The 162044-nt window shown below is 62.0% G+C and carries 157 protein-coding genes, 4 tRNA genes and 1 pseudogene; 65 read left to right on the top strand and 97 right to left on the bottom strand.

From position 1 onward, the window contains the following. Nucleotides 1–99: pseudogene (locus tag ACP7DW_RS24010) on the top strand (IS110 family transposase); the annotation flags it as partial. Between the two features lie 74 nt (nt 100–173). Here ACP7DW_RS24010 and ACP7DW_RS24005 read toward each other — a convergent pair. The 11 genes from ACP7DW_RS24005 to ACP7DW_RS23955 all read right to left on the bottom strand — a co-directional run bounded on the left by ACP7DW_RS24005 (nt 174) and on the right by ACP7DW_RS23955 (nt 8385). Then, complete coding sequence (locus ACP7DW_RS24005; protein WP_426056813.1) at nt 174–1091, bottom strand: class I SAM-dependent methyltransferase; 918 nt, start codon at nt 1089–1091, stop codon at nt 174–176. Then, a complete protein-coding gene (gene iscX, locus ACP7DW_RS24000; RefSeq protein WP_071076333.1) occupies nt 1078–1272 on the bottom strand; it encodes a Fe-S cluster assembly protein IscX in 195 nt (64 codons plus the stop codon). The genes ACP7DW_RS24005 and iscX overlap by 14 nt, the downstream gene beginning before the upstream one ends. After that, on the bottom strand, nt 1273–1614 hold the full coding sequence (fdx, locus tag ACP7DW_RS23995; protein ID WP_035820570.1) for an ISC system 2Fe-2S type ferredoxin: 342 nt from the start codon (nt 1612–1614) through the stop codon (nt 1273–1275). It abuts the gene before it with no gap. Between the two features lie 63 nt (nt 1615–1677). After that, nucleotides 1678–3564 carry a Fe-S protein assembly chaperone HscA gene (gene hscA / locus ACP7DW_RS23990; RefSeq protein WP_426056816.1) on the bottom strand — a complete coding sequence of 629 codons (1887 nt, stop codon included), beginning with the start codon at nt 3562–3564 and terminating at the stop codon, nt 1678–1680. 88 nt (nt 3565–3652) lie between these two features. Continuing rightward, nucleotides 3653–4168 (bottom strand): Fe-S protein assembly co-chaperone HscB, encoded by a 516-nt coding sequence (hscB, locus tag ACP7DW_RS23985; protein ID WP_426056817.1) that lies wholly within the window; start codon nt 4166–4168, stop codon nt 3653–3655. A 66-nt stretch (nt 4169–4234) separates the two neighbouring features. Next, nucleotides 4235–4555, bottom strand: a complete 321-nt coding sequence (gene iscA / locus ACP7DW_RS23980) for an iron-sulfur cluster assembly protein IscA (RefSeq protein WP_010399774.1) — start codon at nt 4553–4555, stop codon at nt 4235–4237. Nucleotides 4556–4606: 51 nt separating this feature from the next. Beyond that, the gene (gene iscU / locus ACP7DW_RS23975) at nt 4607–4996 is read right to left on the bottom strand and encodes a Fe-S cluster assembly scaffold IscU (RefSeq protein ID WP_010399775.1); all 390 of its coding nucleotides are present in this window, start codon (nt 4994–4996) and stop codon (nt 4607–4609) included. A 54-nt stretch (nt 4997–5050) separates the two neighbouring features. Continuing rightward, entirely contained in the window at nt 5051–6307 is a 1257-nt protein-coding gene (locus ACP7DW_RS23970) for an IscS subfamily cysteine desulfurase (RefSeq protein WP_426056820.1), read from the bottom strand. 42 nt (nt 6308–6349) lie between these two features. Then, entirely contained in the window at nt 6350–6826 is a 477-nt protein-coding gene (iscR, locus tag ACP7DW_RS23965; RefSeq protein ID WP_426056822.1) for a Fe-S cluster assembly transcriptional regulator IscR, read from the bottom strand. Nucleotides 6827–7015: 189 nt separating this feature from the next. Next, on the bottom strand, nt 7016–7567 hold the full coding sequence (locus ACP7DW_RS23960; RefSeq protein ID WP_298409904.1) for an NADAR family protein: 552 nt from the start codon (nt 7565–7567) through the stop codon (nt 7016–7018). A gap of 38 nt (nt 7568–7605) precedes the next feature. Then, nucleotides 7606–8385 carry a uracil-DNA glycosylase gene (locus ACP7DW_RS23955; protein ID WP_426056824.1) on the bottom strand — a complete coding sequence of 260 codons (780 nt, stop codon included), beginning with the start codon at nt 8383–8385 and terminating at the stop codon, nt 7606–7608. A 265-nt stretch (nt 8386–8650) separates the two neighbouring features. Here ACP7DW_RS23955 and ACP7DW_RS23950 point away from each other — a divergent pair, with 265 nt between their 5' ends. Then, nucleotides 8651–10390 (top strand): diguanylate cyclase, encoded by a 1740-nt coding sequence (locus ACP7DW_RS23950; RefSeq protein ID WP_426056826.1) that lies wholly within the window; start codon nt 8651–8653, stop codon nt 10388–10390. Between the two features lie 27 nt (nt 10391–10417). Here the strand turns inward: ACP7DW_RS23950 and maiA are convergent, their stop codons facing one another. The 3 genes from maiA to ACP7DW_RS23935 are packed head-to-tail and all read right to left on the bottom strand — an operon-like array spanning nt 10418 to nt 12695. After that, nucleotides 10418–11068 carry a maleylacetoacetate isomerase gene (maiA, locus tag ACP7DW_RS23945; protein WP_426056939.1) on the bottom strand — a complete coding sequence of 217 codons (651 nt, stop codon included), beginning with the start codon at nt 11066–11068 and terminating at the stop codon, nt 10418–10420. A gap of 20 nt (nt 11069–11088) precedes the next feature. Further along, the gene (locus tag ACP7DW_RS23940) at nt 11089–12111 is read right to left on the bottom strand and encodes a fumarylacetoacetate hydrolase family protein (protein WP_426056828.1); all 1023 of its coding nucleotides are present in this window, start codon (nt 12109–12111) and stop codon (nt 11089–11091) included. A gap of 50 nt (nt 12112–12161) precedes the next feature. Beyond that, nucleotides 12162–12695 carry a VOC family protein gene (locus ACP7DW_RS23935; protein ID WP_070311278.1) on the bottom strand — a complete coding sequence of 178 codons (534 nt, stop codon included), beginning with the start codon at nt 12693–12695 and terminating at the stop codon, nt 12162–12164. 126 nt (nt 12696–12821) lie between these two features. Here ACP7DW_RS23935 and ACP7DW_RS23930 point away from each other — a divergent pair, with 126 nt between their 5' ends. Both ACP7DW_RS23930 and ACP7DW_RS23925 read left to right on the top strand, forming a co-directional pair. After that, nucleotides 12822–13787, top strand: a complete 966-nt coding sequence (locus tag ACP7DW_RS23930) for a LysR substrate-binding domain-containing protein (protein ID WP_426056831.1) — start codon at nt 12822–12824, stop codon at nt 13785–13787. Nucleotides 13788–13848: 61 nt separating this feature from the next. After that, complete coding sequence (locus ACP7DW_RS23925; protein ID WP_426056940.1) at nt 13849–14487, top strand: gamma-glutamylcyclotransferase; 639 nt, start codon at nt 13849–13851, stop codon at nt 14485–14487. On the opposite strand, the gene ACP7DW_RS23920 is transcribed toward ACP7DW_RS23925, so the two are convergent. From ACP7DW_RS23920 to ACP7DW_RS23865, 12 genes are all read right to left on the bottom strand, one after another. After that, on the bottom strand, nt 14484–15674 hold the full coding sequence (locus ACP7DW_RS23920; protein WP_426056833.1) for a PA0069 family radical SAM protein: 1191 nt from the start codon (nt 15672–15674) through the stop codon (nt 14484–14486). The two genes, ACP7DW_RS23925 and ACP7DW_RS23920, sit on opposite strands and share 4 nt — an antisense overlap. 80 nt (nt 15675–15754) lie before the next feature. Further along, complete coding sequence (locus ACP7DW_RS23915) at nt 15755–16462, bottom strand: tRNA-uridine aminocarboxypropyltransferase (protein ID WP_426056835.1); 708 nt, start codon at nt 16460–16462, stop codon at nt 15755–15757. A 71-nt stretch (nt 16463–16533) separates the two neighbouring features. Further along, on the bottom strand, nt 16534–18273 hold the full coding sequence (locus tag ACP7DW_RS23910) for a methyl-accepting chemotaxis protein (protein ID WP_426056837.1): 1740 nt from the start codon (nt 18271–18273) through the stop codon (nt 16534–16536). A 264-nt stretch (nt 18274–18537) separates the two neighbouring features. Next, nucleotides 18538–19050 carry a lipocalin family protein gene (locus tag ACP7DW_RS23905; protein ID WP_426056839.1) on the bottom strand — a complete coding sequence of 171 codons (513 nt, stop codon included), beginning with the start codon at nt 19048–19050 and terminating at the stop codon, nt 18538–18540. Between the two features lie 35 nt (nt 19051–19085). Then, nucleotides 19086–19871 (bottom strand): substrate-binding periplasmic protein, encoded by a 786-nt coding sequence (locus tag ACP7DW_RS23900; RefSeq protein ID WP_426056840.1) that lies wholly within the window; start codon nt 19869–19871, stop codon nt 19086–19088. A gap of 48 nt (nt 19872–19919) precedes the next feature. After that, nucleotides 19920–20951 carry a type VI secretion system protein TssA gene (gene tssA, locus ACP7DW_RS23895; protein WP_426056841.1) on the bottom strand — a complete coding sequence of 344 codons (1032 nt, stop codon included), beginning with the start codon at nt 20949–20951 and terminating at the stop codon, nt 19920–19922. 20 nt (nt 20952–20971) lie between these two features. Next, on the bottom strand, nt 20972–23611 hold the full coding sequence (tssH, locus tag ACP7DW_RS23890) for a type VI secretion system ATPase TssH (protein ID WP_426056842.1): 2640 nt from the start codon (nt 23609–23611) through the stop codon (nt 20972–20974). Then, entirely contained in the window at nt 23608–24084 is a 477-nt protein-coding gene (tssE, locus tag ACP7DW_RS23885) for a type VI secretion system baseplate subunit TssE (protein ID WP_426056843.1), read from the bottom strand. Before tssE ends, tssH begins: the two co-directional genes overlap by 4 nt. A 66-nt stretch (nt 24085–24150) precedes the next feature. Next, nucleotides 24151–24642 carry an Hcp family type VI secretion system effector gene (locus ACP7DW_RS23880; RefSeq protein ID WP_034750126.1) on the bottom strand — a complete coding sequence of 164 codons (492 nt, stop codon included), beginning with the start codon at nt 24640–24642 and terminating at the stop codon, nt 24151–24153. A 31-nt stretch (nt 24643–24673) separates the two neighbouring features. Further along, complete coding sequence (tssC, locus tag ACP7DW_RS23875; protein WP_298409893.1) at nt 24674–26173, bottom strand: type VI secretion system contractile sheath large subunit; 1500 nt, start codon at nt 26171–26173, stop codon at nt 24674–24676. 1 nt (nt 26174) lies between these two features. Then, nucleotides 26175–26684 carry a type VI secretion system contractile sheath small subunit gene (gene tssB / locus ACP7DW_RS23870; protein ID WP_298409892.1) on the bottom strand — a complete coding sequence of 170 codons (510 nt, stop codon included), beginning with the start codon at nt 26682–26684 and terminating at the stop codon, nt 26175–26177. A 37-nt stretch (nt 26685–26721) separates the two neighbouring features. After that, nucleotides 26722–27312, bottom strand: a complete 591-nt coding sequence (locus ACP7DW_RS23865) for a tetratricopeptide repeat protein (protein WP_298409891.1) — start codon at nt 27310–27312, stop codon at nt 26722–26724. A 278-nt stretch (nt 27313–27590) separates the two neighbouring features. Here ACP7DW_RS23865 and tssJ point away from each other — a divergent pair, with 278 nt between their 5' ends. The 3 genes from tssJ to icmH are packed head-to-tail and all read left to right on the top strand — an operon-like array spanning nt 27591 to nt 30381. After that, on the top strand, nt 27591–28178 hold the full coding sequence (tssJ, locus tag ACP7DW_RS23860; protein WP_298409890.1) for a type VI secretion system lipoprotein TssJ: 588 nt from the start codon (nt 27591–27593) through the stop codon (nt 28176–28178). A gap of 50 nt (nt 28179–28228) precedes the next feature. After that, a complete protein-coding gene (gene tssK, locus ACP7DW_RS23855; protein ID WP_426056844.1) occupies nt 28229–29599 on the top strand; it encodes a type VI secretion system baseplate subunit TssK in 1371 nt (456 codons plus the stop codon). Further along, complete coding sequence (gene icmH / locus ACP7DW_RS23850; RefSeq protein WP_426056845.1) at nt 29596–30381, top strand: type IVB secretion system protein IcmH/DotU; 786 nt, start codon at nt 29596–29598, stop codon at nt 30379–30381. The genes tssK and icmH overlap by 4 nt, the downstream gene beginning before the upstream one ends. A 14-nt stretch (nt 30382–30395) precedes the next feature. Here the strand turns inward: icmH and ACP7DW_RS23845 are convergent, their stop codons facing one another. From ACP7DW_RS23845 to ACP7DW_RS23830, 4 genes are all read right to left on the bottom strand, one after another. Next, entirely contained in the window at nt 30396–31181 is a 786-nt protein-coding gene (locus ACP7DW_RS23845; RefSeq protein ID WP_426056846.1) for an OmpA family protein, read from the bottom strand. Nucleotides 31182–31190: 9 nt separating this feature from the next. Continuing rightward, a complete protein-coding gene (gene tagF, locus ACP7DW_RS23840) occupies nt 31191–32171 on the bottom strand; it encodes a type VI secretion system-associated protein TagF (protein ID WP_426056847.1) in 981 nt (326 codons plus the stop codon). Beyond that, nucleotides 32168–35998, bottom strand: coding sequence for a type VI secretion system membrane subunit TssM (gene tssM, locus ACP7DW_RS23835; protein ID WP_426056848.1), 3831 nt, complete (start codon nt 35996–35998; stop codon nt 32168–32170). The genes tagF and tssM overlap by 4 nt, the downstream gene beginning before the upstream one ends. Before the next feature lie 195 nt (nt 35999–36193). After that, nucleotides 36194–37033 (bottom strand): M15 family metallopeptidase, encoded by an 840-nt coding sequence (locus ACP7DW_RS23830; protein WP_298409884.1) that lies wholly within the window; start codon nt 37031–37033, stop codon nt 36194–36196. A 138-nt stretch (nt 37034–37171) separates the two neighbouring features. Here ACP7DW_RS23830 and ACP7DW_RS23825 point away from each other — a divergent pair, with 138 nt between their 5' ends. Then, the gene (locus ACP7DW_RS23825; protein ID WP_426056849.1) at nt 37172–37849 is read left to right on the top strand and encodes a hypothetical protein; all 678 of its coding nucleotides are present in this window, start codon (nt 37172–37174) and stop codon (nt 37847–37849) included. 5 nt (nt 37850–37854) lie between these two features. On the opposite strand, the gene ACP7DW_RS23820 is transcribed toward ACP7DW_RS23825, so the two are convergent. Continuing rightward, complete coding sequence (locus ACP7DW_RS23820) at nt 37855–38646, bottom strand: alpha/beta fold hydrolase (RefSeq protein WP_298409882.1); 792 nt, start codon at nt 38644–38646, stop codon at nt 37855–37857. A gap of 338 nt (nt 38647–38984) precedes the next feature. On the opposite strand from ACP7DW_RS23820, the gene ACP7DW_RS23815 reads away from it, so the two are divergent. Further along, complete coding sequence (locus ACP7DW_RS23815; protein WP_298409881.1) at nt 38985–39368, top strand: hypothetical protein; 384 nt, start codon at nt 38985–38987, stop codon at nt 39366–39368. Between the two features lie 152 nt (nt 39369–39520). Here ACP7DW_RS23815 and ACP7DW_RS23810 read toward each other — a convergent pair. Further along, nucleotides 39521–39596 (bottom strand) — tRNA-Asn (locus ACP7DW_RS23810). A 258-nt stretch (nt 39597–39854) separates the two neighbouring features. Here ACP7DW_RS23810 and ACP7DW_RS23805 point away from each other — a divergent pair. Beyond that, a complete protein-coding gene (locus tag ACP7DW_RS23805) occupies nt 39855–40562 on the top strand; it encodes a GntR family transcriptional regulator (protein ID WP_071076308.1) in 708 nt (235 codons plus the stop codon). Nucleotides 40563–40660: 98 nt separating this feature from the next. Here the strand turns inward: ACP7DW_RS23805 and ACP7DW_RS23800 are convergent, their stop codons facing one another. The 5 genes from ACP7DW_RS23800 to ACP7DW_RS23780 form a co-directional block, all read right to left on the bottom strand. Then, nucleotides 40661–41959 (bottom strand): NCS2 family permease, encoded by a 1299-nt coding sequence (locus ACP7DW_RS23800; protein ID WP_298409879.1) that lies wholly within the window; start codon nt 41957–41959, stop codon nt 40661–40663. Between the two features lie 75 nt (nt 41960–42034). Next, nucleotides 42035–42436: a GtrA family protein gene (locus ACP7DW_RS23795; RefSeq protein ID WP_071076306.1), complete on the bottom strand. Its 402-nt coding sequence runs from the start codon at nt 42434–42436 to the stop codon at nt 42035–42037. A 132-nt stretch (nt 42437–42568) separates the two neighbouring features. Continuing rightward, nucleotides 42569–44038 carry a c-type cytochrome gene (locus ACP7DW_RS23790; protein WP_426056851.1) on the bottom strand — a complete coding sequence of 490 codons (1470 nt, stop codon included), beginning with the start codon at nt 44036–44038 and terminating at the stop codon, nt 42569–42571. Further along, complete coding sequence (locus ACP7DW_RS23785) at nt 44035–45693, bottom strand: GMC family oxidoreductase (RefSeq protein ID WP_298409877.1); 1659 nt, start codon at nt 45691–45693, stop codon at nt 44035–44037. Before ACP7DW_RS23785 ends, ACP7DW_RS23790 begins: the two co-directional genes overlap by 4 nt. Further along, a complete protein-coding gene (locus tag ACP7DW_RS23780; protein ID WP_426056852.1) occupies nt 45690–46349 on the bottom strand; it encodes a sugar dehydrogenase complex small subunit in 660 nt (219 codons plus the stop codon). Before ACP7DW_RS23780 ends, ACP7DW_RS23785 begins: the two co-directional genes overlap by 4 nt. A gap of 493 nt (nt 46350–46842) precedes the next feature. Between ACP7DW_RS23780 and ACP7DW_RS23775 the strand changes: the two genes are divergently transcribed. From ACP7DW_RS23775 to ACP7DW_RS23630, 30 genes are all read left to right on the top strand, one after another. Further along, on the top strand, nt 46843–47754 hold the full coding sequence (locus tag ACP7DW_RS23775; protein ID WP_426056853.1) for an alpha/beta fold hydrolase: 912 nt from the start codon (nt 46843–46845) through the stop codon (nt 47752–47754). Nucleotides 47755–48055: 301 nt separating this feature from the next. Next, a complete protein-coding gene (locus ACP7DW_RS23770) occupies nt 48056–49009 on the top strand; it encodes a hypothetical protein (protein WP_426056854.1) in 954 nt (317 codons plus the stop codon). Then, entirely contained in the window at nt 49006–50583 is a 1578-nt protein-coding gene (locus ACP7DW_RS23765) for a hypothetical protein (RefSeq protein ID WP_426056855.1), read from the top strand. The genes ACP7DW_RS23770 and ACP7DW_RS23765 overlap by 4 nt, the downstream gene beginning before the upstream one ends. Beyond that, the gene (locus tag ACP7DW_RS23760; RefSeq protein ID WP_426056856.1) at nt 50576–50830 is read left to right on the top strand and encodes a hypothetical protein; all 255 of its coding nucleotides are present in this window, start codon (nt 50576–50578) and stop codon (nt 50828–50830) included. The genes ACP7DW_RS23765 and ACP7DW_RS23760 overlap by 8 nt, the downstream gene beginning before the upstream one ends. After that, nucleotides 50814–52169: a hypothetical protein gene (locus ACP7DW_RS23755; RefSeq protein ID WP_426056857.1), complete on the top strand. Its 1356-nt coding sequence runs from the start codon at nt 50814–50816 to the stop codon at nt 52167–52169. The genes ACP7DW_RS23760 and ACP7DW_RS23755 overlap by 17 nt, the downstream gene beginning before the upstream one ends. Beyond that, nucleotides 52166–53467: a hypothetical protein gene (locus ACP7DW_RS23750; protein WP_426056858.1), complete on the top strand. Its 1302-nt coding sequence runs from the start codon at nt 52166–52168 to the stop codon at nt 53465–53467. Before ACP7DW_RS23755 ends, ACP7DW_RS23750 begins: the two co-directional genes overlap by 4 nt. 74 nt (nt 53468–53541) lie before the next feature. Then, the gene (locus ACP7DW_RS23745; RefSeq protein ID WP_426056859.1) at nt 53542–56097 is read left to right on the top strand and encodes a phage protease; all 2556 of its coding nucleotides are present in this window, start codon (nt 53542–53544) and stop codon (nt 56095–56097) included. Between the two features lie 58 nt (nt 56098–56155). After that, nucleotides 56156–56482, top strand: a complete 327-nt coding sequence (locus ACP7DW_RS23740; protein WP_426056860.1) for a hypothetical protein — start codon at nt 56156–56158, stop codon at nt 56480–56482. 16 nt (nt 56483–56498) lie between these two features. Continuing rightward, nucleotides 56499–57122, top strand: a complete 624-nt coding sequence (locus ACP7DW_RS23735; protein WP_426056861.1) for a hypothetical protein — start codon at nt 56499–56501, stop codon at nt 57120–57122. After that, the gene (locus ACP7DW_RS23730) at nt 57119–57601 is read left to right on the top strand and encodes a hypothetical protein (RefSeq protein WP_426056862.1); all 483 of its coding nucleotides are present in this window, start codon (nt 57119–57121) and stop codon (nt 57599–57601) included. The genes ACP7DW_RS23735 and ACP7DW_RS23730 overlap by 4 nt, the downstream gene beginning before the upstream one ends. After that, on the top strand, nt 57598–58197 hold the full coding sequence (locus ACP7DW_RS23725; RefSeq protein ID WP_426056863.1) for a hypothetical protein: 600 nt from the start codon (nt 57598–57600) through the stop codon (nt 58195–58197). The genes ACP7DW_RS23730 and ACP7DW_RS23725 overlap by 4 nt, the downstream gene beginning before the upstream one ends. Continuing rightward, nucleotides 58194–58421 (top strand): DUF2635 domain-containing protein, encoded by a 228-nt coding sequence (locus ACP7DW_RS23720; RefSeq protein ID WP_426056864.1) that lies wholly within the window; start codon nt 58194–58196, stop codon nt 58419–58421. The genes ACP7DW_RS23725 and ACP7DW_RS23720 overlap by 4 nt, the downstream gene beginning before the upstream one ends. A gap of 42 nt (nt 58422–58463) precedes the next feature. Beyond that, nucleotides 58464–59948 carry a phage tail sheath subtilisin-like domain-containing protein gene (locus ACP7DW_RS23715; protein ID WP_426056865.1) on the top strand — a complete coding sequence of 495 codons (1485 nt, stop codon included), beginning with the start codon at nt 58464–58466 and terminating at the stop codon, nt 59946–59948. Between the two features lie 65 nt (nt 59949–60013). Beyond that, nucleotides 60014–60367, top strand: coding sequence for a phage tail tube protein (locus ACP7DW_RS23710; RefSeq protein WP_099388440.1), 354 nt, complete (start codon nt 60014–60016; stop codon nt 60365–60367). Next, nucleotides 60367–60654: a phage tail assembly protein gene (locus tag ACP7DW_RS23705; RefSeq protein WP_099388441.1), complete on the top strand. Its 288-nt coding sequence runs from the start codon at nt 60367–60369 to the stop codon at nt 60652–60654. The genes ACP7DW_RS23710 and ACP7DW_RS23705 overlap by 1 nt, the downstream gene beginning before the upstream one ends. A 142-nt stretch (nt 60655–60796) precedes the next feature. Further along, a complete protein-coding gene (locus ACP7DW_RS23700; protein ID WP_426056866.1) occupies nt 60797–62995 on the top strand; it encodes a phage tail tape measure protein in 2199 nt (732 codons plus the stop codon). 16 nt (nt 62996–63011) lie between these two features. Then, nucleotides 63012–63551 (top strand): hypothetical protein, encoded by a 540-nt coding sequence (locus tag ACP7DW_RS23695; RefSeq protein WP_426056867.1) that lies wholly within the window; start codon nt 63012–63014, stop codon nt 63549–63551. A gap of 112 nt (nt 63552–63663) precedes the next feature. Continuing rightward, entirely contained in the window at nt 63664–64926 is a 1263-nt protein-coding gene (locus ACP7DW_RS23690) for a DNA circularization protein (RefSeq protein ID WP_426056868.1), read from the top strand. Next, the gene (locus tag ACP7DW_RS23685; protein WP_426056869.1) at nt 64919–66088 is read left to right on the top strand and encodes a phage baseplate assembly protein; all 1170 of its coding nucleotides are present in this window, start codon (nt 64919–64921) and stop codon (nt 66086–66088) included. Before ACP7DW_RS23690 ends, ACP7DW_RS23685 begins: the two co-directional genes overlap by 8 nt. Further along, entirely contained in the window at nt 66085–66612 is a 528-nt protein-coding gene (locus tag ACP7DW_RS23680; RefSeq protein ID WP_426056870.1) for a phage baseplate assembly protein V, read from the top strand. The genes ACP7DW_RS23685 and ACP7DW_RS23680 overlap by 4 nt, the downstream gene beginning before the upstream one ends. Further along, nucleotides 66612–67067 (top strand): phage GP46 family protein, encoded by a 456-nt coding sequence (locus ACP7DW_RS23675; RefSeq protein ID WP_426056871.1) that lies wholly within the window; start codon nt 66612–66614, stop codon nt 67065–67067. The genes ACP7DW_RS23680 and ACP7DW_RS23675 overlap by 1 nt, the downstream gene beginning before the upstream one ends. Beyond that, complete coding sequence (locus ACP7DW_RS23670) at nt 67067–68116, top strand: baseplate J/gp47 family protein (protein WP_426056872.1); 1050 nt, start codon at nt 67067–67069, stop codon at nt 68114–68116. Before ACP7DW_RS23675 ends, ACP7DW_RS23670 begins: the two co-directional genes overlap by 1 nt. A 1-nt stretch (nt 68117) precedes the next feature. Continuing rightward, nucleotides 68118–68720 carry a YmfQ family protein gene (locus ACP7DW_RS23665; protein ID WP_426056873.1) on the top strand — a complete coding sequence of 201 codons (603 nt, stop codon included), beginning with the start codon at nt 68118–68120 and terminating at the stop codon, nt 68718–68720. Then, complete coding sequence (locus ACP7DW_RS23660) at nt 68717–69478, top strand: hypothetical protein (protein WP_426056874.1); 762 nt, start codon at nt 68717–68719, stop codon at nt 69476–69478. The genes ACP7DW_RS23665 and ACP7DW_RS23660 overlap by 4 nt, the downstream gene beginning before the upstream one ends. Nucleotides 69479–69481: 3 nt before the next feature. Then, nucleotides 69482–69790, top strand: a complete 309-nt coding sequence (locus ACP7DW_RS23655) for a hypothetical protein (RefSeq protein ID WP_426056875.1) — start codon at nt 69482–69484, stop codon at nt 69788–69790. After that, nucleotides 69787–72753 carry an SGNH/GDSL hydrolase family protein gene (locus ACP7DW_RS23650; protein WP_426056876.1) on the top strand — a complete coding sequence of 989 codons (2967 nt, stop codon included), beginning with the start codon at nt 69787–69789 and terminating at the stop codon, nt 72751–72753. Before ACP7DW_RS23655 ends, ACP7DW_RS23650 begins: the two co-directional genes overlap by 4 nt. Before the next feature lie 79 nt (nt 72754–72832). After that, the gene (locus ACP7DW_RS23645; protein WP_426056877.1) at nt 72833–73198 is read left to right on the top strand and encodes a restriction endonuclease; all 366 of its coding nucleotides are present in this window, start codon (nt 72833–72835) and stop codon (nt 73196–73198) included. Next, entirely contained in the window at nt 73195–73458 is a 264-nt protein-coding gene (locus tag ACP7DW_RS23640; protein WP_426056878.1) for a hypothetical protein, read from the top strand. Before ACP7DW_RS23645 ends, ACP7DW_RS23640 begins: the two co-directional genes overlap by 4 nt. Continuing rightward, complete coding sequence (locus ACP7DW_RS23635) at nt 73455–73892, top strand: D-Ala-D-Ala carboxypeptidase family metallohydrolase (RefSeq protein WP_426056879.1); 438 nt, start codon at nt 73455–73457, stop codon at nt 73890–73892. The genes ACP7DW_RS23640 and ACP7DW_RS23635 overlap by 4 nt, the downstream gene beginning before the upstream one ends. Continuing rightward, nucleotides 73889–74398 carry a hypothetical protein gene (locus ACP7DW_RS23630; RefSeq protein WP_426056880.1) on the top strand — a complete coding sequence of 170 codons (510 nt, stop codon included), beginning with the start codon at nt 73889–73891 and terminating at the stop codon, nt 74396–74398. Before ACP7DW_RS23635 ends, ACP7DW_RS23630 begins: the two co-directional genes overlap by 4 nt. Nucleotides 74399–74432: 34 nt before the next feature. On the opposite strand, the gene ACP7DW_RS23625 is transcribed toward ACP7DW_RS23630, so the two are convergent. Both ACP7DW_RS23625 and ACP7DW_RS23620 read right to left on the bottom strand, forming a co-directional pair. Further along, entirely contained in the window at nt 74433–75170 is a 738-nt protein-coding gene (locus ACP7DW_RS23625) for a hypothetical protein (RefSeq protein ID WP_426056881.1), read from the bottom strand. A 21-nt stretch (nt 75171–75191) separates the two neighbouring features. Continuing rightward, nucleotides 75192–76004: a hypothetical protein gene (locus tag ACP7DW_RS23620; protein WP_426085236.1), complete on the bottom strand. Its 813-nt coding sequence runs from the start codon at nt 76002–76004 to the stop codon at nt 75192–75194. A gap of 172 nt (nt 76005–76176) precedes the next feature. On the opposite strand from ACP7DW_RS23620, the gene ACP7DW_RS23615 reads away from it, so the two are divergent. The 13 genes from ACP7DW_RS23615 to ACP7DW_RS23555 all read left to right on the top strand — a co-directional run bounded on the left by ACP7DW_RS23615 (nt 76177) and on the right by ACP7DW_RS23555 (nt 88578). Then, nucleotides 76177–76365, top strand: a complete 189-nt coding sequence (locus tag ACP7DW_RS23615; RefSeq protein WP_426056883.1) for a hypothetical protein — start codon at nt 76177–76179, stop codon at nt 76363–76365. Between the two features lie 136 nt (nt 76366–76501). Next, nucleotides 76502–76969: a phage regulatory CII family protein gene (locus ACP7DW_RS23610; RefSeq protein ID WP_426056884.1), complete on the top strand. Its 468-nt coding sequence runs from the start codon at nt 76502–76504 to the stop codon at nt 76967–76969. Further along, nucleotides 76956–77330, top strand: coding sequence for a hypothetical protein (locus ACP7DW_RS23605; protein WP_426056885.1), 375 nt, complete (start codon nt 76956–76958; stop codon nt 77328–77330). The genes ACP7DW_RS23610 and ACP7DW_RS23605 overlap by 14 nt, the downstream gene beginning before the upstream one ends. 178 nt (nt 77331–77508) lie before the next feature. Continuing rightward, nucleotides 77509–78177: a tyrosine-type recombinase/integrase gene (locus ACP7DW_RS23600; RefSeq protein ID WP_426056886.1), complete on the top strand. Its 669-nt coding sequence runs from the start codon at nt 77509–77511 to the stop codon at nt 78175–78177. A gap of 2 nt (nt 78178–78179) precedes the next feature. Beyond that, on the top strand, nt 78180–78560 hold the full coding sequence (locus ACP7DW_RS23595; RefSeq protein ID WP_426056887.1) for a hypothetical protein: 381 nt from the start codon (nt 78180–78182) through the stop codon (nt 78558–78560). Continuing rightward, nucleotides 78557–79054 (top strand): hypothetical protein, encoded by a 498-nt coding sequence (locus ACP7DW_RS23590; RefSeq protein WP_426056888.1) that lies wholly within the window; start codon nt 78557–78559, stop codon nt 79052–79054. Before ACP7DW_RS23595 ends, ACP7DW_RS23590 begins: the two co-directional genes overlap by 4 nt. Beyond that, nucleotides 79051–79389, top strand: a complete 339-nt coding sequence (locus tag ACP7DW_RS23585; RefSeq protein ID WP_426056889.1) for a hypothetical protein — start codon at nt 79051–79053, stop codon at nt 79387–79389. Before ACP7DW_RS23590 ends, ACP7DW_RS23585 begins: the two co-directional genes overlap by 4 nt. Then, the gene (locus ACP7DW_RS23580; protein WP_426056890.1) at nt 79386–81512 is read left to right on the top strand and encodes a DNA cytosine methyltransferase; all 2127 of its coding nucleotides are present in this window, start codon (nt 79386–79388) and stop codon (nt 81510–81512) included. Before ACP7DW_RS23585 ends, ACP7DW_RS23580 begins: the two co-directional genes overlap by 4 nt. Continuing rightward, on the top strand, nt 81509–81706 hold the full coding sequence (locus ACP7DW_RS23575; RefSeq protein WP_426056891.1) for a hypothetical protein: 198 nt from the start codon (nt 81509–81511) through the stop codon (nt 81704–81706). The genes ACP7DW_RS23580 and ACP7DW_RS23575 overlap by 4 nt, the downstream gene beginning before the upstream one ends. Continuing rightward, nucleotides 81707–84490: a toprim domain-containing protein gene (locus ACP7DW_RS23570; protein WP_426056892.1), complete on the top strand. Its 2784-nt coding sequence runs from the start codon at nt 81707–81709 to the stop codon at nt 84488–84490. It begins immediately after the preceding gene. A 661-nt stretch (nt 84491–85151) separates the two neighbouring features. After that, nucleotides 85152–86171, top strand: a complete 1020-nt coding sequence (locus ACP7DW_RS23565; RefSeq protein WP_426056893.1) for a tyrosine-type recombinase/integrase — start codon at nt 85152–85154, stop codon at nt 86169–86171. Between the two features lie 464 nt (nt 86172–86635). Next, nucleotides 86636–87004 carry a hypothetical protein gene (locus ACP7DW_RS23560; protein ID WP_426056894.1) on the top strand — a complete coding sequence of 123 codons (369 nt, stop codon included), beginning with the start codon at nt 86636–86638 and terminating at the stop codon, nt 87002–87004. After that, nucleotides 87001–88578 carry a recombinase family protein gene (locus tag ACP7DW_RS23555; protein WP_426085237.1) on the top strand — a complete coding sequence of 526 codons (1578 nt, stop codon included), beginning with the start codon at nt 87001–87003 and terminating at the stop codon, nt 88576–88578. The genes ACP7DW_RS23560 and ACP7DW_RS23555 overlap by 4 nt, the downstream gene beginning before the upstream one ends. Here ACP7DW_RS23555 and ACP7DW_RS23550 read toward each other — a convergent pair. Continuing rightward, nucleotides 88537–88612 (bottom strand) — tRNA-Asn (locus tag ACP7DW_RS23550). The two genes, ACP7DW_RS23555 and ACP7DW_RS23550, sit on opposite strands and share 42 nt — an antisense overlap. 88 nt (nt 88613–88700) lie before the next feature. Then, the gene (locus tag ACP7DW_RS23545) at nt 88701–89027 is read right to left on the bottom strand and encodes a Dabb family protein (RefSeq protein WP_426056897.1); all 327 of its coding nucleotides are present in this window, start codon (nt 89025–89027) and stop codon (nt 88701–88703) included. A 240-nt stretch (nt 89028–89267) separates the two neighbouring features. Between ACP7DW_RS23545 and ACP7DW_RS23540 the strand changes: the two genes are divergently transcribed. Next, a complete protein-coding gene (locus ACP7DW_RS23540; RefSeq protein ID WP_426056898.1) occupies nt 89268–90086 on the top strand; it encodes an HNH endonuclease in 819 nt (272 codons plus the stop codon). 130 nt (nt 90087–90216) lie between these two features. Here the strand turns inward: ACP7DW_RS23540 and ACP7DW_RS23535 are convergent. The 3 genes from ACP7DW_RS23535 to ACP7DW_RS23525 form a co-directional block, all read right to left on the bottom strand. Beyond that, a tRNA-Asn gene (locus ACP7DW_RS23535) sits at nt 90217–90292 on the bottom strand. 296 nt (nt 90293–90588) lie between these two features. Beyond that, nucleotides 90589–90664 (bottom strand) — tRNA-Asn (locus ACP7DW_RS23530). Between the two features lie 131 nt (nt 90665–90795). Then, entirely contained in the window at nt 90796–92010 is a 1215-nt protein-coding gene (locus ACP7DW_RS23525; RefSeq protein ID WP_205704597.1) for an amino acid aminotransferase, read from the bottom strand. Nucleotides 92011–92122: 112 nt separating this feature from the next. On the opposite strand from ACP7DW_RS23525, the gene uvrB reads away from it, so the two are divergent. Next, nucleotides 92123–94210, top strand: coding sequence for an excinuclease ABC subunit UvrB (uvrB, locus tag ACP7DW_RS23520; protein WP_426056899.1), 2088 nt, complete (start codon nt 92123–92125; stop codon nt 94208–94210). A gap of 130 nt (nt 94211–94340) precedes the next feature. Here the strand turns inward: uvrB and ACP7DW_RS23515 are convergent, their stop codons facing one another. The 4 genes from ACP7DW_RS23515 to ACP7DW_RS23500 all read right to left on the bottom strand — a co-directional run bounded on the left by ACP7DW_RS23515 (nt 94341) and on the right by ACP7DW_RS23500 (nt 96835). Continuing rightward, nucleotides 94341–95291: an alpha/beta hydrolase gene (locus ACP7DW_RS23515; protein WP_426056900.1), complete on the bottom strand. Its 951-nt coding sequence runs from the start codon at nt 95289–95291 to the stop codon at nt 94341–94343. Nucleotides 95292–95303: 12 nt separating this feature from the next. Continuing rightward, nucleotides 95304–95960, bottom strand: coding sequence for an SdpI family protein (locus ACP7DW_RS23510; RefSeq protein ID WP_426056901.1), 657 nt, complete (start codon nt 95958–95960; stop codon nt 95304–95306). Continuing rightward, the gene (locus ACP7DW_RS23505; RefSeq protein ID WP_282406435.1) at nt 95957–96241 is read right to left on the bottom strand and encodes an autorepressor SdpR family transcription factor; all 285 of its coding nucleotides are present in this window, start codon (nt 96239–96241) and stop codon (nt 95957–95959) included. The genes ACP7DW_RS23510 and ACP7DW_RS23505 overlap by 4 nt, the downstream gene beginning before the upstream one ends. A gap of 93 nt (nt 96242–96334) precedes the next feature. Next, on the bottom strand, nt 96335–96835 hold the full coding sequence (locus ACP7DW_RS23500) for a DUF3224 domain-containing protein (RefSeq protein ID WP_426056902.1): 501 nt from the start codon (nt 96833–96835) through the stop codon (nt 96335–96337). 56 nt (nt 96836–96891) lie between these two features. Here ACP7DW_RS23500 and ACP7DW_RS23495 point away from each other — a divergent pair, with 56 nt between their 5' ends. Then, nucleotides 96892–97734, top strand: a complete 843-nt coding sequence (locus ACP7DW_RS23495) for an AraC family transcriptional regulator (RefSeq protein ID WP_426056903.1) — start codon at nt 96892–96894, stop codon at nt 97732–97734. A 144-nt stretch (nt 97735–97878) separates the two neighbouring features. On the opposite strand, the gene ACP7DW_RS23490 is transcribed toward ACP7DW_RS23495, so the two are convergent. Then, nucleotides 97879–98505, bottom strand: a complete 627-nt coding sequence (locus ACP7DW_RS23490; RefSeq protein ID WP_426056904.1) for a flavin reductase family protein — start codon at nt 98503–98505, stop codon at nt 97879–97881. A 207-nt stretch (nt 98506–98712) separates the two neighbouring features. Here ACP7DW_RS23490 and ACP7DW_RS23485 point away from each other — a divergent pair, with 207 nt between their 5' ends. Together ACP7DW_RS23485 and ACP7DW_RS23480 are read left to right on the top strand one after the other, a co-directional pair. After that, nucleotides 98713–99774, top strand: a complete 1062-nt coding sequence (locus ACP7DW_RS23485) for an AI-2E family transporter (protein WP_426056905.1) — start codon at nt 98713–98715, stop codon at nt 99772–99774. A 117-nt stretch (nt 99775–99891) separates the two neighbouring features. Next, entirely contained in the window at nt 99892–100641 is a 750-nt protein-coding gene (locus ACP7DW_RS23480) for a hypothetical protein (RefSeq protein WP_426056906.1), read from the top strand. Between the two features lie 30 nt (nt 100642–100671). Here ACP7DW_RS23480 and ACP7DW_RS23475 read toward each other — a convergent pair whose 3' ends face one another. The 19 genes from ACP7DW_RS23475 to ndk form a co-directional block, all read right to left on the bottom strand. Next, on the bottom strand, nt 100672–100977 hold the full coding sequence (locus tag ACP7DW_RS23475; RefSeq protein ID WP_034789018.1) for an NIPSNAP family protein: 306 nt from the start codon (nt 100975–100977) through the stop codon (nt 100672–100674). After that, on the bottom strand, nt 100974–101900 hold the full coding sequence (locus tag ACP7DW_RS23470) for a WD40 repeat domain-containing protein (protein WP_426056907.1): 927 nt from the start codon (nt 101898–101900) through the stop codon (nt 100974–100976). The genes ACP7DW_RS23475 and ACP7DW_RS23470 overlap by 4 nt, the downstream gene beginning before the upstream one ends. Next, nucleotides 101897–102406 (bottom strand): GNAT family N-acetyltransferase, encoded by a 510-nt coding sequence (locus ACP7DW_RS23465; RefSeq protein ID WP_426056908.1) that lies wholly within the window; start codon nt 102404–102406, stop codon nt 101897–101899. Before ACP7DW_RS23465 ends, ACP7DW_RS23470 begins: the two co-directional genes overlap by 4 nt. A gap of 67 nt (nt 102407–102473) precedes the next feature. Continuing rightward, on the bottom strand, nt 102474–103019 hold the full coding sequence (locus ACP7DW_RS23460; protein ID WP_034752020.1) for a phosphoribosyltransferase: 546 nt from the start codon (nt 103017–103019) through the stop codon (nt 102474–102476). Nucleotides 103020–103085: 66 nt separating this feature from the next. Further along, a complete protein-coding gene (locus ACP7DW_RS23455) occupies nt 103086–104399 on the bottom strand; it encodes an adenylosuccinate synthase (protein ID WP_071076285.1) in 1314 nt (437 codons plus the stop codon). A gap of 3 nt (nt 104400–104402) precedes the next feature. Further along, nucleotides 104403–105563: an ATP phosphoribosyltransferase regulatory subunit gene (locus ACP7DW_RS23450; RefSeq protein ID WP_071076284.1), complete on the bottom strand. Its 1161-nt coding sequence runs from the start codon at nt 105561–105563 to the stop codon at nt 104403–104405. 271 nt (nt 105564–105834) lie between these two features. Next, on the bottom strand, nt 105835–106722 hold the full coding sequence (gene hflC / locus ACP7DW_RS23445; protein WP_426056909.1) for a protease modulator HflC: 888 nt from the start codon (nt 106720–106722) through the stop codon (nt 105835–105837). Then, complete coding sequence (hflK, locus tag ACP7DW_RS23440; protein WP_070221916.1) at nt 106722–108014, bottom strand: FtsH protease activity modulator HflK; 1293 nt, start codon at nt 108012–108014, stop codon at nt 106722–106724. Before hflK ends, hflC begins: the two co-directional genes overlap by 1 nt. Before the next feature lie 2 nt (nt 108015–108016). Further along, on the bottom strand, nt 108017–109240 hold the full coding sequence (gene hflX, locus ACP7DW_RS23435) for a GTPase HflX (RefSeq protein ID WP_298409833.1): 1224 nt from the start codon (nt 109238–109240) through the stop codon (nt 108017–108019). A gap of 114 nt (nt 109241–109354) precedes the next feature. Continuing rightward, a complete protein-coding gene (gene hfq / locus ACP7DW_RS23430) occupies nt 109355–109591 on the bottom strand; it encodes an RNA chaperone Hfq (RefSeq protein ID WP_008450615.1) in 237 nt (78 codons plus the stop codon). A gap of 240 nt (nt 109592–109831) precedes the next feature. Continuing rightward, nucleotides 109832–111178, bottom strand: coding sequence for a ribosome biogenesis GTPase Der (der, locus tag ACP7DW_RS23425; RefSeq protein WP_034752028.1), 1347 nt, complete (start codon nt 111176–111178; stop codon nt 109832–109834). Between the two features lie 4 nt (nt 111179–111182). Then, nucleotides 111183–112328, bottom strand: a complete 1146-nt coding sequence (gene bamB / locus ACP7DW_RS23420) for an outer membrane protein assembly factor BamB (RefSeq protein ID WP_426056910.1) — start codon at nt 112326–112328, stop codon at nt 111183–111185. A gap of 85 nt (nt 112329–112413) precedes the next feature. Continuing rightward, nucleotides 112414–113082: a YfgM family protein gene (locus tag ACP7DW_RS23415; protein ID WP_426056911.1), complete on the bottom strand. Its 669-nt coding sequence runs from the start codon at nt 113080–113082 to the stop codon at nt 112414–112416. Nucleotides 113083–113136: 54 nt separating this feature from the next. Then, on the bottom strand, nt 113137–114498 hold the full coding sequence (gene hisS, locus ACP7DW_RS23410; RefSeq protein ID WP_426056912.1) for a histidine--tRNA ligase: 1362 nt from the start codon (nt 114496–114498) through the stop codon (nt 113137–113139). Between the two features lie 55 nt (nt 114499–114553). Further along, nucleotides 114554–115852, bottom strand: a complete 1299-nt coding sequence (gene ispG, locus ACP7DW_RS23405; RefSeq protein WP_426056913.1) for a flavodoxin-dependent (E)-4-hydroxy-3-methylbut-2-enyl-diphosphate synthase — start codon at nt 115850–115852, stop codon at nt 114554–114556. 39 nt (nt 115853–115891) lie between these two features. Next, nucleotides 115892–116800 carry a helix-turn-helix domain-containing protein gene (locus tag ACP7DW_RS23400; protein ID WP_426056914.1) on the bottom strand — a complete coding sequence of 303 codons (909 nt, stop codon included), beginning with the start codon at nt 116798–116800 and terminating at the stop codon, nt 115892–115894. 82 nt (nt 116801–116882) lie between these two features. Beyond that, nucleotides 116883–117671 carry a type IV pilus biogenesis/stability protein PilW gene (gene pilW / locus ACP7DW_RS23395; RefSeq protein WP_426085235.1) on the bottom strand — a complete coding sequence of 263 codons (789 nt, stop codon included), beginning with the start codon at nt 117669–117671 and terminating at the stop codon, nt 116883–116885. Then, on the bottom strand, nt 117671–118846 hold the full coding sequence (gene rlmN, locus ACP7DW_RS23390; RefSeq protein WP_071076956.1) for a 23S rRNA (adenine(2503)-C(2))-methyltransferase RlmN: 1176 nt from the start codon (nt 118844–118846) through the stop codon (nt 117671–117673). Before rlmN ends, pilW begins: the two co-directional genes overlap by 1 nt. A 125-nt stretch (nt 118847–118971) precedes the next feature. Beyond that, a complete protein-coding gene (gene ndk, locus ACP7DW_RS23385) occupies nt 118972–119388 on the bottom strand; it encodes a nucleoside-diphosphate kinase (protein ID WP_070223377.1) in 417 nt (138 codons plus the stop codon). Between the two features lie 222 nt (nt 119389–119610). Here ndk and ACP7DW_RS23380 point away from each other — a divergent pair, with 222 nt between their 5' ends. Further along, a complete protein-coding gene (locus tag ACP7DW_RS23380) occupies nt 119611–120297 on the top strand; it encodes a Bax inhibitor-1/YccA family protein (protein WP_034752039.1) in 687 nt (228 codons plus the stop codon). Between the two features lie 152 nt (nt 120298–120449). On the opposite strand, the gene ACP7DW_RS23375 is transcribed toward ACP7DW_RS23380, so the two are convergent. The 20 genes from ACP7DW_RS23375 to ACP7DW_RS23280 form a co-directional block, all read right to left on the bottom strand. Further along, the gene (locus ACP7DW_RS23375) at nt 120450–121295 is read right to left on the bottom strand and encodes a LysR family transcriptional regulator (protein ID WP_426056916.1); all 846 of its coding nucleotides are present in this window, start codon (nt 121293–121295) and stop codon (nt 120450–120452) included. A 28-nt stretch (nt 121296–121323) separates the two neighbouring features. After that, nucleotides 121324–122484 (bottom strand): cyclopropane fatty acyl phospholipid synthase, encoded by a 1161-nt coding sequence (gene cfa, locus ACP7DW_RS23370; RefSeq protein ID WP_426056941.1) that lies wholly within the window; start codon nt 122482–122484, stop codon nt 121324–121326. A gap of 274 nt (nt 122485–122758) precedes the next feature. Beyond that, complete coding sequence (locus ACP7DW_RS23365; RefSeq protein ID WP_426056917.1) at nt 122759–123811, bottom strand: cupin-like domain-containing protein; 1053 nt, start codon at nt 123809–123811, stop codon at nt 122759–122761. Between the two features lie 78 nt (nt 123812–123889). Beyond that, nucleotides 123890–125806 carry a glycosyl hydrolase family 18 protein gene (locus ACP7DW_RS23360; protein WP_426056918.1) on the bottom strand — a complete coding sequence of 639 codons (1917 nt, stop codon included), beginning with the start codon at nt 125804–125806 and terminating at the stop codon, nt 123890–123892. A gap of 464 nt (nt 125807–126270) precedes the next feature. Continuing rightward, nucleotides 126271–127611, bottom strand: coding sequence for a 23S rRNA (uracil(1939)-C(5))-methyltransferase RlmD (rlmD, locus tag ACP7DW_RS23355; RefSeq protein WP_099762957.1), 1341 nt, complete (start codon nt 127609–127611; stop codon nt 126271–126273). Between the two features lie 132 nt (nt 127612–127743). Further along, on the bottom strand, nt 127744–128775 hold the full coding sequence (gene rpoS / locus ACP7DW_RS23350) for an RNA polymerase sigma factor RpoS (protein WP_426056919.1): 1032 nt from the start codon (nt 128773–128775) through the stop codon (nt 127744–127746). Nucleotides 128776–128783: 8 nt separating this feature from the next. After that, nucleotides 128784–129701, bottom strand: coding sequence for a peptidoglycan DD-metalloendopeptidase family protein (locus ACP7DW_RS23345; protein WP_426056942.1), 918 nt, complete (start codon nt 129699–129701; stop codon nt 128784–128786). Between the two features lie 42 nt (nt 129702–129743). After that, the gene (locus tag ACP7DW_RS23340; protein ID WP_426056920.1) at nt 129744–130634 is read right to left on the bottom strand and encodes a protein-L-isoaspartate(D-aspartate) O-methyltransferase; all 891 of its coding nucleotides are present in this window, start codon (nt 130632–130634) and stop codon (nt 129744–129746) included. Between the two features lie 9 nt (nt 130635–130643). Next, nucleotides 130644–131381 (bottom strand): 5'/3'-nucleotidase SurE, encoded by a 738-nt coding sequence (gene surE, locus ACP7DW_RS23335; protein ID WP_298409776.1) that lies wholly within the window; start codon nt 131379–131381, stop codon nt 130644–130646. Between the two features lie 94 nt (nt 131382–131475). Further along, on the bottom strand, nt 131476–133944 hold the full coding sequence (locus ACP7DW_RS23330; RefSeq protein WP_426056921.1) for a tetratricopeptide repeat protein: 2469 nt from the start codon (nt 133942–133944) through the stop codon (nt 131476–131478). A 19-nt stretch (nt 133945–133963) separates the two neighbouring features. Then, complete coding sequence (locus tag ACP7DW_RS23325; protein WP_099762952.1) at nt 133964–134569, bottom strand: toll/interleukin-1 receptor domain-containing protein; 606 nt, start codon at nt 134567–134569, stop codon at nt 133964–133966. A 272-nt stretch (nt 134570–134841) separates the two neighbouring features. Then, on the bottom strand, nt 134842–136896 hold the full coding sequence (locus ACP7DW_RS23320) for an ATP-dependent DNA helicase (protein WP_426056922.1): 2055 nt from the start codon (nt 136894–136896) through the stop codon (nt 134842–134844). Nucleotides 136897–136939: 43 nt separating this feature from the next. Then, on the bottom strand, nt 136940–137140 hold the full coding sequence (locus tag ACP7DW_RS23315) for a YdcH family protein (protein ID WP_034752051.1): 201 nt from the start codon (nt 137138–137140) through the stop codon (nt 136940–136942). A gap of 145 nt (nt 137141–137285) precedes the next feature. Next, complete coding sequence (locus ACP7DW_RS23310; protein ID WP_426056923.1) at nt 137286–138005, bottom strand: hypothetical protein; 720 nt, start codon at nt 138003–138005, stop codon at nt 137286–137288. 19 nt (nt 138006–138024) lie between these two features. Beyond that, a complete protein-coding gene (zapE, locus tag ACP7DW_RS23305) occupies nt 138025–139122 on the bottom strand; it encodes a cell division protein ZapE (RefSeq protein WP_426056924.1) in 1098 nt (365 codons plus the stop codon). Nucleotides 139123–139214: 92 nt separating this feature from the next. Continuing rightward, complete coding sequence (lpdA, locus tag ACP7DW_RS23300) at nt 139215–140645, bottom strand: dihydrolipoyl dehydrogenase (protein ID WP_426056925.1); 1431 nt, start codon at nt 140643–140645, stop codon at nt 139215–139217. Further along, nucleotides 140635–141006: a PspC domain-containing protein gene (locus tag ACP7DW_RS23295; protein WP_426056926.1), complete on the bottom strand. Its 372-nt coding sequence runs from the start codon at nt 141004–141006 to the stop codon at nt 140635–140637. Before ACP7DW_RS23295 ends, lpdA begins: the two co-directional genes overlap by 11 nt. 94 nt (nt 141007–141100) lie before the next feature. Beyond that, nucleotides 141101–142357: a 2-oxoglutarate dehydrogenase complex dihydrolipoyllysine-residue succinyltransferase gene (gene odhB / locus ACP7DW_RS23290; RefSeq protein WP_426056927.1), complete on the bottom strand. Its 1257-nt coding sequence runs from the start codon at nt 142355–142357 to the stop codon at nt 141101–141103. Nucleotides 142358–142474: 117 nt separating this feature from the next. Further along, on the bottom strand, nt 142475–145330 hold the full coding sequence (locus ACP7DW_RS23285; protein ID WP_426056928.1) for a 2-oxoglutarate dehydrogenase E1 component: 2856 nt from the start codon (nt 145328–145330) through the stop codon (nt 142475–142477). Nucleotides 145331–145582: 252 nt separating this feature from the next. Next, nucleotides 145583–146557, bottom strand: a complete 975-nt coding sequence (locus ACP7DW_RS23280; RefSeq protein WP_426056929.1) for a LysR family transcriptional regulator — start codon at nt 146555–146557, stop codon at nt 145583–145585. A gap of 117 nt (nt 146558–146674) precedes the next feature. Between ACP7DW_RS23280 and ACP7DW_RS23275 the strand changes: the two genes are divergently transcribed. Continuing rightward, nucleotides 146675–147130, top strand: coding sequence for a hypothetical protein (locus ACP7DW_RS23275; protein ID WP_426056930.1), 456 nt, complete (start codon nt 146675–146677; stop codon nt 147128–147130). Nucleotides 147131–147141: 11 nt separating this feature from the next. On the opposite strand, the gene ACP7DW_RS23270 is transcribed toward ACP7DW_RS23275, so the two are convergent. The 9 genes from ACP7DW_RS23270 to ACP7DW_RS23230 all read right to left on the bottom strand — a co-directional run bounded on the left by ACP7DW_RS23270 (nt 147142) and on the right by ACP7DW_RS23230 (nt 154644). Beyond that, nucleotides 147142–147684: an NAD(P)H-dependent oxidoreductase gene (locus ACP7DW_RS23270; protein ID WP_426056931.1), complete on the bottom strand. Its 543-nt coding sequence runs from the start codon at nt 147682–147684 to the stop codon at nt 147142–147144. A 215-nt stretch (nt 147685–147899) separates the two neighbouring features. Next, the gene (locus ACP7DW_RS23265; RefSeq protein WP_139089974.1) at nt 147900–148241 is read right to left on the bottom strand and encodes a winged helix-turn-helix transcriptional regulator; all 342 of its coding nucleotides are present in this window, start codon (nt 148239–148241) and stop codon (nt 147900–147902) included. A 97-nt stretch (nt 148242–148338) separates the two neighbouring features. Continuing rightward, a complete protein-coding gene (gltA, locus tag ACP7DW_RS23260) occupies nt 148339–149640 on the bottom strand; it encodes a citrate synthase (protein ID WP_426056932.1) in 1302 nt (433 codons plus the stop codon). Between the two features lie 122 nt (nt 149641–149762). Continuing rightward, the gene (locus tag ACP7DW_RS23255; RefSeq protein ID WP_034752073.1) at nt 149763–150044 is read right to left on the bottom strand and encodes a succinate dehydrogenase assembly factor 2; all 282 of its coding nucleotides are present in this window, start codon (nt 150042–150044) and stop codon (nt 149763–149765) included. 117 nt (nt 150045–150161) lie between these two features. After that, nucleotides 150162–150872, bottom strand: coding sequence for a succinate dehydrogenase iron-sulfur subunit (locus tag ACP7DW_RS23250; protein WP_034752075.1), 711 nt, complete (start codon nt 150870–150872; stop codon nt 150162–150164). Nucleotides 150873–150881: 9 nt separating this feature from the next. Further along, on the bottom strand, nt 150882–152663 hold the full coding sequence (gene sdhA, locus ACP7DW_RS23245) for a succinate dehydrogenase flavoprotein subunit (RefSeq protein WP_426056933.1): 1782 nt from the start codon (nt 152661–152663) through the stop codon (nt 150882–150884). 2 nt (nt 152664–152665) lie between these two features. Continuing rightward, complete coding sequence (gene sdhD / locus ACP7DW_RS23240; RefSeq protein WP_071076254.1) at nt 152666–153031, bottom strand: succinate dehydrogenase, hydrophobic membrane anchor protein; 366 nt, start codon at nt 153029–153031, stop codon at nt 152666–152668. Continuing rightward, the gene (gene sdhC / locus ACP7DW_RS23235) at nt 153031–153453 is read right to left on the bottom strand and encodes a succinate dehydrogenase, cytochrome b556 subunit (RefSeq protein WP_096236932.1); all 423 of its coding nucleotides are present in this window, start codon (nt 153451–153453) and stop codon (nt 153031–153033) included. The genes sdhD and sdhC overlap by 1 nt, the downstream gene beginning before the upstream one ends. 306 nt (nt 153454–153759) lie before the next feature. Then, entirely contained in the window at nt 153760–154644 is an 885-nt protein-coding gene (locus ACP7DW_RS23230; RefSeq protein ID WP_426056934.1) for a GntR family transcriptional regulator, read from the bottom strand. A gap of 304 nt (nt 154645–154948) precedes the next feature. Here ACP7DW_RS23230 and ACP7DW_RS23225 point away from each other — a divergent pair, with 304 nt between their 5' ends. The 5 genes from ACP7DW_RS23225 to ACP7DW_RS23205 all read left to right on the top strand — a co-directional run bounded on the left by ACP7DW_RS23225 (nt 154949) and on the right by ACP7DW_RS23205 (nt 161892). Then, entirely contained in the window at nt 154949–155938 is a 990-nt protein-coding gene (locus ACP7DW_RS23225; protein WP_298406977.1) for a malate dehydrogenase, read from the top strand. Nucleotides 155939–156049: 111 nt separating this feature from the next. After that, nucleotides 156050–157048, top strand: a complete 999-nt coding sequence (locus ACP7DW_RS23220; protein WP_426056935.1) for an HpcH/HpaI aldolase/citrate lyase family protein — start codon at nt 156050–156052, stop codon at nt 157046–157048. Nucleotides 157049–157061: 13 nt separating this feature from the next. Next, entirely contained in the window at nt 157062–157616 is a 555-nt protein-coding gene (locus ACP7DW_RS23215) for a hypothetical protein (protein WP_426056936.1), read from the top strand. A gap of 88 nt (nt 157617–157704) precedes the next feature. After that, the gene (acnA, locus tag ACP7DW_RS23210) at nt 157705–160425 is read left to right on the top strand and encodes an aconitate hydratase AcnA (protein WP_426056937.1); all 2721 of its coding nucleotides are present in this window, start codon (nt 157705–157707) and stop codon (nt 160423–160425) included. Nucleotides 160426–160638: 213 nt separating this feature from the next. Continuing rightward, nucleotides 160639–161892: a DUF2863 family protein gene (locus ACP7DW_RS23205; RefSeq protein WP_426056938.1), complete on the top strand. Its 1254-nt coding sequence runs from the start codon at nt 160639–160641 to the stop codon at nt 161890–161892. The last annotated feature ends 152 nt before the right edge of the window (nt 161893–162044 follow it).

Here is a 162044-nt window from a genome sequence, read left to right as displayed (position 1 = left end):
AAACTGATCATCGGCGCCATGATGCGCAAGCTGGTGCACGTGGCATTCGGCGTGCTCAGGTCGGGGAAAATATTTGATCCGGCCTTGCACGCCGCTTGACGGGGATAACAGTATCTACGCGGCCGTGACAGATTTTGTAGGTTGGATTAGCGGCTTGCCGCGTAATCCAACAATCAGGCCTGCGCCTTGGCCAATTCCTCGGCAAAGAAGCGGTGGCCCATCTCTTCCAGGCCCAAGGTCTGTAGTACTTCCTGCAGGCGCTCCGTCGGACGCTGCCGCGGCAAGTTTTTATAACTGGCGATGATCAGTTCATTCTTCATCGAATGTTCCCAGCCCACCAGCTCCGTCACGCTGACCTGGTAGCCATGCGCTTCCAGCTGCAGACAGCGCAGCACGTTGGTGATCTGGCTGCCGAACTCGCGCGTGTGCAGCGGGTGGCGCCACAATTCCGTCAAGACACTCTTGCCCAGGCTCTTGCCCTTGTTCTTCTTCAACACGGACGCCACTTCGGCCTGGCAACACGGCACCAGCACCATGAACTTCGCCTTTTTCTTCAGCGCGAAGTGGATCGCATCATCGGTAGCCGTGTTGCACGCATGCAAGGCCGTGACGATGTCGATCTGTTGCGGCAGCAAGTTTGATTCCGTCGATTCGGCCACGGACAGCGGTAAAAACGACATGCCGGGGAACTTGAATTTCTTCGCCAGCTCTTGCGAACGCTGCACCAGCTCTTCGCGCGTCTCGATGCCGTAGATGTGCGAACCGTCGTTGCCGTTCTTGAAGAACAGGTCGTACAGGATGAAACCCAGGTAGGACTTGCCGGCGCCGTGGTCGACCAGCGAGACGCCGGGGTGGTCGAGCTGCACTTCGCGCAGCAGCGGCTCGATGAACTGCGTCAGGTGGTACACCTGCTTGAGCTTGCGGCGGCTGTCCTGGTTCATCTTGCCGTCGCGCGTCAGGATGTGCAATTCCTGCAGCAAGGCGACCGACTGGCCATCCTTGATCTCGGGCATGTTGCTGGCGGCCGTGATGACGTCTTTCGGCGCAACGGCTGCGGTGGCGGCGGCTGCCGCGCCCTTAGCGCGCTTCATCGATCCACGCCATCTGTATCGCTTCGAGCACTTTTTCGCCGCCGCGCGTGTGGTCGTCGTCGAAGCCGTCCAGTTCCACCACCCAGTTATGCAGGTCGGTGAAACGCACGGTCAGGGGATCGATGTCCGGATGCGCATCGTACAGCGCCTCGGCGATCGCGTGTATGTCGGACCATTTCATTTAGTGGCTGCCTTCGCTGACCTGGTTGATCGTGTATTTCGGGATTTCGACGACGAGGTCGGCGTCGGCCACGATGGACTGGCACGACAGGCGCGACACGGCTTCCAGGCCCCAGGCCTTGTCCAGCATGTCTTCTTCCAGTTCCGTCGCTTCGTTCAGCGATTCGATGCCTTCACGCACCAGCACGTGGCAGGTGGTGCAGGCGCACGATTTTTCGCAGGCGTGCTCGATGTCGATGTCGTTTTCCAGCAGGATGTCGCAGATGGACTTGCCGGCCGGGGCTTCGATGACGGCGCCGTCCGGGCAAAGCTTGGCGTGCGGCAGGATAACGATTTGTGGCATGGTGTCTTCTTTCAGTCTGTCATTCGGAGCGCGGCCGCAGCATGTGCGCGGCGCGCTGTTCAATTAGTCTTGTACGACCTGGTCCAGCGTTTTTCCGGTCAGAGCGGTGCGCACGCTGCGGTCCATGCGGCGCGAGGCGAAATCCTCGGTGCCGTCGGCCAGCGCCTCGATCGCCAGCTTCAGGGCCTGGTGGTCGATGGCGCCGCTTTGCGATTGCGCAATGGCCTCGCGCACCTTGTTCATCAAGCCATCCACGGTGGCGCGCTCGGCGTCATCGAGCAAGCCGCCGTCTTCATCGAGCGCCGACTGCGTGGCCAGCAGGATGCGTTCCGCTTCCACCTGCTCTTCGCGCAGCGCGCGCGCCACCATGTCGACGTCGGCCGAGGTGTACGAATCCTGCAGCATGCGCGCGATGTCGTCGTCGCCCAGGCCATAGGCCGGCTTGACGCTGATCGACGCTTCCACGCCCGAGCGCAATTCGCGTGCCGACACCGACAGCAAGCCGTCCGCATCGACCTGATACGTGATGCGGATGCGCGCGGCGCCCGCCACCATCGGCGGGATGCCGCGCAGTTCAAAGCGCGCCAGCGAACGGCAATCGCTCACCAGTTCGCGCTCGCCCTGCAGCACGTGCACGGCCAGCGCCGTCTGGCCATCTTTAAAGGTCGTGAATTCCTGCGCACGGGCGCACGGTATGGTCGAATTGCGCGGAATGATCTTTTCCACCAGGCCGCCCATGGTCTCGATGCCCAGAGACAGCGGAATCACGTCCAGCAGCAGCCAGTCGTCGCCGGCGGCGCGGTTACCAGCCAGCAAGTTCGCCTGGATGGCGGCGCCCAGCGCCACGACTTTATCGGGGTCGATATTCGCGTGCGGCGTCGTGTGGAAGAATTCGCTGACGGCGCGCTGCACGTGCGGCATGCGCGTGGCGCCACCGACCATCACCACGCCGTCGACGTCGTCCGCATCCACGTTCGCGTCGCGCAAGGCTTTCTTGATGGCGTTCATGGTCTTGCCCACCAGGTGCTGCGTCATGGCGGCAAACTCCGTCGCCGTGATGCGCAGGTGAATTTCTTCGCCCGAGTTCAGGGCCGCGTCGATCATCGTTTCCGACTTGGTCGACAGCGTTTCCTTGATTTCGCGCGCCTTCACCATCAGGATCGCCGTGTCTTCGTCCGACAGTGGCGCCAGCTTGGCGTGCTCGCTGATCCAGCAGAACAGGCGGCGGTCGAAATCGTCGCCGCCCAGGGCCGAATCGCCGCCCGTGGACAAGACTTCAAAGACACCCTTGCTCAGTTTCAGGATCGAGATGTCGAAGGTGCCGCCGCCGAGGTCATACACGGCGTACACGCCTTCGGAGGCATTGTCGAGGCCATACGCGATGGCGGCGGCCGTCGGCTCGCTGAGCAGACGCAAGACATTGATGCCGGCCAGTTGTGCCGCATCTTTGGTCGCCTGGCGCTGCGCGTCGTCAAAATAGGCGGGCACGGTGATCACGGCGCCGACCAGGTCGTCGCCGAGGGAATCTTCCGCGCGCTGGCGCAGCGTGGCGAGAATTTGCGCCGACACTTCGACGGGGCTTTTCACGCCGGCCACGGTTTTCAGCTGCACCATGCCAGGCGTATCCTGGAAGTCGTAGGGCAGGTTTTCCGCGTAGGCGATGTCGGCCAGGCCACGGCCCATGAAGCGCTTGACGGACACGATGGTGTTCTTCGGGTCGGTGGTTTGCGCGGACAAGGCCTTGTAGCCGATGTTCGCATGGCCGTTCGGCAGGTAGCGCACGACGGAGGGCAGCAGGGAGCGCCCGTCTTCGTCGTTGAGCACCTCGGGAATGCTGTTGCGCACGGTGGCGACCAGGGAATTGGTGGTGCCCAGATCGATGCCGACGGCCAGGCGGTGCTGGTGCGGCGCGGTCGACATGCCTGGTTCGGAAATTTGCAGAAGTGCCATTGTATTCGTGCCTCGATTAATTTTGTGCGTGGTGCTGCTGATGCCTGTCGCGCATTATAAGACGCGCGCCGGACTGGCGCTTGGTCAGTCAGGCTTCCATGGCTTCGTATGCAAAACGGACTTCCTCGCCGAATTTGTCGAGGAACATCAGGGCGCGCACGCTTTGCGCGGCATTCACATAGTCGGCCCCGTCGAGCTGAGCCGCCACCTGGGCCAGCAGCGCCTTGCGTTCGCCGCGCAACTGGCGGTCCAGGGCGTCGAGCGCATCGGCATCCTTGCCGGCACGCGCATCGCCGAGTTCCTCGCGCCATTCCATCTGCTGCATCAGGAAGCTGACGGGCATGGCCGTGTTCGATTCCGTCTGCAAATCGACGCCATGGAGCTCGCACAGGTATTGCGCGCGCTTTTGCGGGCTTTTCAGGGTTTGATAGGCTTCATTGGCGCGCGTGGCCCATTGCATCGCCACGCGCTTTTCAGCGCTGCTGGCGTTGATGAAACGGTCCGGGTGGACCTTGCCCTGCACGTCGCGGTAGGCAGAGTCGAGCGCGCTCATGTCGAGCGAGAACTGCGCCGGCAACTGGAATAATTCGAAGTGATTTTGCATAATGGTCGGTGGTCGCTGTACCGCAATCGATGGGTACAGCGCACCGACCGGGGTCTTGCCAGCTGTTTAAATCCTAAAGGACTCGCCGCAGCCGCAGGCGTCTTTTTCGTTCGGATTGTGGAACTTGAAGCCTTCGTTCAAGCCTTCGCGCGCGAAATCGAGTTCCGTGCCGTCAATGTAAGGCAGGCTTTTCGGGTCAACGAAGACCTTCACGCCGTGCGATTCGAAGACGCTGTCTTCGGCCGCCACTTCATCGACATATTCGAGCTTGTAAGCCAGGCCCGAGCAGCCCGTGGTGCGCACGCCAAAGCGCAAGCCCATGCCCTTGCCGCGCCGTTCGATATAACGGTTGATGTGTTTCGCCGCTTTTTCGGTCAGTGTGATCATGTATTTCTCCGCAACTGCCCCGGCCTTGCGGCTGGGGCGGGCTGCCAACGTTTAAGCTGCTACTGGATGGCGGGTCTGGTAATCCAGCACTGCCGCCTTGATGGCGTCTTCCGCCAGGATGGAGCAGTGGATTTTCACTGGTGGCAGGGCCAGTTCTTCGGCGATCTGCGTATTCTTGATGGCCAGCGCCTGGTCCAGGGTCTTGCCCTTGACCCATTCAGTCACCAGCGAGCTCGACGCGATGGCCGAACCGCAGCCGTAGGTCTTGAATTTCGCGTCTTCGATCAGGCCGTCGGCGCCGACCTTGATCTGCAGTTTCATCACGTCGCCGCAGGCGGGCGCGCCCACCATGCCGGTGCCGATGGTGTCATCACCCTTGTCGAAAGCGCCCACGTTGCGCGGGTTTTCGTAGTGATCGAGTACTTTGTCCGAGTAAGCCATTTTGATGCTCCTTTAATATTCTTGCCGGCCCCGTGAGCGGAGCCTTCGTGATGGTTAGTGTGCCGCCCATTGGATCGAATTGATGTCGATCCCTTCCTTGAACATGTCCCACAGGGGCGACAATTCGCGCAGCTTGTGTACTTTCGATTTCAGCAGGTTCACGGCGAAGTCGATGTCTTCCTCGGTCGAGAAGCGGCCGATGGTGAAGCGGATCGAGCTGTGCGCCAGTTCGTCGCTGCGGCCCAGGGCGCGCAGCACGTACGATGGTTCCAGGCTGGCCGAAGTGCAGGCCGAACCGGACGACACGGCGATATCCTTGATCGCCATGATCAGCGACTCGCCTTCAACGTAGTTGAAGCTGACGTTCAGGTTGTGCGGCACGCGGTGCTCCATGTCGCCGTTGATGTAGACTTCTTCGATCTCTTGCAAACCCTTGGCCAGGCGGTCGCGCAAGGCCTTGATGCGGCCGATTTCGCTGTCCATCTCTTCCTTGGCGATGCGGAAGCTTTCGCCCATGCCGACGATCTGGTGCGTCGGCAGGGTGCCCGAGCGCAGGCCGCGCTCATGGCCGCCACCGTGCATCTGCGCTTCCAGGCGCACGCGCGGCTTGCGGCAGACGTACAGGGCGCCCACGCCTTTCGGGCCGTAGGTTTTGTGTGCCGTGAAGGTCATCAGGTCGACCTTGGTCTGTTGCAGGTCGATGACGACCTTGCCCGTCGCTTGCGCGGCGTCGCAATGGAAGATGATGCCTTTCGAGCGGCAGAACACGCCGATGTCGTCGATCGGCTGGATCACGCCGATTTCGTTGTTCACCAGCATCACCGACACGAGGATGGTGTCCGGGCGCACGGCCGCGGCCAGCTGTTCGACGGTGATCAGGCCGTTGTCCTGCGGTTCCAGATAGGTCGCTTCGAAGCCGATGCGTTCCAGTTCGCGCACCGTGTCGAGCACCGATTTATGTTCGGTCTTGACGGTGATGATGTGCTTGCCCTTGGTCTTGTAGAACTGCGCCGCGCCCTTGATGGCCAGGTTGTTGCTTTCCGTCGCGCCGGAAGTCCAGATGATTTCGCGCGGATCGGCGTTCACCAGGGCCGCCACGTAGCCGCGTGCCTCTTCCACGGCTTTTTCCGCCGTCCAGCCATACATGTGGCTGCGCGATGCCGGATTGCCGAACTGCTCGCGCAGGTAAGGAATCATTTTGTCGGCGACGCGTGGATCGATCGGCGTGGTGGCCGAGTAATCCATGTAGATCGGGAAATGCGGTGCGGTTTCAAAGTGCACTTGGCCTACGTTTTTTTCAGGGGCGTTCATCAATAACTCCAATGCAATCAGCAACTTAGTATTTTGTATTTATCAACCGAGGGCGGCGTGGTTACGGTGCATCACCATCACGCTTTGGTCGGCAATCTTTTGTCTCTGCTGGTCGACCAGGTCCTGCAAGGACACAGAATCCAGATAATCGACCATTTTTTCGTTGAGTGTGGACCACAATTCATGCGTCATGCAGCGCGCACCCGTGGCCGCGTCGGCGCCGTGGCAATGCTCCTTGCCGCCGCACTGCGTGGCGTCCAGCGGCTCATCGACGGCGATGATGATGTCGGCCACCGTCACCTTGTCGGCACGGCGCGCCAGGCTGTAGCCGCCGCCCGGACCACGGATCGACTCGACGATCTCATGCCGGCGCAGCTTGCCGAACAGCTGTTCCAGGTAGGACAGGGAAATCGACTGGCGCTGGCTGATGCCGGACAAGGTGACCGGTCCCTTGCCCTGGCGCAGGGCAAGATCGATCATTGCAGTCACGGCAAAACGGCCTTTTGTAGTCAGACGCATACATCCTCGGTTCAACTAGTTTAAAATATTGCGGCTTTTCAACTTCTCAAACCCTGAGTAGTTGAATGATTTAGTCAAGTATAACAAATTCGGCGGGGTTTGTCAGAGCGCCCCTCGATGACCACAGGGCTGGCAGGGGCATAGCCGGCCGCGCCAGGCGCGGCGGCTTCAGGAAAACAACAGTACTGCTCAAGCGCGCAGAGCGCTGCGCACTTTCATTAACTCAAACCCCAGCAGGTTCAAGCCGTCCCAGCGCGACGGATCGCCGATGCGCGGATTGTCCGAGGCCAGGCCCACGCCCCAGATGCGGTCGACGGGACTGGCTTCGACGATGACGCGCTCGCCCGTGCCGAGCAAAAACTTGCGCAGCGCGGCCTTTTGCGAGAACTTGGCAAAGTTGCCATCGAAGACGATGCCGGCGCGCGCCGCTTCCCACACCTTGGCGTCAAAATTGGCCACTTCGCGCCCCAGCTTCTTCACTTCCGACGGCCGCCCGGCCGCCACGATGCGCGCCTGCACGGCCGTATCGCCAAACAGGGCCGCCTTTTGCGCCATCATGTAGTGCTCGGCCGTCGCATACGTCACGCCGGCGAGACTGAACGGCGACGGAAACCACTGGCTGAAGCAACTTTTGTCGGGCACCTGCGGCTGCGCCGGCGTGTGCCCCCAGAAATACAGATAGTCGGGCACGCCGCCCGCCGCTATCCACGCCTTCAATTCTTCGACATTACTGATTTGCATATTCCCCGCACTTCCGCCAGACAGGCGCCAATTCAATCTCAAGCACGCAACAGTTGCATCGGGCCAAACAAGGCCTGCATGTCGCTGTTGCCGATAAAGGACAGATTATACGGATGTTCCGCCGTCACCTGCGGCAGCATTGCCGCCACCGGCAGGCGTTTGATGAGCTCGGCAATCTTGCCCCACAACACCAGTTGCGGCAAGGCTGCCCCGCCCTGCTGCGCCAGCGCTTCGAGCACCACTTGCAGGAAGGGTAGCCAGCCGCGCGCATCCTGCACGGGCGGCACGTGGGAACGGAACACCAGCGCCGCGTTGAGCAGCAAGAAACCCTGCTCCGTCATCTTGCGCTGCAAGTCGGGCAGGGTCTGGATCACGCCGCTGCCGGCTTGCAGCGCGGCGGCCGCCACGGGCGCCATGGCCGCGCCGGACGTGTCGCCACCCTGCAGTTGGCCATCGGCCACCAGCAGCATCTTCATGAAGTTGCGCAGGGACGTGGCGCGGTTGACGGGCTTCGACAGGCCCGTGGCCGACCATAAACCGCCGACGGCGCCATCCATGAAGCACACGCCCGTGGCGCTGTCGGCGCGCGGGTACGGCCCCTCACCCACCAGCACATGGCGCACCTGCGCCAGCGGCAGGGCAAAGGCGGCGAACAGCCGGCCCTGCGTGGGCAGATAATCGTCGGCGGCCAGCGCCGGCAGGTAGGCGGGATCGGCCGCCATCACGGCGTGCAAGCCGCGCAGCAGGATGGGACGCCAGGAAGCGTGCGCCAGGGACAGGGCATCGGTGATGCTGGCAGGAACGGTGGTTGCGGTCATGAGGCGTGAAGTATTTGGGCAAACGCAAATTGTAGCGCACCGATACGCCTGCGTTGTTGAATGGGCACCATTCCCATATTTCACAGCAATACCAATATTGCAACAACCGTATCAAAAATTACACGCCGCCTGCGCCAATCGTGGCCGGCAATGCTAGACTGGTTTCCTTGGAACTTGAGCCGCATCAAGATATAGTGCTTACGGGCTTCTTCGATCCACTAACGCTCATTGCGCCTGGGCAAGTTCTCAACACACCGCCCTGTCCATGCCCCGTCCCTACCTCATCCGATTGAGCGCCGCGATACGCCTGCCCTGCCTGAGCTTTCTGCTATGGCTATGCTGCAACGCCCCCGTCCATGCGCAAGACCTGGCGGAGATCAGCGCACCGCGTTTTGCGCCAAGGCAAGTGCTGGTACTGTATTCGCTGGGCAGCGATGCTTCCTCGCAATGGCAAACGCTGATCCACAAGGGCATGAGCGCTGAGCTGGCCAACGAGAACTGGCACCTCGCGCCCGGCATCTATGAGGAGCGGCTCGATTCCGTACGCGTGGGCGAACAGCCTGCCGTCGCCGGCCTGGAAACCTATCTGCAAACCAAGTACAGGATGGTGCAATTCGACGCCATCATCACGGAAAACTACCTGGCGGCCCAGTTCCTGAGCCAGCATCCGCAGCTGTTTCCCGGCGTGCCCCGCTACTATGTGAATCAGGGACGGCAGGACTGGACGCCTGCCGACGGCGTCAATCTCGATGTGCGCCACGATTTCGGCAAGGCCATCGCCGTCATGCTGCAAGTGACGCCAGGACTGCGCCATATCGCCGTCGTCGGCGACGGCAGCGCACGCGGCCAGGCATGGATCGCCGCCATCCGCACCGCCATTGCGCCCTACCAGGACCGTCTCAAGGTCGACTTCTGGGATCACCTGAGCCAGGAAGAGTTGTGGCGCCGCACCGGCACGCTGGGACAGGGCAGCGCCATCTACCTGCTGCCCGTCTACCGCGACGAACTGGGGCAGCGCACCACGCCGCCCGCCATGGCGCGCGACCTGGCCTCGCGCAGCGCCGTGCCCATTTTCACCAGCGTGGAATCGCTGATACTGCCCGGCGTGGTGGGCGGCTATGTCATCAGCGGAGAGAAAGTGGGGCGCACCATTGCGCGCATTCTGCTGGGCAGAACGCCCGACCCGGATGGCATGCAGGCAACTATCTTCGACGATGCCGCGGTACAGCGTTTCGGCTTGCGCAATCTGCCCGGCGAGTCGCGCATCCTGAACCGGCCACAGGGTGTATGGGCGCAATATCACTGGCAGATCATCGTCGGACTGTCGCTGATCGCGCTGCAAGCGGTGCTGATTACGGCCCTGCTACTGGCGCGGCGCAGCCGCCGCGCCAGCGTGGCGGCGCTGCATGCGGAGCGCGACATGCTCGAGGAACGGGTCTTGCGGCGCACCCTGGAACTGCTGGTGGCCAACTCCCGGCTGGAGCAGCAAGCCACGACCGACCCGCTGACGGGCCTGGGGAACCGCCGCATGATGACCCTGCGGCTGACAGAGGAACTTGAACGCGCCCAACGCTTCGGCCATACGCTGTCGCTGCTGATGATCGATATCGACCATTTCAAGCGCATCAATGACGACCATGGCCACGACGCGGGCGACCGCGCCATCGCCGCCGTCGCGCAAGTGCTGCGCAGCGTCACACGGGGCATGGATACGGCGGCGCGCTTTGGGGGCGAGGAATTCGTGCTGCTGATGCCGGAGACGCCGCTGTCAGTGGCGCTGGAAGCGGCCGAGCGCCTGCGCCTGGCGGCAGCCAGCTTGCGCGTGGAATGCGATGACGGTCAACTGGTCAGCCTGACCATCAGCATCGGCGTGACATGCAACACGCCGCAATCGACCGCGGCAACCAGGCGGGAAGCGGACAACATGACCGATCTGCTGATCCGCGCCGACCAGGCCCTGTACCGCGCCAAACATGGCGGACGGGACAGGGTTGAGTGGAGCTGAACCTGCTCCCCTTGTTGACCTGACGCCCTATTCGGCGTCCGGCTGCTGCGACGGATGGGCGGCGGCAAACGCCGGCAAGCCGGCGCAATGCGCGTGGATGCGCGCCACGCGCGGGTATGGCGCCAGGTCGATGGCGAAACGCTGCGCATTGAACACTTGCGGCACCAGGCAGCAGTCGGCCATCGTCGGGCTGTCGCCATGGCAGAACAGGCCCGTGCCGGCCGGGTCGCCCTGCGCCAGCAGCGCTTCGACGGCCGCCAGCCCCTCGGCCATCCAGTGGCGGTACCACTCCTGCTTGGCCTCGTCCGACAGGCCCAGCGTGTTTTTCAGGTATTTCAGGACGCGCAGATTCGTCAGCGGATGCGCATCGCAGGCGATCGCCAGCGCCAGCGCGCGCACGCGGGCGCGCCCCAGCGCATCGCCCGGCAGCAGCGGCACGGCTGGCCGCGTCTCGTCCAGGTATTCGAGCATCGCCAGCGACTGCGTCAGGATGGCGCCGTCGTCATCGAGCGCCGGCACCAGCGCCGACGGGTTGACGGCGCGGTAGGCCGGCAGCAACTGCTGGCCGCCGTCCTGCAGCAGATGCACGGGGATGCTGTCGTAGGCGATGCCTTTGAGATTCAAGGCGATGCGCACGCGGTAGGCGGCCGAACTGCGGAAATAGGTGTACAGCTTCATGCTCATGGCGTGGCGTCCTTTCAGGCGCGGCCGGCGTACAGCGCGACCGTCTGCTCGATGCTGCCGAAGATGCTGGCACCGGCCGCGTCGCGCATCTCGATGCGCACCGAGTCGCCGAACTGCAGGTACGCCGTCTTCGGCGCGCCGTGTTCGATGGTTTCATACATGCGCACTTCGGCCAGGCAGCAATAGCCCACGCCGCCATTTTCGATGCTGGAACCGAACAGGTTGCCCTGCTTGTTCGACACGGTGCCCGAGCCGACGATGCTGCCGGCGCCCAGTTCGCGCGTCTTCGCCGCATGCGCCACCAGCTGCGCAAAATTGAAGGTCATGTCTTCGCCCGCATTCGGTTTGCCGAAGGGCTTGTCGTTCAGGTCCACCAGCAGCGGCAAATGCAGCTTGCTGTCGGCCCAGTCGGCACCGAGTTCATCGGGCGTGACGGCGACGGGCGAAAACGCGCTGGCCGCCTTCGACTGGAAGAAACCGAAACCCTTGGCCAGTTCGCCCGGAATCAGGTTGCGCAGCGAGACATCGTTGACCAGCATCACCAGGCGAATGGCTTTCGCCGCATCGTCCACGCTGGCGCCCATGGCCACGTCGCCCGTGACGACAGCCACTTCGGCTTCCAGGTCGATGCCCCACTCTTCCGACAGGGCGAAGATCGGGTCGCGCGGGCCGATAAAACTGTCCGAGCCGCCCTGGTACATCAGCGGGTCCGTGTAGAACGAGGCCGGCACTTCCGCGTTGCGTGCCTTGCGCACCAGTTCCACATGGTTGATGTAGGCGGAACCGTCGGCCCACTGGTAGGCGCGCGGCAGCGGCGAGTGGCACAGATTGGCGTCAAACGGCTGCGCGTCCGGCGCCTGGCCCGCGTTCAGGTCGGCGTAGGCCTGTTCCAGTTTCGGCGCCACGGCGTCCCAGTTGTCGAGCGCTGCCTGCAGCGTGGGAGCGATGGCGGCCACGCGCTGGTACTGGCGCAGGTCGCGGCTGACGAGGATCAGGGCGCCGTCACGGCTGCCGTTTTTCAGGGTTGCGAGTTTCATGGTGTTCCTTGTTCGGTGGTTGTTTCAGAGAGGTTGCCGATCCGGGGCGCTCAGGCGTCGGCCGGCGCGTGCATCCAGGCGGCGTGCTTCGGCGCGCGGCGCGTCTGCGACCATTCTTCCAGCATTTCCCATTTGACGGCGTCCAGCTTGGCCATCATCTCGGGCGTGCCCACGTTGGCCGCCAGCTCCAGGCGGTGGCCGTTCGGATCGAAGAAATAGATCGACTGGAAGATGGCGTGGTTGACGGGACCGAGCACCTCGATGCCGGCAGCCACCAGGCGCTCCTTGGCCGCCAGCAGTTCTTCCATGCTGCCCACTTCCAGCGCCAGGTGCTGCACCCAGGCCGGGGTATTGCGGTCGCGGTCCATCGGCGGCTGCGTCGGCAGCTCGAAGAAGGCCAGCACATTGCCCTGGCCCGCGTCGAGGAAGACGTGCATGTACGGGTCCGGCGCCTTGGTCGACGGCACCAGGTCTTCGGCGATGGCGAGGACGAAATTCATGTTCAAATGCTTGACGTACCACTCGACGGTTTTCTTCGCGTCGATGCAACGGTAGGCGACGTGGTGGATTTGCTTGATCTTCATGGTGTTTGTCTCCAATGGATGCGCCCGGGGCGCGATGGCTGGCCTGTTTTTCAGCTTTTCACCATTAGAATCGAGTTACAGCTATCATACAAACAATTTTTAACCATTGATTTATCGGATTATCTTATGAGTCCCAGCCTGCGACAGATGCGCGCCTTCGTGGCGCTGGCCAAGACCGGCAGTTTTACCCTGGCCGCCGAATACCTGCACGTGACGCAATCGGCCTTGAGCGGCTTGATCAAGGAACTGGAAAGCGTTCTGGGCGTGCGCGTGGTCGAGCGCAGCACGCGCAAGACGCAGCTGTCGGAAATCGGCCGCGAACTGTATCCGCTGTTTGAAAAGATGATCGAGGACCTCGATGGCGCCATGGCCGGCATCGCCCAGCGCAAGGCCCTGAAGACGGGCCTGGTGCGCATCGCCGCGCCGCAGATGATGGCCTGCACCCTGCTGCCGCAAGTGATCGCCGCCTATCGCCAGGCGCACCCGGAGGTGCAGTTGCGCCTGGTCGATTGCCCCGTGGAAAATGTGTCGGCGCGCGTGTTCAGCGGCGAAGTCGATTTCGGCATCGGCCCCGAGCGCGATCCGACGGCGGAAATCGCCGCGCAAGTGCTGTTCGAAATGCCCTTCGTGCTGGTCTTCCCCGAGCAGCACCCGCTGCAGCAGAAAGAGCGCGTCACCTGGGCCGACGTGGGCGATTACCCGTTCATCTCGCTGCAAGGCCAGTTCACGGAACGCCTGCTGCGCGACATGCACGGCGCGTTTCGCGAGCTGTCGCTCAATCCCTACAACGAGGTGACCTTCATGACGACGGCGCTGGCCATGGTCAGCGCCAACCTGGGCATCACGGTCTGCCTGCCGTACGCGGAACCGATGGTCAAACTATACAAATTGCACATGCGCGCCCTGCACCAGCCGGAACTGACGCGGCGCTTTTTCGTCTACACGAAAACGGGGCGTTCGCTGTCGCCGGCGGCCGAAAGCTTCATGGCCTTCCTGTTCCAGTTCGTCGAGACGCACGAGTGGAACGTGGGCGGAAACAACGGCGCACGCGCCGCGCTGCCGGCCGGCAGCGCGGCGGGCAGCGCTTTATAATGGCGCATCGCCCCTCTGCAAACACGCCATGACCCAGCCTGACCAGCACGACCTGTCGCCCATCGACGCCGCCACCATCGCCATCAACCAGCGCATGAACACATTCGACGGTCACGACCAGGTCTGGCTGTTCGGCTACGGCTCGCTGATCTACAAGGCGGATTTTCCCTATATCGAACGGCGCCCCGCCAGCATCGCCGGCTGGACGCGGCGTTTCTGGCAAGGTTCGCACGATCATCGGGGCACGCCGATGGCGCCGGGCCGGGTCGCCACCATCGTGCCGCAGGCCGGCGCCGTGTGCGACGGCATGGCGTACCTGATCACGCCCGAAGTCTTCGCCCACCTCGACCACCGCGAAAAGAACGGCTATTTGCGCCTGGCCACCGAGATCACCTTCGACGATGGCAGCAAGGTCGAAGGCCTGGTGTACATCGCTAACGAGGAAAACGCCGCCTTTCTCGGCGCCGCCCCGGAACTCGATATCGCGCGCCAGATCGCCCGTTCACACGGCCCCAGCGGCCCGAACAGCGAATACCTGCTGCACCTGGCCAGCGCCCTGCGCGAACTGGGCAAGAGCGACCCGCATGTCTTTGCCATCGAGCAACATCTGGCGCAGCTCCAGGATCAGTTCCAGGCACCTGCCCAGGACAGCGCCGCAGCGTACCCGGGCAGCATCAGCGCTGACGCTGGTTTAACTTAAAACAAATCCAGCTGCCCCGCATTGCCCCCTTTTGCCGAGTTCCCCAACGGCGGCACCACCAGCGGGCGGCGGAACTGCGTGCAATCGAGCTGTTTGAAACGGCCGCCCTTGCCATGCAGCCCCAGCCGGTGCACGGCTTTTTCAAAGCGCTGGCGGATCAGGTCGGCCCACACGCCCTCGCCCCGCATGCGCGTGCCGAACGCGCTGTCGTAATCCTTGCCGCCGCGCATTTCGCGCACGCGGTTCATCACGCGCTGGGCCCGTTCCGGAAAGTGCGCTTCCAGCCATTGCTGGAACAATGGGCTCACTTCCCACGGCAGGCGCAGCACCACGTAATGGGCGTGGATGGCGCCCGCGTCACGCACGGCTTCGAGCAGCTGCTCGATTTCCGGCTCCGTCACGAACGGAATGATGGGCGCGATGCTCACGCCCACGGGGATGCCCGCCTCGGTCAAGGTGCGGATGGTGCGCAGCCGCCGCGCAGGGGCCGCCGCGCGCGGCTCCAGCGTGCGCGCGATGGCGGGGTCGAGCGTGGTGACAGTGACGGCCACGGCGGCCAGGCGCCTGGCCGCCATCGGCGCCAGAATGTCGATGTCGCGTTCGATCAGCGACGATTTCGTGATCAGCGCCACGGGATGCTCGCACTCGTGCAACACTTCCAGCACGCGCCGCGTCAGCTGCCGTTCGCGTTCGCACGGCTGATACGCATCGGTATTGACGCCCACGGCGATCGGCTCGGCCACATACGACGGCTTGGCCAGTTCGCGCCGCAACAGCTCAGGGGCGTTCACCTTGGCATAGATGCGGCTTTCGAAGTCCAGGCCCGGCGACAGGCCCAGATAGCTGTGCGTGGGACGGGCAAAGCAGTAAATGCAGCCGTGTTCGCAGCCCCGGTACGGGTTCAGCGACACATTGAAGGGCAAATCGGGCGAAGCGTTGCGCGTGAGGATGGTGCGCGCCTGCTCGTCGCTGACCTGCGTTTTCCAGCCCGGCGCGCCCTCTTCCCCAGCCATCTCATCCAGGCCACCCACGCTCCAGCCGTCATCGAAACCGGCGCGCGCATGCGCCTCGTAGCGCCCTTGCAGGTTCGACACGGCACCGCGCCCCTTGAGGGCTTTCAGCGATTGCGGCGGCAACATGGCTTGCCCGGCGAAGCTGTCATCGTGCTCTGGAATGATTGCTTTCATGAACGGCCCCGTTAACTGTATATACGTACAGTATACTATGCCGCTGTGCCGGCAAGATCAAGGGCTGGCGTGCTGGCGTTTCACGCTTTTTCACCATGTGGCATGACATAACTCAACTGCTGTGCGACAAAGCCATCAAATGCCGTGATCAGGGGAACGAAGCGGGACGCGTCCTGCTCCAACTGCATCAGGGCATAGCAGGTCGCTTCCAGGGTCGATAACTGGTCTGGCGCATGCGCCTTGCGGATCAGGTAATGGGAAGCGGGCGTGTCGCGCAGGGGCAGGCGCGGCAGCTGTTGCAACTGGGGATTCAGGTACAACATCTTGCGGCTCTTGCGCCAGGTGGCGTCCAGCACCACCAGCCGCAATTGGCTCAACAATCGGGCCGGATCGCGCAAGATGGCGGGGTCGAGCGCGGGCGGCGGCGCGATGCCCAGCGAACGGTCGCCGGGCGTCTCCGGGTACAGCAGCACGTTGTGCTTGCCGGCCAGCACTGCGGCGAGCGTATCGGGGGCAAACTGCTCGCCCGTCAGCATGCGGCTGTTGGGCAGGCTCAGGTGCAGCAAGCGGGCACTGCCCTTGGCGTTGTGGACTTCCAGCGGATGCTGCAGGATCAGCACGTCCACTGCATGGGCCACGGGGGCGATCCAGCGGCAGATGCAGCTGCTTTCGGCGCGCAGGCAGGCTGGGCAGCGCGCGCGTTTGGCCGGTTCAGCCTCGGAGGACGATGCAGCGGCAGGGCTGGAGGGATGGCTGGAGGTAGAGCTTGAGGTACGGCGGGTGGTCATGGCGGAGCGCGTTCGCGGCTGTCTTCAAGCGGAGATTGTAGCGCCCGCGCCATGCCAAGGGGAATCTGCCCTTAAAACTCTTCCCATTCGTCGGCGCCGGACGCCACCGGCGCCTTCGGCGCGCGTGCGCGCACAGCGTCCGCTGGCGCCGCCTTACCCGGCGCGGCTGCGGGCTGTGCTGGCGCGCGCCGTACGGCCGCTTGCACGGCAGTTTTGACCGGCGCAGGCGCTTTCACAGACAGGGCAGCACCGGTGGAAACAGAGTGCTGCGTGGCATCGAGCTTGAACACGCCCACCACGTCGGCCAGCTTGGCCGCCTGTTCCTGCATGGATTCGGCCGCTGCGGCGGCCTCTTCCACCAGGGCCGCGTTTTGCTGCGTCACCTGGTCCATCTGGCCGATGGCCTGGTTGACTTGTTCGATGCCTGCGCGCTGCTCATCGCTGGCATCGGTGATCTGGTTCATGATCTGTGTCACGTGGCTGATGCTTTGCACGATTTCGTCCATGGTGCGGCCCGCCTTGTCCACCAGTTGCGAACCGGCCTCGACCTTTTGCACGGAATCGTCGATCAAGCCCTTGATTTCCTTGGCCGCCGCGCTGGAGCGCTGCGCCAGGTTGCGCACCTCGGAGGCCACGACGGCAAAACCGCGGCCCTGCTCGCCGGCCCTGGCCGCTTCCACGGCCGCGTTCAGGGCCAGGATATTCGTCTGGAAGGCGATGGCGTCGATGACGCTGATGATGTCGACAATCTTGCGCGAGGAATCGTTGATCGAGCCCATGGTGCTGACCACTTCCGACACCACCACGCCGCCCTTGCTGGCGATCTGCGAGGCGTCGATGGCCAGTTGATTCGCGCTGCGCGCATTGTCGGCATTGCGTTTCACGGTCGAGGTCAGGTCTTCCATCGAAGACGCCGTCTCTTCCAGCGAACTGGCCTGCTCTTCCGTGCGCGATGACAAGTCCAGGTTGCCGGCGGCAATTTCGCTCGACGCCGTGCTGATCGATTCGGTGCCGACGCGCACCTGGCCGACGATACTGACCAGTTTATCGTTCATGTTTTTCAACGCATGCATCAGCTGCCCCGTTTCATCGCGGCTGTCCACCACGATATGGCTGGTCAGGTCGCCGGCGGAAACGGCTTCCGCCACCTCGACGGCGCGCGTGATGGGACGCGTGATCGAGCGCGTGATCCAGCAGGCGCAGGCGATGCCCAGCAAAATGGCGACCGCGCCCAGCGAGATTTGCAGCAGCCGGCCGTTTTCGTAGCGCGAACGGATGTGCGCGGCCGCTTCATCGAGCAATCTGGTTTCCAGCACGGCCATCTTGTTCAGCGATGCCAGGTAAATGTCGCGCTTCGTGGCCATGTCGCCTTCGTACAGGCGCTTGCCCAGTTCCAGGTCGCCCGCATTCTTGGCCTTGAACACATTCTTGCGCACCTCCGTGTACGCCTTGCGCGTGCTCAGCACTTCCTGGAACAGCGCCTGCTCTTCAGCGTTCAGCTCGCTCTTGCCGATAGCGTTCTGGATTTCCGTGGCGCGGGCGGACGAGACCGCCATTTCCTGTTCAAACTGCTTCTGGTGTTCGGGGTCGCTCACTTTCCAGGCGGCGGCCGTGCGCGCCGCGTTGACCTCGATGACCTTGGTCCACTCGGCGATCAGGCGCTCATTGCGCACCTCGACATTGACCAGTGCATCGGTTTCCTTGCTGGCGCTTTGCATCTGCACGATGCCCACCACGGTCAGGCTCGTCAACAGCAGCAGGACGGCGGCAAAAGCGCCACCGAGGCGTACGCCGATTTTGAGGTTTTTCATTACGTGATTCCTATCTGAAAAAAACAATGCACAGACGCCACGAAACCGACTTGCTGCTAGGTACCAATATAGCAGGCATCTGCCGTGCGGCAATCACGAGCGGCGACGCAACGTTACCCAGCTCGCCAGAATGGCAGCGCGCCGCAGCGCACCACTTTGGGGCAGATTGTGAGTGAATCAGGATGGTATTGCAAGAAATAAGATGCAGAAAAGCAACAATTTCAAGGTACTATGCCGCCACGAACGGGCGGCATGCAAGCAGGGTCAGTTTTGCTTCACATAGATCAATTTTGATGTGTCGAAACCCAGTCCCCGGGCTTTCTCGACCAGGCGCTGCTGCAAGGCAGGATCCATGGTCGGCGTACGCGACAGCAACCACAAATATGACTTGTCGGGGCCGCTGATCATGGAATAGCTGTAGTCTTGCTGGTCCAGGTCAAACACAATGTAGGAACCATAAAAGGGGCCGAAAAACGATACTTTCAGGTAGCCCACGTCTTTCTTGTCGACGAAATACGCCTTGCCTTCGGCTTCCTTCCACTGTGCGTCCGCATCCTTGTAGCCGCGGTTGAGCACTTTCAGGCCGCCATCCTGGCGCAGGCTGTAATCGGCCGTCACATGGCTCAGGCCCCGTTCGAACGAGTGGTCGAGGCGCGCGATCTCATACCATTTCCCCAGATAACGGGTCGTGTCGAAGTTGTTGACAGGCACGATATTCTCGGGACGGCCCACACAGCCGGCCAGCACGAGCACACACAGGAACAGCAATTTTTTCATGTTTATCTCCAGATGGTGGAATCAGGGTTGGAAGGTCAGGGTAGCAGCGCGCGGTCGACGATGCGGCGGATCGCGCCATTGCTTTGCATGCGCACGATGGCGGCATTGAATTGTTCGATAAAGTCGTCGCGATAGGGGTAGGTGGCCGGCCTGCGCACCGTAAAGCCCAGGTGGCCCTGCTGGCCGGCCAGCTGCGCCATTTCCTCGATTGCCTGCATCGGCGTGCCCGGCGGACTCTCGCGCCGGATGCGCTGCAATTCCCATTGCGCCGACAGGCGGTCGCTGACATAGCAATCGATGCGCCCGCGCATCAGCTTGAGCAGATTCGTGCGCGTGCCCTTGGCCGGGTCGAGCACGATTTTTTCGGCGCGCAAGGACGCCGTCAGTGCCGCATCGCCAAGCAGGAAACCCGCGTTCACGCCGATGTGCAGGCCGCCATAATCGGCGGGCCACTGCCGCAGCGCGCGTTTCGCCAGCACGTCCTGGCTGCACAGCACCACCAGCTGCTCCATCAGCAGCGGCACGGAATAGCGCACATAGGGCCGCTCGCTGCGCCACGAATACGGCGGATACAGGGCGAATGCCTCGCCCGTCTGCAGCATCAGCAGCCCCCGCTTCCAGGGCACGGGGCGCAGCTGCACCGCATACTGCGGCATCGCTTGCGTTGCTTCCCGCACGATTTCCGTGTAGATCCCTTTCAGCTGGCCATTCTCGACATAGGAGTACGGCGGATAATCGTCGTCGCCATAGATCACCAGCGGCGTCGCCGTCCCGGCCTGCGCGCTGACAGCGATGAACAGGCATAGCGCGGCAGGCAACATGGGCATTCTGGGCATGCCCAAAGATTAGCATGGAAGCGCCAACAGTGATCACCCATTCGCGCTGTTCGTCCCCAGCATCTCGTCGAGCTGCGCCAGGGTGCCCGAGTCCTTCACGACGGCGCGCAGCCACAGGTGCAGCGGCAGCTCGCCCCAGCTGGCGGCCTTGTCGGCCAGGTAGGCGACGGGGCTGTGCGGCTCCGTGCGGCGAAAAAAATCGGCCACCTGGCGCAGCTGGGCCAGCGCCTGCTGGCGATGCACGATGGCGCCCCCACCCCCATCGGCGCCCTGGCCGGCGGCGGCCGGCGCGGCAGCGAAGTCCGCGCCGGGCGACAGCGGCGCGATGCAGTGAATGACGTTTTCCAGCGCTTCGCGCGCGGCGCGAAAACTCGGGCCATCGGCGCCGAAACGCGCATCGACGCTGCGTTCGAACGCCAGCAGCGACTGCATGCAGTATTGCGCATCGGCCAGCAAGCCGTCGGAAAAGGCGCGCGTATTCCTTTGCCGCGCCGCCTCCATCTGCGCCAGGGTCGCAGCGTCGTCGTGGCGCGTATCGCCCCAGCCCTGCTCCGCTGCGCCCTGCGCCAGGCTGGCCGCCGCGCGCTGGCGCGCCGCATCGAAATCCTGCAGTGAAAACAGGCCATCCGTCCCTTCGGTCAGCGGGATCTCGCGCAGCAGCTGCGGCGTGCGCGACAGCAGCCAGAAGACATTGCCAATGCGCTGTTCCTGGTCGCCCTCTTCGGCCGGCGGATACAGACCATCCCAGTAGCGCTCGCACAGGCCGGCCAGCAGCGCGTAGCCATCGCCCAGGCCACGGAAGTGGCGCGTCTTCGCGTGCGCCTCGGCCAGCCAGACGGCCACGCGCAAATCCTTGCTGCGCGCTGCGATCAGCTGTTCGCAGCGCGTCGCCACGAACGGCCAGTCGGCTTCCTTCAGCGCCGTCACCCACTCGCCCTGGTCCAGGCTGGGATCGTCGTGCTGGCGCGCGCGCGCGATGGCGTCGAGCTCCTGGCTGAAAGTGATGTCTTCGCCGCATGGGCTGACGGCGCTGACGGGATGCAGCAACTGCTCCAGGTTGAACATGGCGCTCTCCGCAAGGTGGATTATCGGATCGTGTACTTGAACTGCCCCTGCTTGCCGGCGCTGACGCGTATCGAGGCGATCGGCTCGCCGTCTGCCATGCGCGCCAGCACCGCTTCGGCGATGGCCGGCAGCAGGCTGCCGTTGAGAATTTGATCGACATTGCGCGCGCCCGAATCGACCTCGGTGCAGCGCGCCAGCACGGCGTCGACCAGGCCCGCGTCATGGCTGAACTGCGCCTGGTGGTTGCGCGCGATGCGCGCGCCGATATGCGCCAGTTTCAGGGCGATGATCTCGGCCAGCACCGCGTCGTTCAGGGGATAGAACGGCAGCACCTTCAGGCGTCCCAGCAAGGCCGGCTTGAAATGCGCCACCAGTTGCGGGCGCACCAGTTCTTCCAGCGCGGCCGGCGTGGGCAAGTCTTGCGCCGCCCGGTTCAGGCAGGCGGCCATCATGGCGCCGGAACCCAGGTTCGAGGTGGCGATGATGATGGTGTTGCGAAAATCGACTTCGCGCCCTTCCGCATCATCGAGCACGCCCTTGTCGAAGACCTGGAAGAACAGTTCCAGCACGTCGGGATGGGCCTTTTCCGCCTCGTCGAGCAGCACCACGCTGTAGGGCTGGCGCCGTACGGCTTCCGTCAGCACGCCGCCCTCGCCATAGCCGACATAGCCGGGCGGCGAGCCTTTCAGGCCGGCCACGCTGTGCGCCTCCTGGTACTCGCTCATGTTGATGGTAATGAGCTTGCGTTCGCCGCCATACAGCAGGTCGGCCAGCGCCAGCGCCGTTTCCGTCTTGCCCGTGCCGGACGGTCCCGTGAACAGGAACACGGCTTGCGGCTTGTTCGGGTCGTCCAGGCTGGCGCGCGCCGTGCGCACGCGCTGCGCCACCGCCGCGATGACGTGGTCCTGTCCCAGCACCCGTTCGCGCAGCGCCCCGTCCAGGGTCAGCACCGTGCGGATCTCGTCCTTGAGCATTTTCCCCAGCGGGATGCCGGTCCAGCCAGCGACGATGCCGGCCACCACCTGGGCATCGACTTCCAGCGGCGACAGCGGCGCCTCTCCCTGCAGGGCCGCCAGTTCTTCCTTCAGCGCCAGCAGGCGCGCCGCGCCCACTTCGCCCGGCCGCTCGCCGCGCAGCTGCGCGCGCAGGTCGCCGATCTGCGCCACCAGCGTTTTTTCGCGCTCCCAGCGCTGCGCCAGGGCCGCGATCAGCGCCTGCCCTTCCTCATGCTCGCGCCGCAGCTGCGCCAGGCGCGCGGCGCCGGCCTTGCCGGGCGCTTCACCGTCACTTGCCTCGCGCATCAGGGCGGCGATTTCCGCGCCGATGCGTTCCTGGCGCCGGTTCGCGTTTTCCAGCTGCGCCGGCGTGGCGCGCTGGCCCAGCGCCACCTTGGCGCAGGCCGTATCGAGCACGCTGATGGCCTTGTCGGGCAGCTGGCGCCCGCTGATGTAGCGGTGCGACAGGCGCACCGCCTCGACGATGGCGGCGTCGCGCACGCGGATGCCGAAATGGCGCTCCATCAGCGGCGCCATGGCGCGCAGCATGGCGCAGGCAATGTCTTCACTGGGCTCTTCCACCTTCACCACCTGGAAGCGCCGCGCCAGCGCCGCATCCTTTTCAAAATATTTCTTGTACTCGCTCCAGGTGGTGGCGGCAATGGTGCGCAGGGCGCCGCGCGCCAGCGCCGGTTTCAGCAGATTGGCCGCGTCGTTCTGCCCCGCCTGGCCGCCGGCGCCGATCATGGTGTGCGCCTCGTCGATGAAGAGGATGACGGGATGCGGGCTTTTCGCCACCTCGTCGATAACGTTCTTCAAGCGGCTTTCGAATTCTCCCTTCACGCTGGCACCGGCCTGCAGCAAGCCCATGTCGAGCGCGTGGATGTGCGCGCCCTGCAGCACCTCGGGCACGTCGCCGGCGGCGATGCGCAAGGCCAGGCCTTCCACCACGGCCGTCTTGCCCACGCCCGCCTCACCGGTGAGTATAGGATTGTTCTGGCGCCGGCGCAGCAGGATGTCGACGGCCTGGCGTATCTCGCCCTCGCGGCCGATTACGGGATCGAGCTTGCCGTCGCGCGCCAGTTGCGTCAGGTCGGTGGTGAACTGGTCCAGCGCCGGGGTCTTGCTGGCCAAAGTCGCAAGCGGATCGTCGGGTGTTTCGGAAAGCTGCGGTACGGCCGCGCTTTCCTCTGCGGAGCCGGCCGTCAGCTTGTCCGGATGGTGCTTCAATTGCTCCACGCTGAAGCGGGCGAACAGCTTCGAGCCGCGGTAGGCGAGCTGCGACAGTTCCGGCTCCGTCAGCAGCGCCAGCAATAGATGGCGGCTGCGGATGGGTCCCGGCTGCGCCGTATCGAGCGAGGCGACCAGCCAGGCGTGCTCGAACAGCAGCGGCAAGTGGGGAGAGAAGACGGGCGTGCGCGCGCTGCCCGTGCGAAAGCCGCCGATCTCGCGCCGCAGGTCCGCCTCCAGCGCCGTCAGGCTGATTTCGCTGCGCCGCGCGATGGTGACGAAATCGCTGCGCTCCTGTTCCAGCAGCGCCAGGAACAGGTGCTCGATATCGACTTCATACTGCCCCAGTCCCACGCAGATGCCGGCGGCGCGGGTGGCAGCCGTGCGCGACGTGTCATTCAGCTTGGCGATCAGGGTTTTCAAATGATTGCTCATGCGGCGGCTCCCTTGCGGTTGATCGAATAGCGCAGCGACGACGGCTGCAGCACGGCGTCGAAATTGACCGTCTCGCCACCGGACATCACGGCCAGAGTGCCGCTGATGACGAAGCCGACGCGGTTGATGCTGCCCGCTTCGCGCTCCAGGCGCGCGCGCACATTGCGCAGGCGCGGCTCATGGCGCTCGATGGCGGCCTTCAGCGCGGCGCAGATGCGCGCGCGGTCTTCGCTGCTGGACAAACACATGCCGGCGAAATCGATCAAGCCATAGTTGACGATGGAGGCCGCGCATTCCGGATAGGCGTCGAGTGCGCCGGGCGGCAGCGCCACGCGCGTGTTGAGCAGCTCTTCCAGATCGCGCGCCACCGCATCCTTCAATTGATCGAGCGACAGGCGCGCCGCCACGCCGCCCGCCGCCGCACCGCCGTCGCCCATCAGGCGGTCGAACAGGCCGGGTACATAACTGTCCATGCGCTCTCCTGAAAAGTCGGCGCGGCGCGCGGGCGTTGGTGGCCGCCGCGCGCCGCGCACCATCGATCAAGCCACGCGGTTCGCGGCCAGGTCCCAGCCGCCCGAGGTATTGCCGCCAGCGCCGCCCGTCACTTTTTGCTGCGTGTATTTCCACTTCACTTTCGAGAACTTGAAGCCGACGTGTTCACCGAGGATGTCGCCTTCTTCCACGTTCGGCGTGACGGCGCCGATCAAGACATTCTCGATTTCGATTTCAAAGTACTTGACGCGCTCGCCCTGGCCGTCGGCGCGCATGAATTCGAAGCGCGCCTTGGGAATGGTCTTGCCGGCCGAGCAGGTCTGCAGCAGCACCGGCGAGGCCAGGTCGGCCAGCTTGGAGATGACGATGTCCTTGTGCTCGCAGCGTTCGGCCGTGTGGCCGCCGCCCGTCGAGGCGGTGGCGGACTTCGGCTGCTCGACGCTCCAGCTGACCGATTTGCACTCGATCCAGTCCTTGTGCTTGTCATCGGTGGACTCGCCCTTGATGCCGTCTATCTGCAGATATACATCGATTGCCATGGTGTGCTCCTCTGGTTGAAAGATGGGTGGATCATGAATTGGTCGACTTCGGCAACTCCGCGACCAGTCGGAGCGAAACGGATAATTCATCGAGCTGGAAGTGCGGCCGCAGGAACGATACGGCGCGGTACACGCCGGCCCGGCCCGGCACTTCATGCACCTGCACGGACGCCTCGCGCAGCGGGAACTGCGCCTTCTGCTCCTGGCTGGCGTTATCGTCGAGCAGCACGTACTGCATCAGCCAGCGGTTCAAAAAATCTTCCACGTTGGAGGCGGCGGCAAAGCTGCCGATCTTGTCGCGCATCATGGCCTTCATGTAGTGGGCGATGCGCGAGACGGCGAAGATGTACTGCAGCTGCGACGACAGCACCGCGTTGGCATTGGCCGCGTCGCTGTTGTACTTGCGGCTCTTCTGCGCCGACTGCGCGCCGAAAAACGCCGCATACGCCGTGTTCTTGCAGTGCACCAGCGAGATGAAGCCCAGGTCCGACAATTCCTTTTCGCGGCGGTCGGTGATCGCCACTTCGGCCGGGCATTTCAGGGCCACGTCGCCCTCGTCCGTCTTGAAGGTGTGGGTCGGCAGGTCGTCCACCAGGCCGCCGCCCTCCACGCCGCGAATGGCGGCGCACCAGCCGTAATCGGCAAACGCGCGCGTCAGCTTGCTGCCGAACGCATACGCGGCGTTACACCACAGGTATTTGTGATGGTCGCTGCCGTCGACTTCCTCGACAAAGTTAAATCCTTCGACCGTGGTGCCATCGACGGGATTGAAGGGCAGCCGGCCCAGGAAGCGCGGCAAGGTCAGTCCCACGTAGCGCGCATCCTCGGATTCGCGGAAAGCTTTCCATTTCGCGTACTCGATGGTGTCGAACACCTTGGCCAGGTCGCGCGGCTTGCCCAGGTCGCCGTAGCTTTCCAGGCCAAACAGTTCCGGCGCGGCCGAGGCGATGAACGGTGCATGCGCGGCGGCGGCGATGTGCGACATCTGCTCGACGAAATACATGTCTTCCGGCTGGCGCGAAATGGCGAAGTCGCCCAGCAGCGCGGCGAACGGCGCGCCGCCGAAGGTGCCGAATTCCTCTTCATACACCTTCTTGAACATGCTGCTCTGGTCGAACTCCAGCGCGGCCTGGAAATCCTTCACCAGTTCGCGCTTGGTGGCGTTGAACATGCGGATCTGCAGGCGCGTGCCCGTGTCGGAATTGCCGACCAGGTAGCGCAGCCCCGTCCAGCTTTGTTCGAGCTGCTGGAACGGCGCCGCGTGCATGATTTCGCTGAGCTGAGCGGAAATCAAACGGTCGATCTCCGCCACGCGCGCGTCCAGCGTCGCCGACAGGCTGGTCGACATCAGCACCGTGCCGTCGAGCACCTGCGCCACCAGTTCCGAGATCAGGTCGCGCGCGCGCGCATGCTCGGCGCCGGACTTGGCGACGCGGCTTTGCTCGACGATCTGATCCAGCAAGTCGGTCGCGGCCGGGGCATCGGATGCGGATACAGCGAGGGATTCTGGGACTTCTGCCTGGGCGCTCATCTCAATCCTCCTGCGCTGGGAACTGCGGTTTCAGGGTGGCCAGGCTGTCCGTGTTGTTCAGCACTTCCGTCAGCAAGTCTTCCAGCTTGTCGTTGCCGGCCAGCTTGTTGCGCAAGTCGGCCAGCTTGGTGCGCGCCTCGAGCAGCTTGCGCAAGGGATCGACCTGGCGCACCACCGATTCCGGGCGGAAGTCATCCATCGAGCGGAAGTGCAGGTCGACGGTGAACGTGCCGCCCGCCTCGCCGATGCGGTTCGGCACGGCGAAACGCGCCACCGGCTCGACGCCGGCCAGCACTTCGTCGAAGTTGTGGCTGTCGATGGCGACGAACTTGCGGTCCTTCAGACGTTTTTTCTCGCTGTCCGGATTGCCGCCAAAGTCGCCCAGCACGCCAACCACGAAGGGCAGTTCCTTGTTTTCAATCGCGTCGCCAATCTCGACGTCATAGGTCATTTGTACGCGCGGCGCGCGTATCTTTTGCAGGCGTTTTTGCACGCTGTCGGACTTGGGCATGTCGCTTCCTTTGCAAAGGGATGGTGGGGATGCCGGCTTATTTCAAGCCGCTGAACGGGTCGGCCGCGCTGCCTGGCGCTGCCGCGCCCTTCGCCGCCGACGTACCGGAACCGGCGGCGCGCTTGCCGGCCGCCGGCGGGCGCCTGGCCGGCGGCACCAGCACGTCTTCGCCGATGCTGGCGCGCAGCAGCTTGGCCAGCTCCTGCGCTTCCGAGCGCAACGAGCCATTCAGATTGTTTTGCCGCGACAGGTCGGCCAGCGCCTTGCCGGACAGGCGCAAACCGCTGACGGCGACGATGCTGTTGGCGACCTTGTCATCCGGGTCGCGTTCCAGCGCTTCGAGCGCATGGCCGATGGCGTCGCCGTACTGGCCGCGGTCGAACTTCATCTGCGCCATTTGCAGCCACGGCGCCTTGTCGGCCGGGTAGCTGCTGCCACCGGACTTGAGCAGGGTCATGGCGCGTTCGTACTGGCCGGCGCGCGCTGCCGCATCGGCCTCGCTCATCACTTGCGCCAGGGTCGGCGCGGCAGGTTTGGTGGGCGCCGGCTGATCCGGCGTGGCGCAGGCGGCCAGCAGCAAGGCGCTGGCGAGGCAGGCAATACGGGGCAACATGGTGGCTGGCTTCATCGGGCATTCCTTCACGTGGAGGACGCTACCGCTGGGAAAGATGGGCGGCGCCTTGGTGGAGGCCATTATTGATCGCCAATTTTTTTGCCAGATTGAGATTAATCAGCAAAGAAGAAGTTCCGTGCCACAGCGGCGGACAGCTCCATGAATCCTGATCTGGCGCAGTAATTGTCTTGATCGCAGGCGGACTTTGCGTCAACGCAAGCAGGCCGCTGGCACATGCGTTTAAATGACTGCAAGACTTTTATTTCCACTCACCATTTTTACAAAGATCGCCCATGCCATCTGACGCCCCGCTCCGCCGCCTGGCGCGCACCACCGCGCTACTGCTGCCGGCCCTTCTGCTGGCCGGCTGCGCGGGCGGCGCCATCGGCACCCTGGCCAACGCGGCGCTGCAAATGGCCGGCGTGGCCAAGCCGCCGCCCGAACTGCCGGACGCGCAAAAACCGCCGCGCAACGTCAGCATCCGCCTGCACGCGGCGCAGCGCCTCAACACCGATGCCGAAGGCCGGCCGCTGGCGCTGGTGGCGCGCATCTACAAACTGCGCCAGAGCGCCGCCTTCGAGCAGGCCCCATACGACAGCTTCCTCGACGCGCAGCGCGAAAAGGCCGCGCTGGGCGCCGACCTGATGGAAGTGAAGGAAGTGCTGCTGGTGCCGGGCCAGCGCTACGAAGTGCAGGAAAAAGTCAGCAAGGAAGCGTATTTCATCGGCGTCGTGGCGCTGTTCCGCGCACCTGCGGCACAGCGCTGGCGCGCCACCTTTGGCGCCGCCGACGCGGAACGCGGCGGCATCACCGTCGGCCTGCACGCCTGCGCGCTCAGCGTGGCAGGCATGTCCACGCTGTCGGCCACGCGCTGCCACTAGCGCAAGTGAATCAAGCACACCCGCACGCCACACATACGAGGAGAAACGCAATGGGCATGGCAGCGAAAGTCTTGTGGGGAGAAGGCCTGTTCCTGCGGCCGCAGCATTTCCAGCGCCAGGATCAGTATCACGAAGCGCGCCTGCATCACACGGCCAGCGCGCTGCATCCCTACCTGTGGGGCGTGGCGCATCTGCAGTGGGACCTGGCGGCGCTGCAGACGGGCACCTTGCGCCTGCTGGCCCTGTCGGCGATCTTCCGCGACGGCGAAGTGTTCGAGGCGCTGGGCGACGGCGCACCGGGCAGCGATACCCTGCCCCCGCCGGTGGACCTGGAAGCGCTGCCGCCGGCGGTGCAGGAAGTGACGTACTACGCGGCGCTGCCCATCCTCAACCGCGACGGCCTGAATTACACGGCGCAGGCGTCAACGGCGGGCACGCCTGCCACCACGCGCTTTGCGCACGCCATGCGCGCCACGCCCGACCTGTTTACGGAGTCCGCCGTGGCCGACGTGGCGTACCTGAAGAAGATGGTGCGCCTGATTCCCGACAGCGAGGCGCGCGGCTCCTACGACTGCCTGCCGCTGATCGCCCTGCGGCGCACCGTGTCGGGCGGCTTCGAGCCCGTGCCATCGTTCATGGCGCCCAGCCTGGCGATCGCCGGCGCGCCGCGCCTGCAAGGCGTGCTGGAACACCTGCTCGACGCACTGCAGGCGAAAGTGAGCGCGCTGCACGGCCACCACCGCGAGCCGAGCCGCAACGTGATCGAATTTCGCTCCGGTGACGTGTCCTCGTTCTGGCTGCTGCACACGGTCAGCACGGCCGCCGCCGCGCTGATGCACTATGTACGCCATCCGGCCCTGCATCCGGAGCGCCTGTACGAGGCGCTGCTGGGCCTGGCGGGCGGCTTGCTCAGCTACTCCAAGCACTACACCCTGGCCAGCCTGCCCGCCTACGACCACGCGCAGCCGGGCGCCTGCTTCGACGCCATCGACGCGATCATCCGCGAACTGCTCGACACCGTCATCTCGTCGAAGTACTTTTCCATCGCCCTGCTGGAAGACAAGCCGTCGTATTACCTGGGCAAGCTCGATTCGGGCAAGATCGACCAGCACACCACTTTGTACCTGGCGATACGCGCCGCCATGCCCGCCATCGAACTGGTCGACGTGGTGCCGCTGCGGGTAAAGGTGGGCGCGCCCGACGACGTGGAAAAATGCGTGCTCACGGCCATGCCCGGCCTCAAATTGTCGCATGCGCCACAAGTGCCGGCGGCCATTCCCGTGCGCCCCGACACCTATTATTTTGCGCTTGAAAACCGCGGCGCGCTGTATGAGCAGATGCTCAAGGCGCAGTCGATTTCCGTCTACGTGCCGGCCGGCATACGCGACCTGCAGCTGGAACTGATCGCGGTGACGGCATGAGCCAGCTCATCGAACGGCGCGCGGCGCCCTCCCTGCTGGGACCACGCGGTGCCGGCCCTGCAGGCAACAGCCGGCATGCCGGCAGCGCCCTGCTGGACCTGATGCACGAAGGCTTTTACATGCTGTTCATGCTCAAGCACGGTTCGGCACCTGGCGACGAGCAAAGCTTCATGGAGCGCATCACGGCCTTCCTCGACGACTTCGAACGCGAAGCGAAAAAGATCCGCGCCGATGGCGACGATATCGAGGCGGCCAAGTATGCATTCTGCGCGGCCGTCGATGAAATCATCCTGGCCTCGCCGTTCACCCTGCGCAAGCAGTGGGAGCGGCGCCCGCTGCAACTGCTGATCTTTGGCGACCAGCTGGCGGGCGAACACTTTTTCGACCGCCTCGACGCCTTGCGCGGCAAGGGCGCCATGCGCGTGCAGGCGCTGCAGGTTTTCCACATGTGTTTATTACTGGGATTCCAGGGCAAGTATGCGATCGACGGCGGCGAAAAACTCAGCTACCTGACGGCGCGCCTGGGCGACGAGATCGCCCACATCAAGGGCAAGAGCTGCGGCTTCGCGCCGCGCGCGGAACGCCCCGACCAGGTGATCAACAAACGCGGCAGCGACGTGCCGCTGTGGGCGCTGTCGAGCTTTTTCGCCCTGCTGGCCATCTGCGCCTACCTGGGCCTGAAAACGCATCTGACGCGCGGCACGCAAACGACCCTGGCCGCGTATGCGGACCTGGTCAAACTGGCGCCACGCCCGGCGAATTTGACGATCACCTTGCCCTGATCATTGCGCGTGCTTCATTGAGCAATGCGGAACTCGATGCGCCGGTTTCTCGCCCGGCCATCGGCCGTGGCGTTGCTGGCCACGGGACGGTCCGGTCCCTGGCCCGACACCAGCACCGAATCGGCGACGATGCCCTTGCCGGCCAGGTAGGCGCGCACGGCTTCGGCGCGCGCCTGGCTCAGGGCCACATTGCTGGCGCGCAGGCCCGTGTCGTCCGTGTGGCCGATCACCTCCACCTTGCGTCCCCGCAGCCTGAGCATGACGGCCGCCATCTCGTCGAGGATGGCCAGACCGGCCGGCGTGATGGAAGCCTTGCCGCTGTCGAATTCAACGATGCGTTTATCGAGCGCCGCATCGAGCAAGCCCTGCTCGGCCTCGGCCGCCTTGACGCGCAAGCCATTATTGACGATGTAGGTGGGATTGAGGCTGGTGGCGATGTCGCTGGCGATCTGCTGGCGCTGCGCCTCGTTGGCCACTTCGCCGCGCACGCTGACGTTGTTGCCGGCGATGCTGATCTGCCCCCGCGAAATGAGCTTCAGGTTCGGCGCGATCAGTTTTTGCACGTAGGCGTTCCAGTTGGCCGGCACGGCCACGTTGCCGATGGCGATCTGGTCGACCACGCGCTCGGCGCCATACAGTTCGCGCAGGCGGGCCAGCACGGCCGCCTTGCCCGCTTCGTCGGCCAGGGTGCCCGTGACGAGGATCTGTCCCGGCATCGGCGTCTGGGGCGCTTGCGCTTGCGCCTGGCAGGGAACGGCCGCAGAAAGCAGCAGCGGCAGCAGGAAAATGTGAGATTTCATCGCAATCCTTCAGGCAAAGGTGGCGGCAAACATGGCGCAGGCCGAGCGCAGCGACAGCTGCTCCTGCTGCAGGCAGGCGGAAAACTGGCGCAGCGCCGCATCGTCTCCCAGCTGCTCCTCGACCCAGTCGAGCTGGTCGAACACGATCAGCCGTTCGCTGCCAGCCTGCGGATCGATCAGCGCGTGCAAGCCGTGCGGGTCGGCGCCGCAAAAACCGATCACCAGCACGGGCGCCTCGTCGAGGTGAGAGAAAAACAGCGCCAGTTCGAAATCGGCCTGGCGCAGGAAAGGCGCGATCAGGTGCAGCCAGAAGCTGGCCACCAGCTCGCGCAGCTGTGCCTCGTGCGGCAGCGGCAGCACCAGGCTTTTCTCCAGGCGCGGCAAGCCGCTCTGGCGTACCGGCTGCAGCAGCAGGCCCAGACCCAGCAGCAATTCACGCAGCGTCACCGGGAACGCTGGCGAAGCGAGCATCGTTTGCAGGCCGTGCACGGTCTGCTCCTGCAAGAAAGCGGCCAGCCGCGCCGCGTGGCACGCTGCGGCCGGTTCGACTTCGACCACGTTGCCGGCCAGCGCCAGCAGCGCCGGTCCCGGTTCGGCGCTGCTCACGATGCCTTGCGAGAGCTGCTCCACGCGTTGCCACAGCGGCGCCAGCGCCAGCGGGCTGCAAGCGACAAAGGCGTCGGCGTCATCGACTTCCAGCGCGCCCATGGCCATGAAGGGAAAGCGCCGCTGCGACTGGTCGTTGCTCGCTTCCAGGCGTCCGGCAATGGCGCGCCGGCTGCGCGTGCCGACAAAGGCGAAGCGCAGCGGCGGCAAGGCGTCGTAATTGAGCTTCCAGCGCGGTTCCGCCGTCAGGGCGTTCATGACTTGCGCAAGCCAGTCGTCGAGCAGCTGCACCAGCGCGTGATTGTCGCAAGCCTTGATGAAGTCGCCGCGCGCGGGGATCTTGCCGAAGTAGCCGAGGCGCACCTGCTGTTGCGCGCGCGTCATGGCGCCACCCCGGCCACGGCTGCGGCGGCAATGGCCGGCGCGGGTGCCGCAGCACCGACGATGGTCTCGGGCAGCTGCATGCCGCGAAAACCCTGCTCCTGCAGCGCCGCAGTCCCGCCCGCACCGGCGCCCGTCGTTTCCGCGCTGCTGGTAATTTTCAGGTCGACCGCCACGGCCACCTCGCCGCGCGCCCAGCGCAGTTCGAACACGCCGCCCTCCTTGCGCTTTTTGGTGGCCGCATCGATCATGCGCTTCAGGCCGAATTGCCCCGGCTCGTTGAACAGTTCCACCGTGCGCCCGTCGAAGGTGACGGCCGTGATGCGCGCCCCTTGCATGCCCGATGCGCCTTGCGGGCCGGGATGCAGCATGTTCGTCCACTGCGCCGGGGTGTTGCGGTAGCGCAGCTGCTGCCCGTCGATCTCCACCGTGTACTCCAGCGTGCCGGGCGCGGGCGACGGCTGGATCTGGAACACGGTTTGCGCCGCCGTCGACGTGGCCGCCACGCCGCCCGCGCCCAGTGGCGCGATCCAGCCGGGGAAACGCGCCACCACCTGCGGCGACAGGCTGATGCCCATGTCGGCCCAGGTACGCGGCGCCAGCACGTCGCCGCGCCGCACCACGAGGGGGCCCATCGAGGTGGTGACGAATTTCGCCACCAGGCCTTCCGGGCCGAAGAACTGGCCGATTTCCAGGTTGCTCGCCTCGATGCGCGCCGTCGGCGCGAACGGATATTTGTTGGCCAGCGATTTCTGGAACGGTTCGTACACCTGCGCCGCCCAGGTCTTGTTGATATCGAGTTCGGCCGGCGCGACGATGACGGCAAAGGTCTGCATCAGCGGGCGCACGAGGATGGGTCGAATCGCCTGCTTTTGCGCGTCGCTCATCCCTGTGAGCACCTGCTCGTCGACCAGCTTCAGGGCGTCGGCCAGCTCGGAACCGCTGCCTTCCAGGGTCTGCTGCATGAACTGGCGCGCACCCGGCCCCGCGTCGCCCTGGTTCTTCAGCAAGTTCAAACGGCTGCGCAGTTTCGACAGCGCTTCCAGGTAGGCGCGCATCAGCGAGGCATTGTTGTCCCTGGCCGCCACCAGCTTGCCCACGCCGGCAAATTCGCGTCCCACGGGGCCCATGGGTTTATCCAGGCGGGCCGGGTCGAGCTGCGCATTGAGACCTGGATTGGCCGTCAGCGGCGACGGCGCGCGGCGCAGCACGGTTTCCTTGAACCAGGCGATGATGCCCCGCTCGGCCTTGCGCAATTGCGCATTCTGCAGCGCCGGGTTGTCCCACGAGGTTTCATCGTAGATGGTCGTCAGCAGTTTGGCGATCGGCGACGACTGCGGGTCGCCCAGGCGGTTCATCGCCTGCACGGCGCCGTCGAAGCCTTTCAGGTCGGCGACAGCGACGCCCTGCACGAATTTCTGCCACTCGCGCGCGTAGTCGGCCTTGTACATGGCCACCAGGTTTTTCTCGATCTGCTCCGGACTGCCTTCCAGGGTCAGGTCGTCGGTGGAGGCGCTTTTCAGCACCCAGTCGGCGCTTTGCAGCTCGCGGTTGGCGGCGTCGCGAAACGCGCCCTCGACGAATTTTTCCCACGCCTGGCGCGTAAAGGCGCCGGAGACGGCGTAGCTGCCCGCCAGCAGCGCCTGATCCTGTTCGCCGACGATGCGCGCCACCGTCATGCCGGGAAAACGCGTCGAGGCGCGCGCGCGAATGTCGGCATACACGCGCTCGCGCGCCGGCATGCCGCGCACCACGCGGCGCAGGTTTTCGCGCGCCTGGTCGACCAGCGCCAGCTTCTGCTCGATGCGCGGCCAGGACGGATCGCCGATCTGCGCCAGGTAAAACGTCAGCAGCCGTTCGGCGCTGCGTATCATCTGCTCGCGCGGCATGGCGCCCCGGTTACCTTCCAGCCAGCCGCGCCAGAAGCGCGTCAGCTGGTCGTTCAGGTGGCTGCTTTCCGCATGCGTCTTGTCGGCCAGCATCAGATAGGTTTTCAGCGCGTTGTAGGCATCTTCCACATTCGTCGGCGACGCAGCCTGGTACTGGAACGAGCGCGTAGCTGGCGATGCGGCGGCTGGCGCGGCGGCCGGTGTCTGCGGCGTGCGCGCCGTGGGCTGCAACTGGTCGGCGCTGGCGTTCATCTCGAACAGCAAGGCTTCCAGCGCGCCCGCCACGGGGTCCAGCATGACCTGGCGCGCGCCGGCAAAGTATTCCTCGCGCAGCTTGCGCTCAAGCAACTCGCCCTGGTACAGGCCCAGGCGCAAGGACCACGGCCGTTGCGTGCGGTACGCTTCCAGTTGCTCGATGCGATCCTGCAAGATCTCCAGCGCTTCCAGGCGCGACTGCAAGTCCAGCCGGCGCTCCTGCAGCTTCACCACTTTGTTCAGATCGGCCTCGACGTTGGCCACCAGTTGCCGGTTGCCCAGGTAGGACCAGCTCCAGCCGCCCAGGCAGGCGCCCAGCGACACGGTGGCGGCAAAGAACACGGCGTACTTGAAGCGCAGCTTGGCGCGGTTGGCATAGTTGGCCACCAGGTGCTTGTCGGCAAAAATCACCTTGCGGAACAACTCCAGCAGGAAATAGCCATGCTGGCGCGCGCCGGACGGCACCGCGGCCGGTGCCGGGGACGGCGTGAAGGCCAGGTCGAAGCGGCGCGCTACCTGCTGCGAGGAGGCACTCACGGGCTCGCCTTCCTGCAGCGCGCTGGTGAAATAAAAGCCGCGGAACACGGGCTGAAACTGGAACGGGTTTTCCTCGAACAGGGTGGCGATGAAGGCGCGCAGGGCCGGCTTGATGGCGGCGAATTCCAGCGGAAAGGTGAAGACGCCGGGCGCCATCGTCTTGCGTTGCCGGTGCGCCATGTTGGCCAGGCTCAGCTCCGTCAAGCCATCGTGCAATTCATCGAAACTCTGGTCGAAAAACGCCAGCAGGTCCGCCGTGGGCAGCTTGCGCTGGTACGGCATGGTGGCGCCCCAGACGCGCTCGCGTTCGCTGCGTTCGGCATCGGCAAAAAACTCCGTGAAGCCGGCGATCAGGTCCGCCTTGGTAAACACGATGTACAGGGGGGCGAACACTTCCAGGCGTTCGATGACGTCCTGCACGCGCTTGCGCAGGCTGCGCGCCAGTTGCATGCCCACGTCGGGGTTGCCTCCCAGCTCGGCGATGCTGACGGCGATGAGGATGCCGTTGATCGGTGCCTTGCGCCGGTATTTTTTCAGCAGGTCGAGAAAGCCGAACCACTCGCCGCGATGCTCGTCGACGACCGAATAACGTCCCGCCGTGTCGAGCACGATGCCATCCGTGGTGAAAAACCAGTCGCAGTTGCGCGTGCCGCCCACGCCTTGCACGACCTTGCCGTCAGCGAAAGGGAATTGCAGGCCAGAATGCAGGATGGCGCTGCTCTTGCCGGCGGCCGGATTGCCGATGATCATGTACCACGGCAATTCGTACAGGGCGGCGGCGCCCGATTTGAGGCCCAGCCTGGACGTTTTGATGGTCTCGATGGCGGCCAGCATGCCCGTGCGTACCGCGTCGAGTTCACCCTGCTGGGTGCTGTTGGCCGTCGAGGCCGAGGCCGCTTGCGCGGCGGCGATCTCGGCCTCGTTGAGGATGGCTTGCCCCAGCGCCTGGGCGTCGCGCCGCGCGCGGCGCCGGCGCCACAGCCACAGGCCCAGCCACGTGACAAAGGCCAGCAACAGCAGGGCCAGCGCCCAGATCAGCGCCACTTCCAGCACCTCGGCCCCCAGATACAGGAACACGGCCAGCGCCACGAAGCCGAGGATGGTCAGATTGCGGCTGTCGGTGAGGAAATACCAGATTCGTCGCAGCATGATGAGTCCAGGGTGAGGTCGCAAAGCAAGGCGGATTCGACCCATGCTGACAGCAAGTCGGCGCGCCTTTGTTGACATATGACAAGTACCAGGCGCCAGCGCACGGCAGGCGCTGGCGTGCCATTGACGCTGCGCAAGCAAGCTTGCAGCTGTGAAAATGATGGCGCGGCGCGGCGCTAGAATGGCTGGCGCGGCTTACTTGCCCAGCACGCGCGGTTGCGGCAATTCCGTGTGGCCAAAATCCATCATGGCCCAGCGCCCACCCCAGCGCAGGCCCACCGATTCGGCCGTCACGCCATATAAACGGTAGCCACGCATGGCCCAGGCATTTTTTTCAGAAATGATGAGCTTTCCTTCATGCATGAATGCGCAATCGGCCGCCAGGCCATACTGGTGATAGCTTTGAAACGCCCTGGCGTTGGTCACGTTCGGGCCGGCCGCCGCCAGCTGGTCCTGGCGCGCGGGGCTGCGGTAGCCTTCCAGCAAGACCATATCGTAGCCATGCACGTCCTTCATGATCTTGAAGACCAGCAGCAGGCGCTGCGCGTAGTCGTGGTCGAGCAATTGCCAGTTGCGGCTGGCGCCACCCAGCAGCGGGCGCAATTGCGTCACTTCCGCCGTGGAAAACAGCAGCGGCGGCAAGGTTGGCGGCGGCACCAGCTGCTCGCCTTTCAGCAAGTCGCTGACCTGGTCGTTGATGACGTGTTGCCGGTCGGCATAGCCACGCAAGGCGATGCGGTCGCTGGACAACCACGCCAGCAGGGGCGGCACGATGACCAGCACGCTGCCTGCCAGGCTCAGCCAACGATGCCGCCACAGCAGCTGCCAGGCGCGCGCCATGCCCGAGCCCGTGTGCTGCCGCATGCGCTGCCACTGCGCGCCGCTGCCGCCCTTCAGGTGCTGCGCGCGCCGCTGCACGCGCCAGCCCAGGTTGACGAGCGTGTGCAGCACGATGGCGCGACCGCCGGGAAACAGCAGCAGCCAGCAGGCAAGACAGGCCAGCAGGAAATACATCAGGACCAGGGCGACGAACATGGGGCGCTCCGTGATGGGATAGTCGGAGCCGGGCAGGCAATTGCTCGGCGGTATCGCTAGATCGTAGGCGTCCGCGGCCCGCATGAGCGCGGTTTACATCAAGGTCAGTCGAGTTTGATCCACTGCGGAGGTGATATTTTGTCTCTATTGAAAACCGGGGATGGCCAGGCGCACGGTCCTGACCTGCTGAGCAAGGCCGGCACGGCTGGCGCGCACAGCGACGGCAAGGGTATCCTGTCGCAGCTCGAACACGGCGTCGCCGCGCCTGCGGCCAGGCCCGCCCTGCGCTGGCGCCCCGGCTGGCGGCACTGGGCCGCTGGCGCGCTGTGCCTGGCGGTGCTGGCCGTGCTCGCTTATGACACGAGCAGCATGCCGCCGGCGCCCGCCACGGCCATGACTGTGGCTGCGCCCGTACTGCCGGGGCCATCCGCACCCGTGGCGCCCCCGCACGCGGCGCCGGCGGCCACCATCGTCAATACGCCGGCCCCGCCCTTGCCTGCGGTCGCTGCCACAACGGCAAGCGCGCGCGCCAGTGCGCCACGCAAGGCGGCACCGCCCGCGCGTCCGCAGGGGCCGAGGCCGGCTGCCGCGCCCGGCGACAGCGACGTCGCCTTGCTGACGGCGATGGTGGCCCATGCGCACCGGCAGGAAGGCACGGCAACACCCGTGCGCGACGTGGTGCTGCGCAGGCAGGAGCAAGAACAGGAAACGGCGGAACTATTGCAGCGCTGCAAGCAGCTGGGCCTGATCGAAGGCATGCTGTGCCGCTCGCGCATCTGCTCGGGCCGCTGGGACAGCGATCCCGCCTGCCATTGAGAAACTCAGGTGTTTCGCGGGTGCGTCACCGCGTCCATGCGGCCTTGCAAAAAACCTTCCATCAGCGCCAGCAATGCCTGCGGCTGCTCCTGGTGCGGTGCATGCCCGCATTGTTCGACCATGGCGGGCACGGCGTTGAGAGCCTGCGCCACGATCGTGTCGACCTGGGCCGCGCTGCCGTACTGGTCCTCGCTGCCCTGCAGCACCAGCGCCGGACATTCGACGGAAGGCAGCAGGTATTCGATGTTCCAGAACTGGAAACCGTAGCTGAGCCAGGTATCCGACCAGGCCTTGAAGATCGATTCCGTCTTGTCGCCATGGTATTTCGCCAGCGCGCGCAGCTTGCCCGCGCCAAACGCCGCGTCCGCCACGCGAATCCCATCGAGCGTGACGCCCTCGACAAACACGTGCGCCGCTTCGGTGATGATGCCGCGCAAGCGCGGCGGCTGCTGCGCCGCGTAGATCAGGGCAATGCTGCCGCCATCGGAGTGGCCGATGAGAAAATGGTCCTGCCCCGGCAGCAGTGCGGCTAGCACTTGCGGCAACTCGCACAGCGCGTAGTCGTGCAAATAATGGAGCTGGCGGCGCGCCGCCAGCGGCGACGATTGCCCATAGCCGTGGCGGTCATACAGCAAGCCGCGGCAGCCCGTCGCCTGGCATAGCTGCGCGGGGAAATCTTTCCACATGGCACAGCAGCCGAGTCCCTCGTGCAGGAATACCAGGCAGGGCTTGGCGGGGTCGCCCTCGATCAATTCGTAATAGATATCGGTTTCGGCTCTCAGGTTCAGTATCGGCATGGGCTAGGCTCGCAACGGGTTGCGCATCGACAGGTCGGCTGCGCCTATTGTGCCATTGTCCTGCGCGCCATGCGTGACGGCCCCATAAAAATAGCCTGCGGGAAAAGATCTTGCGATTTGCCTGCACGGTGTTTGCGCCAGCACAAGTGAGGGCCGTTTTTCCGGTGGCGCCGCGCGCTTTTTGCCTGCACGTTTACCTAGAATAGCTTACTCCAACAGCATGGAGCAGGCGGCTACCTTATCAGCCAAGACGTGACACTGGCCGTCACGGCAACAGATAGGGCGTCTTGCCGCACGACGACAGGTGCGGCGTCCAAACTATCGAGCAGGAGTACATCATGGAAATGAAAGTAGAACATCGCACCGGCAGCAACCTGGCACTGGAAGAAGCCGCTGCGCCGATGGAGCAGGAAGGCAAAAGCGCAAAAGGCGCAGCCGCACAGGACTTGAACCTGAGCGCCGCCGCCTTCACCACCTATTACACGTGGACCGCCAATGGCGTGCATCCTTCGGTCAACTTCGTCAATGCCAATGTGAAAGCCAATTCGCGCGTGTTGCTCAACATCAGCGAATATGGCGCAAATGCCCAGGACCGTTTCATCGGCGCCGCCCGCATGGCCGTGTACAACATCGCACCGTACAACGGCGGCTTCCGTGCCTGGGTGGATATCTCATGGGGCAGCCCGCTCAAGGTGCGTTTCGACGTGTTTGTCGATCCCTGATCGGGGAAACACTGAGCATGCCCCTGCCACCAGCCAACCGGCACCGCGCATGTCGCTAAGACACTGACGGGAGGGCAAGCGTGAACGGGAAACCGTGCGCGCAAAACAAAAGGGCCACGTGTTGCCACGTGGCCCTTTGCTACTGCTTGTTCTGGCTCCCCGACCTGGACTCGAACCAGGGACCTGCGGATTAACAGTCCGTCGCTCTACCAACTGAGCTATCAGGGAAAGGAGGCCGAATTATATACGTCAAAATTTCTCATGTCCAGTTTCAATCCGCATGGCCAGCAAAATACGCCGCCAGGGAACAAGCCTTGCCAGGTGGCTGCGTCCGTCTGCGCGGCGCCACGCAAGATAGTAGAATAGCCAAGCCTTGCCGACACGCAAGGCGCTAACGGCATGCCGGCAGCGGGGCGTCGACCACCGCGCTGCCAGCATGCGCTTGCAAGGCTCATCCTTGCCCCTGGCTGACTGCTCTCACTCGACATGACAGAATCAAGCGCATCCCTGGTGGACAAGCCCGGCAGCGGCGACAGCTCGGCGGAAATTGCCGAGCATATGGCGGCGGCCATCGTGGCGCGCCAATTGCCCCCCGGTACGCGGCTGCGCGAAGAGGCGCTGTGCCGGCTGTATGGCGTCAGCCGCACCAAGATCCGCGCCGCCCTGCTGATTCTCTCGAAAGACAAACTCATACGCATGGTGCCCGACAAGGGCGCCTTCGTCAGCCAGCCCACCGAAGCGGAAGCGCGCGACATCTTCGCCGCGCGGCGCATCATCGAAGCGGCCCTGGCGCGCGAATTCGTCGCGCGGGCCAAGCCCGCCGACTACCGGATGCTGGAGCGGCACCTGAAAGCGGAACGCCTGGCGCTGGCACAGGCGACGCCGCTGCGCTCGCAACTGCTGGGCGACTTCCACGTCTTGCTGGCCGACATCGCCGGCAACGCCGTGCTGCGCGATATCGTGCGCGAACTGGTGGGGCGCAGCTCGCTGATCACCATGCTGTACCAGTCCGGCCACGCCGCCGCCTGCTCGTACGACGAACACGGCCGTTTTCTTGAGGCGGCGCGCAGCGGTGACGCGGACCTGGCGGCGCGCCTGATGGTCGAGCACCTGGCGCATGTGGAAGCGGCCTTGCGCTTCGACGGCAGCGCCGGCGACGCCAGGAAAGACCTGGTGGCGGCGCTGCTGATGTAAGCGACGCCATCATCAAAAAAAGGCCGCCCCTGCGGATGCACGGGCGGCCTGGTCATCGCGCCGGCAACTGCTTGCCGACGCCTGTCCTGCTCTCCTCGCTATTCGCCCAGGTAGATAAACTTGAACAGGAAGATGGCGGCGATGATGTAAGCCACCACCGACACTTGCTTGCCCTTGCCCGTCAACAGTTTCAAGACCGCGTAGGTGATGAAGCCGAACGCCACGCCGCTGGCCACCGAATAGGTAAACGGCATCATCAGCGCCGTGATGGCGGCCGGAATGCTTTCCGTGCTGTCATCCCAGTCGATGAAGGTCAGTTCGCGCAGCATCAGGCACGCCACGTACAGCAGCGCGGGCGCCGTCGCGTATGGCGGCACCGTGTGCGCCAGCGGGGCGAAGAACAGGCTGCCCAGGAACAGCAGCGCGACGGCCACGGCTGTCAAGCCCGTGCGGCCACCCGCTTGCACGCCGGCCGCGCTTTCCACGAAAGCCGTGGTGCTCGATGTGCCCAGGCAGGCGCCGGCGGCGATCGCCGTGCTGTCGGCCAGCAAGGCCTTGTTCATGCGTTCCATCTTGCCGTCTTTCAACAAACCGGCACGGTTGGCCACGCCCATCAGGGTGCCCGTCGCATCGAACAATTCCACCAGGAAAAACACCAGCACCACATTGATGATGCCGATCGACAGCGCGCCCATGATGTCGAGCTTGAACAGGGTCGGCTCGATGGCGGGCGGCAGCGAGACGATGCCGTTGAACTGGTTGCCGCCAAAGAAGAAGCTGGCAATCGTGATGGCGAGGATGCCGATCAGGATGGCGCCCTGCACCTTCAGGCGGTCCAGCGCAACAATGATGAAAAAGCCGAGGATGGCCAGGATGGGCGCCGGCTTATGCAAGTCGCCCAGGGCGATGATGGTGGCGGGGTTCGACACCACCACGCCGGCGCTTTTCAGCGAAATGATGGCCAGAAACAGGCCGATACCGACCGTGATCGCCGTGCGCAGCGCGGGCGGGATGCTGTTGATGATCATCTCGCGCACCTTGAACAGGCTGACCAGGATGAACAGGCAGCCGGAAATGAAGACGGCGCCCAGCGCCACTTCCCAGCTCATGCCCATGCCCTTGACCACCGTGTACGAGAAATATGCGTTCAAACCCATGCCCGGCGCCAGCGCGATCGGGTAGTTCGCATACAAGCCCATGATCAGGGTGCCGATGGCGGCCGCCAGGCAGGTGGCTACGAAGACGGCGTCTTTCGGCATGCCCGCGTCGCCCAGGATGGACGGGTTGACGAAGATGATGTAGGCCATCGTCAGGAATGTGGTCAGGCCGGCCAGCAGCTCCGTGCGCACATTGGTTCCGTTGTCCTTCAGTTTGAAATAGCGTTCCAGGAACTGCATGATTAACCCCTTGTTTTGGTAAAACCGCGCGCCGGGTCTTGGCCCATGCGCATCTTTTTTTCTTGCAACAACTGTTTACTTGGTCGGTACGCTGGCCGGCTTGAAGGCCCACCAGCGGCTGCCCGCGAAATTCCAGACCAGCCCGATACCGGTGGCCAGCACCTGCGCCAGCCAGTAATACCAGCCCAGCTGGTGTACCAGCAGCCACATCAGGCCCGTATTGATGCACCAGCCGATGCCCAGCAGGGTGAAATACTTGGAAGCCGCCTCGCCATGGCCCTTGTCGCTCTTAAACGTGAAAAAGTAATTGAGCAGGTAGTTGACGACGGAACCGAGGATGTAGCCGATGCCGGAAGCGGCGGCGGCGCTGATGCCAGCCCATTCCACGCCGCCCCACAGCACGCTGTATTGCACGGCCGTGCCGGAAGCGCCGACGGCGGCGAAACGCAAAAATTGGTGATGCAAGGAATGAGACATTGTCAATTTTCAAATGAGCGAAAGCAGGATAGGGCCAGAATAAAAAATGGCTACGATTGCTCGTAACCATTTTTCAGCCTGCATTTTACTGCAAGTTGCGCCCAACGTTCATATTCGCCGCCGATTCGACACTTATTCCTTGCGCTGGCGGCGTCGGCGCAGCCACACCAACAGCGCGATCAGCAGCAAGATGCCCACGATGCCGCCCGGCAGCATGAACGGTTGCGCCCGCGCCAGCACCGGTTTCTCGCCGCCGCTGCGCGCCTGCGCCACATACGCGGGGGTGACGGACACGTCCGGGTTGCCATACTGTTTCAGCACGTAGTTGGCGATAGCGGCGATCTGCTCGTCCGTCAATGGCTGCACGTAGGAACGCTGGTCGAAACGCGGCATGAACGCTTCGTGCCCTTCCCCTTCGATCTTGCGCTCGACGCCAAACAACATGGCCGAGACCAGGTTGGCCGGCGTGTTGCCGCCCGTCGCCGTGTTGTGGAACAGGGCCGGATACGCCTGGCCCGTGCTGCCAGCGCCGCTGGCCGAATGGCAGCTGGCGCAGTAGCCGGAAAACAGCACGGCGCCGCTATTCAGGGAATGGTGCTCGGTGGAACTGGCCATGCCGCGCAGCGCGGCTTCTTCACTGGCGGCACTGCCGTGGCTGAAAGCAGCCTTGGCCTGACCCGGCACGCGCACGGCCGGCACCGTGCGCAAGTACGCCACGATGGCGGCCACGTCATCATCGCGCAAAAATTGCAGGCTGTTCTGGATGGCTTCGGCCATGCCGCCCGCTGCCTGCCCTTTGCCTTCCACGTGACCTGTTTTGAGGTAGGCGGCGATTTCCGCATCCGTCCAGGCGCCGATGCCGCTGACCTTGTCGGACGTGATATTGGGCGCATGCCAGGAACCAAGCGACGCGCCCGCCAGGGTCTGGCTGCCGATTTCCGCCATCAGCGCGTTGCGCGGCGTGTGGCAGGCGCTGCAGTGCGCCAGGCCTTCGGCCAGGTAGGCGCCGCGGTTGATCTGCGCGCTCTTCGCCGGATCGGGCACGAAGCGTTTATTGTCGAGGAACAAGGTGTTCCAACCCAGCATGGACAGGCGCACATTGAACGGGAATGGCAGGGCCGTCTGGCGCGCCGGCTCATCGACGGGCTGGACGGCATGCATGAAGTAGTAATACAGGTCGCCCACGTCCGCATCCGTCAGCATCGCATAGCTGGTGTAGGGCATGGCCGGGTACAAGTGGCTGCCATCGGCGCGTACGCCGTCGCGCAGCGCGCGCGCAAAGTCCGCTTCCGTGTAGTGGCCAATGCCGCCTTTTGTCGACGGCGTGATATTCGTCGCATAAATCGTGCCCAGCGGCGAATCGATGGCGTAGCCACCCGCATACGGCTTGCCGCCGGCTGCCGTATGGCAGGCCATGCAGTCGGCGGCGATGGCCAGGTAGCGGCCCCGCTCCAGGCGCGCATCGGTGCCCGAGATACCTGCGGCGGCCGGCGCGGCCGGGCGGTCCGGCGTCAGGGTGACGGGCGGAACAGGTGGCACAGCATGCGCGGCCAGCGGCAAGCCGGCCGCCAGGGTCAGCGTCAGCAAGAGGCCGCGCATCATGCTGCCTCCCTTGCCAGGGTACGGGCGATGTCGTCGGCCGCGCGCAAACCGAGCGCGGCCATGCTGAGGGTGGTGTTGACGACGCTGGCCGACGGCATGGCGCCGCCGCCCGGCAGCCACAAATTGGCATGGTCGTGCGCGCGGCAATTGCCGTCGACCACGGAGTCAAGACGGTTACTGCCCATGATGACGCCGCCCATGATGTGGTTGTTCGCGTTCAGGCTGTCGGTGATGTGGAATTCCACGGCGCCGAACAGCTTGCCGATGTGCTCGAGCTGCGCATGCGCGGCCTTCGCGCCAGCGCGCACGTAGTCGCCCACATCGTAATAGATGTCGGGACAGGCCAGGCCCAGCGGGTCCTTGCGCGTCTTGCTCAAGGTCAAACGATTATGCGCTTCGGGCAAGGGTTCCAGGCTGATCGACAGGTCCACGCCAAACGCGGCGCGGCGGCGGATTTCATCGTCGAGGTCCTTGCCCACCAGGCCCAGCTTCAACGACTGCTGGGTAGCGGGTCCGACGCGGGTGATATTGTTCAGGATCATCTTGTTGGCCGAATACTGCGCGCGGAAGGCGCCGTCGCGCGGGCCCACCAGGCAGCTGCTCTGCGCCGGGCCACGGCCCGTCCAGATCGGTTCATTGGCGAGGAAGGTACAGTGGAAGCCCGAGTGATCCATCATGTTGCGGCCGACCTGGTCCGAACTGTTGGCGATGCCGTTCGGATTGTTCCGGTTGGCCGCCAAGAGCAGCAAGCGCGGCGTTTCGATGCCGTTGCAGGCGATCACGAAGGCCTTGCCGGTCGCCATGTGTGACTGTTTTTTCGCGTCATACCAGTGCACGGCCGTCACGCGGTTGTTCTGGTCCGTGTCGATGCGGTAGACGACGGCCTCGGCCAGCACGCCCGCGCCTTTCAGCTCGGCCCGCTCCACATGGTGGATGCCGTTGTACATGGCGCCGATGGGGCAGATCGGCTGGCAATTGTTGTTGCCGCAGCAGGTCGGGCGGCCCTGCCATGGGCGCGTCGAGCGGCCTTGCGGAATCGGCACGGAGCGGTAGCCGTGCGGGTTGACCACTTCGGCGAAGCGCTTGTCGCCATAGCCCCAGGGCACCATGTCCATCGGATACGGTTTGCTGCGCTCGCTGGGCGACTGCAGCGCCGGATCGTTGGGGCCGGCCACGCCCATTTCCTGCTCGGCGCGGCAGTAATAGGGCTCCAACTCATCGTAGGAGATGGCCCAGTCGCGCCCTACCCCGTAATCGCTTTTCATGCGCATGTCGGACGGCAGATGGCGCCAGCACGACGCGGCCCAGTGCCAGGTCGTGCCGCCCACCGTGCGCAGATAGCCCTGCTGGAAACTGCTGCCGCTGGGGCCGGACAATTCCACATAGTTATTCTTCGGAAAATACAGGGGCGCGGGCGCGTTCTCCGCCTGCGGATACAGGCCCTGGAAGTCGGAGCCGACGCGATTCTCGAACGGCATGTTGCGCCAGTTTTCCACGGCCTGGCCCCGCTCGATGCGCAAGCCCGCTTCCAGCATGATCACGGAATGGCCTTGGGCGGCCAGCTGGTCGGCCATCATGGCGCCGACGACGCCCGTGCCGACGATGACGACATCGGCGACGACGTCGCCATTACTCTTGAATTGGGGGGATTTCATTTTGCTTGCTTGCCTTTCGGTTCGGGAGTGCCGGTAGTGGCCGGGGCCGGTACGGGTTTGGGCGCCACGGGCGCGGAGACGCGCACGGCCGGCGGCGCCTTCAGCCACCACAGGGGGCCGTAGTTGCAATAGGTGGGCACGACCTGGCCATCGGCCACCGTGCGGTACATCAACGCTTCCGCATACGCGACGACGATGGACGTCGTGCCCTGCGCCGCGTTGCCCGCGACGGTGCCCGTGTACCACGCGGCGACGATGGCCAGCGCCAGCTCACGCAAGCCGGCGTCCGCGGCGGTGGCGGCCGCCAGCAGCGCCTTGGCTTCCTGGCCCGTGACGAGCAGCGCGCCCAGCTGCGGCAAGCGCTCGGCAAAGCCGGGCACGTTGGTGCGCATGGCTTGCTCGATGCGCGCCGCCGTCGCGTCGGACAGGTCGCGGTGGCCCGTGATGGTTTGCGACAAGGTGTAGAACAGCATGGTGGCGGGCGCCAGGCCGGGTGCCGCAGTGCTGGCCGGCGCCTGCATGGCGGCGGACAGGGGATTGCTCCAGAAACCGGCCTGCGCCAGCAAGGCGGCCAGACCGATCAGGGCGTGGCGGCGGCTGATGTTGGGAAGGGATGAAATGGATGTTGCAGATGGTTCGCTGCCTGGATGGTTCATGAGACTCCCGCAAGACTTGTTGTTTTGTTGACTTGGATGATTGCGTTACATTGCATTTACGCATAAATGGAACCGGTTCCACATTATCCTACATAAGTAAATTGTTTGCCAATGGAGTATTGGGATGGGGGTTTGGTCTTTGATTGTTGCCTGGATTCGGCATGGATCCGGCGTTTCGCGCAGGCGCCATGGCGGCGCGAAATACAGACAGAATGCCTGCGGCTTCCTGGAAATGATTGCGCATACGCGGAAAACTTGGCAGCATGGCAAATAAAACGGCGCATGCCGGGCAAGGTCAATTTCTATAAAACCAGGTTTCCGACAAGGAGGCATAGCGGCGTACCCGATGGAGGCCATGCGATCTATAGCTGTTCAACTGCGGCGCGGAATGTGCCCGTGCAAGCAACCTGAAACTGATCCTCAAACCATGAAAATGACCTTGGCAGTACTCTTTGCCGCCCTGATTCCCTTCTACGGATGCCAGGCGCAAACCATGGCAGAAACGAAACCCGTTTCCGCCGAAGTCACCACCACCCTGACGCCCGACATCGGCGGCATCAAGCAAGTGCTGGAAATCAAGACGGACGACGCGAGCAAACCCGTGCTCCTGCTCTTGTCCGGCGGGCCGGGAAGCTCCATGATCAAGGGCGCGGATGCCTTTAGCAATGTGTTGAAAAGCCGCTTTACGATTGTGCAATGGGATCAGCGCGACGCGGGGAAAACCTTGAAACTGAATCCCTCCCCCACGCAGCCATCCGTCGGGCAGATGCAACAGGACACGTATCAAGTCATCCAATTCCTGCGCAAAGAATTAAAACAGGAAAAAATATACTTGCTGGGCAGTTCCTGGGGCAACGTCCTGGGCTTTTACATCGTCCAGCATCATCCGGAATTGCTGCATGCCTATTTCGCGTCCAATCCTGTCGTGAGCCAGCTGGACAGCGAGAAAGAATTGCTGCAAGCCTTGAAAGCCCACTTCAAGGACAATGCCCTCGCCAGCCAGGAACTGAACAATGTCAGCTTCCCATTTGCCAGTGACGAAAGCATGTTTTATTTAAGGAAATGGCTTTTTTACAAGGATGGCAAGGAATTTGCAACGACGGCGGGTTTCAAGACGGGCTTTCTTCAATGGTCAAAAACCTGGTCGCCCGTCTGGAACGAGGTCATGCACATTGATCTGCCCAAGACCTTGAAAAGCGTTGACTGCCCCGTGTATTTTTTCGTCGGCAAGAACGATATCCAGACCTCGACCAGGATCACGCAAGCGTATTTCGACACCTTGAAGGCGCCAAGAAAAGGGCTGGTGCTCTTTGAGCATTCCGGGCATCAGATACACCAGGATGAACCGGTGAAATTTCAAGAAGCCATCATCCAGACGCTGGACACAATGCAGGCGAACAAGTAACAGCGCCTGTAACGCAAAAAGCCCAACCGGTGAAGGCTGGGCTTTTTCGATACTGCTGATGTTCTGGCTCCCCGAGCAGTCCTTACTACGAACCGTAAAACTCCACGTACGGCTGCCGAACCGCCTGGCGGCAGCGACGCCGGTAACCCACCGGATCCGCACGGCATAAGTCTCTGTATTTCCTCTCCTTTCCCGACATCTCCCCCCCTCCTTTTGTAGTGCACGACCGTTCAAGATTGGGCAATCTCAATTCTTGCGCCTTCCCCTCGTGGCTACCCCAAAAAAAGACCCCAGCATAAAATTGTCTGAAGTCACCTTCCGGTGCGCGAATGATGGTTCGTTCAAGACGGCGCCGGCGCGCGTGGATGCAGATCCCAGCGACCAGGTGCACCCGTGGCGCTATTACGCCCAGTGTCCGGAATGTGGCAACGAATGCGCCCAGGCCCACTGGGAGCGCTCTCTGATGAAGGCCTGGCGCTCGGCCACCGGGCCGACAACGCCTGAAGGCAAGGCGGCATCCGCTGAAAACCTTGTCGGGCACCCCACAAAAGAAGAAAGCCTGCGCACGCGGTTCAACGCGATGAAGCATGGCGCTTCTGCGAAGGTAGCCACCTATTTCCCGGCCAAGCCGGACGGCTATGCCTTGTGCAAGAGCTGCGACGTCGACCGCGGCTTTTGCGCCGCCCAGCCGTGCTGCGTCAAGCAGACGCAAAACTTCATGACCCACCATGCCGCTTTCGAACAGCGCAAGCCAGGCCTGCTGACCAGCATGTACAGCGAAATGCAGGCGGCCGTGTTTTCCATCCTGCAGCAGGTAATCATGACCATCATCGCCGACGGCGTAAAGCTGACGCGGCCAGAGTTCCATTTTGATGAGAATGGGGCGGTGAGCATCGCCACCTATACCGATGTCGATTCGGGCGAGCGCCGCACCATCATGGAAGTGTCAGCCCATCCGCTGCTCAAAGTGATGGCCGACCTGCTGGTCAAAAATAATATGTCACTGGCCGACATGGGCATGACGAACAAGGTGATCGAGGCCCAGGACCTGATGCCAGGCCAGGTTACACGCAACACCGCGCCGCTGATCACCGACGACGAGTACCGCCAGCAGCAGGTCGCCGCGCTGCGCGACCTGTCGAACAAGGTCCAGCGCTCGAACAAACTGACCTCCGCCGATCCGGTGCTTGTCGAGTATGGTCGTGAAAATGGCATGGATGGCGATGTGATCGACGTGGACGTAACAGAAAAATGAGCGGCGCACGCATATCATCGTCACAGCGTATCAAGGTCGCCAGCCGGGCCGAGGAAGAAATCCTGCGCTACAAGGACGATCACGCCCTGTGGCACAAGCACGTCCATGGCGTAACCCTGGACCCGATGCAGGTCCTGAAGTGCATTGAAATGGACCTCTACCCGAACACCGTCGACTATTCCTGCCGGCGCGGCCGCAAGACGTCGGCTAAAGAAATGCATGCTCTGAAAAATCTTGCCTGCAACCCGCACCAAGAGCTGGGCATTTTTTCGCCGCGCCAGCAGCAGAGCCAGGCCAACCTGAAATATCACATCGAAGCCGTCGACCGCTCGCCGATCCTCACGGCCTACCTGGAGTACAAGAACGGCCGCGTGCAAAAGTCGGATACCAAATACCAGTTTTTCAACAAAAGCCGCGCCCAGGCCTACGGCATCATGTCGCAGATCGATGGCGACGGCCTGTCATACGCCTCGCTAGAGGAGATCGATGACATGCCGGCAGAGCGCCTGTACTCGCGCCTTTTCCCGATGCTGGCCGGCACGCAACGCCTGGGCGCGCCGGAAGGCACCATCTTCAAGCCTCAGATCCGCATCACCGGCGTGTTCAAGGGCGCCGACACGCTGTCGAGCCTGATCGAATCCGGCGCCTACCACGTGCTGCCGATCGTCAATGTGTACCTGGCGCTGGAACTTGGCATCCTCGACCAGGGCTACATTGAGCAAAAGCGCACCGAGATGCCGAGCGGCGAATACATACGCCAGTACCTGTGCAAGAACGTCCTGGCACAAAACCACATCTGGTTGAAATATATCCGGCTGGCGATCACGGTCGGCCTGCAGGCCGGCTTGGCCGCCGCGGGGCCCCTGCCCGGCCAGCGTTACAAGAAGCGCGGCATTCTGTCGTTCGGGTATGACCACACCGGCCACGGTGAAAGCCTTGCTGCTTCCAAGTCCGCCCTGGTTGTATGCGAGCAGATCGGCAATTTCGTCTTCTTCCCGTACGTCATCAGCTGGCCGCCAGGTATCGACGACAACGTGATCCGGCGCGCGCTGGTAGGGTTTTGGCGGTATTTCATGCCAGATTCCGCCATGGGCGATGCGTACGGGGTCGGCATGCTGACTTCCGTAAATGACGACCTGTATGCCGAAGGCCTGACCGATATCGACCGGCGTACCATCGGCGACGGCGATAGCAACGCCAGCACCTGGGTGGAATGGCCGTTCGCCCCCATCAGGTTCGAGGGCATGATCAAACACAGCATGGCATCGGCGCTGCGCGCGGCGCTCCACAACCGCCAGGCGGCCATTCCGCCTTACGACGAGGACAGCACGGCAGCCGACAACGTGGAGTGGCAAAACTTCACGCGCCAGCTGGGCAACATCAAACAGGTCGCAAACAAAACAGGCAGCTATCCCAGCTACAAGCAGGTCGACATCAAAATCGGCGACGATTATTTCGATGCCGCGTGCGCCGGCGTATGGTGCCTGGTCACGCGCGGCGCCGACGCCATTCCAACAATTATCAGCGGCCGGACCCAGACGCGCGCGCAGCTGATGGGAGCAAGCCGTGGCTGATGATCGACCATACCAGGCAAATTCCACGGCATCCGTGCGGCCCGCCGCCGGCGCGCCGCCATTTGCGCGCAAGGTCCTGCCTCCCGTGAGCGCCGCCGAGCGCGAACGGATCGTCCAGACGATCGCCACCATCAAGGAAAAATCCCCCGAATTGCTGGCGTTTATCCAAGGCATGTACGAGCACGGCCTAATCGACGGCTGGCGCGCTGTCACCCTCACGAAGGAAAACGATGTTATCCCTGAATAAAATCGGCGGCATGTTGCGCGCCATTCTCCCCGCCACCTGGTCTAAAACCAGCACTGAGGGTGGCACACGGCTGCGCGAAGGCGACCGCTATCGCAGCCTGTACCGCCAGTTTTATACCGACCCGGAAGTGCGCGAGGCAATCCTGGAAGTACGCGAAATGGACAAGCGCGACGGCCGCGTAAAAATGATCCACAGCCGCGTCGCGCGCGACGTCATCAAGGGCGGTCTGGTCATGCAGCTGGCGACGCCAAACGCTGCCGTATCCGAGGCATGGACAAAGTTCCGCCAGCGAACGCAGCTCAACCGCATGGAAAAACTGAAATCGGATGCACGCGGGCTGGTGATGGAGGGCAACCTGCCCTTGCAAATCGTGCTCGACGATCAAAATCGAGTGCAGTCACTGGTGCGCATGCCTACCGAGACCATCGTGCCAAACGTCGACGATCAGGGTGTGTTCAAGGATGTCACCAAGGCATATTTCCAGCATGATCTGGTCACCGGCGCGGTAAAAGCCGAGTTTGCCCTCTGGCAGCTCCACCTGGTGCGGTTTGACCCGGACAATTTTGACGACATGGGATCGATCGGCCGGCCGTTCTTGGACGCAAACCGCGAGACCTGGAAGAAGCTGCGGATGACTGAAGAGGACCTGGTCATTCGCCGGCGCGTGCGCGCGCCGCTGCGACTGTCGCATGTACTGGAAGGCGCGAGCGGCCCAGATCTTGAGGCCTACGAGGCGAAAGTGGTGAGTAACCAGAGCGAGATCACTACCGACTATTTCCAGAACAAGAAAGGCACGGTAACGCCGATCCAGGGCGACAGCAATCTGGACCAGGTGGCCGATATTGCCTTGCTGCTGGACTGCTTTTTCTCAGGTAGCCCGATGCCCAAGGGCCTGGCCGGCTACACCGATGGCCTGAACCGGGACATTCTGGAGGACCTGAAACGTGACTATTTCGACGAGATCGACGTCATGCAGGACACGCTCGCCTACGGCTATCAGCAGGCGTTCGCCATGGATCTGCTGCTGCAAGGCATCAATCCTGCCGAGGCCGACTTCAGTATCTGCTATGCGGAACGCCGTACCGAAACGCCGAGCCAGGCCTCCGACCGGGCGCTGAAGCTGCAGGCGCTGGGCTTGCCCGAGAACATGATCTGGCAGGAGCTGGGATATGACCCTGCCTATATTGCAGCAATGAAAAAGCACCAGGCAAATGAGGTCGATCCGTATCCCGACGACGAGGAAGACATGCCGCAGCCGCCGGCGGCGCCACGTGTCAGCATCACGCCCGGCAATGGCCGCAAGGGTGAATCGGGCACTGCGATCCGGAGCCGGGTATGAACTTGATGCCAGAGCAACAGGCCGTAAAAGACAAATCAACCGAAGGGCGCAAGGAAATGCTGGGAGTCTTCACCGCTGCCCTGGTCGCCGTCATGCGGCTCTACCGGGAGGCGGTGGACGATATCGGGCAGATGCTGAGCAGCGCCGCCGGAATGGCACCTGCGGCAGGCGCTGCTCCGGGCGCCGCCGGCGCCGGTAGCAGTGCCTGGGTAGGGACGACAGGCGCAGCCACTACCGGCGCAAATGGCGCGGCCAGCGCTGCTGGCGCAAGCGTATGGGCAGGCACTGGCGAGACAGCTGCTGTGATCGCCCCCGGCGCCGCCAGTGCTGGCGCATGGACCGGCGCGGCCGCCATACCTGGTAGCAGCAGCGCAGCCGTTGCAGCTGCAGGCGCAATCAGGCCTAGTGCAATGCCACAACTGATGCAGCAGATTCAGGCCAGGCTTAACAACCTGGCTGCCGCCCGCAACGCGGCGCTGGCCAGCGGCATCGACAAGGCGGCGGAAATCGGTGTGCGCCCATTTATTGGCAGGATCAGCAACGTCCAGCTGGCCGCCATGCGTGCCGATGCAGTGCGGTCGGTCTGGTCTCACGTGGGTCCGGACAAGCTCAAATTGTCAGACCGCATCTGGCGCATTGACCGGCATGCAAATGACATCGTGCGCGGCGCCGTGCAAAACGCGGTAGTGCGCGGCGATGGCGCGACCCAGGCTGCACGTGATTTCCTGGCTCAAGGTGTCAAGCCGCCGCCCGAACTGGCCTTGGCTCAGGAAGCGGGCAAGGTCGACAGCATAAAAAAAGCAGTCTCCCAGGGTCTGCTGACTGGCAAGGGTGCGCCGGTCGACAATGCCGAGCGCGTTATGCGCACCGAACTGAACCGTGCGCATGCGTTCGCCTACCAAAGCAGTGCCGCGGCCGATATGGATTCGATCGGTACCAAGTTCCTCCTGTCGCCACGCCATCCGCGCGTCGACATCTGTGATTTCCACGCCCGGGCAAATCTGCATGGATTGGGGCCTGGCGTCTACCCGCATGGCCGCAGTCCGCTGCCGGCACACCCGAACACCCTCAGTTTCGAGGTGATCGTTTATGCCGATGAAGTGACTGCGGCCGATCGCAAAGGCAAGCAGACCCCGACGGAGTTCCTGGCGACCGTGGCCAGCAAGGACCGTAAGGGCATCCTGGGCGCAAACAAGAACGAGGCTTTTGAGGCAGGCAAGCTGCGCGCGACGCAGATTCGCAGCCGCTGGCGCGATGTGAAGCGCCGTATAGACCGGCAAAACGAGCTGAAACCCTAACAATCCCCCCCCTCCTTTTGTATAGCCAAGCCATCGAAAATAGGGGCTCAATCAGCAGAGTAATTAGGCAACCGATGAACAAAACCTCTCGTCACATCCGTTTGGATGCCAGCCATACCGGCACAGTGCGCTTCCTGTCCGGCCTCAGTGAGACCCTGGGAAACGGCGGTGCATCCACCTGGGTCACGATTACCCGGACGGGGAAATTCACGGATCCGCGCTACGGCGAATTCGAGATCTCCCGCACGCTGCTATCGGCCATGGTCAGCAACTTCGAAAAGCGGGTTTTCGGCCAGGACGTGTTCATCGACGTGGCGCACAAGCCGAACGACGGCGCCGCCGCCAAGGTCATTCAGCTGAAGATCGAGGGCGACCGGCTGCGCGCCCTGTGCGAGTGGACCACGTTTGGCCTGGAAGCTATCCGGAATCGCGGCTACCGCTACCTGTCGATCGAATACCACGAGCACTACAAGGATAACGAGAACGGTACCGATTTCGGGCCGGTCATGATGGGTGCAGCCTTGGTCGTGCGTCCCGCCATCAAGCATCTTGACCCTATCCAGCTGTCCGAAGTAACCGACCAGGGCATTCCCGTCCTGATACATCCCGAACTCCAAATCAAATTACTGCAGGAGCTGCACATCATGCATAAAAAAGCACTTGAATTACTGAAAGCCAAGCTGGTAGCCAAGAAACTGGCCGCCGCCGTCGTTACCTCGCTGATGGCCGCCGCCGAAAATGCGGTCGCACTGGTGACCGACGAGGCTGCAGCCACCACGATGCTGGCGTCGTTCGAAGACGCGGGTACCCAGCTGGCCGAACAGATCGGCGGCCAGGCCATCACCCTGTCGATCGATACCGGCGCTGGCGCCGGCATGACACAAGACCAGGTAATCGCCTTGATGGCATCGGAAAACGCGCGCGCCGTCGCCGCCGCGCAAACCATCACCGAAAAACGCACGACCAATGTGCGGCTCTTGGGCGAAACCATCGGCGCAGTGGCCACCTTCGACGAACCGACCAAGAAGCTGCTGGCGGAAGCCGTCGAGCCGCTGGTTACTGCGGACATGACGGCAGATCAAGTAGTAGCGCTGGCGCAGGTACAGATCAAGCAAGGTAATGACCTGGCCGTGGCTCGCCAGCTGTCGGCGCTGGGCTACCATGCCCCGCTGGGCAGCGTGCGCATCCCGGGCCTGGTGATCGTCGGCGACGAGCCGAAGAAGCTGCAGGGCATCTACCGCGATCACCTGAAGCTGACTGAGTCGTTTGCCAATGGCAAACTACGCCTGTCCGAAAAAGACAATGCTTTCATCAGCAAGGTGCTGGCCGAGTTTGACCGGCTCCATGCGCCCCAGATCTCCAACGAGGTCAAGATGCTGTCCGGCGGCCAGGTCGGCATGGCCGACACCAACCTGCCGGTGGGCTTCCGCCGCGAGGTAATTCGTGAAGCGTTGTCGGACCTGCGCGTGCTGGAGCTGGTGCAGACGCTGACCGACTTCACCGCTACCGTCATTACGCAGATTCCTTACGAAGTGCGCGACGTGTCGCAGATCGTCAACGACGGTATCGTCTTCGAAGGCCAACCCATTCCGCGCGCCGGTGTCGGTCAATTCATGGACACCGCCTATATTCTGCCCATGAAGTTGGCGATGATGATCAGCAATGAAGCCATCCACTTCACGCAATCCGCCGCCATCAACTGGGATGCCATGGCCCGCAACGTCGAAAGCAACGCGCGCATCATGCGCGAATTGATCTGCCGTCGCATCCTGAACGAACTGCAGCGCGCGTCCGATTCGTATGGCTCGGTCGCCGTTGCCGCCGAATCGTTCACCTCCCAGCTGACCGGCGCAGCATCCCAGGTGAAGACCGCGACCTTCCCTGTCGTGCGCGCATTCCAGCAACGCGACCTGCAGGGCAACAACATCGGCGCGGCCGTGAACCCGATCACCGTGGTGCTGAACTCGGCACCCTGCCTACCATACGACGGGACCAATAACCAGGCGGCTGGCACCTACTACCGTGTCAACAGCTATAACTTGGGCTATGTCCAGTTCGTCAACCAGCTGGGCGCGGCAGTCACACCGGCCAACACCGGAACCAACACCATCACCTATAGCCGCGCCACCAACGTGGCCAAGGTCGACCTGGACGTCGCAAGCGGCCTGACGTTCGAACAGCAGATGAACAAACCGTTGCAAAGCATCGGCAGCCGCAAGGCGATGCTCCTGAGCCAGCGTTTCGTGCAACCCGACTTCTTGCTGATGTCGCCGGCCATGAACGACAACCTGACCAATGCGGAGCAGTTCGCCGTATCGCGCAAGCGCGACGGCAGCGAGACAACGAGCACGGGCGACCTCGAAACCGTGAAAGGCCTCCCGGCCTACGCCACCAATGCACCAGGTGTGGACATGGGCGACGAGCGGATCCTGATCGGTCAACGCGGCCTGCTCGGCTACGTAGTCAGCAAGCCTTTCATCACCGGCCAACCATTCGAGGCAGTGGATGCTCAAGGACGCCCCATCGGCAAGAAGCAGGCATACGGTGAGGAGTATTCGGCCATCAAGGTGCCAACGCCGATCGCCAACCGCATGACGTCCGTGCTGGCGTTCAGCTTCACTGGCCGCTAATCCGCATTAGCACCCGGCGCGCAAGATCGGCGCCGGGTCAACGAACAGAGAAAATCCAATGAAAACTGAACACTTCACCAACGAAACGAAAAATTTCATGCACATCGGCGGCGTCACCATCCCGCCAGGCGAAACACGCGAGGTCGACGCTACGCTGTTACCAGGTCATGCGCCGGATGATGGCCTGGCGCCAGACGTTCCGCTCGACCCGCTGGCGCAGCTGATGGCCGGCAGCGTGGCGGTTATCACAGCAGCCCTGCCAACCCTGTCCGACGCCGATCTGGCGCATGTGACCGAGCTGGAAGAGGCCGGCGTGGCCCGCAAGTCGATGCTGGCCGCGCTGTCGGCAGAAAACCTGGCCCGCGCCGCGGCGAAACAGGACTGACCTCATGCCTGGAACGATGTCCCTCGCCGACCTGGTTGCCGATCTGACCGCGTCGCTGCATGACGCAATCGAAGTTTTCGACGCGCCAGGCGACCTGCAACGCTTGCTCAAGACAGCAGCTGCGGACTTCAGCACGCACCGCCCGCGCACGCTGCTTGGCAAGCTGACTGTGGAGATCGGCCGCATCGACTACCCTGCGCAAGCCGATATGTATCAGTTCAAAAGCTCGCTGTGGGGCAATGCACCGGTGCCGCGCGCCAAGCCCTGGGAGCGCAGCTGGCCGGGCCCCATGCCGGACGTGCGCACGGTCGACGGTGCCACAGGACGCGAGCTGCACCTGGTGCCGGCGCCGACGGCGCTGCAGTTGATGACGCTGGGCTCCGAATTCCGATACTACTATTTCGGCACACACACCATCGGTGAAACTGCCGTCGAGACCACCTTGTCGCAGGACGACCGCTTTCTGCTGCTGCTGCGCGCGCAGGCCGAGGCCATGCGCGAACTGATGATCCGTAATATCAAGAAACCGGTGGCGATGCGTGACAGCCTCAATTCATCGCCTCGCAATTCCACGCCGGCGGCGATGTATGAAAAGCTGATGGAAGAGTGGTCCTGCAAAGTAAAACGGATGGGTGTATGACGGCCATCTCATTTAACGTTGATCTGCGCCGCCTGCAGCAGCGCGTCGTACGCGGCGAGAAAATGGCTCCCTCCACCCTGGAGCGCTTTGTTCAGCGTGCCGCGAACGAATTCACGCGGGCCGAAAAGATCCAGGCACCCAAGGCACTCAGTCTGCTGACCAACAGCATCCAGGCCACCAAACTGGATACCGCGTACTACAGCGTCGGCCCCCGTGTGAAATATGCTGCGGCCGTGAATAACGGCGGCCGGCCGCACTGGGCCCCCCTGCAGCCGCTGAAGGACTGGCTGCGAGTGACAAAGCGCGTGACAGACCAGCATGAACTGCACGACCGTGCCAAAGGCCTGCAGCGCTTCATTGCCGCCCACGGTACGAGGGCGAACCCGTTCGTATCGCGCACGCGGACCAAAATGGATAACCGCGTCATTGAGCTGCTGCGAACGGGTGTCGAAACGGCCTTTAGCCAGGACTACCGATGAATCCGCAAACTCCGGAATCGAAAATCCTCGGCTCGTTCAAGGATGCGCTTGCCGCCGCCTACCCGCTGCGCACCGTCACTCGCAGCCTGAAGGATTTCGCTGATCGCAAGCCCGCAGAACTGAAGGCTGGCATCTATACCATCGTCGTCAAAGAGCAGCCAGGCGACGATATTTTTCAGCAAATTCTGAAATTCGTCGTGGTCGGCCAGGTTGAACTGATCGAAAAGGCCGAAGGCGTCGATATCGAGGAGGCCGAGCTGCGCATGGCGCGCGAGATCAAGACCCTGGTCCAGCGCCAACTGCGCGGCCCTCTGCTTGCGATCAAGGGCATCGACCATTCCGCCCAGCTCGAATGCCCGTACGGCTGGATCGCGGTGTCGATCGATGCTGGCCCTTACGATGGATCCGAACCCCTGACAGAAGACGAAGATCTGGGCAACCTGGCCGACTTCCTCAGCTTCCGGGCCGATATCGATGTGGCCCAGCCCCACCAATCGGCAGCCGAGCACGCCGGCTGGGCGCAGGATCCCCCCGACTACAGCAACAGCAAACCCGACGCGCAGATGCACGTCGATCTCCCACGGAGTTCAGCATGATGACGCAACACCTTGTAGTACCGCGCGCCGGCATCCTGGTGCCGCTGCCGGACGGAAACGGAAATTTGCCGCCAGATGGTCGGCCGGTTGTCCTTTCGTCGTACTGGTACCAGCGCGAACGCGACGGCGACCTGACCATTCATCCACTTCCAGAGCCAGCTGACGAAGGCGGAACCACAGCGCTGGAAAAAAAGAACGCTTCCACCAAACCTCGGGCCAAATAGGCTCTTCTTCCTCACTGCTGCATTTTTACAAAGGACTACGCCATGGCCGACAACGTCAGCTTCCGCGATATCCCGGCCGACGTTCTGGTGCCGGGCCAATACATCGAGATCGACAGCTCGCGCGCCGATCAGGGCACGCCACCGATCCCGCGCAAAATCATCATCATCGGCCAGAAACTGCCCGGCGGTACCGCCATTACCACGCCGCCAACTGAATCCCAGGTGGCCAGCGCCGACCAGGTGATCCAGCTGGGCGGCCGCGGCTCGCTGTTGGCGCAGATGGCCGTAGAGGCGTTCAAGGCCAATCCCTACGGAAAATTCACTGCCATTGCTGTCGATGATCTTGTTGGCGGCGCCGCTGCCACCGGTTCCATCCTGGTCGCCGGGCCCGCCAACGCTGCTGGCACCATCGCGCTCTACCTGGACGGCACCCTGGTGCAAATCGGCGTGAGCGCCGGCGACACGGCAGCCCAGATTGCAACGGCAATCGCCGGTCGCATCAACGCAAACCCGGATCTGCCGCTGTCCGTGCCAGTGGCGCCCACGGCGGCCACCGTCGCCCTGGTGGCCAAGCATAAAGGCGAGTGTGGCGTCGACATTGACGTGCGCCATTCGTTCTACCTGGGCCAAAACCTGCCCGCCGGCGTGGCGCTGACCATCGCGCCGATGGCTGGCGGCACCGGCAATCCCGATATCGGCCCGCTGCTGGCGGCAATCGCCGGAGACGACCGCGTGGTGCTGATCTGCCCATGGACCGACAACAGCAACATGGTCAAGATCGAAGCCGACTTTGCCGAACGCTACGGCCCGATGAAGCAGCAGGAAAGCCACTGCTTCGCCGGCCTGTCAGGAAGCTACGCCACGCTGGTGACCTATGGCGCCGGCCGCAACAGTCCGCACGTTTCCATCATTCCGCGCGAGGGCAATATGGTCGCCCCCTGGCGCCTGGCGGCATCGGTTGCCGGCCTGTGCAGTCTGCGCGGCACAAGCGACCCTGCACGGCCCTACTACGGCATGGTGTTGCCCGGCATCCCGGCGCCAGCGGAAAATGCCCGCTTCGACACCCCTACCCGCAACAATCTGCTCAAGGCCGGCATTTCCACCCTGCGCTACGACGCAAGCGGCGCCGCGGTCATCGAGATCGTGGCCACCACCTACAAAACCAACGCGTTCGGCGTGCCCAGCCGTGCCTATTTCAAGCTGCAGAGCAAATGGACAGCCGATTACTTCCGCTACGCCTGGAAACGATTGATCGCCACCCGTTATCCAGATTACAAGCTGGCAAACGACGGTACGAATTTTGCACCTGGCCAGCCTATCGTCACGCCCAGCGTGCTGCGCATCGAGACGGTTGCCCTGGCGCGTGATCTGGAATATGCAGGCATCATCGAAAACGTCGACCAGTTCAAGCAGACGCTGGTGATGCTGCGTTCAAGCGCCAATCCGAACCAGGTTAACGCGGTAGCCGCACCGAACCTGGTCAACCAGTTCGATGTATTCGCGGCCGCCATCCAGTTCATCAATTAACCCAGGCAGCGGCTGGCCGGCGCGTAGGCGCCACCAGCTGCAAGCCATAACACAAGGAGCACCACATGGCAGCATTGCTTGCCCGGCTGAAAATGACCTTCAACGGTCAAACCTACGCCACCGAAGAACGCAGCACCGAAATCGATATCGGCGGAGCCGATAACGAACCCGTCGTTGATGCGGCAAAAAATACCCACACTGCTGAAAAGCTGAATCCGGGTATGTTCCGCTGCACCCTGCTGGCCATCGAGGGCTTCAAACTGCGCCCGGTGCAGGAGATGGACAAGGGCACCATCATCGCCGAAGGTAACAACGGCTTGAGCTACGTCATGCGCAACGCGAAGTGCGGCAGCGCGCGTGTCTTCGGCGCCGGCGGCAAGATTGCCGCCACGTTCTACGGCGATGTGGAGGAAATGTAATGGCCACTTTTACCGGAGATTTCAAAAAAGGCATGAAAATCGGCGGCTCGACCTATAAGGATTTCGAACTGCGCGAGCTGACCACGGCCGACATGCTCGATGCCGAGCTGATTTCGCCAAGTAACAAGCCGATGAATTTCAATGCGGCAATGGCCAGCCTGCAGCTGGTGCGCGTCGGCGACTATACCGGTCCCTTCACGCTGAACATGATCCGCGCCCTGCATCCGAAAGACTATGACGCCATCGTCGATGGCCTGAACGAGGTGGCCAAGCTGGGGGAAGATTAATTGCCGCGAAAGGGGAACGGCTGCTGTCGGTCCTCTTTCTCGGCAAGGTAACGGGCTGGGCCGAGAAAGAAATTTTGGCCATGCCCCGTTCCCGCTTCAACTTTTACATTGAACAACTGACAATAAATAATGAGGATGGCTGATGGCTGATCGGAAAGAAGATATCGCGGTCCGCATCGCCGTCGATTACGCCAAGGCCTTGGCGGACATCAACGCATTTGTGTCCACCGCGGGAAAATCATTCGAAGCGCTGCCGAAATCGGTTCTGATGGTTGCCAGCGCGGTCAATGTCCTGAGCGAGCGCAGCACCAAGGCCCAGGTCGACATCGCGCGAATGACCACCACGGTCAGCAACGGGATGAACGCTCTTCCCCAATCCGTGCAGAACGTCAGCGATTCGGTAGACCGCCTGACGCAGCGCATCGAGCGCATGGGCCGAAATGATGGTCCTGAGCAGTTGCGCCGCAATATGCGACAAGCCAATGACGAGGCGACCAAACTTGTCACCACCTTCGACCGCTTGAAGTCAGCCGGTGCCTCCATCGGCGCCGGCATCGGCTCGGCAGCTGCTGGGCTCGCCGCAGGCAAGGCCGTCCTGATGCCCTACCTGGAGCCAGCGCTCGACTATGGCGTTGCCTTGGCCCACCTGGCTAACGTAAGTTACAGCGATCGCTCGACCGAGGGACGCATTGCTGGGAAAAAAGAGCTGGACGCCACGATTGTCAATTCCATGAGGTCGGGAGGCGGAACACGCGATACCGCCCTTGCCGCCCTGAATTCCATGATCGCCTCGGGTGCGGTCAGCACGGATGAAGCAAAATACATGCTGCCAGGCATCGTGCGCGGCTCAAGTGCTGCAAATGCGGTTCCTGAGCAGATCGCCGGTATTGCCATCCGTGGCCTGCAAAACTTCGGATTCAAAAAAGAAGATCTCCCTTCCGTGATCGACATGGCGCTCAACTCGGCCAACCTGGGAGGCTTCGAGGTCAAAGACATGGCCCGCTGGCTGCCGCAGCAGATGGCCGAGGCCGCTGCCCTGGGTTACAAGGGTAAACAGGGGTTTGCGCAGCTGCTGTCGCTGAACCAGGCCGCAATTACAACGGCTGCGACGCCTGACATGGCCGGCAATAACGTGGTCAACCTGCTGGCAAAAATCAATGGCGTCGACACCCAGAACGACTTCAAGAAACTGGGCATCAACCTGACAGGAAGCCTGCGCGCCGGCGTGGCCCAAGGCATTGATCCGTTGACTTCGTTTTCCAAGCTGATCGACGGGATCATGAAAAAGGACAAGGCCTACCAGGAACTGGAGACCAAACTGAAAGGTGCCAGCGGCGCTGAGCGGCGCGACATCATCGAGCGGCAGATGCAGCTTCAGGAAGGAACCGCCATCGGCAAGGTGTTGCAGGACCGCCAGGCCCGTGGCGCTTATCTGGCATTCCGCCAGCGCGGCGCGGCATTTACCGAAATGACTGAAAAGGTCTTGAACCATTCCGATGGAATGACCGATAAAAATTATGATGTGGTCTCCGCTCAAACTGGCTTCAAGCGGCAACTCGCCCTGAATGAGGAACAGAATGCGCAGACGACGGCACTGGACAAGCTCAACCCGGCTCTTGAGAAATACTATGATCACGTCGTCAAGAGCGCCAAGGCGCATCCCGCGCTGACGGCAGCAATCGAGGGCGGCAAGATCGCCGTCAACACGCTGACAGCCGCAGCAGCTGGCGCCTCGATTGCCCTGCTTCTTCTTCGAAAAAATGCCGTTGCCGCGGCTGGAGCCATGGGAGGGGTCGGCGGTGCCGGCGGCCGCGCGGCAACCGGCGTACCATTTCGCAGCCTTCTTGCCGGAAGCCTCAAGGTCGCCGCGCCATTGGCATTGCTGGGCGCGGGCTATGAGGCGTACAGCGTCTATTCAGACGAAGAAATGACCCAACGTCAGAAAAAAATTGCTTACACCGGTGTGGCCGGCGGTGCAGCTGGCGGCGTGATCGGCGGCGCTGCTGCAGGCGCTGCTCTTGGCAGCTTCTTCCCAGTTGTCGGCACCGCGATTGGTGGCGTGATCGGGGGCGGCTTGGGATACTGGGGCGGCAGCAGCGCAGGCACCCTGGCAGGTGAGGCGATGTTTGGCGAGCGGCCAGCTGTCGACAAACTTCTGGCCGATACCATGCCAAACCCGTCAATGCAGCGCGCGCTGAGCACCGGCTATAATGCGCCACCGATCGACGCCAGGCTAAAACTGGATATTGCGTTTGATGAAGCGGGTAGTCCGTATGTAAAGCAAAAGAGCCTGGGCGGTACAGGGATGCGGCTGGATACAGGGCCGATGATGACGTATTGAGATGAACGGAGGAAAAATGCTGCGAATTACGTCTGGGCTCATGCTCATTCTTTTGACCGCTTGCAGTGGCAGCGATACAGCACGGCCGGTGCCCGCCAGTTCGCCCACGGCCACCGCCGCGCCGCCTGCGCCTGCGCCTGCCACATTGCCGGCTGCCGTTCCGGATATCCTTGTTCCTATCAATCCAAGTGAAAAGTCAGTATCGCCAGCGGAAAAGCTGGCGGCGCGTGCTCTGGCCACAGATCTGATGAAGGTGATGCAAAGCCTGGAAGGCGTCGTTGACGACAGCACCATCATGAACGATACGACTCGCTATGGCCGGTATTTTTATAGTGTCATTGACCCACAGCTGGTTCGCTGGCAGAAACTGGCTGATGCCAGTCAAAACGATCCTTTCGGTAATCTTGGCTATTGCCGCGAGGCAGGCCAGGCGCTTGCAAGCCTCGGCCAGATGGTTCATGCAAAGAGTTTTGGACAACAGTTTCTGGATGAACGGCGCTCACAGTATGCAGAGGCATTTCCGAAATGCCAGCTGGCCCTTCGTTCCTCGTCATAGATAGCCTTTTCTTGCTGTTTCAGCAGCATTCTGCCTAACAACCTCCCCCCTCCTTTTGTGTTGCAGCACACGGCAAACTCGGTCTCACTTCATCTTGTGACCGAGCCTTGCCGTGAATTTCCGCGACACCTTACAGCCTGCCAGTTTCCGTGGCGTCCCGTTCCACGTTTCCAGTTCGGAGACGTCAATCGGCCGCCGGATGGTGGTGCACGAATTCCCGCTGTCGGACACCCCACAGGCAGAGGACCTGGGCCGCCGGCCGAGCGAATTCACCCTCGACGGTTTCTTGATCGGCGACGACTACATTGACCAGATGAAGCGTCTGATTGGCGCCCTGACCGCTCCCGGCCCGGGCACCCTAGTGCATCCGTCGCGCGGCAGCATGCAGGTGGTGCTGCCCTACCCTAATCGCCTGCGTGAGGGTTTCATCGAAAAACGCGGCATGGTGGCATTCAGCCTGGTGTTTCTGGACGTTGCCAAGGCTGAGCAGCTTTCCTTTGCCGCCACCACTGATACCCAGCAGGTGGTCGAGGACAAAGCCGATGCCGCGTATGATCCGTGCGGTGGCGCCTTCGTCAAGAAAATGACAGTTGCCGGCGCGCCGGACTGGTCGGTCAGCTCGCTGGTGTCCGAAATCAACAGGGTATCCGACAAGATCGCCCAGATGCGCGACGGCATGGGCCTGAACCTGAGCGCCCTCTCGTCCATCACCCGCTCGGCGGCCCAGTTCAAATTCAACCTGACCACCTTGCTGAACAAGCCGGCCGACCTGGCCAATGCGCTGATCAGCCAGGTGCGTAGCCTGACGGACCTGTTCGACTTCAATGCGCCGCGCGGCATTTCCGCGTTTTCCGCATCGCGCTATACCAAAGGCCCGCTCACCGCGATGCTGGGCCTGGCCACGTACGGCATGGCCGGTACCGCAACAGCGCGCCCGGCGGTTCCGCAGAACGGCACGGCGGCTCGCGCGCAGCAGGCATCTAACCAGGAGGCCGTGTTCGCGCTGGTGCGGCAGGCGGCCGTGATCGAGGCCGCGCGCGCCGTCGTATTTCAGCCATTTCCCAGTTTTGACGACGCTGCGGCGGTGCGCGATGCTGTCTATGACGCTATCGACGCCCAGCTGCTCGATGCATCCGACCCTGTTTACCGGGCGCTGGTCGACGTGCGCGTGGCGGTCGTGGCGGATATCTCCGTGCGCGGCCTGGACCTGACGCGCCTGGCCACTGTGACACTGCAGGAGTCGGTACCGGCCACGGTGCTGGCTTATCGCATGTATGGCAGCACTGCGTACGCGGCAGAACTGGTGGAGCGCAACAATATTTTGAACCCACTTGTGATGCCGGGCGGCGTGCCGCTGGAGGTACGCAGTGTCTGACCAGGTGCAGCTCAAGGTGGGAGGCCGCCTGTATGGGGGCTGGAAAGCCGCTCGGATAGAGGTCGGCATCGAACAGGCCGCCGGCGCGTTCGACATGAGCGTTAGCGACCGCTGGTCGGAACAGTCCGAACCCTGGCCTATTCACACTGGTGAGGCTTGCGAAGTGGTGCTTAGTGGGACTACCGTCATCTATGGCTTTGTCGACGAGGCACGCCCTTCGCTGGACAAGGTCAATCACGGGATTTATATCAGCGGCCGCGACAAGACACAGGACCTGATCGATTGTTCGGCCATCTACAAGACCGGCCAGTGGAAAGGTGCCAAGCTGGATCGCATCGCCGCAGATATTACCAAGCCGTTCGGCATTGCGGTGGTGGTGTCGGCCGGCGTGGATATCGGCGCCGCATTCGACAGTTTCAATATTGAGGACGGCGAGCGCGCGTTCGAGGCTATCGAGCGTGCGGCGCGCATGCGTGGTGTGCTAGTGATGACGGATGGCGCCGGCAAACTGCTGCTTTCGACCGCATCGACTGAAAAATCCGGCGCTGAACTGACGCAGGGCGTAAACGTGCTGCAGGCCGAACTGGTGCTGAGCTGGAAGGAACGCTACAGCAAGATCACCGTGAAGGGCCAGGGAAAAGGCAACGCCGACAACTATGGCGCCAAGGTGGCGCACGGCCAGGCCAGCACCACCGACACCGCCATTACGCGCTATCGGCCACTGATCGTGATCGCCGAACAGCACGGCCAGGGGCCGACGTTCGCCGCACGAGCTGAATGGGAGCGAAACGTACGGCGCGGCCGCGGTACCCGCGCCGTGGTCAAAGTTCCCGGCTGGACATACGCCGCCGGTGTCATCTGGCGGCCAAACACACTTGTTGGCGTCGACCTCCCCTATCTCGGGCTGCAGCAGGACATGCTCATTGTCAAGTGCCTCTACACCATGGACGAGCGCGCCGGCAGCGTCACCGAGCTGCAACTAGTTGACCCAAGCGCAATTCAGCAGTTGAAAGGCGTGCGAGGCACGGCGCTGGGCCGCCGCATCAACGGCAAGGATGGCCTGGAATCGAATCGCAAGGCCGCCAAGGCCAAGGCAAAAAGAGGACCGGGCGTCATCATCGACCCCGCCACCGGGCGCGAACTGAAAGAAACCACACCATGATGAACGAGAGCCTTCGCCGCATGGTCGAACCGCTGCAACGCAAATTGCGCATGCTGGTCGGCCGTGCCGTCATCCGCCTGATGTCGGACGCTGTTACCGCCCAGGTCGAAGGACTGGCTGACGAAGTGCGCGACGGCGCCGAGCTGTTCCAGCAGTACGGCTTCCGCTCCATGCCCCTGCCTGGTGCCGAGGGCGTCATGCTGTCCCTGGGCGGTAGTCGCGACCACACGGTCGTGCTGTGCGTCGACGATCGCCGCTATCACACCACAGTGCTGGCCAGCGGCGAGTGCGTGATGGAGGACCATCTTGGCAAGTCCATGCACTTCAAGCTGGACGGCTCGATCAAAGTCACGGCCGCCACCAAGGTGCGCTTCGATGCGCCACTGGTCGAGTCGACAGGCGATATCCGCGACCGGTGCGATGGCGCCGGCGTCACGATGGCCCAGATGCGCGACATCTTCAACAGCCACACCCATCCCGATCCACACGGTGGCGCCACCGGCAAACCGCAGCAGGAGATGTGATGGCCGATATTCGCACCACGATCACCATCGGCGCCGATACCTTCCCCGTGATGGACTACGCCTTAAACGGTTTCCTGCTGGCCGCCGACGATGGGCTGGCCACCGCCGTGATTATCTCTCTGTGGACCGACCGCCAGGCCAATGCCGACGACCCTCTCCCTGCTGGCAGCGATCGACGTGGCTGGTGGGGCGACGAGTTGGGCCCTGATACCGACGACAAGATTGGTAGCCGCCTTTGGCTGAACGACAACGCCAAGCAGCTCGCAGCCGTGCTGGTGCAGGACCGTGCATACGCGACCGAGGCACTGCAATGGCTCATCGATGACGGCGTGGCCAGCACGGTCGACGTGGTGGCCAGCAATCCACGCACGGGCGTGCGGGCACTGACTGTTGCGATTACCCGCCCCGGCCGGCCAGTGGCCCGATATCAATTTTCACGATTCTGGAACGACTGATGCCATTTGAAACCCCCGACCTCTCCACGCTGAATGACCAGGCGGCATCGAGCATAGAAGCCGAGCTGCCAGGCAGCGACGCGCGCCTGCGCCGCAGCAACCTCGGTGTGCTGGCACGCGTAATGGCAGGCTTCACGCACGGGCTATATGGCTACCTGCGTCGGTTTCTTGAAGAATGCCTGCCGTGGAATAAGGGATTCCTGCTGGAAATGTGGGCAGGGATCTGGCGCATCTACCGCAAGCCCGCCATTTCGGCTGAAGGATACGTAACCTTCACCGGAGAGATTGGTGCGGTCATCGAAGCGGGTACCGTGTTGCAAGCGGCCAACGGGCAGGCCTACGAGACTGCGGATGCGGCAGCGGTCACAGGCGGCACAGTGAATGTGCTGCTGCTGGCGTCGGAGCCCGGCAAGACCGGCAATCTCACTGCCGGCACGCAGCTGACATTGCTCAACCCGGTGGTGGGCGTCACCGGAACTGTGGTGGTGGCTTCTGGCGGTATAACGAACGGCAGCGACATCGAGACGCTGGAAGACTTGTACACGCGCTATCTTGCCCGCGTTCGTCAGCCAGCGCACGGCGGCACCTTGGCCGACTACAAAGGTTGGGCTCTGGAAGTCCCTGGAGTTACACGCGCCTGGGTAGTACCAGCGTGGTCAGGCGCTGGCTCTGTCTTGGTGCTTTTTGTACGCGACAACGACGTAAGCAATTTTCCGGACTCGGCGGCCATTGCGAACGTTCAGGCGCACATTGACGCGCTCAGGCCAATCACAGCCGATGTGACCGTAGCATCTCCTGTGGCGCGTCTTGTAGAGCCGACAATATCGGTCACACCCAACACGCCGGCCGTCCGCGCCGCCGTGCAAGCCAACATAAAGGACTTGTTCCTCCGGGAGGCTGGGGCCGGTGACACTGTCCTGCTTTCGCACATAACCCGCGATATCTCACTGGCCGCAGGCGTATCAGACCACACCGTCATCACGCCGACATCGAACATCGTGTGTCTGCCCAGCGAAATGGCAGTCCTCGGTACCATTACGTGGATCTAACATGCAAGCGCTGAGCAAACGAGATTTCGTCAGTATCCTGCAAAAGCTCTTGCCGACTGGCGCGGCGTGGCCACGTTCGCCAGGTGCAAGTATTACGCGGTTACTTGCCGCGTTGGCCCACATGGCCGCCACCTTCGATCTGCGCCTGCAGTTGCTACTCGATGAACTGAATCCTGACACCTCATTTCAACTGCTGCCGGAATGGGAAGCTTTTACTGGCGCATGTGGTAGCTGCTGCATCGAACCCGGATCGATGAAAGATCGACGCGCACGCGTGATCAGCAAGCTAACCGAGCAAGGATCACTTTCAAAAGCCTACTTCCTGCAACTGGCGGCGGATCTTGGCTACCAGGACACCACCATTACCGAATTTCGGCCTACTCACTGCGAAATGACCTGCGAAGTCCCGGTAGTGAATGAGGCGTGGCGCTTTGTATGGATGGTGAACTTACCCCACGAGGAGAACAATTATTCAATGTTCCGGGCCAATTCACCCGCCGACAGTCTGATCGACGCCTACGATTTTGGAGCACTGGAGTGCAGATTTATGCAACTCAAACCCGCACACACCAATGTCATTTTTACCTATGAAGGAATTGTATGAAGCGAATTGACGGCCCTGATCGCGCCATAGATCTCTTTGGCCCCGGGAAAGATGGTTTCCGGCCTCAAGTGCCCGGGGTATCTCTTGCCACAGCACTGACGCCGAAGTGGTTTAACGCAGTACAGGAATCGATCGTCCGCACCATTGAGGCTGCTGGCCTGGCGCTCTCTGAGGCAGATATGGATCAGTTCGTGGCAGCGCTGACAGTGTTGGACGGCACCGCCCGCGATGCGGCCATTATTGCCGCTGCAGTCGACGCGACCAACAAGGCCGCCGGCGCACGCGCGACCGCGATTGCCACGGCGGACCTGGATGCCACGAACAAGGCCAATGCTGCGCGCGTTGCCGCCGCCCTCGATGCCACGGCCAAGGTAGCGGCGCTGATCCCCAGCGGAACGCGCATGCTGTTTCAGCAATCGTCCGCGCCTCTGGGCTGGACCAAGAGCACGGATCACCACGACAAGGCGTTACGGGTCGTTTCCGGCCTGGCCGGATCAGGTGGCGCCATCAACTTCAGCGCGGCATTCGTCAATGGAAGTGTAGGGGCACATGCCCTGACCGTCGCTGAAATTCCAGCGCACAGCCACAGTGCCCCTGTGTACGCCCGCGATGGTTCCAGTGCCCATCTTGGTGATGGCGGCAGCGCATCGACATTCCCTGGTGTGACTACCGGTGATGCTGGCGGCGGCCAAGCCCATACCCACAGCCTCGATCTTAACGTCCTGTACGTGGACATCATCATCGCAACCAAAGACTAAAAAATGAAACTTGAAAACGGAAAGTTTTGTCCGCTCATTAAAAAGGACTGTAAGGGCCTGGAGTGCAGCTGGTTTACCCCGGTACGCGGCACTCATCCGCAGAGCGGCGCCGAGATCGACGAGTGGGCGTGCGCGATCGCCTGGATGCCGATCTTGTCGATCAATACTGCGAAAGAGGTCCGCCAAGGGGCCGCCGCCACTGAGGGCCTGCGCAACGTGATTGTCGGCGCCGCTGCTGCGCCTCATACCACGTCCATCGGCTTGAATCATCAACACACCCAGCCTGCCATTGAAAATAAGGAGCCGCAATGAAGCGCATTGATACTGCAAACCGTTCGGTCGATATGTTCGGGCCTGGCCGGGACGGCTTTGCCACGGCAGTGGCGGGCGTATCGCAACCAACCTACCTGTCTGCTCAATTCTGCAATGCAGTCCAGGAGGCTTTGGTTCGTGTGATCGAGCGGGCTGGACTGGTTCCCACCGACGACTACAACCAGTTTTCTGAGGCGGTTTTCAGCGTGACCGAGGCGCAGGCGCTGCTGGCGGCCGCCGCGCGCCTGGGCGCCGAATCCGCGCGGGATGCTGCGATCATCGGCGCAGGTGTCTACGTCGACGAGCCGACTGGCCGCGCTGCTGTCGCAGATGGCCAGGCATTCAAGGTGCAAGGCAGCGGCGATGTAGCTGCGTTTGAGTACCGGCGGACCAGCAGCGCGGCCTCGGTGCTGATCGCAGCCTATCCGTCAGCGCTGGAAAAGATTGCTCCGGCCCGTACCTCGTTCTTGATCCCCGGCAAAAATCTGTTCGACAAGAGCCGGATCGCGCGTGGCAAATATCTCACCGAAACGGGCCTCCTGGCAGATAACCCGACCTATGATGTCTCTGATTTCATTGCGGTCACGCCGGGACAGACGTACCACGCCAATGGCCAAGGGATGCGATTTACGTGCTTTTCCGACATGAACCGTGTCCTTGTCGCTGGCGGTTCGGATATTGGCCTGAACCCGTTTGTTGCGCCAGCGGGCGCGGCATACGTGCGGGTCACGATGTTCCATTCGGATATCGATAAGTTTCAGTTTGAGCATGGCGACGACGCGACGGCGTACGAGCCGTTTTACTACCAGTTGCGGCTTGCAAGCGGCGTCAAAATCGCACCGCCTGCCGAATCACTGCCGAATGGCTGGCTGCCGCCAGAAAAAACCAGCTTCCTGCAGGTCGGGAAGAATCGCTTCAACCGGAAGACTGTAACGGTCGGACGGTATATCGTAGCGACCGGCGCGCTGCTGGAAAATCCGAACTACGATACCTCCGACTATATCCCGGTACGGCCTGGCGCCTATACCTGCAACCTGCAAGGTATCCGGTTTTCGTGCAACTATGACGCGAACAAAAACGTCATCCCTGGTGGCTATGATGGGGCCGTTTCCGTGGGAACCCTGGTTATCCCCGAGGGCGTCGCATTCATCCGTATCGCGGTGGCGCATGACAGTGTGTCGTTGCAGCTGGAGGAAGGGAATGCGCCGACAGGCTTCGAGCAGTATGGCCTGTACTTCAAGGGTGAGAACAACACGCCGCTCCAGGTGACTCCCCAGGCTACCAATTTCCTGCAAGTCGGGAAAAATCTGTTTAACCAACGGACGGTAACGGTCGGGCGGTATTTGTCCCCTGGCGGGGTCGAGGCGGAAAATGCGAACTACGACTATTCAGACTACATCGCTGTAGAACCCGGAACGTATGTTTTCAACGCGGCCGTAGTCCGTATGTCGTGCCTGTTCAATGAACATAGAGTGGTGGTCCCTGGTGGCTATGATGAAAACGCGCTGATCGACCGCATTACTATCCCGAGCGGGGTGGCATTTATCCGATTTACTGTACCGCACTACGGAATCGAGGCGATCCAGCTGGAGCGCGGCAACGTCTCTACGCCGTTTGAGGAGTACCGCTACGAGCTGCGCGCCGCCGACGGCACTCCCATCGCTGTTGATGGCGCCGGTACGCCAGGCACGCCGGCCATGGAGGCTCCCGTACTGGCGACGACGCACTACGTGCCGGCCGGCAAGGAACTCGCGCTGTACTACGAGAACATCGTCAGGGATTTCCAGGCGCATGCAGGGCATATCGGCATTTCCATGTCAGCTGATGAAGAGAGCAGCAAGGAAACTGGCGAGGCGCGCAAATTGCTGCCGGTGCTTGGCCAGGTCAACACCACCGTCAATGGCAGCGCCACGGTGGTGGGTAGCAGCTTCGACTTCGTGGCGGGCGCGGCCGGAAAATGGTACCAGGTGAGGATCACCGATCCGGCCAACACCACGCCGATCAACATGGGGAGCATCGGCGACAGCTTCTCCGGGCGTATGACCTGGACGAACGTCATCAATGCAACGCCGGCCGCTGCCGGCATCACCTATAGCGGCAACCGCACGGCCAATTCCACCAATCAGCCAGTGAAATGCGAGGGCCAGGGTGGCTGGACGATGGAAAGCTATTTCACGGTGGACAATCGTGGATACCTGTCGCCCTTCATGCAGCCTGTGAACAATTTCAAGCACTTCGGGCCGACGTCATTCTGGATTGATGCGAACTCGGCCTCGCCCAGCTACAACGCGACCTACTTCTTTGGCATCCGGGATCAGTTCGACGCCGTAACGGGCCGCAAGAAAGCCCCTGCCGTGGGTGACGTGATGAGCGAGGGCGGCGGCTATATCGTCTGGACTGGCGCGGCCTGGGCGGCCATCACGCTGGAAACGCTGGGCGGCTTTGCATTCAGTTACGCCAAATATCGCGCGGCGTGGGGTATTCCACGTCAGGACATCCTGCACGTGCTGTTGGGCACCAATGATTTCTACAGCGCGGACGCGAATACCTTCCCTGGAACCTATGCGCTCTACAAGGCACGCTATGAACAACTCATTGCCAGCGTGAAGGCAGACAGCCCGGCGTGCAAGATCATCGTCGGGATTCCCGTGTCCTCAGGGCGCCAAGGCGAATACGGCACGCTCAACACGGAACGCGTGAAGCGGGCAATGTGGCTCCTGGCCAAGAGTTTGAATGCTGATTTCGGCGAACGCGAGGCGGAAGGCATTTATGTGCTGGACTACCACTCGATCGTGCATCGGGTATATGGGTTCGACACCACGCCAGAAAAGCCGATGGCGGATTATGCCGGGCCGGATACCTATAAATACACGGTGGACATTACGCACTGCAGCGAGGCGGGCTTCGCGCAGATGGGGAATGCCTATATGGGCCTCGTCCAGTACCTTCGGTCGCAAATGTAGGAATTGCTAGATTGATCTCAAGTTCCACCACAAGCCCGCTGCGGCGGGAAGATCCATTTTCAACAGATGAAAGCAATTCATGACTGAACCCGCAACAATTACTGCCGCCGGGGGCGCCCTCGCCCTCGGCACCGTGACCCTGACCGGCTCGATTCTAGGGCTGGAATACGACGTGCTCCTGGTCGGCCTGGCTGGCGGCCTGGTCGCACTGTCGATGGTCGAGCCAACCGGCCGCCTGAAAATGGTCGCCTCCGTCATCACCAGCGCCTTGGTGGCCGGCTACGTTGGCCCCATCGCGCATGCTGGCGCGCTGGAATATTTCCCCTGGACTGCGAAATCGGCCGACGCCGTACGCTGGTTCTGCGCCTTCGCCGCCGGCGTCTCGGCGCAAACCATCGTGCCGCTCGGCCTGGGCTGGCTCAAAAAACGCGGAGGTGCACCATGAATGCCATGCTTGCCCTGAACTGGCTGGCCGGGATCATCCTGCTGGCCCATGCCCTGTGCGTGCTCAACCGCATGCACCGCCGCAGCAATCATCTGTACCGCCTGTTCTACGTGCTGCTGGGCGTGGGCGCCATTGCCGTTGTGACGGGCCCGCTATACGGCTACACGCAGCCGCCGCCGGGCGAGGTGCTGCTGAATGTGGGCATGACCGGCGTGGTCATGGTCGGCTGGTTTATTCAAAATAGGAGGGCTACACCATGAATTTGACCGAACATTTCAGCCTGATCGAGTTGGTCGCTTCGCAGGTGGCCACCCGCAAGGGCATCGACAACACGCCGGCGCCCGCCATCGTCGCCAACCTCACGCGCCTGGCCGCGCTGCTGGAGCAGGTGCGCGCGCTGGTGGGTGCTCCGATCACCGTTTCCAGCGGCTACAGGTCTCCGGCGCTCAACAGGGCAGTGGGCGGCGCGGCCAGCAGCGCCCACGTGCAGGGCCTGGCCGCCGACATCAGCACCAACAAGCTGGCGCCCAAGGCGCTGGCCCTGCTGATCCGGCAGAGCGGCATTGTCTTCGATCAGCTGATCTACGAGGGCACGTGGGTGCACATCGCGCTGTCGGCCGGCGCGCCCCGGCGCCAGGTGCTGACGGCCAAATTCGCAGGCGGCGGCGTCAGCTACGTGGAGGGGATTGTATGAGCGCCCTGGCCAAGCTGCCCGGATGGCTGTATCTCGTCGTGGCGCTGCTGGTGGCCAGCACAATCGGCGCCGTATTCATCCACGTGCATGGAGTCGAGCAGGGCAGCGCAGCCGTACAGGCGCTGTGGAATACCGATAAAAAGACCCGCGCGGCAGCGGAAACCGAAGCGGTGGCGCGACGCGCCGCCGAGAACCTGGCGAAAGCCAACCAACAGGCCGCCACCGCGCTGGCCATCACGAAAGCCTACGATGAAGAAATTACCCATGTGCGTGATCAGCTTGTTGCTGAGCGCATGCGCCGTCCAGCCTTCTGTGCAAGTCCAGGACCTGCCGCCCCGGCCAACGCCGACGGCGCCGCAGGCGGCCCTGCAGCCGATCCCGCCGGCGGGTTACTTCCTGACGCGGTGGCGCGAGATATTCAAGCCTTGATCCTGCAGACGGAAGAGGTGGCGGCAACAGGCCGCGCGTGCCAGGCATTCCTGCGAGGTAACGAAATGGCGCCGTAGGCGCCACCGCATGGGATGAAGTTCCTAAAGTTTATTAAACCTTAGCTGGCTCAGGAAATAAGCCAAAATACGAGAAATCGACTCCTTCGCTGTCAATACTTTCCAGTTCGGCACGAATCTCGTCAAACAATACAGGCATTATCATATTTGCCGCCTCTATCCGTGGCATAAAAATAGCTTGCAGTTCCTCATTTGTAAAATCATGAAGCGACACAAAAATATATTTAAAAAATTCCGCTATCGCCTTCAACACCGTTAAAGAATTCTCACCCGACCAGAGCATTGAACGCTTGGGTATGAGGAGGCTTTTCCATAAATCACAATCTAGTGTCATTGGCAAAATCCAATCAGCGCCGCCATCTTCGGGGGTCGACATCGTGACTGGCAATGACTGTGTTTTCGGATGAACGTGATCGTTCCTAGCTCTAGCTAGATCGTCAATCCGAAGAACTTCAACGCGGTCCTTGTCAAAACCTTTTACATTCTTGGCATGGAAATATGTTGAATATTTAAAAATTATGGGAAGTCTACCGAACTCAGCCTGTTTATTTTTTGACGGATTTAAAGACTCAAACAAACAGTTAGCCACGCACTCAACACATAGAGAGGAAGCCAATATTGAAGCTCTAGCGAATCGGCTTTGCGCGTAATTATCTGACGCCTCGCTTGCATATCTATTTTGAAAAACAGCGTCAGCAAGTAAATCGTAAAATGCTACTTGCCTAAAATATCCGGGGATTTTAAATTGCTTCGGCGGTGATAAATTATTCATACGTAAATGTATAAAAACAGATTACGAGGATCTAGCTCGCGTCTTAGGTGGCGCGACATCTTTATTCACAGCTGCAGATTCCCCGTATTGCGCCATCGTAGTAACGATTTGATTGACCGCACTCCGGTCGTTTGGCGCCATCGCGCGGTAGTGATCGAGCAGAATCGCTTCGTCCGGTGATGTAGGAAACGCCTCCTGCTGGTTGAACTGAGCAAGGAAGGGGTCGTTGGCGCCGATATATTCCTCGTCGCGGATGATTGCATCAGGGGCCTGCAGCATGCGCCAGGTACCGACACCGCCACGGGTAACCAATTTCATGATTTCCGGGCTCGCGCGGACAAGTGCCATTCTGTCGGGAAGTGAATGCCCCTTGGTCATCGCGACGGCAAGAGCGCCAATGGCGCCAACTATGACCTCCATCGCAAAATACCGAATCTCCCGGAAGAGTGGCGCCCCATCATCATCTTTACCGTCTTTCACATAGTAGACGGCAGGTACATCAAGTACCACGGCGATACGCTTCCCATCAGTCAAGACGGTGGGATTCCAGTTCGGGTTCTCGTTAAAGTAGTCGTCGAGCAGCTCGGCGCCATCCTCGTCACTCGTGACGCAGGTGATGTTATACGGTGTGCCGCGGCCATCAAGTATCCAGTCGACCCGTGCATTCTCATAGCGGGAGATGGCGCTCAGCGTTTCACCACCTGGTGTGGATCCCCCGCGGGTCATTCCGTCGATTGTTCCCTTCCCCAGCCCAATGGCCTGCCCCCAGGGATATTTGTCGCGCCCATCCATAAGAAAATGGAGTCTCTCAGTAATCGAGGCGAATTTTTGCATAAAAATATGGATAAAGGAGTTGCAATCCATAAATACATGGATGATAATTGCGTCACGGGCTAAGAAAACGCTAAGTAATCCATATAAAAATGGATAGCCAGTAACTAGCACTTACATGGCAATAACTAAGCATTTTCTTAGTAATTAATCCTCCAGTATAGCAGGCGTAAAAATGCTCTCTCAAACCAAAAAATCCCATCAAGTCATGGTGACGTTCGGCCGGGGCTGTGCCGAACTCCTGGCAAATTTTGACAAGCTTGTCGAAAAGAAGAACCACACCAGGGCAGGTCTGGCGCTCGATCTGATCCGCGAGGGCGTCGAGCGGCACATGGCCGCCGAGGCCGCAAAAAAGCAGAACTAAAAAAGGCCCGCCGACCGCGCCAACGGTCAACAGGCCCTACTTCTACTGTCCTGCCGGACAGCACACTACGTGACAAGCACAGTGTAACCATTCCGGCAAGATTTTGTTTTGACAATTTTGAGCGGAATTTCACACCATGCAGACCAAAAAACCACTCCGTGACGTCCACGAAGCATTTCGTGCTGTCGTGCACGACTTCGACGTCAGCAAGATGGCAGCCGCCTTGGGCATGCCCACCGGTTCGCTGTACAACAAGGCCAACTTGAACGAGAGCAGCGCCCACAAGCCGACGCTGGCCGACGCAGTGCTGGTGCAGATCATTGCGAAAGACACCCGATTGGTCGAGGCGATGGCCTACACCCTTGGCGGCGTCTTCGTTCCTCTCCCGCCAGTCGAGCTCATATCAGACGCTGCCCTGCTCGAAATGGTAGCCAATATTTCCATTGCCAACGGCGTATTCCATGGCGAGTTGAAGGAAGCACTGGAGGACGGCAAGTTCAGCAAGACTGAGCACTTGAAGATTCACCAGCGCGGCCTGGAGTACATCAGCACCATTCTCGAAGCGGTCGGCCGTATTCAGGGGATGGTCGATGACAAGGCCTAACCCCATCCTCGGGCCCGCCATTCCACCTGCCCTGCGCCGCATCGGCATCCTGCAAGTGGTCGACAACGTACCGGCAGGAGCATCGATCGGGAATTTTGAAGCCGAGTTTGTGCGCCTGTTCGCCAAAATCATTCAAAAAAAACTGTTCACAACGGGAGAACGCAATGGCCTGGGACAGAAACAACTCGAGGCAGTCGACGCTGGCCCTGTCCAGCACGCGGCCGGAACCGAGCCAGCAGGATATCGCAGCCGCTTACGAACGATGCGTACAGAACAAAGCTGCGATGCCGTTCGATCGGGCGATGGCGGTACCGTCGATCGCATTGACTCTGAAAAACGCGGCCCGCGCCGCAATCCTTAAACGAGGAGGCCGCTGATGCCGAATAAACGCCTTATCGACTGGGTCATCGCTGTCGTAGTCGTGTTCGCCTTCCTGATTTTGCTGGCAAGCATAGATCCTCCGCAGTTCGACTGATCCCGGCGCCGCCGGCGCCGCCGGCGCCAAACCATATCCATAAATTTTTACCGACAGGAAAAATATGCTCCGCCGATACCTCACGCCTGTAGAGCAGCAATTGCTGCTGAGAACAGTCTCTGAACCCGCAAATTTGCTGGCCCGCCGCGATGCGGCCTGGATCAATGCCCTGATGCTGTCCGGGTTGCGCATTGAAGAATTCAGCCGCATCACCCTGGGTTGCGCCGCTGCCGCCCTGCAAAGCAAATACCTGTTCGTGCCCAAGGAACACCGCAAGGGCCGCCAGCACGACCACAGCGTTTTTGTCACCGTACAGCTGCGCGCCGCTCTAGCCAGCCTGATCCAGATCCGCTTTGAGATCACGGGCGAGAAAGATGCAGACGTCGACGGCGCCCTGGTCGTCAGCCGCCAGCACAAGACCTGCGCCCCTATGTCCGTGCGCTCCTTCCAGTTGCGATTCAAGCACTGGGCGGCGCTGGCAGGCCTTCCAAGCGACGCTTCTCCGCATTGGCTGCGCCATACCCGGGCGATGAACATCATGCGCCAGAGCGCCGCACAGGATCCGCGCGGCGTGGCCAAGGCCGCTCTTGGCCACCGCAACATTTCCAGCACCGGCGTCTACACCGGCGTGGTGCGGGAGGACGTAGAGCAGGCATTGAGTACCACCGATGCACCAAAGGGCCGCCGCGTCACGCTGACGGCATTGCGCACCAATTTTGAACAACGGAGCTGAACATGAAAAAGCCTAATACTCCAAGCATCTCACACGCCATCTTTGTCGAAGACTTAATACAAAAATGTGCTGCCGAGGTCAAAATCGCCACCAAGCATGCCGAGGAGATCGATATTTTTGGCCAGGCTATGTTGCCGTTTCAGCAGGACTTATTGTTATGTGTATCGGTGCACAAGGAAACGGTAATCCTCATGGCATCTATCAAAGGCGACCATGTCCCCGTCATGTTGAAATTGATTCAAGCTGGCTTCGAGATTGGGGAAACAGAGGAAGAATTTTCTCCCTTCCCAGAAAGAAAATTATGGAAGGCGCTTGTTCGCAGCCAAGACGTTGATTTTTTCTTGTACTTCGAAACCACGGACGATGCTTTGGAGGTAGCGTGAACACTACCACCTTGCACAATTTCAATACACGCCGCACTGCGGACATCGTGCTGCGTTTCAATCGGCCGGCACAAGAATTTCTCTTCCGCGCCTATGACCACCTGGTGGCCGCACGCCACGGTATGACGCTGATGGTGCCCGTCAATGCCACCGCCGGCCGCCTGGTCCCGATCTGCGACCTGTGTCCGGTTCCTTGGCTTGAGGCCACCGAGATCCTGGCTGCCGACTACGCCTCGGCCACGCCGCTGTCACTGGTCACCCTGGTCACCTGCGCCGACACCATTCACCGCACATCGCCGCATGCCCTCTTCGCCCAGGTGGTGGTGGAAACGTTCGTGGGATCGGACACCGAGGCGGCCGTGGCGCTGACGGATACCGATTGGCGCCACGCACGAATTCAAATGGCCCAGGGCGGCGCATCGAGCCGCGTATTCATCGGCGCCGCCGGCGTGCGCCTGGCTTTCACACCTGACTTCCTGGAAGGTATTTTATGATGCGCACCTCCCTCCCCCGCAACCCGTCGCGTGCCTATACCCTTCTCAAGGAGCTGCTGAATGGCCCAGGGACGATGTACCAGCTGTGCGAACGAGCTGGCATCGATTTGGATGACACTGATGTGGCGCACCGCGTGCGCAACCTGTTTGAAGAGCTGCTTGGTGGCCACGCTACAGTCAACCGCATCACGTACACGATCACCGAACGGGCGCGGCAGCAGTTCGCCCTCGAAGCCAAGGAGGCATACATTGGTCAAGTTGCGCTACCTCGTCCACTTCCTTCGCCAAGGCCGGTGACGGTGGTACGACGCCCTGCTCCAGAGGTACGCCCATGAAGCGAGATTTATTCTCCCTGGCATTGGACTTGGGCAACGAGCTGATCATCGACAACTTCGCCGGCGGCGGCGGGACCAGCACCGGCCTGGAGCAAGCATTCGGCCGCCCGGTCGATATCGCCATCAACCACGATCCCGAAGCGCTGGCCATGCACGCGGCGAACCACCCGCACACCACGCATCTGTGCGAGAGCGTGTGGGACGTCGACCCGATCAAGGTCACGAACAACCGCCCTGTGGGCCTGGTCTGGCTGTCGCCGGATTGCAAGCATTTCAGCAAGGCCAAGGGCGGCAAGCCCGTCGAAAAGCGCATCCGTGGCCTGGCCTGGGTGACGCTGCGCTGGACCGCCAAGTGCAAGCCGCGCGTGATCATGTTGGAGAACGTCGAGGAATTCAAGACGTGGGGCCCATTGAAGATGGTCATGGTCGGAGGCAAGGAAGTCTGGCTGCCGGACCCGGCCAAGAAGGGCAAGACGTTCGATTCGTTCATCCGCCAGCTGCGCGCGCACGGCTATACCGTCGACTACCGCGAAATGCGCGGATGCGACCACGATACGCCCACGATCCGCAAACGCTTCTTCCTGGTGGCGCGCCGCGACGGCATCCCAATCAAGTGGCCAGAGCCGACCCATGGCGCGCCGGACAGCATCGGCGTGCGCGCCGGCAAGCTGCGGCCGTACAGAACGGCAGCCGAGTGCATCGATTTCAGTCTGCCTTGCCCGTCGATCTTCGAACGGGATCGGCCGCTGGCGCCGGCGACGCTGCGCCGCATCGCCAAGGGCATCATGCGCTACGTGGTCGACGCGGCCGATCCGTTCATCGTCGGCGCCGGCGGACCGGCCCGTGCCGGCGAGCCGCGCCCGACTGCGCGCCCGTTCGGCACGCTGCTGGCGCGCAACGACAGCTATTTCTGCGCGCCGACCATCGTCCCGGTCACGCACCAGGGCGGCGACCGCACCGAATCCATCGGAGAACCGTTCCGCACCATCACCGGCGCGCACCGCGGCGAGAAGGCGCTGGGCGTGGCCACGCTGGTGCAGGTGGGCTACGGGGAGCGCGAGGGCCAGGCGCCGCGGGCGCTGGATATCGAGAAGCCACTGGGCACGGTGGTGGGCGCGGCTGCAAAGCATGCACTGGTCGAGGCTGAGCTTGCGCCATTCGTTATGACCAACACAACCGGCCATCCTGGCGCGGGCGCCGACATGCCGGTGCCGACCATCACTGCTGCCGGCAACCAGGCACTGGTTTCCGCTGTGCTGATCGATGCCGCCCACGGCGAAGTGTCACCCGGCGGCGTCAAGCGCTGGGGCACTGGTGCGCACGACGTCGAGGCGCCGCTGGGCACCGTAACGGCCAGCGGCAACAAGGCCGTGGCCACGGCATTCCTGGCCAAGCATTACACGGGGGTCGTGGGCTCCGACCTGGCCGACCCTATCGGCACGGTCACAGCATGCGACCACCACAGCCTGGTGACGGCGTTCTTGACCGAGCACGCCAATGCAAGCAACCAGCGCGTGATGTCGGCCGACGAGCCGCTGCGCACGATATGCGCTCAGGTCAAGGGCGGCCACTTCAGCATGGTGTCAGCGCATATCCAGCGTGATATGGGCGCAAGCGTCGGCCACGCCATCCATGCGCCGCTCGGCACCGTCACGGCCGGCGGTGGAGGAAAGTCGGCGTTGGTCACCAGCAACATGATCAAGCTGCGCGGCACCAGCACGGCGGCCGGCACCGACGAGCCGCTGGGCACGGTCAGCGCTGGCGGCCAGCACCACGCCGAGGTGCGCGCCTTCTTGCTGAGCTACTACGGCACGGACCAGGCACCGGAGATCGACGGGCCCCTGGCCACCGTCACGAGCCGCGACCGCTTCGGTCTGGTGACGATTCACGGCCAGGACTATCAGATCGTGGATATCGGCCTGCGCATGCTACAGCCGCGTGAGCTATTCCGGGCCCAGGGCTTCCCTGACGATTACATCATCGGGGACGATCCGGCACAGGGCCTGAAACTGACGAAGAGCGCCCAGGTGCGCATGTGCGGTAATTCGGTCTGCCCGCCCATGGCAAAGGCGCTAATCCTCGCCAACTTCGCGCATGAGCGCGAGATTGCGGGGACTGCATGATGTACGACCTCGCCCGCACCGAACGCCAGCACCTGGCCAACAACAAGGGCCCTGAATATTCGCTTGTCCGCAAGCGCTGTGCCTGCGGCAAAGCCAGCACCTCACGCCAGCTGAGCCAGTACGGCCGCTGCGTCACCTGTGTCCGGAGCGTACCACCACGCCCAATAGAAACCTGTTTCAAAGAAGAGAATTAAATGGCTGACATTGCAGAACTGAAGAATCGTATCGATTTGCACGACCTGGCCGAACGGCTGGGCATGAAGCGGGGCAAGGGCGGCGGCAACGCGAATTACCACTCTCCGTTCCACGATGACAAATCGCCATCTATCGGCATCGATCTCGCGGGTAAGTTCTTCCGTGACTACAGCGCCGAGGGCACCCAGTTTGCCAAAGGCAGCTGCGTCGACCTGGTTATGTACGTGAAGGGCTTCGCCGAGCTGGCGGACGCCATGCGCTGGCTGCACGAGGAATATGGCATCCCATTCGACAAGCCGGCGGCGCCGGACGAGCCGCGTCCGGAAAAATCACGCGCCGAGTATATCGCCGACAAGTGCATGGCCGAAGCGCAGCGCGCCCGTGAATACCTGAAAGGCCGCGGCATCAGCGACGAGGTGATCGATGCAGGCATCCGCGCCAAAACGATCGGCTTCAATAGCTACACCTCGAACAGGATTGCCGAGGGCGAGGTCGGTCACGGCGGCCCGGCCGTAGCCTTCATCGTGCGCGATCGCCTGACCTCGGCCGTGCGCGGCGTCGACCTGCGCTATCTGGATCCCGCATTGAATGGCGATGTGAAAACACAGTCTCAAGGCGAAAAGGATGGTGTGCTGTGGTGCATGGACTGGCGCCGCCTGAAAACGGCCACCAAGGTGATCGTGGTCGAGTCGGCCATCAATGCCTTGTCTATCCATACGGCCGACGCCTTTGCCTGCGTGCTCGTCCTGCGTGGTCTGGGCAACGTCGACCTGGTCGACTGGTCCTTCCTGCGCGGCAAGCACGTCGTGCTGTGCCTGGACAACGACATGCCCTTTCCCGACGAACATAAGCTGGCCGGCCACCGCCAAGGGCCAGAAGCAGCATGGAAACTGGTCGAGCGCCTGACGGCCCTGAACATTGGCACGATGCTGGTCGACCAGTCAAAGTGGGAAGACATCGACATGAAAACCATCAACGACTGCAACGACTACCTCCTGGCCTGGGGTGGTCCAAAACTGCGAAAGGCTGTGGATGTGTTTGAAAACTGGCTGATCCCGGGCCTTCCTGGCGATTCCGGCACCAAGGGCAAGAAGCGCATCTATCTCCCCGCCCACGACTTCCAGCAATACTGGAAATTTCGCGTGCGGCCAGACTTCACGAACTACATCGGCAAGATGGAAGAGCAGGACGATGGCCAAGGTGAAGGTGGCAAGATCGAAATGCCGGTATTTTCCGACCTGGCCGGCTTCCGCGTGGCCTCACTGTCGCGCGTGTCGGTGGCCAGCGCCACGGCCACCATGACGGGCGACCCGGACAATATGCCGGCAGTTTACTTCGCCGTGACGGTCCAGACGCCGCGGCACGGCGCCGCGCTGCAGCGCAAGGTGATGATGGACGAGCAGCTGCACAACCTGGACGGCTGGAAGAAATTCGGACCGGTGTGGATCCCTGGCGCGTTCTCGCGCATGATCAACATCCTCGAGCGCACGGCCGACCTGGGCGCACGCCATGCGGCCAATTTTGTCGGCCTGGCTTACCGTGAAGGCCAGCTAGTGGTCAACGAAGGCGCCGACTGCTATTTCACCGAGCCGGAAAAACAGTGCCCTTACTGGAACATGAGCTTCCCGACCGGCACCACCCGCGACGCGCGCGCGGTCATTACGGCGTTCCAGAGCACGTTTAAGAGCAACGCAGCCATGTTGCCACTGGCCTGGTCGCTTGGTGGTCACCTGAAGGCGCTCCTGGGCTTCTGGCCGCACATGATGATCCAATCCGACAAGGGCAGCGGTAAATCCACCTTCGTCAAGCGCCTCGAGCGCGCGATCGGCATGACGATGTTCTCTGGCCAGTCGCTGCAGACGGAATTTCGCCTGCTGACGTCGATTAGCCACACCTCACACCCTGTCGGCTGGGAAGAGCTGTCGGCGCGCCGCCAGGAGGTGATCGACAAGGCCGTGGGCATGCTGCAAGAGAATTACCAGTACACGGTGACACGCCGCGGCACCGAAATGACGGAGTACCTGCTGTGCGCGCCGGTGCTGCTGGCCGGCGAGGACGTGCCGGTGCGGTCGCTGCTGGGCAAGATCATCCGCACGGACCTGACAGGCAAGAAGGGACCGATGATGCCCGATGACCTCCCGCGCTTCCCCGTGCGCGGCTGGCTCGAATTCCTGACACGGCTGTCGCGCAACGAGGTGCTGGCGCGCTACCGCGAGGTGCGCGCGATGTGCCTGCGCGCATCCATGGCCAGCGGCGAGGACGACGGCGCCCTACGCATGAGCGGCAACTACGCCGCCGTCTACCTGGCCTGGCTGTACCTGTGCGAGTACGCCGGTATCAATGAGGACCAGGGCGGCTTCAAGGCCGATCTGTTCGCGGAAATGAACAGCCATATCAGCGAAACCAGTGCCGACCGCGAACCATGGGTCTGGATTATGGAAACTGCCCTGTCGGAAATCGCGGCTGGCCGCTTCACCTACCCCTACACCTGGGACGACACCGCCACGCCAGCGCTGCTGGTGCGCACCAGCCACATCATGGATCATATTTCCTCGAGCAACCACCTGCGCGAGAAATGGAACGGGCTGCCGGTCAAGAGCGATCGTGTCTTCAAGAAACAGATGTTGAACGCCGGCGTTATCACAGGTGATTGCGAGCGGACCATCGGATTCAAGCGCGTCAGCAACCTGCAAGTGATTCCGCTCGAGAAGCTGCGCACATTCGGCTTGCACGCCACGCCGTCGCAGGACAAGAACACCTTTGTGCAGGGGAACGCGTCGTGAGCGGCATCTGCTCGGCGTAATTGCCCTGGCCCTTGCCTTCCCCAGCTGGGTTTTATCCCCTGCGCCGCAGGCGCACAAATTAAACAATACAGCGCCCGACAGCCCTGCCCGTTCGCCGCCCCCCCTGCCCCCCCTGCAAAGAAGCCCGGCCCGGGGGAACGGCCAAACGATGAAGGAGCGGGGGCCTAATAGGCAAAATCTATAAAGGATGGCACAGGCAGCGCAAAAAAACCGTGGATTGCGGTGGATAACTTGCTAAGTCATTGATTTTAGAGAAGGTGCCGTCCACAGGTAGGGGCGACTTTTCCAGAATATCGATGCTTTATTCCAGATTATCGAAATTTGATCAAATCGCTCCTCTTTCTATATATATCTCTCTCTAAATAATTGATTAGAAAGAAGAAAGAAGGGGACGGATCGAAGAAAACCATCATGAATGTATCCACAGGTCGCACGGGGAATTCCATAGAAAAGTCCGGTGCACAAAAAACAGTCCATGAACTTATTGCTGGAAAGCAGCATAACTTGTGGATATTCATGGACAATAATATTTATTTAAATCAATGACTTAGGGATCGTTAGATACCCTTCCATAGGTCCACAGCTTGTTTTGCCTATGCCCACCTGGCCGAGCGAGTATTTGATGCATTAGGAGCAATAAATGTCGGAAATTTGCAGTAAAGTCGATCCGCTGATCGTCAAATTTGTGGAATGGAAAACCCACAATGCTGGCCGATCGAAGCGAACGGCCGAGGCTTACACCGCCGCGCTGACGCGGTTCTCTGGTTTCTTGGGCGGCCGCGATTTACTGCTGGCCACCGTCGATGACACGAATCTGTTTGGCGGCCTGTGGCTGCACAAACAGGGAGTCAACAACGTCAGCCGCCGGCCGTACATTGCCGCGGTCCGCGAATTCTACAAATGGCTGCGGGCGACGAAACAGATCGACAGCGATCCTGCGGCCGGCCTGACGTATCCCCAGACTGGCCGCAAGCTGCCGGCGATGATGACGCTGACAAGCGCCGAAGCGATTATGTGGGCGCCTGACTTTTCGACCTTCACTGGCGTGCGCGACTCGGCCATCCTCTCCCTGCTGCTGGGCTGTGGGCTACGCCGTGATGGCGTGGCCGCGCTGAACACATCGAGCCTGGTCCAGCAGGATTACAAGGGAGACACCCGCTTCACCCTGCACGTAATCGAAAAGGGAAACAAGGAACGGTCAATGCCGGTGCCGCGCGAGGTCGACATGGTGCTGAGGCTGTACCTGGAGCACGAATTCCTGGCCACGGTCGACCGCACGCTGCCAGACGGCGACCAGGTGCTGTTCATCAGCACCAACAACATGATGGTGCCGGCACATGAATACACTGGTGAGCGCCGTCGCTTGGCGCCCAAGGCGATATGGGAGATCGTGCGCAAGCATGGAAAGGCGGCGGGCATTCCGGCCAAGCAGCTGCACCCGCATGCGCTGCGCCACCTGTACGGTACCGAGCTGCTGGAGTCCGACGTCGACCTGCTGGTGCGCCAGGAGCTGATGGGGCATGCCGACCCGAAATCGACCGCGATCTACACCCACTTGGCGATGAGGAAAAAGATGGCCGAGAACGATCGCAGCAACCCGCTGGCCAAGATCCGGACCCCAGTCGGTGACCTGATTTCCAAGCTGAAAAAAACCAAGTAACCCGAATCCTATTTTTTTTTGACAGGCGCGCCAGGCGGACCTCGACAAACGAACGCCGGATACAACGCAAGGAAGAGACGGCATGCAGACAGGGGGCTTTTAAACCACCACTAGGCTACATGCGGCTTCCAGCGGCGCGAGGGAGAGGATCCCGAATGTTGTACAACTGCAACAAATATCGACCTAAAACACATATGAGCCACACAACAGTTTCCCCATCCCCTCCCCCTGGCGACCTTCGTGGTCTGTCAGAAAGCGAAGGTCAGACACCCACACCACAGGCATCAGATGCCCCCACAGCCCACGAAATGCGAAGCTCAGGGGGTGATATTGCAGTGATGGTGCAGCTGGGCCTGCCAGGGGTTCTCCCTGCCCCCCTGGGGGTGGGGGGTCGGCGTCGATCTGACCGCACTCCAGTTGTAAGGGGACGGTACCCAGATGTATGCAATGTTTTTGAAATTGACTTGGGGGTAAAAAAAACGTCCGGCGCCGATCCGCGCCTGGCCGAGCTGGCGCAGATGGGCCTGGCGGATTACTGGCTGCAGGTCGCCGACTACTTGGGCTTCGATGCCTTCCTCGGCATGTGGCGGATTCTGGATGCGAACCGAAACAGCATCCCGGCGTCCAACAGGAGCGGCGGCAACAGCATGGCGCCCACCCTGCGCACTTATTCGAACTACCTGCGATTTCAAAAAAATCGCTTTGTCGAAACGCTTGCGGCCCAAGGAATCGAGCCGAAGGAAATTCAAAAACGTGTTGCCACCCAGCTATGTGAATCCATCTCGCTAGTTCACATCCGTCGACTCACACAAAAGGCTAAGATCACGCGATGACCAAAAAGACCGCCATCATTTATCTGCGTGTCAGCTCGGTCCAGCAGGCACGCAAAGAACTTCCAGTGGAAAGCCAGTTGCAGCACGCCCAAGGCAAGGCAAAGGCCCTGGGCGCCGTTGTGGTGGCCATATTCACTGACGCAGGGCTGTCTGGTCGGTCGGACAAGCGGGCCGACTTCCAGGAGGCGATTGCCTACTGCGAAAAAAACAGGCCGGACTACTTCATCGCCTGGGACACAGCCCGCTTCGCCCGCAATCGGATCGATGCGGCGCTGTACAAGCGCGAGCTACGCAAGCACGGCACCGACGTGGTGTATGCATCGATGTCGATCGATAGCAAGACTGACGAGGGGTGGTTTGTCGAGGCGCTGCTCGAGGTAATGGATGAGAGCACCAGCAGGAGAATCAGCAAGGACACGAAGCGCTCAATGATCCAGAACGCTGAGCAGGGGTACTTCAATGGCGGCCGTGTGCCGTTTGGTTACCAGACGCAGGCGGAAGGCCAGCGCAAGCGCATCGTCATCCTGGAAGTCGAGGCGGCGGTGGTTCGCGATATGTTTGCCATGTGCGCTACCGGCATGGGCGCCCTGGCCATAGCTGTTGCCTTGAACAATAGCGGCCAGTCTCACCGTGGCCAGCGCTGGGTCAAGTCGTCTGTGATCAGCATGCTCAAGAACGAAATTTATGCCGGCTACACGATTTTTGGCCGGCGGAAGCGTAACGAACGAAGCCTAGAACCTGAAAGCAATTGGATCAAGACAAAAAGCCATCCACCGATCATCGAAGAGGATATTTTCATGAGAATTCAGCAACAGATCAGCTCCCGCGCGCCGGTGCTGGGCGCCGGCAGCCCAAAAAGCAGCCATCTTTTTACCGGACTACTGAAATGCGGCGACTGCGGCGCTGCGATGCACATCGAAAGCGCCACGGGGCGCAGCAAGCAATATTTCTACTATCGTTGCGGCGAGGCCAAGCGCGGCAGCGGCAGCTGCGCTGGCCGGCGCCTGAGCGCACCAGAGGTCGACGGTTTCCTGGCAGAAACGATCCTGAACAAGATTCTGACGCCAGCGCGGGTCTCCGCCATCATTTCCGAAATTGAAAAAGCAACTGGGGATTGGTGGAAGGATCGCGAGGCAAAACGCGAGGCCATCGTGGCGCAAATTCGAGATGCGGAAAAGCGGCGCCGCAATTTATTCAGCATCCTGGAGTTGCACGGCCAGGATGCGCCCAACCTGGCGGATATCACCGTGCGCCTGCGCGAGATCAAGGCGCAAGTGGAAATGCTCGAGCAAAGCATCGTTGCCCTGGAAGCGCAAACCGATCCTGAGCTAGACATCAATCAGGCCGATATCGCCCAGGCCACAGAAGCAATTCGCGGCATGGTGCTGGACGCAGACGACCCGGTAACGGTTCGTACGTTTTTTGGAACTTTTGTGGAAGGAATTACGATAGAGGCAGAGCGGGTCACAATAGAATATGACCCTGCCAAGATTATGAACCACGGCATTTCAGTGGTTCATAATAAGAGTGTCTGGCTCCCCGACCTGGACTCGAACCAGGGACCTGCGGATTAACAGTCCGTCGCTCTACCAACTGAGCTATCAGGGAAAAGAGGCCGCATTTTATAGGGTAAATTTTGTGATGTCCAGATTTCCCCGGAAAAAGATGTCTTTTCCTGCCTTACCTTGCCCGGCGGTCAGCCAGGATGCTCTTGCGGATAGTAGTCAAATACCAGCACGCGACCCAGCCATGGCTTGAGCTGTTCGACAAAGGACAGGTGGGCCGGATGGGTCAGGTACACGTCGCGCGCGGCGGCATCATCGAAGGTCAGCGTAAAGCAATCGGTAAAGCCATCATCGAGGCCTTCCGGGCTGACGTTCGGTCCCCATTCAAATTGCCGCACGCCGGGAATGCGGTGTTTCAGCTGCGAGAACTCGTAGACGAGTTCGGCATGCTTGGCAGACGTGATGCCATCAAGGAAGTCGCACAGGACGATGTGGCGCAAGGCGGAGGTACAAGTCATGGGAAGGGGCTCCTGAAGTGATGCATTCAGGATAGCGCAAAACGCGATCACGCACAGGCCAGCCCTGCTGACGGCGCCGGAAAACAAAAAAGGCCATGTTTTTCAACATGGCCTTCCGAATTCTGGCTCCCCGACCTGGACTCGAACCAGGGACCTGCGGATTAACAGTTCGGGAACTGAAGTTGGGTATACACTCCAGAGTTACAATATTGCAATTACGGAAAATGGAGCTCTTTCAGCATGACCTATAATGCACGCAGCGAAAACCTCGACTCCAAGCTCATTACCCGCCAATGGCTGGCTGAACATCCCGAAGCGGCGACTCGGTTTGAGCTTGTTTTGAATAAGCTTCGGCATCATTACACTGGAGCTAACCAAGGTTATATCGACAAGCCGGAGTACCGATTCAATGACGTAGCTACCGGCGGCTACATCATTGTCAAAGCGCAAGTTAATCGCGTCGTAGTAGTTTTTGAGCCTGGCTTATCCAACCGAAAGGAATTCGAGGTAAAACCGACAACGTTTGACGTCGATGTTCAAAAGCTGCTAACTGGCCTTGCCGTACGAAAACCTAAAAATTTTGACTGGTCGAAAGGCTCTACCATTGATACTGCTCATGAAAGCGAAGAGACGGGACCACCCGACGAACTGCAGCAGCGAGCAATAAAGATTCGACGCGGACAAAGGAAATTTAGAGACGCCCTGTTGGCAGCATATAGCCAATCATGTGCAATCTCTGGTTGCGAGATTGTCGAACTATTAGAAGCAGCCCATATCAGGCCACATGCAAATAAACCCAATTACAGCGTGACAAATGGCCTGCTGCTACGAGCAGACCTTCATACTTTATTTGATTTGGGCTTGCTCGCAGTTGATGCCCGACTACGGGTTCGGCTCGCACCGGCTCTACTTTCTTCGGAGTATAAAAATCTAGAAGGAAAGGAGCTGCGACATCCCTTGTCCAAAATGCCAAACAAAGAAGCCTTGGAGGAACGGTATCGCGATTTTCAAGCAAAGTACCGTTCGACTCTCGTGCAAACTGCCTCCGGCGCCACGTAAGCCATTCCAAATGGGTCGGCCATCCCCATCCTCCAATGGCCGCCCCTTGCCCCCCTATGCGCAAATAAAAGGACCCTAAAACGCAAAAAGCCCAACCGGTAAGGGCTGGGCTTTCTGCTATTACATGTTCTGGCTCCCCGACCTGGACTCGAACCAGGGACCTGCGGATTAACAGTCCGTCGCTCTACCAACTGAGCTATCAGGGAAAAGAGGCCGTATTATATAGGCCAAACCTGGCACTGTCCAGATTCCCATAGGGGAAATCTTATCTTGCCCCAAGCTATGTAGGTCGTGGGAAATTATTGTGAAGTTATGACAAACAGAACCGGATGCTCTGCAAGGCGCCCGCTGCGACGCAGTGCGAGCACTGCTAGCAGGGGGCAACGACGCAGAGCGCCGGTTATGGAAGTCAGAAATCACAATAATTTATTACGCCCTACTTTAGGCACTGGCGCCGCAAAAACAAAAAAGGCCACGTTTTTCAACGTGGCCCTTCGAATTCTGGCTCCCCGACCTGGACTCGAACCAGGGACCTGCGGATTAACAGTCCGTCGCTCTACCAACTGAGCTATCAGGGAAAAGAGGCAATATTATATGTCGGTTGTTTCGTATTTGCAAGACTCGTACTGCATCTCGATAAACACGGCTTTTGCCGACTTTCCACTGCCATCAGCGCCACACTTGCATGCAGCGCCGAAGAAGCAAGATCTTAAAGCACTTTGGCGATCGCGTCAATGACGATGTCGATATTGCGCGAATTCAACGCTGCCACACAGATACGGCCTGTGTCGACGGCGTAGATCGATTGCTCGCGCAAGGTCGCCACCTGCTCCTTGGTGAGACCCGAGTACGAGAACATGCCGATTTGCTGGCGCACGAATTCGAAGTCGTGGCCCGGCGCCTTGACCTTCAGTTTTTCCACGAAGGCATTGCGCATTTCACGGATGCGCACGCGCATGCCGGCCAGTTCCTCTTCCCACAGCTGGCGCAGTTCCGGCGTGGCCAGGACGGTGGCGACCACCTTGCCGCCGTGTACTGGCGGGTTCGAGTAGTTGGTGCGCACGACGCGTTTCAATTGCGACAACAGACGGGCCGCTTCGTCGGCGCTCGATGCGACGACGCTCAGGGCGCCCACGCGCTCACCGTACAGCGAGAACGATTTCGAGAACGAGTTCGATACCAGCAGCGGGCCGCCCGCGTCGGCGAAGCGGCGCACCACGGCGCCGTCTTCGGCGATGCCGTTGGCGAAACCTTGATAGGCCATGTCCAGGAACGGCACCAGGCCGCGCGACGTGACGACGCTGATGATCTGATCCCACTGGGCCACGCTCAGGTCGGCGCCGGTCGGGTTGTGGCAGCAGGCGTGCAGCACGACGATGGAGCCGGCTGGCATGGCGTTCAGGCTGGCCAGCATGCCGTCAAAATTCACGCCATGGGTGGCGGCATCGTAGTACGTGTAGTTATTCACGACGAAGCCGGCGCTTTCGAACAGCGCGCGGTGGTTTTCCCAGCTCGGGTCGCTGATGTAGACTTGCGCGCCCGGCGCGAAGCGCTGCAGGAAGTCGGCGCCGATCTTCAGTGCACCGGTGCCGCCGATGGCTTGCACGGTCACGGCGCGGCGCTCTTGAATAACGGCGCTATCGGCGCCAAATACGAGTTCTTGCACCGCTTTGTCGTAGGCAGCCAGGCCCTCGATCGGCAGATAGGTGCGTGGCGAGGCCTGTTCGATCAGGATGGCTTCCGCCTTGCGTACGCAAGCTAACAGAGGCACTTTACCGTTGTCGTCATAATAGACGCCAACGCCCAGATTGATTTTGGCGGGATTCTGGTCCGCGTTAAATGCTTCGGTGATGCCCAGGATCGGGTCGCGTGGGGCCATCTCGATGGCGCTAAACAGACTGGCAGAAACAGTTGGGTTCGTCATGATAAGATTGGATTCGATTGGAAGCAGGTTCACAGCGGAGTTGTAGACAGCGCCCCAAAATACAACGCCAGGGCCGCCAGCAGAGCACTATTCTAACAAAGGTCTGATTCACATGCCCGAATTATCTACCGCCAGCGAGGCGGAAAGCGCAATTATCTCTTTCCCGGATTCCCCCTTCAAGCTGCACCAGCCCTTCTCTCCGGCCGGTGATCAGCCAGCGGCGATCACCCAGTTATCCGAGGGCATCGCCGACGGACTGGCCTTCCAGACCCTGCTGGGCGTGACCGGTTCGGGCAAGACCTACACCATGGCCAACGTCATCGCGCGCATGGGCCGGCCCGCCATCGTCTTCGCCCCCAACAAGACGCTGGCGGCCCAGCTGTACAGCGAATTCCGCGACTTTTTCCCGCAAAATGCGGTCGAATACTTCGTCAGCTACTACGATTACTACCAGCCCGAAGCCTACGTGCCGCAGCGCGACCTGTTCATCGAAAAGGACTCGTCGATCAACGAGCATATCGAGCAGATGCGCCTGTCGTGCACCAAGTCGCTGATGGAGCGGCGCGACGTCATCATCGTCGCCACCGTCTCGGCCATCTACGGTATCGGTAACCCCAACGAATACCACCAGATGATTCTGACGTTGCGCGTAAAAGACAGAGTCAGCCAGCGCGACGTCATCGCGCGTCTGATCCAGATGCAGTACACGCGCAACGAAGTCGACTTCGGCCGCGGCACTTTCCGCGTGCGCGGCGACACCATCGACATCTTCCCCGCCGAGCATGCGGAACTGGCCGTGCGCCTGGAAATGTTCGACGACGAGATCGAATCGATCCAGCTGTTCGACCCGCTGACGGGCCGCGTGCGGCAAAAAATCCCCCGCTTCACCGTGTACCCGGGTTCGCACTACGTGACGCCCCGCTCCACCGTGCTGCGCGCCGTGGAAACCATCAAGGACGAGCTGCGCGAACGCCTCGAGTTCTTCCGCAAGGAGAATAAACTGATCGAAGAGCAGCGGCTGGAACAGCGCACGCGCTTCGACCTGGAAATGATGGCCGAAATCGGTTTCACCAAGGGCATCGAGAACTACTCGCGCCACCTGTCCGGCGCGCTGCCGGGCGAACCGCCGCCGACCCTGGTCGACTATCTGCCACCCGACGCGCTGATGTTCCTCGACGAGTCGCACGTGCTGACGGGCCAATTGAGCGCCATGTACAACGGCGACCGCTCGCGCAAGACGAACCTGGTCGACTACGGTTTCCGCCTGCCGTCGGCGCTGGACAACCGGCCCTTGAAGTTCGAGGAATTCGAACAGAAGATGCGCCAGACGGTGTTCGTCTCGGCCACGCCGGGCGACTACGAAAAAAACCATTCCGACCAGGTGGTCGAGCAGGTGGTGCGCCCCACGGGCCTGGTCGACCCGCAGATCATCGTACGCCCCGCCAGCACGCAGGTGGACGACCTGATGTCGGAAATCGTCGAACGCATCAAGAAGGATGAGCGCGTGCTGGTCACCACGCTCACCAAGCGCATGTCGGAGCAATTGACGGAATACCTGGGCGACCATGGCATCAAGGTGCGCTACCTGCACAGCGATATCGAAACGGTGGAGCGCGTGGAAATCCTGCGCGACCTGCGCCTGGGCACCTTCGACGTGCTGGTGGGGATCAACCTGCTGCGCGAGGGTCTGGACTTGCCGGAAGTGTCGCTGGTCGCCATCCTCGACGCGGACAAGGAAGGCTTCTTGCGCTCAGAGCGCAGCCTGATTCAGACCATCGGCCGCGCCGCGCGTAACCTGAACGGCACGGCGATTTTGTATGGCGACCGCATCACGGACTCCATGCGCCGCGCCATCGACGAGACGGAACGCCGCCGCGCCAAGCAGATCACCTTCAATACGGCCAACAACATCATCCCGATCGGCGTGAAAAAATCGATCCGCGAAATGATCGACGGTGTCTACAGCCCGCAGGAAGCGCGCGACAACCTGCAAGTGGCGCAGGAAGCGGCGAAGTTCGAGTCCATGAGCGAGAAACAGGTCAGCAAGGAAATCAAGCGCCTGGAAAAACTCATGCTCGACCACGCCAAGAACCTGGAGTTCGAAAAGGCGGCGCAGGTGCGCGACCAGCTGCACATCCTCAAGCAGCAACTGTTCGGCGCGCCGGGCACGGACAATGTGGCGTCGATACTGGGCAAATGAATACCACGCCATGCGTAGGTCGGATTAGGCCCTGCGGGCCGTAATCCGACAACATTGTTGGCGCTGGTGGTGGTGTCGGATTACGCGCGGAGCGCTAATCCGACCTACGCGACGCCCCCCCCCCCACATTTCACCGTTCCTGAACAAACGCCGTCACCGCGTCGACCAGCGCGGGCGCCAGCGGCAGCGCTGGATCGCCATACGACGGCATTTGCTGCGCCAAATCGCCACTGACCATTTTCAATACATGGTTCATGCCCGGCACAATCACCAGTCTGGCCGCCGGTGCGGCGGCCGACAAGGCCTGCGCGTCGGCCACCGACACCTGCAAATCGGTCACCCCCTGCAGTATCAATAGCGGCATGCGCAAGGCGCCAACCGCCGCGCGCGGATCGACCTTCATCGATGAAATCAGATACGGCTGCACCGAAGGCCGGTACAGCGCCAGCAAGGCTGGCGGCACGTCGCTTACCTGCTCGCCCCGCTTAAGAGCCAGCAGGATGCGCTCGTTTTGCGCATAGAGATCGGGCGGCAGACGCGGCTTCAATTGCACGCGCAGGATATCGTCGAGCGCCTTGCCCGCGCCGGCAATCAGCACACAGCCATCAAGCTGCGCTTTCTGGCAAGCCACCATCGCGATCAGCGCCCCCTCGCTATGCCCGGCCATCAGTACATTCGTAAAGCGCGGGTCGGCGCGCAACTGGCGCAGCCACGCCGTGGCGTCATCGATATAGTCATCCAAGCGCAGGTCGGCTTCGCGCCGCCCCGCCGATGCGCTGGCGCCGATCCCGCGCTTGTCATAGCGCAGCGTAGCGATGCCATTGCGCGCCAGCGCGTCGGCCAGCATGCGCAGCGCATTATTCTGGCTCGGCAACATGGCGCTATTGCCATTGCGATCGGTCGGACCGGAGCCCGCATGCAGCAGCACCACCGGCACTTTCCCTTGCCCATCCGGCATCGACAGCGTGCCATGCAAAACGCCGCCAGCCACCGCCAGCACCACCTCCTGCTCACCGCCGGTGGCGGCGCGTACCGGCAGGCACACCATCAAGACCAGCACTCCCAGCATCCATCGCAACATTGCTCCCTCCTGTCAGTGCATTTCCAGTTGATTGTTATCCAGCCGCTTGTACTGCACGAGCGAGTACAGGATGGCCAGCGGCGCCCAGGCGAACACCAGCACCAGCAGCAGCCAGCCCGGCGCGCCACACGCCAGCGCGGCCAGTCCCAGCAAGCCGCTGCCCACCATCAGCCTGGCGGCCAGCCGGTGCGTGGCATACCAGACGCGCTCACTGGCCAGTGTCCACGGGGTACGGATACCCAGATAAAAATTGCGCCGCACCTTGCCCATGGGATTACCTGCCAGCACCAGCATCACCAACAGCCCGGCCGGCACCGCGCGCGCTATCGGTACTGCCATGCCCACGGCGCTGGCCAGTACGAGGCCATGCACATACGCCAGCAGGCCCAGCACGACACCGAAGCTGTAGTAGAAGGTCGATTCGAACGGCTGCACCTCGAAGCGGCGCGGCGACAGCGAGGGCAGCACGAGCGCCAGCATCAGCATGCACGCCATCAGGCCCGGCCCGAGCAGCCACAGTATGGCGCGCGGCGCATAGCCGTCCACCTCGCCGCGGTAATTCCAATGCACGGCCACCACCTCCGGCAACTGCGGCCAGGCATACAGGGTAGCCGCACTGACGGCCACCATCATCAACAGGCTCAGGGCGATAAAGCGCGCTTTCATCATTTGCTCTCCTTGTGGTCGGTATCGGTCAGGTCCAGCATCCAGGCCAGTACGTCCTGCAGCACTGTGGTATTCAAGCCATACCAGATGGTCTGCCCTTCGCGCCGGCGCGTGATCAGATCGGCATCCGCCAGCACCGCAAAATGGTGCGACATGGTCGGCTTGCTCACGTCGAACCGGGCGGCCAGGTCGCCGGCCGTCATTTCACCGGTCCGCAGCAGCCGCAGTATCTCGCGCCGCGCAGGATCGGCGATGGCCTTGAAGGCGCTGTTGGTGGCACTCATATTGAGACAAACATCTAATTAGACAATCATCTAAATATAGAGGCAAGTGCGACGGAGGTCAAGCGATTTCCAGCGCCCGCCCCGTCCCTTCGCCTACTCCGGCAGCGAGTAATCGATGTCGTAGAAATGCTGGCCGTTTTCAATGCGGATGGCCAGCGTGCCGCTGATGCCCGCCAGCTGCCCCGTGCCGGAATGCGGCACGATGACGATGCTCAGCGCCTGCCTGCCGTCGGCCATGGTGCCGACATGCTGGGCCACGAAGCTGCCCTGCCTGCCCTGCAGCACGCCCGTGATGGCTTCCATCGCGACATAGCCGGCCGCGCCTTGGGTGTCGGTCACGGCATTGAGCATTTCGCCCTTGGCCGTGGCGACCAGGTCGCCCGCATACACCTTCTCAAGCAGCACCCTTCCCAAGCTCGTGCGCCCCGCGCGCTGCGGCGCGGTGGCCGGCGTCATGCTGATGCTAAAACTTCCCGTGGCGTGCGCGTGCATGCGATGATCTCCTTCTGTAGATGCAGACGAGGCGGCGCCGGCTGGCGCCACCGATAGACAACATGCGGCCAGCAGCAGGCCAGCCAGGCTGTGTGATGTCATGATTCCCTTTCCATCGATGCGAGAGGGCCAGCTTAAGGCCGCGCAGGAGACAAATATTGGATAAAACCGACAGCACGATGAATCTGCTCGCCACGCGCGGCCAGGCGCCAAAAGGCATCGTCGACCCGCAGGCGGCGGCGCGCCGCATACGCCTGGCAACCTATCCACCGGCTGCCGCGCTGGCGCCGTTTGTCGACTACTTCTGGGTGGTGCAATGGGACAGGCGGGGCTGCGCGCCGCAGACGCAGCGCGTGCTGCCCTACCCGAACGCCCACCTGGTCTTCGAGCTTGGGCGCACCGCCGTCCATGGCGTGGTGCGCGGCGCCTTTGACCGGCCGTTGAGCGGTGCGGGCAAGGTGTTGGGCGTGCGTTTCGCGCCGGGCGGCCTGCGCCCGTTCATCACGCAGCCGCTGTCAACCTTCACCGACACGACCATCGCGGCCGACGCGCTGCTCGGCATGCCGGCAGCGCAGGCCGAGGCGCGGGTGTTAGGCGAGTCCGACGATCTGGCCATGGTGGTGCAGGCACAGGCACTGCTGCTGGCAAGGCTGCCGCAGGTCGATGACGCCGCCCTGCTGGCCGCCAGGCTGACCGCCGCCGCGGCGGCCCACAACGGCCCGGCGAGTGTGGCGCAACTGTGCGAAACCATGGCGATCGGCGAACGCAGGCTGCAGCGCCTGTTCGCCAACTACGTGGGCGTGCCGCCGAAATGGGTGATCCAGCGCTACCGCCTGCAGGAGGCGATCTGGCGCCTGGCGCAGCCCGATGCGCCCGACCTGGCCAGCCTCGCGCATGCACTGGGTTTTTTTGACCAGGCCCATTTCAACCGCAGCTTTACGGAACTGGTGGGCAGCACGCCGTTCGACTATCGCCGCTCGCAGCTGGCGACAGTCGCCTAAGAGCCTACCCCAGCAGGGAGCGTCTTCTGCTGGCAGCGCATCAGGAGCGCGGACAAGGCGTGGCGAGCCACGCAACGACGATCAACGCAGTCCCCGCTTCTGAGGGGCGCCAGCAGGGGATGTATTCATCTACTGGGATAGGCTCTACGGCCAGACCGGCCGGCGCATGTGAAACAGGCTGTCCGCGCCGATCTCGAAATAGTCGGCCGGGCCGCCGCCGCGCAAGACAGGAGCAGCGGCGGCCGTGTCGTACACACCGTCCACGAGCAGATGGCGCGCGATATGCACGCCCACCACTTCCCCCAGTACCAGCCAGCTGCCGACGCCGTCGCCATTGACGCCTTGCAGCTCGATGATCTGCGTGCGCCGGCATTCGAAGGACACGGGACTCTCGGCCACGCGCGGCACCTTGACAATGCGCGAGGCGGCCGGCGTCAGGCCGGCGAGCGCGAATTCATCGACCTCGGGCGGCGCCGGCGCGCAGCTGATGTTCATCGCCTCGGCCAGCGGCCGCGTCGCCAGGTTCCACACGAATTCACCCGTCTGCTCGATATTGCGCAAGGTATCCTTGCGGCCGATGCTGGAAAAACCGATCAGCGGCGGCGTGTAATTGAACGCATTGAAAAAACTGTAGGGCGCCAGATTGAGCACGCCCGCACTGCTGCGCGTGGCGATCCAGCCGATCGGACGCGGCCCCACGATGGCGTTGAAGGGATCGTGCGGCAGGCCGTGGCCCTGCGCAGGTTCATAAAAGTGTATGGGGTCAAGCACGCGCGTTCCAGAAGTCAAAAGAGGTCAACGGCGCCCGGGATGGAACGCCTGGAACGACAGCTTACTGGAATTGCCGCCACCGCGTTGCCGGCGCGCCCGCGCCAGGCGTGCCCGCGCACGGACTACCAGCGCGACAATTGTATGGCACGCGGCACGCGGCCTCGTTTATGATGAGACAACTCAACCCTGATCATTGCGCTACCGCCCATGCATACCCTCACGCTGCACCAGAAAGTATTCTTGCTCCTCTTGAGCATCGTCACCATCGGCTTCGGCTGGATACTGGCGCCGTATGCGGGCGCCATCTTCTGGGGCGTCGTACTGGCGATCCTGTTCGCGCCCGTGTACCGCTGGCTGCTGCGGAAAACCAGGGGCCGCGCCGGCCTGGCGTCGCTGCTGACCTTGCTGCTCATCGTCGTCATCGTGATCCTGCCGCTGTCGCTCATTTCCGTGTCGCTGGTGAACCAGGCGGCCAGCGTCGTGGAGATGGTACGTTCGGGCGAAATCACGGTCGGCATGTTCTTCAATAAAATCATGGCGGTACTGCCGCAATGGTCGATCAACTTGCTCGAGCGCTTCCACCTGAGCAGCCTGGCCAGCCTGCAGGACAAGCTGGCCGAGGGCGCCACGCAGGTGAGCCAGGTGGTGGCGGTGAAAGCCATCAATGTGGGCCTGTACACCTTCGAATTCCTCACCAGCCTGTGCATCATGCTGTACCTGCTGTTTTTCCTCATGCGCGATGGCTCCACCCTGTCGGCCCGCATCAAGGGCGCCGTGCCGCTGAGCCGCAAGTACAAGCAGCGCCTGTTCACCAATTTCACCACGGTGATCCGCGCCACCGTGAAGGGCAACATCCTCGTGGCGATCGCCCAGGGCGCCCTCGGCGGCCTGGCGTTCTGGTTCCTCGACGTGCCCGCACCCCTGCTGTGGGCAGTGCTGATGGCTTTCCTGTCACTGCTGCCGGCCGTCGGCGCCGCCCTCGTCTGGGCACCCGTGGCCGTCTACTTCCTGGCCACGGGCGCCATCTGGCAAGGTGCGGGCCTGGCCGCCTTCGGCGTCTTCGTCATCGGCCTGGTCGACAACGTGCTGCGTCCCATCCTGGTGGGCAAGGACACCAAGATGCCCGACTACGTGGTGCTGCTGTCGACCGTGGGCGGCATGGCGCTGTTCGGCCTGAACGGCTTCGTCATCGGACCCGTGGTGGCGGCCCTGTTCATCGCCTCGTGGGACCTGTTCGTCTCGGCCAGCGAATTCCAGGCCGAGGATTGAGTTGAGGCCTGCCTGAAATGACGGCTTGAGAAGATCATCGCGCAGGCGCATTTTTCAGTACCCGGGGGGGCACAATCCGCGTCCCGCCCGAAACCTGTTTACAGCGCTGTTGCGAATTTGCATACTGCTGCCACCTTCACCACCGTGGGCGCGACACCGATGCGCATCGACCTTGCACGACAGGAGCATGATTTTTCTCTCGGCCAGCGTGCCCATGGCCCGTACATCGCCGCGATTATCCTGCTGCACCTGGCGCTGTTCTGGGCTGCCACGCGGCCGGTCCACACAGGAATCGAGCACGATGACCGGGTCTGGCTGGAACTGACGCCGCCACTGCCGCCAACAAGAGGGGTAATTCCACCCGCCGAGCCCAATCCGGCGCCGGCACGTCCGCCAGCCCTTCCATCGAGCGTGGCAAGCGTGTCGCCACCGAAGGAGGCGACGGCACCGCCGCAGGACCAGCCGCAAGTCGATGCCCTGCCGGCAGAACCGGTGCCTGCCGCCCCAAAGGCCGTCCCCCTCCCCCTGGCGCAACGGGCGCTGCAGGCAGCCGGCGCCATCGACCGCCAGCTGCGCGCAGAGCATCCGCAGGAATTCGTGGCACCGCCCGAGACGGCGCACACGCGCCTGGCGAAAGCCTTCGCGCAAGCGCATGCGGCGGTCAAGCCGAAGTGGTTCGAAGCGGCGCGTATCGAACTGTGGAGCGCACCAAACGATCCCAAACGCATCTACCGCGTCATCACGGCGACCGGTGAATACTGCATCTATTTGCCGGACAAAGGCAACATGACGCTGAACCTCAGCGCGCGATCCGGCTACGCCGGTTTTGGCGAAGGCACTGCGGCGCCTTGTCCCATCCGGTTTTAATAGCGGCCGATAGCGGGAAAGCGCGCCGTGTCAGCCAAACACGGGACGGAAAAAACTGCGCTCGTAGCTGACGATGCAGCGCGTCTCCTCCGCGTAGCGGAAGGCGGCCTGGCACTCGGCGTCCTGCATCGAGTCGCTGCGGTACTGTTCGTACAGGGCCAGGCTGGGAAACGAGAACATGGCCAGCGCCACGTTGCTGGCGCCTTCGGACGGCAAAAAGTAGCCGTGGTGCTGGCCGCCGAAACGTTCGACCAGCGGTATCCACAGCTTGCCATAGGCTTCGAATTCCCGCAATTTATACGGGTCGATGATGTAGCGTAAATAACAGGTGATCATGCGGTTTCCTTGTGAAGGTTCAACGCCATCAGCATGCCAGCTTCCCACGAGCCGATGGCGGCCAGTGGCGAAGCAGGCAAGAAGTCCAGCGCGCAGGGATACGTAAAAGCGTGTTGTGCCAGCACGCCGAGGCCGGGCCAGCCGTAAAACAGCAGCTTGCCCTTGCCGATGCGCCCCAGCGCGCTGCCGTCGGGCAGCCAGCGCAAGGCGTCGCCCGTGCCGCCGCCCGCCTCCACGGGCAGCTTGGCCAGACAACTGCCGTCGGCCAGCGCGTACACGGACAGATACTGCGCGCCGCCCGCATGGTGCAGCACGGCCAGAGACTTCCCGTCCGGCGACGGCGCACACGACATCATGCCAGGCAGCGACAGCACCACGCGCCCGCCGCCGTCTTGCAAGGGCCAGTCCCACACACTGCAGTAGTCGGGCGGCTGCACCTGCCCCTCGTCCACCGATTTGACGCCATGCTGGAGCAGCAAACGCCGCCCGCCATCGATGGCGCAGACTCCCCGCAGCATCTCGCCCGGATGCACCTGCGTGAAAAGCGTCTCGCCCGTTTGCGCGTCGCGCACCCGCAGGCGACCATCCCAGCCGCCGTCGGCCAGATAGCGTCCGCACGGCGACCATGCGGGACCGCAGCCTTCGCCATCGTTCTTGTTCTGTAAGTTCAGCAGCAACTGGCCCGCCTGCGCATCCACCACGGCCAGCTGGCCCGTCGTGCTCTTGATGGCCAGCCGGCTACCATCGGGCGAGAAGGCCATGCCCGACATGTGCGCGATGAATTTGCCGCGCCACAGCTTGGTTCGCGCCGCCACGTCCCACAGGACCAGGTCGCGGCCCAGCACGGCCAGGCGCGTGCCATCGGGCGAAAAGCGCACGCCGTAGCTGCAGCCCAGCTTCAGGGGCTTGTGCATTGCCGTCATGGGCGCGCCAGGCGGTACACCACGCTGTCGAGGTCGTAGTGGCGTTCCATGCCCACGTAGTGCATGCCCAGGCGCGTCATGACCTTGATCGAGGCGGCATTGTCCGGGTGCGCCACGGCCACCACTTCGGGTGCGCCGACGACGTCGAAGGCATGCGCGACGATGGCTTGCGCCGCTTCGCTGGCATAGCCCTTGCCCCAGCCGGAGCGCGCCAGGCGCCAGCCGATTTCGTGCGGCTTGGCCTTGTCGCCGCCGATATGCTGCAAGCAGGCCAGCCCCACCAGCACCTCATCTTCGGTACGCATCAAGGCCCACCACGAATAGCCCCACTCGGCCCAGCGCCCCATGATGCGGGCAACGGCGGCGCGCGTGTGCTCTTCCGTCTCCGGCTGGCCCGCATTCAGGTACGTCATCACTTCGGTATCCGAGTTCATGGCATGCATGGCGTCGTAATGCTGCTCGGTGACGGGTTCGAGGCGCAGCCGCGCCGTGTGCAAAATGGTCATGCCAGACTCCTTCAGACGAAAAAAAAGACGATACATGATCGTCTTTTTTTTGCAAGCGCGCACGCAATTACTTGCCTGCTTCGCCCTTCTTGATCCACGCCGCCAGCTGGTGCGGACGCAGGCCGTCATAGTCTTCGAACGGCTGGTGGATCCACGGGTTGTGCGGCAGTTCGTCGAGGAAGTAATCAGGACGCACGACGGAGCAGCCCTTGAGCCAGATCACGGCCGATTTGACTTCGGTCACGTCAGGGAAGTTTTCCTTCAGGTGACGCGTGACCTTGTCCAGCGTGACGCCCGAATCGGCCAGGTCGTCGACCAGCAGGATGCGGCCGGCCAGCGGGCCCTTGGTCATGGTCATGTACTTGGCGATATCGAGGTCGCCGCGCACGGTGCCTGCGTCTTCACGGTAGGAGCTGGTCGACAGGATGGCCAGCGGCAAATCAAAAATGCGCGAGAACACGTCGCCGGGACGCACGCCGCCGCGCGCCAGGCACAGTACCTGGTCAAATTTCCAGCCCGATTCGTAGACCTTGAGCGCCAGGCGCTCGATCAGGCGGTGGTACTCTTCCCAGTTGACCCAGAGATGTTGATCGTTCGATTGTGGGGTAGTCATGATAGTGAAATCTTATTATTAGCGTGATTAAAAAAATCCGCCTTGCGGCGGATTGTGTCCAGCAGCTTACTCGAATGGGTGGCGCAGCACGATCGTTTCTTCACGATCAGGACCGGTCGAAACCATGTCCACCGGTACGCCGACCAGTTCTTCGATGCGCTTGATGTAAGCGCGCGCCGTTGCTGGCAGGGCCGCCAGCGATTTCGCGCCGACGGTGCTTTCCGTCCAGCCTGGCATCTCTTCGTACACCGGTACGCAACGTGCGGCTTCTTCAGCGCCCGACGGGAAGATGTCGACCGACACGCCATCGATGGTGTAGCCGGTGCACAGTTTCAGCGTTTCGATACCGTCCAGTACGTCCAGCTTGGTCAGGCACATGCCCGTCACACCGTTGATCTGCACGGAGCGGCGCAGCAAGGCGGCGTCGAACCAGCCGCAGCGGCGGGCACGGCCCGTCACGGTGCCGAATTCATGGCCGACTTGCGCCAGGTGGTGGCCGACGCCCGCATCCGTTGGCAGTTCCGAAGGGAACGGACCGGAACCGACGCGCGTCGTGTAAGCCTTGGTGATGCCCATGATGTAGTGCAGCATGCCTGGGCCTACGCCCGAACCGGCGGCGGCATTGCCGGCCACGCAGTTCGACGAGGTGACGAACGGGTAGGTGCCGTGGTCGACGTCAAGCAGGGAACCCTGCGCGCCTTCGAACAGCAGGTTCGCGCCGGCCTTGTGCGCCTTGTACAGCGCGCTCGACACGTCGGTGACCATCGGACGCAGGCGCGGCACATAGGCCAGCGCGTCGTCGAGGGTCTTCTGATAGTCGACTTTCGGCGCCTTCAGGTAGTTTTCCAGCACGAAGTTGTGGTAATCGAGGTTTTCGGCCAGCTTTTCAGCGAAGCGCTTCTCGTTGAGCAGGTCGGCGATACGGATCGCGCGGCGCGCCACTTTGTCTTCATAGGCCGGGCCGATGCCCTTGCCGGTGGTACCGATCTTCGCATCGCCACGCTTGACTTCACGCGCCAGGTCGATCGCGGTGTGGTACGGCAGGATCACGGGCGCCGCGTCCGACACTTTCAGGCGCGAGGCGACTTCGACGCCGACAGCTTCGAGCTTGTCGATTTCGCGCAGCACGTCCGGCACGGAAACGACCACGCCGTTACCGATGTAGCAGGCGACGCCTGGACGCATGATGCCCGAAGGGATCAGTTGCAGCGCGGTTTTCACGCCGCCGATGACCAGCGTGTGGCCTGCATTGTGGCCGCCCTGAAAGCGCACCACACCCTGGGCGTGATCGGTCAACCAATCGACGATCTTGCCTTTACCCTCATCGCCCCATTGGGTGCCGATGACAACGACGTTCTTTGCCATAATTTTCTTTGACATCACTCAACCTAAGTTTTTAAGAATCCAGCTACTACCATTATCGGCAAGTACCAGCACGCGATCGCACTCGAACTCGTCTTGTTCATTACTGTGACCCGGCATACTCTGGATCACGACCTCGCCCGCCTTGCGCAACTCGGCGATTTTTTCCTTCAATTCTGGCGCGCTGCCCCACGGCGCGCGGATCGAATGCTTCCGTTCCGCGGTCGGCAACAGGCGCGCCAGTTCGCGCAAATCGAGCGAGAAGCCGGTCGCGGGACGTGCCCGGCCGAACGCTTCGCCGACGTGGTCATAACGGCCGCCACGCGCAACCGCGTTCGGCAAGCCTGGTACATACAGCGCAAACATCGCGCCGCTTTCATATTGGTAGCCGCGCAGGTCGGCCAGGTCGATCGCCACTTCGGCGCGACCCAAAGCGGATCCTGCCAGCGCGGCCAGCTCGGCCAGCGCCTTGAGCACGCCCGGCAGCGGCGGCAGCACTTCGCGCGCACGCGCCAGCACGTCGATGTCGCCGTACAGGTTCGGCAAGGCCAGCAAAGCATCGCGCGTGACGGGATCGTAGGCGGCCGTCAGCGCACGCAGGCCCGGCGCATCTTTCGCGCGCAGCAAGGTGTACAGCGCCGCTTCGTCGCGCACGGCGGCGGCGTCTTGCGCAATGATAGCGCGCAACAGGCCGACGTGCGACAAATCCAGGCGCACGCTGTCGAAACCGGCCAGTGCCAGCGAAGCGAGCGCCAGTTCCTGGATCTCGGCATCGGCTTCCAGGCCGGCGTGGCCATAGATTTCGGCGCCGATCTGCAGCGGTTCGCGGGTGGCATGCAGACCCGACGGACGGGTATGCAGCACGCTGCCGGCGTAGCACAGGCGGGTCACGGTGGCACGGTTCAGCAGGTGCGCGTCGATGCGCGCCACCTGCGTCGTCATGTCGGCACGCAGGCCGAGCATGCGGCCCGACAGCTGGTCGACCAGTTTAAAGGTGCGCAGGTCGGTATCCTTGCCAGCGCCGGTCATCAGCGATTCCAGATACTCGAGCAGCGGCGGCATCACCAGTTCATATCCGTACAGACGGAAATTATCCAGCATGAGGCGGCGCAGCTCTTCGATCTTGCGCGCTTCCGACGGCAGAACATCGGCAATATTTTCGGGCAAAAGCCAATTCGGCATGAGGGAGCGAGATACGGAAGAAAGTTGAAAAAATGCATCATGCGAGGCAGCGGCGAGCGCGCCAGGCAAGAGGCCGAACCTGATATTTTACGCGAAAACACGGGCCTTTAGGGACAAGTTCTCCGAATAGCTGCCACACAGCCCTAAAAACACCGCATTTTACGCCTTACCGCAACAGCTGGACGGGCACAAAAAAACGGGGCCGGCATTGACGCCGGCCCCGCTGCTGCTGCCACCCGTCCTTGCGGCCAGGTGCAGTCTCGATGCTGCCTTACTTCTTGGACGGAGCGGCCGTGCCGTTACCCTTGAAGTATTTGAAGAATTCCGAACTCGGATCGACCACCATCACGTCGCCCTTGTCCTTGAACGTGGCGCGGTAGGCTTCCAGGCTACGGTAAAACTTGTAGAACTCCGGATTCCGGCCAAACGCTTCCGCATACACCTGCGACGCCTTGGCATCGCCCTCGCCGCGGATCTTCTCGGCTTCGCGATACGCTTCGGCCAGGATCACCGTGCGCTGCTTGTCGGCGTCGGCGCGGATCTTCTCGGAGTCGGCCGAACCGGTCGAACGCAGTTCATTGGCCACGCGCACGCGCTCGGACTTCATGCGCTCGTACACGGAGTTGTTGATCTGCTCGACGTAATCGACGCGTTTCAGGCGCACATCGACGATGCCCACGCCGATGGCCTCGGCCTCGGCCGCCACCTTGGCCTTGATCGCCTGCATCACCTTGCCACGCTCGCCCGAGATCACTTCGCGCACCGTGCGCTTGGTGATTTCATCGTTCAGGGCGGCCTTGACGATTTGCGACATGCGGTTGCGGGCGCGGCTTTCATCGCCGCCGAAGCTGCGGAAATAGGTCTTCGGACTGACGATGCGCCACTTCACATACGCGTCGACGAGGATGTTCTTCTTCTCGGCCGTGATGAAGCGTTCCGGCTCCGGCGTGTCGAGCGTCAGGATGCGCTTGTCCAGGTAGATGACGTTCTGGAACGGCGGCGGCAGCTTGAAGTACAAACCTGGCTTGCTGATCTCGTCCTTGACTTCACCGAGGGCGAAGACGATGGCGTACTTACGCTGATCGACGACAAACACGGTCGAGGACAAGAGCATGATCGCGATAAAGCCCGCGATCAGGGCGGCAACGATACGGTTCATTAGCGGCTCTCCCGTTCACGCGAAGAGCGGCTGTCACGGCGCTGGTTGACTTCTACTGTCGGCATGGCTTCCTGTGGCAAAACGGTGTTGGCTGCGGGTGTCGCGGCAGCACGGGCGGCGGCAGCGGCGGCATCGGTGGCAGCCGTCTGGGCGATCAACTTGTCGAGCGGCAGATACAGCAGATTGCTGCCCGTCTTGGCGTCAACCATGACCTTGCTGGCACTGCTGAACACTTGCTGCATCGTTTCCAGGTACATGCGGTCGCGCGTGACGGCCGGCGCCTTCTGGTACTCGACCAGCACCTGCTTGAAGCGCGACGCGTTACCTTCGGAGTTCTCGGTCACCATGGCCCGGTAGGCCTCGGCTTCCTGCACCAGGCGGAATGCCGCGCCGCGTGCTTTCGGAATGACGTCATTGGCGTAGGCCTGGCCTTCATTCTTCTGGCGCTCACGGTCCTGGCCGGCCTTGACGGCATCGTCGAAGGCGGCTTGCACCTGCTCCGGCGGCTGCACGGCCTGCATCGTCACGTTGTTGATCAACACGCCAGCCTTGTAATCTTCAAGAATCTGCTGCATCAGTTTCTGCGTGTCGAAGGCCACTTTTTCACGGCCTTCATACAGCACGAAGTCCATCTTGCTGCGGCCCACCACTTCGCGGATCGCCGTCTCGGCGACCTGGCGCAAGGTGTCTTCCTGGTCGCGCAGGCTGAACAGCCATTCCACGGGATCTTTCAAGGTGTACTGCACCGCGAACTGGATGTCGATGATGTTTTCATCGTCCGTCAGCATCAGCGACTCGCTGGCCTGCTTGTTGCGCAGCGACGTGCGATACCCGACTTCCACCGTGCGCACTTGCGACACGTTGACGGTTTCGTCGGTCTGGAACGGATACGGCCAGCGCCAGTTGAGACCGGCTGGCGCCGTGCGCGTGTATTGGCCAAACGTCAGCACCACGCCGCTCTGGCCCTCTTGCACGATGAAGGCGCCGCTGGCGAGCCAGATGAAGACGGCGATCACGCCGACCACGCCGGCGGTGATGCCGGCGCCCTTCATGTCCGGACGCGGGCCACCGCCACCGCCGTTGTTATTGCCGCCGTTGTCGGGACGGTTCTTCTGTCCGAAAAAGGCGTTCAGGCGCTGATTGAAATCGCGCCACAACTGATCGAGGTCCGGCGGACCTTCGCCGGGCTTTTTGCCTTCTTGGGCTTTCTTGCCGTCGTCCTTGCGATTGCCCCAGCGGGGATCGTTCAGGGACAACTTCAAGCCTGTTTTTTTGAGTAGGGAGACAAGCATAACTATCGTGTTCCGACTTGGGAGTGGGTGGAAATCGTGTCGTCCTCGCCAGGCTCTTCGTCCTGGTCCGGGGCGGCGCCATCGTGCTGGTCGTACTGACCGTCCAACTGATCTTCCTGCGGTGCTGCGTCGTTCTGATACAGGTGCGCCGAACCAGGCGCCTTCCTGGCCATCTCGACTATCGCTTCGCGCAGCAGGTCGAGCCCGCTGCCCTTCTGCGCACTGACGAACACGCGACTGATCGTAGCATATTCGTCGCGCTCCACCGAAGGCTCCAGCCCGGCCGCGTCGATCTTGTTCCACACGAGGATCTGCGGAATGTGATCGGCGCCGATCTCTTTCAAGACCAGGTTGACCTGCTCGATCTGCTCCATGCGTACCGGCGACGCGGCGTCGACGACATGCAGCAGCAAATCGGCATGGATGGTTTCTTCGAGCGTGGCGCGGAATGCGGCCACCAGCTGATGCGGCAATTCGCGCACGAAGCCGACCGTGTCGGAGATCACCACATTGCCCACTTCCTGGCCCAGGTAAACCCGGCGCGAGGTGGTGTCGAGCGTGGCGAACAACTGGTCGGCGACATACACGCCGGCCTTGGTCACGGCATTGAACAGGGTCGACTTGCCGGCATTGGTATAGCCGACCAGGGACACCGAGAATGTGTGATTGCGGCCGCGCGCGCGGCGCTGCGTTTCGCGCTGCTTGTGCAGCTTTTCCAGGCGCGCGCGCAAGGCCTTGACACGGTCGCCGATCAGCCGGCGGTCGGTCTCGAGCTGCGTCTCGCCGGGACCGCGCAAGCCGATACCGCCCTTTTGCCGCTCAAGGTGGGTCCAGCCGCGGATCAGGCGCGTGGCCAGATGCTGCAACTGGGCCAGCTCGACCTGCAGCTTGCCCTCGTGGCTCTTGGCGCGCTGCGCAAAGATGTCGAGGATCAGGCTGGTACGGTCGAGCACCCGCACATTCAGGCGCTTTTCCAGATTGCGCTGCTGGGCAGGTGAGAGGGCGTGATTGAAGATGACGATTTCCAGGCCATCGTTGACGACGACGTCGCCAATTTCATCGGCCTTGCCGCTGCCGACGAAATACGCCGAATCGGGACTCGAACGCTTGGCCGTGATGGTGGAAATCGGGTCCGCGCCAGCCGAACGCGACAACAGCATGAGTTCTTCCATGCTGGCGTCGAAGTCGCTGTGACCGAAGTCAACCCCGACTAGTACGGCGCGCATGATGGCATCAGACAAGTTGCGGCGGACGCCGACGCCGATGCAAACGCATCAGCGCCGCTGGCGCGCACGGAGGCGATGGAGGGTGAAAGGCGCTGGGCCTTCAAGCTCAACGCTTTACTCCGCTTCAGATTCAATATTGAGATTGACGGCACGGGCCGGCACCACTGTCGAGATGGCATGCTTGTACACCATCTGTGTCACCGTATTGCGCAGCAATACGACATATTGATCGAACGATTCGATATGGCCCTGCAATTTAATGCCATTGACCAGGTAGATCGAGACAGGAACATGCTCTTTGCGTAATGCATTGAGGAATGGGTCTTGTAACAGTTGCCCTTTGTTGCTCATAACAGCTCCGTTGTTTATGTTGTTGTGTAAGAATTGGAGGCGACTCGCTTGATTTCAAGTGCTCTCACACCTTTCAAAGAAAGAAAGATGCGTCATAGCTACTGTAACCTGTTTTCGCGATCGCTGTCGCGCATGGCGCATTAACACTTTATTATTTCCGTGCAAACAGCCATGAATGGTTGTCGGCGCCGCATTATCTCCGCGGCGCCTTAATATGCACTTAATCCAGCGATGAACGCATTACTTGCTCGGCGTGCGTGCAAACGGGTTTTTACCCGTGCGCAGTTCAATGCGCAGCGGCGTGCCAACCAGCGCAAACGTATCGCGGAAATGTTTTTCCAGATAGCGTTTGTACGGATCGCCGACGGCGTCGAGCGCATTGCCGTGAATGACGATCACCGGCGGGTTCATGCCGCCCTGGTGGGCATAGCGCAGCTTCGGACGAATCGAACCCTTGCGGCGCGGCTCCTGCTTCTCCACGGCCTCGATCAGGGCGCGCGTCAGCTTCGGCGTCGACAGGTCGCACATGGCGGCTGCATACGCGGCGTTGAGCGACTTCATCAATGGACCGATGTTGGTGCCCTTCAGCGCCGAAATGAAATGCATCTGCGCGAACGACAGGAAATCGAGCTTGCGGTCGATATCGATCTTGATCTCGTCGCGTTCGTGCGATTGCAAGCCATCCCATTTGTTCACGGCCACCACCAGCGCGCGGCCCGATTCCAGGATGAAGCCGGCGATATGCGCGTCTTGCTCGGAAATATCCTGCTGCGCGTCGAGCATCAGCACGACCACGTTGGCTTCGGAAATCGATTGCAGGGTTTTCACCACCGAGAATTTCTCGATCGCTTCAAACACCTTGCCACGGCGGCGGATACCGGCCGTGTCGATCAGCGTGTATTGCTGGCCATCGCGTTCGAACGGAATCTCGATCGAGTCGCGCGTCGTGCCCGGCATGTCGAAGGCGATCACGCGCTCTTCGCCCAGCAAGGTGTTGATCAAGGTCGACTTGCCCACGTTCGGACGGCCGACGAGGGCGATCTTGATGCCGCGGTCGGTCTTTTCCAGCTCTTCAGGCTCATCCGGACGCTGCGCGAACGCCAGGTCCAGCATCACTTCGACGAGGTCGTTGACGCCGTCGCCGTGCGCCGACGAGATCGCATACGGATCGCCCATGCCCAATTCATAGAATTCGGACACGACGGCCGTGTAGCGCATGCCTTCGCTCTTGTTCACCACCAGCAAGACCGGGCGACCGCTCTTGCGCAGGAAGTCAACGATGGTCTTGTCATGCGGGGTCAGGCCTTGACGGCCGTCCACGATGAACACCACCACGTCGGCCTCGGCCACGGCCTGCTTGGTCTGCAGTGCCATCTGGTGCATGATGCCTTCCTTGGCGACGGGTTCGAAACCACCCGTATCGATGACCAGGAAGGGACGTTCGCCGACACGGCCTTCGCCATAGTGACGATCGCGCGTCAACCCAGGCAAATCCGCCACCAGCGCATCGCGCGAGCGGGTCAGACGATTGAATAAAGTCGATTTCCCAACATTGGGTCGACCTACTAGTGCAATTACCGGCTTCATTGTATTACTCGACCGCGAGAGCGGTCACTGTCCCTGATTGGGTTTGAAAAATCAAATTCGAACCGGCAACAACGGGAGCCGAAACAATCGGGCTACCATCGGTGCTGACACGACCTATTAATGCGCCATCTTCCCGTGACAGGAAGTGGATATAACCTTGATAGTCACCGACGGCGACGCTGCGGCCGAATGAGGCCGGCGTCGACAGGCGGCGGCGCGCCAGCGCCTCATTCTTCCACGCGCTCTGGCCGCCTTCGCGGCTGAACGCCACCACGGCGCCCTGGCCGTCGGCGGCAAAGACGAAACGCTGGTCCACGGCCACGCCCACATCGGACGAGAACGGCTTGGTCCAGCGCGGCACGCCCGTGGCGGCATCGAAGCAACCCGCCTTGCCCTGGTACGTGACGGCGCATACTTCCCCCTCGAACACCACCGGCGTGCCGGCGATGTCGGAGACGCGCTCCAGTTCGGTAGCGCCGCGCGGTTCGCTGACGACGATCTCCCAGCGTACCACACCGGTGGCCGCCGTCAGTGCCAGCAGCTTGCCGCCCGGCTGGGCTACATACACATTCGCGCCGCCCAGCACCATGCCCGGCGCATTGCGCAGGGTCAGTGCCGGCGTGGCGCGCTGCACCGTCCACTTGCGCTCGCCCGTCCTGGCATCGAAGCCGACGATGCGGTTATCCACGCTGCGCACCACGACCACGCCCTGCCCCACGACGGGCGCCGTCAATACTTCGCTGGACGCCTGTGCCTTCCACAGCTGCTTGCCATCGGCATCGAAAGCCAGCACGACGCCCTTGGCGGCGCCCACGGCCACCACGCTGCCATCGCTGCCGGCGCTCGACGTGATGTCGCTGCCGGCCTTGACGCGCCAGGTTTCACGGCCGCTGGCCGCATCCAGGCGCGCCAGCGCGCCATCGGCATTGACCACGTACAAACTGTTGCCGGCCAGCGCAGGCGTAAACGCGTACACGCCGGCCTTGCCGATCGAATACTTCCAGGCGTCGCGCACGGCGATGCTCGATTTTAACTCGACCAGCTTGGCCGGTTCGACTTTCGGGTCTTTCGAGGCGAACGGGTTCCAGGACGAGCAACCGGCCATCAGGGCCAACAGACTTGCAGCTACCAGCTTTTCAGTGACACGCATAAGTGTTATCCAACCTTTTTCTTGTACTTGTAAGGGCAAGGCAGGCGGCGCACAACGCCGCGCGGCCACACCATCAGTGTTCCTGTCAGGCGGCAGCCTTGTCAGCCTTGGCCTTGTCTTCCGGTACCGTACCGCCGATCGCCTCCAGTTTGACCTGGATCAGTTGACGGCCTGGATTGTTCTTGTCCGTCGCGGCTATCGCGGCCAGGTAGGCCGTGCGCGCATCGGCCAGCTTGTTTTGCGCCACCAGGACGTCGCCCTTGCGGTCGGCCACGGCGCCGGCAAATTGCGCCACGGAAGCCGTCGCCAGCACCTTCAACGCTTCATCGTAGGCTTTTTCGTCCAGCAAGACACCGGCCAGGCGCAGCTTGGCGATGACCTTGTACTCTTCCGTGCCGTGCTCGGCGACCCATTGCAGCTGGGTCTTGGCCGTTTTCAGGTCATTCGCGTCGAACGCCACCTTGGCCGCGGCCAGGGCGCTCATCTGCGCATATGCCGTGCCGCCGAAGCGCGACTGCATGTCGCCGGCCGCGCGCATCACCTTGGCCGTGTCCTTGGCGGCGATGGCGTTTTGCAGTTCGTCGTACAGCTGGCCCGCTTGCGCAGCCTGCGTGCGCTGGTAGTACTGCCAGCCAGCCCAGCCGCTATAGCCTGCCAGCGCCACGATCAGGACCCAGGAGGTCAGATTGCCATTGCGCTGCCACCAGGCCTTCAGGGTTGCCAGTTGTTCTTGTTCTTCGTGATCGTATGCCATGGGTCGTCAGTTTTAATGAGTAGTTGATCGAGGGTAGTACGGTCTTACTTCAAATCAATGGTGGTGATGCACGTGGCCGCCAGGACCGTGGTCGTGGCCGCAATCGTGGTCGCCGATGATCTGGTCCACCACGTAATCGACGACATCGTCGAACGGCACCGTGCTCTGCTGCGCGCCGGCATCGGCTTCGCGCATGGCTTTCACCGTAGCGACGTTATTGGCGATTTCATCGTCGCCCATGATCACGGCAAACGCCGCGCCGCTGGCATCGGCCTTTTTCATTTGCGTCTTGAAGCTGCCGCCACCGTTGCTCGCTGCGCAATGTAGCACAACGTCGAGGCCCGCATCGCGAATCCGCTCGGCCAGCACGAAAGCTTGCAAGCCTGCCTGCTCGCCCTGGTGCACCAGGTACACGTCGCACTGGGCCGGTGCTTCCGGTTCAGCCGCATCCTTCATCAGCAGCACCAGGCGTTCGACGCCCATGCCAAAACCGACGGCCGGCGTCGATTTGCCACCGAACATTTCCACCATACCATCATAGCGGCCGCCGGCGCACACCGTGCCTTGCGCGCCCAGCTTGTCGCTGACCCACTCGAACACCGTGCGGTTGTAGTAATCGAGGCCGCGCACCAGACGTGGATTGATGGTGAACGGGATATTGTTGTGGTTCAAGATCTTCTGCACGCCATGAAAGTGGGCCAGCGATTCCTCGCCCAGGTAATCGAGCAGTTTCGGCGCGCCATTGACCATGTCCTGCATGGCAGGATTCTTGGTGTCGAGGATGCGCAGCGGATTGCTGTGCAGGCGGCGCTTGGCTTCTTCGTCCAGCAGCTCGCTGTGGCTTTCCAGGTAGGTAATCAGGTCGGCGCGGTGGCGCAGGCGCTCGGCCGCGTCGCCGATCGAGTTCAGTTCCAGGCGGATGCCTTCCAGGCCCAGGTCATCCCACAGGCGGCGCGACAGCATGATGATCTCGGCGTCGATATCCGGCCCCGTAAAACCGATGGCTTCCACGCCGAACTGGTGGAACTGGCGATAGCGGCCCTTTTGCGGACGCTCGTGGCGGAACATCTGGCCCTTGTACCACAGGCGTTTCGGGCCTTCGTAGACGAGGTTGTGTTCGACCACGGCGCGCACCACGCCGGCCGTGCCTTCAGGACGCAGGGTCAGGTTGTCGCCGTTCATCGAATCGGTGAACGAGTACATTTCCTTTTCCACGATATCGGTCACTGCGCCGATGGCGCGCGCGAACAATTTCGTCTCTTCCACGATCGGCGTGCGGATCTGCTGGAAGCCATAGCTTTGCAGCACGGATTGCGCCGTGTTTTCAAACAATTCCCACAGCGGGGCGTCGGCGGGCAGCACGTCATTCATGCCTTTGACGGCGGTAATTTTCTCTGCTTTTTTATTTTCGGACATAGTGTTCTTCTTTGCTTTTCATTTTTTTGCGCGTAAGGAGTCCAGGCTTGCAAGCCTAGACCGCTACGCTGGCGAGCGACATGTCGCTCGAAACCCCAGCTACGCCATAATGGGTTTTAACATAATTGAGGACGATGTCCTGGAATTCCTCGACGATGCGTTCGCCGCGCAGGGTGACGACTTTTTCGCCGTCGACAAACACGGGCGCGGCCGGCGACTCGCCCGTGCCGGGCAGGCTGATGCCGATGTTCGCATGCTTCGATTCGCCGGGACCGTTGACGATGCAGCCCATGACGGCCACGTTCATCGCTTCCACGCCCGGATACGACTTTTTCCATTCCGGCATCTGCTCGCGCAGATACGTCTGGATGTTGTCGGCCAGTTCCTGGAAGGTGGTCGATGTCGTGCGCCCGCAACCGGGGCAGGCGATGACCATCGGCGCGAACTTGCGCAAGCCCATGGTTTGCAAAATTTCCTGGCCGACGATGACTTCACGCGTGCGGTCGCCGCCCGGTTCCGGGGTGAGCGAAATGCGGATGGTGTCGCCGATGCCCTCTTGCAACAGCACGGACAGCGCCGCGGTGGACGCCACGATGCCCTTGCTGCCCATGCCCGCTTCCGTCAAGCCCAGGTGCAGCGGATAGTCGCAGCGCTGCGCCAGTTCGCGGTACACGGCGATCAGGTCCTGCACGCCAGAAACCTTGCAGGACAGGATGATCTTGTCGCGCGCCAGGCCCAGCTCTTCGGCGCGCACGGCGTTTTCAATCGCCGACGTCACCAGCGCTTCGTACATGACGGCTTGCGCCGGCCATGGGTCGGCGCGGCCCGCGTTTTCATCCATGATGCGCGCCAACAAGGCTTGATCGAGGCTGCCCCAGTTCACGCCGATGCGCACCGGTTTGTCGTACTTGCAAGCCGCTTCGATCATTTGCGCAAACTGCGTGTCGCGCTTGGCGCCCTTGCCCACGTTACCCGGATTGATGCGGTACTTCGACAGCGCGCGCGCGCAATCGGGGTAATCGTTGAGCAGGGTATGGCCGTTATAGTGAAAATCGCCCACCAGCGGCACGTCGATGTCCATCTTGTCGAGCTGCTCGCGGATATACGGCACGGCGGCGGCCGCTTCCGGCCGGTCCACCGTCAGGCGCACCAGTTCCGAACCGGCGCGCGCCAGTTCCTTGATCTGGATCGCCGTGCCGATGGCGTCGGCCGTATCCGTGTTCGTCATCGACTGCACCACCACGGGGGCGTCGCCGCCCACCCAGATCTGGCGCTGGCCGTGCGCGATCAGCACCTTGCGGCTGTCGCGGCGGCCGGAAGGACCGGAGCCGATCGCTGTTTTCGAGGTAGCCATAAATATTATCTTCTGAGTTTGCTTGAACGATGATTGCAATTATTTGATGCTGACACGGGAAATCGTGCCACCGGCAACGGTCGGCAGATCCAGCTTGGCACCGCGCAAGGTTGCCTGCACGGCACCCGGCTTGCCCACCACCAGGGTGGCCGGTCCCGTGATGTCGAACGTTTCCGTGCTGCCCGCCTTGACCATGCGCGAAATCAGCGGCGTGCTGCCCGGGCGGCGGATTTCCACCCAGGAATCCTGCTCCACCTTCAACACCAGCGTATTCGCGCCCACGGCAGCGGCGGCAGCGGGCGGCGTGACGGCGGCCGCGGCCGCTGGCGTCGTTGCCGGCGCAGTTGCTGGCGGCACGACGGCGGCCGGCGCCGAAGCGACGGCAGAGGCAGGTGCGCCCGTCTGCGTATCGTTGCCTGGCGGCGGCGGCACGGAAATCAGGGGTACGGACGGCGTCTGCACGGGCGTCAAGTCCTGGCCCGGCTTGATCAGGGTCGTTTCCACGGGGCCCACGTCCGCATGCGCGGCTTCTTTCTCGACGTGCGAGGACAACAGGCTGGCCGGTACATAGCCGAGCTTGTAGGCGCCAAAGGCGGCCGCCACGACGACGGCCACGGCGCCGGCGATCCAGAGCGGAGTCTGGTTCGACGAGCGCTGCGTCATCGACGGGAAGCGCGATTCGGAAAACGTGGCGGAAATTTCACGCCGCACGGGCGCGACAGCCGGGTCTTGCGCCGGCGCCGGATGCACTTCGATCATGGCCACCAGCGGCGCCGCGTCGAGCTTGACCACCTTGGCGTAGGCGCGCACGAAACCGCGCACCACGGCCAGGTTCGGCAAGGCCGCCATGTCGCCTGCCTCCAGCGCGATCACCTGGCGTGGCGCCAGCTTGAGCTGGTCGGCCACCTGCTCCACCGGCCAGCCCAGCGCTTCACGCTGCGCCTTCAACTGTGCGCCTGCCAACGCAAGATTGCCCTGGGGCTGCTGCTGAGGCGTTTCTGCCCACTCTGAATTCATTGGTATCCCTGTCTCACTCATCAAACGCCCCATTTTGATAAGCAGCATATTCGGGGGAGCCGGAATGGTGGTTGCGCAAATGCGCCCCCAGGCCAGCTTCCGCACCCGCATCCCCGAGCTTATGCTGCACCTTGATCCCGAGCCAGAGCACATCGGCCGTCTGGCTCTCCATTGTCGCTACTTTACCGAGCCGCTCAAGGTAATGAGCCGCTTGCCGGTAGTCTTGCTGTTGGTAATACACGCGCACCAGGCCGGCATAGGTGATTGCCGCACCAGGTGCGATGCGCTCCGCCTTGAGCCAGTAGCTGGCGGCGCGCGGGTAATCTTGCATGAGCAGGCTGCACGCCGCCGCATTATGCAGCGCCAGTTCAGGCGTGCCATAGGCAACATCTTGCAATGCAGCATCAAAATACGCCAACGACTGCGCCGCTCGCCCGGTCTGGCACAGAAACAGGCCATAATTATTGCTCAACTCGGGATTGTGGGGCGCGAGGCGCAATGCGTAAAGAAAATCTTTTTCGGCAGCCACCGGTTGGCGCAGGGCAGCAAAAATCAGGGCGCGCATGCCGCGTACCTGGGCGTTGTCCGGCACCAGCTGCACCGCCTGCTCCGCTTCGGCCAACGCCACCGCAAACTGGTCTTGCATATAATAGGCGCTGGCCAACTGCAAACGCAAGGCGGCGCGCTGCTCGACAGAGGCAGCTTGCTCCTTGTTCGCGGTGGAAGCACAGCCGGCCAGCAGCACGCCCAGGCTGACAACAGCCGCGGCAAGTGCGCCAGGATAAGCCATGCGTTCCCGCATCAGGAGCGGATCTCCACGATCTTGCCGAAATTGGCGCCGAATTTCTGTTGATACTCGGTCATCTTTTCCATGCGTTCCTGCACCCGCGTACGGTCCTTGACTTCGCCGGCCAGCTGGCCGCAGGCCGCATCGATATCGTCGCCGCGCGTCTTGCGCACGGTGGTGATGATGCCGCCATCCATCAGCACCTGGGCAAAGGCCTTGATGCGCGGGTTTTTCGAGCGGAACAGGCCCGACTCGGGAAACGGGTTGAATGGAATCAGGTTGAACTTGCAGTTCACGCCGAACTCGCGGTCTTGCACCAGCGCCAGCAGTTCGTGCGCGTGCTCGTCGCTGTCGTTGACGCCATCGAGCATGCAGTACTCAAACGTGATGAAGTCGCGTGGGGCGAATTCCAGGTAGCGTTTGCAGGCCGCCATCAATTCTTTCAGCGGGTATTTCTTGTTCAGTGGAATCAGCCCATCGCGCAAGGCGTCGTTCGAGGCGTGCAGCGAGACGGCCAGGGCCACCGGCACTTCCTGCGACAGCTTGTCCATCATCGGCACCACGCCCGAGGTCGACAGGGTCACGCGGCGGCGCGAGAGGCCGTAGGCGTTGTCGTCGAGCATCAATTTCAGGGCCGTGACGGTCGGCTCAAAGTTCAGCAGGGGCTCGCCCATGCCCATCATCACCACGTTGGTGATCTGGCGCTCGCCTTTCGGACCCGGTTCGATGCCCTTGGTGCGGCGCAATTCGAATTCCGCCATCCACAGCTGACCGATGATTTCGCCAACGCTGAGGTTGCGATTGAATCCTTGCTTGCCCGTCGAGCAGAAACGGCAGTTCACGGCGCAGCCGGCCTGGGTCGAGATGCACAGGGTGCCGCGGTTTTCTTCCGGAATGAACACGGTTTCCACGGCATTGCCATTACCCACGTCAACCAGCCACTTGCGCGTGCCGTCCGTCGACGTGTGGTCGCTGATGATGGCCGGGGCGCGCACTTCGGCGCGCGTGGCCAGCTTGTCGCGCAGCGACTTGGCCAGGTCCGTCATGGCGTCGAAATCGGAAGCGCCGAACTGGTGTATCCAACGTTGCAATTGTTTCGCACGAAACGGTTTCTCTCCCAACTCGGCGCAGTAAGCGATGAGTTGCGCGGGATCGAGGTCCAGCAAGTTGGTGAGGGTCGTCGTATTCATGATCATGTCTATTCTAAAAATCCGTCCCCGCGCGCATCCGGAGCAAAAACTCCACAGCGCAGCGGGAACAGGGGGTGATAAGTTATTTCACAGATAACGCCAGGAAATAACGTTATCTAAGGCAATTAAGCCTTCAGTTCTGGGAAGAAGTAAGCGATTTCCACTTTAGCAGCTTCGACAGCGTCGGAACCGTGTACGGCGTTGGCGTCGATCGAATCGGCGAAATCGGCGCGGATCGTGCCTTTTTCTGCTTTCTTCGGATCGGTCGCGCCCATCAGGTCACGGTGGGCCAGAACGGCGTTTTCGCCTTCCAGGGCCTGGATCATGACGGGACCGGAAACCATGAAGTCGACCAGATCCTTGAAGAAGCCGCGTTCTTTGTGCGCTGCGTAGAAGCCTTCAGCTTGTTCGCGCGACAGTTGGGTCATGCGTGCTGCAACGATTTTCAGGCCAGCGTTTTCAAAACGGGTGTAGATTTGACCGATTACGTTTTTTGCAACTGCGTCTGGTTTGATGATCGACAGGGTGCGTTCGATTGCCATGTGTGAAAACTCCAATAAAAAGTAAGGTTTAAAACGGTAAATTGATAACTCAATCAACCTTTGATTTTACCATACTCCACCCCATATCACCCAGACAGGCAGGTGGGCATCTTCTGCCCCTGCCTGAGTTTAATTAAATCTTAAGCTGGTTTTTTTGTAAAAACCGGGGTCCATGCTATCCTTGGGCAAAGTAGTAATTTGAATTGACAACACGGAGGCACTATGAATCAGAACATGCAACGCACCTTTGACCTGTCGGGGGGCATGCAGCAAGTCCGCCATCAGGTCTTGCGCAACACTTACTGGCTGCTGGCACTGTCCATGATACCAACCGTGCTGGGCGCCTTCATCGGCGTGCAAATGCACTTGCCGATGCTGACCGGCGGCATGGGTTTCATCATCTTCATGGCCGTCGCATTCGGCTTCATGTACGCGATTGAAAAAACCAAGAACTCGGGCCTCGGCGTTGCCGTCCTGCTGGGCTTCACCTTCTTCATGGGCCTGATGCTCACGCCTATCCTGACGCGCACGCTCGGCTACTCGAACGGCGGCATGCTGATCATGACGGCGTTCGGCGGCACGGCCACCATTCTGGCCGTGATGGCGACGATTGCCACGGTGTCGAAGCGCGACTTCTCGGCCATGGGCAAATGGCTGTTCGCCGGCGTGATCGTGCTGATCCTGGCATCGGTGGCGAACATCTTCCTGGGCCTGTCGGCACTGTCGATCGTGATCTCCATGGTCGCCATCGCCATCTTCTCGGCCTACATCCTGTATGACGTGCAGCAAATCATCAACGGCGGCGAGACCAACTACATCTCGGCTACCCTGCGCATCTACCTGGACGTGTACAACATCTTCACCAGCCTGTTGTCGCTCTTGGGCTTCGCCGGTGGCAGCCGCGACTAATCGCTAACGCAAAAACGCCCAGGGCGGCGTTGCAGTGCCTCGCCGTACCAGTCGTACTGTCTTCGGCACCGCGCCTTGCCCTGAACGTTTTATGCGCTGCGATGAAAAAGAGAAAAGCCGACCCTCGGGTCGGCTTTTTTACGTCTGCAGCATCACTTGCCCTTCTCCGCCACCTCGCGCAGGCAGGCGCGGGCACGGTCCAGGGTCGGGTTGTCGCGCTGGGCCGCATACACGGCGCAGGCGGAATGCGAGAATTCGGGTGCGTCGCGCACGCGGTACAAGAGGCCCGCATCGAGATAGGGTTGCGCGCTGCCGATGCGAAAGTAACTGGCGCCGCCCACCTCCAGCAGATAGACGAGCGCCAGCGGCCCCAGCGAGATCGAGACGGGCGGGCTGCTCAGCTCCGGATACGTCGCCTGGTGGTTGGCCGCGAAGCTGGGCCCCCAGTCCACATACACATACGTATCGGCATGCATCTGCCCGTCGGCGCGCGTGGTCACCATCACGAGCTTTTCCTCGGCCAGCAGTTCGCTGACGAGGCCCGGGCGCTGAGGCGGGTTGTACAGCACGGCCAGGTCCAGCGAGCCGTCGTGCACGGCGTCGAGCAGGCGCGCCGGGCTGTCGACTTCCGCGCGCAAGGCGATCTCGGGGCAATCTCGGCTCATACGTATGAGCCAGTCACCGAGCAGCGGCTGCCACAGACTCAGTTCGCAGCCGATGCTGACGGCATCGTCGCGCCCCGGCGGCAGGGCCACCTGGTGGCGCGCCCGCTCCCACACCTGCACCATGGTGGCCGCATGGCGCATGAAGCGCTCGCCGGCCGACGTCAGACGGGCGCCCGCCTTGTTGCGCACGAATAGCTGGCGACCCAGTTGCTGCTCCAGGGTGCGGATGCGGGCGCTGACGGCCGTTTGCGTCACGTGCATGCGCTCGGCCGCCATGATGAAACTGCCGCAGGAAGCCACTTCCAGGAAGGTGCGTGCTTGATTGATATCCATCAATCCATCATATCAGCTGCCGCACATCTCAACTGACACGCTCGTAGCCGCCCAATACGCCCTGCTTCGACAAGACCCATTGCCACAGCTGCAAGTCGCGCGCGCGGAAGGCACCCGCGCAAGACAGCAGATAGTATGACCACATGCGGTGGAAGCGCTCGCCCAGCTGAGCGGAAAAGCGCGGCCACGCCTGCTCAAAATTGGCGTGCCAGGCCATCAGGGTCTTGTCGTAATCGGCGCCGAAGTTGTGCAAGTCTTCGGCCACGAACAGATCGTCCATGGCGTCGCCGATCTGCCCGAGCGACGGCAAGTCGCCATTCGGGAAGATGTATTTGTCGATCCACGGGTCGCACGCGGATTGGCGCTTGTTCTTGCCGATGGTATGCAGCAGGAACAGGCCGTCGTCTTCCAGGCAGCGGTGCGCCACTTCCATGAAAGTGCGGTGGTTCTTGTGTCCCACGTGCTCGAACATGCCGATGCTGACGATGCGATCGAATTTTTCATCGGTGTCGCGGTAATCCTGCAGGCGGAAGTCCAGGTGCTCTCCGCCCGGCATGCCGCGCGCATACGCGACCTGCTCTTGCGAGATCGTCACGCCCACGCACTGCACCTGGTATTTTTCCGCCGCATAGCGCATGAAACTGCCCCAGCCGCAGCCGATGTCGAGCACGCGCATGCCCGGCTCCAGGCGCAGCTTGCGGCAGATCAGATCGAGCTTGGCTTCCTGCGCCTCGGCCAGGTTGCTGGCGTCCTTCCAGTAGCCGCAGGTATAGGTCATGCGCGCATCGAGCATGGCCGCATAGAAGGCATTGCCCAGGTCGTAGTGCTCCTTGCCGACCATCCAGGCGCGGCGCTCCGTCTGCAAATTGAACAGGCGCGCATACAATGTATGGAAGGCCAGACGCATGGGCCGCACGTCGTCGGCCACCCTGGCGCGCAGCAGGTGACAGAAGAATTCGTCGAGCTGCTGCGCATCCCAGTCGCCATCCATGTACGCTTCGCCCAGGCCCAGGTTGCCGCTGGCGAAGGCGCGTTCCGGTACGCCCGGTTTGCGCAGCTGCATGTCCCAGGCGGCGCGGCCGTTCAGGTGGATGTCGGCCCTGGCCAGCAATTCGGCCGCTTCGCGGGTCAGCCGCGTGTCGAGCTGGAGTTCACTACTACCTGCCGGTGCTTGCTGTAACTGTGTCATTTGCTGCGTATTCATGCCCTGCCGCCTCCAGATGGTTGTCGGTGCCGGCGCGCGCCGGCAAGCCACAACAGCGGCCCGGCGCCGCGCCAGCCATAAAATTATCCGCCCGCCATCGCCATCTGGATAATGAAACATCATGGCCGTTCATATCAAAATAATTGCTGCAAAATGATTTAAATAAATTATTTTGTGGAAATATCTTATACAGGATGCACCCCGTAACATGAAAAAAGCCGCCTGTTCGGCGGCTGTTCGCGGCAAGTAAGCCCCGCAATCAGAAGTCGTGATTCGATGGATACTTGCTATAAAAATCGTTATCCCATTTGAAGTTGGTAAACGCCACCGTCATCGATACGTCGAGCGCTTCGACGAAATGCCAGCAGCCGACGGGCAAAAACAGGATTTCGCCCGGCGCCAGCACGCATTCGCGCACCTGCACGTCGGCCATCAGCGGATAGCGCCGCAGGTCGATGGCGCGCCCGTCAACGGGCGTAAAGCAGTGGCGCTGGTTGTACACGCGCGCCACCTCGCAGGCGGCCATGATGCGCAGCCGCTTGCGCCCTTTGACCTGCGCCATGAAGTTGTTCGTCAAGTCGTGGTGGAATGGCGTCACCGTGCCGGCCGGACCAAACCATAAGAATCCCGTGGGGCCGTCATCCTGCTTCAGGTATGCGGGCAGCTGGCCGATATCGTCCCACAGCTCGCGCAGCGCCTGCCGGTTTTGCGAATTGTTGTTCGCCGTCATATAGAAATCGTTGGTCGGGCCGCTGCTCTCGACCAGGCTGGCGTATTCGCCAAAGGCCATCTTGCGCTTGTGCGCCACGCTGTTCATTTCGTACTGGGCATCCGCTTCCCGGCCGAACTGCACCTCCACTTCGCGCTGCGCGTAGTGTTCGCGGAAATAGGCCGGACTCCATTTTCGGAGCGCCGGCCAGTCATCGAGCATGCCGGTGATGATCACGGGCTGGTTGGTGGAATAGTACTCATCGAGGAATTGCTGCGCGGACAGCTTGTCGCGGCGGGGTATCTCGGGTGTACGCAGCTGATTCAGCTTGCGCTGGATGTCGATCACCCAGTCGCGCTTGGCCAGCCGGTTCGACAGGCGCACGGCGCCGGCAAGATACGGACTATGCAACGCCAGTTCGATTTCGCGGCGCGCCAGGGGCTCGACGATGCCGGCCTGTTGCAGCGCCGGCATCAGCGCCGACGGATGACTGCCCAGCATGAGGTTTTCCGCGATCCAGCTGCGCCACTCGCGGCTCAGTTCCTGCTCCGGCGGCTGCTTCTGCTCCTTCTGCTTGACTCCGAATGTCGATACCGCCGCCATCGCCCGCCTCCTGTTTTTTATGTGCATGAACAGCCGGACAGCGTATGCCGCCCGGCCGTACCCTACTCTGGCGCAGTATTACCGCACCTTCCACACCTCGGTCGCCAGCACGCCGTTGGCATCGCCATCGAGTTCCCACGAGAACGCGCCGCGCAAGCCCTGGTCCTTGACGTATTTCACCTTGGTGCCGATGACGGTCGGATCGTCATAGCTCCACCACTGGCCGCCCGCGCCCGTGTACAGGTACAGCTGCCTGGTCACGGGATGGTAGTAGCGCGTGCCGGTCTTGGCGACGAGGATTTTATAGTCCTCGATGCCCGACTCGTAGGTGCCCGGCGCCGTGCCCGTGGCCGCCTGGTACAGACCATCGCCGTTCGGTCCCGGCGCCACGCCCGTCCAGCCGCGGCCATAGAACGGTATGCCCAGCAGCAGCTTGTCGCGCGGCACGCCGGCGGCAATCATGTATTGCACCGCCTTGTCGCCCACGTATTCGCGCGCCATGCCCGTCGACGGATCGGCGGGGTCGGCAAACAGCTGGGCATTGAAGTTGGTGCTCGTTTCCCAGCCGCCGTGGAAGTCGTAGGTCATCAGGTTGATCCAATCCATGTACTGCGAGTACAGGGCAGGTTCCGTGTTATCGATCTTGTCCTTGCCGGCGCCGACGGCCGCCGTCAGCAGGTAGCGCTTGCCGTTGGCGGCGCCCAGCGCATCGAGCTGGCTGCGAAATTCCGCCATCAGCAAGGTGAAGTTGCGCTTGTCGTTCGGGCTGACCGTGTTGTACGGCTGGCCGCCGCCGACCGGGTATTCCCAGTCGATATCGATGCCGTCAAAGATGTTGGCCGCCGCACCCGCGCCACCGCGCCCGCCCTGCACCGGCAAATTGCCCTTGATGTAGATATCGATGCAGGAACGCACCATCTGCTTGCGCAGCGCATCGGTGGCCGACCCGACGGAGAAGTTCTTCGACCAGCTCCAGCCGCCCAGCGAGATGAACAATTTCAGGTTCGGGTGCGCCGCCTTGAGTTTTCTCAGCTGCAGGAAGTTGCCCGACAACGGTGCGTCCCAAGGAATGGCCTGGCCATCGACGGTGCGCTTCGGCGTGCGGATGTAATCGGCCTCGGCATCGCCGCCCGTGCCCGCGTCCGGCGAATTCGGATTCGTCGCGCCCGGCTCCGTCTTGGTGATCATCGCGCATTCGTAGCCGCCGTTTTTCGGATAGATGTTGCCGAAAGCGTAGTTGATGAAGGTCAGCTTGTCGGCCACGCCGCTCGTGTGCACGTTCGCCACTTCATAGTCGCGGCCATACACGCCCCACTGCGCGAAGTACGACCCCACTTCGCGGCTCGTCGGGGTTGGGGTCGGGGTTGGGGTCGGGGTCGGGGTAGGAGTTGGTGTCGGAGTTGGTGTCGGCGTTGGTGTTGGCGTCGGTGTCGGGGTAGGCGTCGGCGTGGTGCTGCAGATTTCCTGGCTGGTCCATGGCTTGCCCGTGCCGGCGGCGCCGCTGCTGGTCGACGGGTTGTCACCCTGCGTCCAGTAATTGGCGCGGTAATTCGTGCCGCCGTAGCTGACGGTGGCGCCCGCGCTGTAGGCCGTACCGGCCACCCATGCCAGCGCGCAGGTGCCGCCGGTGGGCGACGGTGTCGGGGTGGGCGTCGGATTTGGCGTAGGCGCCGGTGTCGGCGTGGGCGTGGGCGTCGGGGTCGGTGTCGGCGTAGGCGTGGTGCCGCCATCGCAGCTGCCGCCCGCGCTCCACAGGCTCGGCGTGGCAACGGGATTCCAACCGGAGCCCACGTGATCGGTCTGCGTCACCAGAGCCGTGTAGTTCGCGCCCAGGTAATTGACCACCGTGCCCGCGTTGTACGTGCCGCCCTCTTGCCACGGCACGCAGGCGACCACGGTGCTGGCCGCCAGCAATTGCGCACCAGCCGGCGCGCCGGCGTCGCCGCCGCCACCGCATGCCGCCAGCACGCCACCGCTGGCCAGGCATACCATCATGTTTCTGATCGTTTTTTTGAGTATTAAATTTTCCACGCTGTCTCCTGTTCAGGTTTGCGGAAATACCACTCTGCTTCGATGAAAAGCTACCCTGTGATCTTGTTTTTCTGCAGTTGCAAGAACAGCATGCTGCTGAAAAAATAGGCGGTCAAGTGGTTTTAAAGTGGCATCAAAGTGGGCAATACCACTTCGTGCAGAAAGCGCAGCGGCTTATGCGAACGGCGTGTTGTCCTACTGGACAATGAAAAAACGGCAGAGGGAGGATGAAAAAAGACGCTGGATCGGGAAAAGACAGACCAGTTTTTTAATACACTGTAAGTGGTATTAGCGCGAAATCCAGGCCAGCGCATGGATAGCCTCGGCGCGCCTGAAAAACGTTCAGAGCAAGGCGCCTTGCCGAAGACAGTACGAATAGTACGGCTAGGCAAGGCAACGCAGCTATGGACGTTTTCTCAGGTGTGCCCTCAGAGCAAATCAAAGACCGCCATCGACTCTACGTGTGACGTGTGGGGGAACATGTTCACCACGCCTGCCTTGCTCAGCACATAGCCCGCTTCCAGCGCCAGGATGCCGGCGTCGCGCGCCAGGGTCGACGGGCTGCACGAGACGTAGACGATGCGTTTGGGCAGCAGGTCGGGACGCACTTGCGACAGGCCGACCAGCGCCTGGCACAGGGCCATGGCGCCATCGCGTGGCGGGTCGACGAGGATGCGGTCAAACTTGCCCAGCGCGATCAGGTCGTCGGTGGTGACTTCGAACAGGTTGCGCGTCGAGAACGAGGTTTTTTCCGCCAGGCCATTGGCCAGCGCGTTTTCCAGCGCCCGTTCCGTCAGGGTGGTGCTGCCTTCGATGCCCACCACTGCGCTGCCTTGCGTGGCCAGCGGCAAGGTGAAATTGCCCAGGCCGCAGAACAGGTCGGCCACGCGGTCCGTCGGCTGCACTTCCAGCAAACGCAGGGCTTTCGACACCAGCACGCGGTTGATGTGGTGATTCACCTGCGTGAAATCGACAGGCTTGAACGGCATCTTGACGCCGAATTCCGGCAGCAGATAGTGCAATTGCTTGTCCAGCGGATAGAACGGCACGGCCGTTTCCGGCCCCTTCACCTGCAGCCACCATTGCACGCCGTATTCGTCGGCAAAGGCCTTCAACTTCGTTTCATCGTCCGCCGTCAGCGGCGCCATGATGCGCAAGACCATGGCGGTGACATCTTCGCCCACGGCCAGTTCGATCTGCGGCATCTGGTCGAAGATGGACAGCGACGCAATCAATCCGCGCAGCGGCAGCAGCATGGCGGAAATGTGCGGCGGCAAGATTTCGCAGCTATCCATGTCGGCAACGAAAGCCGATTTCTTTTCATGGAAGCCCACCAGCACGGCGTCCTTCTTCTTGACGTGGCGCACGGACAGGCGCGCGCGGTAGCGGTAGCCCCAGGTCGGGCCATACATGGGGCGCATGATGCTTTGCGGACGCACCTTGCCGATATGCCACAGATTGTCTTCCAGCACGCGCTGCTTGATCGCCACCTGCGCCGACGGTTCCAGGTGCTGCATCGAGCAGCCGCCGCAATTATCAAAATGCTTGCACTTGGGTGTCACGCGCATCGATGATTCGCGGTGCAGCACCGTCATGCGGGCCATTTCCCAGTTTTTCTTTTTCTTGTACGTCACAAAGCTGACGCGCTCGCCCGGCAGTGCGCCTTCGACAAACACGACCTTGCCCGGCGAGCCGTCTTCGTTCTCAATATGGCCAACGCCACGGGCGTCCATGTCGAGCGATTTGATTTCGATGATATTTTCTTGCATAGCGATCAATAGGTAAGAGTGGGCCAGGACGCAGGGCCGCGCTGGAACTTGAAAGAATGGGGGAAAGGTCAGGCGCCGCGAGCGGGGCGTATGATAGCAGATGCGGCCCCGGAATTACCGGGAACGGGCGCCTTAGAGCAGGGAGTCGCGCACGACGCCACGTGCCGCCATGGCGCGCTTCAATTTAATCAGCGCTTCCTGCTGGATCTGGCGCACGCGCTCGCGCGTCACGCCCATTTCCTCGGCCAGGGTTTCCAGCGTGGCCGGATCGTCGTTGTCGAGGCCGAAACGGCGCATGATGACCACGCGCTGCTTGTCGGGCAGCTTGGTCAGCCAGTCGCGCACCAGCACCGTCATTTCATGGTGTTCCGCGCGCGCGTCGGGGCTGTCTTCGCTGGCGCCGGGCAGCATGTCCATCAGCGACGACTGCGGATCGTTGTCGAGCGGCGCGTCGAGCGAGGTGGCGTGCTCGGACAGGGCCAGGATATCCTGTACCTCTTCCACGGGACGGCCCACCAGGTGGGCGATGTCTTCCGCGGTGGCATCCTTGCCATCGTGATGCTGGGCTTCCAGGTGGTATTTGCCGCGCAGGATCTGGTTCAGTTCGCGCACCATGTGCACGGGCAGGCGCACCGTGCGCGCCTGGTTCATGATGGCGCGCTCGATGCTCTGGCGTATCCACCAGGTCGCATAGGTGGAAAAACGGAAACCGCGTTCGGGTTCGAACTTGTCGATGGCCCGCATCAGGCCGATGTTACCCTCCTCGATCATGTCGAGCAAGACCACGCCGCGGTTGATGTAATGCTTGGCGATCGACACGACCAGGCGCAGGTTGTGCTCGATCATGGTTTGCCGGGCTTCGAAATTGCCCTGCTTGGCCAGCGTGGCGTAATGCACCTCTTGCGCCGCCGTCAGCAGGGGCCGCGTGCCGATCTGGTTCAGATAGTGCTGCGTGGTATCGGTCGACAGCTCGGCCGCCAGCACCTTTTTCAGTTCATCGACACTTTCGACCAGCACGCTGACGCTGGCCACCTCGCCGCCCTCGCCCGCGTCGACGGCATCAACACCGTCGAGTTCGCCGGCATCGTCCGTCACGACTTCGTCTGCCCCGTCTTCCGGCAGTTCCGGCTCATCGTCCAGCTGATCGTGCGGCGCGTGTGTCATTGCTTTACCTAACGGTTAGGCAGGAATTTCGAAGGGTCGACAGGCTTGCCCTGCTGGCGGATTTCAAAGTGCAGCTTCACGCGGTCGGCATCGGAATCGCCCATTTCGGCGATGGCCTGGCCTTTGTTGACGTTCTGCCCTTCCTTCACCAGGATGCTGCGGTTATGCGCATATGCCGACAATAAACTATTACTGTGCTTCACGATGACAAGATTACCATAACCACGGATTCCGCTCCCGGCATACATGACTTTTCCCGCGCCGGCCGCCACCACCTGCTGGCCCGACTTGCCGGCGATATCGACGCCCTTGTTCTTGCCTTCGTCGAAAGTGCCGATGACCTTGCCTTCGGACGGCCACATCCAGCTGATCTTCTCGTCGCCAGGCGCCGATGCCGCAGGGGCTGCCGCAGCGGCGGCCGGTGCGGCGGCGACAACTGCTGCCGGCGCTGGCGCAGGCTTGGCGTCGGCACTGCCGCCATCGGCGCGCAACTCGGCCAGGGTGGCGTCGGAATACGCACGCTTCTCGCCGCGCGGGCCCGTTTTCTTTGGCACGACGGGTGCGGCCGGCTTGGCTTCCGTCACCGGCGGCATGACGATGGCCGATGTTTGCGCGCCGCCCGTGTCGCCATTCGGCGGCAACACGCGCAGCACCTGGTCGACCTTGATGTCGTTCGGGTTGCTCAAGTCATTCCAGGCCACCAGGTCGCGGTAATTCTGGCCGTGTTCCAGAGCGATGCGCAACAGCGTGTCGCCGCGCTTGACCGTGTAATAGGCCGGATCGCGGTCGCGCGGGTCGCTGGCGGCGGCGCTGCTGCTCGATGGGTGGCGCTCCACGACGGGTGCCTGAACACCCGTGGTGCCGCAACCGCTCAACAGGGCGGCCAGCGCAAGGCTGCAGAGGAATACGTTACTTTTCTTAATCATTCGCATGTATATATAGGTCCTGCTTGCTAGCTGATCCGGGGATCATATGGTGCCCGGGCGCAAAGGCACGAAATGGCAATCTTCCAGGGTCTGGCTGGTCCATTCCATTTTCCCCACCCGGGTAATGAGTTGTAAGTGTTGCAATTTAGCCCCCACCGGCGCAACCAGACGCCCGCCGGGCGCCAGCTGTTCCAGCAAGGCTTGCGGGACTTCCAGGCCGGCTGCGGCAAGGATGATCCCGTCGAAGGGCGCCGCCTGCGGCAGGCCAAGCATACCATCTCCGTACTGCAAGCGCAGATTTGACACGCGCAGCGGGCGCAGATTGGCCTTCGCCAGCTCATGCAGGGGCCGGATGCGCTCGATCGAATATACCTCTTTCGCCACCAGCGACAGCACCGTCGCCTGGTAACCGCAGCCCGTGCCGATCTCCAGCACGCGCTGCAAGTTGCCGCCCTGGCGCATCACTTCGATCATGCGCGCCACGATGTACGGCTGCGAAATGGTCTGGTGGTGGCCGATGGGCAAGGAGGCGTCGATATACGCCTGCGACGCCAGCGCCTCGTCCATGAACATGTGGCGCGGCACGGCTTGCATGGCGTCGAGCACCACCTGATCCTTGACGCCCTGTTTCGCGATGCGCGCCACCATGGCCCGGCGTACGGCCTCCGACACCAGCGGATTTTGCCGTGGCGGCGACGGCACCGCCGGTTGCGCCCGCTCATTGGCGATGGCCTGGGCGCGCGACGGCGCGATGGGCAGCGTGGCAGCGTAGTACGGCGCGCTTCCCCTGGCCGCATTTTGCGCCGCATTTTGCGTCGCCGTCTGCGGCGTGGCGATGCGTGACTGCGCCAGCGACGGCCCCCCGCCCTGCCTGGCGGGCTTGCCGGCCAGCGAATCGAGGGTCAGGGGGAAGGTACGCGGCTTGTCAGTCATAGTGAGCGGTCATGCCAGGCCTTGTGCCAGTGCATCGAGTTGGGTGGTATGGGTCAGGTCGATCTGCAACGGCGTGATCGAGACTTGTCCATGTTCAACGGCGTAAAAGTCCGTGCCCGGCCCGCCTTCCTTGGCGGCGCCGGCGGGGCCGATCCAGAAGATTTCACGGCCACGGGGATCGAGGGCGCGGATCACGGGCTCGGCCGAATGGCGCTTGCCCAGCCGCGTGGCCGCCATGCCTTGCAATTGTTCGTATGGAATGGCGGGGATGTTCACATTCAGCAAATACGGTTTCTGCAGGGCGTCAAACTGGCGCTCGACGATTTCCCGCGCCACGCGGGCGGCCGCATCCAGGTTGGCCCAACCGAATTGCGACTGGGAAAAGGCGATGGCGGGAATGCCGAACAGATAGCCTTCCGTGGCGGCCGCCACGGTACCCGAATACAGGGTGTCGTCGCCCATGTTGGGACCGTTGTTGATACCGGAGACCACCAGGTCGGGGCGCTCGATGAGCATGCCCGTCAGCGCCACGTGCACGCAGTCGGTGGGCGTGCCGTTGACAAAATAAAAGCCGTTGGCCGCCTTGTGCACGGACAGGGGCCGGTCCAGGGACAGCGAATTGGACGCGCCCGAACGATTGCTGTCGGGCGCCACCACGACGATCTCCGCAATGGGCGCGAGCGCGTCGGCCAGGGCCGCCAGGCCTGGCGCCAGGTAACCGTCGTCGTTACTGATAAGAATTCTCATAACGAGATTTTACCTGAAGCAATGCCAACACTGCGCGTGCCACGCGCCGAATGGCAGCATTATTTATGCCGCCGCGCTGACATGGCGCGAGGCGTCAGCGCGGCTCGATGCCCGCCTCCGACAACGCCCCTTCCAGCGCCTGCACTTCATCCTCCTGCAAGGCCAGCAAGGCATTCAGATCACCTTGTAATTTATACATTCTTTTCAGCTGCGCCATGCCGCGCCTGCGCAGCTTGCCCGGCACGCCAGGGCGCAGCAGACCGGACTTCAAATGGTCGGCCAGTTCGCCCGCCTGCGCATACTGTTCGCGCTCGATCATGCCTTGCAACATCGAGATCATGCTGGCCAGGGCGTCCGGCTCGGCCACGTCCTGCTCGCTGGCGCGGCCGGCCAGGATAGTTTCCTGCAAATGCCGGGCGCCGTCCAGCACACTGTCCGCATGCCCCGTGACGGGCGCATTCAGCAACCGGTCGCTGCCGCTGAGCACCGCGTCCTCCAGCAGGCGCGCCGCCTCGCTGTCGCCCTGCTGCTGCAGGGTCCCGGCCAATTGCTTCTTGCTGTGCAAGGTATCGAGGTGATCTTCGCCCAGCAGGCGCGCATGCACTTCCAGCACCTGCTCCTGCACGCTGCGCGCCGCATCGAGCTCGCCACGCCGCAGCAGCGCCTCGGCCAGCTTGCGCTGGCTCATCAGGGTTTCAGGATGGTCGAGCCCGTGCGTGCGCTCGCGCGCCGCCACCTGGTCTTCGTGCAGCTGGCGCGCGCCAGCCCAGTCGCCCTGCCCGGCCACGATATCGGCCAGCAAGTCGCGCGTGGCCAGGGTGGCCGCATGGTCGCTGCCCAGGCGCCGCTCCTGCACCTGCAGCACGGCAGCGAGCAGGCGCCGCGCGCCTTCCAGGTCGCCTGCGCGCCCCAGGGCCTGCGCCAGCGCCAGCTTGCTGCGCAAGGTATCGCCGTGCTCGGCGCCAAACAGGCGCTCGCGCGCCGCCACCACCGTGCCCAGCACTTGCTGCGCCTGCGCCAGCCGCCCCATGCGCAGCAGGGTGGCGGCGCGGCGATCCATCGCTTCCAGGGTCAGCGGATGCTCGCCGCCCAGCTGGCGCGCGTAGCTTGCCAGCACGGCATCTTGCAGCAGCAGCGCCGCCGCCAGTTCCCCCTGCTGCAACAGGGTTTGCGCCAGGCAGGCGCGGGCGGCCAGGGTGTCGGGATGCTCGCTGCCCAGCACGCGCTCACGCACGTCGAGCACGTCCTCTTCCAGGAAGCGCGCTTCATCGAGCTTGCCCAGCTGGCGCAGCAGGCGCGCCATGCCGCTCTTGCACGCCAGGCTGTCGGGATGCTCCTCACCCAGCAGGCGTATGCGGATCTCGACGCTCTGGCGAAAGGCATCGAGCGCCTGCGCGCTGCGCCCCTCCTTGCGGTACAGCTCGCCCAGGCGCGCCAGGTCGCGCGCCAGCGGCAGGGCCACGGCGCGGCCCGGTTCGAGCTGCAAGGCCTGGCGCGCTTCGCTGATGGCGCCCAGCAAGGCGATTTCACGGCTCGATTGCCAGGGAAAATAACCGCCCGTCAGCCAGTGCAAAAAGGCTTCGAAAGTACGCGTGAGGGAAAAGCGGTCGCCGCCCTGGTCGATGCGCACGGCCAGCTGCTCGCCATAGGCAAAGGTTTTCGTCTGCTGCAGCTGGACTTCGTCGAAATAGCTGTCGAGGGCAATCTGCGACAAGCCGTAGGAAGTGCGCAGCAGGCGCTCGAACATGGGCTGGAAACCGGCGATGCCCTTGTGCGCGTCGCCGCGCCGCCACTCGGCGCGCTGCGCCCCATCGCCCATTTCTATGCGCGAGGGCAAGGGGTAGACGAGCAACGGACGCTGTTCATCCTCATGGCTGCGGCGGTATTCGATGGCCCGGGTGACGAGCGCGTCGACGCCTTCCAGGCTTTGCCGGTTCGGCGTGAAGACCACCACCAGCTTTTTCGGCAGCAAGGTGGTGCAGATGCCGGCACTGTCCGTGCGGCCCGTGCGCGAATCGACCAGCACGTAGCGGAAATGCTGGGCCAGGGTATCGGCGAAGCAGCGGAACAGGGCCGGGCAGGTGTCGAACAGCTGATCCCAGCGCATCTGCGCCAGGCGTTCGCTGTAGCTGGCATCGAAACGCCCCGCACGCATCAGGTACAGCGGGCTGCCCTGGTCGACGCGCACCACGTATTGCTGCCAGTCGATGGCGTCGAGCACGCGCTGCGCCAGCGCCGCGTCCTCGCGCCCCGCATCTTCGCGCCCGCTGGCCTGCCCGCCGCCATTTTCCAGGCTGATGCGCTCGAGCTGCTGGCGGCAGGCCTCGAAGAATTCGAGCACGCCCGGCCGTTCCTCGTGCTGCTCGAAATAATGGTGCAGGCCCGGCGCTTCCATGTCCCAGTCCAGCATCAGTACCGGCACGCTGGCGTTTTCACGGCGCGCCAGCAGGACGGCGATGTTCGACAGGGCCATGGTGCGGCCGGTACCGCCCTTGTAGGAATAGAAGGTGACGACTTCGCCAGGGGCGCTCAAAGGCGGCAGGGAGAGGCGTTGGCATTCCATGACAGGACCTTTTACGTGATTAACGCGGAAAGTGGGGAGGCGGAATGGCGCGCCATTCCGGTGGAATAGCGGGCAACACGAAACGGCTGCAATCGTGGCCGGGCGGTGTCGACCGCTTGAGCAAGTGGTAATGCGTGGCGATGCGCTGCACGATGCGGTCGATGTCGGGCAGGTATTGCGGATTCGACTTCAGGTCGCCGCTGGCCAGCGTATAGCCGGAGAAATCGACGTACAGCCCCGACTCCGTGATTTGCGGCGGCAAGCCGTCCGGATGGCGCGTCATGATGATGGGGATGATCAGGTGGCTGGGCAGCGCATACCAGGCGCGCCGCTCCTGCTCGATTAGTTGCATGGCAGCAAATTCACGCCGCGTATAGCCGTGTGCTTCATATTTGGGCGTGTACAGCACGATCATGCAGACGCTCTGGCACATGGCGCGCGCCACGCGCAGGTCGATATCGTCGCCGCCGCCCAGTTGCTCGCTGTCGATGAACAGCACTTCTTCACGGTCGAGGTGCGGTTCCAGATAGCAAGCCAGCGCCTCGATGAGATCATTCTTGAACTTGTTCATGAACGCATATTGGCCGTGTGCATAGCTCAAGAAACAGCCGTAGCGGATCTCCATGGCATCCCCCCTGTTCCCCGTGCGGCCCTGCCATCGCCGCGCCTTGATCCTGCAAGGCATGAGTTCACTGTAGACCGCCCGGCAACAGCTCAGTTTGCGCTGGCGCAAAGATGTGTCTGGCGTCCTGGACATTCGTAACAATGCCAGAAACTGGCGCGATCATGCCCATTTCTGGCATGCCAGGCGCGCAGGCAAGCGCCGCACCGGAAGCGCTAGTGGCTTGATAACAAAGGGAAATAAGCCGGCGCGCCGATGGCGCCGGCAGGCAGGACTTAAGCGCCCCTGGCGGGCAGGTTGCGGAAGAATTCCACCACTTCGCTGGTGTCGCGCGTGCGCTTGAACGGTGGCAGGCTTTGCCAGATGCGCTTGCCGTACGGCTTGGAAATGAGGCGCGGATCGCAGATCATCAGCACGCCGCGGTCGCCTTCGTCACGGATCAGGCGGCCTGCGCCCTGCTTCAGGTTGATGATGGCTTCCGGCAGCGAATGGTGCATGAAGCCGTTCTTGCCCTGTTTTTCCATCACTTCGATGCGCGCCGCCAGCACGGGATCGTCGGGCGGCGCGAACGGCAGCTTGTCGATGATCACCAGAGAGAGCGCATCGCCGCGCACGTCGACGCCTTCCCAGAAGCTCTGGCTGCCGATCAGCACGCCATTCCCGGCGGCGCGGAACTGGTCCAGCAATTCCGTGCGGCCCTTGTCGCCCTGCACGAACAGGGGGAAGTTCAGGCCCCGCTGCTTGAATTCGTCGGCCAGGCGCTCGGCCGCGCGCTTGACGGCGCGCAAGGTGGTGCACAGGAAGAAGGTGCGCCCGCCCGCCGCCTCGATGATGGGCAAGGCGCAGTCGATGACGGCGTCCGTGTAGCCCAGCGAGTTCGGCTGCGGCAGGTTTTGCGGCACGAACAGCAAGCCCTGCTGGCCATAGTCGAAGGGGCTCGGCCAGGTGTGCGACGGTTCGCCCGTCAAGCCCATCTGTTCCGAAAAATGCTTGAAATCGTTCTTCACGGCCAGGGTGGCGGACGTGAAAATCCAGCTGCGCGGCGTGCCTTCGCGCTGGTTGTTGAAGATCGGCGCGATCGACAATGGTGTTTTATGCAACTGCAAGGAGCTGGAAAACGCCTCCACCCAGAACACGGCTTCTTCGCCAGCCGCGACCTTGGCCTTCGGATCGAACTTCCAGCCGCTCAGCTGCTGCGCCAGCTCGACGCCGCGCACGCGGCACTGTTCCAGCGTTTCCGCGCGTTCCGCCTGGGTTTCCAGCACGGCCACCATGCCGTCGAGCTCATCTTTGAGCGTGTCGAGCGCTGGAAAGAAATCACTCGACGGGGCGATTTGCGGCAGCGACAGGCGCACGATATCCTGCGGGAAGGTCAAACGCAGGTCGCGCGCCGCCTTTTCCACCACCGTCACCGTCTTGGCCCAGTCGATGCCGCGCGCGTGCGCCAGGCCCTCGGCCAGCACGTCGCGGCACAGTTCCAGGATTTGCGAGGTCGACACCGTGTTGCCAAAGAATAAAGTGGCCGTATCGGGCAGCTGGTGCGCCTCATCGAAGATGATGGTATTGGCCGACGGCAGCAATTCCGCCACGCCCGTGTCCTTCAGGGCCACGTCGGCAAAGAACAGATGGTGATTGACCACCACCACGTCGGCCTGCTGGGCTTCCTTGCGGGCCTTCATCACGAAGCAATCCTGGTAATACTGGCACTCGGCGCCCATGCAGGTGTCGCGCGTGGACGTCACCAGGTTCCAGATCATGGCGTTTTCCGGCACCTTGGCCAGTTCCGCCTTGTCGCCGGAGCTGGTCATCTTGATGAAGCGCGAGATTTCGCGCAAATGCCCCACGTCGTCGCGCGAGGTCATGCGCCCGTTCTGCAAGGTGCGTTCCAGGTGATAGTGGCAGACGTAGTTCGAGCGGCCCTTCAGCAGGGCGACGGAGACCGGTGCCTGCAGCGCGGCGCGCACGGTGGGGATATCGCGCAGGAACAACTGGTCCTGCAAGTTCTTCGTGCCGGTCGACACGATGGTCTTGCCGCCCCACATCAGGGCCGGCACCAGGTAGGCGAAGGTTTTACCCGTGCCCGTGCCCGCCTCGGCGATCAGGGTGGTCTGGCTGTCGATGGCGTGGGCGATGGCCTTGGCCATTTCCGTTTGCGAACGGCGCGGCTTGTAGCTGCCCACGGCGGGACCGAGCGGGCCACCCGCGCCGAACAGGCGCTCGATGTCGGCATCGTGCTTGCCAGGGGCCGCCTGGGGTTCGGCTGGCAGACTGGCGTGCGAATCGGCAGGCTGGCCATCTGGGTTTACAGGCAATAAATTGTGGTCGGTCAAAATATACTTAAGTGAAGGCTGGACTGGACGCTACTGGCGCCCCTCAGGCGGGAACGTCGGGCACCAACTGCATTTTCAGCAAGGTGATGTGATCCTTCAATTGCAATTTGCGCTTTTTCAGGCGGCGCAGCTGCAGCTCGTCATGGTGACCATCAAGTATCAGCAACTCGATGACGGCATCGAGGTCACGGTGCTCCACGTTGAGTTCAATCAGGCGCCGCTCTATTTGCTGTGCATCGCTCATGTGTTGCGTTCCAGGCAGTGTTGGTAACAGGCGCGCGCAACGTACGCAGGCAGCCATTGACGCCGGCATCACCGGCAAGTGCGTAGTTTAACCTGCCGCGCGCGTTAGGGCACGCCATTTCCGGCATGCCCCGCGCACGGCGGTCTTAATTGACCGGCGGTACAGGCACAGCAGCCGCTGGCGTGCTGGCAGCAGATGCGGCCGCCTTGGCAGCCTTGGCCTGCGCTTCGGCCTGGCGCTCGGCCAGGCGTTGCGCCACGCGTTTCTGGCGCGCCACGGCGTCAGCCTGTTTTTTCGCATAGGCTGCTTCGCGGGCCGCGCGGCGCGGGGCATCGGCAGCGTCGGCGGCAGCCTGTTTCGCCAGCTTCGCCGCTTGCGCAGCCTCGCGTTCGGCAAGGCTCTTGCCTTCCGGCTTGGGCGGCGCCGGCTCGGGCGTGACCACTTTCACGGGCTTGGGCATGGCCGCAGTGCGCTGCTCGGCGTCCAGGCGCGCATCTTCCTGCGTCCTGGCCAGATCGATATCGCGCAGCCGCACGGATTCGGCCCGCTTGAAGTAATTCGCTTCCGCATCGACGGCGCGCAGGCGCACGAGGATCAGGCGGCGCTTTTCCTTGGCCTGGTCCAGGCAGTTATTCACGAAAAACTTGTTGTAGCACTCCAGTTCGCGCGCGGCAAACTCATTTTCGGCCGCCTCGCGTTCGCTGGCTGACTGCTTCAGCTTGGCGTCCGCTTCCTCCACCGACAAGGTCGCGGGCACCTGCGGTGCGCCAACCTCATCCAATGCCGCAGCCCCCTGGTGTGCGCAGGCGGACAATGCCAGGGCCAGGCCCAGCGCCGCCCCCAGCTTGTATAGTGTATTTGCCATGATGTTCATTATCCCTGCCTCAAACGATCGCGTCGGCCGCGCCGCGCTGTTCTTTTTCCATGTATTCGCGCGATTGCATCTCGATGATACGCGAAACGGTACGGTGAAACTCGTTGGCCAGCATGCCGTTCGTGTACAGCTGCTCGGGCGCCACTTCGGCCGACATGACCAGCTTGACCTTCTGGTCATAAAACACGTCGATCAGCCAGGTAAAGCGGCGCGCTTCGGACGACTGCGCCGCCGACATGGCCGGTATGCCGGACAATATCACCGTATGGAAGCGGCTGGCGATTTCCAGGTAATCATTTTGCGAGCGGGGTCCGCCGCACAGGGTGGCAAAATCGAACCAGATGATGCCGCCGGCGCGGCGCAGGCAATGGATTTCGCGGCTCTCGATGCGGATGCGCGCGTCTTCGTCGGCCGTCTCGGCGATGCGCGTGTAGGCATCGCGCAAGGCCTTGTCGGTGGCCGCGCCCAGCGGCGTGTAGTAGCTTTCCACCTGTTCCAGCGCGCGGCCGCGGTAATCGACGCCGGCGTCGACGTTCATCACGTCGAGCTTGTCCTTCAGCAGCGCGATGGTCGGCAGCATGCGGTCGCGGTGCAGGCCGTCCGGATACAGCAGGTCGGGATCGTAATTCGAGGTCATGATGAAGGACACGCCATTGGCGAACAGGGCCGACAGCAGGTTGTACAGGATCATCGCGTCGGCGATGTCGGAAACGTGGAATTCATCGAAACAGATCAGGCGGTATTTCTTGGCGATGCGCTTGGCCACCTCGTCGAGCGGGTCGGCCACGCCTTTCAATTCGTCGAGCTGCTGGTGCACGCCGCGCATGAATTCGTGGAAGTGCAGGCGCGTCTTGCGCACCAGCGGCACGACCGAGTAAAAACTGTCCATCAGGAACGATTTGCCGCGCCCCACCCCACCCCACATGTACACGCCTTTCGGCACGGCAGGACGGTTCAGCAGGCGCTTGAAGGTACTCGAGCGCTGGCCCTTGTAGGCCACCCACTCGTCATAGCACAGTTGCAGGCGGTCGACCGCGCGCCGTTGGGCGGCATCGGCCTTGAAATCGCGCTTCTGCAACGCGTGCTGGTAAAACTCTTCAACGTTCATGGGATTCGATTCAACAGGGATTCTTGACATAGCGCAAACGGGCCGGCAAGGCAGAAACTGCTTTGCCGGCCCGCTGCGAAGTAGCGTGGCGCTTAGAAGTTCAGCGTACGCTTATCGACGGCCAGTGCCGCTTCCTTGGTCGCTTCCGACAAGGATGGATGCGCGTGGCAGATGCGCGCGATGTCTTCGGCCGAGGCCTTGAATTCCATCGCCACGACGGCTTCGGAAATCAGTTCCGAGGCCATCGGACCGACGATGTGCACGCCGAGGATTTCATCGGTGGTCGCATCGGCCAGGAATTTCACCATGCCCGAGGTGTCGCCCAGCGCGCGCGCACGGCCATTGGCCATGAACGGGAAGGTACCGGCCTTGTAGGCGATGCCTTCGGCCTTCAGGGTTTGCTCGGTCTTGCCGACCCACGCGATTTCCGGCGAGGTGTAGATCACCCAGGGAATCGTGTTGAAGTTGGTGTGACCGTGCTGGCCGGCGATACGCTCGGCCACGGCAACGCCTTCTTCTTCCGCCTTGTGCGCCAGCATCGGGCCGCGCACGACGTCGCCCACCGCCCACACGTTCGGCAGGTTGGTCTTGCAGTCGCCGTCGACGGCGATGAAGCCGCGTTCGTCCAGCTGCAGGCCGACCTTGTCCGCGCCCAGACCATTCGTGTTCGGCGTACGGCCGATCGAGATGATCAGTTTGTCGAACACGGCTTTTTGCGCTTCGCCCTTGGCGTCCACGAATTCCACGGTGACGTCTTTCTTGCCTGGCGTGATGGCGCCGATCTTGCAACCGAGGTTGATCTTCAAGCCTTGCTTGATGAACAGCTTCGACGCTTCCTTGGCGATCTGCTCGTCGACGGCGCCCAGGAAGACCGGCAGGCCTTCGAGCACGGTGACGTCGGAACCGAGGCGGCGCCAAACGCTGCCCATTTCCAGACCGATCACGCCGGCACCGATGACGCCCAGCTTGGCTGGTACGGCGTCGATGGCCAGTGCGCCCGTGTTCGACAGGATCAGTTTCTCGTCGAATGGTGCGCCCGGCAATTCGCGTGCGTTCGAACCCGTGGCGATGACCACGTGCTTGGCCGTCAGGGTTTCGTTGGCTGCGCCCGTCACGCTGATGTCATACGTGCCAGCGGCGGCGGCGGCGAAAGCGGCGCGGCCGTGGAAGAAGGCGATCTTGTTCTTCTTGAACAGGTACAGGATGCCGTCGTTGTTTTGCTTGACGACGGTGTCTTTGCGCTTGAGCATCTGGCCCAGGTTCAGCTTCAGGCCGGCGACGTCGATGCCGTGTTCGGCGAAGCTGTGGCCCGCGTGTTCAAAATGCTCGGACGATTGCAGCAGCGCTTTCGACGGGATGCAGCCGACGTTGGTGCAGGTACCGCCAGGCGCGGCGCCGCCCTTGGCGTTCGACCACTCGTCGACGCAAGCGACGGAAAAGCCCAGCTGCGCTGCGCGGATGGCGGCGATGTAGCCGCCAGGGCCCGCACCGATGACCACTACGTCAAATTGTTTAGTACTCATGTTTTGTTATTCCAATCTCTTCGTCTGGTACGAAAATCCACAATAGAAGGTAAATCACCACGCCGAAGCCGAAGGTCAATGTAAACAGGACGAAGACCAGGCGCCAGATCCACGCTTCCATGCCGGAAGCGCGGCCCAGGCCGCCACAGACGCCACCGAGCCAGCGGTCGTTGCGCGAGCGGCGCAGGCGGTTGAATTCCTGCACCAGGTCGTTCGACGGTCCGGCGTCGGAGGGACTGTCCGATTTGTCCAGGTTGATATTGCTCAGGAGCTTGGCTTTCGCTTGCGCGAATTCCGCGTCGCTCAGGGCGCCCGCCAGGTGCAACTCGTGCAGACGCTTGATTTCTTCAGAGACGTTCATGGGAATCCTCTTTCATTGAGATCAGCCAGCTGCGTCTTCTGGCAAGGGGTATCAGCTACATTGCCCCGGCGGCGACGCCGGGGGACTACGGTGCTTACAGGTCCAGCAACAGGCGTGCAGGATCTTCCAGCGCTTCTTTCATCGCCACCAGGCCCAGGACGGCTTCGCGGCCGTCGATGATGCGGTGGTCGTAGGACATGGCCAGGTAGTTCATCGGACGCACCACGATCTGGCCGTTTTCGACCACGGCGCGGTCCTTGGTCGCATGTACGCCCAGGATGGCCGATTGTGGCGGGTTGATGATCGGGGTCGACAGCATGGAGCCGAAGGTGCCGCCGTTCGAGATCGAGAACGTGCCGCCCGTCAGGTCGTCCAGGGTCAGCTTGCCTTCCTTGGCTTTCGCGCCGAATTCACCGATTTTTTTCTCGATGTCGGCGATCGACAGCTGGTCCGCATTGCGGATGATAGGCACGACCAGGCCGCGTGGCGAACCGACAGCGATGCCGATGTCGAAGTAGCCGTGGTACAGGATGTCGTTGCCGTCAACGGAAGCGTTGATGATCGGGTATTTTTTCAGCGCGGCGACGGCGGCCTTGACGAAGAAGGACATGAAGCCCAGCTTGACGCCGTGCTCTTTCTCGAACTTGTCCTTGTACTTGTTGCGCAGGTCGATGACCGGCTGCATGTTCACTTCATTGAACGTGGTCAGGATGGCGTTCGTCGATTGCGATTGCAGCAGGCGCTCGGCGATACGTGCGCGCAGGCGGCTCATCGGCACGCGCTCTTCCGGACGGTCGCCCAGGCTGGCGATGCTCGGCGTGGCGACTTGCTGCAGCGCTGGCTTGGCAGCGGCTGGCGCCAGTGGCGCGACAGCTGGCTTGGCGGAAGCGGCCAGGGCGTCGCCCTTGGTCACGCGGCCGTCTTTGCCCGAACCGGCGACGTCGCCAGCGGACAGGCCTTTTTCGGACAGGATCTTGGCAGCGGCAGGCATGGCGACATCGCCTTTGGTCGCAGCGGCTGGTGCCGACGCGGTCGAAGCGTCTTGCGCGGCGGCAGCCAGGGCTGGCGCAGGCACGGCCGACACTTCCATCGGGCTGACCTTGGCCGAGCCGTCGGTGTCGATGATGGCGATGACTTCGCCGGCGACGACGGTGGCGCCGTCAGCCTTGATGATCTGCACGATCACGCCAGCGGCAGGCGCAGGCAGTTCCAGCACCACTTTATCGGTTTCGATATCGATCATGTTTTCGTCGCGCGCGACTGGTTCGCCGACTTTCTTGTGCCATGCCAGCAGGGTCGCTTCTGCAACCGATTCCGACAACTGGGGAACTTTGACTTCGATTTGTGCCATGTAAAACTCCGTTTATTTTGTTATTGCGGCGCCGCCCCTGCGTAGCAAGGGAGGCGCTCCGTCATGATGTCTGCGAGCAGGCGCCATGCATAGGCATGGCGCCCTTTACCCTGCCACTTACTTGGTCAGGATAAAACCCTTCAGCTTCGAGAATGCCGTTTCCAGCAGATCTTTTTGCTGGGCGTAGTGCTTGTCATAGTAACCGACAGCAGGCGACGCCGAAGCAGGACGGCCGGCGTAAGCCAGACGCTGACCCGATTCCAGGCCTTCGAAGATGTTGTGCTGGATCTGGAACCAGGCGCCCTGGTTTTGCGGCTCGTCCTGGGCCCATACGACTTCGACCAGGTTCGGGAACTTCTTCAGTTCAGCAGCGAACGACTTGTGCGGGAACGGATACAGCTGTTCCAGGCGCACGATGGCCGTGTCGGTCTGGCCGCGTGTCTTGCGTGCGTTGACCAGGTCGTAGTAGACCTTGCCCGAGCAGGCGACGACGCGCTTGACTTTCTTGGCATCGATTTTGTCGTCGACTTCGCCGATGACGGTCTGGAAACCACCCTTGGCCAGGTCGGTCAGCGGCGAACCGGCATCCTTGTTGCGCAACAGCGACTTCGGCGTCAGGATGACCAGCGGCTTGCGGAACTGGCGCACCATCTGGCGGCGCAGCAAATGGAAGATCTGCGCAGCCGTCGTCGGCTGCACCACTTGCATGTTGTTGTCTGCGCACAGCTGCAGGAAACGCTCCGGACGCGCGGACGAGTGCTCAGGACCCTGGCCTTCGTAACCGTGCGGCAGCATCATGACCAGGCCCGAAGCGCGGCCCCACTTCACTTCGCCGGAGCTGATGAATTGGTCGATCACCACTTGCGCGCCGTTGGCGAAGTCGCCGAACTGGGCTTCCCAGATCGTCAGGGTGTTCGGTTCAGCGGTCGAGTAGCCGTATTCGAAGGCCAGTACGGCTTCTTCGGACAGCACCGAGTCGATGACGGTGAACGGCGCCTGGTTATCCGAGACGTTTTGCAGCGGAATGTAGGTACCGGCATCCCAGCGCTCGCGATTTTGGTCATGCAAGACGGCGTGGCGGTGCACGAAGGTGCCGCGGCCGGCATCCTGGCCCGTCAGGCGGATGGCGTAGCCGGACGAAACCAGCGAAGCGTAGGCCAGGTGTTCGCCCATGCCCCAGTCCAGGTTCATTTCGCCACGGCCCATGGTGCCACGGTCGCCCAGTACTTTTTCAACCAGCGAGTGGACCTTGAAGTCTTCCGGCACGCTGGTGATGCGGCTGGCCAGGCGTTTCAGTTCCGTCATCGGCACGGCGGTGTCGGCCGAATCGGTCCATTTCTTGTTCAGGAACGGCAGCCAGTCGACGGCGTACTTGTTCTTGAAGTTCGAGATGACCGGATCGACGGTATGCTTGCCGGCGTCCATGGCGTCGCGGAAAGCGGCCACCATCTTGTCGCCGCCATCGGCAGGGATCACGCCTTGCGCCACCAGCTTGTCCGCGTACAGCTTGCGGGTGCCTGGATGCTGGCCGATCTTCTTGTACATCAGCGGCTGCGTCAGTGCCGGCGTATCTTGCTCGTTGTGGCCAAGCTTGCGGTAGCAGATGATGTCGAGGACGATGTCCTTCTTGAATTCCATGCGGTAGTCGAGCGCGATTTGCGTCGCCAGCACCACGGCTTCAGGATCATCGGCATTGATGTGCAGGACCGGTGCTTCGATCATCTTGACGACGTCCGAGCAGTACAGGGTCGAGCGTGCATCGCGCGGGTCCGAGGTAGTGAAACCGATCTGGTTGTTGATCACGATATGCACCGTGCCACCCGTATGGTAGCCGCGGGTTTGCGCCAGATTCAGCGTTTCCATGACCACGCCCTGGCCGGCGAAAGCGGCATCGCCGTGCACCAGGATAGGCAGCACTTGCGCGCCCTGCGCGTCGCCGCGGCGATCCATGCGGGCCTTGACGGAACCTTCGACCACAGGGTTGACGATTTCCAGGTGCGACGGGTTGAACGCCAGCGACAGGTGGACCGGGCCGCCTGCGGTGGAGATGTCCGACGAGAAGCCTTGATGGTACTTCACGTCGCCGGCAGGCAGGTCGTCGCCATGCTTGCCTTCGAATTCTTCGAACAGTTCCTGTGGCGCCTTGCCCAGGGTGTTGACCAGTACGTTCAGGCGGCCGCGGTGGGCCATGCCGATAACGATTTCCTGCACGCCTTTTTCGCCGGCGCGCTGGATGGTTTCATCCATCGAGGCGATGAAGGTTTCGCCGCCTTCCAGGGAGAAGCGCTTCTGGCCCACGTAACGGGTGTGCAGATAGCGTTCCAGGCCTTCAGCCGCGGTCAGGCGGTCGAGGATGTGGATTTTTTTCTCTGGGGTGAAATTCGGGGTGGAGCGGATCGATTCCAGTTTCTCTTGCAACCAGCGCTTTTCGGCCGGATCGGAGATGTACATGAATTCGGCACCGATCGAACGCGTGTAGGTATCGCGCAGATAGTTCAGCAGATCGCGCAGGGTGGCGGTCTCGGGGCCAAAATAGGTATTGCTGATGTTGAACACGGTGTCCATGTCCGCGTCGGTGAAACCGTAGAAGCTCGGCTCGAGCTCAGGGATCATCGGACGTTCCTGGCGTTGCAGTGGATCCAGATTGGCCCAGTGCGAACCGAGGTAGCGGTAAGCGGCGATCAGTTGCGTTGCAGCAACACGCTTGCGGCCCATTTCAGCATCGAAGGAAGCGGTCACCGTACGGATCGGACCTGCTTTTGCGCGCTCGGCGAACGAGGCGACGACGGAGGCATGCGCCACGTCAGGCTTGTTGCTGCCATCGACTGCAGGCACATGCTGCATGGCGTCGAAATAGGCGCGCCAGTTGTCCGGTACCGAACCTGGGTTATTGAGATACGCTTCGTACAGATCTTCCACGTACGGAGCATTCCCACCGAACAGGTAGGAGTTGGACGTAAATTGTTGCATCATATTGCTCACCTTTCTTCGCGCTTCGCGAGATTAGCGGGTTAATCTAACCTTCCGCGACACGGCCTGACCGGTTAGCGGATTGCACATCAAGTTGTGGGGAAGGGCTTTTTTATTGCGCCAGCATTCTGCATACCGTCATTTAGAATAGCACGCGGTATTGTAACGCAACAACTGCAAGTTGAATTTATTTGGCAAGCAAATGTAAGCCGGGTGCGTGATTTTCCCGGGCTTGCCAGCCTGTTACTGTTGCGCTTACGGCACTTTCACGCCCGCGCTGGCGTGCCGCTTGCGCCCGACTGGTCTGCCAGATGACGGCGCCGCCGCGATGGCCGCCAGCCAATCGGCATCGCCGGCAAACCAGTCCACCAGGAAGTCGAGCATGGTGCGCAGCAGCGGTGACATGTGCTGGCGCGAGGTATAGATGCCGTAGATGCCCATGTCCTGCGGCTGATACGCGGGCAACAGTTCCACCAGTTGCCCGCTGGCGATCAGCGGCGCGGCCGAATAGCGCGGCTGCAAGGCGATGCCCGCCCCCGCCACCGTCGCCACCAGCAGCACCAGCGATTCATTCGCCGACAGGCGGCCGCTGACGGGGACAGTGAGCGCTTCCCCGTCGTGCGTGAACTGCCACAGGCTCTTGCCGAAATACGTATAGGTCAGGCAGTTATGCAGGGCCAGATCCTCCGCCCGGCGCGGCGTGCCGTGCGCGGCCAGGTACGATGGTGCAGCGCACACCACCGAGGCGCAACTGGCCAGCTGGCGCGCGATCAGGTTCGGTTCGAGCGCGTTCGTGATGCGGATCGCCAGGTCGATGCGCTGCTCCACCAGGTTGACGGCGCGGTTCTCCATCTGCAGGTCGACGGCGGCGCGCGGGTAGCGCCGCAGGTAAGCGGTCACTGCGCCAGCGAGCGCCGTCTGCGCCAGCGATTGCGAACAGGTAATGCGCAGCAAGCCGTGCGGCGTGTCGATTCCCCCGGGCGACGTGACGGCCATGGCGCCGGCCACTTCCAGCATCTGCCGGCAGCGCGCCAGGGTCGCCTCGCCCGCATCCGTCAGGCTCAAGCGACGCGTGGTGCGATGCAGCAGACGCGCCCCCGCCCACTGCTCCATCTCGGCCAGGTAGCGCGTCACCATGGCGCGCGACATATCGAGCGCCTCGCTGGCGGCGACCATGCTGCCGCGCTCGGCGATGGCGACAAATACTTGTGCGGCGGTGATGCGGTCCATGCGGATACTCCCTTGATTCATCCGATCCATGCAACTAAGTATTGCAATCTACCCTATTTGTCGCGCCTGGTCGAAAGGATAATATGCGACAAGAGCATTCAATGTAGAAAGAATAATATGTTTGCACGCGCCGCCCGCCTCTCCCGCACGCTGGAAACCTTCCGACTGGACGTGCTGGGTTGCGCACCGTCCACCTCATTGCTGTTGAGCGGCGTGGCGGACGCCATCCTGATCAACGCCCAGTTCCTGCGCAACGATGCGACGCAGTTAGCGCACACCATCGCCGCCAGCGGCAAGCGCCTGACCACCATCTATATCAGTGTGGCCGAACCGCAAGCCTATTTCGGGCTGGGCGTATTGCAGCAAGCCTTTCCGCAAGCCCACATCCTCGCCAGTGGCGCCACGGTCGAGGCGATCCGCCGCCAGGCCGGCGCCAGGGTCGCCCACTGGGGCGGCATCCTCAAGCACAATGCGCCGCGCCGCATCGTCATGCCCCAGCCCTATGAGGGCGACAGCCTGCCACTCGAGGGCCGGCACATTGCGCTGCGCCAGCTGGAAGCGGCATTCAACTGACACCCCGCGTCTTACAAGGCCGCCAGGTAGCGTTCATACGCTTGCGCGCTGCGCGCCAGCCGCTCGGCATAGCCCGGCTCCTTCGGCCCGTCTTCCGCGCCATAGAAGGCAAAGAAGCGGCGCTTGTCGGCGCCGATATACGCCAGGGTGACATCGAACGGCGCCAGCAGCTGCGCCAGGGTGACGTGCCACTTGCCTTGCGGCGTGAAGTCCTGCTGCCGGATGCCGGCCGTGACGGCCAGCGCCACCTTGCGGCCCTGAAAGGCATCGCCACCCGCGCCATAAGCCCAGCCATACGCCAGCACCTCATCGAGCCACTGCTTCATCATGGGCGGACAGTTAAACCAGTACACGGGGAACTGCAAGACCACGTTGGCGTGCGCCTCCACCAGCGCCTGTTCGCGCGCCACATCGATTTTTCCGTCCGGATAAGCCTGGTACACGTCATGAACGGTGTAACGGTCAGGATACTGCGCCAGTTCCTGCAGCCAGCGCTTGTTGGCCACCGATGTGGCGATCGAGGGATGGAAGACGATTACGAGGGTTTTCATCATGCTGCTTTCCTGAAGTGAAATGGATGCACCGGCCCCACACTCTCAGGAAAGCAGGCAAGCCGGTACCCTGCCCCGTGGCGCATCATTGCACCTCCAAAGGCAGAGCCAGCATAGCCACTGCGAGTATTTATCACAAGTACGCACATTGACTGCTCATACAGTAAGAAAAGTAAGCTGCAAGACCGCAAAAAGTCGCTTGAGCAAGCGCATGCGGGTCAGACTGGCTGGTGCCGCTCGCCCCACTCGCACAAGGTATGCAGCACGGGGATCAGCGAGGCGCCCTTACTGGACAGCGAGTATTCAACCTTGGGCGGCACTTGCGGGTATTCCTTGCGCACGATCAGCGCATCGGCCTCCAGCTCCTTGAGCACGACGCTGAGGGTCTTGAAGGCGATGCCGCCGAGATGGCGCTTGAGTTCGTTGTGCCGCAGCACGGTGTTTTCCGCCAGCGCGTACAGGATCAGCATCTTGTATTTGCCGCCGATCAGCGACAAGGTGTAGCCAAATGCCGTATCGCCCAGGGCCACGCCGCCGGGGGCGCAGGTTTCTTCATTCATCGCGTTGTGCTTCCTGTTGATCCAGGCTCCGAGCATAACAGCCCGGCATAAAAAAACGGGCCGAAGCCCGTTTTTGTTTGCAAGATACCGCTCTGGATTAACGCTTGTCCAGTGGCAGTACTTCGCGCGTGGTCGAACCGACGAACAACTGGCGCGGACGGCCGATTTTTTGCTCTGGGTCGGCGATCATTTCGTTCCACTGGGCGATCCAGCCGATCGTACGGGCCATAGCGAAGATACCGGTAAACAGCGACACCGGGATGCCCAGCGCCGATTGCACGATGCCCGAGTAGAAGTCGACGTTCGGATACAGTTTGCGCGACACGAAGTACTCGTCGTTCAGTGCAATCTTTTCCAGTTCCATCGCCAGCTTGAACAGCGGGTCGTCTTGCAGACCCAGTTCTTGCAGCACTTCGTAGCAGGTTTCACGCATCAGCTTGGCGCGTGGATCGAAGTTCTTGTACACGCGGTGGCCAAAGCCCATCAGCTTGACGCCGGAGTTCTTGTCCTTGACTTGCTCGATGAAGGCAGGGATGTTCTCGACGGTGCCGATTTCTTTCAGCATGTTGAGTGCCGCTTCGTTGGCGCCGCCGTGGGCAGGGCCCCACAGGCAGGCGATACCGGCAGCGATACAGGCGAACGGGTTGGCGCCCGACGAACCGGCCAGACGGACGGTCGAAGTCGATGCGTTTTGCTCGTGGTCCGCGTGCAGGATCAGGATGCGGTCCAGGGCGCGCACCAGCACGTCGTTGACCTTGTACTCTTCGCACGGATTGGCGAACATCATGTGCATGAAGTTGGCGCTGTACGACAGGTCATTGCGTGGGTACACGAACGGCTGGCCGACCGAGTACTTGTAAGTCATGGCGACCAGGGTCGGCATCTTGGCGATCAGGCGGATGGCCGACACTTCGCGGTGATGCGGGTCGTTGATGTCGAGCGAATCATGGTAGAACGATGCCAGCGCGCCGACGGTGCCCACCAGGACCGACATCGGATGCGCGTCGCGGCGGAAGCCACGGAAGAAAAATTGCATCTGTTCGTGCACCATCGTGTGCTTGGTGACGGTGTCGACGAACTTGGCTTTCTGCGCCGCGTTCGGCAGTTCGCCGTTCAGCAGCAGGTAGCACGATTCCATGAAGTCGGCGTTGACGGCCAACTGTTCGATCGGGTAACCACGGTACAGCAGCTCGCCCTTGTCGCCGTCGATGTAGGTGATCGACGAGTTGCAGGCGGCCGTCGACATAAAGCCTGGGTCGTAGGTGAACTTGCCGCTACCGGCGTACAGTTTGCGGATGTCGATGACGTCCGGGCCAACCGTGCCTTTGTAGATTGGAAATTCAAGCGATGGGCTGCCATCGGAGAACGACAGGGTAGCTTTTGTGTCAGAGATATTCATGGGCTCTTCCTTCTCGGGAGTGAGTCGAAATAAAAAATCAAAAATTCTGGCTGCAATTCGCACCGCACTCGGCAGTGCTACAGCGCGCCACTCGCACCGTTTGCAATATATCGCCCAGGCGTCTAGGCAATGCGCAGTCGTTGCAGCAGTGCGCGCACATGCGGCAGATCGACTTCGCCTTCCGGCTCTTTACGGGCCAGTACCAGATCCATTAACGCATTGTCCGATAAATCCAGCAAACGCGTCAGCGCGTCAACTTCTTCATCGGTCAATTCGGTTTCATACGCATCGAGAAAACGGGTCAGGATAATGTCGTTTTCCAGCAAGCCACGGCGTGAACGCCAGCGCAGGCGGGCGCGGTTGGCCGGGTCGGCCTGATGCGAGGACAAAATTGATTCTGTCATTGGGTTTACCACTTTACGGGTGCCTTGCGGCACGGTACTGCTTTGCAGGCGCCGCCTGCAGGCAAGAGAGGATACCCTCTTGCCGCCAACGGCGCCCGGCGGATGCGATCAGACGAATCAGATCGCGCGGCGGACCATCAATTCCTTGATCTTGCCGATCGCCTTGTTCGGGTTCAAGCCTTTCGGGCAAACGTCGACGCAGTTCATGATCGAATGGCAGCGGAACAGGCGGTACGGGTCTTCCAGGTTGTCCAGACGCGCGCCGGTGGCTTCGTCGCGCGAATCGGCGATGAAGCGGTAGGCTTGCAGCAGGCCGGCCGGGCCGACGAATTTGTCCGGATTCCACCAGAACGACGGGCACGACGTGGAGCAGCATGCGCACAGGATGCACTCGTACAGGCCATCGAGTTCTTCGCGCTGTTCCGGCGACTGCAGGCGTTCTTTTTCAGGCGGGATCGAATCGTTGATCAGGAACGGCTTGATCGAATCGTACTGCTTGAAAAATTGCGTCATGTCGACGATCAGATCGCGGATGACCGGCAAACCTGGCAACGGACGCAGCACGATAGGCTCCGACAGTTCGTTCAGGTTGGTGGTGCATGCCAGGCCGTTCTTGCCGTTGATGTTCATCGCGTCCGAACCGCACACGCCTTCGCGGCACGAGCGGCGCAGGGCCAGCGAGTCATCGACGTCCGCCTTGATGCGCTGCAGTGCATCGAGCAGCATCTTGTCGGTGTCTTTCAGTTCGACCGTCAGGTCTTGCATGTACGGCTTGGCATCCTGGTCAGGATCGTAGCGGTAGATTTTGAATTTGAGAGTGCGTGCCATGGTATAGCCTTAGAAAGTACGTGGTTTCGGTTTGAAGGTATCAACCGTCAGCGGCTTGGTCACGACTGGCTTGTATGCCAGTCGGTTGCCTTCCGAATACCACAGAGTGTGCTTCATCCAGTTGTCGTCGTCACGTTGCGGATAGTCGTCCTGGGCGTGGGCGCCGCGCGATTCCTTGCGCGCCGCTGCCGAAACGATGGTCGCTTTCGCCGTTTCGATCAGGTTGTCCAGCTCCAGCGCTTCCACGCGGGCCGTGTTGAAGACCATCGATTTATCCTTGAAGGAGACGTGCTTGCGGCGCTCGTCGAGCTTCATGATTTCTTCGACGCCCTTGTTCAGCATCTCGTCGGTACGGAACACGCCGCAGTACTTCTGCATCGTTGCGCGAATGTCGTTCGCCACGCCCTGCACGGTTTCCGTGCCGGTCGAGTTTTCCAGGCGCGCCAGGCGGCCCATGGCAAAGTCGGCGGCATCGGCTGGCAAAGGCTTGTTTTCCTTGGCTTTCAGGCCGCTGTTGACGATGTGGTTGCCGGCCGCGCGGCCGAAGACCACCAGGTCGAGCAGCGAGTTCGTGCCCAGGCGGTTGGCGCCGTGCACCGACACGCAGGCGCATTCGCCGATCGCGTACAGGCCGTTGACGACTTGCGCCGAATTATCCGGACCGGTCGGGGTGACGACCTGGCCGTGGATGTTCGTTGGAATGCCGCCCATCTGGTAGTGAATCGTCGGCACGACAGGAATCGGTTCCTTGGTGGCGTCGACGTTGGCGAACTTGTGGCCGATTTCCAGGATCGACGGCAGGCGCTTGGCGATGGTGTCGGCGCCGATATGGCGCAGGTCCAGCATCACGTGGTCCTTGTTCGGACCGCAGCCGCGGCCTTCCTTGATTTCCTGGTCCATCGAACGCGAGACGAAGTCGCGCGGCGCCAGATCCTTCAGGGTCGGCGCATAGCGCTCCATGAAGCGTTCGCCTTCGCTATTGATCAGGATGCCGCCTTCGCCGCGCACGCCTTCGGTGATCAAGACGCCCGCGCCGGCCACGCCGGTCGGGTGGAACTGCCAGAATTCCATGTCCTGCAGCGGCAGGCCGGCGCGTGCCGCCATGCCCATGCCGTCGCCGGTGTTGATGAAGGCATTCGTCGAGGCGGCGAAGATGCGGCCTGCGCCGCCCGTTGCCATCACCGTCGTCTTTGCTTCCAGGATCATGCATTCGCCGGTTTCCATTTCCAGCGCGACAACACCGATCACGTCGCCTTCGGCGTCACGGATCAGGTCGATTGCCATCCATTCGACGAAGAAGTGCGTACGCGCACGCACGTTGCGCTGGTACAGCGTGTGCAACAGGGCGTGACCGGTACGGTCGGCTGCCGCGCAAGCGCGCTGCACCGGCTTTTCGCCGAAGTGGGCCGTGTGGCCGCCGAACGGACGCTGATAGATGGTGCCGTCAGGGTTGCGGTCGAACGGCATGCCGAAGTGTTCCAGCTCGTACACGACTTTCGGTGCTTCGCGGCACATGAATTCGATGGCATCCTGGTCGCCCAGATAGTCGCCACCCTTGACGGTGTCGAACATGTGCCAGAACCAGTTGTCTTCGGCCATGTTGCCGAGCGAGGCGCCGATACCGCCCTGCGCCGCCACGGTGTGCGAGCGGGTCGGGAAAACTTTCGACAGGACTGCGACGTTCAGACCGGCTTCAGCCAGTTGCAGCGACGCGCGCATGCCGGAACCGCCGGCGCCAACGATGACCGCATCAAAGCGGCGGGTAGGAATTGCAGATTTATATGCTGCCACGATTACACACTCCAGAGTATCTGCACCGTCCAAGCGGCACAAGCGATCAACCACAGCATGGTGGCAATTTGCAGCGTCAGACGGAGGCCAGCGCTTTTCACGTAGTCCATCCAGATGTCGCGTACGCCAACCCATGCGTGGTAAAACAGGGCGACGAAAGTCACCAGGCTGAACAATTTAAACCACTGCTGCGCGAACAAACCGGCCCAGCCTTCATAGCTGAAGTTGCTGCCAGTGAGAAAGGAAATCAGCAGGATGGCCACATAAGCCACCATGACGATGGCGGTGACGCGTTGCGCCAGCCAGTCGCGCAAGCCGTAATGGGCACCGACGACGAGGCGTTTCGGTCCGATGTTATTGTCTGCCATTAAAATACTCCAAACAGTTTCAAAGCGACCAATGCCGTCAACACCACGCTCACGACCAGTACGGACGTGGCGGTCTTGCGTGCCGAATCTTTTTCGATAGCAACGTGCACATCCATGAACAGGTGGCGGATGCCGGCGCAGAAGTGGTGCAGGAAGGCCCAGACCAAAGCCAGGGTGATCAGCTTGACGAACCAGTGCGAGGCGATGCCCTGGAAGTAAGCGTAGGACATTTCGGAACGCAAGCTCAGTTCCAGCATGTACAGGATGCAGGGCAGCAGGGCGAACATGATGAAACCGCTGATGCGATGCAGGATCGAGACGATGGCGCCGACGGCCATGCGGTAGTTCGACAATTCGGTAACATGAATGTTACGGAATTCCGGCCGTTCTTTTTTTGGTACTTCTCTTACGGCTTCAGACATAACAAAAACCTCCCCTTGATAACTAAATATTGAAGCGAAGCCGCGATTTTCGCCGATTTTCGCAACCCACACCAATATCTATTGTTGCATATAACCAAAATGGTTTTTTACTACAAAATATCGCGCTACTTTCCGTAGTTCACGTAATTTAATTACAGAATCGCCGGCAAAGCACGGCCCGCCGGAGCGGGCCATGCTTTAGCTGCGCTTTCTGTTGTCTCCGCTGCCCGCCTTGCGGCAGGCATCTTGCAAGCGATGCACTTCAGCCTTGCTGCTTGTCCGGGTACCCGCAGGCGCCCCGCCGCTTCAGCTGAGTTCATTCTGATAATGATGGCGACTGGTCAGATACAAGCCGCGGCGCAGTTCGACCGGCTTGTCACCATAGGTAAACGACACGCGCTCGGAACTGAGCAAGGGCGTGCCGAGGTCAATATTTAACAATTGCGCGGCGCCCGCGTCGGCACACACGGCGCGAATCTGCTCGGACGCACGGATCATGCGCGTGCCAAATTCCGTTTCGAACAGGCCGTACATGGGTCCCTTGTATTCCACCAGGCGCTCGGCCGTCAGGCCCTTGAAGATCAGACCGGGCAGCCACAGCTCCTCGACGATGGTCGGCACGCCGTCGAAATACTGCACGCGCTTGATGAAGATGACGGCGTCGCCGGACTTCAGATCCATCAGGCGCGCCACGTCGGCCGGCGCGCGCACGCGCTTGACTTCGATAAATTTACTTTCGGGATAATGCGGCACGCCTTCGTCCGGCACCAGGCGCAGGAAGCGGAAATGCGCGCGCGCCTCATGGTGCGTGGACACGAAGGTGCCCTTGCCCTGGCGGCGCATGACGAGGTTCTCGGCGGCCAGTTCATCGATGGCCTTGCGCACCGTGCCCTGGCTGACCTTGAAGCGCCCTGCCAGCTCGACTTCGCTGGGAATGAGCTCGCCCGGCTTCCACTCGCCCGATTGCAGGCTCTGCGTAATGAGCGCCTTGATCTGCTGATACAGGGGACTGAAGGTAGGCGAAGCGCTGGCGACGGGCATCGCCGGCGTCGTGGCATTGCTGCTGGCCACCGCGGTGACGGGCGTGCTGGCCGCTGCGGCGACGGGCGTGGCCGCAGTGCCCGCGGTCGGACTGACCGCCCCGCTTGCAGCAGTGGCATTGTTGGTCAGATTGGACGAGGCGGGATTCATAGTCCGACATTTCAACACAAATCACTGCCCGCGTCCAGTAAAACACTCGTAGTTATCTGTCTTATATAAGACATAAGATATGATTGACAGATACAGATCGGAGGCCTAAACTGCCCTCGATAAAACTTCTGAGCCAGCGTTTTATGTTGTCGGCCAGCCACTCTGGCCTCGTGCAGCACGAGCGTGACGGCGGCGTACACCAGCAATTCGGTGGCGCGTGCCGGTTTTGGTATCATTATAGTTTTTCCGGATAAGCGTAAGCCCAGCTTCAAGCCCGTTTTCTTTCCCACTTTGGAGATTCATCATGGCTAAAACCCCAATGCGTGTTGCAGTGACCGGCGCCGCCGGCCAGATCGGCTACGCCCTGTTGTTCCGCATCGCCAATGGCGACATGCTCGGCAAAGACCAGCCTGTCATCTTGCAACTGCTTGAAATCCCGGACGAAAAAGCCCAGAAGGCGCTCAAGGGCGTGATGATGGAAATCGACGACTGCGCCTTCCCGCTGCTGACGGAAATGACCGCCCACTCCGATCCGCTGACCGCCTTCAAGGATGCCGACGTGGCCGTACTGGTTGGCGCGCGTCCACGCGGCCCAGGCATGGAACGCAAGGACCTGCTGGAAGCGAACGCGCAGATCTTCACGGTACAAGGCAAGGCGCTCGACGCCGTCGCTTCGCGCAATGTCAAAGTGCTGGTGGTCGGCAACCCTGCCAACACCAACGCTTACATCGCCATGAAATCGGCACCGTCGCTGCCGGCGAAAAACTTCACCGCCATGCTGCGCCTGGACCACAACCGCGCGCTGTCGCAAGTCGCTGCCAAGACCGGCACCGCCGTCAAGGATATCGAGAAGCTGACCGTCTGGGGCAACCACTCGCCAACCATGTACGCCGACTACCGTTTCGCCACCGTCAACGGCAAGGCCGTCAAGGACTTGATCAACGACCAGGAATGGAACGCCAACGTGTTCCTGCCGACCGTCGGCAAGCGCGGCGCGGCCATCATCGAAGCGCGCGGCCTGTCGTCGGCAGCGTCGGCAGCGAACGCCGCCATCGACCACATCCATGACTGGATGCTGGGCACGGCTGGCAAGTGGACCACCATGGGCGTGCCTTCCGATGGCTCGTATGGCATCCCTGAAGGCACCGTCTTCGGCTTCCCGGTCACCACCGACAACGGTGAGTACACCATCGTTCAAGGTCTGGAAATCGATGCATTCTCGCAAGAACGCATCAACCTGACCCTGAAAGAACTGACCGAAGAGCGCGAAGGCGTGAAACACCTGCTGGCATAAATCCAGTATTGGCGGCGCGGCCTGAGCGCCGCCCGCCAAGAAGGCCGCCCCGCGAGATTCGCGGCGCGGCTGTTTTATCAAGTAGTTTTTACCTGCAGAAATGCCTTAAGCATGCACCCTTCCGAGGTTTTATTCCAAGGCAAACGCCAGCCGCTGTTGCTCGCCGCTTGCGACCACTACGCCGGCTCTGAAAAGCTGATGCGTAAATCGATTGCTTTGCAACAAGAGCTTGGGCCCCTGTTCGACATCACGTTCGACTGCGAAGACGGCGCCAGCGCCGGCAATGAAGAGTCGCACGCCCACATGATCGCCGGCCTGCTGGGCAGCGACGAAAACCAGTTCAACCGCATCGGCGTGCGCGTGCACGACGTCGACAGCCCATTTTTCGCGCGCGACGTGGAAATCATCTGCGCCGCCGCGGCCCGCCTGGCCTACATCGCCGTGCCCAAGGTGGGCGGCGTGCAGGACGCCATGCTGGCCATCGACCTGATCAACCTGCACGCGCGCCGCGCCGGTCGCGACAACCTGCCCGTGCACATTCTGATCGAGACGCATGGCGCGCTGCGCGACGCCTACGCCATCGCCGCCCTGCCCCAGGTCGAATGCCTGTCCTTCGGCATCATGGATTTTGTTTCAGCCCATTACGGCGCCATTCCCGCCGCCGCCATGCGCACGCCGGGCCAGTTTACGCACCCGCTGGTGGTGCGCGCCAAGCTCGAAGTGGCGGCCGCCTGCCACGCGCACGGCAAGGTGCCGTCGCATAACGTGACGACGGATGTGCGCGATTCAGCCGTGGTGGCGAATGACGCCCAGCGCGCGACGGCCGAGTTCGGCTACACGCGCATGTGGAGCATCCACCCGGACCAGATCAAGCCCATCATCAAGGCCTTTACGCCGCGCCTGTCCGAAGTCAACGAAGCGAGCAACATCCTCAATGAAGCGCTGCGCGCCAACTGGGGACCGATTGCGCAAAATGGCCGCTTGCATGACCGCGCCAGCTACCGATATTATTGGACCGTTTTACAACGCGCCAAACTGGCGGGCCTCGGCCTGCCCGAGGCGGCCGCTGCATTACTCAACGCCCCCTCTTCCAGCACCACTGAAAACTGACAGGAATTACACGATGTCCCTCTCCAAATTAGCCATTGCCTGCAGCGTCGCGCTGGGCGCCATGACCCTCACGCTGGCGCCAGCCAGCTTCGCCGCCACGGATGCCAAGGAGCCGGCGAAGGCCAAGGCCGTCAAGGCCAAGCCAAAGGCCAAGACCAGCAAGGCCAAGGCGGCCGTCAAGGAAGACCATCCGCTCGCCATGTCGGTCGTCGACAAGGAAGAAGCCGATGAACCGAGCACCACAGGCTCGGCCTCCACCGATTTCAATTGTGAACTTGGTAATAAAATTACCATCTACACCAATGCGACTGACGACAAACACATCGCCCTGCGCTGGAAGAAGCGCCTGCACCGCCTGAGCCGCGTTGGCACCACCACCGGCGCCAACCGCTTCGAAAACCGCTTGTACGGCCTGGTCTGGATCGGCATCCCGGCCAAAGGCATGCTGCTCGACTCCAAGCAGGGCCGCCAGCTGGCCAATGAATGCAAGGATGCGGAGCAAGCCAAGCCGGCGGCAGTGGTCGAAGCGGCGCCTTCGCTGGGCGTCTTGCCAGTCACTGGCGGCTGATGTGCGTAGCAAGGGCCTCTTCGGGGGCTCAGTCATGTTTTGTAATTTGAATCATCAATAAATAGACGATACCCAACAAGGAGAGGTCATGTCCCGCAACACTCTGAACACGCTCAAGGACTTTAATATTTCGGACAGCAAGAAGGGCAAGCTGTATTCCCTGCCTGCGCTGGAAAAAAGCCTGGGCATCAATGTCTCCCGCCTGCCAGTGTCGATTCGTATCGTGCTCGAATCGGTATTGCGCAACTGCGACGGCAAAAAAGTCACCGAAGAACACGTCAAGCAATTGGCGAGCTGGGGCCCGACCGCCGAGCGCACCGACGAGATCCCGTTCGTAGTGGCGCGCGTCGTGCTGCAAGACTTCACCGGCGTACCGCTGCTGGCCGACCTGGCAGCGATGCGCAACGTGGCCGCCAAGATGGGTATCAACGCCAAGAAGATCGAACCGCTGGTGCCGGTCGACCTGGTGGTCGACCACTCGGTCACCATCGATCACTACCGCGAAAAGAAAGCGCTGGACCTGAACATGAAACTGGAATTCTCGCGTAACAACGAGCGTTACCAGTTCATGAAATGGGGCATGCAGGCATTCGACACCTTCGGCGTCGTGCCACCAGGCTTCGGCATCGTCCACCAGGTCAACCTGGAATACCTGGCACGCGGCGTGCACCACGCAGGCAAGAAAGCCGGCGACGTGTACTACCCTGACACCCTGGTCGGTACCGACTCGCACACCACCATGATCAACGGCATCGGCGTGGTCGGCTGGGGCGTGGGCGGCATCGAGGCGGAAGCGGGCATGCTGGGCCAGCCGGTCTACTTCCTGACGCCTGACGTCATCGGCGTGAACCTGACCGGCGCGCTGCGCGAAGGCTGCACCGCCACCGATCTGGTACTGACCATCACCGAATTGCTGCGCAAAGAGAAAGTCGTCGGCAAGTTCGTCGAATTCTTCGGCGAAGGCACCGAGTCCTTGACCCTGACGGACCGCGCGACGATCGCCAACATGGCACCGGAATACGGCGCGACCATGGGCTTCTTCCCGGTCGACGATGCGACCATCGATTACTTCAAGGGCACCGGCCGCAGCAAGGCTGAAATCGCCGCGTTCGAAAGCTACTTCAAGGCGCAAAACCTGTACGGCATTCCAAAAGCGGGCGACATCGACTACACCCGCGTGGTGGAACTGAACCTGGCCACGGTCGCACCGTCGCTGGCCGGCCCGAAACGCCCGCAAGACCGTATCGAAATCGGCAACGTCAAGGCGAACTTCGCCGAACTGTTCGCCAAGCCAACCACGGAAAACGGCTTCAACAAGAATCCAGCCGACCTGAACGCCGTGTACGAAACGACGAATGGCGTGAAAGTGTCGAACGGCGACGTGCTGATCGCCGCGATCACTTCGTGCACCAACACCTCGAACCCGAGCGTGATGCTCGCTGCCGGCCTGCTGGCCAAGAAAGCCGTCGAAGCCGGCCTGAAAGTCGCGCCACACATCAAGACCTCGCTGGCTCCCGGCTCGCGCGTCGTCACCGAGTACCTGACCGCTGCCGGCCTGCTGCCGTACCTGGAAAAACTGGGCTTCGGCGTGACCGCCTACGGCTGCACCACCTGTATCGGCAATGCGGGCGACCTGACGCCTGAGCTGAACGCAGCGATTGCCACACACGACATCGTCGCGTCGGCCGTGCTGTCGGGCAACCGCAACTTCGAAGCACGCATTCACCCGAACATCCGCTCGAACTTCCTGGCCTCGCCACCGCTGGTCGTCGCCTACGCCATCGCCGGCAACATGACGCGCGACCTGATGACGGAACCTGTCGGCAAGGGCAAGGGCGGCAAGGACGTCTACCTGGGCGACATCTGGCCGACCTCGGCTGAAGTGTCGGCCATGATGAAGTTCGCCATGAACGCCAAGGTGTTCAAGGACAACTACGCGGACGTCAAGGGCGCGCCAGGCAAGCTGTGGGAAAAAGTCACCACCGTCTCCGGTCAAGTCTACAACTGGCCGAAATCGACCTACATCGCGGAACCACCGTTCTTCGACAACTTCTCGATGACGCCAGCGGCAGTGGCCACCGGCATCGAAGGCGCGCGCGCACTGGGCGTGTTCGGCGATTCCATCACCACCGACCACATCTCGCCAGCCGGCTCGATCCAGGAAAACGGTCCTGCAGGCAAATGGCTGAAGGAAAACGGCGTCCTGAAAGCGGACTTCAACTCCTACGGCTCGCGTCGCGGTAACCATGAAATCATGATGCGCGGCACGTTCGCCAACGTGCGTATCAAAAACCGCATGATCCCTGCCAAGGCGGACGGTTCGGCGGTCGAGGGCGGCATCACGATCCACCAGCCTTCCGGCGAAGAAATGTCGATCTACGACGCAGCGATGAAATATGTGGCTGAAGGTACGCCAACCATGGTCTTCGGCGGCGAAGAGTACGGTACGGGCTCGTCGCGCGACTGGGCAGCCAAAGGTACGCAACTGCTGGGCGTGAAAGCCGTGATCACCCGTTCGTTCGAGCGCATCCACCGCTCGAACCTGGTGGGCATGGGCGTGCTGCCACTGCAGTTCATCGGCGACGACAGCGTGCAAACCCTGGGCATCACCGGCAATGAAACCTTCGACCTGAAAGGCCTCGAAGGCGAAATCAAGCCACAGCAACTGGCTACCCTGGTGATCCACCGCGCCGACGGCACCAACGTCGACGTGAAAGTGCTGCTGCGCATCGATACGCCGATCGAAGTCGATTACTACAAACATGGCGGTATCCTGCCATTCGTATTGCGTCAACTGCTGGCCGAGTAATCAGCCCAGCTGTAAGGCAAGATAAGAACGCCGGTTTCGACCGGCGTTTTTTTTCGTCCCTGCGCCCCGTTCCGACTTGAAATTTCGACTATTGGCATGATCTGAGAACAGCTTACATATTGCGTGCGGCCGAATCCTCTACAATACGGTTATAAGGGTTTATCATTGTTTGACTGATCCATTTTTTTCACTTTCCGAGACTCTTATCCCGCTATGCGTCGTCCTTCCAAAGATTCATCCCATAAACTGACTGCCGACAGCCAGCGCCTGGTCACCTTTGCCCAGGCGATCGTACAGGCAGCCAGCCGTCTCGAAGAGCGGTCCTGGGAACACAGCCTGGATACGCAGCTCCAGAAATTACTCAAAACCGGCCACCAGGACACCATCGACAACACCCTGGGCAGCCTGTTCAAGGAAGACTTGAACGCCTACGACGTGCTGATGGACTGCGTTGAAGCCGTCAGTGAATCGACCGTCGTCACGCATGAAGACGTGCGCTACGACGCCCTGCTGGTGGCCGTGCCCATCCTCGCGTGGACGCGCTTTTCCATCGCTTCCGGCCCGATGGCCGGCGATGCGCACGGCGTATTGTCCGCGCATTTCGCCGCCCACCTGCTGGCCGACGGCACGAAGATGGCCATGGCGCCGACCCTGTATTCGATCGACCAGCTGCCGCGCAGCCACGTCGAGACGTATGTCAAGACGCAGAAGCTGGCACTGGCCGCGCTGAAAGGCACGGCCGTCAAGCCCTCCGGCAAAGAAGCGGAAACGGCGCCTTTCCTGGCCGACACGCGCTACCTGCTGGTGGCCGTGGTAGCGCCTGCTGGCGCACCGCTGTTCCGCTGGCAGACGCCATCGAGCCAGCTCGACTTCATCGCCGAGCGCAGCGCCGCCCTGGAACAATGGCGCGAGCAGGCGACGCCGACCATCGCCCGCCTGCTGCCCGGCTGCGGCCTGGAACTGCTGCTGCCGGAAGCGTACTACGTGGCCTGCCGCGAAGCGGACAAGCTGATACGCCCCGTCTCCGTGCGCGCCGCCGTGCACTACCTTACGCACACCTTGGCCGTCGAGCCGTCGGAACTGCGCGCCGTCATCGCCGGCTTCGGCGAAGAAGCGGCCGATAGCCAGGTCGACGAGTACCGCATCGCCTTCACCCTGCGCCAGGCGCCGGACGTCATCTACGGCATCGTCTGGCCCCTGTACGGCCAGGAAGACGAGGATGGCACGCCGATCGAAGGCCTGATCCAGGTCGGCATCGCCGCGCTGGACAAGCAAAAGACGCCCGTCGATGAAATCATCGAACACCTGAACGCCGCTGGAGTGACGCAGATCAAGCGCCACGCGGAACGCTTCGTCGGCGAATACTGCGACGATTGCGGCGCACCTTTGTTTGCCGATCCCGTCGGTGAACTGGCGCATGCGGAAATGCCGGAAGATACGCCGCAGGGTACCGAGCATTTCCACTGATGCTGTAACGGTGTTGTCGGATTACGCCGTACCGGCTAATCCGACCTTGTATTATTCCCTTCATGCCGTTCGCGATATTGCGAACGGTATCGACCGCTGTCAAAATCTTGGTAGGCATATCAAGACCGGGTAACTGGATGCCGTATCCGCCC

The sequence above is a fragment of the Janthinobacterium sp. PSRC1-1 genome (assembly GCF_049897525.1).
Classification (GTDB): Bacteria; Pseudomonadota; Gammaproteobacteria; order Burkholderiales; family Burkholderiaceae_D; genus Janthinobacterium; species Janthinobacterium tructae.
The sequence above is the reverse complement of the archived record's forward strand: the minus strand, read 5'-3'. Positions and strand labels throughout refer to the sequence as shown.

What these genes read in the sequence shown, in the direction of transcription:
- ACP7DW_RS23900 (WP_426056840.1), bottom strand. Translation starts at nt 19,871, where the DNA reads ATGTTGCCTGCCGCGCTATGCCTGTTCATCGCTGTCAGCGCGCAGGCC.
- ACP7DW_RS23325 (WP_099762952.1), bottom strand. Translation starts at nt 134,569, where the DNA reads ATGGAGATCCGCTACGGCTGTTTCTTGAGCTATGCACACGGCCAATAT.
- ACP7DW_RS23700 (WP_426056866.1), top strand. Translation starts at nt 60,797, where the DNA reads ATGGCTGATCGGAAAGAAGATATCGCGGTCCGCATCGCCGTCGATTAC.
- ACP7DW_RS23640 (WP_426056878.1), top strand. Translation starts at nt 73,195, where the DNA reads ATGAATGCCATGCTTGCCCTGAACTGGCTGGCCGGGATCATCCTGCTG.
- gltA (WP_426056932.1), bottom strand. Translation starts at nt 149,640, where the DNA reads ATGAATATCTCTGACACAAAAGCTACCCTGTCGTTCTCCGATGGCAGC.
- bamB (WP_426056910.1), bottom strand. Translation starts at nt 112,328, where the DNA reads ATGCGTGTCACTGAAAAGCTGGTAGCTGCAAGTCTGTTGGCCCTGATG.
- tssB (WP_298409892.1), bottom strand. Translation starts at nt 26,684, where the DNA reads ATGCCCAAGTCCGACAGCGTGCAAAAACGCCTGCAAAAGATACGCGCG.
- ACP7DW_RS23670 (WP_426056872.1), top strand. Translation starts at nt 67,067, where the DNA reads ATGCCATTTGAAACCCCCGACCTCTCCACGCTGAATGACCAGGCGGCA.
- ACP7DW_RS23270 (WP_426056931.1), bottom strand. Translation starts at nt 147,684, where the DNA reads ATGATGAAAACCCTCGTAATCGTCTTCCATCCCTCGATCGCCACATCG.
- ACP7DW_RS23365 (WP_426056917.1), bottom strand. Translation starts at nt 123,811, where the DNA reads ATGGCGGCGGTATCGACATTCGGAGTCAAGCAGAAGGAGCAGAAGCAG.
- ACP7DW_RS23610 (WP_426056884.1), top strand. Translation starts at nt 76,502, where the DNA reads ATGCAGACCAAAAAACCACTCCGTGACGTCCACGAAGCATTTCGTGCT.
- sdhD (WP_071076254.1), bottom strand. Translation starts at nt 153,031, where the DNA reads ATGGCAGACAATAACATCGGACCGAAACGCCTCGTCGTCGGTGCCCAT.
- hscA (WP_426056816.1), bottom strand. Translation starts at nt 3,564, where the DNA reads ATGGCACTTCTGCAAATTTCCGAACCAGGCATGTCGACCGCGCCGCAC.
- ACP7DW_RS23680 (WP_426056870.1), top strand. Translation starts at nt 66,085, where the DNA reads ATGATGAACGAGAGCCTTCGCCGCATGGTCGAACCGCTGCAACGCAAA.
- pilW (WP_426085235.1), bottom strand. Translation starts at nt 117,671, where the DNA reads ATGCGGGAACGCATGGCTTATCCTGGCGCACTTGCCGCGGCTGTTGTC.
- acnA (WP_426056937.1), top strand. Translation starts at nt 157,705, where the DNA reads ATGTCCCGCAACACTCTGAACACGCTCAAGGACTTTAATATTTCGGAC.
- ACP7DW_RS23915 (WP_426056835.1), bottom strand. Translation starts at nt 16,462, where the DNA reads ATGACCACCCGCCGTACCTCAAGCTCTACCTCCAGCCATCCCTCCAGC.
- ACP7DW_RS23930 (WP_426056831.1), top strand. Translation starts at nt 12,822, where the DNA reads ATGAGTCCCAGCCTGCGACAGATGCGCGCCTTCGTGGCGCTGGCCAAG.
- ACP7DW_RS23755 (WP_426056857.1), top strand. Translation starts at nt 50,814, where the DNA reads ATGTTATCCCTGAATAAAATCGGCGGCATGTTGCGCGCCATTCTCCCC.
- ACP7DW_RS23230 (WP_426056934.1), bottom strand. Translation starts at nt 154,644, where the DNA reads ATGAATCCCGCCTCGTCCAATCTGACCAACAATGCCACTGCTGCAAGC.
- ACP7DW_RS23935 (WP_070311278.1), bottom strand. Translation starts at nt 12,695, where the DNA reads ATGAAGATCAAGCAAATCCACCACGTCGCCTACCGTTGCATCGACGCG.
- ACP7DW_RS23645 (WP_426056877.1), top strand. Translation starts at nt 72,833, where the DNA reads ATGACTGAACCCGCAACAATTACTGCCGCCGGGGGCGCCCTCGCCCTC.
- tagF (WP_426056847.1), bottom strand. Translation starts at nt 32,171, where the DNA reads ATGACGCGCGCGCAACAGCAGGTGCGCCTCGGCTACTTCGGCAAGATC.
- ACP7DW_RS23620 (WP_426085236.1), bottom strand. Translation starts at nt 76,004, where the DNA reads ATGCAAAAATTCGCCTCGATTACTGAGAGACTCCATTTTCTTATGGAT.
- ACP7DW_RS23730 (WP_426056862.1), top strand. Translation starts at nt 57,119, where the DNA reads ATGACGGCCATCTCATTTAACGTTGATCTGCGCCGCCTGCAGCAGCGC.
- ACP7DW_RS23580 (WP_426056890.1), top strand. Translation starts at nt 79,386, where the DNA reads ATGAAGCGAGATTTATTCTCCCTGGCATTGGACTTGGGCAACGAGCTG.
- ACP7DW_RS23280 (WP_426056929.1), bottom strand. Translation starts at nt 146,557, where the DNA reads ATGGACCGCATCACCGCCGCACAAGTATTTGTCGCCATCGCCGAGCGC.
- ACP7DW_RS23205 (WP_426056938.1), top strand. Translation starts at nt 160,639, where the DNA reads ATGCGTCGTCCTTCCAAAGATTCATCCCATAAACTGACTGCCGACAGC.
- ACP7DW_RS23540 (WP_426056898.1), top strand. Translation starts at nt 89,268, where the DNA reads ATGACCTATAATGCACGCAGCGAAAACCTCGACTCCAAGCTCATTACC.
- rlmD (WP_099762957.1), bottom strand. Translation starts at nt 127,611, where the DNA reads ATGCAAGAAAATATCATCGAAATCAAATCGCTCGACATGGACGCCCGT.
- der (WP_034752028.1), bottom strand. Translation starts at nt 111,178, where the DNA reads ATGAAGCCGGTAATTGCACTAGTAGGTCGACCCAATGTTGGGAAATCG.
- ACP7DW_RS23805 (WP_071076308.1), top strand. Translation starts at nt 39,855, where the DNA reads ATGACAGAATCAAGCGCATCCCTGGTGGACAAGCCCGGCAGCGGCGAC.
- ACP7DW_RS23765 (WP_426056855.1), top strand. Translation starts at nt 49,006, where the DNA reads ATGAGCGGCGCACGCATATCATCGTCACAGCGTATCAAGGTCGCCAGC.
- tssH (WP_426056842.1), bottom strand. Translation starts at nt 23,611, where the DNA reads ATGAGCAATCATTTGAAAACCCTGATCGCCAAGCTGAATGACACGTCG.
- ACP7DW_RS23955 (WP_426056824.1), bottom strand. Translation starts at nt 8,385, where the DNA reads ATGACCGCAACCACCGTTCCTGCCAGCATCACCGATGCCCTGTCCCTG.
- ACP7DW_RS23470 (WP_426056907.1), bottom strand. Translation starts at nt 101,900, where the DNA reads ATGACGGCAATGCACAAGCCCCTGAAGCTGGGCTGCAGCTACGGCGTG.
- iscX (WP_071076333.1), bottom strand. Translation starts at nt 1,272, where the DNA reads ATGAAATGGTCCGACATACACGCGATCGCCGAGGCGCTGTACGATGCG.
- ACP7DW_RS23940 (WP_426056828.1), bottom strand. Translation starts at nt 12,111, where the DNA reads ATGAAACTCGCAACCCTGAAAAACGGCAGCCGTGACGGCGCCCTGATC.
- ACP7DW_RS23360 (WP_426056918.1), bottom strand. Translation starts at nt 125,806, where the DNA reads ATGATGGTATGCCTGGCCAGCGGTGGCGTGCTGGCGGCATGCGGTGGC.
- ACP7DW_RS23380 (WP_034752039.1), top strand. Translation starts at nt 119,611, where the DNA reads ATGAATCAGAACATGCAACGCACCTTTGACCTGTCGGGGGGCATGCAG.
- ACP7DW_RS23330 (WP_426056921.1), bottom strand. Translation starts at nt 133,944, where the DNA reads ATGGAATGCCAACGCCTCTCCCTGCCGCCTTTGAGCGCCCCTGGCGAA.
- ACP7DW_RS23465 (WP_426056908.1), bottom strand. Translation starts at nt 102,406, where the DNA reads ATGACCATTTTGCACACGGCGCGGCTGCGCCTCGAACCCGTCACCGAG.
- ACP7DW_RS23775 (WP_426056853.1), top strand. Translation starts at nt 46,843, where the DNA reads ATGGCAGAAACGAAACCCGTTTCCGCCGAAGTCACCACCACCCTGACG.
- ACP7DW_RS23625 (WP_426056881.1), bottom strand. Translation starts at nt 75,170, where the DNA reads ATGAATAATTTATCACCGCCGAAGCAATTTAAAATCCCCGGATATTTT.
- ACP7DW_RS23455 (WP_071076285.1), bottom strand. Translation starts at nt 104,399, where the DNA reads ATGTCAAAGAAAATTATGGCAAAGAACGTCGTTGTCATCGGCACCCAA.
- ACP7DW_RS23740 (WP_426056860.1), top strand. Translation starts at nt 56,156, where the DNA reads ATGAAAACTGAACACTTCACCAACGAAACGAAAAATTTCATGCACATC.
- ACP7DW_RS23450 (WP_071076284.1), bottom strand. Translation starts at nt 105,563, where the DNA reads ATGCCGAATTGGCTTTTGCCCGAAAATATTGCCGATGTTCTGCCGTCG.
- ACP7DW_RS23695 (WP_426056867.1), top strand. Translation starts at nt 63,012, where the DNA reads ATGCTGCGAATTACGTCTGGGCTCATGCTCATTCTTTTGACCGCTTGC.
- ACP7DW_RS23750 (WP_426056858.1), top strand. Translation starts at nt 52,166, where the DNA reads ATGAACTTGATGCCAGAGCAACAGGCCGTAAAAGACAAATCAACCGAA.
- ACP7DW_RS23615 (WP_426056883.1), top strand. Translation starts at nt 76,177, where the DNA reads ATGCTCTCTCAAACCAAAAAATCCCATCAAGTCATGGTGACGTTCGGC.
- ACP7DW_RS23545 (WP_426056897.1), bottom strand. Translation starts at nt 89,027, where the DNA reads ATGACTTGTACCTCCGCCTTGCGCCACATCGTCCTGTGCGACTTCCTT.
- ACP7DW_RS23510 (WP_426056901.1), bottom strand. Translation starts at nt 95,960, where the DNA reads ATGATGAAAGCGCGCTTTATCGCCCTGAGCCTGTTGATGATGGTGGCC.
- ACP7DW_RS23340 (WP_426056920.1), bottom strand. Translation starts at nt 130,634, where the DNA reads ATGACTGACAAGCCGCGTACCTTCCCCCTGACCCTCGATTCGCTGGCC.
- odhB (WP_426056927.1), bottom strand. Translation starts at nt 142,357, where the DNA reads ATGGCACAAATCGAAGTCAAAGTTCCCCAGTTGTCGGAATCGGTTGCA.
- ACP7DW_RS23780 (WP_426056852.1), bottom strand. Translation starts at nt 46,349, where the DNA reads ATGAACCATCCAGGCAGCGAACCATCTGCAACATCCATTTCATCCCTT.
- uvrB (WP_426056899.1), top strand. Translation starts at nt 92,123, where the DNA reads ATGCCCGAATTATCTACCGCCAGCGAGGCGGAAAGCGCAATTATCTCT.
- tssE (WP_426056843.1), bottom strand. Translation starts at nt 24,084, where the DNA reads ATGGACAGTTATGTACCCGGCCTGTTCGACCGCCTGATGGGCGACGGC.
- ACP7DW_RS23485 (WP_426056905.1), top strand. Translation starts at nt 98,713, where the DNA reads ATGCATACCCTCACGCTGCACCAGAAAGTATTCTTGCTCCTCTTGAGC.
- ACP7DW_RS23970 (WP_426056820.1), bottom strand. Translation starts at nt 6,307, where the DNA reads ATGAACGCCCCTGAAAAAAACGTAGGCCAAGTGCACTTTGAAACCGCA.
- hfq (WP_008450615.1), bottom strand. Translation starts at nt 109,591, where the DNA reads ATGAGCAACAAAGGGCAACTGTTACAAGACCCATTCCTCAATGCATTA.
- ACP7DW_RS23735 (WP_426056861.1), top strand. Translation starts at nt 56,499, where the DNA reads ATGTCCCTCGCCGACCTGGTTGCCGATCTGACCGCGTCGCTGCATGAC.
- cfa (WP_426056941.1), bottom strand. Translation starts at nt 122,484, where the DNA reads ATGACACAGTTACAGCAAGCACCGGCAGGTAGTAGTGAACTCCAGCTC.
- ACP7DW_RS23745 (WP_426056859.1), top strand. Translation starts at nt 53,542, where the DNA reads ATGAACAAAACCTCTCGTCACATCCGTTTGGATGCCAGCCATACCGGC.
- ACP7DW_RS23475 (WP_034789018.1), bottom strand. Translation starts at nt 100,977, where the DNA reads ATGATCACCTGTTATTTACGCTACATCATCGACCCGTATAAATTGCGG.
- hflX (WP_298409833.1), bottom strand. Translation starts at nt 109,240, where the DNA reads ATGCGCGCCGTACTAGTCGGGGTTGACTTCGGTCACAGCGACTTCGAC.
- ACP7DW_RS23800 (WP_298409879.1), bottom strand. Translation starts at nt 41,959, where the DNA reads ATGCAGTTCCTGGAACGCTATTTCAAACTGAAGGACAACGGAACCAAT.
- ACP7DW_RS23220 (WP_426056935.1), top strand. Translation starts at nt 156,050, where the DNA reads ATGCACCCTTCCGAGGTTTTATTCCAAGGCAAACGCCAGCCGCTGTTG.
- tssK (WP_426056844.1), top strand. Translation starts at nt 28,229, where the DNA reads ATGGGCATGGCAGCGAAAGTCTTGTGGGGAGAAGGCCTGTTCCTGCGG.
- ACP7DW_RS23500 (WP_426056902.1), bottom strand. Translation starts at nt 96,835, where the DNA reads ATGACATCACACAGCCTGGCTGGCCTGCTGCTGGCCGCATGTTGTCTA.
- ACP7DW_RS23255 (WP_034752073.1), bottom strand. Translation starts at nt 150,044, where the DNA reads ATGACAGAATCAATTTTGTCCTCGCATCAGGCCGACCCGGCCAACCGC.
- rlmN (WP_071076956.1), bottom strand. Translation starts at nt 118,846, where the DNA reads ATGAATACGACGACCCTCACCAACTTGCTGGACCTCGATCCCGCGCAA.
- ACP7DW_RS23920 (WP_426056833.1), bottom strand. Translation starts at nt 15,674, where the DNA reads ATGAAAGCAATCATTCCAGAGCACGATGACAGCTTCGCCGGGCAAGCC.
- ACP7DW_RS23960 (WP_298409904.1), bottom strand. Translation starts at nt 7,567, where the DNA reads ATGCAAATCAGTAATGTCGAAGAATTGAAGGCGTGGATAGCGGCGGGC.
- ACP7DW_RS23265 (WP_139089974.1), bottom strand. Translation starts at nt 148,241, where the DNA reads ATGAATGAAGAAACCTGCGCCCCCGGCGGCGTGGCCCTGGGCGATACG.
- maiA (WP_426056939.1), bottom strand. Translation starts at nt 11,068, where the DNA reads ATGAAGCTGTACACCTATTTCCGCAGTTCGGCCGCCTACCGCGTGCGC.
- ACP7DW_RS23880 (WP_034750126.1), bottom strand. Translation starts at nt 24,642, where the DNA reads ATGGCAATCGATGTATATCTGCAGATAGACGGCATCAAGGGCGAGTCC.
- ACP7DW_RS23310 (WP_426056923.1), bottom strand. Translation starts at nt 138,005, where the DNA reads ATGGCAAATACACTATACAAGCTGGGGGCGGCGCTGGGCCTGGCCCTG.
- hisS (WP_426056912.1), bottom strand. Translation starts at nt 114,498, where the DNA reads ATGTCCGAAAATAAAAAAGCAGAGAAAATTACCGCCGTCAAAGGCATG.
- iscA (WP_010399774.1), bottom strand. Translation starts at nt 4,555, where the DNA reads ATGATCACACTGACCGAAAAAGCGGCGAAACACATCAACCGTTATATC.
- ACP7DW_RS23910 (WP_426056837.1), bottom strand. Translation starts at nt 18,273, where the DNA reads ATGAAAAACCTCAAAATCGGCGTACGCCTCGGTGGCGCTTTTGCCGCC.
- hscB (WP_426056817.1), bottom strand. Translation starts at nt 4,168, where the DNA reads ATGCAAAATCACTTCGAATTATTCCAGTTGCCGGCGCAGTTCTCGCTC.
- ACP7DW_RS23720 (WP_426056864.1), top strand. Translation starts at nt 58,194, where the DNA reads ATGATGACGCAACACCTTGTAGTACCGCGCGCCGGCATCCTGGTGCCG.
- ACP7DW_RS23570 (WP_426056892.1), top strand. Translation starts at nt 81,707, where the DNA reads ATGGCTGACATTGCAGAACTGAAGAATCGTATCGATTTGCACGACCTG.
- ACP7DW_RS23375 (WP_426056916.1), bottom strand. Translation starts at nt 121,295, where the DNA reads ATGGATATCAATCAAGCACGCACCTTCCTGGAAGTGGCTTCCTGCGGC.
- ACP7DW_RS23585 (WP_426056889.1), top strand. Translation starts at nt 79,051, where the DNA reads ATGATGCGCACCTCCCTCCCCCGCAACCCGTCGCGTGCCTATACCCTT.
- ACP7DW_RS23905 (WP_426056839.1), bottom strand. Translation starts at nt 19,050, where the DNA reads ATGAAAAAATTGCTGTTCCTGTGTGTGCTCGTGCTGGCCGGCTGTGTG.
- ACP7DW_RS23815 (WP_298409881.1), top strand. Translation starts at nt 38,985, where the DNA reads ATGGAAATGAAAGTAGAACATCGCACCGGCAGCAACCTGGCACTGGAA.
- ACP7DW_RS23660 (WP_426056874.1), top strand. Translation starts at nt 68,717, where the DNA reads ATGAAGCGAATTGACGGCCCTGATCGCGCCATAGATCTCTTTGGCCCC.
- ACP7DW_RS23635 (WP_426056879.1), top strand. Translation starts at nt 73,455, where the DNA reads ATGAATTTGACCGAACATTTCAGCCTGATCGAGTTGGTCGCTTCGCAG.
- icmH (WP_426056845.1), top strand. Translation starts at nt 29,596, where the DNA reads ATGAGCCAGCTCATCGAACGGCGCGCGGCGCCCTCCCTGCTGGGACCA.
- ACP7DW_RS23295 (WP_426056926.1), bottom strand. Translation starts at nt 141,006, where the DNA reads ATGAACGTCTCTGAAGAAATCAAGCGTCTGCACGAGTTGCACCTGGCG.
- ACP7DW_RS23785 (WP_298409877.1), bottom strand. Translation starts at nt 45,693, where the DNA reads ATGAAATCCCCCCAATTCAAGAGTAATGGCGACGTCGTCGCCGATGTC.
- ACP7DW_RS23345 (WP_426056942.1), bottom strand. Translation starts at nt 129,701, where the DNA reads ATGATTAAGAAAAGTAACGTATTCCTCTGCAGCCTTGCGCTGGCCGCC.
- ispG (WP_426056913.1), bottom strand. Translation starts at nt 115,852, where the DNA reads ATGGCTACCTCGAAAACAGCGATCGGCTCCGGTCCTTCCGGCCGCCGC.
- tssM (WP_426056848.1), bottom strand. Translation starts at nt 35,998, where the DNA reads ATGCTGCGACGAATCTGGTATTTCCTCACCGACAGCCGCAATCTGACC.
- ACP7DW_RS23820 (WP_298409882.1), bottom strand. Translation starts at nt 38,646, where the DNA reads ATGCCGATACTGAACCTGAGAGCCGAAACCGATATCTATTACGAATTG.
- rpoS (WP_426056919.1), bottom strand. Translation starts at nt 128,775, where the DNA reads ATGACACACGCGCCGCACGATCAGCTGGACGATGAGCCGGAACTGCCG.
- ACP7DW_RS23725 (WP_426056863.1), top strand. Translation starts at nt 57,598, where the DNA reads ATGAATCCGCAAACTCCGGAATCGAAAATCCTCGGCTCGTTCAAGGAT.
- ACP7DW_RS23600 (WP_426056886.1), top strand. Translation starts at nt 77,509, where the DNA reads ATGCTCCGCCGATACCTCACGCCTGTAGAGCAGCAATTGCTGCTGAGA.
- ACP7DW_RS23225 (WP_298406977.1), top strand. Translation starts at nt 154,949, where the DNA reads ATGGCTAAAACCCCAATGCGTGTTGCAGTGACCGGCGCCGCCGGCCAG.
- ACP7DW_RS23605 (WP_426056885.1), top strand. Translation starts at nt 76,956, where the DNA reads ATGACAAGGCCTAACCCCATCCTCGGGCCCGCCATTCCACCTGCCCTG.
- surE (WP_298409776.1), bottom strand. Translation starts at nt 131,381, where the DNA reads ATGAGAATTCTTATCAGTAACGACGACGGTTACCTGGCGCCAGGCCTG.
- lpdA (WP_426056925.1), bottom strand. Translation starts at nt 140,645, where the DNA reads ATGAGTACTAAACAATTTGACGTAGTGGTCATCGGTGCGGGCCCTGGC.
- ACP7DW_RS24005 (WP_426056813.1), bottom strand. Translation starts at nt 1,091, where the DNA reads ATGAAGCGCGCTAAGGGCGCGGCAGCCGCCGCCACCGCAGCCGTTGCG.
- ACP7DW_RS23525 (WP_205704597.1), bottom strand. Translation starts at nt 92,010, where the DNA reads ATGACGAACCCAACTGTTTCTGCCAGTCTGTTTAGCGCCATCGAGATG.
- ACP7DW_RS23505 (WP_282406435.1), bottom strand. Translation starts at nt 96,241, where the DNA reads ATGAGTGCCACCAACAGCGCCTTCAAGGCCATCGCCGATCCTGCGCGG.
- ACP7DW_RS23655 (WP_426056875.1), top strand. Translation starts at nt 69,482, where the DNA reads ATGAAACTTGAAAACGGAAAGTTTTGTCCGCTCATTAAAAAGGACTGT.
- ACP7DW_RS23275 (WP_426056930.1), top strand. Translation starts at nt 146,675, where the DNA reads ATGTTTGCACGCGCCGCCCGCCTCTCCCGCACGCTGGAAACCTTCCGA.
- iscR (WP_426056822.1), bottom strand. Translation starts at nt 6,826, where the DNA reads ATGCGTCTGACTACAAAAGGCCGTTTTGCCGTGACTGCAATGATCGAT.
- ACP7DW_RS23715 (WP_426056865.1), top strand. Translation starts at nt 58,464, where the DNA reads ATGGCCGACAACGTCAGCTTCCGCGATATCCCGGCCGACGTTCTGGTG.
- ACP7DW_RS23595 (WP_426056887.1), top strand. Translation starts at nt 78,180, where the DNA reads ATGAAAAAGCCTAATACTCCAAGCATCTCACACGCCATCTTTGTCGAA.
- ACP7DW_RS23710 (WP_099388440.1), top strand. Translation starts at nt 60,014, where the DNA reads ATGGCAGCATTGCTTGCCCGGCTGAAAATGACCTTCAACGGTCAAACC.
- ACP7DW_RS23845 (WP_426056846.1), bottom strand. Translation starts at nt 31,181, where the DNA reads ATGAAATCTCACATTTTCCTGCTGCCGCTGCTGCTTTCTGCGGCCGTT.
- ACP7DW_RS23565 (WP_426056893.1), top strand. Translation starts at nt 85,152, where the DNA reads ATGTCGGAAATTTGCAGTAAAGTCGATCCGCTGATCGTCAAATTTGTG.
- ACP7DW_RS23675 (WP_426056871.1), top strand. Translation starts at nt 66,612, where the DNA reads ATGGCCGATATTCGCACCACGATCACCATCGGCGCCGATACCTTCCCC.
- ACP7DW_RS23705 (WP_099388441.1), top strand. Translation starts at nt 60,367, where the DNA reads ATGGCCACTTTTACCGGAGATTTCAAAAAAGGCATGAAAATCGGCGGC.
- ACP7DW_RS23665 (WP_426056873.1), top strand. Translation starts at nt 68,118, where the DNA reads ATGCAAGCGCTGAGCAAACGAGATTTCGTCAGTATCCTGCAAAAGCTC.
- ACP7DW_RS23515 (WP_426056900.1), bottom strand. Translation starts at nt 95,291, where the DNA reads ATGTTGCGATGGATGCTGGGAGTGCTGGTCTTGATGGTGTGCCTGCCG.
- fdx (WP_035820570.1), bottom strand. Translation starts at nt 1,614, where the DNA reads ATGCCACAAATCGTTATCCTGCCGCACGCCAAGCTTTGCCCGGACGGC.
- ACP7DW_RS23650 (WP_426056876.1), top strand. Translation starts at nt 69,787, where the DNA reads ATGAAGCGCATTGATACTGCAAACCGTTCGGTCGATATGTTCGGGCCT.
- sdhC (WP_096236932.1), bottom strand. Translation starts at nt 153,453, where the DNA reads ATGTCTGAAGCCGTAAGAGAAGTACCAAAAAAAGAACGGCCGGAATTC.
- tssC (WP_298409893.1), bottom strand. Translation starts at nt 26,173, where the DNA reads ATGAGCGCCCAGGCAGAAGTCCCAGAATCCCTCGCTGTATCCGCATCC.
- tssA (WP_426056841.1), bottom strand. Translation starts at nt 20,951, where the DNA reads ATGTTCAACCTGGAGCAGTTGCTGCATCCCGTCAGCGCCGTCAGCCCA.
- ACP7DW_RS23575 (WP_426056891.1), top strand. Translation starts at nt 81,509, where the DNA reads ATGATGTACGACCTCGCCCGCACCGAACGCCAGCACCTGGCCAACAAC.
- hflK (WP_070221916.1), bottom strand. Translation starts at nt 108,014, where the DNA reads ATGCTTGTCTCCCTACTCAAAAAAACAGGCTTGAAGTTGTCCCTGAAC.
- ACP7DW_RS23830 (WP_298409884.1), bottom strand. Translation starts at nt 37,033, where the DNA reads ATGTTCGTCGCCCTGGTCCTGATGTATTTCCTGCTGGCCTGTCTTGCC.
- hflC (WP_426056909.1), bottom strand. Translation starts at nt 106,722, where the DNA reads ATGAACCGTATCGTTGCCGCCCTGATCGCGGGCTTTATCGCGATCATG.
- ACP7DW_RS23415 (WP_426056911.1), bottom strand. Translation starts at nt 113,082, where the DNA reads ATGGCATACGATCACGAAGAACAAGAACAACTGGCAACCCTGAAGGCC.
- ndk (WP_070223377.1), bottom strand. Translation starts at nt 119,388, where the DNA reads ATGGCAATCGAACGCACCCTGTCGATCATCAAACCAGACGCAGTTGCA.
- ACP7DW_RS23215 (WP_426056936.1), top strand. Translation starts at nt 157,062, where the DNA reads ATGTCCCTCTCCAAATTAGCCATTGCCTGCAGCGTCGCGCTGGGCGCC.
- ACP7DW_RS23460 (WP_034752020.1), bottom strand. Translation starts at nt 103,019, where the DNA reads ATGACTACCCCACAATCGAACGATCAACATCTCTGGGTCAACTGGGAA.
- ACP7DW_RS23795 (WP_071076306.1), bottom strand. Translation starts at nt 42,436, where the DNA reads ATGTCTCATTCCTTGCATCACCAATTTTTGCGTTTCGCCGCCGTCGGC.
- ACP7DW_RS23630 (WP_426056880.1), top strand. Translation starts at nt 73,889, where the DNA reads ATGAGCGCCCTGGCCAAGCTGCCCGGATGGCTGTATCTCGTCGTGGCG.
- zapE (WP_426056924.1), bottom strand. Translation starts at nt 139,122, where the DNA reads ATGAACGTTGAAGAGTTTTACCAGCACGCGTTGCAGAAGCGCGATTTC.
- iscU (WP_010399775.1), bottom strand. Translation starts at nt 4,996, where the DNA reads ATGGCTTACTCGGACAAAGTACTCGATCACTACGAAAACCCGCGCAAC.
- ACP7DW_RS23790 (WP_426056851.1), bottom strand. Translation starts at nt 44,038, where the DNA reads ATGATGCGCGGCCTCTTGCTGACGCTGACCCTGGCGGCCGGCTTGCCG.
- ACP7DW_RS23315 (WP_034752051.1), bottom strand. Translation starts at nt 137,140, where the DNA reads ATGAGCGATGCACAGCAAATAGAGCGGCGCCTGATTGAACTCAACGTG.
- ACP7DW_RS23555 (WP_426085237.1), top strand. Translation starts at nt 87,001, where the DNA reads ATGACCAAAAAGACCGCCATCATTTATCTGCGTGTCAGCTCGGTCCAG.
- ACP7DW_RS23950 (WP_426056826.1), top strand. Translation starts at nt 8,651, where the DNA reads ATGCCCCGTCCCTACCTCATCCGATTGAGCGCCGCGATACGCCTGCCC.
- ACP7DW_RS23865 (WP_298409891.1), bottom strand. Translation starts at nt 27,312, where the DNA reads ATGAAGCCAGCCACCATGTTGCCCCGTATTGCCTGCCTCGCCAGCGCC.
- ACP7DW_RS23285 (WP_426056928.1), bottom strand. Translation starts at nt 145,330, where the DNA reads ATGATGCAACAATTTACGTCCAACTCCTACCTGTTCGGTGGGAATGCT.
- tssJ (WP_298409890.1), top strand. Translation starts at nt 27,591, where the DNA reads ATGCCATCTGACGCCCCGCTCCGCCGCCTGGCGCGCACCACCGCGCTA.
- ACP7DW_RS23250 (WP_034752075.1), bottom strand. Translation starts at nt 150,872, where the DNA reads ATGGCACGCACTCTCAAATTCAAAATCTACCGCTACGATCCTGACCAG.